This is a genomic window from Thalassobacillus cyri (assembly GCF_900107755.1).
Classification (GTDB): domain Bacteria; phylum Bacillota; class Bacilli; order Bacillales; family Halobacillaceae; genus Thalassobacillus; species Thalassobacillus cyri.
Genome location: NZ_FNQR01000007.1, coordinates 1 through 205578, shown reverse-complemented (window position 1 = coordinate 205578; position 205578 = coordinate 1). Strand labels below are relative to the sequence as shown.

198 protein-coding genes, 1 pseudogene and 2 riboswitches are annotated in these 205578 nt (G+C 43.9%); of the genes and pseudogenes, 152 read left to right on the top strand and 47 right to left on the bottom strand.

Going from position 1 to position 205578, the window contains the following annotated elements; genetic code table 11:
- Positions 1-823 precede the first annotated feature (823 nt).
- The 4 genes from BLV00_RS10725 (at position 824) to BLV00_RS10710 (ending at position 4706) form a co-directional block, all read left to right on the top strand.
- Positions 824-1021, top strand: a complete 198-nt coding sequence (locus BLV00_RS10725; protein ID WP_093044972.1) for a DUF2188 domain-containing protein — start codon at positions 824-826, stop codon at positions 1019-1021.
- 190 nt (positions 1022-1211) lie between these two features.
- Complete coding sequence (locus tag BLV00_RS10720; RefSeq protein WP_093044971.1) at positions 1212-2432, top strand: NAD(P)/FAD-dependent oxidoreductase; 1221 nt, start codon at positions 1212-1214, stop codon at positions 2430-2432.
- A gap of 199 nt (positions 2433-2631) precedes the next feature.
- The gene (locus tag BLV00_RS10715; protein ID WP_245728943.1) at positions 2632-4131 is read left to right on the top strand and encodes an alkaline phosphatase; all 1500 of its coding nucleotides are present in this window, start codon (positions 2632-2634) and stop codon (positions 4129-4131) included.
- 122 nt (positions 4132-4253) lie between these two features.
- Entirely contained in the window at positions 4254-4706 is a 453-nt protein-coding gene (locus BLV00_RS10710; protein ID WP_093044970.1) for a hypothetical protein, read from the top strand.
- A gap of 31 nt (positions 4707-4737) precedes the next feature.
- Here the strand turns inward: BLV00_RS10710 and BLV00_RS10705 are convergent, their stop codons facing one another.
- From BLV00_RS10705 to BLV00_RS10695, 3 genes are all read right to left on the bottom strand, one after another.
- Positions 4738-5115, bottom strand: a complete 378-nt coding sequence (locus BLV00_RS10705) for a PH domain-containing protein (RefSeq protein WP_093044969.1) — start codon at positions 5113-5115, stop codon at positions 4738-4740.
- A 71-nt stretch (positions 5116-5186) separates the two neighbouring features.
- Positions 5187-6086 carry an EamA family transporter RarD gene (gene rarD / locus BLV00_RS10700; RefSeq protein ID WP_093044968.1) on the bottom strand — a complete coding sequence of 300 codons (900 nt, stop codon included), beginning with the start codon at positions 6084-6086 and terminating at the stop codon, positions 5187-5189.
- Positions 6087-6334: 248 nt separating this feature from the next.
- Complete coding sequence (locus BLV00_RS10695; RefSeq protein WP_093044967.1) at positions 6335-7912, bottom strand: FAD-dependent oxidoreductase; 1578 nt, start codon at positions 7910-7912, stop codon at positions 6335-6337.
- 172 nt (positions 7913-8084) lie between these two features.
- Here BLV00_RS10695 and megL point away from each other — a divergent pair, with 172 nt between their 5' ends.
- Entirely contained in the window at positions 8085-9293 is a 1209-nt protein-coding gene (megL, locus tag BLV00_RS10690; protein ID WP_093044966.1) for a methionine gamma-lyase, read from the top strand.
- An 87-nt stretch (positions 9294-9380) separates the two neighbouring features.
- Here the strand turns inward: megL and opp4C are convergent, their stop codons facing one another.
- Genes opp4C through BLV00_RS10665 form a run of 5 tightly spaced genes read right to left on the bottom strand, consistent with a single transcriptional unit; the run spans position 9381 to position 15126 of the window.
- Complete coding sequence (opp4C, locus tag BLV00_RS10685) at positions 9381-10289, bottom strand: oligopeptide ABC transporter permease (RefSeq protein ID WP_093044965.1); 909 nt, start codon at positions 10287-10289, stop codon at positions 9381-9383.
- Positions 10290-10300: 11 nt separating this feature from the next.
- Positions 10301-11266 (bottom strand): oligopeptide ABC transporter permease, encoded by a 966-nt coding sequence (gene opp4B, locus BLV00_RS10680; RefSeq protein WP_093044964.1) that lies wholly within the window; start codon positions 11264-11266, stop codon positions 10301-10303.
- A gap of 38 nt (positions 11267-11304) precedes the next feature.
- Complete coding sequence (gene opp4A / locus BLV00_RS10675; RefSeq protein WP_093044963.1) at positions 11305-13038, bottom strand: oligopeptide ABC transporter substrate-binding protein; 1734 nt, start codon at positions 13036-13038, stop codon at positions 11305-11307.
- Positions 13039-13075: 37 nt separating this feature from the next.
- On the bottom strand, positions 13076-14101 hold the full coding sequence (locus tag BLV00_RS10670) for an ABC transporter ATP-binding protein (protein WP_093044962.1): 1026 nt from the start codon (positions 14099-14101) through the stop codon (positions 13076-13078).
- The gene (locus BLV00_RS10665) at positions 14098-15126 is read right to left on the bottom strand and encodes an ABC transporter ATP-binding protein (protein ID WP_093044961.1); all 1029 of its coding nucleotides are present in this window, start codon (positions 15124-15126) and stop codon (positions 14098-14100) included. Before BLV00_RS10665 ends, BLV00_RS10670 begins: the two co-directional genes overlap by 4 nt.
- 271 nt (positions 15127-15397) lie before the next feature.
- On the opposite strand from BLV00_RS10665, the gene BLV00_RS10660 reads away from it, so the two are divergent.
- The 4 genes from BLV00_RS10660 to cls (BLV00_RS10645) all read left to right on the top strand — a co-directional run bounded on the left by BLV00_RS10660 (position 15398) and on the right by cls (BLV00_RS10645) (position 18965).
- Complete coding sequence (locus tag BLV00_RS10660) at positions 15398-15892, top strand: PTS sugar transporter subunit IIA (protein WP_093044960.1); 495 nt, start codon at positions 15398-15400, stop codon at positions 15890-15892.
- A gap of 23 nt (positions 15893-15915) precedes the next feature.
- A complete protein-coding gene (locus BLV00_RS10655; RefSeq protein ID WP_176791457.1) occupies positions 15916-16740 on the top strand; it encodes a PRD domain-containing protein in 825 nt (274 codons plus the stop codon).
- A 92-nt stretch (positions 16741-16832) separates the two neighbouring features.
- Positions 16833-17375 carry a transcription repressor NadR gene (locus tag BLV00_RS10650; RefSeq protein ID WP_176791455.1) on the top strand — a complete coding sequence of 181 codons (543 nt, stop codon included), beginning with the start codon at positions 16833-16835 and terminating at the stop codon, positions 17373-17375.
- A 138-nt stretch (positions 17376-17513) separates the two neighbouring features.
- Entirely contained in the window at positions 17514-18965 is a 1452-nt protein-coding gene (gene cls / locus BLV00_RS10645; protein WP_245728942.1) for a cardiolipin synthase, read from the top strand.
- Positions 18966-19752: 787 nt separating this feature from the next.
- Here the strand turns inward: cls (BLV00_RS10645) and BLV00_RS10640 are convergent.
- The gene (locus tag BLV00_RS10640) at positions 19753-20898 is read right to left on the bottom strand and encodes a S1C family serine protease (RefSeq protein ID WP_093044958.1); all 1146 of its coding nucleotides are present in this window, start codon (positions 20896-20898) and stop codon (positions 19753-19755) included.
- Between the two features lie 179 nt (positions 20899-21077).
- On the opposite strand from BLV00_RS10640, the gene BLV00_RS10635 reads away from it, so the two are divergent.
- From BLV00_RS10635 to BLV00_RS10610, 6 genes are all read left to right on the top strand, one after another.
- Positions 21078-21773: a response regulator transcription factor gene (locus tag BLV00_RS10635; RefSeq protein ID WP_093044957.1), complete on the top strand. Its 696-nt coding sequence runs from the start codon at positions 21078-21080 to the stop codon at positions 21771-21773.
- Positions 21770-23122 (top strand): sensor histidine kinase, encoded by a 1353-nt coding sequence (locus BLV00_RS10630; RefSeq protein WP_093044956.1) that lies wholly within the window; start codon positions 21770-21772, stop codon positions 23120-23122. Before BLV00_RS10635 ends, BLV00_RS10630 begins: the two co-directional genes overlap by 4 nt.
- A gap of 13 nt (positions 23123-23135) precedes the next feature.
- Positions 23136-23651: an acyl-CoA thioesterase gene (locus tag BLV00_RS10625; RefSeq protein WP_093044955.1), complete on the top strand. Its 516-nt coding sequence runs from the start codon at positions 23136-23138 to the stop codon at positions 23649-23651.
- Positions 23652-24579: 928 nt separating this feature from the next.
- On the top strand, positions 24580-26478 hold the full coding sequence (locus BLV00_RS10620) for an ABC-F family ATP-binding cassette domain-containing protein (RefSeq protein ID WP_093044954.1): 1899 nt from the start codon (positions 24580-24582) through the stop codon (positions 26476-26478).
- Positions 26479-26582: 104 nt separating this feature from the next.
- Complete coding sequence (locus BLV00_RS10615; RefSeq protein WP_093044953.1) at positions 26583-27824, top strand: aminopeptidase; 1242 nt, start codon at positions 26583-26585, stop codon at positions 27822-27824.
- A gap of 156 nt (positions 27825-27980) precedes the next feature.
- Positions 27981-28439, top strand: a complete 459-nt coding sequence (locus BLV00_RS10610; RefSeq protein ID WP_093044952.1) for a hypothetical protein — start codon at positions 27981-27983, stop codon at positions 28437-28439.
- A gap of 39 nt (positions 28440-28478) precedes the next feature.
- Here the strand turns inward: BLV00_RS10610 and BLV00_RS10605 are convergent, their stop codons facing one another.
- A complete protein-coding gene (locus tag BLV00_RS10605) occupies positions 28479-29351 on the bottom strand; it encodes an alpha/beta fold hydrolase (protein ID WP_093044951.1) in 873 nt (290 codons plus the stop codon).
- 153 nt (positions 29352-29504) lie between these two features.
- Between BLV00_RS10605 and BLV00_RS10600 the strand changes: the two genes are divergently transcribed.
- Both BLV00_RS10600 and BLV00_RS10595 read left to right on the top strand, forming a co-directional pair.
- Complete coding sequence (locus tag BLV00_RS10600; protein ID WP_176791453.1) at positions 29505-29678, top strand: hypothetical protein; 174 nt, start codon at positions 29505-29507, stop codon at positions 29676-29678.
- 121 nt (positions 29679-29799) lie between these two features.
- On the top strand, positions 29800-31317 hold the full coding sequence (locus tag BLV00_RS10595) for a BCCT family transporter (protein ID WP_093044949.1): 1518 nt from the start codon (positions 29800-29802) through the stop codon (positions 31315-31317).
- Positions 31318-31359: 42 nt separating this feature from the next.
- On the opposite strand, the gene kynB is transcribed toward BLV00_RS10595, so the two are convergent.
- The 3 genes from kynB to BLV00_RS10580 all read right to left on the bottom strand — a co-directional run bounded on the left by kynB (position 31360) and on the right by BLV00_RS10580 (position 34827).
- On the bottom strand, positions 31360-31980 hold the full coding sequence (kynB, locus tag BLV00_RS10590; RefSeq protein ID WP_093044948.1) for an arylformamidase: 621 nt from the start codon (positions 31978-31980) through the stop codon (positions 31360-31362).
- A gap of 12 nt (positions 31981-31992) precedes the next feature.
- Positions 31993-33273, bottom strand: coding sequence for a kynureninase (gene kynU / locus BLV00_RS10585; RefSeq protein ID WP_093044947.1), 1281 nt, complete (start codon positions 33271-33273; stop codon positions 31993-31995).
- 105 nt (positions 33274-33378) lie between these two features.
- Complete coding sequence (locus BLV00_RS10580) at positions 33379-34827, bottom strand: MDR family MFS transporter (RefSeq protein WP_093044946.1); 1449 nt, start codon at positions 34825-34827, stop codon at positions 33379-33381.
- A gap of 298 nt (positions 34828-35125) precedes the next feature.
- On the opposite strand from BLV00_RS10580, the gene BLV00_RS10575 reads away from it, so the two are divergent.
- The 9 genes from BLV00_RS10575 (at position 35126) to rbsB (ending at position 42555) form a co-directional block, all read left to right on the top strand.
- Positions 35126-35563 (top strand): GNAT family N-acetyltransferase, encoded by a 438-nt coding sequence (locus BLV00_RS10575; protein WP_093044945.1) that lies wholly within the window; start codon positions 35126-35128, stop codon positions 35561-35563.
- Positions 35564-35574: 11 nt separating this feature from the next.
- Positions 35575-36201 carry a fumarylacetoacetate hydrolase family protein gene (locus tag BLV00_RS10570; RefSeq protein WP_093044944.1) on the top strand — a complete coding sequence of 209 codons (627 nt, stop codon included), beginning with the start codon at positions 35575-35577 and terminating at the stop codon, positions 36199-36201.
- 12 nt (positions 36202-36213) lie between these two features.
- Positions 36214-36711 (top strand): GNAT family N-acetyltransferase, encoded by a 498-nt coding sequence (locus BLV00_RS10565; protein ID WP_093044984.1) that lies wholly within the window; start codon positions 36214-36216, stop codon positions 36709-36711.
- 134 nt (positions 36712-36845) lie between these two features.
- On the top strand, positions 36846-37835 hold the full coding sequence (locus tag BLV00_RS10560; RefSeq protein WP_093044983.1) for a LacI family DNA-binding transcriptional regulator: 990 nt from the start codon (positions 36846-36848) through the stop codon (positions 37833-37835).
- 2 nt (positions 37836-37837) lie between these two features.
- A complete protein-coding gene (gene rbsK, locus BLV00_RS10555) occupies positions 37838-38737 on the top strand; it encodes a ribokinase (protein WP_093044943.1) in 900 nt (299 codons plus the stop codon).
- The gene (rbsD, locus tag BLV00_RS10550; RefSeq protein ID WP_093044942.1) at positions 38734-39129 is read left to right on the top strand and encodes a D-ribose pyranase; all 396 of its coding nucleotides are present in this window, start codon (positions 38734-38736) and stop codon (positions 39127-39129) included. The genes rbsK and rbsD overlap by 4 nt, the downstream gene beginning before the upstream one ends.
- A 15-nt stretch (positions 39130-39144) precedes the next feature.
- Complete coding sequence (locus BLV00_RS10545) at positions 39145-40641, top strand: sugar ABC transporter ATP-binding protein (RefSeq protein WP_281243014.1); 1497 nt, start codon at positions 39145-39147, stop codon at positions 40639-40641.
- Between the two features lie 3 nt (positions 40642-40644).
- Positions 40645-41586 (top strand): ribose ABC transporter permease, encoded by a 942-nt coding sequence (rbsC, locus tag BLV00_RS10540; RefSeq protein WP_093044940.1) that lies wholly within the window; start codon positions 40645-40647, stop codon positions 41584-41586.
- A gap of 24 nt (positions 41587-41610) precedes the next feature.
- A complete protein-coding gene (gene rbsB / locus BLV00_RS10535; protein ID WP_093044939.1) occupies positions 41611-42555 on the top strand; it encodes a ribose ABC transporter substrate-binding protein RbsB in 945 nt (314 codons plus the stop codon).
- A gap of 177 nt (positions 42556-42732) precedes the next feature.
- Here the strand turns inward: rbsB and recQ are convergent, their stop codons facing one another.
- Positions 42733-44874 (bottom strand): DNA helicase RecQ, encoded by a 2142-nt coding sequence (recQ, locus tag BLV00_RS10530; RefSeq protein ID WP_093044938.1) that lies wholly within the window; start codon positions 44872-44874, stop codon positions 42733-42735.
- Positions 44875-44974: 100 nt separating this feature from the next.
- Between recQ and BLV00_RS10525 the strand changes: the two genes are divergently transcribed.
- The 4 genes from BLV00_RS10525 to BLV00_RS22345 all read left to right on the top strand — a co-directional run bounded on the left by BLV00_RS10525 (position 44975) and on the right by BLV00_RS22345 (position 49358).
- Entirely contained in the window at positions 44975-45910 is a 936-nt protein-coding gene (locus BLV00_RS10525; RefSeq protein WP_093044937.1) for an NADP-dependent oxidoreductase, read from the top strand.
- Between the two features lie 102 nt (positions 45911-46012).
- Positions 46013-47473, top strand: a complete 1461-nt coding sequence (locus BLV00_RS10520; protein ID WP_093044936.1) for a circularly permuted type 2 ATP-grasp protein — start codon at positions 46013-46015, stop codon at positions 47471-47473.
- Positions 47466-48428, top strand: a complete 963-nt coding sequence (locus BLV00_RS22350) for an alpha-E domain-containing protein (RefSeq protein WP_245728941.1) — start codon at positions 47466-47468, stop codon at positions 48426-48428. The genes BLV00_RS10520 and BLV00_RS22350 overlap by 8 nt, the downstream gene beginning before the upstream one ends.
- Positions 48429-48452: 24 nt before the next feature.
- A complete protein-coding gene (locus BLV00_RS22345; RefSeq protein ID WP_245728940.1) occupies positions 48453-49358 on the top strand; it encodes a transglutaminase family protein in 906 nt (301 codons plus the stop codon).
- A gap of 204 nt (positions 49359-49562) precedes the next feature.
- On the opposite strand, the gene brnQ is transcribed toward BLV00_RS22345, so the two are convergent.
- On the bottom strand, positions 49563-50876 hold the full coding sequence (brnQ, locus tag BLV00_RS10510) for a branched-chain amino acid transport system II carrier protein (protein ID WP_093044982.1): 1314 nt from the start codon (positions 50874-50876) through the stop codon (positions 49563-49565).
- A 406-nt stretch (positions 50877-51282) separates the two neighbouring features.
- Here brnQ and BLV00_RS10505 point away from each other — a divergent pair, with 406 nt between their 5' ends.
- Entirely contained in the window at positions 51283-53136 is a 1854-nt protein-coding gene (locus BLV00_RS10505) for a cation:proton antiporter (RefSeq protein WP_093044935.1), read from the top strand.
- 42 nt (positions 53137-53178) lie between these two features.
- Here the strand turns inward: BLV00_RS10505 and BLV00_RS10500 are convergent, their stop codons facing one another.
- On the bottom strand, positions 53179-53364 hold the full coding sequence (locus BLV00_RS10500) for an SE1832 family protein (RefSeq protein WP_425441672.1): 186 nt from the start codon (positions 53362-53364) through the stop codon (positions 53179-53181).
- Between the two features lie 873 nt (positions 53365-54237).
- Here BLV00_RS10500 and BLV00_RS10495 point away from each other — a divergent pair.
- From BLV00_RS10495 to BLV00_RS10480, 4 genes are all read left to right on the top strand, one after another.
- Positions 54238-55080: a GNAT family N-acetyltransferase gene (locus BLV00_RS10495; protein ID WP_176791451.1), complete on the top strand. Its 843-nt coding sequence runs from the start codon at positions 54238-54240 to the stop codon at positions 55078-55080.
- Between the two features lie 277 nt (positions 55081-55357).
- Positions 55358-55921 (top strand): TRAP transporter small permease, encoded by a 564-nt coding sequence (locus tag BLV00_RS10490; protein WP_093044932.1) that lies wholly within the window; start codon positions 55358-55360, stop codon positions 55919-55921.
- A 49-nt stretch (positions 55922-55970) separates the two neighbouring features.
- The gene (locus BLV00_RS10485; protein ID WP_093044931.1) at positions 55971-57236 is read left to right on the top strand and encodes a TRAP transporter large permease; all 1266 of its coding nucleotides are present in this window, start codon (positions 55971-55973) and stop codon (positions 57234-57236) included.
- 93 nt (positions 57237-57329) lie between these two features.
- Positions 57330-58346 carry a DctP family TRAP transporter solute-binding subunit gene (locus tag BLV00_RS10480; protein ID WP_093044930.1) on the top strand — a complete coding sequence of 339 codons (1017 nt, stop codon included), beginning with the start codon at positions 57330-57332 and terminating at the stop codon, positions 58344-58346.
- Positions 58347-59046: 700 nt separating this feature from the next.
- Here BLV00_RS10480 and BLV00_RS10475 read toward each other — a convergent pair.
- The gene (locus BLV00_RS10475) at positions 59047-60234 is read right to left on the bottom strand and encodes an MFS transporter (RefSeq protein WP_093044929.1); all 1188 of its coding nucleotides are present in this window, start codon (positions 60232-60234) and stop codon (positions 59047-59049) included.
- A gap of 86 nt (positions 60235-60320) precedes the next feature.
- On the bottom strand, positions 60321-61418 hold the full coding sequence (locus BLV00_RS10470; RefSeq protein WP_342722495.1) for an AI-2E family transporter: 1098 nt from the start codon (positions 61416-61418) through the stop codon (positions 60321-60323).
- Between the two features lie 405 nt (positions 61419-61823).
- Between BLV00_RS10470 and BLV00_RS10465 the strand changes: the two genes are divergently transcribed.
- Together BLV00_RS10465 and BLV00_RS10460 are read left to right on the top strand one after the other, a co-directional pair.
- The gene (locus tag BLV00_RS10465) at positions 61824-62594 is read left to right on the top strand and encodes a TerC family protein (protein ID WP_093044927.1); all 771 of its coding nucleotides are present in this window, start codon (positions 61824-61826) and stop codon (positions 62592-62594) included.
- 65 nt (positions 62595-62659) lie between these two features.
- Positions 62660-62854 carry an SE1561 family protein gene (locus BLV00_RS10460; RefSeq protein ID WP_093044926.1) on the top strand — a complete coding sequence of 65 codons (195 nt, stop codon included), beginning with the start codon at positions 62660-62662 and terminating at the stop codon, positions 62852-62854.
- A gap of 2 nt (positions 62855-62856) precedes the next feature.
- Here BLV00_RS10460 and BLV00_RS10455 read toward each other — a convergent pair whose 3' ends face one another.
- Together BLV00_RS10455 and BLV00_RS10450 are read right to left on the bottom strand one after the other, a co-directional pair.
- A complete protein-coding gene (locus BLV00_RS10455; protein ID WP_093044925.1) occupies positions 62857-63879 on the bottom strand; it encodes a cytochrome d ubiquinol oxidase subunit II in 1023 nt (340 codons plus the stop codon).
- 3 nt (positions 63880-63882) lie between these two features.
- Positions 63883-65205 (bottom strand): cytochrome ubiquinol oxidase subunit I, encoded by a 1323-nt coding sequence (locus tag BLV00_RS10450; protein ID WP_093044924.1) that lies wholly within the window; start codon positions 65203-65205, stop codon positions 63883-63885.
- Positions 65206-65457: 252 nt separating this feature from the next.
- Between BLV00_RS10450 and BLV00_RS10445 the strand changes: the two genes are divergently transcribed.
- The 3 genes from BLV00_RS10445 to BLV00_RS10435 all read left to right on the top strand — a co-directional run bounded on the left by BLV00_RS10445 (position 65458) and on the right by BLV00_RS10435 (position 66884).
- Entirely contained in the window at positions 65458-65817 is a 360-nt protein-coding gene (locus BLV00_RS10445) for a DUF488 domain-containing protein (protein ID WP_093044923.1), read from the top strand.
- A gap of 95 nt (positions 65818-65912) precedes the next feature.
- Positions 65913-66362, top strand: coding sequence for an OsmC family protein (locus BLV00_RS10440; protein ID WP_093044922.1), 450 nt, complete (start codon positions 65913-65915; stop codon positions 66360-66362).
- Positions 66363-66479: 117 nt separating this feature from the next.
- A complete protein-coding gene (locus BLV00_RS10435; protein ID WP_093044921.1) occupies positions 66480-66884 on the top strand; it encodes a VOC family protein in 405 nt (134 codons plus the stop codon).
- Positions 66885-66967: 83 nt separating this feature from the next.
- On the opposite strand, the gene BLV00_RS10430 is transcribed toward BLV00_RS10435, so the two are convergent.
- A complete protein-coding gene (locus BLV00_RS10430; protein WP_093044920.1) occupies positions 66968-67279 on the bottom strand; it encodes a hypothetical protein in 312 nt (103 codons plus the stop codon).
- 160 nt (positions 67280-67439) lie between these two features.
- Positions 67440-67618, top strand: a riboswitch (FMN riboswitch).
- Between the two features lie 250 nt (positions 67619-67868).
- Here BLV00_RS10430 and ribD point away from each other — a divergent pair.
- The 8 genes from ribD to BLV00_RS10390 all read left to right on the top strand — a co-directional run bounded on the left by ribD (position 67869) and on the right by BLV00_RS10390 (position 77208).
- Positions 67869-68966: a bifunctional diaminohydroxyphosphoribosylaminopyrimidine deaminase/5-amino-6-(5-phosphoribosylamino)uracil reductase RibD gene (ribD, locus tag BLV00_RS10425; RefSeq protein WP_093044919.1), complete on the top strand. Its 1098-nt coding sequence runs from the start codon at positions 67869-67871 to the stop codon at positions 68964-68966.
- A 1-nt stretch (position 68967) separates the two neighbouring features.
- A complete protein-coding gene (gene ribE, locus BLV00_RS10420) occupies positions 68968-69627 on the top strand; it encodes a riboflavin synthase (RefSeq protein ID WP_093044918.1) in 660 nt (219 codons plus the stop codon).
- A gap of 14 nt (positions 69628-69641) precedes the next feature.
- Positions 69642-70835: a bifunctional 3,4-dihydroxy-2-butanone-4-phosphate synthase/GTP cyclohydrolase II gene (locus tag BLV00_RS10415; RefSeq protein ID WP_093044917.1), complete on the top strand. Its 1194-nt coding sequence runs from the start codon at positions 69642-69644 to the stop codon at positions 70833-70835.
- A gap of 21 nt (positions 70836-70856) precedes the next feature.
- Positions 70857-71324, top strand: coding sequence for a 6,7-dimethyl-8-ribityllumazine synthase (ribH, locus tag BLV00_RS10410; RefSeq protein ID WP_093044916.1), 468 nt, complete (start codon positions 70857-70859; stop codon positions 71322-71324).
- Positions 71325-71516: 192 nt separating this feature from the next.
- Positions 71517-72911 (top strand): L-cystine transporter, encoded by a 1395-nt coding sequence (locus BLV00_RS10405; protein ID WP_093044915.1) that lies wholly within the window; start codon positions 71517-71519, stop codon positions 72909-72911.
- A 215-nt stretch (positions 72912-73126) separates the two neighbouring features.
- Positions 73127-74368, top strand: coding sequence for an aminopeptidase (locus BLV00_RS10400; protein ID WP_093044914.1), 1242 nt, complete (start codon positions 73127-73129; stop codon positions 74366-74368).
- Positions 74369-75176: 808 nt separating this feature from the next.
- Positions 75177-76166, top strand: a complete 990-nt coding sequence (locus BLV00_RS10395; RefSeq protein WP_093044913.1) for an acyltransferase family protein — start codon at positions 75177-75179, stop codon at positions 76164-76166.
- 376 nt (positions 76167-76542) lie between these two features.
- Complete coding sequence (locus tag BLV00_RS10390; RefSeq protein WP_093044912.1) at positions 76543-77208, top strand: type 1 glutamine amidotransferase domain-containing protein; 666 nt, start codon at positions 76543-76545, stop codon at positions 77206-77208.
- Between the two features lie 67 nt (positions 77209-77275).
- Here BLV00_RS10390 and BLV00_RS10385 read toward each other — a convergent pair whose 3' ends face one another.
- The gene (locus BLV00_RS10385; protein ID WP_093044911.1) at positions 77276-78634 is read right to left on the bottom strand and encodes a YjiH family protein; all 1359 of its coding nucleotides are present in this window, start codon (positions 78632-78634) and stop codon (positions 77276-77278) included.
- A gap of 141 nt (positions 78635-78775) precedes the next feature.
- Between BLV00_RS10385 and BLV00_RS10380 the strand changes: the two genes are divergently transcribed.
- Positions 78776-79747, top strand: a complete 972-nt coding sequence (locus BLV00_RS10380; protein ID WP_093044981.1) for a YbgA family protein — start codon at positions 78776-78778, stop codon at positions 79745-79747.
- Between the two features lie 6 nt (positions 79748-79753).
- On the opposite strand, the gene BLV00_RS10375 is transcribed toward BLV00_RS10380, so the two are convergent.
- Both BLV00_RS10375 and BLV00_RS10370 read right to left on the bottom strand, forming a co-directional pair.
- Positions 79754-80623 (bottom strand): fructosamine kinase family protein, encoded by an 870-nt coding sequence (locus tag BLV00_RS10375; protein WP_093044910.1) that lies wholly within the window; start codon positions 80621-80623, stop codon positions 79754-79756.
- 39 nt (positions 80624-80662) lie between these two features.
- The gene (locus tag BLV00_RS10370; RefSeq protein WP_245728939.1) at positions 80663-81415 is read right to left on the bottom strand and encodes an AraC family transcriptional regulator; all 753 of its coding nucleotides are present in this window, start codon (positions 81413-81415) and stop codon (positions 80663-80665) included.
- Between the two features lie 208 nt (positions 81416-81623).
- Between BLV00_RS10370 and BLV00_RS10365 the strand changes: the two genes are divergently transcribed.
- A complete protein-coding gene (locus BLV00_RS10365) occupies positions 81624-83918 on the top strand; it encodes a glycoside hydrolase family 65 protein (protein WP_093044908.1) in 2295 nt (764 codons plus the stop codon).
- A gap of 235 nt (positions 83919-84153) precedes the next feature.
- On the opposite strand, the gene BLV00_RS10360 is transcribed toward BLV00_RS10365, so the two are convergent.
- Together BLV00_RS10360 and BLV00_RS10355 are read right to left on the bottom strand one after the other, a co-directional pair.
- Positions 84154-85122, bottom strand: a complete 969-nt coding sequence (locus BLV00_RS10360; RefSeq protein ID WP_245728938.1) for a GNAT family N-acetyltransferase — start codon at positions 85120-85122, stop codon at positions 84154-84156.
- A gap of 39 nt (positions 85123-85161) precedes the next feature.
- Positions 85162-87327: a M6 family metallopeptidase gene (locus BLV00_RS10355; RefSeq protein WP_093044906.1), complete on the bottom strand. Its 2166-nt coding sequence runs from the start codon at positions 87325-87327 to the stop codon at positions 85162-85164.
- A 512-nt stretch (positions 87328-87839) separates the two neighbouring features.
- Here BLV00_RS10355 and BLV00_RS10350 point away from each other — a divergent pair.
- Both BLV00_RS10350 and BLV00_RS10345 read left to right on the top strand, forming a co-directional pair.
- A complete protein-coding gene (locus tag BLV00_RS10350; protein ID WP_245728937.1) occupies positions 87840-89432 on the top strand; it encodes an ABC1 kinase family protein in 1593 nt (530 codons plus the stop codon).
- Positions 89432-89740, top strand: coding sequence for a phasin family protein (locus BLV00_RS10345; protein WP_093044905.1), 309 nt, complete (start codon positions 89432-89434; stop codon positions 89738-89740). The genes BLV00_RS10350 and BLV00_RS10345 overlap by 1 nt, the downstream gene beginning before the upstream one ends.
- 46 nt (positions 89741-89786) lie before the next feature.
- Here the strand turns inward: BLV00_RS10345 and BLV00_RS10340 are convergent, their stop codons facing one another.
- Entirely contained in the window at positions 89787-90641 is an 855-nt protein-coding gene (locus BLV00_RS10340; RefSeq protein WP_093044904.1) for an STAS domain-containing protein, read from the bottom strand.
- Positions 90642-90868: 227 nt separating this feature from the next.
- Here BLV00_RS10340 and coxB point away from each other — a divergent pair, with 227 nt between their 5' ends.
- Genes coxB through BLV00_RS10325 form a run of 3 tightly spaced genes read left to right on the top strand, consistent with a single transcriptional unit; the run spans position 90869 to position 94069 of the window.
- Positions 90869-91552 carry a cytochrome c oxidase subunit II gene (gene coxB / locus BLV00_RS10335; RefSeq protein WP_093044903.1) on the top strand — a complete coding sequence of 228 codons (684 nt, stop codon included), beginning with the start codon at positions 90869-90871 and terminating at the stop codon, positions 91550-91552.
- A gap of 23 nt (positions 91553-91575) precedes the next feature.
- Positions 91576-93504: a cytochrome c oxidase subunit I gene (ctaD, locus tag BLV00_RS10330; RefSeq protein ID WP_093044902.1), complete on the top strand. Its 1929-nt coding sequence runs from the start codon at positions 91576-91578 to the stop codon at positions 93502-93504.
- Complete coding sequence (locus tag BLV00_RS10325; RefSeq protein WP_093044901.1) at positions 93494-94069, top strand: cytochrome c oxidase subunit 3; 576 nt, start codon at positions 93494-93496, stop codon at positions 94067-94069. The genes ctaD and BLV00_RS10325 overlap by 11 nt, the downstream gene beginning before the upstream one ends.
- Positions 94070-94214: 145 nt before the next feature.
- On the opposite strand, the gene BLV00_RS10320 is transcribed toward BLV00_RS10325, so the two are convergent.
- A complete protein-coding gene (locus tag BLV00_RS10320; protein WP_093044900.1) occupies positions 94215-94943 on the bottom strand; it encodes a YwaF family protein in 729 nt (242 codons plus the stop codon).
- A gap of 395 nt (positions 94944-95338) precedes the next feature.
- On the opposite strand from BLV00_RS10320, the gene BLV00_RS10310 reads away from it, so the two are divergent.
- From BLV00_RS10310 to BLV00_RS10295, 4 genes are all read left to right on the top strand, one after another.
- On the top strand, positions 95339-96682 hold the full coding sequence (locus BLV00_RS10310) for a sodium-dependent transporter (RefSeq protein WP_093044898.1): 1344 nt from the start codon (positions 95339-95341) through the stop codon (positions 96680-96682).
- 4 nt (positions 96683-96686) lie between these two features.
- Positions 96687-97151 carry a GNAT family N-acetyltransferase gene (locus tag BLV00_RS10305; protein ID WP_176791450.1) on the top strand — a complete coding sequence of 155 codons (465 nt, stop codon included), beginning with the start codon at positions 96687-96689 and terminating at the stop codon, positions 97149-97151.
- A 213-nt stretch (positions 97152-97364) separates the two neighbouring features.
- Entirely contained in the window at positions 97365-97685 is a 321-nt protein-coding gene (locus tag BLV00_RS10300; RefSeq protein WP_093044896.1) for a YwdI family protein, read from the top strand.
- Between the two features lie 12 nt (positions 97686-97697).
- The gene (locus BLV00_RS10295; RefSeq protein WP_093044895.1) at positions 97698-98066 is read left to right on the top strand and encodes a DUF423 domain-containing protein; all 369 of its coding nucleotides are present in this window, start codon (positions 97698-97700) and stop codon (positions 98064-98066) included.
- On the opposite strand, the gene BLV00_RS10290 is transcribed toward BLV00_RS10295, so the two are convergent.
- The 4 genes from BLV00_RS10290 to hemQ form a co-directional block, all read right to left on the bottom strand.
- Complete coding sequence (locus BLV00_RS10290) at positions 98067-98321, bottom strand: hypothetical protein (protein ID WP_143030712.1); 255 nt, start codon at positions 98319-98321, stop codon at positions 98067-98069. It abuts the gene before it with no gap.
- 99 nt (positions 98322-98420) lie between these two features.
- A complete protein-coding gene (gene gerQ, locus BLV00_RS10285) occupies positions 98421-99005 on the bottom strand; it encodes a spore coat protein GerQ (RefSeq protein WP_342722479.1) in 585 nt (194 codons plus the stop codon).
- A gap of 21 nt (positions 99006-99026) precedes the next feature.
- Positions 99027-99449, bottom strand: coding sequence for a cell wall hydrolase (locus tag BLV00_RS10280; RefSeq protein WP_093044893.1), 423 nt, complete (start codon positions 99447-99449; stop codon positions 99027-99029).
- A 128-nt stretch (positions 99450-99577) separates the two neighbouring features.
- On the bottom strand, positions 99578-100321 hold the full coding sequence (gene hemQ / locus BLV00_RS10275; RefSeq protein WP_093044892.1) for a hydrogen peroxide-dependent heme synthase: 744 nt from the start codon (positions 100319-100321) through the stop codon (positions 99578-99580).
- A gap of 218 nt (positions 100322-100539) precedes the next feature.
- Between hemQ and pta the strand changes: the two genes are divergently transcribed.
- Positions 100540-101511: a phosphate acetyltransferase gene (pta, locus tag BLV00_RS10270; RefSeq protein WP_093044891.1), complete on the top strand. Its 972-nt coding sequence runs from the start codon at positions 100540-100542 to the stop codon at positions 101509-101511.
- Between the two features lie 218 nt (positions 101512-101729).
- Here pta and BLV00_RS10265 read toward each other — a convergent pair whose 3' ends face one another.
- Both BLV00_RS10265 and BLV00_RS10260 read right to left on the bottom strand, forming a co-directional pair.
- Positions 101730-101966, bottom strand: coding sequence for a hypothetical protein (locus BLV00_RS10265; protein WP_093044890.1), 237 nt, complete (start codon positions 101964-101966; stop codon positions 101730-101732).
- 130 nt (positions 101967-102096) lie between these two features.
- A complete protein-coding gene (locus BLV00_RS10260) occupies positions 102097-102936 on the bottom strand; it encodes a lipoate--protein ligase family protein (RefSeq protein WP_093044889.1) in 840 nt (279 codons plus the stop codon).
- 120 nt (positions 102937-103056) lie between these two features.
- Between BLV00_RS10260 and BLV00_RS10255 the strand changes: the two genes are divergently transcribed.
- The 3 genes from BLV00_RS10255 to BLV00_RS10245 all read left to right on the top strand — a co-directional run bounded on the left by BLV00_RS10255 (position 103057) and on the right by BLV00_RS10245 (position 105226).
- Positions 103057-103296: a YuzB family protein gene (locus tag BLV00_RS10255; RefSeq protein ID WP_093044888.1), complete on the top strand. Its 240-nt coding sequence runs from the start codon at positions 103057-103059 to the stop codon at positions 103294-103296.
- Between the two features lie 117 nt (positions 103297-103413).
- Positions 103414-104709 (top strand): HD domain-containing protein, encoded by a 1296-nt coding sequence (locus tag BLV00_RS10250; protein WP_093044887.1) that lies wholly within the window; start codon positions 103414-103416, stop codon positions 104707-104709.
- A 13-nt stretch (positions 104710-104722) separates the two neighbouring features.
- Complete coding sequence (locus BLV00_RS10245) at positions 104723-105226, top strand: YwgA family protein (RefSeq protein WP_093044886.1); 504 nt, start codon at positions 104723-104725, stop codon at positions 105224-105226.
- 136 nt (positions 105227-105362) lie between these two features.
- On the opposite strand, the gene BLV00_RS10240 is transcribed toward BLV00_RS10245, so the two are convergent.
- The 5 genes from BLV00_RS10240 to BLV00_RS10220 all read right to left on the bottom strand — a co-directional run bounded on the left by BLV00_RS10240 (position 105363) and on the right by BLV00_RS10220 (position 107229).
- On the bottom strand, positions 105363-105749 hold the full coding sequence (locus BLV00_RS10240) for a con-10 family general stress protein (RefSeq protein ID WP_093044885.1): 387 nt from the start codon (positions 105747-105749) through the stop codon (positions 105363-105365).
- Between the two features lie 53 nt (positions 105750-105802).
- Entirely contained in the window at positions 105803-106258 is a 456-nt protein-coding gene (locus BLV00_RS10235) for a KGG domain-containing protein (protein WP_093044884.1), read from the bottom strand.
- A 54-nt stretch (positions 106259-106312) separates the two neighbouring features.
- Positions 106313-106648 carry a KGG domain-containing protein gene (locus BLV00_RS10230; protein ID WP_093044883.1) on the bottom strand — a complete coding sequence of 112 codons (336 nt, stop codon included), beginning with the start codon at positions 106646-106648 and terminating at the stop codon, positions 106313-106315.
- Between the two features lie 65 nt (positions 106649-106713).
- On the bottom strand, positions 106714-106926 hold the full coding sequence (locus BLV00_RS10225; RefSeq protein WP_093044882.1) for a stress-induced protein, KGG, repeat-containing protein: 213 nt from the start codon (positions 106924-106926) through the stop codon (positions 106714-106716).
- Positions 106927-107028: 102 nt separating this feature from the next.
- Positions 107029-107229, bottom strand: a complete 201-nt coding sequence (locus BLV00_RS10220; RefSeq protein ID WP_093044881.1) for a hypothetical protein — start codon at positions 107227-107229, stop codon at positions 107029-107031.
- A gap of 233 nt (positions 107230-107462) precedes the next feature.
- On the opposite strand from BLV00_RS10220, the gene BLV00_RS10215 reads away from it, so the two are divergent.
- Positions 107463-108308 (top strand): dimethylarginine dimethylaminohydrolase family protein, encoded by an 846-nt coding sequence (locus BLV00_RS10215; protein ID WP_093044978.1) that lies wholly within the window; start codon positions 107463-107465, stop codon positions 108306-108308.
- A gap of 42 nt (positions 108309-108350) precedes the next feature.
- Here BLV00_RS10215 and BLV00_RS10210 read toward each other — a convergent pair whose 3' ends face one another.
- Entirely contained in the window at positions 108351-108533 is a 183-nt protein-coding gene (locus tag BLV00_RS10210; protein ID WP_093044880.1) for a 2-hydroxymuconate tautomerase, read from the bottom strand.
- Between the two features lie 762 nt (positions 108534-109295).
- Here BLV00_RS10210 and BLV00_RS10205 point away from each other — a divergent pair.
- Entirely contained in the window at positions 109296-109832 is a 537-nt protein-coding gene (locus BLV00_RS10205; RefSeq protein WP_093044879.1) for a YwhD family protein, read from the top strand.
- A gap of 154 nt (positions 109833-109986) precedes the next feature.
- Here BLV00_RS10205 and BLV00_RS10200 read toward each other — a convergent pair whose 3' ends face one another.
- Positions 109987-112035 carry a transglycosylase domain-containing protein gene (locus BLV00_RS10200; protein ID WP_093044878.1) on the bottom strand — a complete coding sequence of 683 codons (2049 nt, stop codon included), beginning with the start codon at positions 112033-112035 and terminating at the stop codon, positions 109987-109989.
- Positions 112036-112232: 197 nt separating this feature from the next.
- Here BLV00_RS10200 and speE point away from each other — a divergent pair, with 197 nt between their 5' ends.
- From speE to BLV00_RS10175, 5 genes are all read left to right on the top strand, one after another.
- Positions 112233-113060 (top strand): polyamine aminopropyltransferase, encoded by an 828-nt coding sequence (gene speE, locus BLV00_RS10195; RefSeq protein WP_093044877.1) that lies wholly within the window; start codon positions 112233-112235, stop codon positions 113058-113060.
- Positions 113061-113071: 11 nt separating this feature from the next.
- Positions 113072-113944: an agmatinase gene (gene speB, locus BLV00_RS10190; RefSeq protein ID WP_093044876.1), complete on the top strand. Its 873-nt coding sequence runs from the start codon at positions 113072-113074 to the stop codon at positions 113942-113944.
- 825 nt (positions 113945-114769) lie between these two features.
- Positions 114770-115213: a YwiB family protein gene (locus BLV00_RS10185; RefSeq protein ID WP_093044875.1), complete on the top strand. Its 444-nt coding sequence runs from the start codon at positions 114770-114772 to the stop codon at positions 115211-115213.
- A complete protein-coding gene (gene argS / locus BLV00_RS10180; protein ID WP_093044874.1) occupies positions 115210-116880 on the top strand; it encodes an arginine--tRNA ligase in 1671 nt (556 codons plus the stop codon). The genes BLV00_RS10185 and argS overlap by 4 nt, the downstream gene beginning before the upstream one ends.
- Positions 116881-117113: 233 nt before the next feature.
- Entirely contained in the window at positions 117114-117293 is a 180-nt protein-coding gene (locus tag BLV00_RS10175) for a XapX domain-containing protein (RefSeq protein WP_093044873.1), read from the top strand.
- 2 nt (positions 117294-117295) lie between these two features.
- Here the strand turns inward: BLV00_RS10175 and cls (BLV00_RS10170) are convergent, their stop codons facing one another.
- Positions 117296-118486, bottom strand: coding sequence for a cardiolipin synthase (gene cls, locus BLV00_RS10170; protein WP_093044872.1), 1191 nt, complete (start codon positions 118484-118486; stop codon positions 117296-117298).
- A gap of 205 nt (positions 118487-118691) precedes the next feature.
- Here cls (BLV00_RS10170) and BLV00_RS10165 point away from each other — a divergent pair, with 205 nt between their 5' ends.
- The 8 genes from BLV00_RS10165 to icmF all read left to right on the top strand — a co-directional run bounded on the left by BLV00_RS10165 (position 118692) and on the right by icmF (position 130306).
- Positions 118692-120824, top strand: a complete 2133-nt coding sequence (locus BLV00_RS10165) for a heterodisulfide reductase-related iron-sulfur binding cluster (RefSeq protein ID WP_093044871.1) — start codon at positions 118692-118694, stop codon at positions 120822-120824.
- A 195-nt stretch (positions 120825-121019) separates the two neighbouring features.
- On the top strand, positions 121020-122207 hold the full coding sequence (locus BLV00_RS10160) for an acetyl-CoA C-acetyltransferase (protein ID WP_093044870.1): 1188 nt from the start codon (positions 121020-121022) through the stop codon (positions 122205-122207).
- Positions 122208-122257: 50 nt separating this feature from the next.
- On the top strand, positions 122258-123112 hold the full coding sequence (locus tag BLV00_RS10155) for a 3-hydroxybutyryl-CoA dehydrogenase (protein ID WP_093044869.1): 855 nt from the start codon (positions 122258-122260) through the stop codon (positions 123110-123112).
- Between the two features lie 21 nt (positions 123113-123133).
- On the top strand, positions 123134-124279 hold the full coding sequence (locus BLV00_RS10150) for an acyl-CoA dehydrogenase (RefSeq protein WP_093044868.1): 1146 nt from the start codon (positions 123134-123136) through the stop codon (positions 124277-124279).
- A gap of 21 nt (positions 124280-124300) precedes the next feature.
- Positions 124301-125443: an acyl-CoA dehydrogenase gene (locus BLV00_RS10145; RefSeq protein WP_093044867.1), complete on the top strand. Its 1143-nt coding sequence runs from the start codon at positions 124301-124303 to the stop codon at positions 125441-125443.
- A 16-nt stretch (positions 125444-125459) separates the two neighbouring features.
- Complete coding sequence (gene meaB / locus BLV00_RS10140; protein WP_093044866.1) at positions 125460-126410, top strand: methylmalonyl Co-A mutase-associated GTPase MeaB; 951 nt, start codon at positions 125460-125462, stop codon at positions 126408-126410.
- A complete protein-coding gene (locus BLV00_RS10135) occupies positions 126403-127041 on the top strand; it encodes a TetR/AcrR family transcriptional regulator (protein WP_093044865.1) in 639 nt (212 codons plus the stop codon). The genes meaB and BLV00_RS10135 overlap by 8 nt, the downstream gene beginning before the upstream one ends.
- A 19-nt stretch (positions 127042-127060) precedes the next feature.
- Positions 127061-130306 (top strand): fused isobutyryl-CoA mutase/GTPase IcmF, encoded by a 3246-nt coding sequence (icmF, locus tag BLV00_RS10130; protein WP_093044864.1) that lies wholly within the window; start codon positions 127061-127063, stop codon positions 130304-130306.
- 156 nt (positions 130307-130462) lie between these two features.
- On the opposite strand, the gene BLV00_RS10125 is transcribed toward icmF, so the two are convergent.
- Positions 130463-130774, bottom strand: coding sequence for a hypothetical protein (locus BLV00_RS10125; RefSeq protein ID WP_093044863.1), 312 nt, complete (start codon positions 130772-130774; stop codon positions 130463-130465).
- Positions 130775-131011: 237 nt separating this feature from the next.
- Between BLV00_RS10125 and rpoE the strand changes: the two genes are divergently transcribed.
- A complete protein-coding gene (gene rpoE / locus BLV00_RS10120) occupies positions 131012-131539 on the top strand; it encodes a DNA-directed RNA polymerase subunit delta (protein ID WP_093044862.1) in 528 nt (175 codons plus the stop codon).
- A 390-nt stretch (positions 131540-131929) separates the two neighbouring features.
- Complete coding sequence (locus BLV00_RS10115; RefSeq protein WP_093044861.1) at positions 131930-133531, top strand: CTP synthase; 1602 nt, start codon at positions 131930-131932, stop codon at positions 133529-133531.
- Positions 133532-133617: 86 nt separating this feature from the next.
- Here BLV00_RS10115 and BLV00_RS10110 read toward each other — a convergent pair whose 3' ends face one another.
- Positions 133618-134133 carry a DUF2529 family protein gene (locus tag BLV00_RS10110; protein ID WP_176791448.1) on the bottom strand — a complete coding sequence of 172 codons (516 nt, stop codon included), beginning with the start codon at positions 134131-134133 and terminating at the stop codon, positions 133618-133620.
- A gap of 171 nt (positions 134134-134304) precedes the next feature.
- Here BLV00_RS10110 and BLV00_RS10105 point away from each other — a divergent pair, with 171 nt between their 5' ends.
- The 57 genes and pseudogenes from BLV00_RS10105 to BLV00_RS09825 all read left to right on the top strand — a co-directional run bounded on the left by BLV00_RS10105 (position 134305) and on the right by BLV00_RS09825 (position 188102).
- A complete protein-coding gene (locus tag BLV00_RS10105; protein ID WP_093044859.1) occupies positions 134305-134664 on the top strand; it encodes a response regulator in 360 nt (119 codons plus the stop codon).
- Positions 134665-134848: 184 nt separating this feature from the next.
- Positions 134849-135712: a class II fructose-1,6-bisphosphate aldolase gene (fba, locus tag BLV00_RS10100; RefSeq protein ID WP_093044858.1), complete on the top strand. Its 864-nt coding sequence runs from the start codon at positions 134849-134851 to the stop codon at positions 135710-135712.
- A 93-nt stretch (positions 135713-135805) separates the two neighbouring features.
- Positions 135806-136447 (top strand): fructose-6-phosphate aldolase, encoded by a 642-nt coding sequence (gene fsa / locus BLV00_RS10095; RefSeq protein ID WP_093044857.1) that lies wholly within the window; start codon positions 135806-135808, stop codon positions 136445-136447.
- A gap of 174 nt (positions 136448-136621) precedes the next feature.
- Positions 136622-137908 (top strand): UDP-N-acetylglucosamine 1-carboxyvinyltransferase, encoded by a 1287-nt coding sequence (locus BLV00_RS10090; protein WP_093044856.1) that lies wholly within the window; start codon positions 136622-136624, stop codon positions 137906-137908.
- Positions 137909-137965: 57 nt separating this feature from the next.
- Complete coding sequence (gene glpX, locus BLV00_RS10085; RefSeq protein ID WP_093044855.1) at positions 137966-138934, top strand: class II fructose-bisphosphatase; 969 nt, start codon at positions 137966-137968, stop codon at positions 138932-138934.
- Positions 138935-139296: 362 nt separating this feature from the next.
- Positions 139297-140598 (top strand): transcription termination factor Rho, encoded by a 1302-nt coding sequence (rho, locus tag BLV00_RS10080; protein ID WP_093044854.1) that lies wholly within the window; start codon positions 139297-139299, stop codon positions 140596-140598.
- 137 nt (positions 140599-140735) lie between these two features.
- Entirely contained in the window at positions 140736-140981 is a 246-nt protein-coding gene (locus BLV00_RS10075; RefSeq protein ID WP_028784124.1) for a type B 50S ribosomal protein L31, read from the top strand.
- Positions 140982-141251: 270 nt separating this feature from the next.
- A complete protein-coding gene (locus BLV00_RS10070; protein ID WP_093044853.1) occupies positions 141252-141866 on the top strand; it encodes a thymidine kinase in 615 nt (204 codons plus the stop codon).
- A gap of 171 nt (positions 141867-142037) precedes the next feature.
- Complete coding sequence (locus tag BLV00_RS10065) at positions 142038-142433, top strand: YhcN/YlaJ family sporulation lipoprotein (protein ID WP_093044852.1); 396 nt, start codon at positions 142038-142040, stop codon at positions 142431-142433.
- A 125-nt stretch (positions 142434-142558) separates the two neighbouring features.
- On the top strand, positions 142559-143629 hold the full coding sequence (gene prfA / locus BLV00_RS10060; RefSeq protein ID WP_093044851.1) for a peptide chain release factor 1: 1071 nt from the start codon (positions 142559-142561) through the stop codon (positions 143627-143629).
- Between the two features lies 1 nt (position 143630).
- The gene (prmC, locus tag BLV00_RS10055) at positions 143631-144521 is read left to right on the top strand and encodes a peptide chain release factor N(5)-glutamine methyltransferase (RefSeq protein ID WP_093044977.1); all 891 of its coding nucleotides are present in this window, start codon (positions 143631-143633) and stop codon (positions 144519-144521) included.
- 659 nt (positions 144522-145180) lie between these two features.
- Entirely contained in the window at positions 145181-145798 is a 618-nt protein-coding gene (gene spoIIR, locus BLV00_RS10050) for a stage II sporulation protein R (RefSeq protein WP_093044850.1), read from the top strand.
- Positions 145799-145855: 57 nt separating this feature from the next.
- A complete protein-coding gene (locus BLV00_RS10045) occupies positions 145856-146266 on the top strand; it encodes a hypothetical protein (RefSeq protein ID WP_093044849.1) in 411 nt (136 codons plus the stop codon).
- A gap of 213 nt (positions 146267-146479) precedes the next feature.
- Positions 146480-147517 carry an L-threonylcarbamoyladenylate synthase gene (locus BLV00_RS10040; protein WP_093044976.1) on the top strand — a complete coding sequence of 346 codons (1038 nt, stop codon included), beginning with the start codon at positions 146480-146482 and terminating at the stop codon, positions 147515-147517.
- A gap of 62 nt (positions 147518-147579) precedes the next feature.
- Complete coding sequence (locus BLV00_RS10035; RefSeq protein WP_093044848.1) at positions 147580-148128, top strand: manganese efflux pump MntP; 549 nt, start codon at positions 147580-147582, stop codon at positions 148126-148128.
- 65 nt (positions 148129-148193) lie between these two features.
- Positions 148194-148514: pseudogene (locus tag BLV00_RS22760) on the top strand (low molecular weight protein arginine phosphatase); the annotation flags it as partial.
- Positions 148515-148896: 382 nt separating this feature from the next.
- Positions 148897-149337: a ribose 5-phosphate isomerase B gene (rpiB, locus tag BLV00_RS10025; protein ID WP_093044846.1), complete on the top strand. Its 441-nt coding sequence runs from the start codon at positions 148897-148899 to the stop codon at positions 149335-149337.
- A gap of 88 nt (positions 149338-149425) precedes the next feature.
- A complete protein-coding gene (locus tag BLV00_RS10020; RefSeq protein ID WP_093044845.1) occupies positions 149426-149995 on the top strand; it encodes a TIGR01440 family protein in 570 nt (189 codons plus the stop codon).
- Between the two features lie 35 nt (positions 149996-150030).
- A complete protein-coding gene (locus BLV00_RS10015; RefSeq protein ID WP_093044844.1) occupies positions 150031-151266 on the top strand; it encodes a serine hydroxymethyltransferase in 1236 nt (411 codons plus the stop codon).
- Between the two features lie 182 nt (positions 151267-151448).
- Positions 151449-152081, top strand: coding sequence for a uracil phosphoribosyltransferase (upp, locus tag BLV00_RS10010; protein ID WP_093044843.1), 633 nt, complete (start codon positions 151449-151451; stop codon positions 152079-152081).
- A gap of 25 nt (positions 152082-152106) precedes the next feature.
- Positions 152107-153252 carry a non-hydrolyzing UDP-N-acetylglucosamine 2-epimerase gene (gene wecB / locus BLV00_RS10005; protein ID WP_093044842.1) on the top strand — a complete coding sequence of 382 codons (1146 nt, stop codon included), beginning with the start codon at positions 152107-152109 and terminating at the stop codon, positions 153250-153252.
- Between the two features lie 861 nt (positions 153253-154113).
- Positions 154114-156297, top strand: coding sequence for a S8 family serine peptidase (locus BLV00_RS10000; protein ID WP_245728935.1), 2184 nt, complete (start codon positions 154114-154116; stop codon positions 156295-156297).
- Positions 156298-156532: 235 nt separating this feature from the next.
- Complete coding sequence (locus tag BLV00_RS09995) at positions 156533-156769, top strand: AtpZ/AtpI family protein (protein ID WP_245728934.1); 237 nt, start codon at positions 156533-156535, stop codon at positions 156767-156769.
- 1 nt (position 156770) lies between these two features.
- A complete protein-coding gene (locus tag BLV00_RS09990) occupies positions 156771-157139 on the top strand; it encodes an ATP synthase subunit I (RefSeq protein ID WP_093044840.1) in 369 nt (122 codons plus the stop codon).
- Positions 157140-157161: 22 nt separating this feature from the next.
- Positions 157162-157884: a F0F1 ATP synthase subunit A gene (atpB, locus tag BLV00_RS09985; protein WP_093044839.1), complete on the top strand. Its 723-nt coding sequence runs from the start codon at positions 157162-157164 to the stop codon at positions 157882-157884.
- A 51-nt stretch (positions 157885-157935) separates the two neighbouring features.
- On the top strand, positions 157936-158148 hold the full coding sequence (gene atpE, locus BLV00_RS09980; RefSeq protein ID WP_093044838.1) for a F0F1 ATP synthase subunit C: 213 nt from the start codon (positions 157936-157938) through the stop codon (positions 158146-158148).
- 190 nt (positions 158149-158338) lie between these two features.
- Entirely contained in the window at positions 158339-158863 is a 525-nt protein-coding gene (gene atpF / locus BLV00_RS09975) for a F0F1 ATP synthase subunit B (RefSeq protein WP_093044837.1), read from the top strand.
- A complete protein-coding gene (locus tag BLV00_RS09970) occupies positions 158860-159408 on the top strand; it encodes a F0F1 ATP synthase subunit delta (protein ID WP_093044836.1) in 549 nt (182 codons plus the stop codon). Before atpF ends, BLV00_RS09970 begins: the two co-directional genes overlap by 4 nt.
- 15 nt (positions 159409-159423) lie before the next feature.
- Complete coding sequence (atpA, locus tag BLV00_RS09965) at positions 159424-160932, top strand: F0F1 ATP synthase subunit alpha (protein ID WP_093044835.1); 1509 nt, start codon at positions 159424-159426, stop codon at positions 160930-160932.
- A gap of 39 nt (positions 160933-160971) precedes the next feature.
- Positions 160972-161835 carry a F0F1 ATP synthase subunit gamma gene (locus tag BLV00_RS09960; protein WP_093044834.1) on the top strand — a complete coding sequence of 288 codons (864 nt, stop codon included), beginning with the start codon at positions 160972-160974 and terminating at the stop codon, positions 161833-161835.
- Positions 161836-161877: 42 nt separating this feature from the next.
- Positions 161878-163290, top strand: a complete 1413-nt coding sequence (gene atpD / locus BLV00_RS09955) for a F0F1 ATP synthase subunit beta (RefSeq protein ID WP_093044833.1) — start codon at positions 161878-161880, stop codon at positions 163288-163290.
- Positions 163291-163387: 97 nt separating this feature from the next.
- Positions 163388-163792 (top strand): F0F1 ATP synthase subunit epsilon, encoded by a 405-nt coding sequence (locus BLV00_RS09950; protein ID WP_143030711.1) that lies wholly within the window; start codon positions 163388-163390, stop codon positions 163790-163792.
- Between the two features lie 652 nt (positions 163793-164444).
- Positions 164445-164819 (top strand): NADH-quinone oxidoreductase subunit A, encoded by a 375-nt coding sequence (locus BLV00_RS09945; protein ID WP_093044832.1) that lies wholly within the window; start codon positions 164445-164447, stop codon positions 164817-164819.
- Positions 164810-165328: a NuoB/complex I 20 kDa subunit family protein gene (locus tag BLV00_RS09940; RefSeq protein ID WP_028784097.1), complete on the top strand. Its 519-nt coding sequence runs from the start codon at positions 164810-164812 to the stop codon at positions 165326-165328. Before BLV00_RS09945 ends, BLV00_RS09940 begins: the two co-directional genes overlap by 10 nt.
- Complete coding sequence (locus tag BLV00_RS09935; RefSeq protein WP_093044831.1) at positions 165325-166572, top strand: NADH-quinone oxidoreductase subunit C; 1248 nt, start codon at positions 165325-165327, stop codon at positions 166570-166572. Before BLV00_RS09940 ends, BLV00_RS09935 begins: the two co-directional genes overlap by 4 nt.
- A gap of 3 nt (positions 166573-166575) precedes the next feature.
- Positions 166576-167676 carry an NADH-quinone oxidoreductase subunit D gene (locus tag BLV00_RS09930; protein ID WP_093044830.1) on the top strand — a complete coding sequence of 367 codons (1101 nt, stop codon included), beginning with the start codon at positions 166576-166578 and terminating at the stop codon, positions 167674-167676.
- Positions 167676-168695, top strand: coding sequence for an NADH-quinone oxidoreductase subunit NuoH (nuoH, locus tag BLV00_RS09925; RefSeq protein ID WP_093044829.1), 1020 nt, complete (start codon positions 167676-167678; stop codon positions 168693-168695). The genes BLV00_RS09930 and nuoH overlap by 1 nt, the downstream gene beginning before the upstream one ends.
- A gap of 37 nt (positions 168696-168732) precedes the next feature.
- Positions 168733-169152 carry an NADH-quinone oxidoreductase subunit NuoI gene (nuoI, locus tag BLV00_RS09920; protein ID WP_028784093.1) on the top strand — a complete coding sequence of 140 codons (420 nt, stop codon included), beginning with the start codon at positions 168733-168735 and terminating at the stop codon, positions 169150-169152.
- Positions 169149-169664, top strand: coding sequence for an NADH-quinone oxidoreductase subunit J (locus BLV00_RS09915; protein WP_093044828.1), 516 nt, complete (start codon positions 169149-169151; stop codon positions 169662-169664). Before nuoI ends, BLV00_RS09915 begins: the two co-directional genes overlap by 4 nt.
- The gene (gene nuoK / locus BLV00_RS09910; protein WP_062442396.1) at positions 169661-169975 is read left to right on the top strand and encodes an NADH-quinone oxidoreductase subunit NuoK; all 315 of its coding nucleotides are present in this window, start codon (positions 169661-169663) and stop codon (positions 169973-169975) included. Before BLV00_RS09915 ends, nuoK begins: the two co-directional genes overlap by 4 nt.
- A 52-nt stretch (positions 169976-170027) precedes the next feature.
- A complete protein-coding gene (gene nuoL / locus BLV00_RS09905; protein WP_093044827.1) occupies positions 170028-171893 on the top strand; it encodes an NADH-quinone oxidoreductase subunit L in 1866 nt (621 codons plus the stop codon).
- The gene (locus BLV00_RS09900; protein WP_093044826.1) at positions 171893-173365 is read left to right on the top strand and encodes a complex I subunit 4 family protein; all 1473 of its coding nucleotides are present in this window, start codon (positions 171893-171895) and stop codon (positions 173363-173365) included. The genes nuoL and BLV00_RS09900 overlap by 1 nt, the downstream gene beginning before the upstream one ends.
- Before the next feature lie 4 nt (positions 173366-173369).
- A complete protein-coding gene (gene nuoN / locus BLV00_RS09895; RefSeq protein ID WP_093044825.1) occupies positions 173370-174875 on the top strand; it encodes an NADH-quinone oxidoreductase subunit NuoN in 1506 nt (501 codons plus the stop codon).
- 195 nt (positions 174876-175070) lie between these two features.
- Positions 175071-175316 carry a DUF1146 family protein gene (locus tag BLV00_RS09890; RefSeq protein ID WP_245728933.1) on the top strand — a complete coding sequence of 82 codons (246 nt, stop codon included), beginning with the start codon at positions 175071-175073 and terminating at the stop codon, positions 175314-175316.
- A gap of 91 nt (positions 175317-175407) precedes the next feature.
- Positions 175408-176127, top strand: a complete 720-nt coding sequence (locus BLV00_RS09885) for a YwmB family TATA-box binding protein (RefSeq protein WP_093044824.1) — start codon at positions 175408-175410, stop codon at positions 176125-176127.
- Positions 176128-176161: 34 nt separating this feature from the next.
- Positions 176162-177472 (top strand): UDP-N-acetylglucosamine 1-carboxyvinyltransferase, encoded by a 1311-nt coding sequence (gene murA / locus BLV00_RS09880; RefSeq protein WP_093044823.1) that lies wholly within the window; start codon positions 176162-176164, stop codon positions 177470-177472.
- A gap of 147 nt (positions 177473-177619) precedes the next feature.
- Entirely contained in the window at positions 177620-178651 is a 1032-nt protein-coding gene (gene spoIID, locus BLV00_RS09875) for a stage II sporulation protein D (RefSeq protein WP_093044822.1), read from the top strand.
- A 239-nt stretch (positions 178652-178890) separates the two neighbouring features.
- Positions 178891-179796 (top strand): stage II sporulation protein SpoIIQ, encoded by a 906-nt coding sequence (gene spoIIQ, locus BLV00_RS09870; protein ID WP_093044821.1) that lies wholly within the window; start codon positions 178891-178893, stop codon positions 179794-179796.
- Between the two features lie 338 nt (positions 179797-180134).
- Positions 180135-180422, top strand: coding sequence for a sporulation transcriptional regulator SpoIIID (spoIIID, locus tag BLV00_RS09865; RefSeq protein ID WP_093044820.1), 288 nt, complete (start codon positions 180135-180137; stop codon positions 180420-180422).
- 166 nt (positions 180423-180588) lie between these two features.
- Positions 180589-181593 (top strand): rod shape-determining protein, encoded by a 1005-nt coding sequence (gene mreB, locus BLV00_RS09860; RefSeq protein ID WP_093044819.1) that lies wholly within the window; start codon positions 180589-180591, stop codon positions 181591-181593.
- Positions 181594-181620: 27 nt separating this feature from the next.
- On the top strand, positions 181621-182439 hold the full coding sequence (locus BLV00_RS09855) for a flagellar hook-basal body protein (protein WP_093044818.1): 819 nt from the start codon (positions 181621-181623) through the stop codon (positions 182437-182439).
- A 14-nt stretch (positions 182440-182453) separates the two neighbouring features.
- Positions 182454-183272 (top strand): flagellar hook-basal body protein, encoded by an 819-nt coding sequence (locus tag BLV00_RS09850; protein WP_093044817.1) that lies wholly within the window; start codon positions 182454-182456, stop codon positions 183270-183272.
- Positions 183273-183292: 20 nt separating this feature from the next.
- Complete coding sequence (locus BLV00_RS09845) at positions 183293-183616, top strand: DNA-directed RNA polymerase subunit beta (RefSeq protein ID WP_093044816.1); 324 nt, start codon at positions 183293-183295, stop codon at positions 183614-183616.
- Between the two features lie 166 nt (positions 183617-183782).
- Complete coding sequence (locus tag BLV00_RS09840) at positions 183783-185111, top strand: FAD-dependent oxidoreductase (protein WP_093044815.1); 1329 nt, start codon at positions 183783-183785, stop codon at positions 185109-185111.
- A gap of 6 nt (positions 185112-185117) precedes the next feature.
- Complete coding sequence (locus BLV00_RS09835) at positions 185118-186191, top strand: class I SAM-dependent methyltransferase (RefSeq protein WP_093044814.1); 1074 nt, start codon at positions 185118-185120, stop codon at positions 186189-186191.
- 685 nt (positions 186192-186876) lie between these two features.
- On the top strand, positions 186877-187299 hold the full coding sequence (gene fabZ, locus BLV00_RS09830; RefSeq protein ID WP_093044813.1) for a 3-hydroxyacyl-ACP dehydratase FabZ: 423 nt from the start codon (positions 186877-186879) through the stop codon (positions 187297-187299).
- A 515-nt stretch (positions 187300-187814) separates the two neighbouring features.
- The gene (locus BLV00_RS09825) at positions 187815-188102 is read left to right on the top strand and encodes a hypothetical protein (RefSeq protein ID WP_093044812.1); all 288 of its coding nucleotides are present in this window, start codon (positions 187815-187817) and stop codon (positions 188100-188102) included.
- A 50-nt stretch (positions 188103-188152) separates the two neighbouring features.
- On the opposite strand, the gene BLV00_RS09820 is transcribed toward BLV00_RS09825, so the two are convergent.
- Positions 188153-188341 carry a YjfB family protein gene (locus tag BLV00_RS09820; RefSeq protein ID WP_093044811.1) on the bottom strand — a complete coding sequence of 63 codons (189 nt, stop codon included), beginning with the start codon at positions 188339-188341 and terminating at the stop codon, positions 188153-188155.
- A 228-nt stretch (positions 188342-188569) separates the two neighbouring features.
- Between BLV00_RS09820 and BLV00_RS09815 the strand changes: the two genes are divergently transcribed.
- The 5 genes from BLV00_RS09815 (at position 188570) to BLV00_RS09795 (ending at position 195403) form a co-directional block, all read left to right on the top strand.
- Entirely contained in the window at positions 188570-189037 is a 468-nt protein-coding gene (locus BLV00_RS09815) for a competence protein ComK (protein WP_093044810.1), read from the top strand.
- Between the two features lie 192 nt (positions 189038-189229).
- Positions 189230-189850, top strand: a complete 621-nt coding sequence (locus BLV00_RS09810; RefSeq protein ID WP_093044809.1) for a hypothetical protein — start codon at positions 189230-189232, stop codon at positions 189848-189850.
- 238 nt (positions 189851-190088) lie between these two features.
- On the top strand, positions 190089-190967 hold the full coding sequence (locus BLV00_RS09805; RefSeq protein WP_093044808.1) for a TetR/AcrR family transcriptional regulator: 879 nt from the start codon (positions 190089-190091) through the stop codon (positions 190965-190967).
- 22 nt (positions 190968-190989) lie between these two features.
- Positions 190990-192336 (top strand): efflux RND transporter periplasmic adaptor subunit, encoded by a 1347-nt coding sequence (locus BLV00_RS09800; protein WP_093044807.1) that lies wholly within the window; start codon positions 190990-190992, stop codon positions 192334-192336.
- A 1-nt stretch (position 192337) separates the two neighbouring features.
- Complete coding sequence (locus tag BLV00_RS09795; protein WP_093044806.1) at positions 192338-195403, top strand: efflux RND transporter permease subunit; 3066 nt, start codon at positions 192338-192340, stop codon at positions 195401-195403.
- A 141-nt stretch (positions 195404-195544) separates the two neighbouring features.
- Here BLV00_RS09795 and BLV00_RS09790 read toward each other — a convergent pair whose 3' ends face one another.
- Together BLV00_RS09790 and BLV00_RS09785 are read right to left on the bottom strand one after the other, a co-directional pair.
- Positions 195545-195898 (bottom strand): PilZ domain-containing protein, encoded by a 354-nt coding sequence (locus BLV00_RS09790; protein WP_176791446.1) that lies wholly within the window; start codon positions 195896-195898, stop codon positions 195545-195547.
- 37 nt (positions 195899-195935) lie between these two features.
- Positions 195936-196673: a CBS domain-containing protein gene (locus tag BLV00_RS09785; RefSeq protein ID WP_093044804.1), complete on the bottom strand. Its 738-nt coding sequence runs from the start codon at positions 196671-196673 to the stop codon at positions 195936-195938.
- Positions 196674-196814: 141 nt separating this feature from the next.
- Between BLV00_RS09785 and BLV00_RS09780 the strand changes: the two genes are divergently transcribed.
- From BLV00_RS09780 to BLV00_RS09735, 10 genes are all read left to right on the top strand, one after another.
- Entirely contained in the window at positions 196815-197423 is a 609-nt protein-coding gene (locus tag BLV00_RS09780) for a pyroglutamyl-peptidase I (protein WP_093044803.1), read from the top strand.
- Positions 197424-197574: 151 nt separating this feature from the next.
- Positions 197575-198420, top strand: coding sequence for a MurR/RpiR family transcriptional regulator (locus BLV00_RS09775; RefSeq protein WP_093044802.1), 846 nt, complete (start codon positions 197575-197577; stop codon positions 198418-198420).
- The gene (locus BLV00_RS09770; RefSeq protein ID WP_093044801.1) at positions 198417-199433 is read left to right on the top strand and encodes a serine hydrolase domain-containing protein; all 1017 of its coding nucleotides are present in this window, start codon (positions 198417-198419) and stop codon (positions 199431-199433) included. Before BLV00_RS09775 ends, BLV00_RS09770 begins: the two co-directional genes overlap by 4 nt.
- Positions 199434-199459: 26 nt before the next feature.
- Positions 199460-200749 (top strand): ABC transporter substrate-binding protein, encoded by a 1290-nt coding sequence (locus tag BLV00_RS09765; RefSeq protein WP_093044800.1) that lies wholly within the window; start codon positions 199460-199462, stop codon positions 200747-200749.
- A gap of 105 nt (positions 200750-200854) precedes the next feature.
- Positions 200855-201742, top strand: a complete 888-nt coding sequence (locus BLV00_RS09760) for a carbohydrate ABC transporter permease (protein ID WP_425441673.1) — start codon at positions 200855-200857, stop codon at positions 201740-201742.
- A gap of 12 nt (positions 201743-201754) precedes the next feature.
- Complete coding sequence (locus tag BLV00_RS09755; RefSeq protein WP_093044798.1) at positions 201755-202579, top strand: carbohydrate ABC transporter permease; 825 nt, start codon at positions 201755-201757, stop codon at positions 202577-202579.
- A complete protein-coding gene (locus BLV00_RS09750) occupies positions 202566-203558 on the top strand; it encodes an N-acetylglucosamine kinase (protein WP_176791443.1) in 993 nt (330 codons plus the stop codon). The genes BLV00_RS09755 and BLV00_RS09750 overlap by 14 nt, the downstream gene beginning before the upstream one ends.
- Positions 203559-204467 carry an N-acetylmuramic acid 6-phosphate etherase gene (gene murQ / locus BLV00_RS09745; RefSeq protein WP_093044796.1) on the top strand — a complete coding sequence of 303 codons (909 nt, stop codon included), beginning with the start codon at positions 203559-203561 and terminating at the stop codon, positions 204465-204467. It begins immediately after the preceding gene.
- Between the two features lie 308 nt (positions 204468-204775).
- Positions 204776-204880: riboswitch (cyclic di-GMP riboswitch) on the top strand.
- Positions 204881-204909: 29 nt separating this feature from the next.
- Positions 204910-205050 (top strand): anti-repressor SinI family protein, encoded by a 141-nt coding sequence (locus BLV00_RS09740; RefSeq protein WP_093044795.1) that lies wholly within the window; start codon positions 204910-204912, stop codon positions 205048-205050.
- A 91-nt stretch (positions 205051-205141) separates the two neighbouring features.
- Positions 205142-205462 (top strand): helix-turn-helix domain-containing protein, encoded by a 321-nt coding sequence (locus BLV00_RS09735; RefSeq protein ID WP_093044794.1) that lies wholly within the window; start codon positions 205142-205144, stop codon positions 205460-205462.
- Positions 205463-205578 lie beyond the last annotated feature (116 nt).

Here is a 205578-nt window from a genome sequence, read left to right as displayed (position 1 = left end):
TTTAATAATGTGTAGTTTTTCTTCGGGGGTATACTGGCTCATAAGAGCACCTCCTATTGTCAGATGAGTGTCCAACAATAGGGGTGCACTGCACTTCGCCTTTGCGGGATCTCACCGCTCATGTTCCTCCCATAGGTCTTTGAATAAGCTTCTTGAAAAAACACCGCACGAAGAAAATGCGTAGCATTTTCGAGGAGTCTCGCAATTTCCCGGACCTCCTTGCGTTTATAAGAGAAACGGAAACATCGGTAAGCAGAATCATTCAAACATAGTAACAGCTACAAAAAGGGCTTGTTTGCTGATTCATTGGGCCTTGTCATTCAGTGAATGTAGAAGATATTTTCTTACAACGTAGGGTTACATCAAAAAATGGATAGGGTGGCGGGGAAACGGTGAGACTCCCGTGGGAGAAGGAGCGAGGCAAGACCCCACAGAGCTTTAGCTAGAGGAGGCTTGCCAGTTCCCCCATAGGAAAGAAATGAATGCGTAATCGCCTTGGGAGACACGACACGCATAAGCAGAACAGCAAAAGGGAAGGGCTCTTTCTTCCCGTTGATGGACTGCTTATGTCGCGAGTGTCTAGGCGATAAAGCTGGAAAGCGAATCGTTTTTCACCCTCCCTTCAGCTTGACTCGGCATCGGACCCAGAGTATCTCGAAATCAAGTCTTCGGCTTTTCAGCCATATAATTGAATTGAGATTGTTATGGAAAATCGACAACAACGTTTAACAGAGCCTATATTTTCAGATAAAGCTGGTGATGTTTTACAGAAGAACAAAGCGGGAACATAGGTAGCAAGAACGAAGGAAGAGGAGTGTATAACATGAAACAATATAGTGTAGAACCTAACAAAGATGTAACAGGCTGGTTTGTAAAAATTGAGGATACAGCTCCGACAGATTTATACGATGAAAAATCGGTAGCCATTGAAAAAGCAGAACAAATGGCGCAAGAAAATAAGCCAAGTAAATTATCCATTCAGGATGAATATAAGGAAGTAATCGAAGAGAGAACGTATTAATACGACAAGCCTCCGCATCTGTAAATTGCGGAGGTTGTTTAGTACTTCAAGAAAGTATAACTTTGTTAAAAATAAAATTATAAGAAATACTAAGTCATAAATAATTGGCGACAAGCAAGTTTTTCTAATAGCGAAAGTCTTCAAATTCACCTATCCTTAAATAAGATTAATGGTGAAAAGGCGGGATAGGATGAACCAAGCTGACTATGATGTCATCATTGTAGGAGCAAGAGCATCGGGAGCGAGTCTTGCGATATTATTAGGCAGACAGGGGAAAAAGGTGTTATTGATCGATAAAGCATCATTTCCCAGTGATACACTATCTACCCACCACTTGTCACATCTTGACTATTTAAGACAATTGGGTGTATTGGAAGATGTGGAAAAGGGTGGACTGAGAAAAATAACAAGAATGCGGACCTACATAAAGGACAGTTTGGTCGAAGGCCCACGGACAGCATATACGCTGGCTCCTAAACGGGATTTTCTCGATTATATCCTGATTAAACAGGCGCTGGATAATCCGACAGTAGCGTTGAGGGAACAGACTCGGGTTACCGGGCTCGTTTGGAACTCAGTCCGGGTTTTTGGCGTGGAAGTTGTCGGTGAAAGTGGGAGAAGAGAAAACATTCATGCTCCTATTGTAGTAGGGGCAGATGGGATGCGGTCAAAAATAGCCGAATGGGTGGGTGCTGAAAAGTATAACGAACTTCCAGCCCTTAGACCGGTATTTTACGGATATTATCAAGGGATAGAACCGCTGGAGGAGCCTGCTACAGAAATTTTTCTCCAGGACGGTAGAATCGGGTTTTTGTTTCCGATGGAACACGGGAGAGATTGTCTTGGTTTAGAGATACACCCGGATGAATTCAAAGCATTTGCCGGTAAGCCGCAGAAAATGTTTGAATATCACTACCAGCAATTTTATCGAATGGATAATAGAATGAAGCATGCTAAATTGGAGGGACGTCTAACCGGAAGTGCAGGGGTCGAAAACTTTTTCCGGACTCCTTTTGGTAAAGGATGGGCACTAATAGGAGATGCAGGTCATAGTAAGGATCCGAGCACAGGTCTTGGCATCAACGACGCCTTCCTGCAGTCATTCTTATTAGCGGATGCGATCGAACAATATAGTGGCGGAGCTGATTGGGACAAAGTGATGAGTGAGTTCCATCAAAATCGGGATCAACAGTTAATGCCTTCTTACGAATTGACCCTGGATTACATACAATCGCTCCGGCCCTGGTCATCAAAGGAAACAGCTTATATGAATACCATGGCTGCAAACCCGATTGTCTGGAACAAAATCACCCCACATCTTCCTGAATTACTGGAACATCACTCAAAAGATACGCCGATTTTATGGCAAGCGATTAAGCAGGAAGCGGAAAGCATGATGACTGATGAATAATTTATACTAAAAAGTCCTTTCAAGTGAAGGGACTTTTTTGTGTTATTCGTAGATTGAAAAGTTGGCATTCTAGTAAATAGGTAGTGTTTTTAGAGTTATGTTTCAGTTTCAAGGGGCCATTGTTGACGATTCTATTACCTATTATTTACACTGAATTTACATTCAAAATTTTACAAAAAATCCAAGTGGAGGGGATATTATGTCGATCAAGAAGAAATTATCAGCTGTTATAATAACAGGTATCATCATTTCTGGAAGCGCTCTCGGGTTTGCTTCTGACACACTTCCTTTTTCGATTACAGCAGATAGTGAAGAAAAAGAACAAGTAGAGGTAAATAAGAATTCTCCTAAGAATGTCATTGTCATGGTTGGAGACGGCATGGGTTTAGGGCAGATGGAAATTGCCAGGTTGCTGGAAGGTGGGAAAAACGAAGAGCTTTACATGGAATCTTTAGAAAATGTAGGCTTGCTGCGTACATATTCGGCTGACAACTTTGTTACTGATTCGGCCGCAGCCGGTACAGCAATTGCTACTGGAAATAAAACTTATAACGGGGGCATCGGTGTAGATGCTGCTGGAGAAGAGGTTGATAGTATATTAGATTTATATCAAGATGCTGGCAAAAAAGTAGGCCTCATTTCAACGAATACAGTAACAGATGCTACACCAGCGGCTTTTGGTGGCAGCGCTGCGGACAGATGGTCAGGCCAGGAGGAGATTGCGCGGCAAATGCTTGCAAACGAGTATGATGTATTACTGGGCGGTGGTAAGAATTACTTTAGTGCTGCCCGCCAGGAAGGAAACGGACTGATCGATGACTTCCAATCAAAAGGTTATGAATATGTCACCGATGAAAGCAGCCTTGAAGCAGCAGGAACACCAGATAAATTACTAGGTTTGTTCAACGAATCTTACATGAGCTATAAGACTGACCGTGATGAGCTGAACAGTGAGGAGCCAACCTTAGAAACCATGACGAACAAAGCTTTGGATGTACTATCGCAGGATGAAGATGGCTTCTTCCTGATGGTGGAAGGTGCTCGTATTGACCATGCTGCCCATGCTGCTGACGCGACTGGGGTATGGCAGGAGACAATGGAATTCGATCGTACCGTTGAACAAGTGGTGAAGTGGTCAGAAGAACGTGAGGACACATTGGTTGTTGTTTTGGCTGACCACGAGACAATGGGGATGTCAGCGACTGAACCAATGGATATGGAGGCATTGAAAAATATCGAAGTTTCTCCGGAATACATGGCACAGCAGCTCGAGAAAGATGAATCGTCAGGGACATTCACAGTTGAAAGTGTAAAACAGGTATTCAGCGAACATGCTGCTATCGACTTAACAGATCAAGAGGTTGATGAGTTCCTTTCAAATGTGAAAGACAATGATGGGGAAGTTTATGCAGCTTACCGTGTCGGTTGGGAAATAGGCTCCGTGATTGCTGATCATTATAAAGTCGGTGCAGTAGATACCGATATTCGTGCTGAAAGCGATACAGGCGGCCATACAGGTAATATGGTGCCGGTGTTTGCTACGGGTGCAGGAAGCAAAGACTTTGAAGGGGTATTGGACAATACAGAGATTATCAACTTGATTGCCAATTCCGTAAAGCCCGAGAAAGAAACAGGTGAAGGTCACGAAAATAGTAATGGTAAAGGGCATGAAAAAGGAAAAGGGAATGGACATGAATAATCTATGAAAATAGTAGAAGGATCGCCCAAATTCAAGAAGGGTGATCCTTCTTTATAGTCGGAAAATAATGTTAATATAAAGATAGAAAAGCTGCAAATTAGGGAAAGGGAGGTCGACTGAATATGTGGACCAAAGATTCAGCGTATGAAAAAATGCAGGAAATTTATACGGATAAAGTCATGCAGGAAGAAAAAAGAAGGGTTTTCCAGCAAGTTTATAGTCATCTGCTTGCCCATCTGGACGATTTACAGGCAAGGAATGGATTGAAAGAAGATGTAGTAAAACAATTGAAGTTATTCAAAGAATATACCTTCATGCCAGGTGACAACCTTTTCCAATCAATGCGCTATGTATTCTTGATAGCAAGAGGAGAGCGGATGGAGGACAGGCAGCTCACCCAGCAGCATGTGCAAAGAATTCACAGGTCATTATTCAAGCCGGCAGGCCTGAAAACTCCGCAGATTCCTGATTCTTTTTGGCAGACTCCACTCGGGGTTGCTTGTCTGGTGGCGGAAAAAGGAATAGAAGCCGCTTATCCTGTACTGGATGAAATTATAGAAGTAGAGCAGACATAGAAAAAGCACAGGATATGCTCCTGTGCTTTCTTTATTGGGTTACATATTCTGCGATTGCTTGCTGGATATCATAGATGCTTTTATCTTTGCGGAACTGTTTCGATATCGGTTCCGAGGTACTTGAAATCCAAATCTTCAATTCGGCATCAAGGTCAAATGTGCCGGCTGTTTCCACACTGAAATGCGTGATGGATTTATAGGGAATCGAATGGAACTCAATTTTCTTACCTGTCATTCCCTGCTTATCTACTAGAATCATACGTTTATCCGTGAAAATCATCATGTCCCTTAAAACTTTATATGCTTTCTCAATTCGTTCATTAGCGGTGACTACTTTCTCGAGTTGTTTTTCGACGTCCTTCATATCAACTTCAGAAGCATTGCCCATTAATTCATCTAACAGCCCCATCATTCATTGCCCCTTTCATTAAATAGAAGTTCTTGACTCCATCCTACCATATCAAATACCAGAGGGCATTGCTAAGCGGCTTGATCATACTTACGCAGTCGCTTGACCCTGGAATAAGTGTAAATCAAGAGACCAGACCATATCAATAAAAATGAAACAAGATGAACTTTAGTGAATGGTTCATTATATAAAAATACTCCGATAAGCAGCATGATCGTAGGAGCTATATATTGTAAGAAACCTACCATGGATAGAGGAATCCGTTTCGCTCCGCCGGCAAAAAGCAATAGTGGGATGGCAGTAGCGACACCTGCTCCGAATAGTAACAACGACGTCAGCGATATCCACTGGATTTCTCCCCAGTTTCCCTGAGGCAGGCTAACCAGATAGATAGCTGCGATAGGAGTCATAATCAAGGTTTCAATGGCCAAACCGAATATGGCATTCAAATCGACCGTTTTTTTCAATAGACCGTATACTCCGAAGCTGAACGCCAATAATAGGGCAAGCCATGGGACTGAACCGAAATTGATGGTCATATAGGCAACCCCCGCCACAGCAAGCATGAACGCTAACCATTGTGGTCGCGTGAAGGTCTCCTTGAAGAAAATCATGCCAAGCAAAATACTGACCAAAGGGTTGATATAATATCCCAGGCTGGCTTCTACGACGTGGTCTGTGTTGACCGCCCATATGTATGTCAGCCAATTGATACTGATGGCAATCGAGGCAAACGTAATACCCAGAGAGCTTTTTCTATTCTTTAAAGTTCTCCGTACCTCCGCTTTGAAAGCTGACCATTTGCGTAAAATCAGGACTACACCTGTCATAAAAACAAACGACCAGACGATCCGGTGGCCGAGGATAGCCAGCGGTGGGACTTCCTGGACAAGCTTCCAATAAATAGGCAGGAATCCCCATAAGACATACGCCCCGCCTGTATAGATAATGCCGAGTTTATTTTCTTCCATTTAGATCAACCCCCTTAGCAGCTCATTATCTTACCACTATAAGGGAATTTAGTATAGTAAAGCAATGGTATTTTTGTGTGAGGGTTACCGGGAGAGTGAGATACTCATATACTTGATATAATCTTATAAATCTCTTGAAGTGGCTCCCTAATTGTTGAAATTGTCATTTGCACTCTTTGTCTCCTATACGCCGACAAAACGATAGCCAGAATCCTGTTTCATTTTAAGGATTCTGGCTATCTGCTTCATTACACAGGCTCTGGCATATCATTTTCCGGCTGATCGGTTTCCTGGGTATCCTTGTCTATGGATAAGCGCTTCAAAGGCTGTTTAGCCGGACCTTCCATCACGTCCCCTTCAATGGAGAAGCGGGACCCGTGACATGGACAGTCCCAGCTGTGTTCGCCGCTGTTCCATTCGACTTCACAGCCCATGTGCGTACAGGTGGTATCGACAAGATAAACCTGGCCGTCTTCATCTTTATAGGCCCCGGCACGCTCGCCATTGTATTGAATGACACCGCCTTCCCCTTTTTTCAGTGCTTCGTGACTAAAACCGACTCGCTCTGATTTTCCTTCAAGAAGGTGACTGGCGACATTCAGGTTATTCGAGAAGAATTTCTTCAAGCTTGGGTCTGCCTGGAAGCGGGACGGGCTGAATAGTTCAGTGTAAGGGTTTTTCTTACCGGTAATCTGGTCCCGTAATAGCAAAGCCGCTGCTGTTCCTGAAGTCATCCCCCATTTTTTATAGCCGGTCGCCACATAAATATGGTCTTTATTCTTCGTTATTTGTCCAATGTAAGGAACTTTATCCAGGGTAAACAAATCCTGGGCGGACCATTGGAAGAGCTTCTTCTTGATCCCGAATGTTTCCGAAGCGAACTCTTCAAGTGCCCGGTAATGGAAATCAGTATCCACACCTTCCCCTGTACGGTGACTTTCTCCGCCGATCAGTAAGATTTCTTTCCCCTCGTAAGAGGATTTTCTGACCGAGCGGACAGGCTGGTCAACAGATAGATACATTCCACCGGCATACTCCTGCTCTGGCTCGATCGCAACTACGTAGGAACGGTCTGCATGCATGCGTGCAAAATAGAATCCTGTGCCATCATAAAAAGGGAAGTGGGAGCAGGAAACGATGTTGTCACATGACACTCGATGGCCATCTTTAGTCACTACACATAACTCCGGATCGCGTTCAACATCGACCGCTACAGTATTTTCATAAACCTTCCCGCCGTTTTTAATAAATTCATCTAATAAAAAGGATAGATATTTCAGCGGATGGAAATGAGACTGGTCTTTCATATACAATGCTTGTTGCACATCGACGTCGATAGAGACCTCATTCTTATATTCACAAGGGATTCCCAGTTCCTGGTAGGCTTGATACTCTTTGTCCAGCTTTCTTGTATAGTTGTCGGTAGTAGAGTAGATACAGGCATCCTCGGTTTGCAGGTTGCAGTCGATTTGGTTCTGCTTTACAGTACCTCTGATAAAACGGAGCGCTTCATCATTAGCTTTGTAATAAGCCAGGGCTCCCTCTTTACCAAAATGCTGCATCAATTCATAATAAATCAAATCATGCTGGGCGGTGATTTTGGCTGTTGTATGTCCGGTTGTACCATTCAATAACTCACTGCCCTCAAGCAGAGCTACATCACGACCTTCTTTGGCCAGCAGGTAAGCTGTAGTAATACCTGTAATTCCGCCCCCCACAATGACAACTTCAGCAGTAGCATCTTTTTCAAGGGGATCGAATTTCTTGAGTTTGGTATCTTCACGCCATAGGGGTTCAGGTTGTTCCCATTTTCTCGATTCTTTCATAAGAAATCCTCCTATTGATTTCATTTCTACTTAGGTTTACCAACTGTTTATTTTTCATGTGAAAAGGGATGGGAAGAAATCAAATAAGTTTATTGTAAACGCTTTCAAAAAGGGAGATTTTCACATATGATAAAAGAAGAGGGAGATTTTTCAAAAAGGGGAGAAGAAAAAAATGAACAAATCAAAACGATTTGAAACATCTGTAATCCATGCTGGATACGATTCAAAACAACACTTAGGAAGTCTTTCCACGCCGATTTTCCAAACGTCTACCTTCACTTTTGATTCTGCGGAACAAGGAGAAAGAAGGTTTGCAGGGGAGGAAGAAGGCTATATATATTCTCGTTTAGGAAATCCGACTGTTCGTGCGCTCGAAGAAAAAATCGCTGAACTGGAAGGCGGGGAAATGGGACTTGCGTTCAGCTCAGGGATGGCTGCTGTATCAGCTGTGCTGGTAGCATTGACAAAAGCAGATGACCATATCCTTTGCTCACAAGGGTTATACGGTTGTACATTTGGACTATTGAGTATGATGAAAGAGAAATATAATATTACAAGTGATTTCAGTTTAATGGAAACAGAAGAGGAGTTACGGAATAGAATTCAACCGAACACTGCCTGCATTTATATTGAAACACCGATCAATCCAACGATGCGCCTGCTGGATTTAGAGATGATTTCCCGTATAGCAAAAGAATACAATATACCAGTTGTCGTCGATAATACGTTTTCCACTCCGTATTTACAGCGGCCTCTCGAGCTTGGCTGCGATATCGTTATTCATAGTGCTACTAAATATATTGGCGGGCACGGCGATGTCATCGCTGGCCTTGTTGTGGCAAAAGAAGAATTTTTAAGCGAAGTAGCCATGACGACTCAAAAGGATATCGGCGGAGTGATGTCACCCTTTGATGCCTGGCTCCTGCTTAGAGGGTTGAAAACACTGCCAGTAAGGATGGATCGCCATTCCTTTAATGCAGAAAGGATTTTCAAAGAGATGGAGAAGCATTCTGGGATTAAACGGGTATATTATCCAGGTGATACGAACCATCCTGACTATTCCATCAAGGAAAAGCAAATGAAGCAGGGAGGAGGGCTTATCTCTTTTGAAATCGAAGGAAGTAAAGAGAATGCCCAAGAGTTACTGAACCTGTTATCTTTCATACAGATTGCTGTCAGTCTTGGGGACGCAGAAAGTTTGATCCAGCATCCGGCTACCATGACACATGCGGTCGTGCCAGAAGAGGAAAGGCTTAAAATGGGGATTACTGATCAAATGATACGTCTTTCTGTCGGATTGGAAGCATGGGAAGACATTTGGTCCGACCTGGAGCAGGCATTAAGTAAGTTACCAGCCGTAAAAGAAAAAATTAATAATTAAAAAACAACATCCGTCCTTGGAAAGTGAGTGATATTTCTCTACACCGGCCATAAAAAAGCAGGAACCAATCGGTTCCTGCTTTTTCTATTAACGAAGTGATTTTGGATTCAAGGCATCTTTGATACCTTCTCCGATAAAGTTAATGGATAAAATGGTAATGACCAAAGTCAAAGCTGGTGGAATCCAAATCCAAGGCATATTTTGCAGCACATCGGGTTCTCGTGATGCAGCCAGCATATTGCCCCAGCTTGGTGTCTCCGCAGGTACACCGAACCCAAGGTAGCTCAAACCTGATTCGACTACAATCATCGCTGCAAAGGTAAGGGTTGCCTGTACTATGATGGTAGACAATACGTTTGGAAGCAGGTGCTTCATGATTACCTTAGCAGGTCTGGAACCGATTGAGATGGCTGCGAGAATATATTCATTCTCTTTCTCAGATAGTATTTTACTTCGTACAAGACGTGCTACCCCGCCCCATCCGAGAACACTGATTACTGCGATAAGCACCGGAACACCGCCGAGCTTTCCGAAAAATACAGCGTTCAGGACGATGACGAATACGAGCAGGGGAAAGTTCAAAATGAAATCGGTGAATCGCATGAGTAAGGCATCGACAATGCCGCCAAAGAATCCTGCCAATGCACCGATCAAAGTTCCGAATGTAATGATCAGCAAGGTACAGGAGATGCCGACAAGCAAAGATACTCGCCCACCGTACAGCAGCCTGGTGAACACATCACGTCCGCTTTTATCTGTTCCGAACCAATGCTCGGACGATGGTGTCAGAGACATGGAACCTATATTTACTCTTGTGATATCGGCAGTAGTGATGTAGGGTGCCAGAAAAGAAAGGATAGAGACGGTCATCAAAAAGAATAGACTTACCATAGCCAGTTTATTCCGGAGAAATTTTCTTCTTGCGACTGCCCATGGTGACAATGACTTTTGGACTTTGATTTTAGTAATGGATGTATCATTGATTACTTCTGCCATGTTCAGCCCTCCTAGTCTACACGAATTCTTGGGTCGACAATTCCATATAACAGGTCAGCGATCATGTTCCCAAATAAAACGAGGAACGAGAACATCATGGTCAATGTCATCATTACGGGGTAATCACGGTTGTTGATAGAATCCAGAAAAAGCTGGCCGATACCCGGATAGGTGAATATCGCTTCTGTAATGATTGCACCACTGATCAAAGTGACGATGTCAAAACCTAAGAAGGTTATTAATGGAATTATCGAGTTCCTTAGAATATGTTTGTTGTAAATTTTAGTTTCTGGAGTACCCTTTGCACGGGCAGTCCGTACGTAATCCTTCCGGCTGCTCTCAATGATGTCATTCCGTAAGAACTGGGTATAACTGGCTGTACCAAGGGCCCCTAATACGATTGCCGGTAAAAATACATGGTGGAGCCTGCTTAGATAGTACTCAAAGGACCCATTTTGCAGAGTTATATCGACAGACCCACTGAAAGGGAACCAGCCCAATTTAAAGGAAAAGAAATAAATGGCAAAGACACCCGCAATGTAAGAGGGGACGGCCAAGCCGAGGTAATTGACTCCTCCGATTAAATTATCAGCTGTCGTGTAAGGTTTCCGGCCAGCATACATGCCCATAACGAATGCGAGGATATATGTAATGACTAGTGAGGTGATACCTAGAAAAAGCGTGTTCGGCATACGTTCACCGATAAGTTCAGCCACCGGCATTTTATAGCGTGTTGATTCACCGAAGTCTCCCTGCATAAAATTAGAAATCCATCTGCCATACTGTACATGAACCGGATCGTTAAGTCCTGCTTTTTCTCTCATTTCTTCTATATATTGAGGGTCAGTATTATTAGGATCAATTTCCCCACCGAAAGGATCCCCTGGCATAGATAATGCCAGGGAAAACACTACAATGGATATCAGGAGAAGCATCGGAATCATGCCTAAGATTCTACGCAAAGTATACTTTAACATGAGTATGCTCCTTATCTTTTTTCAGATTGACCAGAGGCTTATTCTGTCACAAACCACTCGTGTGCACTGTTGAAACCAGAAACGTCTAATGTCAAACCGCCAACGCGTTTGTTCATACCATAAATTTCTTGCAGCTCGGTAATGAATAGCATAGGAAGCTCTTCATTGACAATTTGCTGCCATTTGACATAAAGTTCTTTACGCTTTGCTTCGTCCGTTCCCACAATTTCCACGTCAAGCGCATCTTCCAAAAGCTGATCGCTTTCTTCATTTACCCAGCGAGGGTAGTTCCAAAGCTGGTCAGATTTCCAAAGACCGGATGGATCTGGGTCGGCACCATATCCCCAGCCGCCAAAGAAGGCTTCCATATTTTCGTTATCTTTTTCAACCATGTCGTAATACTGGTTGACTTCGATCATCTCAAGTGTGGATTTCAAGCCCACCTCTTCCCAATATTGGGTAAGGGCTTTGGCACGGGACTCAAATGTCGGGTTGCCAGTTGCATAGTGGGAGAAGTTGACAACAAACTCATCTCCATTAGGGTCTTCACGGAAACCATCATCATTTGTATCCACATAGCCAGCTTCATCCAGAATTTCTTTCGCTTTTTCAGGGTCATACGGATAGGTATTCAAATCATCGTTGTCAGCTGCAATCCAGTGAGCGGTAGGTACAGGGCGGTTAACAACATCGCCATAACCCCCGAAGAAAGCTTCAATCCATTCTTCACGGTTGATGGAGTGCATCATTGCTTGTCGAAGCTTTTTATCCGCATACTTTTCTTTTTGCTCGACGACTTCTTTCTTTTCATTATCAAATTTACCAAGCTTGAATCCTACATAGTAATAAGAAAGGCCAGGAGCGGTTACTAAATCAACGTTTTCCATAGCTTCCACGTCTTTACCGATCGTTGGATGGACACTTACAACGTCGATATCTCCGTTTTGCAGAGCGCCAGTAACGGCTGTACTGTCGACCACTTTAATAATGATTTTATCCAGCTTCGGCTTGCCTTGCCAGTAATCTTCATTGGCTACAAGCTCGACAGATTCACCAGATACCACTTTGTTGACTTTGAACGGACCAGTACCGATTGGTGTACGTCGTACAGGGTCAGAACCTTCCATGTCAGCGACTTCGATGCCTTCGAATGCTTTACGGTTCATCGGGTAAGTCCAAAGGTTCAACAGGTTATTAACGCGTGCTTTATCAAATGTGATTTTAATTTCATAGTCATTGATTACTTCAAGGCCAGAAATGGAATCAGCTTCTCCATTACGGAAAGCTTCTGCACCTTCAACCGTTTGGACATTTGTATAGCGAGGACCTTCGTAATCTGGATGAGCAAGGGTTTCCAAAGAGAATACCCAATCATGGACAGTCAGTTCATCACCATTGTGCCACTTAACGCCTTCTTGGAATTTGAAGGTGAAGACTTTATTATCTTCTGTTTCCCAGCTCGCAATATTAGGCTGTGGCTTCAACTCTTCATCAAAAGTGATCAGGTTGTCATCAAACAGACCAAGAACTTCCGCGTCCGTTTGGATGCCATACCAGTTCCAGTGGAACAGGCCTTCAGGCGCTGCATCAAGAGCGTAGACGATTGTTCCGCCTTCTTGAGCTGCTTTTTCGCCGCCTTCATTGCCTTCTGTTTCTTTTTTGTCATCTTCTGCTGCTCCAGCTTCATCCTCGCCATTGCTACAAGCAGCCATAAACAAAGACATGATCAGCAGCATGGCTGCCAGCCAATAAAAAGATTTCTTCTTTTGCATGTGGTTACCCCCTGTAATAGTTAATGAATGAATCAGATCAATCAACCAGAATGCACGCGACCTGGCGTCCTGGTTTCACCTCCTTCAATTCTGGCTTGATGGTGGAACATTTATCCACAGCCACCGGGCACCTTGTATGGAAAGGACACCCAGATGGAGGATTTTCAGGACTTGGTACGTCTCCTTCGAGCACGATTCGTTCCTTTTTCTTTTTAGGATTTGGTTCAGGAACAGCAGAGATCAATGCTTGCGTGTATGGGTGAAGCGGTTCTTCATAAATGGATTTCTTGTCTGCGATTTCTACGATATGACCGAGGTACATGATGCCGATTTTGTCACTCATATGTTTGACGACACTGAGGTCATGGGCAATAAAGAGGTAGGTCAAGTTGAAGTCGTCTTGAAGTTCATTCAGCAAATTCAACACTTGTGATTGTACGGATACATCAAGTGCGGACACTGGCTCGTCCGCTATGATCAGTTTCGGCTTAAGGGCAAGTGCCCGGGCGATGCCGATCCGCTGACGCTGACCACCGGAAAATTCATGTGCATACTTATAGTAAGCATCATCAGGTAATCCGACCCGGTTCAGTAATTCCATAACTTCCTGTTTGATTTCTTTCGCCTTTTTTCTGGGATAATAGTTTTTGATTGGCTCTGATACGATATCGCCGACCATCTGCATTGGGTTTAGAGATGCATAGGGATCCTGGAAGACCATTTGGAAATCTTTTCTGCGTTCTCTTAGCCGGCCACCACGGATTTTCGTAATATCTTCACCATTAAACACAATACTGCCACCGGTAGGTTTCAACAGCTTTAAAATGGTACGGCCAGCGGTAGATTTACCGCAGCCGGACTCTCCCACAAGTCCGAGTGTTTCCCCTTTTTTTAATGTGAAACTAACTCCATCAACAGCCTTGACATGTCCGACTGTTCGTCGGAAAAAGCCGCCTTTCACGGGATAATAGGTTTTTAAGTCTTTAACTTCTAATAATGTTTCATGGTTGGTAGGGAGGGGAGGTGACTGCTCCTTATGCTGAATATCTACAACGTTACTCATTTGGCTTTCATCCCTTCCTGCTCCCAGCTTGTCTCATAAAGGAGGCACTTCACGCCATGACCGGGGCTGCTTTCTCTTAATTGGGGGGTGATGCTTCGGCACTCATCCATCGCTTTTGGACAGCGATCTACGAACTTGCATCCCTGTCTCGGCATATTTTTCAGGGAAGGGACGATACCTTCGATTGAAGCCAGCACTTCTTCCTCCTGATCCATACGTGGAATAGATTGCATCAGAAGTTGCGTATAAGGATGCTTCGGGCTTTCAAATAAGGTGACCACATCCGTCTGCTCTACTACTTCTCCTGCATACATGACGATAACTTCATGACAGCTTTCGGCTACGACACCGAGGTCGTGTGTGATTAGGATGATTGACATATCATTTGTTGTTTGAAGTTCCTGTAGTAATTCGAGGATTTGCGCCTGGACGGTAACATCCAAAGCAGTGGTAGGCTCGTCAGCTATCAGCAATTTTGGTTCGCAGGCAATCGCCATTGCGATCATGACACGCTGACGCATTCCCCCGGATAGTTGGTGAGGGTATTCATCCACAACCTTTTCAGGGCGGGAAATTCCAACTTTATCAAGTAGATGGATAACCTTTTTACGAGCATCCTTTTTCGATATATTAAAATGATTATGTAAGGATTCTGATAACTGAAAACCGATGGTGAATACTGGGTTCAGAGAAGTCATTGGCTCCTGGAAGATCATTGCGATGTCTTTACCGCGTACTTTATTCATTTCTTTGTCATTTAATTTTTCCAGGTTTATTCCATTGAATTTTATATCTCCATTGCGAATCTTTCCGATTCCTTTAGGCAAAAGTTTCATGATGGATAAGGACATCACGCTTTTTCCACAGCCAGACTCGCCTACCACACCAATTACCTGCTTGGGTTTCACCTGGAAACTGACATTATCTACGGCATTATGCCATTCTCCGTCAATTTCAAAGGCGGTCTCCAGGTTGTTTACTTCCAGCAAAGGCGGTTGGGACTGAAGATCTGTAAAGTTATTCATAATACACCCCTGTTTAAATTTTCAGTAAATTATTACTATTTGTGTAACATCATATCCAAATAAATATGGAACGTCAATCCTTTTTTACAATTACTTTACAAAAATTGAAAAATATTAATAATAATATATTTTGATTTTGATTGAGGGGAATGATTGTTACTTTTATAGGGTAATAAAAGATATATATTTAAGAAGTTTATGAGCGGATTTTACACTCAGTCCATGGTTTTTTTATTGATTTTCATATTGATAATTAGAAAGGATGAAATTGATGTTTAAAAACCTTTTTAAAAAAGGCAGTAGTGAAGTGAAAGTTATTGCCCCTGTCGATGGAAAGGTCGTCGACCTAAGTGAAGTTCCTGATCCGGTATTCGCCGAAAGGATGATGGGCGAAGGTGTGGCGATTGAGCCGACCGATGGAACAGTGGTAAGTCCTGTGGATGGAGAAATCGTCCAAATTTTTCATACCAATCATGCTGTTGGAATAAAGACGAAAACCGGGGTCGAAGTCCTGGTTCATATCGGCTTAGAAACCGTCAGTATGGAAGGGGAAGGCTTTGAAGGGTACGTGAAGGCAGGAGATAAAGTGAAAACCGGGGACAAGTTAATAACGTTTGACATGGACCTTGTGAAGGAAAGAGCAAAGAGTACGATAACTCCTGTAATCATTACTAATTACAATGAAGTCGCTGACCAGATGGACCGCCACACCATAGAGGAAGCTGTTCGTGGGGACACACTAATTATGACCATACAAATCAAGTAGGCTATCGTGAGAGGGAGATGACTGTGAGGATTGAACGAGTGCTTAATGAGGATATCGTCATTACTTCATTTAAAGATCAAAAAAAATTTGTAATAGGAGCAGGGATCGCTGCAAATAAAAGAAATGGAGACCCGATCTATGATAATGAAATTGACAAGGTAATTGATATGAATGATGATACCGAACAGTATGAGGAGTTTCTTCATATGGTACCGCAAAAGATCATTCGCCTGACAGAAGATATCATTACGCATGCAGAAGATTTTTTACAGACAAAGTTGAGTGATTCTGTTCATTTAGAACTAGCGGATCACCTATCCTTTTTATTAAGCGATCCACCTAAACATGTAACGATTCAAAATGGCTTAATAGAAGAAATAAGTATATTATATGCCAAAGAATTTCAAGTTGGGTTATGGGCAATACGCACGATTAAAGAGAGGCTTGATCGTGAACTGCCGGAAGGAGAGGCCGGGCATATCGCCATTTTCATTCATAGTGGAAGATGGATGCATGAGGGCACCGGTGAATCCGTAAAACAAGTAGTTATCATTCGTGATCTTATTTGGAGGATAGAGAAATATTATAAGAAGGTTTTATCCAAAGATAATGTTGCCTATCAGCATTTAGTGACCCATTTGAATCGTGCGATACAAAGGACGACAGAGCAATCAGAATTTAACATGGTGGACAAGAACATGTTAGTGATGATCCAGGAAAAATACGAAAAAGCTTACCAGTGTGCCGTAGATATGACTACGTATCTGTCAGAGAAATGTGACATCCATTTCCCATCCTCGGAAATCGGTTATTTAACCTTGCATATCCACCGGGCAGCCAAAGCTTAGACTTATGAATAAGCGTTGTTGCTATTCCTGTACCAATGCATGTTTATGATAAAATAAGTATAAGATAACCGGACAGGAAAGGAAGAGAGAGCATGGTGAAAGATCAAAAAAAACCGAAAGCTTCCGAGCGGCGTGAGGATATTCTGGTACTGCTTAAAAACAGTGAAAAACCGATTACGGGAAGCGAACTCGCTGCGGAGATGGAAGTGTCACGACAAGTGATTGTTGGAGATGTTTCATTATTGAAAGCTAAGAATGAACCAATTGTAGCGACAAGCCAGGGATATATCTACATGATGGACCGTATAGATACACCTCCAGTTGAACGCACAATCGCTGTAAAGCATACGCCTGACCAAACGGAAAAAGAATTGACTATTCTGGTTGATCATGGGGTGTTCATTAAAGATGTAACGGTGGAACACCCGGTCTATGGTGACTTGACCGCTTCCGTTTTGGTTTGGAATCGCAGGGACGTACAGAAATTCTTAGATAATATCAGAGAGACGAAAGCATCGTTCCTGTCAGAGTTGACCGATGGCATTCATATGCATACGGTAGCAGCTGAAAGCGAAGAAGCTTTGGATGAAGCGGTAGAAGCATTGAAAAAAGAAGGCATCTTATTAAAATCATGAGGCAAATGCAACCACAACGAATAAGATAAGGAAGAGATATGAAAGCATGGCGTATCTCTTCCTTCGATTTTTTTGAATGAAGATATATATGCTATATTTTAGTCAGCGCTATTTTTTAGTCGAGGAAGGGTGAGGTAGATGCTGGACTTTGCAATGGCCCCTTATCTATTCAGTGTAACGATTGTCATCAACGTTTTACTGGCATTTGCCATCATCTTCTTAGAACGGCGGGATGCCAGCGCCACCTGGGCCTGGTTGATGGTGTTATTATTCATTCCTGTCGGGGGGTTTTTACTATATTTAATTTTTGGAAGAAGGCTGAGTAAAAAAGAGATATTCACATGGGATAAAAAGAACAGGCTTGGGCTGTTAGCCGCAGTTCAGGATCAGCTTCGCTCGATTGAACAAGATACATTGAAATTGGATCATACGGAACTTGAAACTTTCGAAGACTTATTTTACTTACACTTAAAAAATAACGACGCTCTATTAACGAAAGATAACCAGGTTGAAATATTTACTGACGGGCAAGAAAAATTTCATGCTTTGATTGAGGATATTGAAAATGCGAAGGAACATGTCCACCTGCTTTATTACATCATACGGGATGACCAGCTTGGGCAGCGATTATCTGAAGTTCTCATCAAAAAAGTCAAACAAGGTGTTAAAGTTCGTGTGTTATTTGATGACATGGGCTCAAGGACATTAAGCAGAAAATTCGTCAGAAGACTAGAAAAGGCCGGCGTTGAAGTAGAGGCTTTCTTCCCTGCATTGATACCTAAGTTGAATATGAAAATCAACTACAGAAACCACCGAAAACTTGCAATCATTGATGGCAAAATCGGATATATCGGCGGGTTTAATATCGGAGACGAATACCTTGGCTTCAACAAAAGGTTCGGTTATTGGCGGGATACCCACTTAAGAGTAGAAGGCGGCGCCGTGCATAACATGCAGACCCGTTTCATTCTTGATTGGAATCATGCCTCCAGGCAGGATATCAGTTATGAAGACCGGTATTACCAGGCTGAGCCTAAGGGAGATGTCGCTATGCAGATCGTTTCCAGCGGTCCAGATTCGGAATGGGAACAAATAAAGCATGGCTATATTAAAATGATTCTCTCAGCAAAAGATTCCGTCTATATCCAGACACCATACTTTATTCCGGATGACAGTCTCTTAGATGCTGTGCGAATTGCATCCCTGTCTGGTGTGGATGTCAGGGTGATGATTCCGCGGATGCCTGATCATCCCTTTGTATATTGGGCGACCTATTCGAATGTCGGAGATTTATTAGAGGCCGGGGCAAAGATTTATATTTATCAGAAAGGCTTTTTACACGCTAAAACGATTGTGGTAGATGGAAAGATTGCCTCTGTCGGAACTGCTAACATTGATGTTCGGAGTTTCAGGTTAAATTTCGAAGTGAATGCGTTCCTTTATCACCCGGATTTAGCGAAAGAACTGGAGGATAGTTTCCTGGATGATGTCATCGATTCAACCCAGCTGACAATTCAACTTTATAAACACCGATCGAAGTGGATACGTTTCAAGGAATCCATCGCCAGATTATTATCACCAATCCTTTAATTTTTAGCTCTGTTAACTCTCAGTTTCGAGATAGTGAGGTCTGTTACCATGAGAAGATTGGGATGGGCTGGGAAACAACTCCCTTTCCAGCTTCATCGCCTAGACACTCGCGACATAAGCAGTCCATCAACGGGAAGAAAGAGCCCTTCCCTTTTGCTGTTCTGCTTATGCGTGTCGTGTCTCCCAAGGCGATTACGCATTCATTTCTTTCCTGCGGAGGACCTGGGCAAGCTTCCCCGGGCTAAAGCCCTTCCCATCCAGCCAGTTTTGTATTAAAAGGACCCTTCAAAAAGAGAATTGTGCACAACAAAAAATTCATCCTGAAGCATTTATAGAGGATATAAAGGGGCAGAAATCTTCTTCCAAATATCATGGGCTGTATTCCCCGCAAGTGTGATTTCGAGAACTTCCTATGGCAAAGGGCGTAGGGGAACTGCGAGACTCCTCGAAAATGCTACGCATTTCCTTCGTGCGTGGGTTAAGTCAAGTTGAAAATGCAAAGTCCTGTGGGAAATGCGTGTTAGATGAGACCCCACAGAGCGTCAGCTCGAGGAGGCTCATCACTCGCCCACGGAAAGCGAGTTGTTCCCCAACGCCCTTACCCTCTTACAATACCTCGCAATCGAGTCTTCCATTATACGGCCCTATAATAGAAGATTTTGCATTAGAAAAAATGTTAAATGTACGGGAATTCATGTTTTCATGCCACTAAAAAAGCCTGCACCTTTCTGGCAATCAAGGTGCAGGCTCTTTTATATATTTAGGGGGGAGGTTGTTTCACGCTGTTTTACTGTGCTGATAATTCTAAATTGGATTTAATTTTTTCACCATTTCGATAGACTGTCAATTCTACTTCCTGGCCTTTTTCAGCTTCTTTATAAAGGTATTGACGCAAGTCTACCAGGGATTCAATTTTATTTCCCTCGATTTCCGTGATGATGTCGTTCTGTTCAAGTCCGGCTTTTGCTGCAGGTGACCCGGTCTTGACACCACCGACAATGACACCGTGCTGAACATCTGGAGGGAGATTCAATTGGTCGGTGAGGATATTAGCAGGTATCTGCCGCACATCCTGCAAGGAAACTCCCATATAAGGACGTTTCACTTCACCGTTAGTTTCTAAATCCTTAATGACCGGCTTCGCCACATCCATAGGAATGGAAAAGCCTAATCCTTCCACTTCATTTTTAGCGATTTTCATCGTGTTAATGCCGATTACCTCGCCTTGAAGATTAATGAGTGCGCCACCGCTATTACCAGGGTTGATGGCAGCATCTGTCTGAATAACTTCTGTCTGCCAATCTTGTTGACCATCTTTGTTAATATCGACCGGAATGTTACGGTTCAATCCACTGATGATACCCTTTGTGGCTGACCCGGCGAATTCCATTCCAAGCGGGTTGCCGATGGCAATGGCTGTTTGCCCTACTTCTACGTCTTCCGCTTTGCCTAATTCGGCAACCTGCTTGACGTGTTGATCATTTATTTTTAAAACGGCAAGGTCAGTTAACGGGTCGCTTCCTTCAAGTTCAGCTTCAATCTTTGTACCGTCATTCAAAATCACTTCCAGTTGACTCGCACCCTCAACTACGTGATGATTGGTGACGATATAGGCTTTCCCATCTTCTTTTTTGTAGATGACCCCTGAACCTGTACCGGATTTTTGTGACATCGGGCTGCTTTGTTTTATATTAGAGATTCCGACAACAGCTCCTCCAGCTTTTTCAACAGCCTGGGTAACGGGTTCTTTTTCTTTCCCGATATTCAACTCATTGGCTTGGGCTGTCGGCTGTTCTGTATTGATGTTAATGGAAATGCCTTTCCATTGAAATATAGTGGTAACGAGAAAAAGAGCTGCTATCGCCCCGAAAACTCCATAAGCAAAATAGGCGCGTTTTTTTCTACGCCTTTGCTGTTGTTGCTCTGTAGTCATATAAACAGGACCCCTTTAAAATGATATTTCCTAACCTGGACAATTATCAGTTTACGTTTCAGGTTTGGCACGAGATTGGAGAAAATGTGGAATAAATGTGTAAAATGAGAAAGAAGAGGAACTACACCCTATCAATTATGGGAATATAGAATCAGACAGGTGGGGAAGGAGGATTTAATGTGAAACAAACAATTGGAATTGTTGAAGATGACCCGAATATCCGTGATATCGTCAAAGCTTATTTGGAGAAAGGTGGCTACCATGTGAACGAGATGGAATCTGCAGAAGCAGCCTGGGAATTATTCCAACAGGCTCCACCTGATCTATGGGTACTCGATATCATGCTGCCAGGGATGGATGGGTATGAATTTTGTAAACAGGTGCGGCAAAGCTCACAAGTCCCCATCATCATCATTTCTGCTAAAGATGAGGAGATCGACCGGATATTAGGGCTGGAACTCGGAGGGGACGATTATTTGACCAAGCCCTTCAGTCCACGGGAATTGGTGGCCAGAGTAAAAAGGCAGCTGACACGTTGGGAAGCGATGAATAAAGCTGCTTTTCCAGCGGATAAGGAAATCCTTCAAGTGGAAGGATTGATACTTTATATGGAGGAACGGCGTGCTTTTTGGAATGAGGAAGAGGTGGAAGTGACTGCTAAAGAGTTCGATATGCTGAAGTTGCTTGCACAAAATCCCAACCGTGCTTTTTCTCGCGAGGAATTATTAGTAAAAGTATGGGGTGAAGATTACTTCGGCAGCGATCGTGCTGTAGACGATCTGGTAAAACGATTAAGAAAAAAGCTGGTCGATATTCCTTTAGAAACGGTTTGGGGCTACGGATACCGGCTTAGGGAAGATGGCGTGGAATCATGAAGCTGCTCCATCAGCTTAATGTTGCATTCACAACATTAATTATCATCGTCATGTCGATTACTGCTTTTATCCTTTATTCGCTGATTCTTAATATGCTGATTGAAGATGAAAAGCGGCAGCTGGAAGGTAGAGGGGAATTGTTGATAGAGTTACTAAATGAAGAAGATAGCCCTCTAAAAGTGAATCAATTATCCCAGCTTTTAAGGGATAGTGAATTCCGTGTGTTGATGTTCGACCGCAGCAAGCGGGAGATCCTGTTTTCTACTTTACCACCAGAAACTGCTGCTGCCTGGGCAAGTCAATATGACGATACTTTACATGAGGAAGATCTATGGGAAAGCCAGGGACAAGACTTTGTCGTCTACGATTTCGCCTTCACCCCTCAGGCAGATGGTGTCATCTTAGTATTAGCTACGCCGCTGAGAGACTTGCAGGCTGTCCAAACGATGTTTGCGTGGCGGATGATCTTCGTATTGTTCATTGGCTTGCTGCTGGCGGTAGCCATCAGTCATTTTATGAACCGGAGACTAGTGACTCCGTTGATCCGGTTGAAAACAGAACTTAAGAAGATTGAGCACCGCAAATTCCAGGAACTAAAACCGGTGAAAGCGAGTGGAGAAATTGAAGAGGTCGAACATAGTGTCCGAACCATGGCTGCTGAGTTAGAGAATTATATCCGCACCCAGAAACAGTTCTTCCAAAACGCTTCCCACGAATTGAAAACACCGTTGATGTCGATTCAGGGTTATGCTGAAGGAATCCGTGATGGAGTGTTCGAAGGGGAGGCGGCAGATAAAGGATTGTCTGTCATGATCAAGGAAACGGAAAGGTTGAAGAAGATTGTTAATGAAATGATTTTATTGGCTAAACTGGATAGTGATGAAAATGTCTATCATCCGGAAAATATGGATATTGATGAGTTGATTGAACAAGCCAAAGAAGGGCTGTACCCGCTCGCCAGAGAAAAGGGAATAGAGCTTGATTATGAACAGACAGTATCGTACAACCTATATGTAGATCCCGAGAAAGTAATGCAAGCCCTGATTAATATTATTGCTAATGGTATCCGTCATGCCGAATCCAATGTGCAAATAAACACCAGGGAAACAGCAGATCATATCATAATTGCAATTAAGGATGATGGCATTGGTATTTCTGAAGAAATTCTCCCTCAGTTATTTGAACGATTTATCAAAGGGAAAGAAGGAGAGACCGGACTTGGTCTAGCTATTTCTAGAGCGATCATTGAACGGAGTGGAGGAAAGATTGTCGCACAAAATAATAAGGATGCCAAAGGGACGACTTTTAAAATTCTGCTTCCAAAGCCGACTATACCACATGAGCACTAAAGGAGAGAATGTAATGGAAACGAAAGCATGTATTGATTCATTGACAGTAAAGAACTCACACGTCCTTCCACCGGACACGAATAGCCACGGGACATTATTCGGAGGAAAATTAATGGCTTATATCGATGATGTGGCAGCGATATCCGCTACGCGTCATTGCCGAAAGCCAGTGGTGACAGCCTCCATTGACTCTGTCGACTTTTTAGAACCCGTCTTTGAAGGGGATACCATCTGTCTCGTCAGCTATGTAACATGGACCCATAATACATCGATGGAAGTATTCGTAAAGGCGATAACTGAAAATTTATTGAGCGGTGAGCGAAAGGTATGTACTACTGCCTTTGTCTCAATGGTAGCTGTTGATGAAAATAACCGGCCTACACCAGTTTCTCCTGTACGCCCGGAATCAGATGAAGAAAAATGGCTGCACGCAGGTGCCCCGGATCGTCATGCACAAAGAAAGAAACGAAGCAAAGAATCGAAAGAACTAGCCAAAAAATTTGGGACAGCCTTCCCTTGGAAAGAATAAAAAAACGAGCTGACATTCTTTTATAAAGGCTGGGTTAAAGAATTAAAGGTGGGTAAAGAGATAACCAGATGCACAGCGGCCGCGTCTGGTTTTTCTTATTTTGGTTCTCTTAAACTTCCGTGTAAATTTACAGTTAAGCCCCCTTTTATTGAAGACTCAGTATCGAGATAGTGGAATCCGTTACCATGAGAGGAGTGGGAAGGTCTGGGAAACAACTCGCTTTCCAGCTTCATCGCCTAGACACTCGCGACATAAGCAGTCCATCAACGGGAAGAAAGAGCCCTTCCCTTTTGCTGTTCTGCTTATGCGTGTCGTGTCTCCCAAGGCGATTACGCATTCATTTCTTTCCTGCGGGGGATCTGGCAAGCTTACTCGGACTAAAGCCCTACCGGATCCCGCCTATTCCCTGCCCATCCAGCCAGTTTTGTAATAAACGTCCCCTTTAAAAAGAGAAAGAGTGTATAGCTGAAACTGAAACCTTCACCTTGAGGCATTTACAAAGAAGGTAGTGGGCACATAGTCTTCTTTCTATCATCATGGGGCAGTTTACCACAAGTGTGATTTCGAGAATTTCCTATGGGAAGGTACGGTGGGGAACGGCGAGACTCCTGCGGGATGAAAATGACAGGTGAGACCCCGGAAGACGAAGTCTGAGGAGGCTCAGCGCATGCCCGCGGAAAGGGAGTCGTTCCCCACGGACCCTTATTCAGACAAACATCTCGAAATCAAGTCTTCGACTTTTCGGCCCTTTAGTTGAATATGCCTCTTATGGAAAATCAACCCCAGCTTTTAACAGAGCCATTATTTTTACGAAAATATCTCCATTTCAGAGTCAGCAGTAGAATAGCATTCTGCCAATTCTTCTTGATAAGAAACTCTAGGGTTTCAATGTTATAATAGAGCAAGCTTAACAATAAGGGTGATAGACATGAGTCTTTTGCAAGTGGAAAATTTGACGAAAACCTATGGGGAGAAGACCCTGTTTGAAAATATATCGTTTACCATAGACCAGCAACAGCGGATCGGTTTGATAGGAGTCAATGGAACAGGTAAATCGACTTTGCTGAAGGTGCTCGCTGGTCTGGATTCAAAAGAGTCAGGGGAGTTAAAGCATGCCAAGGATTTTCGAATTGAATATCTGCATCAGGAACCAAAGCTCAATTCAGAATTGACTGTATTGGAGCAGATATATTTTGGGGATTCTGAAATTATGAAAACGATGCGGGCCTATGAACAATCTTTGCAATCCCTGGAAAAGGAACCGGAAAATACAAGCTTTCAAGAACAGCTGCTAAAGAACCAGCAGCAAATGGATGAAAATGATGCATGGGAAGCAAATACGGCAGCTAAGACGATCCTCACAAAACTAGGGGTTGAAACCTTTGATAAAAAGGCGGGTGAGTTGTCAGGCGGCCAAAAAAAGCGAGTCGCCATTGCCAGGGCGCTGATTCAACCAGCAGATTTGTTGATTTTGGACGAACCTACCAACCATCTGGATAACGAAACCATTGAGTGGCTGGAGGAGTTCCTTTCCCAGTACAAAGGGGCTTTGATTGTCGTTACTCACGACCGGTACTTTTTGAACAGAGTAACTAACCTAATCTATGAGCTTGATCGGGGCAGCCTCTATGTATATGAAGGTAATTATGAAACTTACTTGGAAAAAAAGGCTGAGAGGGATGAGCAGGAACGGGTTTCAGAGGAAAAAAGACAGAACACGCTCCGCCGGGAATTAGCATGGTTAAGGCGTGGTGCGAAAGCGCGGACGACTAAGCAGAAGGCCCGTAAACAGCGAGTCGAATCATTACAAAATCAATCAGGTCCGCGTGCGGAACAGAATATGGATATTGCAATTGGTTCGAACCGGTTAGGCAAGAAAGTGATTGAGCTGGAAGAGATAACAAAAAAGGTTGCGGGAGAAACGTTGATTGCTGACTTCAGTTATTTAGTGGTTCCTGAAGAACGCTTGGGAATTATAGGGCCTAATGGAAGTGGTAAGACTACACTATTGAATATTATGGCACAGCGGATTGAACCTGATAAAGGAATCATTGATATCGGAGAGACAGTGAAAATCGGCTATTATACACAGGATCATCAAGAAATCGATGACAGTCTGAAAGTGGTCGAATACATCAAACAAGTAGCAGAAGTAATCACTACTGCTGATGGACAGGAGATCACTGCTGAGCAAATGCTGGAGCGATTCTTGTTCCCTAGGTCTCAGCAATGGACCTACATCAGGAAACTCTCTGGTGGAGAACGCCGTCGTCTTTATTTATTGCGTGTGCTCATGCAAGAACCTAACGTTCTCTTTTTAGATGAGCCTACCAATGATCTGGATACGAAAACGCTGAGTATCCTGGAAGAATATCTTGATCATTTCCCAGGTGCTGTAATTGCGGTTTCCCACGATCGGTATTTCCTCGACAGAATAGCAGACCGATTAATCGCCTTCGAAGGCAAAGGGGTAATCAGAAAATTCCATGGAAATTATAGTGAATATATGGATGAAAAGAAACAAGCGGAACGTGTTCAGGCTGCCGAAAAGAAGCAGCATTCGGCTAAGGCTGTGGAAAAAATGGCACGGCGTAAGCGGAAGCTTTCTTATCATGAACAAAAAGAATGGGAAGGTATTGAAGATAAAATAGCAGGCCTTGAAGAAAAAATAGAAGAAATACAAATATCCATTGCTGAGGCAGGAAGTGATCTCGGCAAGGTCCAGGATCTATATAAGGAACAGGAAAGTCTAGAGGGTGAACTGGAGCAGGCGATGGACAGGTGGGAGGAATTATCCTTATTGGTAGAAGCATTAGAAAATAAATAAATGTAAAAAATTCCGCGGTGTTATGCTGCGGATTTTTTTGTTTGTTCAGACAATATATGGAATAATAAGAATGAAAAAATCATAAAAGAGAGAGGGAGTTAAAGATGCCAGAACAGCAAATGTTAGAAAAGTATGCAGAGTTGGCGTTAAAAACAGGTGTCAACTTGCAAAAAGGCCAAATGTTGATGATCAATTCAACGATTGAAGGAGCAGAATTCACACGAATTGTAGTTCGTAAAGCTTATGAAATGGGGGCCAAAACGGTACATATCAACTGGGCTGATGATGCCATTACGAGGAAAAAGTACGAGTATGAGTCAAAAGAAACTCTATCTGAAGTTCCTCAATGGAAAGTCGATATGTATGATTACTTCGCGGAAGGGGGAGCGGCTATTTTATCCATCCGCTCAACCGATCCGGATTTATTGCAAGGAATAGATGGGGAAAAAATTGCCGCAGTTAATAAAGCAGGAGCACAGGCAATGAAAAACTTCCGCAGCTTTACAATGAATGACCGCATCCAGTGGTCAATCGTTTCTATTCCAATCACTACCTGGGCGCAAAAGATATTTCCTGAAGCTGGTGAAGAGGAAGCAGTCACCAAGTTATGGGAACAGATTTTTAAAATTGTCCGTGTCGACAAAGAAAATCCTGTTGCTGCCTGGGAAGAGCACAACAGTATCCTGGCGCAAGCCCGTGATTTCTTAAACCGTAAAAAATATAAAAAACTCATTTATAAAGCCCCAGGAACGGACTTGGAAGTTGAACTTCCCGAAGGTCATATCTGGAAGGGAGGAGCGTCCAGGACGGAAAAAGAGGGGATTTCTTTCAATGCCAACATGCCGACCGAAGAAGTGTTCACTGTTCCTCATAAATATGGGGTCAATGGCCAGGTTTCCAGCACAAAGCCTTTGAATTATGGAGGGAACTTGATTGATGACTTTACCTTAACGTTTAAAGACGGAAAAGTTGTTGATTATAAAGCGGAACAAGGCGAAGCGACACTGAAGCATCTATTGGACACAGATGAAGGATCCACTCGTCTTGGTGAAATGGCACTCGTACCGAATGAATCGCCAATTTCCCAATCCGGATTAATTTTCTACAATACGCTCTATGATGAAAATGCTTCCTGCCATTTGGCTTTAGGTAAAGCATATCCAAACAGTTTAGAAGGCGGATCAAATATGAATGAAGAAGAGCTTGATAAGCATGGGGTCAATGATAGCTTGTCCCATGTTGACTTCATGATGGGCTCTGGGGAATTGGATATTGACGGTGTGTTAGAAGATGGTACCACCGAGGCGGTCATGCGTAAAGGAAGCTGGGCCATAAAATTTGATTAGGTTGATAGACAAATGTCGGATAGCATCCGGCATTTTCTTTTTGAGCAGGCTTTATAATACGGCTTTGTAGATTATGACGTAGAAAATAGGAGGTTATTTAAGAAAAATCACGAATAGTCTTATAAATGGATTAAGAACTGAAGGGTGGAAGGTGCTATGAAAAAGGCTTCCGTCAGTGTAATAATAATACTTCTATTTTTAATTTCCTGCTCGAGTGAGGCGGAGCAGAAAGAAGTATGGAGCAAGGACGAAACGTTCGAAGTTGAAGACCGGACTTATTATGGCAAAAAAGGTAAATTCGCTATTGTAAAAGAGAATGGTAAAAGTGATGAGGCTGCTTTTCCTGCTGGCCCTCAAGGAAGGTTGTACAGTGTTTTTTTCTGGGGTGATCCTGAAGAGCTTATTGGAAAGGAATATACATTGATCGCTACCCATGAAGAAGCAGATGAATCAATCGAACTTTATAAAAAGCCCATCAGTGGAAACTCTTTTGAGGGTATTTCTGCAGATGCAGCGAGTGGGGCAAAGTTTGGTTTAGATAAGCCCGGGCTGTGGTTAATGGAAGTATCTGTGGAAGGCGAAGATTTTGCTAGCTTCATTATTGAAGCAGAATAAAAATCCCCCGCTCGTACGGGGGATTGCAGCATAGGAGTATCACCAAAGAAATTCCGCTATAGATTGGTCAACGTCGGAATGTTCATGCAACCCGGAGTGTGTGGCTGAGGCATCCTGAATCACTTCCTGGTGGTAATTGTTTTTTGACACCATTTGCTTGATTCCAAGCGCGCTGGATACGCTTACTAGTCCGTCTCCTCCGTCATAGCCTTTTTGTTTCACTACCTTGTCGGTATTTTCGTTCGTATATTTTCCATCAATCCTTCCGGCGATGGCAAGGACTTCAATATGGTCTGGAAAGCTCTTTTTACTTCCTATCAACGCAGTCAGTGCTTTCGCATCTATACGTAAATCCGCCAACGCCTCACCGGTATTCATCTCAAAATATTCTTGTTTATCGATTCCCAAAAAAGGGCTGCCCATGACCACCAGCTTTTCCACAGTGGGGTAGGTACCGTCATCCTGGACTAAAAAATTAGCAGAGGCTAAACCTCCCATCGAATGGCCGACCATGTTGATTTGCTGAATCCCGTAATCGGTTTGGAGTTTTCGCATCAACTCTTGCAGCCATAACGTTTGCTGATGGAGAGTTGCGCGGTTCTTTTCGAAAATCACCTGAATGAAAGGGTATCTACTCCCGGAAAAGTTCCCCCTGATAGAAAGCTTACCCTCCGTAGATACGTAAATGACCATTTCTTTCTGACCCAATTGTTTGTCCTCAAAACGGTCCAGCATGGTGTTAAAGGAACCTGGACCTCCTTTAAACCCGTGCACAAATAAAGTAGGGGTGATGTTTGAATTATCCTGAGAGCTGGAAGGTGTTGAACTTATAAAAAATATGACAGACCCGATGATGAGGGCAGCTGTCAAAATCAGCCTCAGCTTATTTTGTCTTGTATAATGTCTCCACATAGAAGTTCCTCCTGCTGTGAAACTGAATCTATTTTAATATAATTTGCCGTACTTTTAAATATATGGTGTCCAAGAAACCATGGGCGTTGGAAAGTTTTGATTTCCTTGATTCGGGTAAAGCAAAAATATATCGAATGACAAGGAGTTGTGTTTATGACTGGCCCAGAATCTCATTTGACAGGCTTTCAAGCCAACCCGAATGAATTTGGAAAATGCAGTAATTGCGGCAAGTTGCTGACCAGCAAACAAGAGGAAAAGGTGAAGCTATGTAAAGAGTGTCAAAAACGACTGGCTCCCGGTGAAGACCATGGTACGGGTGGTGAATAAGAATAATATACTGTGAGAAGCCTCATCCTATTATGGATGAGGTTTTTTGATTTGCAACAGGAGCAGATAACTGGTATAGTTCGAAATTGTGTTTTTTAATTCGTATAAAAAGGAGTTAAATATGGATAACAAAAATTATGGGCATATTGACTGGCCTGTTTTAATTATAAGTGGTGGTGCGCTACTTATTTTTATTTTATTAGCTTTTATAGATTTAACAATGGTCTCTGAACTGGTAAGCCAAGGTCTTGTCCTTTCCTCTAACTATTTTGGGGCCTTTTGGCAACTGTTGATGCTTGCGACCTTCTTTGTGGGTCTCTGGCTGGCTTTTTCTAAAAAAGGAAAAATCAAAATGGGTGGATTGGATAAACCTGAAATTGGTTTGTGGAAGTGGCTGTCGATTATCATGGCAACTCTACTTGCTGGTGGCGGTGTGTTTTGGGCAGCTGCAGAACCGATGTATCATTTTCTTACAGTACCGCCGTTTCACAGTGGGATCGAAGCAGGCACCACAGAAGCCATTAATGCAGCATTAGCGCAAAGCTTTATGCACTGGGGCTTTCTTGCCTGGGCGATTTTAGGTACAATCAGTGCCGTTGTAATGATGTATGGGCATTATCATAAAGGGATGCCGCTTAAGCCTCGGACGCTTCTCTATCCTATTTTCGGGGAAAAGCTCAGGGACAGTTGGTTCGGTAAGGTTATTGATGCCTTTTCGGTCATTGCGGTTGCAGCAGGTACAATTGGCCCAATCGGCTTTCTTGGAGCGCAGGCGAGCTATGGTCTCAACACGATATTCGGCATTCCGGATACTTTCGGAACTCAGCTTTCGATTATAATTGCTGTCGTAACCATATCTACTATATCGGCAGTTACTGGTTTATACCGGGGGATTCAATGGTTAAGCAGTTTTAATGTCCGCATGGCGGTTGTTTTGATGTTGTTTGTACTTTTATTTGGTCCTGGTGGCTTTATCATTGATTACTTCATATCTTCTTTTGGTTTTTACGTGCAAGAATTCATTCCGATGAGTACCTTCCGTGCCGATGAAGAGTGGTTATCGTTATGGACAGTGTTCTTCTGGGGTTGGTTCATCGGTTATGGTCCGATGATGGCGATTTTAGTAAGCCGGATTTCCCGCGGCCGGACAATAAGGGAGATTATTCTTGCGATTTCTATTATGGCTCCGGTGATTTCGGCCTTTTGGTTCACGGTGCTGGGCGGTTCCGGCATTTTCTTTGAAATGGAAACAGCAGGGTCTGTATCGGAAGCATTGAATGAAGCAGGGAAACGGGCTGCCATGTTCGCAATTACGGAGCAGTTCCCGTTAAGCGAAATTATTTCTCCGCTTTTCTTGCTGCTGACTATTTTATTCGTAATTACCACCAATGATTCGATGTCCTATACGATTGCTATGGCAGTTACAGGAGAGGGGAATCCGCAGAAGTGGCTTCGGATTTTCTGGTCTGTAGTCATGGGAACGTTAGCAGCTATCTTATTATTTATTGGGGAAGGTGGAGTCGGTGCACTACAATCTTTCATTGTCGTAACCGCTGTACCTGTTTCCCTGTTATTACTTCCAGTAGTCTGGTTAGCACCAAAGGTAGCAAAGGAAATGGCTCGCGATCAAAAATTATAACTTAGAAACCCCAGCATTTCCTTGATGCTGGGGTTGTTTCCATTATCTTTGCTTCAATACTGCACGGACAGGGCTGCCATCAGCTTCTGCCAGGTTTAAAGGGAAGGCGTTGAGCTCATATCGGTCAGGCTCCACATGATCAAGCACCAATCCTTCTAAAATCAGAACATCATTTTCATATAAGCTGTGGTGGGCTTTCAATTCTTTGCTTGTTTCTGGATCGACGGAAGGAGTGTCAACCCCGACCAAATCGATGCCATTTCTGTTTAAAAACGGTCCGAGATCATCGCCGAGGACGGTATAATCTTCCGGGAAGGCCGTTCGATCCTTCCAACTGTTGGACTTGAGTAACAGTTTAGATACTCCGGAAAAATTGATACCTGTTAAATCCTTCGCACCTACCATTGTTTTCCCTTCGATACCGACTACAACGGTTTGACCATGAAATCTTTCCAGCGGTAGTTCGGCTATTTTCAGCCCTTTATTATCATAATGAAACGGGGCGTCAACATGAGTCCCAGTATGGTTGCTCATTTTAATGCTTCCTACATTGACTGATCCTGTTTCTTCCATAGACCACGTCAAATGGTAAGCGTATTGCTCATCTCCCGGCCATGGTGGAGTTTGTTGGTCCAACAACATGGAAATATCAATGATCTTCATGTTCTAACCTCCTTAGGCAATAATCCCTCGTTCGTTTTCAAACTTCTTGTAGGATTGTTTCTCCATGATTTCTTTTAAGTGCATGACCACCTCGAATATATCTTCATAAGACACATACAGTGCGATTGGCGCAAGCCGTATGACATTCGGTGAGCGGAAGTCAGGAATGATGTGTTTTTCTTTTAAAGCTTTGCAGATCCTTGCTGCTTCGTCATGTTCAAGGCTGACATGGCCGCCGCGCCGCTTATTTTCGCGGGGGTTGGCAATCGTAAACCCAAAGCCATCCAGTTCTTGTTCAATCAACTTCATCATGAACTCTGTCTGCTGCAGTGATTTTTTGCGAATGTTTTCAATTCCTGCTTCTTCAAAAATTTTCAGGGAACCGATTAAAGGCGCGGAACTTAATATGTGCGGTGTACCGATTTGAAAGGCACCTGCTGTTTCTGCCGGTATCAGAGTGTGATCCATGTCGAATTGTTTATCCTTTCGGGAACTGAACCAGCCAGCAAGACCGGGTGCTTGTCCCAAGTGTTTTTCGTGAACAAAAAGTCCGCCGACGCCACCTGGGCCACTGTTCAAATATTTATATGTGCACCATACAGCGAAATCAACTTCCCACTCATGAAGTTCATGGGGAAGAGCGCCAATGGAATGGGCTAAGTCAAAACCGACGATAATTCCTTTTTCATGAGCGGCTTCCGTCAGTTTCTTTATATCAAGGAGCTGTCCGCTACGGTATAGAACAGAAGGAAGGAGCAGCAGAGCTACATCGTTATTCATCAGCTCGATGATGGTATCCTCATCAAGCGTCCGGCCATCATCGCTTGGCACTTGAATCAGGTGTTCTTCAGGATCCAGCCCGTGTAGACGGAGCTGGCTTTTTAAAGCATAGATATCGGAAGGAAAGTTCAGGGTATCAGCCAAAATCTTCGTCTTTTTTCCTTCCGGTTTGAAAAAGGTGGCCAGCAGTTGATGTAAATTGGTGGTAATTGATCCTGTGTTGATTACTTCTTCTTTTTTTGCCCCGATCAAAGGGGCTGTCATTTCACCGAGTTTTTCGGACATGTAATACCATGGCTGTTCCCCGTCTGTCCAGCCTTCGATCGCATGATGTTTCCAATCCTCCAGAGAGGTGAGAAGCGTTTCTTCTGCCCGTTTCGATAACAGTCCAAGCGAGTTTCCATCCATATATAATGTTTCATCCCCTATGTAAAATTCCTGTTTAAAGTGCGCAAGCTTATCTTGATTGTCCAGTTCGATTGCCTCTTGACGAGCTATGTTTGAATTGTCCATCAAATCGCCTCCTGTATTTATTATAGCTTTTATTTGGAGACGATCCAATGGAGGGAGAATTTCAACCAAAATAAAAAGGGAGATACATCATGTATTCCCCCTTGATCAGCTATCTAGTTTTTCTTGTTTTCTTTGCTCGTGTTCTGTCGTCTCTAGTTCTTCATCAGTTGGTGGAGCTGTCTTTTTCACGAAAATCGATAATAGAATACCAATGAAAGACAATACAGTAATCACCAGGAATGCCACATTGACCCCGTGAATATCCGGATTAGCTACATCAGGCTCCTGGGCTGCACTTTGGGCGGTGGATGTCATTACTGTGACAAGAATTGCTGTACCGATCGACGCTGCAATTTGACGCATCGTGTTGCTCATTGCCGCACCATGGGGAATCAATTTATTTGGCAGTTCATTTAAGCCTGCTGTTGTAATAGGCATCATTACCATGGAAAGACCGAACATTCGAATCGCATACATGACGGTCAAGTAAACGATGGTTGTAGCGGGATCCAGGAAGGAAAGTGCCAGAGAGGCCGCGGTAATCAATGTCAGGCCTACAATTCCCAGTAATCGTGCTCCTATCCTGTCAAAGATCCTGCCAGTGATGGGGGACATGAACCCGGAAATAAGCGCTCCCGGCAAAAGTACAAGCCCAGATTCAAATGCGGTGAACTCGCGCATATTTTGCATATACAACGGAATCAAAGTTTCCGAACCGATAAGCCCCATGAAGGTGATCATGGCAATGATAGTTGTAATGGTAAACGTCCGTAATTTGAATACGCGGAATTCCAGCATTGGATGGTGCATTCGTAATTGCCTGGTAATGAACAACGTAAGCGTCAGTACGCCTAACCCTAGAGCTGCTATCGTTAGCGAGCTGTCCCAACCATTATTGCCGGCACTGGTAAACCCATAAAGAAGACTGCCAAAACCGATGGAAGACATGATGATGGAAGGGATATCGACCTTCGGATTTTTCAGCTCGGTAACATTTTTTAGAATGAAGTAGGCCACCCCAATGATAATAAATGCAAGCGGCAAGGTTATTAGAAATAACGCCCGCCATGAATAGTGTTCTGTAATCCAGCCTGATAACGCAGGTCCGATTGCTGGTGCAAAGGATATGACCAGGCCAATATATCCCATCGCCGCTCCACGGCGGTTTACTGGAAAAATCAATAAAAATACGGTTTGCATCAAGGGCAGCATCACTCCTGCTCCAGCTGACTGGATAACTCTTCCTGCCAGCAGCATCTGAAAATTAGGCGCAAGCCCTCCAACTATTGTTCCAAAAGCAAAAACACTCATAGCGGTAATGAACAGTTGTCTGGTGGTAAATCTCTCTATCAAAAAGGCGCTGATAGGAATCATGATTCCGTTGACGAGCATAAAGACTGTAGTGAGCCACTGTGCTGAGTTGGCCGACACGTTCATTTCATGCATGATTGGAGGAATAGCCGTAATCATAAGTGTTTGGTTAAGAATTGTAATGAACGAACCTGCAAGCAATAGTCCAGCCATTAAAACTTTATTATAATTCTGATTCGGCATGTGTTCTCCTCCTTTTTCTATCTATCTCAATTAAATAGTTTCATAGACCAATTATAAAATTATACTTATTTTGGCAGTAGGTGACAAATGAAACGCGTCTTAGGTCCGTGATAGTCATGAACCGCTGACACCTGCGCGTTTGTGATGGGCGAACGCACTATCCTTGTACAAACTTGCCCATAAATAACTGTCTGGCGTACCACGTCGACAAAAGGCAGTCCATTCTTTTTTACCCACAGTCAGGAAGTAATATGTTAATCTATTGATATTGAAAATATTCAGAAAAAGGAGCCTTGCTATGGATGCACCATTGCTCAAAGAGCTTCAATCGAAAGAAGAGATCTTAGAAGCTTATCCCGTTATGAAACAGCTAAGAACTCACCTTGATCTCTCTACATATTCTCAGTTAGTAGCGGAGGCCAAAGAAAAAGACGGTTACAGGATGTTTGCTTTATATAATGGGGAAAAGATTGTAGCAGTAGTAGGTTTCGAACCGATGACCACGCTTTATTATGGAAGGATTATTTGGATATGTGATCTAGTTACAGATGAAAATAGCCGTTCCAATGGTTATGGGAAAGTGTTGTTAGAGTTTGTTCATGACTGGGCAAAACAAAAGGGCTACGAAAGTGTGGCGTTGTCTTCTGGGTTGCAGCGGACAGACGCCCATCGTTTCTACGAAGAAAAAGGGGACTATGACAAAGTAAGCTATGTTTTTAAAAAAAGGATGAAGTAAGGGGGATACCAATGAACGAAATAAAGAACATTTATTGTGTCGGGCGTAATTATGTGAACCATGCTAAAGAATTGAATAATGACGTGCCAACGAAACCACTTTTATTCTCTAAGCCGAACCGGTCACTGGCAAAAGCGGATGGAAAAGAAATCATGCTTCAGGAGGATAAAGGAGCGGTTCATTACGAAGCAGAATTAGTAGTACGCCTGGGTAAGCCTTACGAAAAAGGAATAAAGGTAAACGAAATTGTTGATAGTATGGCACTTGGGCTTGATCTTACCTTGCGTGATGTCCAGAGTGAACTGAAGAAAAAAGGGCATCCATGGTTGATGGCAAAAGGCTTTCCAAATGCAGCGGTTATCAGTGACTTCATTCCTTTTCCGGGAGAAGAGAAATGTAAAGAAAAAAACTTTGCTCTCATAAAAAACGGAGAACAAGTACAGCTGGGAAACATTAAGCAAATGATTTTTGACCTGCAAACATTGGTCGATTACTGTGGGACACATTTAGGTACAGGCGAAGGAGATATTATTTTCACTGGTACACCTGAGGGGGTAGGCCCAATTGTCGATGGCGATCACATGGAGTTGGTGTGGGATGGAGACCCTCTTGGTGAATGTAAATTCAGACAGGGTTAGTGAATGGCAATCATGAAAATAAGACATATTGATATAGCTGATACGGAGAATTTACGTGCGCTGATGCAGCAAGTGGAAGCCGAGTCGAATTTTATGCTTTATGAATCTGGTGAAAGAGATATAAGTATAGAACGCCAAAAAACGATGATTGAAAGTATTCAGGATCAGGAGAATGCTGCCATCTTTTTGGCGGACTTGGACGGGGATCTCGTAGGATACTTGATCGCTGTAGGCGGGAAAGCTAAACGCACGAAGCATTCTGTCTATTTAGTGATCGGTATACTTGCTGATTTCCGTAGCAAGAAGATCGGTACAAAACTTTTTCAAGCGTTGGAAGTATGGGCACAAGAAAAAGACATCCACCGCCTGGAACTGACTGTAGTGACTGGGAATGAAGCAGGTCTTGGGTTATATAAAAAAGCTGGATTTGAAGTGGAGGGTACCAAACGAGACTCCTTATTGATAGATGGAGAGTATGTGGATGAGTATTATATGGCGAAGTTATTGTAAGAATATAATCAGTTCTTCTATGTCCTTGACAGGAGAGCTGATTTATTTTATATTACATGTAACCGGTTACATCACAGGCGGTTTAATTTTAGTCATATCATGTAACCGGTTACATGATTTTGCGAGGTGCAGAAATGGCAACTATTAGAGATGTGGCAAAACAAGCAGGTGTATCGGTAGCTACCGTTTCAAGAGTCATCAACAAACTGGAGCGTGTCAATCCCGATACGAAACAAAAGGTGCTTGATGCAATTGAAAAACTTAACTATAAACCGAATGACGTTGCTAGAAGCTTATATCAGAGAAAGTCGAAAATGATTGCTTTGATTGTACCTGACATCACGAACCCTTATTTCCCGGAGTTGGCACGGGCTGTAGAAGATGTCGCCAACCGATCGGATTACACATTTGTTTTATGCAATTCCGATGACAGTGAGCAAAAAGAAAGGCAATATATGCAGGTATTACGACAAAAGCAGGTAGATGGCTTTATTGTCGTCACCAGCACACTAGCTTATGAACATATAAAAGATTTGAATGTCCCGGTAGTTGCACTTGACCGTATCATTGATCGGAAAGTACCTGCAGTGACCGTGAATAATAATGATGGGGCAAAAACAGCCGTCCAGCACCTATTAGACATTGGTTGTAAAAGAATCGCTCACATTTCAGGGCCGGATGATGTAGATAATGCTATGCAAAGAAAGCAAGGTTATTTAGATGTTGTATCACATTATGAGTGGTTTGAACCGGGGATGGTTCAAAATGGGGATTATCATATGGACCAATCCGAACAAGCAATGATGAAACTATTAAAAGCTTATCCTGATATTGATGGTGTCTTTGCTGGAAATGACTTAATGGCGGTTGGTGCATTGAAGGCTTTAAAAAAATCAGGAAAAAAAGTACCTGATGAAATCTCTGTTGTAGGGTTTGATGGTATCTCACTTGGAGAATTGACTACCCCTTCGATTACCACTGTTAAACAGCCGATATATAAAATTGGTGAACAGGCAGCACGAATGTTGATAGATAAAATAAATGACCCGACAACGGAACAGGAAAATGTAGAATATGACGTTACTTTTATGGAGCGTGAATCCACTAAAAGAAAAGAGGGATGATGATGAAGAAGCCAAAAATCACTGTAATTGGGAGTATCAATATGGATTTGACGACTACCACCGAACGGATACCTGCTCAGGGAGAAACGTTGCATGGGCTGTCTTTTGCCACCTATCCAGGAGGGAAAGGATTCAATCAAGCAGTAGCAGCTGCCCGTGCTGGGGCAGAAGTATCAATGGTAGGGGCAATTGGTGATGACAGTTTCGGACAAGAACTTTCACAAATGTTAATGGAAGAAAAGATTAACCCTGTGGGAGTACGTTCAATAAAAGGCCTTGCCACAGGAACAGCCACCATTTTACTGACTGAAGGTGATAATCGGATTATCGTCGTACCAGGTGCAAATGGAAAGGTATCAGCTGAACAGGTGGAAGCACAAAAAGAAACCATAGCAGAAAGCGACATGGTGCTTTTGCAATTAGAAATTCCTTTAAAAGCAGTGGAAAAAGCTGCGGAAATAGCTTATGAAGCTGGGGTGCCAATTATCCTTAACCCGGCACCGGCACAACCATTAAGTAATCAGTTATTAGAAAAGATAACTTACCTGACACCGAATGAGACAGAAATCTCAGAGATTGTCAGTGATGAAAATATACATCGGCTGCAGGATAAGTTGATTATTACTAAAGGGGAACAGGGCGTCGTATTCTACCAGGACGGCCACCCCGTAAATATTCCAGCCTACCCGGTCGAGGCATTAGATACAACTGGAGCCGGGGATACCTTTTGCGGATTATTGAGTGCCCGCCTGGCTCAAGGGGACTCCTTAAGAAATGCTTGTAACTATGCTAATGCTGGTGCAGCATTATCGGTCATGAAGCCAGGTGCCCAAGGAGGCATGCCTGCCGATAGCGATGTGATTCAATTTATGAGGGATAGAGGAGGGGGAAGTGAAACATGAAAAAACATGGTGTATTGAATAGTGAAATTGCTCAAGTTTTAGCGAACTTAGGTCATACGGATCAAGTGGTAATTGCTGATTGCGGATTGCCCATTCCCTCTCATATAAAAAAGATAGATGTAGCATTGACCTTGGGTCATCCTTCTTTTCAGGAAGTACTTGAAGCGGTTACAGAAGATATGGAAGTGGAAAAAATGACACTCGCTTCTGAAATCAAAGAATATAATTCTCAACTCAACAAAAATATAGAAGAGCAATATAGTTCGATTGAAAAGGGATACATATCTCACGAACAGTTAAAACAGGAAACAAATCATGTAAAAGCAGTGATCAGGACAGGGGAGAACACACCTTATGCCAATGTCATCCTTCATGCTGGAGTGATCTTTTAAGAAAAGGGGGGAGGAATTTTGGAACAATCCATCATTAGAATAGAGGGTATCAAAAAGTCTTTTGGACCTGTGGAAGTATTGAAAGGAGTGGATTTCGATCTTCGAACTGGAGAGGTTCATGCACTGATGGGTGAGAATGGTGCAGGGAAATCGACACTGATCAAAGTTTTAACAGGGATTCATCCCAGGAATAGTGGAGAAATCTATATTCGTGGCGAGAGCAAAACTTATACTAATCCCAAACAGGCAGAAAAAGACGGGATAGCGGTCATTCACCAGGAACTTAACATCATCCCAACATTGACAGTCGCTCAGAATATGTTTCTGGGAAAAGAGCTTAAGTATGGCCGTACAGGTATATTACGTTCAAAAGAAATGAAGCAAAAGACGATTGAGTATCTGGATAAGCTGGGTGTTTATATTGACCCTGATCAGGAAGCAGGAGAGTTGTCTGTCGGAAAGCAGCAAATGATTGAAATTGCCAGGGCGATTGCCACCGATGCAGAGGTGTTGATCATGGACGAACCGACAGCAGCTTTGACAGATAAAGAAATCGAAGCTTTGTTTAAAGTGATTGACAGTCTGAAAAAGCAGGGAGTAGGTATCGTATATATTTCTCATCGAATGGAAGAAATCTTCAAGATATGCGACCGCATTACCGTTTTGCGGGATGGAGAATATGTAGAGACGAGAGATGCTTCTACTACTGATTTAAATGAAATCGTCAAAATGATGGTAGGACGTGACCTTGGAGAACAGTTTCCGCATCGCGTAAGAAGTGAAGGAGAAGTACTTTTACAGGTGAAAGATATCTCTGCGCCTGGATATTTTGAGAATATAAGCTTCGATGTTGCCCGTGGTGAAATTCTTGGCGTAGCTGGGCTAATGGGTGCGGGTCGTACAGAAATCATGGAAAGCCTATTTGGAGCCCGGAAATTTAAAGGTGGAGAAGTACGATTGGACGGAAACCCACTTAAAATCAAACACCCTGCAGATGCAATCAACAAAGGTATCGGCTTGATTACAGAAGATCGTAAAGGAAAAGGTCTTGTTCTAAACCAGACGATCAGGGAAAACATGGCGTTGACCAATTTGCCCCATGTCTCACAGAATAAAATCATCCAAAAAAAGAGAGAACAAGAATTGGTAGATCGATTGATGAAACGTCTCAATGTCAAAGCGACCGGACCTGAACAAACAGTCGGCTCATTAAGTGGCGGGAACCAGCAAAAAGTGGTCATTGGCAAATGGCTGGGGATACAACCGAAATTATTGATTTTGGATGAACCTACAAGAGGCGTGGATATCGGATCTAAAAAAGAAATCTATCATATTATGAACGAGCTGACGAGCTTTGGAGTTGCAATCATCATGATTTCCTCTGAACTCCCTGAGGTCCTTGGGATGAGTGATCGGATCCTGGTCATCCACGAAGGGAAAGTAGGAGCACTTCTTAACCGCGATGAAGCGGACCAAGAAAAAATCATGCACGCAGCAACAGGAGGGGAATGAACCATGAAACATAAATCATTGGGCGAATGGATGCAAACCTTAGGGTCTATGATCGGTTTGTTATTGATCATCATCATTTTAAGTGTGATGAGTGACAATTTCTTAAGCCTTGGAAATATTTTAAACGTACTACGGCAAGTTTCTATAAATGCTCTGATTGCATTCGGAATGACATTTGTAATATTAACAGGTGGAATTGATTTATCTGTCGGCTCCGTTTTGGCGTTAGCTGGGGCACTGACAGCAGGTATGCTTGCCAGCGGTATGGATCCGGTACTGGCCGTATTGATCGGTTTGATTGCTGGTGCTTTGATGGGAGCATTTAATGGTTTGATCATCACAAAGGGTAAAGTAGCCCCGTTTATCGCTACGTTGGCTACGATGACAATTTTTCGTGGACTGACGTTAGTCTATACGGATGGCCGCCCGGTAACTGGTCTTTCCGACAGTTTTTTCTTTGAAATGATAGGAAAGGGTTATTTATTTGGTATTCCTTTTCCGGTTATCTTGATGGGAGCTGCTTTCATTATATTGGTTTTTATTCTCCGAAAAACTACTTTCGGACGGAAAGTATATGCCATTGGCGGCAATGAAAGCGCTTCTATTCTTTCAGGAATCAAATCGGATCGTGTTAAGATCTGGGTTTATTCTCTAACAGGAATGTTATCTGCATTGGCAGGAATAATTTTGACAAGCCGTTTGAATTCTGCACAGCCTAACGCTGGATTCACTTATGAGCTTGATGCTATTGCGGCCGTAGTATTAGGTGGGACAAGCCTTTCGGGAGGAAGAGGCTGGCTGGTTGGAACATTGGTTGGTGCTTTAATTATTGGTGTGTTGAACAATGGTTTGAATTTACTTAATGTATCTTCTTTCTATCAACAAGTGGTTAAGGGTGGAGTAATCTTGCTTGCTGTATTACTCGACCGTAAAAAATCAGCTTAATATTTTTAAAGGAGGAATTTAGAAATGAGAAATTGGATAAAACACGTAGCTCTTGGTGTACTAGCTTTAATGTTGCTGGTGGGTTGTTCTACGGAGCCACCTGGGTCTGATAGTAGTGAAGAAAGCGGTGGCTCTTCCGGTGAAGGAGAAAAGACTATTGGCTTCTCCGTTTCCACATTAAATAATCCGTTTTTTGTCACACTGAATGAAGGGATGGAAAAAGCAGCTGAGTCTGAAGGTGTGAAAGTACAGACAAAAGATGCCCAGGACGATCCTTCCAAACAGGTCAGTGATATTGAAGATATGATCCAGCAAAAAGTAGATGTGCTATTGGTCAATCCGACTGATTCTGCCGCTATTGTGAGTGCGATAGAGTCTGCTAATGATGCTGGCATCCCTGTCATCACGGTTGACCGCCAGGCAGACGGAGGAGAAATTGCCGCGCATATTGCTTCTGATAACGTAAAAGGTGGAGAAATGGCTGCCAAACATATCCTAGAGAAAATTGAAAGTGAAGGAAAAGTAGTAGAGCTGCAAGGTATTCCTGGCTCGTCTGCTGCTCGCGAACGTGGAGAAGGATTCCATAACATTGTAGACGAAGAAGGTGGAATGGAAGTAGTGGCCTCACAACCGGCTGACTTTGATCGCTCTAAAGGGTTGACGGTTATGGAAAATATCATTCAAGGAAACCCTGAAATTGATGCTGTTTTCGCTCATAATGATCAGATGGCACTAGGGGCGATTGAAGCATTAGAAGCTGCTGGTATGAATGAAGATGTTGTTGTCGTAGGCTTTGATGCAATTGATGATGCCAAGGCAGCAATTGAAGAAGGCCGTATGGAAGCGACTGTGGCACAACAGCCAGATAAAATTGGTGAAAAAGGAATTGAAACTGCCCTTAGCGTGTTGAATGGGGAAGATGTAGAAGAGTTTATTCCTGTTGAGCTGCAACTGGTTACGGGGAAATAAAGGATCTTTCCAAATGAACTTTATGCTGCCACGAACCCTTGGGTTCGTGGCAGTTATAGTTTACTAAAGGTGAGAACGTAAAAATGAGGAAACTTAACAGTTTACGAGAATGGCCAGCTGTTATAAGGTAATAGTCTCCACAACAAAACGAGCCCCAGTGATAACCGGGGCCCTATTTCACATCAGACCATTTTTCACAAGCACCCCTTTTATGGTGGTGTAAGTATAAGTATTATCCAGCGCTTCTCTCAACGCCTTCAAGCCTTCATCCTCATCCAAACTTTCGCGGGCGCGCAGTACCTCTGCTTCAGTTGCCTCATCAAACCATTGCTCCCAATCAAATTCCTGGCCTTCACCTGCTGCTTTGAACAGGTGGTTTTCAATGGTGATTTCGCTCATACCACGGTCATGGGCAATCGCTGCCAAATCTTTGCCGTCTTCTTTCCACAATCGATAAGAAATCATATAGCTTGGTACTTTATCCTGCTCGGATTTCTTTTGGAAAATCGGAGTCGGCCCTTTGACTGCTTTACTGGCAGGAAGCTTTTCTTTCCATGGTTCGATGGCAGCCAGAAAGGTTTCTCCGTATTGTTCGTACTTTCGCTCACCGACACCTTTGATCGCCAACATGTCTGACTTGGAGGCCGGAAAATAACGAGCAAAATCCTTAAGCGTAGCGTCTGAAAAGATGACGTATGGCGGAAGGTCATGTTCGTCAGCAATTTCTTTACGCAAATCACGCAAGGAAGCAAACAACTCTTGATGGAAGTCCACGGCGGTATTTTGGGTTGTTTTTTCAATTTTCATCCAAACCTGTTTTTCACCTTTTAATACATCGACCGCTTTCGGTGTCAGCTGCAAAGTCGGGAACTTTCCCTGTCCGGGATTCAACAGTTCTTCTGCAGTCAAAAAATGAATGAAGCTGGTCAGTTCTTTTTCCTTATATTGAGACATCAAACCATAGGTGCTCAGACGCTCGAAGCCGAATTCTTTCACTTTCTGATCAGAGGACCCACGCAATACTTTGGCAGTCAGGCCAGCTCCGAAGCGTTCACCCATACGTTTGACGCAGGATAAAACCATCTGGGCTTCCTTCGTCATATCCTCCCGCTCTCCATCATACAAGCAGTTGGAGCAGCGGCCGCACGGTTCACTTCCTGTCGGGTCATGGAAGTAATCGAGGATATATTGCTGCAGGCAATGGTGGGTATGGCAGTAGTTCACCATCGATTGCAATTTTTCGTATTCCTTGGCTTTTTTTTCATCGGGAAGTGCCGACTGGTCGATCATGTATTTCTGGAGATTGACATCCTGTCCGGAAAATAACAGGATACATTCACTTGGTTCGCCGTCCCGTCCGGCACGCCCTGCTTCCTGGTAATACGATTCGATATTCATCGGCATCGAATAGTGGATGACATAACGCACGTTCGATTTGTCGATTCCCATGCCGAACGCATTTGTTGCGACCATAACCAGCGTTTCATCTTGAATGAAGCTGTTCTGTGCTTCTTTTCGCTCATCTTCCGTAAGGCCCGCGTGATATTTGCCTGCCTGGAATCCTTTCTTTAGTAAAAATTGGTGAATGAAATCGACATCTTTCCGGGTGGCCGCATAAATGATTCCGGACTCACTCTTCCGCCTGGTGGCATAATCCAGCAAGAAGTCTCGTTTATCCTGACCTTTGATCAGCCGGAATGAGAGGTTATCGCGGGCGAATCCAGTGTTAATGACAGACGGTTCCGGTATATGAAGCAACTCCTGGATATCATGAATGACTTCCTTGGTCGCTGTGGCTGTCAATGCCATCATTGTCGGAAGGTTGTTAAGCTTTTTCAATAACAGAACGATGGAACGGTAGCTTGGTCGGAAATCGTGTCCCCATTGCGAGATACAATGGGCTTCATCGAAAGCAATCAGTGCTAATGGAATGGATTGAATCGCATAAAAGAAATTCGAGGAGTCGAACCGCTCTGGTGCAACATAAACAAATTGATAGCGGCCGCGTTTCATATCACGCACGCGTTCCTGCTGTTCTTCCATGCTCAGGGAGCTATTGATATAAGTGGCTGCCACCCCCATGGAGGTAAGAGCATCCACCTGGTCTTTCATTAAAGAAATCAATGGTGAAATGATAATGGCTGTGCCCGGTTGGACAAGCCCTGGTATTTGATAGCAAACGGATTTCCCACCGCCTGTCGGCATCACAGCTAATGTATTGTTACCTTGGAGTATTTGAGAAATCGCATCTTCCTGGCCTGGCCGGAAGGAAGGGTATCCGAAGTATTCTTGTAATTTTTCTCTTGCTTGTTCTAGCATCATCTATCATCCTTTGTAAATGCTTTATTAATGGTACCATGTTTAATACAATCTGACAGGGGGAAATTACTAAAGAATCAAAAGATTGGAGGTATCATTTATGAAAGCAATTGTAATAGACAATTATGGAGATAAAGAACAACTGCAAATGAGAGAGATAGATAAACCTGAAATTACGGACGATCAAGTGCTGGTCGAACTTCATGCAACTTCGATCAACCCGATCGATTGGAAACTTAGAGAGGGTTATTTAAAAGAAATGCTCGATTTTAATTTTCCAATCGTTCTCGGTTGGGATTTGGCTGGCGTCGTTACGGAAACAGGAAAGAGCGTAACGAAATTTAAAAAAGGCGATAATGTATTCGCGCGTCCAGACTTGACTCGTCTTGGAACATATGCCGAATATGCTGCTGTCGATGAACGGCTGCTTGCTCCTATGCCAGAAAATATCACTTACGATGAAGCTGCATCTGTCCCATTGGCAGGGCTTACGGCATGGCAGTGCCTAGTCGACTTTTCTGATATCAAAGATGGAGATAAGGTATTAGTTCATGCCGGTTCCGGTGGTGTTGGAAGCTATGCGATTCAATTAGCAAAGCATTTCGGTGCCTATGTCGCTACGACTGCAAGCGGCAAAAATGAAGACTGGGTGACCGAGCTTGGAGTCGACCGGTTCATCAATTATCAGGAAGAAGATTTCAATGAAGTACTCGAAGATTTTGACATTGTAGTTGATACGATCGGCGGCGATGTGCAGGAGAAAAGCTATGATATATTGAAAAAGGGCGGAAAGCTTGTATCCATCGTGCAGCCGCCTGAGGAAGAAAAAGCGAAAGAACGAGGCATCAAAGCAGGCTTCCATTGGTTGGAACCAGATGGAGTACAGCTAACCAAAATTGCTGAATTGATTAAAACCGGCAAAGTAAGAGCTGTAGTCGGCCATCGTTTTGATTTTACCGAAGAAGGGTTGAAAGAGGCTCACGAACTGAGTGAAACTCATCATGCTCAAGGAAAGATTGCTATTTCTATCAAATAATAGTATAACAGAAGCACCAGGTAGTTTGGGCAATTTTCTGACTACTTGGTGCTTTTTTAGGGTATAAACCATTATACCTTTTAAAATAGGGGGGAGAACTTAATGCTGAATCAATACAAAATTGACAGTTTTTTTGATGAAATGATGATTCAAAAAGACCAGCCTAAGCCTCATTACGAACACTTCTATCAAATGCTCCATCGTTTTTCTGTTGAAGTCCTCCATGAAAAAAACGAAACTGCTCAACTCAGCTTTTTAAGAAAAGGCATCACCTTTACTGTATATAGTGATTCGGTAGGAACCGAACGGACCATGCCATTTGATTTTGTGCCGATCATCATTCCTTCACAAAATTGGCACCGCATAGAAAGAGGAATGAAACAACGCGTAAAAGCTCTCAACCTTTTTCTCGAAGATATATATCATGACCAGGAAATCATCAATGATGGCATCATCCCCCGCGAACTGGTGGAGCAAAATCCATATTACTATCATGAACAAGCCTCAGGTTTGAACATCCCTTATCAAAACCACATTTTTTTAGCAGGAATTGATTTGATTCGTGATGAACACGGGGAATACCGGGTGCTGGAAGATAATTTAAGAAATCCCTCAGGCATGTCATACGTCTTCCAAAATCGGTATGTCATGCGTCAAGTCTATCCAGAATTATTTTTTGAGCATACGATTGAAACACTGGAACACCAGTTATCCGAACTTCATCAAGCACTAATGACTCATGTACCTGCCAATTCATTATCACCCGAACAGCCATGTGCAGTACTCCTGACACCGGGCAGCTACAACTCTGCTTACTATGATCATGTGTTCCTTGCCCAACAAATGGGGATTGAACTGGTCGAAGGACGTGATTTGCTGGTTCGAAATGATATCGTTTATATGAAAACGATTCGTGGATTGAAGCGGGTAGATATCATTTACCGACGGATTGATGATGATTTCTTAGACCCAGATGCCTTTGATCCGAAATCAGTGTTGGGCGTACGTGGGTTGCTGCGCGCGTATCAAAAAGGAAATGTCACGATTGTGAATGGCATCGGAAACGGTGTAGCTGATGACAAAGCGATGTATGCGTATGTTCCAGATATGATCCGCTATTACTTAGATGAAGAACCGATCATTCCGAACGTGGAAACATATTTTTTAAGAGATGAAAAAGAGCGGGCTTATGTCCTTGATCATTTGAATGAACTTGTGGTGAAAAATGTCGGTGCCTCCGGAGGTTACGACATGCTGATTGGTCCCCATGCAGAGGAGGAGGAAATAGCCGTGTTCCGGGAAAAGATTTTAGAGAAACCTGGTCAATATATCGCTCAGCCGACAATCAAATTATCGCGTGCACCTGCTTTCCAGGGAGGACGTTTTTATCCATGCCATGTCGATCTCAGGGTGTTTGTGATGAGCGGTGCGGATAGTCACGTACTTCCTGGCGGGTTATCACGGGTTGCCCTGAAAGAAGGGTCACTGGTTGTAAATTCGTCGCAAGGTGGCGGCGGAAAAGACACGTGGGTGCTGCAAGAGAGGGGGAATGGCCATGCTTAGCCGAGTTGCTGACTCTTTATATTGGATGGCACGAAACCTGGAACGAGCGGAAAACAATGCCCGGGCTCTGCATGTCCAGCTGATCAATATGCTGGAGGCGAATGATTCGGAGGTACTTGATCGCGATTGGGAAGAAGTGTTGGAAATCACCGCCTCCTTAGCAGACTATCAATCTCAATATCCGAAGTTAAAGACTGAAGAAATTATCCATTACGTGGCGTTTGATTCTGGTAATGTCAATTCACTGGTCAATTGTATGACTTATGCACGAGAGAATGCCCGAGCAACCAGGGATATCATTCCGGAAGGGGTCTGGGAAGGACTGAACCGTTTTTACCTGGACCTGCCAGCGGTTCGCCGCAGTGAATTCACTATCCATGAAATTCAAAATTTCCTGAATACAATTACCATGACGTCGATGACCTCCCAAGGAGTGATCGAATCCACAATGACGCGTGGTGTTTCCTATTCATTCATTAAAATAGGAAAATGGCTGGAACGAGCCGAAAAGACAGCAAGAATTTTAAATGTTATTTGTGAGAAAGCCAGAAAGGAAAAGCAAGGTTCTATCAACCATCATTATTACTGGCTGGCTGCCTTGAGACTGGTAAATGGTTATGATGCCTATATTAAAGAATATCCACCTAAAATGAATGCGATGCATGTGCTGCATTTCATTATTGAAGAAGAAAGGTTCCCTCGTTCCATCCGCTATTGTGTCGATCATGTGATGGAAACTATTCAAAAACTTGAAAAAGGGGAGATCCATCATTACTCAGAGCGGTTGTTCCATCTGTTGGAAACGATTCAACAGGAAGTGACTTCCTTCCACTTAGAAGAGATGTCGATGGAGGAGCTGATGGGATTCCTGGATCACTTCCAAAACCGCTGTATCCAAGTCAGCCGGGTTTTCTCTGAAACCTACTACTTGATTGAACCCGTCGAAATAAAATGAGGAAGGCGGGTACTATAAGGATAGGTGCATCATACGTTAGTACGAAACGAATTTTTCCGTGGTTGGGGGACTGTCATCATGAAATATGAAATTGAACATACGAATATTTTTCGCTATGAAAACTTTGTCGATCAAAGTATGAACCATATTCGCTTAAAGCCGAGGACTGATGAATGCCAGCGGGTATTATCCTACCGCACAGAAATTACACCTTCCTCTATGACGAAGGAGCATATCGATTTATGGGGAAATCATGTCGAGACTTTTTATATTCCTGAAAAGCATGAACATTTGAAGGTAGTAACCAAGTCTGTAGTAAGCATCCAAAAAAGTCCGTTCTTACGGATGATACATTTCACAGACGAAATGAGGCAGATTTTCTATTCTCAACTTTTCCATAAACATTATTTAGCTTATTTGAATGAAACGCCTTACACTTTTTTATATAAAAATCAAATCGATGAAATCACCGGGGCGGTCGGTGACCCGACGGATCCAGTAAAGTTCTCATTGGATTTGATGGCTTATCTTCACCAATCAATCGTTTATGATGGTACAGCAACCCATGTGAATACAAAAGCATATGAAAGCTGGCCAAATAAAAAAGGAGTATGCCAGGACTATGCGCATATCATGCTGGCGGTCCTCCGATCCAAGGGAATACCTGCCCGTTATGTCAGTGGCTACTTGTATGTAGGGGGGGATTCAGCACTCGTCGGAGATGCTGCCACCCACGCCTGGGTAGAGGTCATGGTACCTGGCATCGGCTGGGTAGGGCTCGATCCTACGAACAACGTAGAAGCACTGGAACAGCATATCCGCGTTGGAACTGGACGTGATTATGCTGATGTCAGTCCGCTGCAAGGTGTTTACCGGGGCGGTCAACAAACGCTTGATGTCAAGGTAGGAGTTACGTTAATAGAGCAATAATGAAAGCCAGGCCAGTCAAATGATTTGAAAGGGAAAATGTATAGGAACAGGCGTTCTTGACAGCTGCCTGCTCCAGGGTAAGTTCGAGGAAGAAGAATCCTTTTCGCCAGCATATGCCCACCAAAAACATGTAAAGGGGTTTGCTGCAAGCTTAAGGCAGGTCAGTTTAATTGACCTGCCTTTTGTAACGGAATGTAGTATTAGTTAGTTTGTCACTTTTCTATCGTTAGACGTTACAAGCAATTGCAACAGTCCGCCTGCTAAAGCTCCGACCAGGGCAGGGACAACCCAGCCAAGGCCAAGTGCAAAGAAAGGTAATTGCTGCATCAATGGTTCCACACTGGATAAGTCCATTCCGAATGCTGCCAAACCATCATATAAGCTAGTGATTGCAGTAAGCAAAATAGCACCTTGATAAACGAAGGTAGAGCCGTTAAACAACCGGTTGGCAAAAGAAAGCGCAATCAGTACGATGGCAATCGGGTAGATAAAGACCAATACTGGTACAGAAAAGGCAATGATCTGCTCCAACCCTAAATTGGCAACAGCAAAACTGCCAATCGTCACCATGAAAATAACGAACTTATAAGAAAGCTTTGGAAAGGTTTTGCTGAAAAATTGACCGCAGGCAACAGTCAGGCCGACAGATGTTGTGAAACAAGCCAGTGCTACAATTACACCAAGCAGGAGCGTTCCAGTCTGACCATACATTAGTTGCGCTGCTCCAGATAAAATTTCCCCGCCATTGGTATAGGAACCTTCCGTAGCCATTTTAGCTCCAATCCAGCCAATAGACGCATAGACTGTTGTCAGTCCTATAGCTGTCACGATCCCTACTTTAAGCGTAAAAGCAGTCAGTTGTCTACGATCTGTTACACCTCGGTCTTTAAGAGCGGTAATAACAAGGATGCCGAATGCTAATGCGGCAATGGCGTCCATTGTCAAATACCCTTCCAAAAAGCCGGTGAAAAACGGAGACGCCTGATATTTTTCTGCCGGTTGTTGGACAGTTCCATCCAATAAAAAGAAGCTGCCGACCACTAATGCTACTATGGCAGCCAATAACAACGGTGTCAGCCATTGACCGACACGATCCACTAATTTAGAAGGGTTTAAGCTCACCAAGAATACAAGGGCGAAAAAGATGAGCGTAAAGATTAATAATACTCCCGTGTTTCCTCCAGGAACAAGCGGTTGCACTCCCATTTCATAAGCAACGTTGGCTGCTCTAGGAATACCAAAAAACGGACCGATAGCCAGATAGACTACTGAGGTGAAAACAAGTCCGAATGCTGGATGGACTCTGCTTCCTAATTCAATCGTTCCATTTTTAACCAGCGAAATGGCGGTAACCGTAAGGACCGGGATACCTACACCTGTCAATACAAACCCGAAGATGGCAGGCCAATAAGCTGTACCGGATTCTATTCCCAAAGTAGGAGGGTAGATAAGATTCCCAGCCCCGAAAAATAATGCAAATAACATAAAACCGATAAAAAGAATATCACTTGATTTCATTTTCATTAAACTTCCTCCTTCTGCACTCAGGGGTCGAAGGCGTAAAAAAACCGTCCCTGCACGAGGGACGACCCTATACGTAATGTAACCCTTGTCGTTTATTTTCATGTATGTCAAAGAAAGGCAGGCGATGCTATTTTCGAACGGTTGGAGCATCTCTGATTTTTTTGAATATTTACAAGACGAGCTAATATTATCAAGCTGGAATAGCGATGTCAATATATTTTTTTGTCTTAGGAGACAATTTTAACCTTAGGATTAACGTATCTATCAATTGGGTAAAGGTAAGAATCTTAATCGTAATAGTTTACATGAAAAAACTAGACCTATAGAATGTTGCTAAGTTTATAGGAAATGAGTCATCTAGAAGGATGCCGTCCAATCGGGATGGCGAAGGGGATATGTCATGATTGATTCTATTTTATTGCAATTTATGCTCATCGGGCTTTTAGGGATCGGTTCCCAGTGGGCTGCCTGGCGTTTTCGGCTTCCTGCAATCGTCTTGATGTCGATTGCGGGTTTGTTAGCAGGACCAATTTTCGGTTTGATTCATCCAGAACAGGATTTCGGTGCAGTCTATCGTCCAATCATTGCGATGGCTGTAGCCATCATTCTTTTTGAAGGGAGCCTGAATCTAGACTTTAAAGAAGTAAAGGGTCTTGGTCGTCCGGTGGTTCGGATTGTGACGTTAGGAGCTTTTATCAGCTGGATTCTTGGTGCGTTTGCCGCCCATTATGTGGCTGGACTATCCTGGGCAGTGGCTTTTGTCATTGCAGGGTTATTCATCGTGACAGGACCGACCGTCATCCTTCCTTTATTAAGGCAGGCTAAATTAAAAGCACGTCCTGCTAAGATTTTGAAATGGGAAGGTATTATTGTGGATCCGATCGGTGCTTTGTTGGCCGTGTTTGCATTTGAGTTCATCCGATTCATTCTTAGTGATGAGGTAGGCATAATCAGTCTGCTGTCCTTTTTCCTTGCTTCCTTGTTCGCTATTTTACTAGGCTGGGCATGCGGGAGAGGCGTCGGGTGGATGTTTGAAATGGGATATGTGCCGGAATATTTGAAATCACCTGTCGTTTTCACTGTAGTTATCGCTTGTTTCACGATTGCAGATGAAGTAACCCATGAAACTGGTTTACTGGCTGTAACGGCGATGGGGATGACGCTTGCAAACCTGCACATCCCGTCTATTTCTGATATGAGGCATTTCAAAGAAAACATTTCATTGCTATTGATATCAACGATTTTTATCATGTTGACAGCGTCCTTGACTCTTGACACGTTGTTTCAGATATTAAACATTCAAATCATGGGATTTGTATTACTGATGCTTTTTGTCGTAAGACCATTGTCGATTTGGATTTCAACGATTGGAACAGATCTTACAAAACCAGAAAAACTGCTCGTCGGGTGGATTGCCCCCCGTGGGATTGTCGCTTTGACAGTCTCCAGTTACTTTGCAAGTGTGCTGTTGGATGAAGGGTATGAAGATGCCAATCTGCTTATTTCTATTACGTTTGCGTTGGTCTTTTCTACGGTTGTCGCCCACGGCTTTTCCATACAATGGCTGGCTAAAAAAATGAATCTATCAATGGAAGGTCCACCTGGAGTATTGATAAATGGCAGCAGTACGTTTACAGTCACACTCGCAAAAACATTGAAAGAATTGAAAGTTCCAGTGATGATCATCGACTCATCCTGGGAGCGATTGATGTCAGCAAGGCGTGCCGGTGTCCCGACTTACCATGGAGAAATACTTTCGGAACAGACGGAATATACAATGGATATGACACCATTTGAATATTTGATTGCTGCATCTGAATTGGATTCGTATAATGCGCTCATTTGCACGACGTTTGTGCCGACTTTCGGAAGGAATAATCTATATCAATTGAGTCTGCGTAACCAGAGTGGAGATAATTTGGAAGGACTGGTCCACTCAATTGGTGGACGTATCTTGTTCGAAGAAGGTGCTTCCTGGGAGAAATTGAATCAGTTAGCCGGAGAAGGTTATAAATTCAGGAAGACGAATATCACTTCTAAGTACACCTTTAAGGATTATATGAACAATAAAAATGAAGGAGCCATTTTGTTATTGATTAAAAGGCCATCAGGGAAGATTGATTTCTTTACAGAAGAATTTGCAACAAAGGCAGAACAGGGAGACGTCGTTGTCAGTCTCATGCCCCCGGATAAAGAACGAGACAAAATACAAACACGTCTGGAAGAACAGCGGAATGAAACCGAGCAGTCATAAACAAAGTGCCGGCGCCATAACTCTTTGGCAGCCGGCACTTTGTTATTTATTTTCTGCCAGTTGTGTATTCAGTGCTTTCAACTGAGTTTCGATTTGCTGTAACTGCTTTTCTGCATTAGAAACATTTCCACCAGTAGCTTCAATCTTATCTAAATCTCCCTGAATACGGATATAGTCAGATTTTAATTCAGCAATTTGATCCTGGATTTCTTTATTTGTCACTGTCATCACCTCTAATTCTATTGTAGAGGGATTGTCAAGTATGGTATAGTTATTGAAATTTTATCTGAAAACTCTGTTAAACGTTGTTTTTTTTTTACAAAAAGTCTTATTCAACAATAAGACCGTAAAGTAGAAGACTTGGGATATTGTGTGGGAGAAGGGGGCGTTGGGGAACGACTCGCTTTCCGTGGGCGAGTGATGAGCCTCCTCGAGCTGACGCTCTGTGGGGTCTTATCTAACACGCATATCCCACAGGACTTTGCATTTACAACTTGACTTAACCCACGCACGAAGGAAATGCGTAGCATTTTCGAGGAGTCTCGCAGTTCCCTTACGCCTTTTGCCATAGGAAGTTCTCGAAATCATACTTCTGTAAACCACCCTATGATAATTTTGAAAGAAGACGTTGGACCCTTTACACTCTTTATAAATGTCTCAAGATGAAGATTTCAGCTACACACATGAAGGGTCCGTTTATTCAAAACTGGCTGGATGGGAAGGGGAACGGCGAGACTCCCTCCGGAAATGTTGATACACCAAGGGTTATAAATCGTTTTTAACACTTTAAAATTTTTTTATTTTACATTCATCAATCAAGTTATTCCTTTTATTCAAATTTAAGGTAAATCGCCTTGGGAGACACGACACGCATAAGCAGAACAGCAAAAGGGAAGGGCTCTTTCTTCCCGTTGATGGACTGCTTATGTCGCGAGTGTCTAGGCGATGAAGCTGGAAAGCGAGTCGTTTCCCTGACCATCCTATTCCTCTCATGGTAATGGTCCCAACTATCTCAAAACTGAGTCTTCATGTAAAAGGGAGCTTTAACTGTAAAATAGATACTGAGATTTAGCAGAGCCTATTATAAAAGGGGGAGAGATGATGGAGGTAAAGACATATCAAGATCCACAAGTATATTACGAAAAGGTCGAATCTTTGTTAATGGAAGAAGAAGCGTTAAATAATTTGCCTTTAGGGATCGCGGAGCGCTTGAGAAGTCAACCGGCAAAAGCAGATTTAATAACGTTGGAGAACGGTGAGGAGGTCGTTTACACCCTTATACATACAATGAGGAATCAATGGGTGCTGCCAGCTTGCGATGCGGATGATTCCGTTTTTCAAACAGCTGCTGATTTTCTTTTCTATAACGATTACCCTGTCGGTGGAGTGGTTGGTGAAAAGAAAGGGGCAACAAAATTGATCCATGCTTATACAAAAAGAAGCAAAAGAAATAACAGGGTACATATGAACCAATATGTATACCGCCTAGATGCATTGCAGCCAATCAATTTAGGGAAGGGGAAATTGAAAGTTGCAGGCATAGCAGAAAAAGGCTTGATTGCCAGCTGGCTGTACAATTTTGGAGTTGAAACCGGGGAACTGTCTATTAAAGATGATGCAGACGTTTTGGCGGAGCGTATGGTAACTGCAGGTACCATGCATCTGTGGGTAGTCGATAATGAGCCGGTTTCGATGGTGAACCAATCTAGAAATACAAGGAACGGAGCGACTGTCAACGCTGTCTACACACCCGACAGGCATAAAGAGAAGGGATATGCTACCAGTGCTGTCTGGTCACTTACTAAAAAGTTATTAGATCATGGCTTTCAATTTTGCAGTCTTTATACGGATGCCGATAACCCTGCTTCTAATTCCATTTATAAAAAAATAGGCTATTTTCCTATAGGGGAGTCTGTCGTATATCGCTTTCATACTGAATTATAATACACCACTAATCACCAAAAGGTAGAAACAAGTTACTTTTTCAGGTGGTAAATTAGTGAATTTTCTGATAATATATTAAAATAAGGATGATTACCCAGTATTTCAGACAATATATAACTATGTGCTTACTATATGACCTATATCCTTTTTTTTGTGCCTTGAAAGCGTATTATATAAAATAGGAAAGTTTGAGTAAGCGGAATCTATTAGGTATGATAGAGAATACATGAGCTTTTTTTCTGATAATTCCTGCACTATTTTAGGAGGAATACTTACATTGAAACTACTTAGGATGCTAGACAATTTCATATTGAAATTAGAAGAATTCATTTTAAGCTATGCTGTAATTGTTATTGCAGTAATGGTCGTTGGTAAGGCTCTTCTAAGAGCACTATTCACTTACTCCCCGCCTTTTGCTGACGAAGTAAGTCAGTTTTCAGTCATAATCGCAACTTTTATGGGGATCAGTTACGCTGCGCGAAAAGGCAGACATATCAGTATGTCAGCGTTTTATGATCTGGCACCATTCAAAGTACGTAAGATACTTATGATTCTTATCCCCGCGGTAACAGCTTTTTTCCTGTTTGTACTTGCTTATTATTCATATTTATATGTCGTTGATTTAAAGGATTCAGGACGAGTGACTTCAGCGATGCAGGTTCCATCTTACTATATGTATATTGCACTCCCTGTCGGGTTTACGCTGGGGGGCATTCAATTTTTACGAAATATGCTTATCAATATCACAAACAGGGATGAAGTGTACTTAGGGACAGATGCGAAAGATTATAATGACAAAGAGTTGAATGAACGGGATGTAGAAGAGGAACTTCACCTATAATTTACACTAATATCAGAGCACACAAATTTGATCAAGAAAGGAAAACAATATGGTAGCTACTCTATTAACAATCATGGTTGTACTATTGTTATTGAATTTCCCAATGATGATCCCGCTTATGGCGGCACCACTGGTTGTACTTTTCTTATATTTTCCTAATTTAGACGTAATGATTTTGATGAAGCAGTTTGCTACGGGAATCGAGCCTTATGTACTACTGGCTGTTCCGTTGTTTATCTTTGCTGCAGATATTATGACCACTGGTAAAACATCGAATAGATTGCTCGATTTCATCAGTTCTTTCATCGGTCATCTGCGTGGTGGATATGCGATTACTACAGCAGCTGCCTGTACATTATTCGGGGCCATTTCCGGGTCAACCCAAGCGACGGTCGTAGCAATTGGTACACCGATGCGAGAACGGTTATTGAAGGTCGGGTATAAAGATCCTACAGCGATTGCGTTGATCATCAACTCCAGTGATATCGCATTGCTCGTGCCACCAAGTATCGGGATGATCATGTATGGTCTTGTTTCGGGGACATCTGTCGGAGACTTGTTCATTGCCGGTATCGTTCCAGGTGTTATCGTTTTCCTTTTATTTGCAATTTATAGTATCGTTTATGCTAAAGTTGCCGACATTCCCTTGACATCAAAATCAAGCTGGGGAGAAAGATTCAGGACTTTACGAAGAGCATTGCTCCCTTTAGGGTTCCCGATCATCATTATCGGTGGGATCTATGCAGGTATCTTCAGTCCTACGGAAGCAGCTGGTGTTTCTGTTCTTTACGCTTTCATTCTTGAAGTATTGATTTATCGTTCTATTCATATTAAAGAATTGCCTAAAATCGCACGCTCTACCGGGCTGGTCACTTCTGCTGTATTCGTATTGGTAGCAGGCGGACAAGCATTCACCTGGGTCATCTCGTTTGCGAGAATACCGCAGATGATCACAGAGGCCGTGCTTGGACCTGAGCCAAGTGCAATATTCGTTTTACTTATGGTTACATTGTTCTTCTTCATCGGATGTATGTTTGTCGATCCCATCGTTGTCATATTAGTTTTGACTCCGATTTTCTATCCAGCTGCGATGAGTGCAGGTGTAGATCCTGTCCATTTAGGTGTGGTTATTACATTCCAGGCAGCATTGGGGTCTGCAACACCACCATTCGGTGTCGACATATTTACTGCTAGTGCGGTATTCAATAAACCGTATCTGGAAGTTATCAAAGGAACCCCGCCATACATCATCATGCTGGTATTTGTATCGTTCTTGTTGATTTTCTTTGAGGAGCTCTCACTTATTTTATTGTAAAAAGTGGGGGATAATATAAAAAATTTGTAGGGGGTAATTACTATTTTTAACAAAAAGGGTTTAATTAGTTTCATACTATTGTTGTCCATTGGTATGGTTTTAGCTGCTTGTGGTGGTAACGGCGGAGATGGCGGCGATTCAGGCTCCGGCGGTGAAACACAAAATTGGAAATTTGTCACGGAAGAAGTAAAAGGACAAGTACAATATGAGTACGCTGAAGAATTTGCCAAGCGCATGAAAGAAAAATCCGATGGTCAAGTGAATATCGAAGTTTATGAGTACGGCGGCCTAGGTACAGAAAGTGACCAGGTAGAGCAGCTGCAAAGTGGTGCTGTTCAGATGGCAATCATGTCTCCTGGTTTTACAGGTAACATGGTAAAAGAAGGACAAATCTTCGCCCTTCACTTCTTATTCCCGGACAGTGTTAAAAAGACACAAGAAATTTTGAATACGAGTGAAGCGTTGAACACGGATTTAGTAGATAAATACAAAGAACATTCCATTACTCCACTATCTTTCTGGACGGAAGGTGCTATGCAGTGGACTTCCAGTAAGAAGATTGAAACACCAGAAGATTTCCAGAACTTCAAAATGCGTACCCAGACATCTCCTTTGATTCTTGAGTCTTACAAGGCCTATGGAGCGCAGCCGACACCAATGTCCTGGTCTGAATTATATACAGCTCTTGACCGCGGTACAGTGGAAGGACAAGAAAATCCAATCTTCTTTATTGGAGATGCTTCTTTCCATGAAGTACAGGATTATATGACACTTTCTAACCACAACAACTATGTAGCGATGACCACTGTCAATACAGATTGGTTCGATGGTCTATCTGAAGACCTGCAAAAGATGGTTACAGAAACTACGGAAGAAATGCAAGAGTGGGTTTTTGAAGAGCAAAAGAAACAAAACGAAGAATATCTGGAAGTTATCAAAAATGATGAGGAAAACCCAACTGAAATTGTAGAGTTGTCTGAAGAACAGCGCCAAGCATTCAAAGAAAAAGCAAAGCCTGTACGTGACTTCTATCGTAATGAAGTTTCTACTGTAGATGGTAAGATTCTAGACAAGCTTCAAAAAGAAATCGAAGAAGCAAATGCTGAGTAATTTTGATGCGTAAGGTGCGCTGTCCCAAAAGCCACCTTAAAATGAAAAAACCACGAAGAATTCATTTTCTTCGTGGTTTTTTGTATGATGCCATTTCCACTAAGGAAAGCTCTCAGAAACTTACATTATAGATGAGTTTTCTTCAATTAAAGCTCCCGATTGCTGAACAGTGGTTTCGAACTGTTACTTGGAGAAATGGGGTCTTGAAAATAGCTCGCTTTCCGCGGGGAAGACGGCAAGCCTCCTCGAGCTAAAGCTCTGTGGGGTCTTGCCGGTCTATCCTTTCCCGCAGGAGTCTTGCCATTTCCAGATCCCCATTACTAATATTGAGAAACGAAACCATCTTTCAAAGTAAACGGGGATTGTTATTTCTACCATTCTGAAAAGTAGTACGCATGCTCGGTTCCGAAAAAACTCATGTAATAAGGGGTGTAGGGAAACGGTGAAACTCCTTGAAAATGCTACGCATTTCCTTCGTGCGTGGGTTAAGTCAAGCTGAAAATGCAAAGTCCTGTGGGAAATGCGGGATAGGTGCGGCCCCGCAAGGCGAAGCCTGAGGAGACTCAGCACACGCCCACGGAAAGCGAATCGTTTCCCGGAGCCCTTCCCCTCATACAATATCTTGGAACTGAGAGTTCCATAATGCTCTTGTTAATGGAACAGAAACTACTTACATTTTTACTATGGATATTTTTCTTTGTCAGCTGACAGGCTCCCAGGGTTCTGTCTGTTTCCTTGCATCCAGCCAGGTCAGGATAAAGACGAGCAGGAAAAGGAAACTGGATATCTTGAATAATGATGCTGTTTCAACAAATTGATAGATTACACCTAATACAACAGCACTTAATCCTATACCGAGATCAATCGAAGAATAGAACATCCCATTGGCAATCCCGCTTCTGGCTGTAGTCGTTTTAGAAATAACCCAGGCCTGGAATGCAGGCATCATCGAACCGTAACCGAGACCGAATAAGGCGCCTGATATGATCAAGTGCATATTTGTTTCAGCAAATGCCAGCACCCACATCGCAATAAAAGCGAGCAATGTACATACCTTTATCAGATTCCATGGACCTTTCTTGTCAAAATAACGCCCGGTGACGGGTCTTGAAATTGTTGCAAATAATGCATTGAATAAGTAAAACAGATAAGTCCCGCTCAACCCTCGTTCGGTGCCGAAAATAACGATATAGGTAACGATTGAACCATAACCGAAGGTCGTAAAAAAAGTAACTAATGCCGGGTACCAGCTCCTTTTTTCAATTAAGGAACCTGCAAATGAAAATTTAGGAGGGGCTTCCTGATTCTCCTTGACATTGTCCGGTGTGTGGAAGCTGGTAAAAGAAAATAATAGGATGGCGACAATGCCCAGTGCTGCTGAAATCCAAATCAAAAGATTGAATGTGTAATGCTGGTAAAGGAATATTCCAAGACTCGGGGCTATGATCATACCGATTGTGATGGAAAGTCCGAAGTAACCCATTCCTTCCCCGACACGTTTCCTTGGTACGATATCTACCGCTGCGGTTCCATTCGTAGTCGTCGACCAGCCCCAGGCAAGTCCATGGGCAAACCGCAGCATCAGTAGAACGATCACAATTTGCGTAATCGGATAAAGGAGTGTCATGCCCAGTAAAGAAACGGATCCTGCTAATACAAGCAGTTTTCTTTCTCTGGTCATTAAAATATGGCCGATGAATGGCCGGATCAAAATTGCTGCTATGGAAAACATGGTGGTGACAAGACCAATTTCCATTTTGCTTCCGCCAATAGACTCAATATAAGGAGGGAGGTTAGGCAGCAGCATTTGGAAACTCATGAAGGTGAATAAGTTCCCTAACAATAGAAAAATGAATGGCCTGGTCCAAAGTTTAGGTGTTTCTTGCATAAAGATGTTCTCCTTTTTACGTATTGATTGTTATCGTAAGCAATCACATAAAAATTCAACCTCCTATCGTAGGATAGGAGGGTTGATCAATCGATATCTGTGATTTTCTTTTCTCGGCTTGCCATCCATTCCTGATAAAGGTGGTGGATGATCGTTTTCACCACGGAATAGACCGGGATGGCGAACAGGATTCCAAGGAACCCGGCAATGCTTCCTGCGGCGAGTATCAATGTGATGATGGTAAGCGGGTGGATGCTTAATGCTTTACCCATCACATTTGGAGAAATCAAATTGCCCTCAATCTGCTGGGCGATCAACATGATCACAGCTATCCATACTGCCATGATCGGGTCCTGAAAAAGAGCGACAAGCATCGCAGGGATGACAGCCAGGAAAGGACCAATAAATGGAATGACGTTGGTTAACATGGCAAATAAAGCGAGTGTCAAAGCATAATCAAGGCGTATAATCAGATAACCGATAAGGAGTAATACGCCGACAAAAAAACTGACGAGCAGCTGCCCCTGGATGAACGCCTGCAGGGTGTGATCCACAGATTGGGCCAACCGTGCAAAACTGTCGCCGACACGCTTATTTAAATATTGACGGATGAATGGTACCAGTTTTTCTCCATCTTTCAACAGGAAAAACAGGAAAAAAGGAACCAGTACTAAAGCAAATACGAAACTGACTAAATAAGAGAGGAAATTGATTAGTGCAGTAGTTACACTCTCGGAATATTTCTCTACATTATTCATGATATTTTCCGGTTTGATCGCTTCTGAAATTTGTGCTGGAAGCACCGATTGGTTGTTTTGCCAGTAGACAATGAATTGTTGAACACTTTCCATCATCTTAGGGAGATTATCAATCAGACGGGAAAATTGCTGCTGGGCGATCGGTGCTATGAATTGAGTGATGATATACCCGATCAATATTAATACCAAGTAAACAGCCAATATAGCAAGCAGTCGTGGTACTTTATACTTCTCTAAAAAGTACATGAGCGGCCGCGTCACATAATAAAGAATCCCGGCACCGATGAAAGGCACCGCGACTGCACCAATGGTAGACCATAATGGATCGAAGATGAAGTCGATTTTTGCTAATAAGAAAATAAGTAAGGAAACGAGGATAGCAGCGACCAATACTCGGAACCAGGCTTTATCCAACAAACTAAACACACACCTTTTTTATGTAAAATAATAACTATCATTATGTATCCATTATATCCTTCATGTAAACAATAAAGATAGTGGTAGGTCGGTTATAAAAAAATTAATAAATAGGATTATTTTAGCTGAATATGGGTATAGGATGAATATAGCAGCTATGACAAAAAGATAGACGATGAACGTTAGATAAAGCAATTGACTTTCTAACGCTTCATGGTATGATATTCAGTACATTAGTATTTCCTTAAAGGGGAGTAGCTTTAAACAATAAAGTCGTCATTTCGGGAGTGATCCCCGGCTTTATTGACAACATTCGTTGTTAGCGAGACCTTTACCACTCTTGGTAAAGGTCTGTTTTTATGATCTTTGCCATGAGGTGGGGATCATTTTTTATTTAGAGGAGCTGGACTTATTATGGAAACGCAATTATTGATTGAATATGGTTGGGTACTGATTGTACTCATCGGTCTTGAAGGGATACTGGCAGCGGATAACGCTCTGGTACTTGCCATTATGGTCAAACACCTGCCGGAAGAGAAACGAAAAAAAGCATTATTCTATGGGCTGGCCGGAGCATTTGTATTGCGTTTCGGTTCGTTGTTCATCATCTCTTTCCTGGTAGACGTATGGCAGGTCCAGGCTCTTGGTGCTGCATACTTACTGTTCATTTCCATCAAGCATTTATATGACAAGTGGAAAGGCAAAGATGATGAAAAAGAAGTTGACAAAGATGCAGGGCCAGAACGTGGAAAAGGTTTTTGGGCGACTGTGCTGAAGGTCGAGATTGCTGATTTAGCATTCGCAGTCGACTCGATACTGGCGGCAGTAGCATTGGCTGTTTCACTCCCGGGCACAGCTCTACCTGATGTGGGAAGCCTGGACGGTGCTCAGTTTGCGGTAGTATTGACGGGTGGTATGATCGGTATTATCATCATGCGGTTTGCTGCCAATGTATTTGTTAAGCTGCTACAGACCCGTCCTGGATTGGAAATTGCAGCTTTTGTCATCGTCGGTTGGGTAGGTGTCAAGCTGGTCGTCTCCGTACTTGCACATCCAAATATCCAAATCTTAGATGAACACTTTGCTCATTCGACTTTGTGGAAAGTTATTTTCTACAGCGTGCTGGTACTGATTGCAGCTGCTGGGTGGTTTTTATCGAGCAAAAAAGAACTTCCGGAAGAATAAGACAAACAGCCGTGCCTGGCAGGCGCGGCTGTTTTGGTATATTTTATTACAGAGGAGGTGTAACAGTGGGAAAAGCATCAAAAGAACCGATCGAACAATTCAGATATATAAAGAAGCGCATTCATATGTTGAACCAAGTTGTTGAGTCGATGGAAGAAGAAGAAGTTGACATAAATGATCTTCAGCACCTCACAGAAATGATCACCCAACTGCAAATAAAATTAGCACGATTTAAAAAAGATTGGGAAAGCTATAAGTGACATTATTGCTGCAGATACCTTTTATCCTTAAGAAAAAGCTTCCAAAATAGTACGAAGGCTGGTACTAAAATCGTCAACCCAATAAAACTGGCTAGTAATAATGCATAAAACATGGAGGGGTTGGTGAATGCTTCGTTAATACTAAGGTGAGGATAAACCATATATGGCAGATGGGAGGCACCGTATGCATAAATGGCAAACCCATATTGCAGGACTACAAATATAACCGCGTAACGAAAAAGTCCACGTTTTCCGTTGGAGTTTTTTAAAAACAAAGCAGCATATCCAAATAAAAATAACAACAGGGACATACTGAACCCATAAATTTGTTTTTCTGCATTTGCTAAAAACCATGAGGCCTCATGGTTTAATGTGAATAAGGTAAGCACTGCAACAATAATAGTGACCGGACCAGCCATTATTGCGTGTTTGCGATAAAGTTGAGCGGCTTTTTGATCATTTGAAACTGAGGCATAATCCGCTAAGAATAACGATGATAAAAATAACTGGGTACATAAACCAAACAGAATATGAGCATACGTGGTAAAACTGGTCAACAGTTTTCCGTATAGCAGCTCAGGTTCTCCGTTATTCATGGTGACGAAGCCTCCGAGCGTTACGGGCAAAATACTTACCAATAATGCAGGGATAAGAACACCGGTTATGCCTGAAATGACTTGCAGCAACCTTCCATATCTTTTAACTGAATGTGAAAAAACCATGAAAGTTGTCCGTATAGTTAACAGAACTAAGCCCAACCCAATGGGAAGGATAAATAAAATCCCAAGCATCGCAGCAGCAAAAGGAAAGAAGCTATATAAAGCTACTACAAACAAGACAAGAAATACATTTGTCACTTCCCATGTGGGAGATAAAAAACGGTTGGCAATTAAGGAAGCGCCGGTGTTATTTTTTCTTCCGTAAATCATTCCCCAGAACCCTGCCCCAAAATCAAGGGAACCAAGCATGGAATAAATGTATAAAAAGCTCCAGAGTATTGTGATAGCTATAATAGATGCTTCCATGTTTCATCCCTCCTTTAAATCTTTTATGACCGGATTCCGCTTAAAATAGGTATACAAAACAAAACTGGTGATGAATAACAACGCAATATATAATCCTATGAACAAAAAGAACAGAAGTCCTACATAATTAGATCTGGTAGCAGCTTCTGTGGTTTTCATCACATTAGTAATTGTCCAGGGCTGTCGTCCAATACAACTGAAAAGCCAACCAGCTTCAATAGCTATTATGGCCAAGGGACCTCCAGCTGTTAAGCCAGCCAGCATCCAAGGTTTGAAACTTTTCTTTAACACGAACTTCCACGCGATAAGGAACAAGGAATAAAGGAGAAGTAAAGTTCCAATTCCAACCATTACATTAAACAGGGTATGGACGAATAATGGCGGCCATTCATCTTTCGGAAATTCGTTCAACCCCATAACCTCCGTGTCAAAACGGTTTCCAGCTAAGAAGCTTAAAGCCCAGGGGATTTCAATGGCGAATAGCACCGACTCGCTTTCTTCATCTGTAAACCCTCCTATAGCTAAAGGGGCGTGGGTTCGTGTTTCAAATAATCCTTCAGCAGCCGCGAGTTTTCTAGGCATATATTCGTGCAGCATTTGAGCAGTTTCATGGCCATTAACAGCAGTGGCCATAGACATAACGGCACCTAGAACAAGAGCCATAGTCAAACCTTTCATATGATACGCCCGTTCCTCGTTAGTTTTATTACGTTTCAGCAGTTTGAAGGCTGCAACAGATGCCATTACAAATGCTGCAGTCATGTATGCAGATACAGTGACATGAATGGCCGTGGTAAAGAAGCTGGGATTGAAAAATGCATCTAACGGATCAACATCGACCACTTCTCCGTTGACGATTCGGAATCCATCCGGTGTATTCATCCAAGCATGGGCATCAGTAATTAAAATAGCAGAACCTACTGCACCTATTGCGACAAGGACTATACTTAGAAGACGCATAGGCGAGGATAGTCTGTCTGCCGCATAAAGATAAATAGACATGAATACTGCTTCTATTAAAAAAGCGAATATTTCAATTAAAAAGGGCAGAGCGATGACCTGCCCTACCATCTCCATGAATCCTGGCCATAGTAAGGATAAAAGGACACCGACAATAGTTCCGGAGGCAATAGACACAGCAATCAGGATTGCAAATCCTTTAGTGATTCTTCTTGCCATAATAGCGTAATGCCTATCTTTCGTTATTAAATTCATGACTTCCCCTAAAATGATGATCAAAGGAAGGCCTACTCCAAGTGTGGCATATATGATATGAAAGACCAGAGAGCTGCCGAATAAAGCTCGTGCATACATGACTGGATCCAATATTTTCACTTCCCCATAGGTAGAATCTGTTAATTATTAATCCCGAAGGAAGAACTTTTATACATATAAAGAACAGCTTATACGATAGCCATCCCCTTTATTGTTTTTACGCTGTAAAAGCTTTGTTACGAATGTATATTCGATAATAATCTACACGAGTGGTGAAATTAAACAGAGCGAATTTGAAAAGGGGTTTACTTTTTTGCAAAGCAGGTAATAAGAAAAGGTAAGGATAAGAAAGGGGTAAGAAATATGTCTATCGTTTTACAAAGGATTTATGATGAGTCTGATCCTTTAGGAGGCAATCGCGTTCTTGTTGATGGAGTATGGCCCCGTGGAATTTCGAAAGAACAAGCGCAGGTAGATGAATGGATGAAAGAAATTTCACCGAGCAAAGAACTCAGACAATGGTTCGATCATGATCCCGAGAAGTATGAAGAATTTAAAGAGTATTACAAAGAACAAATTGATAACAGTAAAGAACGTAAACATCAATTGCAGCAACTGAAAAAGATGGCAGAGAATGAACGACTTGTTTTGCTGTATGGTGCAAAGAATGAAGAGCATAACCACGCTATTGTTTTAAAAGAATTACTTGAGAAAGAACAGTAATACAATCATGCCACCGCAAGGCATGGTTGTTTTTTTTGTAATTCCAGCATGTTCTTCTATAAAATAGACATAACAAATGAGAGAGGGGAATGAAGATGGCAGAACATCATTTCCATTTAAAAGCCGATTGGCCAGGCGGAAGGAATAACGTCGGCTACATTGACGCTGGAAAGTTGAAAACAGAAATATCTATCCCTAAAGAAATGAATGGACCTGATATCGGTACAAATCCTGATGAGATGCTGCTTGGAGCAGCGTCCACCTGTTATATAATTACCCTGGCAGCTATGATTGAACGCGCCGGCCTTCCATTGAAAGAGATGGGATTAACATCGGAAGGTATTGTGGATGTAACCGACGGTATTTTTACTTATCAAAAGATCATTCACCGGCCTAAGGTTGTTTTGAAAAAAGACGCTTCAAAAGATGACTTAGTCCGACTGGATAGGCTGGTTAAAAAAGCTGAAACAAGTTGTATGATATCGAAAGCGATAAAAGGGAATGTAGAGCTATCATTAGAAGCGGATACGTCAATTACAGGATAATGGGGGGTTTTATAAATGAAAAAGCAGTTCAAATGTGGAGTGTATTAAACTTCAGCGTGAACTGCTTTTTTATGATATTCTGGGATAAAGTGATGAAATAAGGAAGAGGTGTTGTGAGTGGAGTTCACCGACTTTTCTGCAGTGCAAGTAAGGGTCGCTAGGCCTACGGATAAACTAGCTGAAGTTATAGAATTTTATGAAGAAGGAATCGGGTTGAAAAGACTCACAGAATTTTCTGGTCATAGAGGGTACAAGGGTGTGATTTTAGGAATGCCCAATCCTCAATACCACCTTGAATTCACTAGTCATGATGAAGGAAGTTCATGCCCGGCACCTACAAGAGATAATTTATTGGTTTTTTACATACCTGATAAAAATCAACTGAATAACGTAGTGGTGAGATTGAAGCAATTCGGCTATGGTGAGGTTGAACCTGAAAACGGATATTGGAAAGAAAAAGGTACAACCATAGCAGATCCTGATGGATGGCGAGTCGTATTGATGAACACTGAAGGAATATGAAATAATGAATAATCGTTAACTAGAAATAAATGATGGGGGAGTTGTCTTACTGGGACAACCCCCCTTTTTTATACCATGCCGGTTTAACTATCCCCTTTATTTGAAGCGTGGTCGTATGGGGCTTCACTTTCCATCTCTTTATCATCGTGGGTCGGGTGAGCTTGTGGATATTGACGTGGTAGACCTTCATGAAGATTACGGTTTTCGTATGTGAAAGCACTATATGGCTGCTGTCCTTTTTTCCATGGTGTGCTTTTATTTTCAGCAAGATCGTACTTTTTAATTGGTGATCCGTATGGTCCTTCAGTAAAGTCTTCATGTGTCAAAAAATTTCGTTGCGTTTCTACATTAGCAAAATCTGAATAACCTTTATCTTTTTGTTCTTTTCGTTTCATTACTTTCACTCCTAACTCTCTTTTTTATAGTGTAACCTGAGAGTGGGGAAATATGGTGGGAATAACTGTAAGCGAACCTATTTATAAATTAAAATTCAGATCGATTGCTAAATTACGTTATTTCCTTTATATTAAATTATAAGAACCAATCGAATATGCGTAATTCCTTCGGGGTCGAGTGAAATTCTCAACCGGCGGTAATGAGCTTCAAACTCTCAGCCCGCGACGGGGAATACCTTCAAAGGCAACTTTGAAAAAGGATGCGTGGCATCTGGTGTTCCCCCTGATTTGGTGAAATTCCAAAGCCGACAGTGACAGTCTGGATGGGAGAAGGAAAGAGGTAAATGGTCATAAATTCTGGAAGTATGGCTTCTTAAACATACTCAAAAATAAAAGACATTTACGGTGACCCTGGAGAAGTATGCCTTCTTCAGGGTCTTTTTGTTGTACTTTAAGAAAGTTTAACTTTTTTAAAGGATTAAAGAATAAGAAACACTTAGGTTTTCGCCATCTTGGCGATAAGCCAAGTTTTTCTAATGATAACTATGATGGATGAATGTCCTACAGGAATGATGGAGGTGAGGAATATATGGATCGAGATGAACAATATATCAAGTTGGCCATTGATATGGCAAAAACCACAGTAGGCCAGACCTCGCCAAATCCATCTGTAGGAGCGGTGGTCGTGAAGGATAATGAAGTGGTCGGACTTGGGGTCCATGTGAAAGCGGGTGAAGCCCACGCAGAAATAAACGCCTTGAAGATGGCTGGTGATAAGGCCAAAAATGCAACGATTTATGTAACCCTGGAACCTTGCAGTCATTATGGAAAAACACCGCCATGCGCACAGGCAATCATTGATGCTGGAATGAAACGAGTGGTTATCGCTTCCGATGATCCAAATCCGAAGGTAGCCGGAAGAGGTATCAAAATGCTGGAAAACGCCGGAATTGAAGTGGCAACTGGTGTTCTGAGAGAGCAAGCTGACAGCTTGAATGCCAATTTTTTTCATTTTATTGAAACGGGTGAACCTTACGTTTATTTGAAAACCGCCATGACTCTTGATGGGAAAATTGCTACTTCATCTGGGGAAAGCCAATGGATAACGGGTGAAAATGCACGAAACGATGGTCATCAGTATCGTCGTCGTTGTGATGCGATATTAGTTGGCGTCCAGACCGTAATCAACGATGATCCTAAATTGACTACACGCATGGAAGGTAATGGCAAAAACCCAGTACGCATCATACTTGACAATCATCTTAGGACACCGCTTTCTTCTCAACTGATACAAAACGATGAGGCTCCTACCTGGATTATTACGAGCAGCAGAGTGTCTCCGCATCAATTGAAAGCATACCGGTCCAAAGACCATGTCGAGGTCATCTCATTGAAATCTCCAGCAATCAAGATCCCGGAAGTGCTGCGCTATTTGGGTGAGAAGAATATCACTTCTTTACTTGTAGAAGGTGGAGGAACGATTGCCGACGCTTTTGTACGCGCTGGAAAAGTCAGTGAACTGGTCGCCTATATCGCACCGAAGCTGTTAGGCGGTAAAGATGCTCTTACTCCTGTAGAAGGAAAAGGGTTTGAGCAGCTGAAGCAAGCACTTCATTTACGTATTCATTCGACGGAAATGGTTGGTGAAGATATAAAAGTGACAGCCATTCCAAAGGGGAGAACTTAACATGTTTACAGGTATTGTAGAGGAAATTGGAGAAATCCAAGCCATCACATCTAAAACCGAAGCGATGGAAATAACCATTACAGCTCATACTATTCTTGAGGATGCAAAGCTTGGAGACAGTATTTCTATTAACGGTGTATGTTTAACAATTACTGAAATTAAAAATAAGGCTATTTCTTTTGATGTCATGCCAGAGACCTACCACGCCACGAATTTAAATGAGCTGAAAAAAGGCAGCAAAGTGAACCTGGAGCGGGCGATGGCAGCAGATGGAAGGTTCGGGGGCCACCTTGTTTCTGGGCATATTGATGGAAAAGGAACGATTGTAAGCAAAAATAGCCGCGCGAATGCGGTTTATTATGAGATATCTTTATCCGGTGATTTACTGGGTTATTTTGTTTATAAAGGATCGGTCGCGGTCGATGGAACGAGTTTGACCGTTTTTGGAGTCAGCGAAGATACCATCACGATATCGTTGATTCCACACACAATGGATCATACAGTCCTTGGCGCGAAAGGTGTTGGGGATAACGTAAATATTGAATGTGACATGATCAGTAAATATGTTGCTCATTTTCTATCTGGGCAACACAGCCAAAAGAGCCAATCTTCAAACTTGACGAAAGCATTCCTGGATGACCACGGGTTTGGAGGAAATTGAGAGAGGTGACCGAAATGTTTGACTCTATTGAGCAAGCTTTAGAAGATTTGAAGCAAGGAAAGGTCGTTATCGTCTGTGATGATGAAGACAGGGAAAATGAAGGGGATTTGATTGGACTGGCGGAATATGCGACACCAGAAATGATCAATTTTATGATTACTTATGGAAAAGGATTAGTCTGTGCTCCAGTCAGCCAGCCGATTGCTGAGAAGCTGGATTTATTCCCGATGGTAGAAAAAAATACGGATTCGCTGGCAACAGCTTTCACAGTCAGTATAGATCATAAAAATACAACGACTGGAATATCAGCAGCTGAGCGGGCAGAAACCATCAAACAACTGCTTAATCCTGAATCGAAACCAGAGGATTTTAATAAACCTGGCCATATTTTCCCTTTGTTAGCGAAAGAAGGAGGAGTTATGCGTCGTGCTGGTCATACGGAAGCTGCTGTAGATTTAGCTAAGCTGTCTGGCTCAGATCCTGCTGGGGTTATTTGTGAAATCATCAAAGAAGACGGAACGATGGCAAGAGTGCCTGATCTGAGAAAAATGGCAGATGAATTTGACCTGACCATGATCACGATCGAAGATCTGATCAAATACCGTAACCGTTATGAGAATCATGTCAAACGGGAAGTGGAAATCAACCTTCCAACAGAATATGGTGATTTCAAAGCTTATGGCTATACCAATGATGTTGATTTCCGAGAACATGTCGCTTTAGTTAAAGGGGAAATCCAACCGGATGAACCTACATTGGTACGGGTCCACTCCGAATGCCTGACCGGTGATGTATTCGGTTCTTACCGTTGTGACTGTGGGCCACAGCTTGAGGCTGCCCTCCGTCAAATCGAAGAAAATGGCAGCGGAGTTCTGTTGTATATGCGCCAGGAAGGACGCGGTATCGGTTTATTGAATAAAATGCACGCTTACAAACTGCAGGAGCAAGGGCTGGATACAGTAGAAGCTAACCAAAAGCTGGGCTTTGCCCCTGACTTAAGGGATTATGGCATTGGAGCCCAGATTTTGAAGGACCTGGGTATCACCAAACTGCGCTTATTAACAAATAATCCGAGAAAAATTTCCGGTTTGGGCGGGCATGGATTAGAAGTCGTAGAACGACTGCCGATTCAAATGCCTAGCCGAGTTGAAAATGAGAAATATCTGCAAACAAAAAAATCCAAGCTAGGTCATTTATTTCATTTTTAGGGATTGAAGGAGGAAAACTACATGGTTAAACACTACGAAGGAAATCTAGTCGGATCGGACTTGAAAATTGGAATGGTCGTTGGAAGATTTAATGATTTCATTACCAGCAAGCTATACGAAGGGGCGCTCGACGGGTTGAAGCGTCATGGAATAGATATAGACCAGGTGGAAGCAGCCTGGGTTCCTGGGGCGTTTGAGATTCCAATGATCGCTTCCAAAATGGCTGAATCTGGTAAATATGATGCGGTTATAACACTTGGAGCTGTCATCAGAGGTTCTACCCCTCATTTTGATTATGTATGCAGCGAAGCTGCTAAAGGAGTATCACAGGCTTCCAGTAAGAGTGGCATTCCTGTGATTTTCGGCGTCATTACTACGGATACGATTGAACAGGCGATTGAACGAGCTGGTACGAAAGCTGGCAACAAAGGTTGGGAAGCGGCATCGGCAGCGATTGAAATGGCTAACTTGAATAAAATACTTGGATAATAACGGAAAAGCTCACGCCAATTGTGCGTGAGTTTTTTTTACTAGGACAACATTAAATTTTCATATAATTAAAAATAAGCAACAATCCATTGACAGCTGCATAAAATAGCGGTATCTTATTTAAAACCAATTAAACTGATAAGGATTATTAGTTTAAGAGGAGCTTTACCATTTCATACATGGAGAAAGGTGATGGTCCATTTGTTAGTTGGCTTGAATATTGCTATTTTATTGGTACTTATCGGTGCGTTGGTAAAGATGCAGCAAAAGCATTTTTCATTCAGCAAGCGTGTATTCGCAGGGTTAGGATTTGGGATTCTGTTAGGAGTGTTTTTACAAATTGCATACGGGGCAGAATCAGGCATAGTAGCTCAAACGACAGATTGGTACAGTATTGTAGGACGTGGATATGTTCGATTGTTAATGATGATTGTCATCCCGCTCGTCATGGTATCGATCATCCAGTCGATCATCAATTTAGAAAAAACATCCGAATTAGGGAAGATGTCAGGGTGGATCATAGGTATTCTGGTAGCCACCGCCATGGTAGCGGCAGTCGTAGGGGTTGGCAGTTCTCTTGCCTTTGATTTGAATGCAGAACAGATTGAAGCGGGGCAGGCTGAACAAGAGCGAGGAAGCTTTTTGGAAGAACGATTAGGTGAAGTAGAAGGGATGAGTACCCCACAGAAGATTCTACAATTCATTCCTTCCAATCCGTTCCAGGATATGACCGGTGACAGAGCAACCTCTACCATAGCTGTTGTTATTTTTTCAGCGATTGTCGGGATTGCTGTTCTTGGGGTAAGGAGGAAGAATCCAGAGCAAGCGGCGATCTTTATTAAAGGTGTCCATGCGGTTTATGCAGTAGTAATGCGCATTGTTACCCTGGTGCTTCGTTTGACGCCATATGGCATCATGGGTCTGATGGCAAGTACAGTTGCCCAGACGAATGTGGCTGGAATATTGGAACTGGGGAAATTTGTGCTCGCTTCCTATGTAGCCCTGCTGGTGATGTTCGTCCTTCATCTAGTACTGCTGGCGTTTGGAGGGTTGAACCCACTGACTTACGTGAAAAAAGTATTACCGGTATTAGGGTTCGCCTTTACTTCCCGCTCCAGCGCAGGAACAATTCCATTGAATATTTCTGCTCAAAAAAACAGTCTGGGAGTAGATGAGGGGACGGCGAACATGTCCGCTTCGTTCGGAGCTACTATCGGTCAAAATGGTTGTGCCGGGATTTATCCCGCTATGCTTGCTGTTATGATCGCGCCTACGGTGGGAATCGATCCACTCAGCCCCGGTTTTCTGGTCCAACTGATTTTGATAATCGGGATCAGCTCCTTTGGTGTAGCTGGAGTTGGGGGAGGAGCTACTTTCGCAGCTTTGATTGTATTGTCTTCCATGAATTTGCCCGTTTATTTAGCGGGATTGCTCATTTCCGTGGAACCATTGATCGATATGGGAAGAACAGCGTTGAACGTCAACGGTGCCATGACCTCGGGAACTTTAACATCACGTATTTTAGGGAAACTGGATGTTACTAAATTCAATGATAGAGATGCTATTGAAAAAGATATTGCCGTCTAGATCTATATAAATATAGCCAAAACCCCTGTTGGTCAAATGATTGATCAATGGGGGTTTCTATGTTTTAAAATGGAGATATATAAAGGATGGATTGTCGGTTGCTGATTGTTATTGTCAGGTAACGTTGATATGGAGTTATCTCGCTGGGAAAGATGACGTAATTATGAAATAATTGAGAATAGCAAAACAATCGGCAATAGATGGAGGGAAACAATATGAAAAACACCCAAAAGAACCTGGAAAAATATGCGGATTTAGCTCTTACAAAAGGAGTCAACTTACAAAAGGGACAAGGCTTGATTTTAAATGCCCCATTAGAAGCTTCCGAGATCGTACGGATTATCGCTGCGAAAGCTTATGGCAAAGGAGCAAAAAACGTCCATGTGGAATGGAATGACGAAATGCTTTCGTACATGAAATTGAAAAACGCCCCAATGGATGTACTGACCAACTTTCCAAAGTGGAAAGCGGATGGATTAGAGGAGATGGTCAAAGATGGTTATTCTTTATTAACCATTTACGGTCCTGATCCTGATTTGATGAAAGATGTGGATTCCGAACGGATCGCGGCTACTAATAAAGCAAGCGCTCAGGCATTGACCACCTACCGCGACTATGTCATGAATGATAAGGTTTCCTGGAACATCATTGCATTCCCTCAAGTGGCATGGGCAAAGAAAGTATTCCCGAACCGCCCGGAAAAAATGGCGGTTGATAAATTATGGGACCAGATTTTCAAGATTACCCGTGTCGACCAGGATGATCCGGTAGAAGCCTGGAACGAGCATAATAAAACATTACGTCAGGCACGAGAATTTCTAAATGAAAAGCAATATCGTAAGCTTCACTATAAAGCACCTGGTACGGATTTGACGATTGATCTTCCGGAGGGACACATCTGGCATGGCGGTTCTACTAAAACAAATGATGGCATCGAATTCAATCCCAATATTCCTACGGAAGAAGTGTTCACGATGCCGCATAAATATGGGGTCAACGGCAAGGTGACCAGTACCAAACCATTGAATCATGGCGGTAGCTTAGTAGAAAATTTCACACTTGTATTTAAAGATGGAAAAGTAGTGGATTATAAAGCAGAAGCAGGGGAGGATACATTGAAGCACCTGCTTGAAACGGATGGAGGAGCTAAGCGGTTGGGCGAGGTCGCCCTGGTACCCCATGAGTCGCCAATTTCGCAGTCCGGCCATATTTTCTTCAATACCTTATATGACGAAAATGCTTCCTGTCATTTAGCTTTGGGTAAAGCCTATCCGACGAATATAGAAGGTGGATCGGATATGTCTAAAGAAGAAATGAATGAAAAGGGAGTCAATGACAGCCTGGTACATGTTGACTTCATGATGGGATCAGAAGATTTACAAATTCAAGGTGAGTTAGCTGATGGCACTACCGAACCAGTCTTTATTGACGGTTCCTGGGCAATCGATTTTAAATAATTGGCTCTGATGAACGTTGGTGTTTATTTTTCATAATAGCCTTATTCAATTATAGGGCCGAAAAGTCGAAGACTTGATTTCAAGATAATTTGGGTCCTGGTGAGCGTTTTGAGGTCCGGGAAATCACTCGCTTTCCATGGGCATGTGGTGAGCTTCCTCAGGCTTCGCCTTGCGGGATCTCACCGATCATGTTCATCCCATAGGACTTTGAATAAGCTTCTTGAATTAACACCGCACGAAGAAAATGCGTACCATTTTCGAGGAGTCTCGCAATTTCCCGGACCTCCTTGCGTTTATAAGAGTAACGGAAATATCGATAGGCAGAATCATTCACTCATAGTAACAGCTACAAAGAGGGCTTGTTTCCTGAATCATTGAGCCTTGTCATGCAGGGAATGTGGAAGATATCTTCTTACAACGTAGGGATCGTTCATCAAAAAACAGATAGCGAACCGTTTCCCAGCCTCCCTTCTCCTGACTCGGTGACCATAACGGAAACAGTTTCTCTCGAACCTGAGTCTTCAGCAAAAGGGAGTTTTAGCTGTAAAATCAAGACAGAGAGTTAACAGAGCTGAATAATTAAATGAAGGTTTCTTAAAGCAGCTGATTAGTTCAGCTGCTTTTTTCATGGTCTGTTACAGGCTGATTACGAAGTTTATCACCCCACTTAAAATTCCATAACATCTGTTTGAAAATGCCTTATAATATGCCATTTCCGTATAAAATGAAACATGACCACCTGTTTAAAACACGCAAAAAAGGTGAATAGAGTGAAGGATGATTTTAAACTAAAAAAGGACTGAGGCATATGAAACGCGATGCATTGTTTGATAATGCGAAAGTAATCTTGATATTCCTTGTAGTGTTCGGCCATATGATTCAACCGTTTACAGATGGATCGAAGCCAATGTATACGTTGTATATGTGGATTTACACATTCCATATGCCAGCTTTTATCTTACTGGCTGGATTTTTCGCAAAAGGTGCAGGGAACAAGGGGTATATTGCTAAATTAGCTAAAAAGTTACTTTTTCCTTATTTGATGTTCCAAACGATTTACACCGGATATTTCTTTTTTATCGGAAAAGAAGGCTGGGCGAGCGGGCTGTTCTATCCCCATTGGTCATTATGGTTCTTAGTCAGTATGTTCTGCTGGCATTTGCTGCTGCAATTATTCAGTAGAATTCCACCCATTACTGGGATGGCAATTACAATCGCGATAGGAATATTGGTTGGCTATTTTGATACGATTGGGCATGCCTATAGTTTATCGAGGACGTTTGTGTTTTTCCCATTCTTCCTGGCAGGCTACTGGCTGACGAAAGAAAACATCGCAAAATGGCGTACCATACCTGTAAAGATTGCTTCAATAGCTGTGATGGGCATAGTCGCAGGGCTGCTATTCTTCCTGCCTGAAATCAACTCAGGCTGGCTGTTAGGGTCCAAGTCATACGAAGTGTTGGAGCTCGCAGATGCAGGTGGCTTAATACGCTTGAGTATCTATGTCCTTGCGGGTCTGATGATTGTCAATGTCATCGCCTGGATGCCTCGAAGAGAGATGAGAATTACCAATTTGGGACAGAGGACATTGTATGTGTATTTACTCCATGGTTTCTTCATTCAATTCTTCAGGCAAATCGATGCGTTCAAGGTGGATAACATCATGGATGTCGTAGGTTTAGCTGTATTATCGATGCTGATCGTATTATTGCTATCAAGCAAACCTGCATTGACAGTGGCAAAACCCTTCATTGAAGGAAAGCTTCCTTTATTAAGAAAAAGGCAGCAAACCTCCTAAATAGCTGGAACAAAAAGTCGTATCTTCCAGGCTTCCCTGGATGATACGGCTTTATTATTGTCTAGGAATTTATAAAAATTAATGGTTGTGGATAACACTTTGCGGCGGGCTACTTCCAGCTCCAGCGCCTACCCCCTCGAGGTCTTAAGTCAATCCTCTCTGTGACAAAAAACGTCACGGCGAAGCTTGGCTTAAGCTTGTCGGGGGTGAGCAAGGCGCTTGCGCTTTTGTTCTTTTCTTTGGAGATTGCACATTGATACGTTTTCCCTGTATCGGGATTTGAAGTTAACTAAACTGTTACTTTGTTTGAAATAACAGGAAATGTGAAATAGTAAGTAGAGAGAGTTTCAACATTAAAGGAGGAGATGGCGACGCCATGGCTAAGAAAATATTGATGATCGTAACGAGCACACAAAAAATTGATGATGAACATGAAACTGGATTATGGCTTTCTGAGTTTGTTGAACCCTATATGGAATTCACACAAGCTGGGTATGATGTGACAACTGCAAGCCCTAAGGGAGGAAAGATTCATATTGATCCGAATAGCTATTCTAACGAGCTCCCGGATGAATGGGATGATAGTGTAATGGATCCCCTGAACAGTACAGTGAAGTTGGATGACATTACACCTGAGAACTATGATGGAGTATTCCTGCCTGGGGGACATGGGACCATGTTCGATTTCCCCGATAATAAAACGTTGCAGCATGTACTGCAGCACTTTGCCGATAACGGTAAGCTGATCGGTGCGGTATGCCATGGGCCAGCTGGGTTTGCCGGCGTCAAAGGCAGCAATGGAGATTCTATTGTAAAAGGAAAGAAAATCACAGGTTTTACTGATGCGGAAGAACGCGATACAGGACTTGATGGGTTAATGCCATTTATGTTGGAAAGCAAGCTCCGCGAAGAAGGTGCAGAATTCATTACTAAAGATAACTGGGAAGACCATATACAAATAGATGGAAACTTCATCACTGGACAAAATCCGCAATCCAGCCTAAGCGCCGGTCGGGCCTTTGTCGATGAAATGAACAAGTAGTCTATAAAATAACAATACCCCGGAGCCCTCCAATATCTATCTGGAGGTCCGGGGTATATTTTTCTTATTAAAATATAAAGTGAGCTACAAGGACGATGATCGGCAATGTAATCAGGGTACGAAGGAGGAAGATGATGAATAGATCCTTCATGTTGACAGGTATTTTAGAACCGAGCAATAAGCCGCCGACCTCAGACATATAGATCAACTGAGTGACCGACAGAGTAGCGATAATGAATCGGGTCATTTCACTTTCAATGGACGCACCAATGATGGCAGGTAAGAACATGTCTGCAAATCCGACAAGAATTGTTTCCGAAGCTTCCGCTGCATATGGTACCTGCATCAATTCCAATAGTGGGATGAACGGATAACCCAGCCATGTGAAAAATGGTGTGAATTCAGCGATCACAAGGGCGATCGTACCTAGCGCCATGACGATTGGTGCTACACCCATCCACATATCAAGGATGTTCTGTGCACCTTGTTTAAAGAACTTTTTTACACTAGTTTCTTTGCTGCCGCGTTCAACTGCCTGCTGATATGCGTAACTGAACACATTATGTTCTTCTGGAATTTTTTCTTCGACGTCTTCCGCTTCTTCGGTTACATAGGTCCGTGCTTTACGTGAAAGTGGCGGAATCCGTGGCATTATAAGTGCCGCAACAAAGCCGGAAAACCCTACGGTCAAGTAAAAAGGTACGAACATATGCGCCAGACCGACTTCACTGATGACTACCAGACTGAAGGTGATGGATACCACAGAGAAGGTAGTACCGATAACGGCAGCCTCCCGCTTGGAATAGTATCCTTCTTCATACTGTTTACTTGTCAATAAAACACCGATGGTTCCGTCTCCCAGCCAGGAGGCAATGGAATCGATGGAAGAACGTCCTGGCAGCGTAAATAGTGGACGCATAATTTTTGTCAATAACACACCTACCAGTTCTAACAGTCCATAGTTAAGTAATAACGGTAAAAATAGACCGGCGAATAAGAAGACTGCAAACAAAACATGTAGTAATGAATCCAGCAGCAGTCCCCCGGTGTTCTCAGAAATGATTGCTTCTGGCCCGATTTGATAATAGACCATGATTGCGAAAATCATACCCAGGACCCGCGTAATCAGCCATACCGGCGATACATAGAATAAAGATTGGAAAAACGGGAATTGGTCGAGTAAGGCGGGTCCCGTCAATCGGATGACAACCGATCCAAGTGCAGTAATGGAAATGATGATCATCATGATAAACGATAATTGATCAGCAAGCGCTGTCTCTACCCATCCCGATAAAATCGCAATCGGAATAGTGATAATTTCCTGACCGTCTTCAGTTGTATCGGCAAAAGGTACCATAAATAGAATGATACCGATTAAGGATGGAATAATAAATTTCAAATGATCGGCTACACGAAAATTCTTCATGGGGTACACTCCTATAATGTGATATAAGGACATTCATAAAAATACAGCAAAATTAATTTTAATACAAAAAGGTTGAATTGCCAATAGTAATTTTTTGAAAAGATTCATAAACCGAAACGTACTTTAGGAGGAAATGTGATGATTCGTAACTTTCCGACTCCGAGAGTAGTGGTCAGCAAGTGCCTGGAATTCGGCCCTGTCCGTTATAATGGAGAAGCCATTCCCGATAAGGTAGTACAGCGTCTTGATGACTTCGTGGAGTTCCTGCCTGTATGTCCGGAAGTGGAAATCGGTCTTGGCATTCCACGGGATGTCATCCGGCTTGTAGAAGCGAAAGATGGCTGTCAGCTTATCCAGCCGAAGACCAATAAAAATTTGACGAATTCGATGGTGAGTTTTTCTATAGCATATCTGAACAAGTTACCAGAAATCGATGGTTTTCTATTAAAAGGAAGGTCGCCAACGTGTGGAATTTCCGATGTTAAAGTATATGGTCAAGGTGGGAACCCTCAAGTTGTTGGGAAAACCGACGGCATCTTCGCCCAGGAAGTGTTGAAGAGCTTTCCCGGACTGGCAATCGAAGAAGAAGGCCGTTTGAAAAATTTCACGTTGCGTGAGCACTTCCTGATAAAGCTGTTTACCCTGGCTGCTTTCCGAGAACAAAAAAGAACAGAGAAATTAAAAGGACTCGTTGAATTCCATTCTCAAAACAAATATTTATTTATGGCATACCACCCTCAAATAGTGAAAGAAATGGGGCGGTTAACAGCTAATCACGATTCTTTGCCTGTTATGACCGTATATGCCCGCTATGAGGAAAAATTAAGTGAACTTATGGAAAAGCCAGCTTCCCGTCCATCACATATCAATGTGTGCGAGCATATTTTCGGCTATTTTAAACACGATATTACCGGCGATGAAAAAAGATATTTCCTTGATGAACTACGGCGGTATCACGAAGAAAAGGTTCCACTCAGTACGGTGTTGGCAATCTTGAAAGCATGGACGATCCGTTTCGATAAGAAATACTTAAAAAGGCAGACGTATTTTGAACCCTACCCGATGGAACTGGTGGAAATATCTGATTCAGGCAAGGGAAGAGCCTATTCGTGACAAGAATCAGCCTATATAGGAAGCGAGAATACGGTCAACAGCCCTGCCGTAGCTTTCTCCGAACAGATTCAAATGGACTAACAGGTAAAATAACTGGTAGATTTCTTTTGTATCGCGATAGTTGGATGGAAGGGAGTGCATGTCGTTATAAGCTTCATAAAACTGTTTTGGGAATCCGCCGAACAGTTCGGTGAAGGCCAGCTCAAACGAACGATCTCCATAAACGACAGAAGGGTCGATCAAACATGGCTCCCCGTCAGGGCCTGCCATCCAGTTTCCTCCCCAAAGGTCACCGTGAAGCAGAGAGGCACCTGGACGTTTTGGAATCCATTTTTCCAGTTGGGAGATCAATTGCTCCATTTTATTTCTGCGCTCATGATTCATCACCCCCTGCCTGTTTGCTAATTCAAACTGGGGGAGTAGTCTTTTTGTCTGGTAATAAACTATCCAGTCTTCAAACAACCCATTAGGCTGTGCAAGCGTACCTACAAACGTGTCATCCTCAAGACCATATCGATCGTTTTCAAACTGATGCATTTTTGCTAATTTACGTCCCAACCGTTCAGCCGTATCGCTTTGAGGAGAGCTGCTGATCCACTCCATTATGATTGCCCCGGACGCTCCATTTTCCGGCCGGTCAAAATAGTAGACGTACGGGACTCGTATGGTGTTGGTATTTCGAATCAGTTCCAAGCCTTTGGCTTCCACCTCAAAGAAGTGTGTAGGTATATCTTCATTTGTTTTGATAAAATAGCTATTCTCCCTGGTACTGACGTAAAAAGCTTCATTAATATCTCCACCTGCCACCTGGTGTAACGACTCTATAGCAGAGTGATCTCCAAGGTTTTGTAAGGAGCTTTGGATCGTTTTGTTCATATTACATCCCTCCAACACACTTATACCCCGTCTTTTATGCTAACATTCCTTCAATGTCGGAGTGGCCATTGCCTCCCGGTATTGTTTGGGAGTTTGATTGACATACTTTTTAAATACAGAGGTATAGTAACTTTGGTTGCAAAACTGAAATAACCGAGCTATATCAGCAATAGAAGTAGATGTGTTCAGCAAAAAATATTTCGATTCCTCCACTCTCTTTTCATTAATAAACTGGACAACGGACAGCCCAACCTCTTTTTTGAATAGATGCGACAAGTAGCTGGGACTGACGTAACACGCCTGCGCAATTTCTTCTAATGTCAATTCAGATAGGATATGTTCGTGCAGATAGATGATCGCTTTATTGATGACCGGGCTATAAGGGAGGTTGTCTGCCTTTTTTACGGTCTGAATAAAATCGTCCAGCATCGAATACTCAAGCTGATGAATAGATTGAATGGAAGTGAGATCTTCAATCTTCTGCAAGTAGGTATCATTTAGCTGAAAGGCTGTTTCAGGATCGACTCCGCCTTTGATGGCTGCACGGGTAAACAAGGTGCACGAACTGATTACTGAATTTTTAAGTGATCGCAGTTTGCGTCTGGCACATGATTGGCGGGTAATTTGATTGATATTTTTAAGTAATAGGCTTGCCCGTTCCATATCTTTCCTGGTGATAGATTCCAGCAATTGATGCTCTAACAGATAAGACGGGTGAGGGTGATGGCTTTTTTTATTATGTATTCGCATGCTCATAAACTGGTCGATCATCGTTTGCTTGATTGTCAACATCATGATGCCCCCTAAGCATTTAAAAGTATGTAAAGTGAACGATTCGATTCAATCCTTATTGTAAGCGATTTCACTTAAAAATTAAAGCGGTTCTATATTTTAAGGGGAAGGCGTTTGCCCATCAAGTTTAACGGGAAAAAACAAGGTTGGAGCATGTTTGATCGGCCTAGTTAGACTACCACTATGAAAGCAGGGAGGAGTATTAAGGATGAGTTGGAAAATTGAGCGGCATTCCATTAAAGAAATGGATTTGAATAATGAAGAAAGCTTATTCTCTCTTGGTAATGGCTATATTGGGGTGCGTGGGAATTTTGAAGAATCCTATGGAAGGGCAGTGCCAACAGTACGTGGTACCTATTTGAATGCTTTTCATGACGTGATTGATATCCCCTACGGAGAGAAATTGTTCGCGTTTCCTGATACGCAGCAGAAAATGTTGAATGTCATTGATGGACAGACCATCCATATATATTTAGGAAAAGAAAAAGAGCATTTTTCTATACAGGAAGGAGAGGTTGTCGAATACGGAAGAATCCTTCATCTGGACAAAGGGAAAACGTTGAGGTCAATCAAGTGGAGGTCTCCATTGGGTAAAGAGGTAGAGGTTCAATTTGAACGTGTGGTCTCCTTTGTACACCGTGAGTTGTTCTTTATTAAAGTTTCGGTTATTCCTTTGAATTTCAGTGAGACCATTACGATTGTATCCACCCTGGATGGAGAAGTAGAAAACTTCGTAGATCCAGGGGACCCAAGAGTCGGAGCGGGACATGCCAAATTGCTTCATGTGAACGAATCGGAAGTTCTTGGAGAAAGTGCTTTTCTTAAGAGCAAAGCAGAGAGATCGAAACTGGAAATGGCCTGCCTGAGTTATCATAAAGGACTTGATGATAAGCTGGTGGATGTAAGTAAGGAAGCAGATGAGCAGCGAATTGTATTTACGTATGAATATCAAGCCGATCAGGCTAAGCCGGTTGTATTCAGTAAGTGGAACATTTACGTGGATGATTTACGCCACAATGGGGATTTACGGCAGAAGGCTGTTCGGATTAAAGGGCAGTTAGACAGCATCCATGAGAATCAGCTGTTGGAGGCACAAGAAAAATACCTCAAACAATATTGGGAGCGGAGTGATGTAGAAGTAGATGGTGATGAGGCTTTACAGGAAGGAATACGGTTCAACCTTTATCATTTGCTGCAATCTGCTGGAAGAGATAAGTTCAGCAATATCACGGCTAAAGGTTTAAGTGGTGAAGGCTATGAAGGGCATTATTTCTGGGATACAGAAATTTATATGATTCCTGTATTCTTGATGACAGCTCCTGATTTGGCCAAACAACTGCTGGTCTATCGCCATTCGATTTTGGACAATGCCCGTAACCGAGCGTTAGAAATGGGGCATAACCAGGGAGCTCTTTTCCCATGGAGAACCATAAACGGGGAAGAATGCTCCTCCTATTTTCCTGCTGGGACTGCTCAGTATCATATTAGTGCCGACATTGCCTATAGCTATATTCAGTACTATCATGCTACCGGAGATGAGGACTTCCTAATGGACTATGGGGCGGAGGTACTGATGGAAACAGCCCGGTTATGGATCGATATGGGCCATTTCCGCAAGGATGGCACCTTTGGCATCGACAACGTCACCGGTCCTGATGAGTATACCTGCATTGTTAATAATAATTACTATACAAATGCTATGGCTAAGCATAATCTGGAATGGGCTTATCGTGTCTACGAAAAAATGAAAACCTGGGAGGATAATGATGTTGAAAAGCTATGGGAGCGGCTGGACCTTTCAGGAAAGGAAGTGGAAAGCTTCAAGCGAGCTGCCGAGGGTATGTACCTGCCGTACAATGAAAGTTTGCAAATCAATGCGCAGGATGACAGTTTTCTAAACAAAGCGGTGTGGGATTTTGAAAACACACCAAAAGAACACTACCCTTTATTATTGCATTTTCACCCTTTGACTTTGTACCGTTATCAAGTGTGTAAACAGGCAGACACGGTACTGGCACATTTTCTTTTGGAAGACTATAGCGATGAGGAGACGATCCATCATTCCTATGACTACTATGAGCGGATTACGACGCATGATTCCTCACTGTCTTCCTGTGTATTCAGTATGATGGCGTCCAAGCTGGGAGATATGGATAAAGCCTATCATTATTTTGAAGAAACGGCCCGGCTGGATTTGGATAACACACATGGAAATACAAAAGACGGGCTTCATATGGCTAACATGGGAGGAACCTGGATGGCGATCGTATTCGGGTTTGCCGGCCTCCGCATTAAACCGGAGGGCCTGCATTTAATGCCGAAGCTCCCAGAGGAATGGAACAGCTATGCATTCCACCTTCATTACTACGGTCGGCCGATCAAAGTGAAAGTCTCCCGTGACGGTATTGCACTGGATTTAGTTGAAGGAGATAGTGTGAAACTGTTTGTAAATGGAGAAGAAGTGGAAGTAATACCGGGGGAAACAACAAAATTAGCCTTTTAAGTAAGAGCAAGCTTCTTGATTAAGCTTGCTCTTTTACATATTGCCGGGAGAACCGATTTCAGATAGTCACACATTTATTTACTAGACGACCATGTTTATTAACAGCAGTTGCACGTTTAACACTCGGACTTGCACGATTTGACTGGAATGTCGCACATTTACAAGAGCATAAAAAAGCCGCCTCAAAACTTGAGATCAAGTTTTGAGGCGGCAATTTTTGCATGCACTTTCGCATCTAATGGAAAGGGTTTTTCAGTACAGGCTCCTGGAACAGTTTTTCATAGGCATAGATTGTCTGTGCTTCTTTAAAACCAAGTTCCCGATATAGACTCTCTGCCCCTTCATTGTTTGTACGTACCGAGATGGTTACTTCCTCCAATCCCAGGACGAGAAATGCGTACTGTAGAGCGTGGTCGATCAGGACCGTGCCGATTCCCTGACTGCGCTCGTCCTGGTCGACGTTGACGAAGCAGATTTCCCCTTCTTCATTCGGTATGATCGTTTCTAAGTAAAGATACCCTTTGAGCTGTCCATCTGTTTGATAGCCCCATAGCTTATTAGCTTCCTTACGGGATAGTGTCATCATTTCCTGTGTTGTGTAATAAGCACCTTTGGGGTGAAGGCGGTTGATTTCTGTTTCATCATCATCCATCACTTCTACAACATTGCGCGCATCATGCTGACCGGATTGGTAGTCATAACGGTGGATAGCCATCGTTTTCTCAATATTATATAGGTGGAAACGATGCCGTTCACAAAAGTCTATCAAATGGGAGTTGGCTCTAAAACTAGCTACCTTTACAGCATTGAAGTGCTGCTCCATAGTAAGGGAGGCTTTGTTCCATAATCCTTCCATCACTTCCGTTTCCTGTTCAACAGCAAACGGACCGAGCAGCCGGCACAGTTTTTGCTCGAAAAATGGCAGGATACCGAGGAATCCGATGATCTGATTATTCTCCCAGGCTACATACGCCAGAGGGTCAGTGAATTGAGTCAACGTCCATATTTGTTCGTAGATTTCATTCTGATCAGAAGCCAGCCATGCGACAAAGTGCTTGTCCTGCTCGTTCATATGGTAAAGCCATTCTGCAACATTTTGTAAATCTTTTACTTCTAATTCTTTTATATGCAAAGGTGATCGCCTGCCTTTTTCGTTAAGCATGACATAGTCAGTCAACTTAGCGCAAGCGGGGATAGTCAACAAAAAACCAACCAGGATAAGTCCTGGTTGGTTTCATAATAGTTAGTTTGAGCCTTCTTTTGTTTCATTCTTTTTGAACTTAATTTCATATTCAAATGAAACTGGGTTAAGGCTTTCTTGTGGAGCTGCATAATAAGTTGTCATATAAGTTTTGCCTTCTTTGAACAATTGTTTGAATTGAAGAGCTTCTTCTTCAGTTACGTTAAAAGGATCAACATGAAGGACACGATGCTCTCCATTGCTCTTTTCGTTAACAAAGCTTACACCGTATTCCACATAGTTTTCTAGTAGTTCGTCCATAGATTGGAAGCTTTCAAGGGAAGAACCATCATAGCTCAAACCGATTTCAGGAACTTCAATGTTATCAACGAACCAGCCAGCATCGTTGTATCCCCAGTCTGTCAGGTAGCGGAAAGAGATGTGTACTTTCTCGCCAGCATAATCGGATAGATCAAACGTTTCTTGCTGCCAGTCTTCATAGTGACCAGTAAAGCCTGGAAGGTTGTTTTTGATTTTCGGGTAACCCTGTTCTACGATATCAGAAGTAGTATTTTCATTTCCAAGAGAAGTCCAGGTCTGCCCATTATCGGTAGAAACTTGTACGACTCCAAAGTCCCAATGCTCTTCGATATCGATATAGTTATCAAATTGAAGCGTTGCTTCATTTACATTAGTCAAGTCAGCTTCAAAGATGATGCTGTTGTCAGCTTCGTCACCTTGGTTACCCCAGTAAACCTGATTATCTGATCCAAGCGGGTCAGCAACAGTTTCCCATGGGGTAGGAATAAAATCGACACCGTTAAAATTGAAGTCATCGATTTTAGCATTATCTTCAAAGTCGAATATTTTATAGTCGGTACCCCAAGCAGGCACTCCGTCTTTTTCATACGTCTCAGCTTTTTCAAAGTTTACTGTCATGCCGCGAGTTTCTCCATCACCTATTGGAAGCTCACGTAAATCGATGTTTTCAAAACCATATTTACCGCCTTTGAACACATTGTCGTCAATAGTAAGAGCGGTAGAGAAGTTTTGGTAGACTTCTGTGAAGGATGTGTTATAACCGAACTTTTTCAAAACATTATTGAAGCTTTCAATGCTATTGTCTTCACTCTTAGCAAGTGCGCGGATGAATTCTTGTCCAAACTGCTCATAGCTATAAAGAGTGAAAAGCTGGACCAAGCCATAGTCAGCGATTGTTTCTGGGCCTGTGCTCGCCGTACGATGCTCGTCCCAATTGATCAAAGAGTTCTCTGGGTGATCCAATAAGAAGTTGATGGACCCGGCATCCATACCGTAACCGCCTAAATACTCAGAGAAGGTGGACATACCTTCATTCAACCAGGAAGTTTCATCAGAGTCATTATCGTCATGGATCAAGTGCTGCAATTCATGGATAGTAGTTCCATAGAAAGTGCTTTCCAAGCGTTCTTCCCAGTTATTTGTATCAATAGTGATAATGTTACGATCCATATACATTTCTAAGGTGCTCCAGTAGAAGCCGGCAACGAAGAATGGATAAGTTGGATCATTGAAGTTATCATCCTTAATATTATCTACAAGCATAACAATTTTGTCGCCTTCACCATCATAATAACCCTCAGGGACATATCCTAGTTCTTCTAATAGTGAATTGCTACCGTCATGGCTGTCTGGAGTACCAAAAAATTCAGTATCTGTAGGATAGATATTGTTATCGAACTCAGCTGTAAGCTTGTCCACTTGCTCCTGAGTAACTACGTGAGCAGGACGTGGGTCACCATCTGGGAAAGACAAATCATTTGCTACCCAGATTTCCACATTTTCCCCAACACTACGGAGGGTAAAAGGTTTGAATGATAAATTACGGGTCAGGAACTGTTTTGTACCACCATCGTATGTGAAGTTCGAATCTGTTTGTTCTCCATCAGAAGAGGCTTCTTCGTTGCCTTTACCTTTTTTCTGACCCTTGGTAGATGTAGTAGATTCATCTAAATTAAATGAAGTGCTTTCTGCATTTTCCTTGATTTTCTGCTTGGCTTGCTTTTGGAAAGCTTCATCATTCGCTTTCCTCTCCAACATACCGTCAATGTCGATACGGTCTGTATAACGCTCCGTGTTGAAGTTGCTGTACTTGCTTTCCGCACTGACGTTTCCTGTGCCTGCAGCTGGTGCAAACAGGGACAACGTCAACGCGCTGGCAGACAGCAACGCTGTGAATTTCTTATTCATTGTGATTCCTCCCCCTAAAATTCATGGAATATTTTCCATATGCTTATAATTATCTCCAAAATTCGGAAAATTGTGAATGGTAAAAAAGGAGGGAATTCATCCTATAAATGCTACTTAAGTCATGTTTAAGTGAGGCGTATATCCTAAAAACGTTTTGTTTGGAGAAAAATTTTGGAAGGTAACGCCGATTTTTGTCATGCGCTTTTCGGTTAGTAAAGGTGATAGTCGATAATTGGCTAAATAGGTGTAATCTATCCAGGAAAATCGTTGAAATAATTATCGAATTTGGTGATTTTTACCCGGAAAACGGTGACAAAGGTCAGGTGTCTTCGGTTCAGAGGGTGGTATGTACCGTTTTGCGAGATTCACTTGCTTAATTCTAAGATTGAGAGAGAAAAAATAGGGTACTAATAATAGAGAAACAAAGCAGGGGGTGAGCTGGGGTGCGGGATCGAATGAAATACATAGCTTTATACAGGATAACTATAATTGTTTGGATGTCTGCCAAATTCATGTTGCAGTTATTATGGTTCCAGAAAACCCATAGGATCTGGGATGAAGAGACGAAACGTAAATGGGATGATTTGATGACCAAGCAAGCGCGTGAGTATCGTGTCAAATCAATCCGTTTAGGAGGGCTATTGATCAAGTTCGGGCAATTTTTAAGTTCGCGCGCTGATTTACTGCCTGATACCTTCATTCGGGAACTGGAGGGTTTGGTCGATCGGGTAGAGCCGGTTCCTTTTTCATATTCTAAAAAAATTCTGGAGGAAGAATGGAATGGAGAGCTGGAAGGATTCCTGCAGGATATAGATCAAAAGGCGGTAGCTTCAGCTTCCATCGGTGAGGTTTACAAAGCGACTTTGAATGATGGCACCCCCGTCGCTATTAAGGTGCAGCGTTATCGTGTCAAAGATATTTTTCATATGGACTTCAAGGCTCTCCGCATCGTCTTCTGGATGCTGCGCCGTTTTACGGAATATGGAAAGAAAGCGGATTTACAGGCGCTCTACAAAGAAATTGTAACGGTTATGAGTAATGAACTGGACTTTAAAAAAGAACTGCAAAACGGAAATCATTTTAAAAAAAGATTCAAGGATATGGAGAATGTCTATATTCCAGAATATTATAATGATTTTTCGACGCAGCGTGTACTGGTAATGGAATGGATTGAAGGGGCGAGGGTCACTGATTTATCTTTCATCAAAAAGCATGGCATCAGCCGCGAAAAAATCGCAAGAATACTATTCGATTTATGTGTCGAGCAATTTTTATATACCGGCATGTTCCATTCGGATCCTCATTCAGGGAATTTGATGCTGAAAGCGGACGGAACGGTTGTAGTGATTGACTTTGGTATGGTTGGGGAAATTAAAAAGCAGGATGCCAGTTACATCCGGATGATGATCCAAGGGTTCATTTTAGATGATTATGACCAGGTAATCGATGCTTTATTTAAAATGAACTTCCTGCTTGAAAATGCTGATACAGAACGCGTGAAAAAATTGTTGAGGGAAACAGTCGATATGTATTTGGACGGGGACTTCACCAAACTGGATGCGACGATTATGAACGACATTATGGAGGATATCCAGCGGTTCGTAAAAAATCAGCCGATCCAGCTGCCTGCCGATTATGCATTTTTAGGAAGAGCTACTTCCATCATCATTGGAGTTCTGACAGCTGTGTATCCTCAAATCGACTTGATGGCCTGGGGAAAACCTGTAATTCGGGAATGGATGAGCGGTGATGATTCCAAGTATGGTTTCTATAAAGATATCGCTGCTGAAACAGCCCGGCCGCTGTTGTCGGTGCCGAGAGCATTAGTCAGCTATTTGGAAAGTGGCGATCGAGATCGGGAGTGGGCTGCTGAAAAGCAACAAAATCATATGTTCCACCAATTTTATTTATTCTACGCCGCTTTGTCCTTCTTGACTGCTGTCGCTGGCGGTGGATTCGGTATTTTCTGGTATCGATCAGCCGACGTTCTTCTTATGTGGGTCGGCTTTGTGCTTGCCACGTTTGGTGTTTTGGGATTGTTAGTTTTCGGAAGGAAGCACGTCAAAATGATGAATACTATTAATATGAACAGGAGGGGTCAATGATGAGTGACATGTTAAAAAAAGGATTTTATCTGGGGTTAGGAGCAGCTCTAAGCGGGAAAGAAAAAGCAGAAAAGCTGCTGGATGACTTAGTCCAGCGGGGAGATGTCAGTCCTTCTCAGGCACGTGAAATGTTCGATGAATTTATGGCTAAGGGAATGCAGAAAGATGCGGAATGGAGTGAGCAGGGCAAAGAGAAAATGCAACAGCGTGCTAAAGAGATGGGCTTTGTAACGAAAGACGAACTTGAAATATTAGAAGCAAGGGTACAACGTTTAGAAAAACTCCATCAGGACAAAAGTGAATACTAATAAAAAAAGCCAGCTTCTCCAGTATGGGAAGCTGGCTTCGTTCTTTTTAAGAAATGTTTTTCTTGTCTAACAGCTCGATAGCTTGTTTTAAAGAGGAGCAAGTCGTAATACGGTTTTTACTCGTTTGAAATAACCCAAGTTTGGTCGCCTGCATGCTGAGATCCGGTCTCATACCAGTAAGGAGTGGGGTTATTCCTAAAAGAGTCAGCGAATCAAGCAGACGGTGCAAGTGGCTCATGAATGAATTGTTCACATCATACACACCGGATAAATCGATGATCAACCAGTCGATATTCCAGTTGCTTACTTCCTTCAATGTCTCATCCATCAGTACATCTGCCCGTTTCTGATCGATCTCTCCAATAATCGGCAGGATGGCGACTGAATCTTTGATGGGGACGATTGGGGTGGAAAGCTTCAAATATTTTTCTTCATAATCTTTTAGAATTCGCTCTTCTTCCTGTGCGAAACTGAGACTGAAACCATGCACGATATGGTTGAAGATATCATCCGTACGTGTCACCACTTCGATGATATGGGTGAAATTATAATCGGTGTCACGTGCTGCTTCTTCGATAAATGTCCAAAGCACTTCTTTGTACATTCCGATTCTTTCCAAAGCTTCACTTAGCGAACCGCCTCGGCGGACACTTGTTTTTCCAATTTCCTTTCCCCATTGAGCAGCTATTTCATTGGATTTTTCTACGTATAGCATTGTTTTAGCGATTGTTTCAAATAGTTCATAGACGATTCTTTTATTATCTTTTAAGTCTTCTTCTGTTAACTTTTCCAGTTCTTCCGGGTACCTATGTTCATACAAAGTGAATATTCTTTCTGTCAATTCTTCGATGTTTTCGGATATTTTCTTTTGGAAGAATACCACGTGTTCTTTTTGCACCATAAAACAATTCAGTCCCTTTTAGCATTAAATTACTATCATTATATATTGTCACCGTAAGTAAGTAAATTTAAATAATCATGACAAGCTATCTGCTGTAAATATGTTATTGGAATTACATCCGTAATTCCCCATATTGATGGCAAAGATAAAAGGTTTAATGAATTTATTGTTAGGTTAAAGGGGTAATAACATATTTAAAAAAATTATCGGTAAAGGTTGCGTGAAGCATGAAAATACTTGTATTGTTATCATTTTTGTTCATCCTATCAGGATGCAACCTGCGTGTGCTTGATCCGAAAACCCAGACAGCTTCTGATCAGGCATTTTTAATTTACTTAAGTTTTGGGATTATGATGTTCGTCGTGTTAGTAGTAGCACTGCTTTTTATAGCTTTTACAGTGAAATACAGGGAAACAGAAAAAAATCGTCATGATGTTCCAAAGCATGAAGAAGGGAATCGGACACTGGAAATCATCTGGACCGTACTCCCTATCATCCTGCTGATTGGACTGGCGGTTCCTACGGTGATGATTACGTATGATGTCTCCTATATTGGTGCCAGTTCAGATGATAATGCTGTCCATGTCAATGTCACCGGAGAACAATTCAGATGGACCTTCGAGTATGAAAACGGGAAAGAAACGCATAAAAAATTAGTTTTGCCGGAAGACCGGGAAGTTATTTTCCATTTAACATCCAAAGATGTGATTCACTCATTTTGGGTGCCGAAACTAGCTGGGAAAATTGATGTCTTGCCTGGCGAAGAAAACAGACTGAAGGTTACTCCGGAGGAAACGGGCACCTATCAGGGGAAATGCGCGGAATACTGTGGGACGCTTCATGCTGATATGAGGTTCGAAGCGGAAGTGATGGAACAAGAAGAATTTCAAGCATGGCTGAATGAAGAATAACGGTAGGGGAAAAGGGTGAAAACATGGAATTTTACTTATTTGGAGAGTTGATTGTATTACCGACGGATGTCGTAGCCGCATGGGTTTCAGTGATTCTAGGAACCCCGATCGTATTATATTGGCTGACCAAGAAACGGCATTGGCCGGTGATATGGGACTACGCTACAAGTACGAATCACCGTAAAATCGGGACATTATACATTATATTTGCTATTCTATTCTTTTTTCGTGCAGGAATAGACGCGTTATTTATAAGGCTCCAGCTGGTTACACCTGAGAACCAGTTTTGGGTATTCCAAGGGGATAAATATAATGAAATATTTACAACTCATGGCACGATGATGATTTTCTTTGTTGCTATGCCATTGTTGATTGGTTTGATGAATGTGGCGGTTCCCTTGCAAATCGGTGCGAATGATCTGGCATTTCCATTTTTAAATGCCATTGGTTTTTACTTATTCTTGACCGGAGGGATGATATTTTTCGCGGCGTTCTTCTTCAATGCAGCCCCGAATGCAGGGTGGACAGCCTATGCGCCTTTATCTACTTATGAATTCACAGGTGGTCCGAATAATAATTATTATATCTTCGGTCTGCAGATCTCCGGTCTTGGTACAATTTTCGCTGCCATCAATATGATTGTCACGATTTTACGCCTGAGGGCTCCAGGTCTGAAATTGACACGGATGCCATTATTTCCATGGGCAAGTCTGATTACATCATTTCTTATTCTTGTCGCGTTTCCTGTATTGGCAATTGCCTTGTTACTGCTGCAATTCGACCGTCTATATGGGGCGACTTTCTTTGTAGGCGAGCTCGGGCATCCTGTATACTGGCAGCACCTTTTTTGGATCTTCGGGCATCCTGAGGTTTATATCCTCGCGCTACCGGCTTTTGGTATTTTTTCCGATATTATATCTGCTTTTTCAAGAAAAAATGTATTTGGATACACCTCGATGGTTATCGCATTAGCGTTGATTGGAATGCTAGGGTTCATGGTATGGGCCCACCACATGTTTACTGTTGGTTTAGGGCCATTCGCCAATACATTTTTTGCGATTACAACGATGATGATCGCTGTGCCGACAGGGGTGAAAGTGTTCAACTGGCTATTTACTATGAGGAGAGGGGTAATCCGCATCAAGACGCCGATGTTATTTGCGCTTGGATTCATTCCGACCTTCGTAATGGGAGGGGTAACTGGTGTCATGCTTGCCTCAGCGGCTGCAGATATGCAGTATCATGATACTTATTTCGTTGTGGCCCACTTTCACTACGTCATTATCGGTTCTACTGTTTTAGGGGCATTTGCCGGACTGTATTACTGGTATCCGAAAATGACAGGCAAAATGCTGGATGAAAAGTTGGGGAAATGGCATTTTTGGCTTTTCTTGATCGGATTCCACCTGACCTTCTTCCCGCAGCACCTGGCTGGTTTGAATGGAATGCCGCGCCGGGTCTATGACTACACTTGGGAAGATGGAGTGTTTGTTTATAACTTCATCAGTACCATTGGTGCCTTCATGATGGGAGCAAGTATGTTGTTTGTCATATGGAATGTATATAAGACGCATCGTCCGAAAAAGGAAAATGTCGGTGCGGACCCGTGGGATGGAAGAACATTGGAATGGTACGTTCCATCTCCGGCACCTGAGCATCCATTTGAAAAAATGCCGATTATTGATCGACGTGATGCTTTATGGTGGGCGAAGCAGGAGGGGAAGCCCCTCCCCGTTGCGGAACATCATCGTGCATCACCGGTTTCCATCCGTACCGTACAGCCGTTTGTTCTATCAGTAGCCCTGACCATAATGAGTTTTGGATTCATATACGGATGGCTCTGGATGCAGATTATCGGAGGAGCTGCATCGTTAGGGTTCTTCGTGTTGCGGGCTTTCAACGATGAGCGCACAGCCGTATACAGGAAGGAGGAGCAGGACAATGAGCAGTAAAACAATGTCCAGGGATTTGTTTGGCGATAAGCGGATGGGCTTTTTCATCTACTTATTTGTAGAAGCGGTCATGTTCGCAACGTTGTTTGCTACGTATATCATTTATACTCCTGCTGAACAGGGACCCCACCCAAGCGAACTATTTGAAATGAAAACTGTTGTCTTGTCTTCAATCTTCCTTCTTTCCAGCAGCGGAACGTTGATGATTGCAGAGAAGGGATTGGAAAGACGTAATGCCAATTTGATTCTGACGGGGTTACTGATCACCTTTATTTTTGGTGCCACATTCATGTACTTTGAAACCCATGAATTTTATAAGTTCGTTTCAGAGGGGCATACCGTGGCTACCAACAACTTCCTATCTTCCTATTTTGTCCTGGTCGGTCTCCATGCTTCCCACGTATTATTTGGCTTAGGCTGGATGATTGTCCTGTTGATTCAACGGGAACTGCTTCCGTATACCTTGTTTGAGGAAAAGCACAGGATATTCAACTACTACTGGCACTTTGTTGATATTATTTGGGTGCTGATACTGATTATCGTATACGCTCCATATTTGTTTTAACAACAACAAGCCCAAAGCTGAACAAAGGCTTCGGGCTTTTCTTTGTAATTTAAGAAAGTTTAACTTTGTTAAAGGGTTAAAGTATAAGAAACACTTAGGCTTTCGCCATAAGGACTTGGCGATAAGCCAAGTTTTCTAATAGTGATTATTTTTTATCTTTGTTTTGCCGGGTGAAAAGTTGATAGATAAAATAAAGCAGCCAAAAAGAAGCAAAAGCGAGAAGTCCTAGATTGATATAATACCAAAAACCATCACCTAATAAATCAAGCGGAGTTCCCTTTCCTGGCGTCCGGGATAAATATAAATAATTAGAACCGATAGCTTGATTAACGAAGCCCATCAGGATGGCGTAAATCACCAGCAGCCCATATGCCTTCATGGTAGTTTTCCAGGTGATGGTCACTGGGTGTACCAGCGTCAGCAGTACTCCAGACCAGGATATCCCCATATGATGAAGGAAGAATTTCCAGTAACGGTAATGTTGGTAGTCATGGGGAAGGTCTGGGGTCACTAAAGCCATCAAAGCAGGAATGACGGCAATGAAATAGGTGATTTTTATCAACGTATGATTCTGTTTCCAAAGCGCAGTTGCAGCAACTAAGGATGCAATGCCGCACAGGTGTAATGGTAGATAATCATTGCTGCTCCACACGCCGTTAACTATGGCCCAGGTCTGGTAAGAGACTTCGGAAATGATCAGGAGACCGAATAAAAACCAGCGTATCAATTGATAGCCGGTCTGATCTTTTTGAATTTTTTTATTTCCAAGAAGTATCAATGCCAATCCTGTCAAATAGATGATCAACATGGTGATATGGCTGCCGCCGAACATGTCGAAAGGTTGATTGATACCACTGCCGAACCATTGTTTCATACACCATCATCCTATTTTCCTTTATTTATTCTGTGCTATTATTCTATCATAGCTATATCGGAGGGAGATATGATGAGGAAAATCAATTGTTTCCGGTGTAAGTTCTTCTTTACGACCTGGAATCCTCAGTTTCCAAGAGGGTGTCGGGCTTATGGATTCAAAACAAGAGAAATCCCATCTATACTGGTCAAAAAAACGACTGGCACGGATTGCTTACAGTATAGGTCCAAAGCGCCTGCTTCTAAATATGAAAATCAGAACAAAGGGTTTAGCGCTAAAGGGTGACTATTCTACTGTAAATAAAATGAAATTTCAGAATATAGGTCGTCGTATCCATGAATATGTGATATGCTATGGCATATTTACAAACAATAGAGTGAGGGAGTTGAAGACTATTGGCTAGGGAAAAATGGGCCTCCAAGCTCGGCTTTATGCTGGCGGCGATGGGGTCTGCTGTTGGGCTCGGTAACATTTGGCGTTTCTCATATGTTGCGGGTGAAAGTGGCGGAGGCGCCTTTTTGATTTTATATTTATTTTTCGTACTTGTCATCGGTGTACCTTTGTTATTAACAGAGGTAAGCATCGGAAGAAAAGCGCAAAGTGATGTGATTGGATCATTTGCGAAGTTATCTCCTGGTACTCCATGGTTCCTTTCCGGTTTCTTTGGAGTATTGGCATCATTCTTGATTTTAAGCTTTTACAGCGTAGTAGCTGGGTGGTCGATGTATTATTTATGGAAATACATTACCGGTGATTTCTTCAGCCAACCTGAAGGCGGTTATGAGGCCGCATTTGGCGGTTTTATATCCCATGCCTGGCAGCCTCTTTTCTGGCATGCTTTTTTCATGGTGCTGACGATTTCCATCGTTTATATCGGTGTTAAAAGAGGAATCGAAGCGGCCAATAAAATTTTCATGCCAACACTGGCTATCATTTTGATTGGATTGGCAATATACAGTGTCTCACTTGAAGGAGCGGTGGAAGGGGTGAAATTCCTCTTCCAACCGGATTGGTCAGCGTTAAGTAATCCATCGGTATATTTAGCTGCTATGGGGCAGGCCTTCTTTTCCTTAAGTTTGGGAATGGGTGCCATGCTTACGTATGGAAGCTACTTGTCGAAGGAGAGCAAGCTGCCTGGTGCCACTCTTGGTATCGGTCTGATGGACACCTTTTTTGCGGTCATTTCCGGCATTGTCATTTTTCCGGCGGCTTTCGCTTTTGGTATCAGCCCTGGATCCGGTCCGCCATTGGTATTCATTACATTGCCTGGCATATTTGAGCAGATGCCAGTTGGCGGGATAGTTGGTCTGGTTTTCTTCTTTGCATTGACACTGGCGTCTTTATCTTCATCTGTTTCTATTTTGGAAGTGCCGGTTGCTTACTTTATGAGGGCTTTCCATTGGAGTCGGAAAATGGCGAGTATCCTGACGGGAGCTATTATGTTCGTACTTGGATTGATCGTATCCTTAGGTTTTGGCATATGGTCCGGCTTCACGCCAATCGGAGACAGAAATATCCAAGGGTCGATGGATTTCATTGCCTCCAATATTTTGCTTCCACTCGGAGGTCTAGCCATGGCGTTGTTTGTCGGATGGTATTTTAAGAAGTCCACAGCATTGGACGCTACGGATTTGACCGGTAATCCGATCGGTAACATCTGGTACAGCATCATCAAGTATATCGCCCCGGTATTGATTATCTTAATTTTCTTGAATGCCGTGGGAATTCTGGGAATGTAATTTTATGTCTATCATTTTTGAATTAGCACATACGAGGGGAGATGTTGCAAAAGAAATCGAAGCATTGCAGCAGCTTTCCTATCATCAAGAAGCGAGGTACGTTCATAGCCGCAAGCTTCCGCCTTTGACGGAAACTTATCAGGATATCCGTATGGCTGACGAAACATTTTTAGGTATATATAAAGAAAGAAGGCTAGTCGGCCTGATCGCCTATCAACTTGAAGCAGGTGATTTCTGGATTACCCGTATGGCCGTACATCCAAGATGGATGCGCCAGGGCTTTGGCAAGGAACTGCTGGATAGAGTGCTGTTTTTGAATCCAACCAGCCGATGCTATGTAACGACTGGAGCAAAAAATGAACCGGCGATGCGATTTTATCAGAAATATGGTTTCAAACAGCAGCAGGAGCTGGTGACAGAGGAAGGAATAAGGCTCGCACTTCTCTATTATGAAAGCTCTGATCATTAACGTGAAGAGCGGTGGCAGTCCTCTTGTGAAGGCGGGGTCTCCTATAATCCCAGTGTAATGGAACCCGCAAGCTACGCTCTGCTTTTTCAGTGTCATCCTAAACAAGACCGTTCCTAATAGGGAGCGGTCTTGTTTTCTTTTCTAGTCTAGGATTGTATGGACGTGTTAAACTACATAGTATGAGATTTTCGTAATCAAAAAGGAGTCATAATAATGGCGATTTCAAATCAAGCAGTATTGAAGAAAATGATGAATGAAATACAAGAAGCGATGCAAAAAAATGGTGAGACCTCGTCGGTTCGTGAGCATGTTCGAGCCATCCGTCTTTTGTGTGACTTGATGTTAGATGAGCGTCCTGAGGAGTCAACCGGGAGTTCTGCATTTCCTGATCCTACGGAGGTCAACGAACCGACAACAGCAGAAATAAGAAAAATGATGGGAGATATCCCGTCATCCAGGCAGCAGACAAACCAACAGAAAAAGCAGACGATCGACCACGAAGAAGCAAATGGTGATTCTATATTTGATTTTTAAGGAGAGAGAAATATGAAATTATTTTTATTATTGGCTGTCATCAACGGTTTTATTGCAGTAGCACTTGGGGCTTTCGGTGCTCATGGACTGGAAGGCCGTATTTCAGAAAAAGCGTTGAAAACCTGGGAAAAAGCAGTAACCTATCAAATGTTCCATACCGGTGCTTTGCTTGCTGTCGGATTATTGATGATGAAAGCTCAATCAAGTCTATTGACAGGGGCAGGGTGGATGTTTTTCATTGGGATCCTGCTATTTTCCGGCAGCTTGTATATCTATGCCCCGTCTGGCATCAAAGCGCTGGCTTTGATCACTCCGTTCGGTGGTCTGACGTTTTTGATTGGCTGGGTGCTGTTAGGTATAACAGTAACAAAAATCATCTAATTAAAAAAAAAGAAAAGTAGAAAAAATGGCAATCAATAGGGCTCGAATGACCTGGGAAATGAAATGGAATGTATTCCGCTTTTGCAGTTCTACCATCCCTTCGAACATAAAGCTTAAAGCAAGCATGTAAAACATGGCTAATACCGTCCAGGAAAAGGCTTGCTGGGCGAGTGCGACAATAGCGAGAACAAGTGCCAGAATCATACTCAACACTTGAAGACGCTGCAGTTTTTCATATGGGTGTTTCACTAGCATGTCACCACCTTGGATAAAGTAAAGCCACGCGCGAATAAGCGGCGTGGCTTTTTCTCTGTTTAAGAATTGTTTAATAACAAAACGATAATGACTAAAAAGTTACCTTGGCGTGTAGTTCGCTAATTGGCCTCCTGAGTTGCCGAATGGATAGCTGTATTCGATTTCTTCATCAAATGTAATGTAATCAAGATAAATCATTAATAATAAGTACCGTTTTCCTGATTGAGGATCACTCAAAATAATGTGGTCTCTTCCTGCTGCTTCGATAATCCCTTTGAAAATCTTTGCATTCCAGTTTTCGTTATTTTCAAAAGTCATATAAACGGTCGCTTCTTTTCCTCGATTCAAACGTAAAATGTTTTCAATATAAGATTCTTCTACAGGGAGCATACCTCCCTGTCCCTGGGTACCTCCCTGGGTGCCTCCTGGCATCCCGCCTTGCATCATTCCGGGCATTCCTGGCGTCCCACCTTGCGTCATTCCAGGCATTCCCATTGATTGCTGATAGGTTCCCATCATTCCCATCCCCTGGGGAGGGGCAGTTTGACGGGCGGATGGATAATAACCTGATGGAGCCTGTGCTGCATAAGCGGGATAATAATATTGATAGGGGTTGGCTGGATAATAAGGCTGGTTCTGTTGAGATTTGGCAGAAGCCTGGTTTTCCTTATTATTTTGTGACAATACAATCACTCCTTTTTGGCGTTAATAAACTCGTGGGCACTCGCTTTGTAATGGAGAATAGAAGCAGTGCGATTTGAACCGCCCCGAATTCCATTGACCGAACCATTGGGCAGGGCAGCTTCCTTCAGGCATGAAGAACCAGAGGGAATTGGTTGCAGGATGGAATCGCTCTCCTTTAATCGTCCTTCTGGCCAGACGAATGTCTTTATCTCGGGCACGCTGGTAGAAGTAGCCTTTTTGTGTAGCTTCGAATCCCCCGGGACTCTGATAAACCATGTCTTCAATCGAATTGATTGCTTTAAAGTCTATGCAATCACCGCGTACACGATTCACTCCCGTATTACCCACCAACAGCATTCCCAATTGTCCGTCACCTTCTCCTTCAGCGCGCATCAGTCGTGCTAATAACTTCACACCTTTTTCTGTGGAAGGGATTACCGCCATCCTTTCACCCCACTTCAATTCCACAAGATGAGCTTCTCTGTAAATGTATATGTACGGGGTCCCACATTATGAAAAATAAAAAGCGCTGCCCCCTGTATGGGTAGCAGCGCTGTTCAAGTATCGTTTATTTAGATGGATAGAAATTTAGGAAGTGATTCTTTTTCGAGTAAGTGACCGACATAGAATGAGCCGAATTCGCCAAAGCGGGCGCTTACTTCATCAAAACGCATTTCATATACTAATTTTTTGAACTGAAGGACATCATGGGCAAACAAAGTGACTCCCCATTCCCAGTCATCAAAGCCTACGGACCCCGTAATGATTTGGCGTACTTTTCCGGCATACTTACGTCCGATCATGCCATGGGAATACATCATTTTACCTCGATCTTCTTTTTCGAGCATATACCAGTTGTCATTCCCCTGACGGCGCTTGTCCATTGGATAGAAGCAAGCATATTTCCATTTAGGCAAGATAGGCTTCAAACGTGCTTGAATTTCAGGGTCAGTTTCAGGGTCTTTACCTTGCGCCATATAATTGGAGAGTTCTACTACAGAAACATAAGAGTAAGTCGGGATAGTGAACTCTGCCAATTTGGTTTTGTTGAATTCATTTTCAATTTCGTTCAGTTCTTCCATGGTCGGACGTAGAATCATCATCATGAAATCCGCTTTTTGACCGACAATGGAATAGATAGCATGGCTGCCTGTTTTATTACTTTCTGTCTTTTCCCACTTATTGATCAGTTGATGGAATTCGTGGATGGCGCTTTCACGCTCATCACTTGATATCATCTTCCAGGCGGTCCAGTCCATGGACCGGAAATCATGTAGACAATACCATCCATCTAAGGTTATCGCTGGTTCTGGCATAGATCATACGCTCCTTTATTAAAAACATTGTAAGTATCCTGCTCCTTCCTTAATATAACATAATCAAAACAGGGCTTCATGTCGGACGTAAATAAGGGGTATGAATTCACTATATTGACACATTTTATAGAGGTAATCGTTTTCTCTTACATATTGCTTTCATTCATACACAAATTGTCTTATCATATATAACAGGACAAGATATTGGAGGGAAAGATATGAGTGATCTTTTTGAGACATTAACAGATAAAGTTCAGGGGAAAGGTAAGCGAATCGTATTCCCTGAAGCATTAGACGAAAGAATCCTGACAGCTGCCAGTCGTTTGGGAACGAAAGGTTTAGTCATCCCTGTATTAGTCGGAAATGAAAATGAAGTGAAACAGAAAGCGGGCGAGTTTGGTCTTGATATTTCTTCCGCAGAAATTCTCGATCCAGCAAACTATGAAGGAATGGATGAGATGGTACAAAGCTTTGTTGAACGTCGAAAAGGAAAAGCGACAGAAGCGGATGCTAGAGAAATATTGAAAGATGGCAATTATTTCGGAACAATGCTCGTGTATATGGGTAAAGCGGAAGGCCTTGTCAGCGGTGCTGTACATTCGACAGCGGATACTGTGCGTCCGGCTCTGCAAATTATCAAAACGAAGCCGGGTATCAAGAAGACTTCTGGAGTATTCATCATGGTTCGCGAGGAAGAGAAGTATGTGTTTGCGGATTGTGCTATTAACATGTCGCCAGACAGTGAAGACTTAGCAGAGATCGCTTTGGCAAGCTCGGAAACCGCCAAGCTTTTCGATGTAGAGCCTAAAGTTGCGATGTTGAGTTTTTCTACCAAAGGTTCCGCAAAATCTCCAGAAACAGAAAAAGTCTCTGAAGCAGTTAAAATCGCTAAAGAAAAGAACCCTGATCTGCTTATCGACGGTGAATTCCAATTCGATGCAGCTTTCGTGCCGTCTGTAGCAGAGAAAAAAGCACCTGAATCCCTATTGAAAGGGGAAGCCAACACGTTCATTTTCCCAAGCCTTGAAGCTGGGAACATTGGTTATAAAATCGCACAGCGCCTCGGTGGCTTTGATGCTGTTGGGCCAGTACTCCAAGGTTTGAACCAGCCGGTCAACGATTTATCTCGCGGCTGTAATGCAGATGATGTCTATAAACTAGCGCTAATTACAGCGGCTCAATCCCTATAAGGAACAAAAGCGCAAGCGCCTTGCTCACCCCCGATAAGCTTAAGCCAAGCCTCGGCGTGACGTTATTTGTCACAGAGAGGATTGACTTAAGACCTCGAGGGGGTAGGCGCTGGAGCTGGATGTAGCCCAATGCAAAAAGTTATCCACGATCATTAAATTTTATAATTTCCTAGACAACAAGAAAATCCGGGCCCCTTGATCAGGGGAACCCGGATTTTTTATAAGATGTAAATTACTACTAAAGCGATAGTAATGACAAAAGTTATGATATAGATGATAGATAAAGCCCGAAGGTTAGGAGCCTTTTCATATTCCCGTGACCTGGCAAGCTCATCTTCTGGTGTGTCACTTTCTCTTTCCGCTATCGTTTTATTGATATCTTTTCCTACATAAATCGTGGCAATCAAGGCGATGATACTTAAAATAATAGCTATAACGATAAAAACGGTGAACATGTCGCCACACACCTCCTATATGTATTACTTCTATTTTAACATGAACCGGAGAAAACAGCCGTATACATCTTGAAAATAAGTTTTCCTGCTATATAAGGCTTTTTCGCTAAAAAAAGTGCTGGCCTCCGTTTTACAAGGATTCCAGCGCTTTTTTATTCCTGTCGATCATCTGCTCGAAACGTTTATGAAACCATTCGATCTCCTGGCCGTCCAGCTGTTGCATAGATAGGTTGCCGGTCCATTCATGCAAAGTCGTCAAAACCATATCACGTACCTGAGCTACTGAGAACTCCACGCCCAGCAATTCATTCAAAGAAGCCATGACATTTGGATCGATGTCCGGGTAGTCGAATCGGGTAGCTTCTGTTCGTTTGCCAATCTTATAAAAATCGCGCATGATACGCCCTCGTTCTACACCGCTTCCTGTAATATCTAAATAGACCTGGACAGCGGAACCATTTTTCACCCTTCGTTGAGAAACACCAGCAAACTTTTTGCCATCGATACTTAAATCATAGGTACCCGGGCAATAAGACTGAGTAATCTCATAAGCCTCGATCCGGTCCGTATAATCTCTGAACAGGTAGCGGACGAATTGCACCATTGCATCATATCCTTCATGGATATTGACTGTTTTTGAATCCGGGAAAATCAATGATACATTCAACACACCATCATCAAGAACGACGCCGAGTCCCCCTGAATTCCTTACGATCACCTGGTAACCCTGTGATTTCAAGTATTCTACACCTTCTGTGATATAGGGGAGTCTTGCATCGGGGATACCGAGTACAACGATATTATGATGCACCCATAACCGTGCAGTAGTGGGAGAAAAACCTTGGCCCACAGACATAGACAGAGCATCATCCATCGCAAAAGATTGCAGTGCTGAGAATTCCGGTCCCAGCGTGCTTTGATCGATGAACCGATATTGTGCTGTTTTCAGCAAGGGATGTAGGTCAGACATAGCGAAAATACTCCTTCCGTTCACATTCAACCTCCCATAGTATAACAGAACAAGCCGCTTGCATGTATCTATGAAACTAGGTAAAATATTGTATTGGTTCGATGTGAAGGAGGATGAGCGATGACTAATGAATTCCGCATCTGTGATGATTGCCAGGCAGTCAACTTAAAGACGCTGCTCCCACGATTAGAAAAATTAGATGCAGAGGCTAAAGTTGAAATTGGATGCCAGTCGTATTGCGGTCCCGGCAGGAAGAAGTCATTCGCATTCGTGAACAATCGCCCTGTCTCTGCACCGGAAGAAGATGAACTGATCGAAAAAATTGAAAAAAAATTAAGCAAAGGGCGAAAGCGAGTCTAGAAGTAGCCCGGTCAATATATTTTAAAGAATGGAATGGACACCTTGCTTGTCAAGGTGTTTTTTTAAATGAGATTAACAGCTATAATAGAAAAAAATGCCGATTGGAAGGATTAACCGATGGCTTATAAAGATGAAAAATTAAATGAAGAAAAGGTTTTTAAAGACCCCGTACACAGGTATGTACATATTAGGGACCGAGTGATATGGGATTTAGTCGGAGCACCGGAATTCCAACGACTGCGCCGGGTTAAACAACTGGGCACTTCTTATTTGACCTTCCATGGGGCAGAACATAGCCGGTTCAACCATTCGCTTGGCGTATATGAAATTGTCCGCCGTATCCTTCATAATTTCGAAGACCGGCCGAATTGGGATTCAAATGAACGATTGCTATGTCTATGTGCTGCTTTATTGCACGACCTTGGCCATGGCCCGTTTTCCCATTCCTTTGAAAAGGTCTTCAAGCTCAATCATGAAGATTTCACCCAGGAGATTTTGTTGGGGGATACTACGATCAATACGATTCTTTCCAAAGTAGAAAATGGCTTTCCTGAAAAAGTCGCTGATGTCATCAATAAAACATACCATAATAAATTAGTTGTCAGCTTGATTTCCAGTCAAATCGATGCCGACCGAATGGATTATCTGCAGCGGGATGCTTATTTCACAGGAGTAAGCTATGGACATTTTGATATGGAACGTATTTTGCGTGTCATGCGTCCGATGGAAGATCAGGTCGTCATTAAGGAAAGCGGGATGCATGCTGTCGAGGATTATATCATGAGCCGTTATCAGATGTACTGGCAGGTTTATTTTCATCCGGTCACCCGTAGTGCGGAAGTGATTCTTTCTAAGATTCTCCACCGTGCCAAGGAGCTCCACGAAACCGGTTATGAGTTTGCTTTGAAGCCGACACACTTTTTATCATTTTTCACAGAAAGACCTACCTTGAAAGAATACTTAGCGCTGGATGAAGCAGTGGCGATGTATTACTTCCAAATATGGATGAATGAAGAAGACCCGATTTTAAGTGATCTTTGCGAACGTTTCGTCAATCGTCGTCTGTTCAAGTACATTGAATTTAACCCGAATCTGCAGATGAATGAGTGGATGGAATTATACCGTTTATTCAATAAAGCTGGATTGAATCCAGATTATTACCTTGTTGTTGACTCCAGTTCTGACTTGCCGTATGACTTTTACCGGCCTGGAGAGGAAGAGGAGCGTCTACCGATCCACTTATTGATGCCGAATCAGGAACTGAAAGAACTCTCACGTCAATCTGATATTGTTGAATCGATTTCAGGAAAAAAAAGGACCGATCATAAGCTATATTTTCCGCTTGACCGTCTCAAAGAAATGTCCAACCGGAGTAAGACTAAGAAGCGGATCCTAGAAATTTTGTACGGATAGGGGGATGAGCCGTATGTTAGAAAACCATGCAAAACTTATGCGTTTTTTTGCCAGCTCAGAGGAAATCGTAGGGAGAAAGAAGCTGCAAAAAATCATTTATATCTTAAAAAAATGTGAGGTACCTTTTGAAGAACGCTACCAGTTTCATTTTTACGGACCATATTCTGAGGAACTGACGTTAAGAATCGAGGAGTTGTGCAACCTCGGGTTTATCAATGAAACAAAAGAAGAAAAAAAGAACTATTACCAGTATCGCTACCAACTGACAGATGCTGGAAATAAATTTCTGGAGCATTACCAGGTAGAGTTGCCAGCGATGAGGGAGCGGATTTCAAAAATGAAAGAAAAAAGCTCCCGTTTTCTGGAACTCGTTTCAACCATGTTATACTTTGAACATTTACCTAGGGAAGAAGTAGAAGAGAAAGTACGGACGGTAAAAAGTAAACAGAATTATACGATGGATGAGATAAACGAAGCTTGGAGCTTTATCGAAGAAATGCGCCGTACCCTCCACTAAAAATAGGGGGTACGGTTTTTTAGTTTGAAATAAAGGTAACGTTTGTTATAATAGACAAACATAGGAATCTTCCTATGCAAAAGAGGACTGCCCTCGCTACAGGACAGCCCTCTTGTATGATCAGGTGAGAAGTTATTTACCTGTTGGAGTTGGAATTTCTACCGCCTTTTTTACCGATGTCTTCGTAGAATTCCTCTCCATGCTTCTCACTTGTTTTTTCGCCACCTTTTTGTCCGATTTCCTGATAGAACTCTTTATCTTTTTTCTGGCTGGTGGTTTCGCCGCCTTTTTGACCAATTTCTTCAAAATGCTCCTGGTCATATTTATCGCTTACGGTTTCGCCACCTTTTTTACCAATCTCTTCGAAGTGCTGCTTGTCATACTTGTCGCTTGTTTTTTCTCCGCCTTTTTGGCCGATTTCTTCAAAGTGTTTCTGATTATATTTCTCGCTTACTTTTTCGCCGCCTTTTTTACCTGCTTCTTCAACGCTCATGTTACGATTGTTGTTATTGTTCTTAGCCATGCTTAAAACCTCCTTAGATGTTTTTTGTACATGAATTATAGTGAGTACTTTATTTAGCGGTTGGATCTGCCTCCGCGAGAGCGGTTACCGCCTTTTTGTCCGATATCTTCATAGAATTCCTCACCATGTTTCTCGCTTGTTGTTTCGCCACCTTTTTTACCGATCTCCTGATAGAACTCTTTATCTTTTTTCTGACTGGTGGTCTCGCCGCCTTTTTGACCGATATCTTCGAAGTGCTTCTGATCATATTTGTCACTCGTAGTTTCTCCGCCTTTTTGACCAATTTCTTCAAAATGCTCCTGGTCATATTTATCGCTTACGGTTTCGCCACCTTTTTTACCAATCTCTTCAAAGTGCTGCTTGTCATACTTGTCACTTGTTTTTTCTCCGCCTTTTTGTCCGATTTCTTCAAAGTGCTTCTGATTATATTTCTCGCTTACTTTTTCGCCGCCTTTTTTACCTGCTTCTTCGACGCTCATGTTACGATTGTTGTTATTGTTCTTAGCCATGCTTAAAACCTCCTTAGGTGTTTTTTTGGACATGAATAATAGTGAGTATTTGAATTAGCGGTTGGATCTGCCTCCGCGAGAGCGGTTACCGCCTTTTTGTCCGATATCTTCATAGAATTCCTCACCATGTTTCTCGCTTGTTGTTTCGCCACCTTTTTTACCGATTTCCTGATAGAACTCTTTATCTTTTTTCTGACTGGTGGTTTCGCCACCTTTTTGCCCGATATCTTCGAAGTGTTTCTGATTGTATTTCTCGCTTGTTTTTTCTCCGCCTTTTTGTCCGATTTCTTCAAAATGTTCCTGGTTATATTTCTCGCTTACTTTTTCTCCACCTTTTTTGCCTGCTTCCTCTACACTCATGTTACGGTTGTTGTTATTGCTCTTAGCCATGCTTAAAACCTCCTTAAATGATTATGTGTAGCTAATTTCTTAAATTTAATGAAGTTTAATTCAAATTAAGAATTGTTGTTAGAGTTGGAATTTCTTCCGCCTTTTTTGCCAATCTCTTCGAAGTGCTGCTTACTGTACTTATCGCTTACTTTTTCTCCGCCCTTTTTACCGATTTCCTCAAAGTGTTCCTGGCTGTACTTATTACTTACTTTCTCGCCGCCTTTTTGTCCAGCTTCCTCATAACTCATTTTACGGTTGTTATTTTTATTGTTAGCCATTGTTGAAACCTCCTTTTGAGTAGTTGTTGTTTAAGTTACCACGATATCGATTGTATAAAACTCATTTGCTTTAAATTGCCAACTTTGTAATTTGAATGTAATTTAAGTGTTTGATGGATCATCGTTTCTTCTTACGTCTTTATAGTTGTCTTGTTTATATTTATGGCTGACCGGATCTTCTTCATTTTCATCCGCTATATCCGAAAGTCTATGCGGATCATATTTTTTTTCGGTTTTTCGGTCTTTCCTCGGACCCGCTTCATCATAACCCATCTTTTTATTGTCTTTTTCATCCTTAGCCAAATAGGTAACCTCCTTTTCCTTTAGAATTTTGTTCTTTGCTGTTACACAATTTTAATTGCCAACCTTTCACAATTTTAAACTGTCTATGTGAATAATGGTTCGGACGATATAGGACAATATAAATAGGAATGATACTGAACAGGTTTGCTTCTTATAATAAAGGGAATTATTAGTAATGAATAAATCATACAGAGGTGGTAGCTTTGTCCGTAGTATTGAAAGAAGAGGAAAAAATGAATGAAGGTATCGGGTGTGAATCGGAATTTGATCCGTTAAAAAAGGTGGTTGTATGCTCACCTGCCTATATGCGGATTGAGGAAGCCATCAATGAAACACAAAAGAAATACATCGATGAAAATATAGATATCAATCAGGCATGTAAGCAACATCATGGTTTTGTAAAATTAATGCGGAAACATAATATAGAAGTAATTGAATTGGAACCCGAAGAATCCTTTCATGAACAAGTGTTTACCAGGGATATTGGAATCTGTATCGGAGAAAAAGTGATTGTTTCCAATATGGGAAATGAAGTACGTGAAGGAGAAGAAAAATTGTTGCAAGAGATATTGGAGCAGGAAAATGCCAGCTGGGAAAAGGTCTGCAAAGGCACGATTGAAGGCGGAGATGTCATCGTTGATGGAGACCAGGTGTGGGTCGGCCTGAGCGACCGTACGAATAACGATGGGGTTGCAAATCTTCAGGCATTGCTTCCTGGTCATAATGTGACTGCGGTGCCAATCAAAGAAGAGTATTTGCATCTTGATTGTGTATTCAACATTCTCTCTCCAGAGTACGCTTTGGTTTTTCCTGGGGCGCTCAGAAAAGAAGAATATGATATGCTGAGCCGCCAGTACAAGCTGATTGAAGTAGATGAACATGAACAGTTCACCATGGGAGTCAATGTTCTATCCATTGCTCCAGGCAAAATCATCAGCCTCCCCCACAATAAAAAAGTGAATGAGAAGATGCGGGAGAAAGGATTCGAAGTCATAGAAGTTGAGTTCTCCGAAGTTATCAAGTCTGGAGGCTCATTCCGCTGCTGTACGATGCCATTGCGGCGATCCACTTCACAATAACAAAAAAAGCCCGGGCGCGATTTGCCCGGGCTTATCTGTGTTTTAATCACTAATTCGTTTACCGCCGACAGCGTAATGAGATTTGGCCATTTCTTCGATAACGATAGTTACTGCTTCTTTCCTGGCACCAGTAGTTCTAGTGACTGCATCTGTCACTTCTTCAACTAATGCTTTTTTCTGTTCATCCGTCCGACCTTCCAGCATTTGTACAGTTACGATAGGCATTGATACCTGACTCCCTTCTTTTCTTTTTGGCTCTGTTTTATCTACGTGTTGATTTTACAGTTAAGCTCCCTTTTCATGAAAACTCAATTTCAACACTTTAGGTTGCGGTTATGGTGGCTGGGAAAAAGGAATCGCTTTCCGTGGGCATGTGGTGAGCTTCCTCAGGCTTCTCCTTGCGGGCTCTCACCGATCATGTTCATCCCACAGGACTTTGAATAAACATCTAGAATACACACCGCACGAAGGAAATGCGTAGCATTTCCGAGGAGTCTCACCGTTTTTCCAGCCACCATATGGTTGTAAGAATCTCGAAACTTCTGTTATGAATGGCATACTTTTGAAGCAATAAGAACGGATCAATCTGGCATTGTAATAGTATTCTCCTAACAATTTAGGGTAAGTAAATTTAAGAGCGATTTCGATAATCTTATGTGGTAAGGGCGTGGGGGAAGGTTGAGACTCCTGCGGGAAAGGATAGACTGGCAAGACCCCACAGAGCTTTAGCTCGAGGAGGCTTGTCGGCTTCCCCGCGGAAAGCGAATCCTTCCCCAACGCCCCTAAGCTCCCCCAAACAATATCGAAATAAAGTCTTCGACTTTATGGTCCTTTAGTGGAAAAAGCCATCAATCGACAGACTGCATAACTATTTCTTTATGATTTGTCGAAATACCTGCTTTTTTCTTCAAGTTTTACAAACTGAACAGAACGAAGCAGTATGTTAAAATGAAAAAATAAACGATCGGAAAGAGGAGGCTCCTTACCATGAAAGAATTTGACCAGTTCAAGAAAAACAATGATCAAGACAAAAAGAAAAATCAATTTACAATATTAAAAGATGACTCTACCGATGGACACGGCGGTTATGGTGTCGGTGCGATCACCTTAGAAAATATGTCTCCGGTCATCGTCGACCCTAACGAAGAAGAAGCTTATGTCGATATGGGTGCCATGCATGCCCGCAGTGCCGTCGAAAAGCGGATCAAGTTTCTTACCGACAAGTCAGAGGTACCAAATGGTTTGTTGTATTGGATCACTTGGGTAACCATTGAACGTACAGAGAAAGGCCCCCTATATTATGGTGTAGCCAGCAGTGAAATCCTGGTAGACCGTGAAATTCGCCGTGGATATAAATTGCTTCCTGAACACGTTAACCACATGGACAAATCATTGAAAGGAAAATTTGTCGTTGAGCATATGGACGACAAATCAAAAGCGGTGCTTACTAAATTCTTGCGCGAGCATAGTGAGGAAATGTGGGAGAATTCCTCGGATGAATTAAAGCAAGCCCTGAAGGTATAAACAGCTGACAAATGTGTCGAAATTGTGAATGATGTGTGAAAATCTTGAGGTTTTTTTGTGAAATTTGTAAAATGTTTATCACATGGGTTATACATGTTTACTAGGACAAAGAAGAAGGTCGGGGATATCCCTCGACCTTTTTCTTTTGGGAAACTTAAAATAGCCAGTCCAGCATTTCCTTCCATCCGCCTTTATTTTTCTCTTCTTCTAAATGATGCTGATCCTTTTCATACGTATGTTCGGTACAAAAACCCTTTGGTTCTTTTCCTTGTTCAAAATACATCAACCTTTGTTTATCACAATAGGGAGTCGCCCGGAGGCCTGTTGTGGGGTCGACATAAACGCCTATTACACCCTCCGGTGCCTTCATGGTAGTGAAGTTCTTATCTTCATGAGCTTTTTCCATTACATCGGCCCATATGCTTTTGGCGTATTGAAATTCGCTCACTCTCGTTATTTTTTTTTGTTGATCGTAGCCAGTCCAAACACCGGCTACAAGCTTAGGACTGAATCCCATCATCCAGCTGTCTGTATTGGTTGTTCCTGATTTTCCGGCGTAAGGACGACTGAGTTGATCAGCAATGCTCGAACCTGTCACGCGCATATATCCATTAAGTGATGAATCAAACATACCTGTCATCATATGAGCGGTGATGAAGGCACGTACAGGATCAATAGCTTTTTTTGCTGCTGGCGGCTCGTATTCATAAAGGGTATTCCCGTGACTGTCTGTGATTTTAGTGATGGCATGAGGAGTGTTACCCTCTTCAGGACGAGCAAGTTTACTGTAAGCTTTAGCCATATCGTATAACGAAAGGGAGGCTGTACCTAAAGCTAAGGAAGGTACTGCTGGAATATCTCCTGAAATCCCGAATTGCTTCAATGTATTTTTTAAACGTTCCGGCCCCAGGTAGACATTCGTTTTTACTGCATAAATATTATCGGACAGCGCCAGGGCTTGTGCCATTGTGATGGGCTCGTTGGCATAATAGCCGTCGAAATTACTTGGGGCGTAAGTTTCCCCATCTCCAAGTTCAAATTTAGTCGGTTTACTTACCAATTGTGTCGTCGGTGTAAAGCCGCTGGCCAGAGCTTCATAATATAAAAACGGTTTGATAGTGGAGCCGACCATCCGTTTTGCCTGGGTTACCCGGTTGAATGGACTTGCTTCATAATCTCGGCCGCCTACCAGCCCTTTGATTGCTCCGGATCCGGGTTCTAATACAATGCCCGCTGCTTGAATTTGTGAATTTTTATTGATATGACGTTCCATCGATTTTTCTAATACTTCCTGGGTAGGAATATCAAGCGTCGTATAAATATGATAGCCTCCGACAGTTAACTGTTCCCGGTCGATATCAAGCCGATTCATGGCTTCTATTGCAACAACATCCTGGAAATAAGGAGCGATATCTGGTGCTTCGACTTCTGATGGTTCCTGATAATCCAGCACTTCACGTGAGGCGAGCTCACTTTCATCAGCATCGATATGACCTGCTGCTTCCATGCTGGCCAAAATGCGTGCTTGGCGATTATTGGCGTTCTCTTCATTATTATAAGGAGAATAATAGCTTGGTCCTTTAGGAACGCCAGCAAGCATCGCAGCTTCAGCAAGCGTCAATTCATCAGCATGTTTATCAAAAAAGTATCGGCTGGCCGCTTCAATGCCATAAGCGCCATGGCCATAATAAATAGTGTTCAAATACCCGGCCAAAATTTCATCTTTCTCATAGAACATTTCCAGCCTGAGTGCATAGACTGCTTCTTTCGCTTTACGAATCCACGTTTTTTCATGGGATAAGTAAAGGTTACGGGCATACTGTTGGGTAATCGTGCTTGCGCCTTCCACTTTGGAAAGGTTGCGGATATTTTTCAACACAGCTGCACCGATTCGCTTGATATCAAATCCGGAATGGTCATAAAAATGACGATCCTCGGAGGTGAGCGTTGCCTGGACGACATAAGGGGATATGTTTTCCAAGTCGACCCAATACCGTCGTTTGGTACCGAAATCTTCTTCAATTACTTTACCATCCTGGCTGTAATAGATGGTATTTTGCTCTGTAGTCAACGACGGCGGGCCGCTGATCAACGCATAGAGAAGCACCACAATCATGGCTGCCAACCCGACAGCGATTGCGCCTGTACTGAGCAAAAGAAGTGAACGTATCCATTTGTTGCGTTGCTGGAACCATTTTTTCATGTTAAGCGCTCCCCGTTATCCGACTTTTTCGAATGTTTTTTAACATTATGGGATAATGGGGTAAAAATTAAACATGGGTTTGATTTTGGCCCCAGAATGAGAAAGTATTGCTTTTTTTCTGGAATTCTCTATAATTTGATTGTTTACAGGAATAAATAGAAGGATACCTGTTTTATAAACGAAGGGAGTTAGGATAGATGAGTACATGGTTTACAGAAAAGCAGACCGAGAATTTCGGTATAACAGCGAAGATTAAACGTTCGCTTCATACAGAGAAAACAGATTTTCAACAGTTGGACATGCTGGAAACAGAAGAGTGGGGGAACATGCTTGTTCTGGATGATATGGTGATGACGACGCAAAAAGATGAATTCGTCTACCATGAAATGGTGGCACATGTGCCACTGTTTACACATCCTAATCCAAAAAATGTACTGGTAGTCGGCGGAGGGGATGGCGGTGTCATTCGTGAAGTATTGAAGCACCCTGAAGTAGAAAAAGCGACCCTGGTAGAAATTGACGGTAAGGTGATCGAGTATTCGAAGGAGTATTTGCCTGAAATCGCAGGTAAGCTGGAAGACTCTCGCGTCGAAGTGAAAGTAGCAGACGGATTTATGCATATTGCCGAGAGTGAAGATGACTATGATGTCATCATGGTGGATTCCACCGAGCCCGTAGGTCCAGCGGTCAATTTGTTCAGCAAAGGCTTTTATGAAGGAATAGCGAAGGCGTTGAAAAGCGATGGGATTTTTGTTGCCCAGACGGACAACCCTTGGTTTAAAGCGGATTTAATTCGGCAGGTATACAGCGATGTGAAAGAAACCTTTCCGATCACCCGTGTCTACACTGCTAATATTCCTACTTACCCAAGTGGCCTTTGGACTTTCACCATCGGAAGCAAGCAATATGATCCCCTGGAAGTGTCCGAAGAGCGATTCCATGCCATAGAAGCGAAATATTATACAAAAGAGTTGCATAAAGCAGCATTTGCACTGCCAAAATTCGTTAGAGATTTGACAGAGTAAGGAGGGGTAGCATGCGCTTTGACGAAGCTTATTCTGGAAAAGTTTTTATTATGAGCAGGGAGGACGGGGACGCTGCTGATGCAGTCATTTACGGGATGCCGATGGATTGGACCGTCAGCTTCCGCCCTGGTTCACGCTTTGGACCGAACCGGATCCGGGAAGCATCGATCGGCCTGGAGGAATATAGTCCGTATCTGGATAAACATCTAGAGGAAGTCAATTACTTCGACGCCGGAGACATTCCATTACCGTTCGGGAACCCGCAGCGGAGCATCGATATGATTGAAGAGTATATTGGGAAGCTGTTAGAGAAAGGAAAGTTTCCGTTAGGTCTGGGCGGTGAGCACCTGGTCACCTGGCCAGTACTGAAGGCGATGTACCAGAAGTATTCAGATCTTGCAGTCATCCATATTGATGCCCATGCTGATTTACGTGAAGAATATGAAGGAGAGCCATTATCCCATTCCACACCGATCAGAAAAACTTGTGAGATGATCGGACCGGAAAACGTATATTCATTTGGTATCCGCTCCGGCATGCGTGAAGAATTCCAGTATGCCAGAGAAAGTGGAATGTACATGGCAAAATATGATGTGGCTGAACCGTTGAAGGAAATGCTGCCACGTCTGAAGGGACGTCCAGTCTACGTCACCATCGATATCGATGTACTGGATCCTGCATTTGCCCCAGGTACCGGAACCGCAGAAGCAGGCGGTATTTCGTCAAAAGAATTAGTAAAAGCGATCCATATGATTGCAGATGCTGATATTCGGGTGGTAGGCGGTGACCTTGTAGAAGTAGCACCCGCGTATGACCCAACTGAACAAACAGCTATCGCAGCCAGCAAATTTGTCCGTGAAATGTTGCTTGGCTGGGTGAAATAATGAAGAAACTGCTGCACCATGGCGTGCGGCAGTTTTTTACTTAGGCTCCATTACATACCATTGTTACTTTTACAGATAAGCTCCCTTTTATTGAACACTCAGTGTCGAGACTTTAGGTTGCGGTTATGGTGGCTTGGAAGACGGATCGCTTTCCGTGGGCATGTGGTGAGCTTCCTCAGGCTTCACCTTGGGGGATCTAACCGAACATATACATCCCACAGGACTTTGAATTTCCTCCTTGAATAAACACCGCACGAAGAAAATGCATAGCATTTTCGAGGAGTCTCACCGTTTTCCCAGCCACCATACAAGGATTATAATCTCGAAACTCAGTCAAAATGATGTGTTATTGAAGCAGAAAATACAATTAATGCGGCATAAGGGCAGGGATTTTCACGAAATTAAATAGTACATACAAGGCGATTTCGATATGCTTATTAGGGAAGGGGCGTGGGGGAAGGGGGAGACTCCTGCGGAAAAGGATAGACCAAGACCCCGCAGAGCTTTAGCACGAGGAGGCTTGCCGACTTCCCCGCGGAAAGAAATGAATGCGTAATCACCTTGGGGAAAACGACACGCATAAGCAGAACAGCAAAAGGGAAGGGCTCTTTCTTCCCGTTGTTGGACTGCTTATGTCGCGAGTGTCCAGGTGATTGAGCTAGAAAGCGAATCCTTCCCCAACCCCCCTAAGCTCTCCAAACAATATCTCGAAATCAAGTCTTCGACTTTACGGCCCTATAAATCACTGATATTCCTGGAGGACTTGCGCTTTTCTTGCTTAGTTTTTATAATGGATAGGTTAAGAGGAACGTAAGGAGAGATAGTATGAGTGCTGCACAGACACCGGTATCGATTCGCCTCGTGACGGAGATCAGGGACAGCGGTCGGAAAGAAGAAGTTGTAATGGAAGAACAGGGAGGATTTTTTGAACGGGGAAATACCCAAGTTCTCAAGTTTACCGAGCACCCCGATGAAGGCGATCCGATCGATACGATGATTACCATTCAGCCAGGGAAAGTCAGCATCAAACGCTCTGGAGCCGTCAAGATGCACCAGATTTTCCGCAAAAAGCAAGCGACAGAAAACAATTACCATCATACGTATGGTGTTTTTCATATGAACACGTTTACGGATCAGATTGAACACCAATCCTTATCTCAAGGAAGTAAAGGACGGTTGTTCATCAGCTACCAGCTGACCTTGAATCAGGAAATCACCCAGCGTCATCGATTAACCTTGACTTATCGTAAGGAGGAAACAGCACAATGAACATTGTGGAGCAAACGGAAACGAAATTGAAACAGGAAATCCAGCAGGCTGTGTTAAAAGCGGGATTGGCAACCGATGAAGAAATGCCGGAAGTCGTACTGGAACAACCGAAGGATAAAGCGCACGGAGATTATGCCACAAACATGGCGATGCAGTTGGCGAGGATTGCCAAAAAAGCACCACGTATGATTGCAGAGGATATTGTCGCTAATTTTGATAATACGAAAGCATCCATTGATAAAATTGAAATTGCCGGGCCAGGATTCATCAATTTTTATATGGATAACCAGTATTTGACCGACCTGGTGGCTACGATTCTGAAAGCGGGGGAAACGTATGGCGAAAGCGACACGGGAAAGGGTGAAAAAATCCAGGTAGAGTTCGTTTCAGCGAACCCGACCGGAACCCTTCACCTTGGTCATGCCCGTGGCGCTGCGGTCGGTGATTCCCTTTCCAACATTCTTGCCAAAGCTGGATATGAAGTTTCCCGTGAGTATTATATCAACGATGCCGGAAATCAGATCAACAACCTGGCAAATTCCGTAGAAGCCCGCTATATGCAGGCGCTCGGTAAAGATTGGGAAATGCCGGAAGATGGTTATCACGGCAAGGACATTATCGAACTGGGTAAAAAGTTAGTGGAAGACCACGGTACAGAGTGGGCGGATAAACCGGCACAGGAGCGCCTCGCTTATTTCCGTGAGTATGGATTGAAATTTGAACTCGATAAAATCAAAGTCGATTTGGAAGATTTCCGCGTACCGTTCGACGAGTGGTTCTCAGAAACCTCCTTGTACCAGGATGGGAAAATCGATAAGGCGCTGAAAGTACTTGAAGACAAAGGGTTCACCTATGAGCAGGACGGTGCTACCTGGTTTAAGACGACCGAGTTCGGTGATGATAAAGATCGTGTCTTAATTAAACAGGACGGAAGCTACACATACCTGACGCCGGATATCGCTTATCATAAAAACAAAATGGATCGCGGCTTCAACACGTTGATTAATATCTGGGGTGCTGATCACCATGGTTATATCCCTCGTATGCAAGCAGCTATCCAGGCGCTTGGCTATGAAAAAGATACGTTGGAAGTGGAGATCATTCAGATGGTCAACTTATTCCAGGATGGCGAGAAAGTGAAAATGAGTAAGCGGACAGGAAAAGCAGTTACGCTGCGCGAATTGATGGAGGAAGTAGGCATCGACGCAATGCGGTATTTCTTCTCGATGCGTTCTGCCGATTCACACCTGGACTTTGATATGGACCTTGCTCGTTCTGAGTCTAATGAAAACCCGGTCTATTATGTGCAATATGCGCATGCCAGGATCTGTTCGATGCTTCGCCAGGCTGAAGAAAAGGGTGTCGAATTCGATATGAATTTTGATGCGACCCTGCTTGATTCGGAAAAAGAAGAAGACCTGCTTAAGCGTCTGGGAGAATTCCCGCAAGTCGTTGGTGATGCAGCAGATAAACGCACGCCTCACCGTGTGACACAATATGCGTTTGACCTGGCATCCAACCTTCACAGCTTTTATAATGCTGAAAAAGTGCTGGATCAGGAACAACCGGAACGCACAAAAGCGCGTGTCGGATTGATGAAAGCCGTCCGCACCACACTGGCCAATGCATTAGACCTGATCGGAGTATCCGCGCCAGAGCGAATGTAGGTTTATGCGGGAGTATTATTCATAATAAGTGTTGGCAGATATTTAGGATAAAGGGTTTCATGGATGTTATTACAAATAGGGGGAAGGAAAGCGGTCGTTTCCCTGGCCTTTTCTCCAAGCATGAAAAAGAACCCGTAAAAAAGATTTTCTCTCGCTTTGAGAGAAAATCTTTTTTTAATTTCTATCATAGGCGTTATACTAAACATGATGGCTGTACCGAAAGGAGATTCGTTATGAAAGAAGTCATTTTAGCGTTATTGACCGGCTTTATCGTGGGTTTTTTATTTGCCTGGTTCAAGCTCCCAATTCCTGCACCACCAGCATTTGCCGGGGTGGCTGGAATTATTGGCATCTATCTGGGATTCAAAGTGTTTGCTTGGGTTGGACCGGTGCTTTCCAACTTTATCAGATGATATTATAAAATCGGGCGGATCAGCCGCGCGATTTTTATATTGATTTTTGTACCTATGGAGCGTGAGGCAAGCCAATTGTCATCGAAGGGGATACCTTCTGCGAAATCCTGTAAAAAACGCTTCCTCATATCATGGATGAATTCCTTGTCATAAAAGAAAATATTAATCTCTTTATTAAGGAAAAGACTCCTTAAATCAAGGTTGGAGGTACCGAGGTCGCAGAATTCCTTATCGATGATAAAAACTTTTGCATGATAAAAACCAGCATCGTACAAGCGGACTTCTCCACCGGCGCGGTACAATTCCTCATAAAAAGGGATACCTCCCTCTTTTACAAACGGGTGGTCCGATTTTAGTGGGCAGAGCAGTTTGATAGTGACGCCTCTCTGAATTGCCTGCAGTAAGGCATCCATCATTTTTCTTGAGGGAATGAAATAAGGGCTTCCAAGCAGAATCTCTTGTTTCGCCGTTGAAAATTTTTTTACTAAAACCTCCTCTAATTCTCCGTATTCAGTCGGCAAAACCTTCAATACATGCGCTCCTCTTTCATGAGCTTTCGCCGGAAATAGTTTCTCCTTTGTATTCAAAAACCAATCATCTAAAAAGACTGCATGCAGCTGTGTCACGACTTCACCCGTCATGCGCAGGTGATAGTCGCGCCAATCTCCCATTTCTGCATCTTTCCCTACATACTCATCCGCGACGTTATAACCTCCGACATACCCGATTTTTCCATCAATTACGACAATCTTCCTGTGATTTCGCCGATTCAATTTGTAAATAAAAAAAGGAAATTGAGGTTTTGCGGCGAATTGGAATTGTATACCTGAATTTTCAAGTTGCTCTCGCAGTGACTTGTTAATCCGGAATCCTCCAAGACGATCAACCATCAAGCGAACTACCACACCTTCCTGAGCTTTTTGCTGCAGGAGCTTATAAAAACGCTGACTCGTTTCATCCTGTTTTACAATAAAAAATAGGATATCAATATGTGTTTCTGCATTTTTAATATCGGTGAACAATGCCTCAAAAAGACGATTCCCGCTTTGAAACAAGCGGTAACTTCCTGAAGTTTCTGTGAAGGTCAATTTTCTCAGGTTCTTTTTATGGTTCTGTCTGCCTGATACGAAGTCTAATAAAATTAACAAAATAATGATAATAAGGACGGCTATGATCCATAGTAAAATAGTCATTTTTTTTCCTCCTCTGTAGACACCAGCGTCCTTAGCTTCCCCTAAAGCATCCAAAATTTGTACATAAAAGCAAATAAAATATGTTGACTGAATGTTCATTCATATTTTATAGTAAAGCTATAAGATTCTGAATTTTCACGGCTCGTTTCCAAAATTCGAGAGACAGCAGAGTGAGAGAGATTCATACTAACGAGGGGGTAGACGGATGAGCACGCTGTTATTATTGAATTGGATTTTATTTTTAGGCGTTACTATTTACGGTTTTTATTTATTCGTGCGCGTCGTCATGACGAGGATCGCTTATATCAAGCTCGGAAAAAAATTCGAGTTCGATGGAGAGATTAAAGAAAGATTAAAGAATATCTGGATTTATGTTTTTGGCCAAAAGAAATTATTAAAAGATAAAAAGTCCGGGATCATCCATGTGATGATGTTCTATGGCTTCATCCTGGTACAATTTGGAGCTATCGATTTTATTTGGAAGGGACTGGCACCAGATAGTCATCTGCCGCTCGGACCTTTTTATCCAGGGTTTACGTTCTTCCAGGAGTTTGTCACTTTAATGATCCTGGTCGCTGTCGTCTGGGCATTCCATCGACGTTACGTTGAAAAACTTGTCCGCTTGAAGCGTGGCTTTAAAGCAGGGCTTGTGCTTTTATTTATCGGAGCATTAATGCTAAGTGTATTGATCGGTAATGGAATGGGCTTAATATGGCACGGTCATGAAGGCGCGTGGACAGAACCTGTTGCGACACTGATTGCAAACGCTTTCGGGTGGATGAGCCCGACTGCTGCAGCTGCTGTGTTTTTCGTCATGTGGTGGATTCATCTGTTAGTACTATTAAGCTTCCTTGTCTATGTACCGCAGTCCAAGCACGCCCATTTGCTGGCGGCCCCGGTCAATGTGTTCCTGACCCGTCATACCGCACCCGGGAAGCTCTCTAAAATCGACTTTGATGTCGATGATGAGACTGCTGAAGAGGACGTCTCATTTGGTGTCGGTAAAATTGAAGACTTCAACCAGCTGCAAATGATTGACTTTTATGCCTGTGTCGAGTGTGGACGTTGTACGAATGTCTGCCCGGCTACAGGAACAGGAAAAATGCTGTCACCGATGGATCTGATCATCAAGCTCCGCGATCAATTGACAGAGAAAGGTGCTGCTGTAACCGGTAAGTCACCATGGGTGCCGGCTTACGCGTTCTCGAATACCGAAGGGAACCAGCTGGCTAAAATGGCACAGACACAGGGCAGCGACGAAGCAGCTGCTTCTGTAGAAGCAGCACAGAATCATAACTTGATCGGCGATGTCATCACTGAGGAAGAGCTATGGGCTTGTACGACTTGTCGTAACTGTGAAGACCAGTGCCCTGTTATGAACGAACACGTTGATAAAATCATAGACCTTCGTCGTTACCTAGTGTTGACGGAAGGAAAAATGGACCCGGATGCACAGCGTGCGATGACGAACATCGAACGACAGGGCAATCCTTGGGGCTTGTCGAAGAAAGAGCGGGAAGACTGGCGTGATCAAGAGCCGGATGTCCGTATTCCGACTGTTAAAGAAATGAAAAAAGAAGGCGAAGAGTTTGAATATCTATTCTGGGTCAGCTCCATGGGGGCATATGACAACCGAAGCCAGAAGATCGCTCTTGCTTTTGCTAAACTGATGAATGAAGCTGGTATTAAATTTGCTACGCTCGGCAACAAAGAACGTAACTCCGGTGATACCGCTCGCCGGATGGGTAACGAGTTCTTATACCAGGAGCTTGTCGAGAAGAACATCAAAGAATTTGAAAAGAATGACGTCAAGAAGATCATTACGATTGACCCGCATGCCTATAATACGTTCAAAAATGAATACCCGGATTTCGGTTTTGAGGCAGAGGTCTATCACCACACCGAGCTGCTGGCTGAATGGCTGAAAGATGGCAGATTGAAACCGGTTAATGAGGTCAATGAGACGATCACCTACCATGATAGCTGTTACTTGGGCCGTTACAACGAAGTATACCAGCCGCCGCGTGAAGTGCTGGAAATGATTCCAGGCGTAAAATTAGTTGAAATGAAGCGTAACCGTGAAAATGGTATGTGCTGTGGAGCTGGCGGGGGAATGATGTGGATGGAAGAAAAAGCAGGCAACCGCGTCAACGTTGCACGGACCGAACAGGCATTGGAAACAAGCCCGACGATGATTTCCAGCGGCTGTCCATACTGCCTGACGATGCTTTCAGACGGTACTAAGGCGAAAGAAGTCGAGGAATCCGTAGGAACAATGGATATTGCAGAAATTCTGGCCAAGTCGATTTTTGAAGATAAACAGGAAAAATCAGCATAATATTTTGAATTTTTGTGGAAAGTGTACAGAAAGTTTTGTACACTTTCCTTATGAGGATAAGTTGAGCGAGCGTTCAATCATGCTGATTCAAGGTTGTTGCAAAGAGAGGCTGCACCGGAAGTGAACGCCGGTGTCCAACCCTCTTTTTATTCCATATTATTTGTAAGCGTTATCAAAAAAGGGAGGACTTTTAACATGAGAAAAACAGTGATCGTATCGGGAGCAAGGACGCCATTTGCCAAATTCGGAGGAGCGCTTAGTACATTGACTGCATCCCAGCTGGGCGGAAAAGTAATCAAAGCCGCATTGGAACGTGCCAATTACAAAGCAGAGGACGTCAACGAGGTGATTATGGGGACTGTACTTCAAGGGGGACAGGGTCAGATTCCATCCCGCCAGGCAGCTCGTGAAGCTGGAATTCCATGGGAAGTGAAAACAGAAACGATCAATAAAGTATGTGCTTCCGGTATGCGTAGTGTCACGATGGCCGACCAGTTCATCCGTCTTGGAGACGAAGATGTCATCGTTGCAGGTGGTATGGAAAGCATGAGTAATGCGCCATACTTTATGCCGAAAGCACGCTGGGGCTTACGCATGGGCGATGCTGCGGTCAAAGATTTAATGGTTCATGACGGTCTTACTTGTTCATTTGACGGTGTTCACATGGGCAACTATGGAAATAATGTCGCTGAAGAATATGAATTAAGCCGTGAGGCACAGGATGATTGGGCGTATCGCAGTCATCAGCGGGCAATCAAAGCGATGGAGGACGGCAAGCTGGCAGAAGAAATAATTCCTGTTGATGTACCGCAACGAAAAGGTGACCCAGTCGTCGTGGAAAATGATGAAGCGCCACGGAAAGATACCTCGAAAGAATCACTTGCTAAGCTGCGCCCCGTATTCGGTTCAAACGGAACGATTACAGCAGGAAACGCTCCAGGAGTAAATGACGGTGCCTGCGCAATGTTATTGATGTCCGATGAAAAAGCGAAAGAAATGGGAGCAGAGACGCTGGCAACCATTCTTGCACACGATGAAGTCGCTGTCGAAGCGAAAGACTTTCCGAAAACACCGGGCCTTGTCATCAATTCACTGTTGAAAAAGGCAGGGAAATCATTGGACGAAATCGACCTGTTCGAAGTGAACGAGGCATTTGCTGCTGTATCATTGGCAAGCGGTAAAATTGCCGGTCTGGATGAAGAAAAAGTCAACGTTAACGGCGGTGCCGTAGCTATGGGCCATCCGATCGGTGCAAGCGGTGCACGCATTATCCTTACGCTTGCTTATGAATTGAAGCGCCGTGGCGGTGGGTTAGGAATCGCGGCCATCTGCAGTGGCGGTGGCCAGGGAGATGCAGTCCTGATCGAAGTGCCGAAACAATAAACATCTAGGTAACGTTGTTTCCTAAACGTAAATAAGAAAGGGGTTTTTCTATGTCCATTAAACAAGTCATGGTGATCGGGGCCGGACAGATGGGCGCCGGAATTGCACAAGTATGTGCTCAGTACGGTTTTGCTGTCAAATTGAATGATATCGCTGAGGAAGCGTTGGATAAAGGAAAAGCAGGAATTGAGAAACGTCTGGCACGTTCCGTAGAGAAAGGGCGTCTTGCTGAAGAAGAGAAGCAAAAAGCGCTGGATAACTTGTCCTTTACGACGGATATCACGGAAGCATCAAGCTGTGATCTGGTAATCGAAGCGATAGTTGAAAATATGGATGTCAAAACAAATTTATTCAAAAAACTGGATGAAGTTGCTCCGGAGCATGCGATTCTGGCATCCAATACATCCTCCCTTCCTATCACAGAGATCGCGGCGGTCACAAACCGGCCATCGCAGGTAATCGGTATGCATTTCATGAATCCGGTACCAGTGATGAAGCTGGTAGAAATTATTCGCGGCTTGCAAACGAGCGATGAAACCTATCAATCTATCAAAGACATGACCGAAAAAATTTGCAAGACACCAGTCGAAGTCAATGACTTCCCAGGGTTCGTATCGAATCGTGTGCTGATGCCGATGATCAATGAAGCGATCTATACGGTCTATGAAGGAGTTGCTACACCGGAAGATGTCGACACAGTCATGAAGCTCGGCATGAACCATCCGATGGGACCTCTGACACTGGCTGACTTTATCGGGCTCGATACATGCCTGTATATCATGGAAGTGCTGCACGAAGGCTTCGGTGACAGTAAATATCGCCCATGTCCATTGTTGCGCAAATACGTCAAGGCTGGCTGGCTCGGTAAAAAATCAGGGCGCGGCTTCTATACGTATGAAAATTGATTGTCAGGGGAGAGGACAACGATGAATCTACATTTTACAGATGAACAGGAAATGATGCGAAAAATGGTGCGCGATTTCGCTCAGAAAGAAGTAGCCCCAGCGATAGAGAAAATGGAGACAGAAGGCCGTTTTCCGCGGGAGATCGTCACCAAAATGGGAGAATTGGGATTGATGGGGATTCCAATTCCAGAAAAATACGGCGGTTCTGAGATGGATTATACCTCCTATATCATTGCCATCCACGAATTATCCAAAGTAAGTGCGACAGTAGGTGTCATCCTATCCGTGCACACATCGGTCGGCACACTGCCGATTTTGAATTTCGGAACCGAGGAACAGAAGCAGAAATATATTCCGAAACTTGCCTCCGGTGAGTATCTCGGAGCCTTTGCCCTGACAGAACCAAGTGCCGGGTCGGATGCAGGAAGTTTGAAAACCCGGGCCGTCAAACAGGGAGACAAATATATCCTGAACGGTTCGAAAGTGTTCATTACGAATGGGGGAGAAGCGGACACCTATATCGTTTTCGCCCGTACCAACATGGATGAAAATGGCTACCAGGGGGTCAGCACGTTCATCGTCGAAAAAGATACGCCAGGCCTTATAATCGGTAAGAAAGAAAAGAAAATGGGGCTTCATGGATCCAGCACGGTCCAATTGACGTTCGACAACTGTGAAGTTTCCTCAGCGCAGATGCTCGGGAACGAAGGAGAAGGGTTCAAGATCGCGATGTCCAATCTCAATTCCGGAAGAATCGGAATTGCAGCCCAGTCGTTGGGGATTGCCGAAGCGGCGATGGAGCATGCGGTTGCTTACGCGAAAGAAAGGGAGCAATTCGGTAAACCGATTGCCCAGCAGCAAGGGCTTGCTTTTAAGCTTGCCGATATGGCAACAGAAGTAGAGGCAGCTAAACTATTGACCTATCATGCTGCTTCTTTGAAGGAAGCGGGTGCCCCTTGTAACAAAGAAGTTTCGATGGCGAAAATGTATGCTTCGAAAACAGCGGTGAAAAACGCGATTGAAGCTGTTCAGGTGTACGGTGGCTATGGCTACACGGAAGATTATCCAGTTGAGCGATTTTTCCGTGATGCCAAGGTTTGTGAAATCTATGAAGGCACGAATGAAATTCAGCATATCGTAATCAGCAAACATTTATTGAAGGACTAATATTTCAGGGAGGATACCGACATGAACTTTCAATTGACCGAAGAACAAGAAATGCTACGTAAAATGGTGCGTGATTTTGCAAAGAATGAAGTGGAACCGACAGCAGCTGAACGGGATGAAGAGGAACGTTTTGACCGGGAGATCTTTGATAAGATGGCGGAACTCGGATTGACCGGTATCCCATGGCCGGAGGAGTACAACGGTATCGGATCAGACTTTGTCAGCTATGTCATTGCAGTAGAGGAACTATCACGTGTCTGTGCTTCCACGGGTGTGACATTATCCGCACACATATCCCTTGCCAGCTGGCCGATTTATAAATTCGGGAATGAAGAGCAGAAGAAGACCTTCCTTGCTCAGCTTGCTTCTGGAGAAAAGCTTGGAGCATACGCCCTGTCCGAGCCCGGGGCAGGTAGTGACGTAGCTTCCATGCGTACCCAGGCGAAGCTTGACGGAGATCAGTATGTACTGAATGGCAGCAAAGTCTGGATCACCAATGGTGGCGTCGCGGACATTTATATTGTATTTGCAAAAACGGACCCGGATGCAGGCAGCCGTGGCATCAGTGCTTTCATTGTAGAAAAAGGCACACCAGGATTCACATTCGGTAAAAAAGAAAAGAAATTAGGCATCCGCTCTTCTCCTACAACCGAATTGATTTTCGAAGATTGCAAGGTTCCTAAAGAAAACCTGCTGGGAGAAGAGGGCAAAGGTTTCAAGATTGCGATGATGACATTGGATGGCGGTCGTAACGGGATTGCCGCGCAAGCAGTCGGGATTGCCCAGGGCGCTCTTGATGCGTCCGTAGCCTATGCGAAAGAGCGGGAACAATTCGGCAAGCCGATTGCGCAGAACCAGGGAGTTTCTTTCAAACTTGCTGACATGGCAACAGATGTGGAAGCTGCCCGTCTGTTGACGTACCAGGCAGCATACCTCGAATCAGAAGGCAAGCCTTATGCGAAAGCGTCTGCTATGGCTAAATTGTATGCAGGTGATGCTGCGATGCGGCATACCGTTGAAGCTGTCCAAGTTTACGGCGGATACGGCTATACGAAGGACTATCCAGTCGAGCGTTACATGCGTGATGCAAAAATTACCCAAATCTATGAAGGTACCAACGAAATCCAGCGTCTTGTCATCGGACGTATGCTGACGAAAGAATAGGAGAAAGGAAGCTATTATGCACCCATTAGCTGAACGGATCCAACAACAGGATATGCGGGCTCTTGCGAGAGCCATCACACTTGTAGAGAACGACGCGCCGGAAAAGCTGGATATGCTGAGTGATATTTTCTCATTCAAAAAAAACGCCCATTATATCGGGATTACCGGTTCCCCTGGTGCTGGGAAGAGTTCACTCGTCAATCGTCTGCTTTCGCATCTGCGAGCACAGGACCTGACGGTAGCGGTCATCGCAGTCGACCCGACTAGTCCGTTCAGCGGCGGTGCCCTGCTAGGGGACCGTGTCCGCATGAACCAGCATTTTACGGATCCAGGCATTTTTATCCGCAGTATGGCGACACGTGGAAGCCTTGGCGGCCTTGCACGGGCGACGAAGGATACAATCCGGGTTTGCGATGCTTACGGATTTGACGTAATTCTTGTGGAAACTGTCGGTGTCGGACAGTCCGAGCTCGATATCATGAAAGTTGCTGATACGACAGGGCTGGTTCTTACTCCGAATAGTGGAGACGTGTTACAGATATTCAAAGCAGGGATCATGGAAATCGCTGACCTCTTCATTATCAATAAAGCGGACTTACCAGGCGTGCAGCGCCTGAAAACGACGCTTGAAGAATATATGATGATTGCCAATCCAAAAGGGTGGGTGCCCCCGATTGTCCAGACAATTTCCACCCGGAATGAAGGAATCGACCAGTTATGGCAGGAAATCAGCCGTCATCATGACTACTTATATGAAACGGCAAAAGGGGAAGAGCAGCGGCAGCATCAGCTGAAACTGGAAGTCTATGATTTGATCCGGGAAGAAATCTGGCGGGATGTCGAGCAGACGATAGAGAATGATCATCAAAAACAGCAGGCTTTCCAGGATGCAGATTCCGACCCTTACCAGTTGGCTAAAGAATGGTTCCAGGAATGGAAAGTGAAAGGAGGGAATAGCCATGGCTGATCAACAGGTGCCCTCATCGATCAAAGATCAGGGTCTCGTCGAAAAGAGACGCAACCAGATGATCAAGGGAGCCGTTTCTCTTTTTATCGAAAAAGGGTTCCATAAAACGACAACCAGGGAAATCGCGAAGGCCTCGGGCTTCAGCATCGGCACCCTCTATGAATATATCCGTACCAAGGAGGATGTGCTGTTTCTTGTCTGTGATTCCATTTATGAGCGGGTGAAGGACAGGATGGAGCAGGTCATTGATACCGAAAAGAAGACGATCGATAGCTTGATTCATGCGGTCACTTCCTATTTTCAACTGATGGATGATATGCAGGATGAAGTTGTCGTGATGTATCAAGAGGTTAAATCCCTTTCCCGGGATGCGCAGGAATATGTGCTGCAAAAGGAAAAAGATATGCTGGAGATGCTGACCCAGGTGATCCGAAACAGCATTTCCACGCCAATGGCAGAACAGGATATTTCTTTGATTGCCAACAATATATTCATCCAGGGACAAATGTGGGGCTTCCGGCGCTGGATGCTGCAAAAAGAATTTACGCTCGAAAGCTATACAAAGCGTCAAGTCCACTTTTTATTAGAAGGTCTCAATGTAAATAGTATACAGAATCAACAAACTTCATAACTGAAGGAGGATGGGAACGATGGAACAACCTACGGTTTACCAGCCGAAGTACCCGGTCCGGTTCGTGACAGCTTCGAGCTTATTCGATGGACATGATGCTTCTATTAATATTATGCGCCGGATTTTACAATCGACCGGTGCCGAGGTCATTCACCTTGGTCACAATCGCTCTGTCGAAGATGTTGTCAATACGGCCATCCAGGAGGATGCCCAGGGTATTGCGGTTTCTTCTTACCAGGGCGGTCATGTCGAATATTTTAAATATATGATTGATTTGTTGAACGAAAAAGGAGCAGGCCATATCCGCGTGTATGGCGGAGGTGGGGGCGTCATCCTGCCGCGTGAAATCAAAGAGCTCCACGAGTATGGTGTTGCACGGGTATTTTCACCGGAGGACGGGCGTGAGCATGGTCTGCAGGGTATGATCAACCAGATGATGGAAGAGTGCGACTTCTTGCCGCCACTCGTTCCGGAAGAAACCATTAAGGAACTGGAAAAGGGAGATCATCAGGCGATCGCTCGTTTCATTACTTATGTAGAGAACACGCCGGAAGAGGATCGTGAAGCTGCTGCTCAATTTGAAGCAGCTGTGAAACAAAGTGAGACGAAGAATATCCCGGTATTGGGAATTACAGGTACCGGAGGAGCAGGAAAAAGTTCCTTGACCGATGAATTGATCCGGCGCTTTTTAAATGAAATTCCTGACAAGAAAGTGGCCATTCTTTCGATTGACCCGACAAAGAAAAAAACCGGAGGAGCATTATTAGGAGACAGAATCCGTATGAACGCGATTTTTAATCCCCGTGTCTATATGCGCTCGCTCGCAACAAGAGACTCTAAATCGGAGTTATCGAAAGCGATTGAGGAAGCGATCCAGGTCGTCAAAGCGGCTGGAGTGGATTTTATCATCGTGGAAACAAGCGGCATCGGTCAGGGCAACGCAGCTGTAACGGAAGTTTCCGACTTATCTATGTATGTCATGACAGCGGAATTTGGAGCACCGTCCCAACTTGAAAAAATTGATATGATCGATTTTGCTGACTTCATTGTCATCAATAAATTTGAACAAAAAGGATCCGAGGATGCATACCAGCAAGTGTGTAAGCAATATGAACGCAGCCATATGCTGTTTCATCAAGATCCGAGTACTTTCCCTGTCTTTGGGACCATCGCCAGCCAGTTCAATGACCCGGGAACGAATACCCTGTTCGCAGCCATCATTGATAAGTTGAACCAAGGCTATGATTGGGGAGAGGCAACTTCTTTTGAAAGAACAGCAAATGTGGAAAAACAGAATGTCATCATCCCGAACGAACGGAAACAATACTTGCGTGATATCGCTATGCTGGTGCGCAACTACCATGACAATGCAGAACAGCAGGCAGAAAAAGCTCGCAAACTGTACCAATTGAAAGGGACAGCAGAAGCATTGGAAGATGAAGAAGCGAAGGAAAAAATCGAAGCATTGATCAAGCAATATGAGCAGGACGTCGATCCGAAAGCGAAAGAAAAATTGGATGATTGGGATGCGCTTCATGAACGATACAGCGGCGATACCTACACTTTTAAAGTACGGGATAAGGAAATCACCATGGATCTGACGACAGAAAGTCTGGCCGGGTTAAAAATACCGAAAGTTGCCTTGCCATCTTACAACGACTGGGGTGACCGTCTCGTCTGGCTTCTCAAGGAAAATGTACCAGGCGCATTTCCGTTTACAGCAGGCGTATTCCCGTTCAAGCGAAAAGGGGAAGACCCGAAACGCCAGTTTGCCGGAGAAGGTACACCAGAACGGACCAACCGCCGTTTTCACTATCTGTCGAAAGACGATGATGCCAAGCGGTTAAGTACTGCTTTTGACTCTGTTACTTTATATGGAGAAGACCCGGATGAACGCCCGGACATTTACGGGAAAGTCGGGGAAAGCGGTGTCAGTATTTGTACGTTAGAAGATATGAAAAAGCTGTATGACGGCTTTGATCTGACAGATCCCCTGACATCTGTTTCCATGACGATCAATGGACCTGCGCCAATCATTTTGGCGATGTTCATGAACACAGCGATCGATCAGCAGCTCGAGAAATTTGAGAAAGAACAGGGACGTAAGCCAGACGCAGAAGAAATGGAGCAAATCAAAGCAGAAACCCTGCATGTCGTGCGTGGAACGGTTCAGGCAGACATTTTGAAAGAAGACCAGGGCCAAAACACATGTATTTTCTCAACGGAATTCGCCTTGCGCATGATGGGGGATATCCAGCAGTACTTCATTGACCATGAAGTACGCAACTACTATTCTGTCTCGATTTCCGGCTATCATATTGCCGAAGCGGGAGCGAACCCGATTACCCAGCTTGCGTTCACGTTGGCGAACGGATTTACGTATGTCGAGTATTACTTGAGCCGTGGCATGGATATCAACAAATTTGCACCGAACCTGTCATTTTTCTTCTCGAATGGTTTAGATCCCGAATACACGGTGATGGGACGCGTTGCCCGAAGAATCTGGGCAATCATTATGAAAGAGAAGTACGGTGCGAATGAGCGGAGCCAGAAGCTGAAGTATCATATTCAGACTTCCGGACGTTCCTTGCACGCACAGGAAATCAACTTCAACGATATCCGTACTACGTTGCAGGCGTTGATTGCTATCCAGGACAACTGTAACTCGCTCCACACCAATTCTTATGATGAGGCGATCACCACGCCTACGGAGGAATCCGTACGCCGTGCGATGGCGATTCAGATGATCATCAGTAAGGAGTTCGGTCTGACGAAAAATGAAAACTCCCTCCAGGGAGCCTATATCATCGAGCAGTTGACCGATATGGTGGAGCAAGCAGTCCTGCAGGAATTCGAACGCATTAACGACCGCGGCGGTGTACTAGGCGCGATGGAACGCCAATACCAGCGTGGCAAGATACAGGAAGAATCGCTTTATTATGAAAGCAAAAAGCATAGCGGCGACCTGCCAATTGTCGGCGTCAACACCTACTTGAACCCGACACCGCCTTCAGAAGATGAGATCAATTCGATGGAAATTGCACGTGCTACGAAGGAAGAAAAAGAACATCAAATTCAGACGCTGCGTGAATTCCAAAAAACGAATGAGGATAAAACAGAAGAAGCATTACAGCGCTTAAAAGAGGTAGCAGCAAGCGACGGCAACATCTTCGCAGAATTGATGGAAACAGTGAAGTCAGCAAGTCTCGGACAAATCACCAACGCCCTCTATGAAGTAGGCGGACAATATCGCCGGAATATGTAACCCTAAAAGGAAAGGACTCTCAGTTCACACTGGGAGTCCTTTTATTTTCACTTAAAAAAATTGAACACTAAGGCTTTCGGCATAAGATGCTTGGTCATAAGCCGAAATTTCATAAACAAAAACACTCCCATACGGAGTGAGAGTGTTTTAGCGGAGTTAGTGTCCACCGCCAACGGCGTCATGGTCGCCGGTTTGATTGATTTTCTTGATGGATGGAGTAGTCTGTCCGTACCATTCATAAGTAAGGTCATAATTCTTTTCTTTGTCCAAAAGCATCCAAATATTTTCATCTTTCACTTTATATTTATCTCCGTCGACATAAATATAGTAAGCGTCACCCTTGTGGTCCTTCTTCTCGATCTGGACACCAGTCAGTTCCTCTGTGTTGATCATCCCGTAATTAGTGTATAAATAATACCCGCCGACGAAGACGGCAAAGATGATGAGGAGCCATTTTGCAATCCGCATGAAAATCTCTCCTTTGTTTAATGTAACTGAACTTCGGATAGACTTATTTTACGATAAAAATGCAGCAAGACCAAACCAAATGGCATGGATTTCAGCCTGTTTGGATAGAAAATCTCCCAATCATTGATTTTTATATAGGCTAACCATATAATATTAGGTATGGTTAAATATGAGAATTGTAGGACTTGATAAAAGTAGACATATATACCTTAATTATCATTAAAGGAGTGCTGGACCTTGAGCTTGAAAGAGTATAGTAAAGATCAAATTGAAGAAATGTCCATGATTGATCTTGCGGCGGTTATGCTGGAAGAAAAAAGAGAGGCAGTCGACTTCAATGACTTGTTCCACGAGATTGCTGATATGAAGGGCTATACGGAGAAACAAAAGGAAAATTATATCGCCCAGTTCTATACGGATATGAACATTGACGGCGGATTCATGACGATTGGCACGAATAAATGGGGACTGAAGCGCTGGTACCCGGTAGAACAGATGGAAGAAGAAATTTCCAACCTGCCGAAGAAACGTAAAAAGAAAAAGCCAAAGCGTAAAGTGAAAGAAAAAACTGCAGATGAAGCATTGTTCGAAGAAGATCTTGAGGAAGACCTTGGTTTGGATGATGAAGATTTGAATCTTGATGAGAGCGATGATGGTTTCGAAGGTGATTATGACAACGATGACCTTGATGAAGAAGAGGAAGAGGTCATTGAAGACGATATCAGCTTCATTGGCGATGATGACGAGGAAGATGACGACCTCTGATTGCCGCTTGACTTTCGAACCATAAATAAGTACAATCTTATTTGGGCTCTTAAAATTTCGTGAAACGAACCTAGAAGCGCTCCCCATAACCGGGGAGCGCTTTTTATTTTTACTTTATGAAAATTTAACTTTGTTAAAAGGATTAAAGTATAAGATTTGGTTGCGAAGAATTGGTTAGCTTCAGCGCCCAGACATCCGCGACATAAGCAACCCGTCTTGCGGAAGGAAAGAACGCCTTCCTCCAGCCGTTTTGCTTATGCGTGTCGTGTCTTTCAGGGCGCTTGCGCTTTTCTTATTTGCTCCACTACATTTACTTGTTAATTTTTATGACTGCTGAAGCAACCAGTAGGTCATGATATAAGAAAGATTACAGAAGAAAGAGGGATGACCGTGACAAAATACATTTTTGTAACAGGTGGGGTAGTGTCTTCCTTAGGTAAAGGAATCACAGCCGCTTCACTTGGCCGTTTATTGAAAAACCGTGGGTTGAAAGTGACTATCCAAAAATTCGATCCATACTTGAACGTAGACCCTGGTACGATGAGTCCATATCAGCATGGAGAAGTGTTCGTGACAGACGATGGTGCTGAGACTGACTTGGACCTTGGCCACTATGAGCGTTTTATCGATATAAACTTGAATAAATTCAGCAACGTAACGACAGGGAAAGTATACTCCCACGTCATTAAAAAAGAACGTCGCGGTGATTATCTGGGTGGAACCGTCCAGGTCATTCCACATATTACGAACGAAATCAAAGATCGTGTTTTCCGTGCCGGTCATGAGACAAACGCAGATGTCGTCATTACTGAAATCGGCGGCACCGTAGGGGATATCGAATCCCTTCCATTCCTGGAAGCGATTCGTCAAATCAAGAGTGATATTGGACGCGATCACGTCATGTATATTCACTGTACGCTTGTTCCTTATATCAAGGCAGCGGGTGAAATGAAAACGAAGCCGACACAGCACAGTGTCAAAGAACTCCGCTCGCTTGGTATTCAGCCGGATGTGATCGTGCTGCGTACGGAGATGGAAATTTCCGAAGAGATGAAAGAAAAGATTGCTCTTTTCGGGGACATTAATAAAAAAGCGGTAATTGAGTGCCCTGATGCGGATACTCTTTACAAAATTCCATTGATCCTCCAGGAACAAAAGCTTGATCAATTAACTTGTGATCATTTCAGCTTGGATTGTAAGCCTGCCGATATGGCTGAGTGGAATCAATTAGTGGATAAAGTTACCCATTTATCTGATAAACTGACAATCGGCCTTGTCGGAAAATACGTCGAATTGCCTGATGCCTATATTTCTGTCGTAGAAGCATTGAAACATGCAGGCTATCCATACGATGCAGATGTTGATATCCAATGGATCAACTCTGAAGAAGTGGATCCGTCCAATGTTGAAGATAAACTTGCCGGAGTTGACGGTATTCTTGTCCCGGGTGGCTTCGGAGATCGAGGAATCGAAGGTAAAATCGAGGCGATTCGTTTTGCCCGTGAGAATAAGGTGCCATTCCTGGGAATCTGCCTAGGCATGCAGCTGGCTACTGTCGAGTTCGCGCGTAACGTACTTGGTTTAGAGGGTGCGCACTCCGCTGAAATCGATCCAGCAACACCTCATCCAATTATCGACCTTCTTCCGGAACAAAAAGAAATTTCTGATCTTGGTGGAACGTTACGACTTGGCATCTATCCATGTAAGCTGCAAGAAGGCTCCAAAGCTAAAGAAGCTTACGGAGAAGAGGTCATTTACGAACGTCACCGTCACAGGTTCGAGTTCAATAATCATTACCGGGAAGAAATGGAAGAAAAAGGTTTCTCTTTCAGCGGCACCAGTCCTGATGGCCGCCTGATTGAAATTATCGAAGTCGAAGATCATCCCTGGTTTGTAGCAAGCCAGTTCCATCCAGAGTTCAAGTCCCGTCCGACTCGTCCGCAGGAATTGTTCTACGGATTTATCGGAGCTGCTTCTACCTATAAAAAATAATAAAAAAAGCGCGAAACCTCATCGAAGGTTTCGCGCTTTTTTAGCATGGATGGTTCCATTTCCATATGTCGCAGTAAGTGGGGGAGTCATTCGTATTCGGATAGGATTTCTTTTACAGTAATGTAGATAGCATAATAACTGTAAAGTGCGGTCATGGCACTCGGAAAACAGATTCGTTCCATGTCAAAAGGTAACAGAGAGTCGGTCACTTTCGTATCGACCGGAAAATCAGCCTGTTTGTATAGGGGGTCTTCATTGGTTTTTACGGAGGACAAGCTGATCACCTGTGATCCCTGCGCTTGGGCTTTTTGCATAATAGCCGTCGCTTCTTCGTGATCCGCGAACCTTGCTGCGAGAATCACCCGGTCGATGGAAGTCAGCTCGGTACCGGATTGATAACGCTGGCATTTTGGTAACGTTTCTTTTCCTTCTACCATTTCCGCTTCGATAGCCTGCATTTCTTCAAAGCCTCTCACAAAAATGTTTCCATCTCCTACAATCGCTTGAGCCAGCGCCCTGGCTGCCTCCTCGATAGCGAGCGTTTCTTTTTCCTCGATTTGCTGGAACTTACCTGTCAATTGGGTAGTCAGCATCTTCATCATGATTATCCCACCTCTATTTACCATTCAATTTTCATAGCTTAGCACAAATGGCTGATGTTGAGAATAAATTAAAGCTGCCATAAGCAGGAAAAAAGTCAATTTATATCGAATGAAAAAAGAAGGAGGTATTATATGAGCGTAATCTAACTGCAGAAAGGTAGGCGAGCGATCATGGCCAAAGAAGTGTTGATTGTAGACGACCAGCCAGGTATCAGGCTTTTACTGGAAGAAGTGGTCAAAGGAGAAGGATATGCTGTGGCTTGTGCCGAAACAGGGCGTGAGGCACTGGATTATATTGAAGCAAATGACCCGAGCCTGTTGGTGGTCGACTATAACCTTCCGGTCATGAATGGCGGTGAACTGCTGCACCATTTGAATGAGACAGGATACGACAAACCAGCCATTCTGATGACGGGTTTATCTGTGGAAAGCCTCGGTGAAGAAAAGAACTTCCACTTTGTGAAAAAAGTGGTTTCTAAACCGTTTAATATCATGGATATCCGGGAATTAATCACCAAAATTATGCAATGAAAAGTGTACAAAAATTGACTATTTGAGAAATTTTTTGATGTAAGCGCTCTATCCTTCTTGGATTGTTGCACCTTCGTCTTGGTATTGGTATTCTTATAATTGTGATTACACATACATAGCATGTCTGTGAGTCGATTTGCAAATGTGCTAGTAAATAATATACCCATTCGAAGGAGGAGCTTTCATGCCTTTAGTATCAATGAAGGAAATGCTCGAAACTGCTAAGGAACAACGCTACGGTGTTGGGCAGTTCAACCTGAATAACCTGGAATACGCACAAGCGATTCTTCAAGCAGCAGAAGAAGAAAAATCACCAGTCATCCTCGGTGTATCCGAAGGTGCAGCTAGATATATGGGTGGTTTCAATGTAGTGGTGTCCATGGTAAAAGCATTGATGGATGCTTATGGAACTACGGTTCCTGTTGCCATTCACCTTGACCATGGTTCCAGCTTTGAAAGCTGTGCAAAAGCGATTCATGCAGGATTCACTTCTGTCATGATCGACGCTTCCCACGATCCGCTGGATGAAAATATCGCAGTGACTAAAAAAGTCGTAGAACTTGCGCATCTTCATGGTGTTTCTGTTGAAGCAGAACTTGGCCGTGTCGGTGGCCAAGAAGATGACTTGATCGTTGATGACGCAGAAGCAGCTTATGCTATTCCATCTGAATGCAAGCAGCTGGTTGACGAAACTGACGTTGATGTATTCGCACCAGCATTAGGTTCTGTCCATGGCCCTTATAAAGGGGAGCCGAACCTTGGTTTCGATCGCATGGAAGAAATTATGGGTCTTGTCGATAAACCGCTTGTCCTTCACGGTGGTACAGGCATTCCGACACACGACATTAAAAAAGCGATCTCTTTTGGTACAGCGAAAATCAACGTAAATACCGAAAACCAAATCGCTCAAGGCAAGAAAGTCCGTGAAGTTTTGGCGGAAAAGCCGGATCTATATGATCCACGTAAATATTTGGGACCAGGACGCGACGCCATCAAAGAAACAGTGATTGGCAAAATGCGTGAGTTCGGTTCTTCCAACAAAGCATAAATAAACAGATGAACAAAGGAAGCCGTTTTTTCAGAACGGTTTCCTTTTCAACATATTATGAAAACGCAATCATCGATGGGGAGGATTATTTACATGAAATTTTTTATTGATACAGCAAATATCGAGGATATCAAAGAAGCCAATGCTTTAGGTATACTGGCCGGGGTGACGACAAATCCAAGCCTGGTAGCTAAAGAAGGCGTTTCTTTTCATGAACGTTTGCAAGAAATCACAGCAGAAGTAGACGGCTCTGTCAGTGCAGAAGTAGTATCCGAGGATGCAGAAGGAATGATCCGTGAAGGGAAGGAACTTGCGGCGATTGCACCGAATATTACAGTAAAGGTGCCGATGACGATGGAAGGTCTGAAGGCGGTCAAAGCATTAACCGATCTTAATATCAAAGTCAATGTGACACTAATTTTCTCTGCCAATCAGGCTTTACTTGCGGCAAGAGCAGGAGCAGCTTATGTCTCTCCATTCTTAGGTCGTCTGGACGATATCGGTCATAACGGCTTGGAATTAATTGCTCAGATTGCGGACATTTTCGACCGCCATGCTATCGAAACAGAAATCATCGCTGCATCCGTCCGCCATCCCGTTCATGTCACAGAAGCTGCTATGAATGGGGCTCATATCGCAACGGTTCCTTTTAAAGTATTGAATCAATTGGTGAAACATCCGTTGACGGATCAGGGTATTGAGAAATTTCTTGCTGATTGGAATCAACAAAAATAGCATGAAATTGGTAAAATTGTACAAACTAACAGCGCAGGAACAGGTTGACTGAGAACTGGATTTCTTGGAATAGACACTGCCGGGAATGTCAATCAATCGGACAATCACTTGCAATACTCTGCTTCAATGAGAAATTTGCGGGTAGATTGCAGGATTAAAAGCGAGGAGTTAGCCATGCAAAAATTACTTGTAGAAGGCGGTAAAAGATTAGAAGGTTCAGTACGGATCGGCGGCGCAAAGAATAGTGCGGTTGCCTTGCTCCCAGCAGCTATATTGGCTGAATCGCCAGTCACGATCGAAGGTCTGCCTAAGATTTCTGATTTGCAGATCCTAAGCGACTTGCTGGAGGAAATAGGCGGCACGGTGAAGAAAGAGGGGCAGACAATTGAAATCGACCCATCGGAAATGATTTCCATGCCTCTTCCAAATGGTAAAGTGAAGAAGCTGCGAGCCTCCTATTATTTCATGGGCGCAATGCTCGGCCGTTTCAAAAAAGCAGTTATTGGACTTCCGGGAGGCTGCCATCTCGGTCCACGTCCGATCGATCAGCATATCAAAGGTTTTGAAGCGTTAGGAGCACAGGTGACGAACGAACAGGGAGCCATTTACCTGCGTGCCGAAGAGCTGCGCGGCGCACGCATCTACCTGGATGTGGTCAGTGTCGGCGCGACCATCAATATTATGCTGGCGGCAGTTCGGGCTAAAGGAAAAACGGTTATTGAGAATGCTGCCAAGGAACCTGAAATCATTGATGTTGCTACCCTGCTTACCAGTATGGGAGCGAAAATCAAAGGTGCAGGTACGGATGTCATCCGGATTGAAGGGGTGGATCAACTTAGCGGCTGTAACCACACGATTATTCCGGATCGTATCGAAGCAGGAACCTATACGATTCTGGCAGCAGCCCTTGGGGACGGAATCCTGATTGATAACGTTATTCCCCAGCACTTGGAGTCTCTGCTCGCCAAACTGCGTGAAATGGGAGTCACGGTAGACGAAGGCGATGAGCAATTGTTCATTAAAACGAGTGATAAGTTGAAGAGTGTCGATATCAAAACACTTGTTTATCCAGGATTCCCAACGGATTTACAGCAGCCATTCACGTCACTTTTGACAAAAGCTTACGGGACAGGCGTTGTCACAGATACAATCTATCAGGCGCGTTTCAAACATATCGATGAACTGCGCCGAATGAATGCCCATATTAAGGTGGAGGGTGGAGCAGCGATTGTGGCTGGTCCATCTCCATTGCAAGGGGCGAAAGTCAAAGCGACCGACCTCCGTGCCGGAGCAGCTCTGGTTATTGCTGGTCTGATGTCAAAGGGGATTACAGAAGTCACTGGAATCGAGCATATCGAGCGAGGATATGAGGACCTCGTAGAGAAGCTCACGAATCTTGGGGCGACTATCTGGCATGAAAAAATGACCGAAGAGGAAGTAGAACAGTTTCAGAATTCATAAGATCTTAGTTTCCATGGAGATGGGGAAAAATTCAGATATGAATGGAGAGGAATAACCATGGAAAGAAGTTTGACAATGGAATTGGTACGTGTGACCGAAGCGGCTGCACTTAAATCTGCACGATGGATGGGAAGAGGGAAAAAAGAGGAAGCGGATGATGCAGCGACATCTGCCATGCGCGACGTCTTTGATACCATCCCGATGAAAGGTACCGTCGTTATCGGTGAAGGGGAAATGGATGAAGCGCCGATGCTTTACATTGGAGAGAAGCTCGGCAATGGCTACGGCCCTCGTGTCGACGTTGCAGTCGATCCGTTAGAAGGGACGAACATTGTGGCACAGGGGACATGGAATGCATTAGCTGTCATTGCGATTGCTGATCATGGTGCCCTGCTTCATGCCCCTGACATGTACATGGATAAAATCGCTGTCGGGCCTGAAGCGGTAGGCAAAGTGGATATCAATGCCTCGATTGCCGATAACCTGAAGGCGGTAGCGGAAGCGAAGAACAAAGATGTAGAAGATGTGGTAGCCATCGTGTTGAACCGAAAGCGCCATGAAGGGCTCATTGAAGAAATTCGTGCTGCTGGCGCAAGAATCAAGCTGATTCCTGATGGGGATGTGGCTGCAGCCATCAATACAGCGTTCGATCATACTGGTGTTGATATTCTGTTCGGTTCAGGCGGCGCCCCGGAGGGGGTACTTGCTGCTGCAGCGTTGAAATGTCTTGGTGGCGAGATCCAGGGCAAGCTGCTTCCAGCCAATGATGAAGAGCTGGAACGCTGCAAAAGCATGGGAATCGAAGATATCAACAAAGTCCTTTATATGGACGATTTTTGTTCCGGGGATGACGCGATCTTTGCTGCTACCGGCGTAACGGACGGTGAACTGTTGCAAGGGGTACAATTCAAAGGAACGAAAGCAACAACACAGACGATTGTCATGCGTGCGAAATCAGGCACTGTCCGTTTCATCGATGGGGATCACAGCTTGAAAAAGAAACCGAATCTAGTAATCAAACCTTAATAGGCAAGGGAGCCGTCGTAACGGCTTCCTTTTCCCTTATTTAAGCTGAAAAATAAGCATTTTAAAGATAGATCTGACTTTTTTTTAGATTTATATTGAATAGTTTCATGGAAAAGAGTTAAAATGGTTAAAGTTTAAACAACCCTTAAATAGTGAAAAACCTCTGTAAGCTTCTCAAAATTAGCTTCGAGAATTTCTTCTATCACTTCAAAAAGTGTTCTTTCGAAAAAGAACAGCATACTTTGCCAATTTTTTTGCTGTCCCCTCCTGTTTATACATTTATTTTTTAGATAGATAGCGTTGCAGGGCTTAAAGACGGCAGACAGAACCAAGTAACAAAAATATAATAGTGTGGTGATTTTGTGGCTGAATTGACAATATCTCATTTAGAAACGTTAACCCTGAAAGATTTATACTCATTAGCACGGCAATTCAAAGTATCTTATTATGCAAAACTGACAAAACGGGAACTGATTTTCGCCATTCTGAAAGCGCAGGCGGAAAAAGGCGGATATTTATTCATGGATGGAATCCTGGAAATCATCCCGTCTGAAGGGTTCGGTTTCTTACGACCGATCAATTATTCACCTAGCGCGGAGGATATCTACATTTCTGCATCCCAAATTCGTCGTTTTGATTTAAGGAATGGGGATAAGGTCTCTGGGAAAGTACGTCCTCCCAAAGAAAACGAACGTTATTACGGGCTGCTTCATGTTGATGCGGTCAACGGTGAAGATCCTGAAACCGCGAAAGAGCGTGTTCACTTCCCGGCCTTGACTCCGCTCTACCCGGACCGGATGATGAAGCTGGAAACGAAAAGTAAAAATATTTCCACCAGGGTCATGGATCTGATGGCGCCGGTAGGATTCGGACAGCGTGGTTTGATTGTCGCGCCGCCGAAAGCCGGTAAAACGATGCTACTTAAAGAGATTGCGCACAGCGTTTCTCTGAACCATCCTGAGGCGAAATTAATCATCCTGCTTGTAGATGAACGACCGGAAGAAGTGACGGATATCGAACGTTCGGTTGCTCCAGATGTGGACGTTGTCAGTTCGACGTTTGATGAAGTACCTGAAAACCATATCAAAGTTTCCGAGCTCGTCCTGGAACGAGCCATGCGTCTTGTGGAGCAGAAGCGTGACGTCATCGTACTGATGGACAGTATCACACGGCTTGCCCGTGCTTACAACCTGGTCATTCCGCCAAGCGGACGTACCCTTTCCGGTGGGATCGACCCGGCAGCATTCCACCGTCCGAAACGGTTCTTTGGTGCTGCTCGTAACATCGAAGAAGGCGGAAGCTTTACGATTTTGGCTACCGCTCTTGTCGATACCGGCTCACGGATGGACGATGTCATTTATGAAGAATTCAAAGGAACAGGAAACATGGAACTTCACCTGGACCGCAGCCTGGCACAGCGTCGTATTTTCCCAGCTATCGACGTGCTTCGCTCCGGTACACGGAAAGAAGAACTGCTGCTTCCTAAAACACATCTGGAAAAAATGTGGGCGATTCGTAAAGCATTGTCTGACACTCCTGATTTCGCTGAACGTTTCATGCGCAGATTGAAAGCTTCGAAGAATAACGAAGAGTTTTTCGATATCATGGATAAGGAAATGAAAGGCAAGTCGACCGGTAGAAGAGCTCAGCCCCAGGGAAAATAAAACAAGTTCTTGCAATGCAAAAATGCCCCTGTTATAATCATTCTATGTGAGTTTCGAGACAGGGCAGGTTCTGCCTGATACGGCTCTTACAATAACTCTGTTTCCAAAGGACTCAGGGCAAAAAGGAGTGGAAGAACATGAAAAACGGCATTCATCCAGAATACCGCAAAGTCGTATTTCTAGACACAAGTTCTGATTACAAGTTTCTAAGTGGTTCCACACAGGGATCTGATGAAACTATCGAATGGGAAGATGGCAACACGTACCCATTGATCCGCGTGGAGATCAGCTCAGCTTCTCACCCGTTCTACACAGGTAAGCAAAAAGCTGATAAAGAAGGCGGCCGTGTCGATCGCTTTAAGAAAAAATACAACATTAAGTAATATTCGTCATACCATTTTGGATATGCGAATTTATGCGAAAAACAGGCAAATTGTCTAACTTTGCCTGTTTTTTTGCACTTTAAGATAGTTTAACTGTGTTAAAGGAATAAAGTATAAGAAAAACGAAGGCTATGGCCAAAAGGGCCTGGCGATAAGCAGAGTCTTTCTTATACAAAAAGGGGACTGTCGCTGTCCTACCGGCAGTCCCCTTCTTCTGTTTTTTACCATGTCTGTTATAGATGGAGATTCGGGAAGGGAGCGACTAACAACGTGTATGTGATGAAGCAAAGCGGTTGGGTAGAAGTGATTTGTGGGAGTATGTTCAGTGGGAAGTCCGAAGAATTGATACGTCGTGTACGCCGTGCTACATATGGTAATCTGTCCGTCCGGGTGTTTAAGCCGCTTATTGATAATCGATATTCGGAGGATGCGATTGTATCCCATAATGGAACTTCCGTGCTCGCCCGTCCTGTGGAGCACTCAAAGGATATTTTAGCAGCCGTCGACGATACGATCGATATTGTTGGAATAGATGAAGTTCAGTTTTTTGATGAGGAAGTTGTAGATGTCGTGGAGGAGCTTGCCGATAAAGGGATCCGCGTCATCGTCGCCGGTCTGGATACTGACTTTCGCGGGGTGCCGTTTGGCTGCATGCCGGACTTAATGGCACTGAGTGAAATGGTGACAAAGCTGAACGCTATCTGTCCGGTTTGTGGATCACCAGCGAGTCGTACCCAGCGGCTGATCGACGGAAAACCAGCCTCATACGATGATCCGATCATTCTTGTCGGGGCTTCAGAATCCTACGAGCCGCGTTGCCGTCATCATCATGACGTGCCTAATAAGCCCAGGCAATCGCAGCTGAAAACCCAGATTTCAACTTAAATAAAGGAGCACCGAAAAACGTTTGCCAGTTTTTTTTCGGTGCTCCTTTACTTGTATCATTGATAGCTGCAAATATATCTTCTTTTTCACAGATGAAAATGTATGTACCTGACATTCATATTTTTTCCTATCCGGGACATCCTAAGAAAAAAGCGCAAGGAGTGGAAAAATATGAAATACCAGGCGACAGCTATAATGATATTTGCAGCGATTCTCCTCGCAGCATGCGGCGGTGCAGGGGAACAGGATCAAGGAGCAGGTGAAGGTTTGATGAACACCCAGAATCCTGAAGAAAAAGGCAATCAGATCGATAACCCGCGTATGATCAATAATGTCGGCGACAGCTGGGGTTTAAAGCAGGATCGTGAAAAAATCAAATCGGCTGCTGAAAGCGTTCCGGGAGTCGAAGTGGAGCGTGTCATTTTAGAAGGGCCGCTCGTACGTGTGACGGCCAATGTCGATAATGAGCGTTTATCGGATGGCGACAGGCAGGACTGGGAACAGCAGATTGAGCAGGCGATTTACCGTGCGGTTCCCCGCTATGACATCAAAGTAAGGGTTCGATGACGGGGTTCGGTGATCAGGGTGGCTGGAGGACAGCTGCCTTTCTTTTTTTACTTTTACCCGTCATCTTGTAACTCCCAAGTCTCTATAATATAATTAGACTGTTATAGAGAAAGAGGTGGATCTACATGTTAGAACGATTGCAATCCCTTGAAGATCGATATGAAAAATTGAATGAACTCCTCAGTGATCCTGAGGTCATCAGTGATCCGAATAAATTACGAGAATATTCGAAAGAGCAGTCTGATCTGGAAGAAACCGTTCAGGCATACCGGGAATACAAAGATGTCAGCACACAATTGGACGACGCTAAAGTGATGCTGAAGGATAACCTGGATGATGAGATGCAAGACATGGTCAAAGAAGAGATCGATGAACTGAGCACTCAGAAAGAAGACCTGGAAGAACGGTTGAAGTTCCTGATGCTGCCGAAGGATCCGAATGATGATAAAAACGTCATCATGGAAGTTCGCGGGGCGGCTGGCGGTGATGAAGCTGCTTTATTTGCTGGTGACTTGTTCCGGATGTATACCCGCTATGCGGAAACGCAAGGGTGGAAAATAGAGGTCATTGAATCGCATCAAAATGATGTCGGTGGCTATAAAGAAGTGATCTTCATGGTCAATGGCCAGGGAGCATTCTCAAAGTTGAAGTATGAAAACGGCGCTCACCGTGTCCAGCGTGTACCGGAAACGGAATCAGGCGGCCGGATCCACACATCCACGGCAACCGTAGCAGTACTTCCAGAAGCAGAAGAGGTAGAAGTAGACATCCATGATAAAGATATTCGTGTCGATACATTCGCATCAAGCGGTCCTGGCGGGCAAAGTGTTAACACGACCATGTCTGCTGTGCGACTTACACATGAGCCGACAGGGGTGGTTGTATCTTGTCAGGATGAAAAGTCCCAGATCAAGAACAAAGAAAAAGCGATGAAGGTGCTTCGTGCCCGCATCTATGATAAATTCCAACAGGAAGCGCAAGCGGAGTATGATGAGAATCGTAAGTCTGCTGTTGGTTCCGGAGACCGCTCTGAACGGATCCGCACCTACAATTTTCCGCAAAGTCGTGTCACCGACCACCGCATCGGTTTGACTATCCAGAAGCTCGATCAGATACTGGAAGGTAAGCTTGAAGAAATCCTTGACGCATTGATCGTCGAAGAGCAAACGAAAAAATTGGAGCAGATTGGTGAATAACATGGAACAATCATTTACGACTATTCAGGAAGCCCGTCAGTGGGCTTCTCTTTTTTTAAAAGAACATCAGCGGGAACCTGGTGTTGCCGACTGGCTGCTTGAACACCATCTAAATATGAGCTACACACAGTTGATGGCTTATGGCCGTGATCCTTTTCCTCATGAAAAAAAGGATAGCTTCGTGGCGGATATTTATAAACATACGGAGACTGGCATTCCCGTGCAGCACTTGATTGGGGAAGCGGAATTTTATGGCCGTCGGTTCGATGTAAATGCCGATGTCCTTGTACCAAGACCAGAAACAGAAGAACTGGTGGAGGGGGTTTTACGGTTCATCGAGAAGAATGGACTGACTTCCGAGTACCTGAAGGTTGTCGATCTCGGCACAGGAAGTGGGGCGATCGCGTGCACCTTGTCATTGGAATTGGAACACATGGATGTATATGCGACGGACATTTCCTCACAGGCATTGGGAACAGCAACCCATAACGCGCATCAACTTGGTGCCAAAGTGAATTTTTATCAAGGAGACTTTCTTGCACCAGTCGCTGGAGAAGCAATCGATATCATCGTATCTAATCCGCCGTATATATCACATGCCGAGCTGAAAGAACTCTCCGATACCGTCGTCCAGTTCGACCCGCACCTGGCATTATTTGCTGATGCCGAAGGACTGGCAGCGTACCATACGATTGTCAGCCAGATAAAAAGTTATCATCTCACTCCAATGTTGATAGCTTGTGAGATTGGTCATCTACAAGGAGAATCAGTCAAGGAAATCATTGAAACGGGGCTGCCCGGCTATCACGCGGAGGTGCGTTCGGATATCAATGGCAAACCAAGGATGGTATTTGCCTATTCAAAAACCTCTGTTAAATCTCCCGATTACTGAACCTTGGTTTCGTCACATTTGATGGTGGCGGAATGGGATCTTGGAAATAGCTCGCTTTCCGCGGGGAGGACGGCAAGCCTCTTCGAGCTAAAGCTCTGTGGGGTCTTGCCAGTCTATCCTTTCCCGCAGGAGTCTCGCCATTTCCAAATCCCCATTACCTTGTATGGAGTAACGAAACCATCTTATTGCTTATAATGGGAGCTATTCTGAAAAGATCCGCTACCATGGTTATTTGTACGTTATTTTTACCATCGTGTACATGGTTGGCGTAAAAAACTCGATTTCAAGAAACTTTTATGGCAAGGTACGGTGGGGAACGGCGAGACTCCTCGAAAATGCTACGCATTTCCTTCGTGTGTGGGTTCAGTCAGGATGAAGATTAAAAGTCCTGCGGGATGAAAATGACAGGTGAGCCCCCGGAGAACGAAGTCTGAGGACGTTCAACGCATGCCCGCGGGAAGGGAGTCGTTCCCCGCCGGACCGTTATTCAGATAAACATCTCGAAGTAAAGTCTTCGATTTTTTGGTCCTATCGTTGAATATGTTATGTATGAAGAATCTATAAAAACGTTTAACAGAAAAATAATAGATTAAGAGTTTAAAATCAAAATGTCCTGCCCATACTTGAGAACATAAGATTTACAGAAAAGGGGTAGGACAATGAAAAAAGCACTGATAACTTTATTGATTATTTCTATTATTATAGTAGCTTCACCAATTACGACGACAGGAGCAGCATCAACCGGACCTGATTACCAAGTCATTCCTGATGAAGCGATCCGTTTACGGATTCTCGCTAACAGCAATGGGGAAGACGATCAGGAGTTGAAACGGGAAGTGCGTGACAAGGTGAATGCCGAAATCACAACCTGGGTAGAAAAATTGACCTCGATCGAGACGGCTCGTCAATTAATTGAACGAAGAATTGGCGAAGTAGAAAATATCGTCGCCGAAACGTTGGAAAACGCGAACGTCAATCAAGCGTATCATGTAGAGTATGACCAGCAGGTGGATTTTCCTACGAAATTATATGGGAACTATATATATCCAGCAGGGACCTATGAAGCGATTTTGATTACGCTTGGTGCAGGAAAAGGCGACAACTGGTGGTGCGTGTTGTTCCCGCCATTATGTTTCCTGGACTTCGCGAATGGTACTACGACAGCCTCTGCTGCTGAAGCTGACCAGGATACGACTGCACAACCGGCTTCCCAGGAAGTTGAAGTAGATTTTTTCCTGGTGAAAGTCTGGAATTCACTAAAAAATCTATTTTCTTAGCATATCAAGCACACTTCTTTTCATAGATTAGTGATAGAAAAGGAGTGTGTTTTTGTTATGGAAATTATTAAATTAGAAGAAAAACATTGGAAACTATTAAAAAATAAGTATAACTATCCAGCGAATGTCGCCTGGAATCAGGAGGATATGTTGACAAACGGTTATTTAATCCAGGAAGGGCAAATGCTGCTGGGCAGCTACCTGTTGCATCCCGTAGCGGAAAGTGTGGTGCAATTGAAACAAATGACATTATTCAGCCAGGCCACCCCGGAATTATTATTGGTTATTTTTCAAACGATTTTAGAGGATATCCATCAATCTAATATTTCCTCCGTGGTAGTCAATAGCCATTCCGAACAGCTGGACGCATTACTGCAGCATTTTGAATTTAAACACGCTGAACCAGAGAAGTTACCCCCAAGCAAGGAGTTATCCACAGAGAAAGCCTGGGTTTACCAAGTAAATTAACTAAAGTTATTCACTTCTGTGGGTAAGTGCTGTGGATAACGATGGGTTGTTGTGTAAAAGTGAATGTGAAACGTAAAATATCGGGATTTTGTAACCAGTGACCTGTGTATAAATTGTTAATAACTTGTGTTTAACTCCGATACTTGCTTCCGAAACGCTCCCGTCGCATAATAAAAATAGAAGATATGTGAAGGAGCATTAGTGGTTATGACTATGAAAACGAACGTATGGAAGATCAATCCGATGCGCGTTGACGCACACATGGATGAAATAAATCAGGCGGCATACCTCCTGCAGCAGCAGGAGGTTGTCGCGTTTCCGACAGAAACGGTATATGGTCTGGGGGCAGATGCAACAAGCGAGCAAGCAGTCCATCGTATTTTCGAAGCGAAAGGACGTCCTTCGGATAATCCGCTGATTGTCCACGTAGCCGAGTCTTCTCAGGTGGAAAATCTAGTTACCGATATCCCGGAATCGGCAAAGAAAATGATGGCTTCATTCATGCCTGGACCGTTGACCATTGTCCTGGAAAGCAACGGGACTTGTGCCAAAAATGTAACGGCTGGATTATCGACAGTTGCCGTCCGAATTCCTGATCATCCGGTAGCTCTTGCGTTATTGAAAGCGAGTGAGGTCCCACTCGCTGCTCCGAGCGCCAATCGTTCCGGTAGACCGAGCCCGACGACAGCTGACCATGTCTATCAGGATTTGAATGGCCGGATTGCGGGTTTGATTGATGGCGGCCCTACCGGCGTGGGATTGGAGTCAACGGTGGTGGATTGTACAAGTGACATGCCGGTCATTTTACGTCCAGGCGGAATAACAAGACAGCAGATTGAGGATGCCATCGGAGCTGTCATGGTAGACCCTGCACTTGCTTCAACGGAAGAGAAGCCGAAGTCGCCAGGCATGAAATATACCCATTATGCGCCAGAAGCACCATTATGGCTTGTGGATGGAAGTGATGAATTTTTTATCGACCAACTCCGTAATTTAGAGCGGGATGGGAAGCGGATCGGAATTATCGCCAGCAATGAACTTGCTGACCAATTACCACAAAGACGTGTGATTGCCTGTGGGTCGCGCAATAACCTGAAAGAAGTCGCTGTCCATTTGTATAGCGCGCTCCGTGAATTTAAAAAAGCAGATGTCGACATCATCCTTGGAGAAGCTTTTTCTGAGGAAGGGTATGGAGAAGCTATCATGAACCGTCTGCAGAAGGCCGCTGTCAAGAAGCTCAATCAATTTTAATGGAATCATATCGATGCACCTCCCCGCATATAGTGAGATAGCATGTCCGGGGAGGTTTTTCTATGGAGTCCGTTTGGCTTGGGGAAGTCGTTTCCTTATCAATTCTCGCGTTTGCGCTCGGTTTGGATGCATTTTCGGTGTCATTAGGTATGGGAATGCAGCGGATGCGGTTGAAACGAATATTTTTCTTAGGACTATTGGTAGGCATTTTCCATGTGATTATGCCTTTTATCGGAATAATAATCGGCCAGTTAGTATCTGCGCCACTAAATCATATGACCATGTTAATTGGTGGCATGCTATTGATTGGAATCGGTGCCCATATGTTCTTTTCCTCCTTCAGGGATGATAAAGAGCCCCAGTCTCCGATCGGCATCGGAGTGATTTTGTTTGCCTTCAGTGTCAGCGTCGACAGTTTTTCTGCTGGTTTGAGCCTTGGGTTGTCAGGAGCGGGTGTTCTGATGGCCGTCTTGCTATTCGGGGTCATGAGTATGGTTTTGACGTGGACAGGTTTTATGCTCGGTCGAAAAGCGAAAGGACTGCTCGGGGTGTATAGCGAACTATTAGGCGGAAGTATCCTATGTGCTATCGGACTCAACATGCTGTTCTGATGTGTCTCACCTCCTCCTATGGTAAAATGGGAAAATAGAAACGGCGTAGTAAGGAGGAGTTCCGGATGAACATACTTTTCGTCTGTACCGGCAACACATGCAGAAGTCCAATGGCGGAAGCATTGCTGAAAAAGAACAACAGCAACGCAAACGTAAAATCAGCGGGTGTTTTCGCGGGAAAAGGCGCTCCCATTTCAAGTGGTGCCCGCCAGGTATTGGAAGAAGAAGGGATTGAAGTCAATCATCAATCTCAACCTGTCACGCCAGAACTGCTGGACTGGGCAGATCTTGTTTTGACAATGAGTGAACAACATAAACAGTCACTGGCTATGCAATATGATCAGTGGCAGGGTAAATATTTTACCTTAAAAGAATATGTGGCCGGTGACCAGGCTGCGGCCGATTGGGAAAAGCTGAAGCAAGCATACACGGAAATCGAAGAGAAACGGGTTCAGTTCATCAATGACAATCGCAATAAGTACGAGGCTGACGCGTTGCAGCAAAAATTATATGAAGCATTGAAAGAGGATTTGGAAGAAATTCATAAGCTGGAAAATGAACTGCCAAGTTTCGATATCACCGATCCTTTCGGCGGAGATGTGACTATTTATAGGGACACGATGAAAGAAATAGAAAAAAACATTACGTTCCTATTAAAAAAGATAGATGATGAGAACCGGGACGGCAAATGAAAGTAAAATTTCACCGCTTCCATTTAAGTGGCTGACACGTTACAATCATGTTAGTAGAAGAAGGAGTGGTGTCAGCATGAAAATTATCCTTGCCTCCGACCATGGAGGAACAAATTTACGCAAAGAAGCAGCAGCTGTGTTAGATGAGCTGGAAATTCCTTATGAAGATATCGGCTGTGACTGTGAGGGTTCGGTAGATTATCCAGATTACGCTTTGCCAGCGGCTGAACGTGTCGCAAGCGGAGAATTCGATAAAGGTATCCTTATTTGCGGTACAGGTATTGGTATGTCCATTTCCGCAAACAAAGTAAAAGGCGTACGTGCGGCGCTTGTTCATGACTTGTTCAGCGCAAAAGCGACCCGTGAACATAACAATTCTAATATACTATGCATGGGAGAGCGTGTCATCGGTCCTGGGCTTGCGGCGGAAATTGTCCGTACCTGGGTATCTACGGATTATGAAGGCGGTCGCCATGAAAATCGGGTAGGAAAGATTGCCGAATACGAAAATAAATAATAGAATAGAAAATAGAGTGTTGGAGAAGCCTTATGGATACGCTTCTCCTTTTTTACAAGTAAAATCCTCATGGAGGTGTCCAGGCATCATGAGTAAGGAATCCATCCGGAAAGATTTCCAGAATCTGGTAAGTGAGTTGTCTGCAAGCGGTCATTTGAAAGCTGGTGAACAATTTGTTATTGGATGCTCTACCAGTGAAATTGCTGGCGAGCGGATCGGCACTTCCGGAAGTGAAGAAATTGCTGCTGTGTTGTTTGAAGAATTGCAGGATTTAAAGGAAAATGAAGGGATAGAACTTGTTTTCCAATGCTGTGAACATTTGAATCGTGCACTTGTAATGGAAAGGAAGACCATGGAAAAACGCGGCTATGAGCAAGTATCGGCGATTCCAGTGCCGAAGGCTGGAGGAGCGATGGCTGCTTATGCCTTCAACCATATGGAGGATCCAGTCGTAGTTGATGAAATAAAAGCCGAAGCGGGGATCGATATCGGTGATACAATGATCGGCATGCATTTGAAACGGGTGGCAGTGCCGCTCCGCTTCAATCAAAAATCAATCGGAGAAGCCCACCTGACAGCCGCGCGCACAAGGCCACGTCTGATTGGCGGCGAACGGGCTATTTATAAGAAACCTCAAGTGGAAGCAGATTGTGATTAAATCAATTTTGATGGAAATAGAGAGGGGAACTGAACATGCAACAAGTCAAACAAAGGGATCTGGAAGTATTCGAGGCAATGGAAGCAGAAAGAAAGCGACAGCAGGAAAAAATTGAACTGATCGCATCGGAGAACTTCGTTTCTGAAGCAGTCATGGAAGCGATGGGCTCTGTGCTGACGAATAAATATGCGGAAGGCTACCCTGGACGCCGTTATTATGGCGGCTGTGAACACGTCGATGTTGTCGAGAACCTGGCCCGCGACCGCGCGAAGAAAATCTTCGGTGCCGACCATGCCAACGTACAGCCACACTCCGGTGCCCAGGCCAATATGGCGGTTTATTTTACCATTCTTGAACCTGGCGACACTGTGCTTGGTATGAACTTGAACCACGGTGGGCACTTGACCCATGGAAGTGGTGTGAATTTCAGCGGTAAACTCTACAATTTTGAAGATTATGGTGTCGATAAAGAAACAGAACAAATCGACTACGATGCTGTGCTGGGACGTGCCAAAGAATTGAAACCGAAATTGATAGTAGCTGGAGCCAGCGCTTATTCCCGCACGATTGACTTCGCTAAATTCCGTGAAATTGCGGATGAAGTAGATGCCTATTTGCTTGTAGATATGGCGCACATTGCCGGATTGGTTGCGACAGGTCATCATCCAAACCCTGTACCTCATGCCCATTTTGTTACCACCACGACGCATAAAACATTGCGCGGTCCGCGTGGCGGCATGATTCTTTGCAAGGAGGAATTCGCAAAGAAGATCGATAAAACCGTATTCCCTGGCATGCAGGGTGGTCCATTGATGCATGTGATTGCAGCTAAAGCTGTTTCGTTTTATGAAATATTGCAGGAAGATTTTAACGCTTATTCCGAGCAAGTCGTCAAAAATGCCAAGCGTCTCGCCGAATCCCTTCAGAAGCATGGCGTCCGCATCGTTTCCGGTGGTACGGACAACCACTTGCTGCTAATGGATGTCCGCCCACTCAATCTGACAGGAAAAGTGGCTGAAAAAGCACTGGATGATATTGGGGTAACTACCAATAAAAATACCATTCCATTTGATCCTGAAAGCCCATTTGTAACCAGTGGGGTACGAATCGGTACTGCTGCTGTCACGTCCCGTGGCTTCGGGGAAAAAGAAATGGACGAAATCGCAGAAATCATTGCTTTCACTTTGAAAAATCACGAAGATGAAGCCAAGTTGAAAGAAGCGGCAGACCGTGTGCTTCGTTTGACAAGCCAATTCCCGCTTTATCAATAATAAAGAAGTCCCGCTCCATTTATGGCAGCGGGACTTTTGTGTGTCAAAGGGGGAGGGGACGTCCGTTTATGCTTTCGGATTTGCCTTGCAGTTACAGCTATAATTATGTACAATTTGAAGGATGCAAAATTTAATATTCCTGTCATTAGTTCATTAAAAATTATAAAAGGAGTGGATCGGCAATGGGAAAAGTGTACGTATTGGATCACCCGTTAATCCAGCATAAGTTGACATACATACGGAAAGAGAGCACAGGCACGAAGGATTTCCGTGAGCTTGTAGATGAAGTGGCTGCTTTGATGGCCTTTGAAATTACGCGTGACCTTCCGCTCGAAGAAGTGGAAATAGATACGCCTGTTATTTCCGGGGCGAAAGCAAAAGCGTTGAGTGGGAAGAAAATCGGTCTTGTTCCTATCCTGCGCGCAGGTCTTGGAATGGTAGATGGGATGCTGCAATTGATCCCGGCTGCCAAGGTAGGACATGTTGGTTTGTACCGTGACCCAGAAACATTAAAGCCTGTTGAATACTATGTGAAGCTCCCTAGCGATATCGAAGAACGTGAATTGATCGTACTTGACCCGATGCTTGCGACCGGGGGATCAGCGAATGCGGCCATCGATTCCTTGAAAAATCGTGATGCCCGCCAAATCCGCTTGATGTGTATCGTTGCAGCGCCAGAAGGTGTGGAGGCCGTGCAGGAAGCACATCCTGATGTTGATATTTACTTAGCGGCATTAGATGAAAAGTTGAACGAGAAAGGCTATATCGTTCCTGGTCTTGGAGATGCAGGCGACCGCTTGTTCGGAACGAAATAACCATGAAGAAATAGAGGTGTCAGCTATGACCAATCCGATTAAAGTTATGACAATTTTTGGAACCCGGCCGGAAGCTATCAAGATGGCTCCGCTGGTTCTTGAATTAAAAAAACGCACAGACCAATTTGAACCGATTGTTACGGTTACGGCACAGCATCGGGAAATGCTTGACCAGGTGCTGGAGATTTTCGACATCACTCCAGATTATGATCTGGATATCATGAAACAACGCCAGACATTGACGCAGATAACATCGCGGGCTATGGAAGGTCTGGATGAAGTAATGAAAGAGACCAAGCCTGATATGGTATTGGTCCATGGAGATACTACCACGACATTTGCTGCTTCATTGGCTGCTTATTATAACCAGATTCCTGTCGGCCACGTCGAGGCAGGGCTAAGGACGTGGAATAAGTATTCGCCATTCCCGGAAGAAATGAACCGTCAGCTGACTGGTGTCATAGCTGATCTTAATTTTGCCCCAACCAATAAATCACGGGACAACCTGCTGGCTGAAAATAAGCCGGGAGAGCAAATCTTTGTAACAGGAAATACGGCAATTGATGCTTTGAAAACGACCGTAGACGATAACTATTCCAATGAAGTGATTGACAATCTTGGCGATCGCCGCCTTGTGTTGATGACAGCTCACCGTCGTGAGAATCTTGGCAATAACATGGAGCAGATGTTCCGTGCTATCAAGCGATTAGTCGAAACCCATGACGATGTCCAGGTGGTCTATCCTGTTCATTTGAACCCTGTAGTCCAAGAAACCGCTGAACGCATCTTAGGGAATGATGACAGAATTCAATTGATCGACCCACTTGGTGTGATTGATTTTCACAATTTCGCCTCACGCGCTCACTTGATCTTGACCGATTCAGGCGGTGTTCAAGAAGAAGCTCCTTCCCTTGGTGTCCCGGTATTAGTACTTCGCGATACAACAGAACGGCCGGAAGGAATTGAAGCTGGGACGCTGAAATTGGCAGGAACAGAAGAAGAGCACATCTTTGAACTTGCCAATGAATTGCTGTCTGACGACCAGGCGCATGAAGCGATGGCTAAAGCTTCCAATCCATATGGAGATGGACAGGCTTCCAGCCGTATTGCTGAAGCGATCCGCTATTTCTTCAAACAACGGGAAGATAAACCGGATCCATTTACATTATAAAATACAGCTAGAGCCCTGCAGGCCTCATTTATGAGGAGAGCAGGGCTCTTTTTGTAGAAAGGCTCTGTTAAACGTTGTTGTTGATTTTCCAAAGAGCTTTATTCAACAATAGGGTCGAAAAGTCGAAGACTTGATTTCGAGATGTTTGGTAATGTCTAGGGGCGTTGGGGAAGGATTCGCTTTCCGCGGGGAAGCCGGCAAGCCTCCTCGAGCTAAAGCTCTGTGGGGTCTTGCCAGTCTATCCTTTCCCGCAGGAGTCTCAACCTTCCCCCACGCCCCTTACCACATAAGATTATCGAAATCGCTCTTAAATTTACTTACCCTAAATTGTTAGGAGAATACTATTACAATGCCAGATTGATCCGTTCTTATTGCTTCAAAAGTATGCCATTCATAACAGAAGTTTCGAGATTCTTACAACCATATGGTGGCTGGAAAAACGGTGAGACTCCTCGGAAATGCTACGCATTTCCTTCGTGCGGTGTGTATTCTAGATGTTTATTCAAAGTCCTGTGGGATGAACCTGATCGGTGAGATCCCGCAAGGCGAAGCCTGAGGAAGCTCACCACATGCCCACGGAAAGCGATCCGTTTTCCCAGCCACCATCATTGCAACTAAAGTCTCGAAACTGAGTCTTCAGCAAAAGGGAGCATTAACTGTAATATCAGTAATGTGTTTTGACAGAGCCTATAGAAATGGCCAATAAAACAGAAAATTGGCAAATATATTATGGAAAAAATACCGTAAGATTGGCTAATATCTCAAATCTTTTCGCAACCGCTCCTCTCCACCATAAAAACTCCTCAGTATAGCTCTCTCGTTTCTTCAAATAATAGAAGCAACGAAAGGGGAGCGACTAATTTGCGATATTTCTTCCTATTAATACTGCTTTGCTTTTCTCTGACCATGCTGGCTGCATTCGATCAACAGGAGGATGAAGAAGAAGTAACCCGAATCATTGAAGTGGATGGTGATCCTCATCTTATAAAAAGGGAAATCGAGCGTGATCTTCCTCGCCTGGAAGTAATGACTGTCTATGACACTGTTTTTAACGGCATAGCTATTAAAGGGAAGCTGGAACACCTTACGAAACTAAGCAAAATAGAAGCGATAGTCAATCAACACCCGGTGCAAACTTACCGGACAACCTCAAATGATAACATGAATCAATCTGTCCCTTTTCTCCTTCAGGGTAAACACGAACAACGAAATATTCCTTTTACCGGAAAAGGGGTGAAAGTAGGCGTCATCGATACAGGGATCGACTATACTCATCCGGATCTCTCCGGTAATTATAAGGGCGGCTTTGATGTCTTTGATTTTGATGACGACCCGATGGAAACATTAGAAGAAAACCCGACCATACATGGCACGCATGTCGCCGGTGTTATAGCTGCTAATGGGAAAATGAAAGGAATTGCTCCGGATGCCGAGATTTACGGGTACCGGGCGCTTGGACCTGGTGGATTCGGAACTTCCGTACATGTCATAGCTGCCATTGAAGAAGCAGTAAAAGATGATATGGACATCATTAATCTTTCGCTGGGAAACGATGTCAATGGACCGGATTGGCCGACAAGTGTTGCGGTAGATAAAGCGGCAGCTCTTGGAACGATTGTAGTGGTAGCGGCAGGCAATACGGGGCCGGATGACTGGACCGTGGGTTCACCGGCTACCGCCGCGAAGGCTATTACTGTCGGAGCTTCTACACCGCCTGTCAAAATACCTGTATTGACCGATAGATTTGCTGGAAAAGCGATTCCGCTTATCCCGATGATGGGTTCGAATAAGTGGAAACTGGATAAACGGTATCAGCTCATGTATGGGGGAGTGGGGGACAAGCCTTTAAAAAACGCAAGAGGGAAGATCGTCATCATGAAGCGTGGGAAGATCCCGTTTACGGAAAAAGCTGAATTAGCCGAAAAGAGCGGCGCCATTGCCCTGATTGTTTATAATAATGAAGTCGGAGAGTTTCAGGGAACGATCGATGATGGTTCTATCGGTATTCCGGTAGTAGCGGTTTCTAAAGAAGATGGCGAATGGTTGAAGCAAAAGAGCAAATCAGGTAACTCGGAGTGGCTGGAAACGGAATATATCGATATCGTCGATTCGTTGGCTCCATTCAGCTCCCGAGGACCGGTAACCGCCAATTGGACAATCAAGCCAGACATACTCGCTCCCGGAGTGGCAATCAACAGTACGGTACCTGGGGGATACCAGGAACTTCAAGGGACCAGTATGGCTTCTCCTCATATTGCAGGAGTAGCAGCCCTGATTAAAGAAGCGCATCCCGACTGGACACCGAAGGATATTAAAACAGCGATGCTTTCGACAGCAACCCCATTGAAAGACAAAGACGGCCATCTCTATGCACCGACGGAGCAGGGAATGGGGAAAGTGAATGTCGAGGCAGCAGTCCAGCCGGCACTCCAGTTCAATCCGTCTCAGTTAAATTTTGGAAGATTCAATAATAGTTTTCCAAAAAAGAAAATTATGGTAAAAATAAAGAACAATGAAAAAAGTTCACAAAAAGTTCATTTTTCCCTTCCAAAGAAAAAACAAGGCTTAAGATGGGAACTCCCAAAAGCGTTTACGTTGGCACCGAATCAATCGAAACGGGTCGAAATCGGTCTCCACGTGACGCCTGCCTTTTTGGAGAAAGGGTTGCATCAAGGCTGGATCCGCATGGGTACGCCTGATCAAACGTTTGATCTACCCTATCTATTCATGATGGAAACAAGCGATTATCCCCGTGCGATGGGCTTTGAAATTGCAACTTCTACTTTTGATTCCACAACTTATGAATACCAATTCTATCTGCCTGAAGACGCAGAGAAGGTCAAGGTAGACCTTTATAATCCTGATACACTGGTATATGAAAGAAAGCTGTTTGAACTTACCAATCAGCAGAAAGGGGTAGTGGAAGGGAAGTTGGCAAGAAGAGATCTTGGCGAGAAAGGGCGTTATATTGCGGTCATTACCATTCAGAATGAGAGCAGACATTATAGTTATGGCGTACCAATTGATATAAATGAATTTCCATAAAAAAGGGGCTTTACAAGCTCTTTTTTTTATGGTGTCTCTTTTCAAAATTGAAAAATCTTATATAATGTTAGGAGGGTATTTTAGAGGCAGGTAAAACCTGTAGAAAATTGTCAATTCTTATGTATTTTTGCTCACAAACTCATTGACAACCAAATACCCCTATTGTATGCTTACTTAGTGTGGAATGATAAGGTTTTCATAACCTTGTTCTACAGTGTTTTTCCATCCCGGAAATATGATGGGAGCGGTGGGTTTGAAAGTACCGAAAAATCCATTACGAGCAATGGCGCTGACGAGTGCTATCGTTTCACAGCTGGCAGGAGGTCCACTTGCAGGGGCTTTTCTTGGCAAGTGGCTTGATGAACAGTTTGCTGTGCAGCCACTCTTCTTGATCATGGGTATATTTTTGGGAGTGGGAGCAGGTACATACGGAACGATTCATTTAGTACGAGAATATACGGGAGACGAATAGCATGGAAGCTTATCAGCAAATGATCACCCGTCAACGGAAATGGATGTTCTATCTTCTGGCTTTATTTATACTGGGATGGGGATTGACCCCGTATACCAGTATATTCCTCGGACTTCTTCTTGGAAGTTCACTCAGTTTTTACAATCTCTGGTTAATGCAGCGGAAAGTGGACAAGTTCGGTGAAGCTACCGCCCAACAGAAATCAGTGAGAGGTATTGGCACTTTTTCGCGATTGATGGCTGGGGGACTAGCTGTGTTGATCGCCCTTCAGTTTGAAGAATACTTCCATTTGATCGCAGTTGTATTGGGTTTAATGACAGCCTATATTGTCATTATGATAGAATTTTTATTTTTTAGAACCAGAGACTAGCATTAGAAGAGAGGTGAACAGGTTGGATCACGGAGCACCGATTTGGAATGATGCTTTTGGGATTTCGTGGTTGGATTTTAACTTATCCAACGTGTTGATGATGTTTATTGCATCGCTGATTGTTTTCATCATCGGCTTAGCAGCAACACGCAACATGCAGCGGAAGCCTACGGGTTATCAGAATTTCATTGAGTGGTTGATTGATTTTGTCAAAGGTATTATTGGCTCGAATATGGATTGGCGTACCGGGAAACGGTTTTTACCGCTTGGACTGACGCTATTCACCTACATATTTGTAGCGAACATGCTCGGGGTCATATTGATGGTAGTTGTCGGAAATGATTTATGGTGGAAGTCACCGACATCAGATGCCGGCATCACATTGACGCTTGCGACGATGGTCGTCGTATTGAGCCACTATTATGGGATTAAACTTAATGGGGTGAAAGAGTACGGGAAGCAATTCGTCCGTCCGTTACCATTTTTACTACCATTTAAGATTATTGAAGAGTTTGCCAACACATTGACTCTCGGTTTGCGACTATACGGAAACATTTTTGCAGGTGAGGTACTGTTGACGATGTTAGCTGCAACTGCAGCTTCCGGCTTCGGAGGATTCTTCGGAGCGGCCATCCCTATGCTGGCATGGCAAGGGTTCAGTACATTCATCGGTTTCATCCAGGCATTTATTTTCACCATGTTGACAATGGTCTATCTATCTCACAAGGTTAGCACCGACCATTAATATAAGTTTCAAAAAAATAATTTTTTCACAAATAAGAGGAGGATTTTCATTATGGGTCTTTTAGCAGCTGCAATCGCAGTAGGTTTGGCGGCACTTGGTGCTGGTATTGGTAACGGTTTGATCGTAAGTCGTACAGTGGAAGGAATTGCGCGTCAGCCAGAATTGCGCGGTGCACTTCAAACTACAATGTTCATCGGGGTAGCGTTGGTTGAGGCGATTCCGATCATCGCTGTTGTTATCGCATTTATCGTAATGGGTGGTTAATATAGTAGATTCAGTGATGGCGAAGGGCATCTAAGCAGGTCTTCGCCATTGCTTTGTACCTTGTAACATAGTTGATAAACGATTTTGTACATGTTCAAAATAAGAAGATTCGACTGACGGCAGTTTGCCGAAGCCGTTTTTTTCTCATGTAGAGCCTATTACGGTAACGTTGTGGAAAGGAGTGGACACTGTGCAAGCATATACTGGGTGGTTGATGGTCGGCGCTGAAGGCGGCCTCATGATAGGAGATATGTTGGCTCAATTGTTCTTCTTCCTTGTTCTTTTAGCACTCCTCGCGAAATTCGCATGGGGACCGCTCATGAACATCATGAAAGAACGTGAAGAACATATTGCCAATGAAATAGATACAGCTGAAAAAAGTCGTGAAGAAGCAGCGCGTATGCAGCGTGAAGCTTCCGAAGAGTTGAAAAAGACAAGACAAGAAGCACAAGCGATTATTGATGATGCTAAGAAAACAGCAGGACAGCAAGAACGTGCGATTATGGAATCGGCACGTGAAGAGGCAGAGCGCATGAAGCTTGCTGCTCGTCAAGAGATCGAGCAGGAAAAAGAAAAAGCGGTCCAGGCCTTGAAAGACCAAGTTGCTTCCTTGTCTGTACTGGTTGCCAGCAAGGTAATCGAGAAGGAATTGTCTGAGCAGGACCAGCAGCAATTGATCAATGACTACATCAAAGAAGTAGGAGAAGAGCGATGAGTGAATCTGTGGTATCAAGACGCTATGCCAATGCTCTTTTTCAACTCGGTAAAGAAAAGAACCAGCTTGATCAGATAGAAGAAGAACTTCGCGCAATCCGCGAAGTTTGGGCTACGAATAAAGAAATGATGACTTTCCTTAAGCATCCACGCGTTTCACTCGATAAGAAAAAGCAAATCATCGCGACAGGCTTTGCAGGTTATTCCTCTACAGTCCTCAACACGTTGATGCTGCTTTTAGATCGGCATCGTGAAGATATTATCCCTTTCATGATCGATCATTTTATCGTAAAAGTGAATGATGCGAAAGGAATAGCGGAAGCGAAAGTATATTCTGTGCGAGAATTGTCCGAAGATGAAAAGCTCCAGATTTCACAGGTTTTTGCCAAAAAGATTGGAAAGAACACCCTGAAAGTAACGAACATCATCGATCGTTCTATCCTCGGCGGTATTAAAATCCGTATAGGAAACCGTATCTATGATGGTTCTATCAGTGGGAAGCTTGAGCGCATCGAACGGAAATTGGTATCTGGAAACAATAGATGATAGGGGTGAAATGGCATGAGCATCAAAGCTGAAGAAATCAGTTCACTGATTAAGCAGCAAATTGAAAGTTATGAATCTGATATTGAAGTCAACGATGTAGGTACGGTCATCGAGGTCGGTGATGGTATTGCACGTGCTCACGGACTTGATAACGTCATGTCCGGTGAACTTGTTGAGTTCTCTAACGGTGTTATGGGTCTAGCCCAGAACCTGGAAGAAAACAACGTCGGTCTTGTCATTTTGGGACCATTCACTGATATTAAAGAGGGCGATGAAGTCCGTCGTACAGGCCGCATTATGCAAGTGCCTGTAGGAGAAGAATTATTAGGTCGTGTTGTGAACCCACTTGGTCAGGCGGTAGATGGCATGGGTCCGATCGAGACTTCTAAAACACGCCCGATCGAATCACCTGCACCAGGAGTAATGGATCGTAAATCCGTTGACGAACCACTTCAGACTGGTATCAAAGCCATCGACGCACTTGTACCAATTGGACGTGGGCAGCGTGAATTGATCATCGGTGACCGTCAGACTGGTAAAACGACTGTGGCAATCGATACGATCTTGAACCAGGCTGATCAGGATATGATCTGTATCTATGTAGCCATCGGTCAAAAAGAATCCACAGTCCGTGGAACAGTTGAAACGCTACGCCGTCATGGGGCATTGGATTATACAATCGTCGTAACCGCAAGTGCATCCCAGCCGGCTCCACTTCTATACCTGGCGCCTTATGCCGGGGTATCTATGGGTGAAGAATTCATGCATAACGGCAAGCATGTATTGGTTGTTTATGATGACCTGTCTAAACAGGCTGCTGCCTATCGTGAACTTTCCCTATTGCTACGCCGCCCGCCAGGCCGTGAAGCATTCCCGGGGGACGTCTTCTACCTTCACTCTCGTCTGCTGGAACGTGCAGCGAAGCTCAGTGATGCAAAAGGCGGAGGCTCACTGACAGCCCTTCCGTTCGTAGAAACACAAGCAGGTGATATCTCTGCATATATCCCGACAAACGTTATTTCCATCACAGATGGACAGATCTTCTTGCAGTCTGATTTGTTCTTCTCAGGTGTGCGCCCAGCGATCAACGCAGGTCTATCCGTATCACGTGTCGGTGGTTCTGCCCAAATCAAAGCGATGAAAAAGGTAGCAGGTACACTTCGTTTGGACCTTGCATCTTATCGTGAATTGGAAGCATTCGCCCAGTTCGGCTCTGACCTGGATAAAGCTACCCAGGCTAAACTGAATCGTGGTGCACGTACGGTTGAAGTACTGAAGCAGGGGCTTCATAAACCGCTTGCGGTTGAGAAGCAGGTCATGATCATCTTCGGTTTGACCAAGGGATACTTAGATGATATTCCTGTTGACGATGTGACACGTTTTGAAGAAGAGTTCCATAACTGGATGGATAACAACCGCAAAGAACTTCTTAAGCAAATCCGTGAGACCGGTAAGCTTGCAGATGAAGACGATATGAAAGAAGCGGTCGAAGCGTTCAAGAAGACGTTCGTCGTTTCGGAATGATTGGAACGCAACCTTTGTTAGAAAGGGTGGTGAAGTAGCGTGGCATCCCTTAGAGATATTAAAGGCCGGATAGATTCCACGAAAAAGACGAAACAAATTACGAAGGCGATGGAAATGGTATCTGCAGCGAAATTGAATCGTGCAGAAGAAAATGCCAGAGCGTTCGTACCATATAGTGAGAAAATCCAGGAAGTCGTGGCAAGTATCGCTACAGGTGGCGGTGACGCTGACCATCCGATGCTTAAGTCACGGGAGGTCAAACGGACTGGATATCTTGTAATCACTTCCGACAGAGGACTGGCCGGTGCTTACAACAGCAGTATTCTCCGTAACGTTTATCAGACAATACAAAAACGCCACAATTCGGCAGATGAGTATACGGTAATCACTGTCGGGAAAATCGGCCGTGACTTTTTCCGGAAACGGAATATGCCGGTAGATAAAGAAATTGTAGCGATTGCTGACCAGCCGGATTTTGCTGATATCAAAGATATCGCAGCAGAAACTGTCCAACTGTTTACGGATGAAGTGATTGATGAGCTTTATCTTTATTACAACCACTATGTCAGTGCAATTTCTCAAGAAGTGACGGAGAAGAAATTGCTGCCGCTGACTGAATTGAACCAAGGGGTAAAAGCAACGACGAGCTCCTATGAATACGAGCCGGACCAGGAAGTAATTCTGGAGAACTTGCTGCCTCAATATGCTGAGAGTTTGATTTATGGTGCCTTGCTCGACGGTAAAGCAAGTGAACATGCTGCCCGTATGACCGCTATGAAGAGTGCTACAGATAATGCCGATGATCTTATTGGTGATCTTTCACTCAAATACAACCGGGCCCGTCAAGCAGCCATCACCCAGGAAATCACCGAAATTGTCGGTGGAGCAGCTGCTCTTGAATAGCATGCTTTCCTGGACTCGAATAGTTAGTTAGGAGGGAAATCGATGAGTAAAGGACGCGTAATGCAAGTCATGGGACCGGTTGTCGATGTTTCTTTCGAAGACGGACAACTCCCTGAAATAAATAACGCTTTGCACGTGTATTCACCCGCGCAAAACGAAAATGAAGTAAACGTCGACCTTACATTGGAAGTTGCCCTTCACCTGGGGGACAACGCAGTCCGTACCGTTGCCATGGCATCAACAGAAGGTGTCCAGCGTGGGATGGAAGTAAATGATAAAGGCGGCCCGATTTCTGTGCCAGTCGGTGAAGTAACACTTGGTCGTGTTTTCAACGTACTAGGAGATAACATCGATCTTGATGAACCATTAGCATCTGACGTACGTCGTGATCCGATTCACCGCCAGGCTCCGCAATTTGAAAACCTGGCTACAGAAACAGAAATTCTTGAAACAGGAATCAAAGTCGTCGACTTGCTAGCACCTTATGTTAAAGGTGGTAAGATCGGTTTGTTTGGTGGTGCCGGTGTTGGTAAAACGGTACTGATTCAGGAATTGATCAACAACATCGCCCAGGAGCACGGCGGTATTTCCGTATTCGCCGGTGTTGGTGAGCGTACTCGTGAAGGAAATGACTTGTACTTCGAAATGAAGGACTCCGGAGTTATTTCCCGTACCGCTATGGTATTCGGTCAGATGAACGAACCGCCTGGAGCGCGTATGCGTGTGGCATTAACGGGTCTTACAATGGCCGAATATTTCCGTGATGAGCAAGGACAGGACGTATTGTTCTTCATCGATAACATTTTCCGTTTCACTCAGGGTGGTCTGGAAGTATCTGCCTTGCTTGGCCGTATGCCATCTGCTGTTGGTTACCAGCCGACACTGGCAACGGAGATGGGGCAGTTGCAAGAGCGTATCACATCTACAGATAAAGGTTCCGTAACATCCATCCAGGCGATCTACGTCCCAGCCGATGACTATACAGACCCGGCGCCAGCGACTACATTCGCCCACTTGGATGCCACTACTAACCTGGAGCGTAAGCTTTCCGAGCAAGGTATCTACCCAGCGGTGGATCCACTAGCGTCCACTTCCCGTGCCCTTGACCCTGAAATCGTTGGGCAGGAACACTATGATGTGGCTCGTGAAGTACAGCGTACACTACAGCGTTATAAAGAACTTCAGGATATTATCGCGATTCTTGGTATGGATGAACTATCTGATGAAGATAAGCAGGTCGTTGGCCGCGCTCGTCGTATCCAGTTCTTCTTATCCCAGAATTTCCACGTTGCCGAACAGTTCACTGGCCAAAAAGGTTCTTATGTACCTGTTCAGGAGACAGTCAAAGGCTTCAGAGAAATCCTGGATGGCAAGTACGATGACCTTCCAGAGGATGCTTTCCGCCTGGTCGGACGTATCGAAGATGTCGTTGAAAAAGCGAAGCAGATGCAATAAGAATTTTCTTGCCTGATAGAGAATGGCGGGCGACAGGGAATTGTACCTCTAGCCTGCCTATCCATTTAGGGTGAGTCCAGCCCAAGGAGGGGTAATCATGAAGACACTAACGGTGAGTGTTGTCACTCCTGATGGCCCGGTTTTGGAAGATGCATTTGAAATGGTGAGCTGTAAGGCGGAAAGTGGGGAACTTGGGGTACTTCCAGGTCATATTCCGATGGTCGCTCCTTTGACGATCAGTGCTGTCCGTCTGAAAAAAGAAGGAAGCTCCGAGCGTATCGCTGTCAACGGTGGCTTTTTAGAGGTTCGTCCTGAAAAAGTGACGATTCTGGCGCAATCAGCAGAAAAACCTTCTGAGATTGATGTGGAGCGTGCCCGCAAGGCGAAGGAGCGTGCCGAACGCCGTCTGCAAACGAAGCAGGAAGATGTTGATTTCAAACGGGCTGAAATGGCACTAAGACGTGCTATCAACCGTTTAGATGTATTTGAAAATAACTTTTAATAGTTGACTGCTTTCCTAAAGGAAAGCAGTTTTTTATATTTTTTATAAATATGGCGGGAGTAAGTGTAAGAGTTTGCAGGAGAGATGTGTGAAAGCGATGAATGATAGGCGAGTTGAGCTCCTGGGATAAATGTGTAACCTGGCGTTAAAAAAGTACGCTTTCTCATCACGCACTTTTTAAAGCACTATAATTTTTTTGCTCATCCATACGTTTGTTCTGAAAAGATTTTCTACTTTTACTGCTATATTTTTTGTGACAATCCGACAACTTTCAGGAATAATTGATAGGAAGAATAAATTTCAGCCTCTCTATCTGTATCAAATACAGATGGGGAGTTTTTAAATTTTAGAGGAAGAATCCCGCTTTGCGTGTTTTATAACAAAAGAATGATTCATGATTTCATAGGACAACTCATAAAACTTAAACAAACATTATAAAGTAAAAAAGATTTGCTGGCAACCACGTTTGTCATGGCAGGATCACAGTATTTGTTTTACATTATAGATGGAAAGAAAACAAATACGTAAAGATAGTAAATACTGGATATTATCTGCTGCCTCATATCGACACTATATACAGGATTTGCTATAATGATAGCGATTACAATATTGCTAATCTTCAAAATTTTGTACGTTCGAAGGGGGAGGGGAAATGACGGATTTATTTACATATCAAAACAGTTATTTAGTAGTTGTAATCTTTCTTGCACTCGGCATCTTGCTGCCAATTGTGGCATTATCACTTGGAAGGCTGCTCCGTCCTAATAAGCCTACGGAACAGAAACGCACCACCTATGAAAGTGGGATCGAACCATTCCAGGATGCACGTGTCCAGTTCAATGCCCGTTATTATATCTTTGCTTTAATGTTTGTCATTTTCGATGTGGAGACCATTTTCTTGTATCCCTGGGCAGTCGCCTATGAAGAGCTTGGTATTTTCGCGTTGATTGAGATGCTTATATTTGTCGCCATGCTTTTGATCGGTTTGATCTATGCTTGGAAAAAGAAGGTGCTACGATGGATTTAAACTTAGAAAATGTATCCCCGCAAGAAAAGGCAGAAATGGAGCGCAATGTTTTTTTGACGACTTTAGAACAAGTGAAGGCTTGGGCGAGAAGTAACTCACTCTGGCCAATGACCTTCGGGCTAGCTTGCTGTGCGATTGAAATGATGGGTGTCGGATCCTCCCATTACGATCTCGACAGATTCGGTTCTTTTTTCAGAACCTCTCCCCGTCACTCTGATGTCATGATCGTTTCCGGAACGGTGACCAAAAAAATGGCACCGGTATTACGACGCTTGTATGACCAAATGCCAGAACCTAAATATGTAATTGCCATGGGATCCTGCGCTACAGCTGGAGGCCCATATATCAAATCCTATGCAGTTGTGAAAGGAGTCGACCAAATCGTCCCAGTCGATGTCTATATCCCGGGATGCCCTCCGAATCCAGCTGCGCTTATTTATGGAATCAACAAACTGCAAGAGAAAATCCGCTATGAAGCCAAGACCGGAAAGCGGGTGACAAGTCAATGAGTGACGAAAAAGACTTAGAAAAAAAGAAAGCGGCCGCCGCAGCAAAAGCCAAGGCAGAAGCTCTTAGAAAGAAGAAAGAGAAGGAAGCAGAGGACAAAGCTGTCTTAGAAAATAAAGCAAAAGAGTCCCAGGAAGAAAAGATATTGTCACAACAGGATCCTAACAAGAAGGAATCTGGAGAAGATACCGATCTTGCCAAGAAAAAAGCAGCGGCAGCCGCCAAAGCAAAAGCGGCAGCACTAGCTAAACAAAAGCGCAAGCAGGAGGAAGCATCGGATTCAGAAGACCAGGCTTCTGCAGATGATGAATTAGCCAAGAAAAAAGCAGCAGCTGCAGCAAAAGCGAAAGCGGCAGCACTAGCCAAACAAAAGCGCAAGCAGGAGGAAGCATCGGATTCAGAAGACCAGGCTTCTGCAGATGATGAATTAGCCAAGAAAAAAGCAGCGGCAGCCGCCAAAGCAAAAGCCGCTGCACTTGCCAGACAAAAACGAAAGCAAGCAGAATCGGATTCTGACGATAGCGCTGATGAGGACAAAGCGAAAGCTGCAGCCAAAGCCAAGGCTGCTGCAGCTGCTAAAGCAAAAGCAGCCGCCGCAGCCAAGAAAAAGCGCGAGGAATCAGCTGACGATGCTAAAGAACCAGCTGGCGAAGATGAAAAAGCGAAAGCCGTGGCAGCAGCTAAAGCGAAAGCAGCAGCTGCTGCAAAGGCAAAGAAAAAAGCTGGTGGCAAGAAAAAAGAGCAACCGAAGGAAGAAGAGAAGCCTTCCCCTAACCAACCGGTACTAGATAAGTACGTAAAAGTAATCAAAGAGCACGTTGGTGAAGATGTATTCGAGGATGCCTACATCAATCGGCTTTCCAAACACGTACCGACATTGGTAGCAAAAAGGGACACTTACTATAAAATAGCCCAGTTTTTAAAATTCAATGACCAGCTCGGGTTTGATTACCTATCTGAATTGCATGGCACAGACTTTGAAACACACATGGAGGTCTATGTGCATCTTTTCTCTTTCCGGAATAAGCAATCGGTGGCTCTCAAGGTGAAAATCGATCGCGATCAACCGGAAATCGAGTCGGTGGCTGACCTTTGGAAAGGTGCTAATTGGCCGGAGTGCGAGGCATACGATTTATTTGGAATCAAGTTTCTCAACCATCCTGACTTGAAACGTATCCTGCTTGGGGAGGATTGGGTAGGTCACCCGATGAGAAAAGATTACGAGCCCCATGATGTGGAGGTGTAGGCAATGATCAGAACAGAAGAAATGATGCTTAATGTCGGACCGCAGCATCCCAGTACGCACGGTGTATTCCGTCTGGTAATCAAGGTGGACGGAGAGACCATCAAAGAAGCGACCCCGGTTATCGGTTATCTCCACCGAGGGACGGAGAAGCTGGCGGAAGACTTGCAATATACACAAATTATCCCGTATACCGATCGGATGGATTACCTTTCTGCGATGACCAACAATTATGTCATTTGTCACGCGGTGGAAACAATGATGGGTCTGGAGCTTCCGGATCATGCAGAATATTTGCGGGTACTGGCCATGGAACTAGGCCGAGTAGCCAGCCACCTGGTCTGGTTCGGTACATATTTATTGGATATAGGGGCGGTAAGCCCTTTCCTTTATGCCTTCCGCGAACGGGAAGTCATCATCAACCTTTTGAATGAACTTTCAGGCGGAAGACTTACTTTCAATTATATGCGGGTGGGAGGAGTCAAATGGGACGCCCCGGACGGATGGATCGAAAAGGTCCGTGATTTTGTTCCTTATATGCGTGAGCAACTGGAGGGGTATCATGACCTGGTCACAGGTAACGAAATATTCCTGAACCGGGTAAATGGGGTCGGCCGTTATACGAAAGAAGAAGCACTGCAATATTCATTAAGCGGTGCTAATCTCCGGTGTACCGGGATTGAATGGGATCTGCGGAAGCATGAACCGTATTCTATTTATGACCGGTTCGACTTTAATGTCATCACTGCAGAAGAAGGAGATGCCTGGTCCCGCTATCAATGCCGGATGGGTGAAATCGAAGAATCGTTGAAAATCATCGAACAGGCGGTTGAGCAGATTCCTAATGATGGGCAGTTTATGGCTAAGGTGCCCCGGATCGTAAAAGCTCCTAAAGGAGAAGCATTTGTCAGAATCGAATCTCCCCGTGGAGAAATTGGCTGTTATATTGCAAGTGAAGGAAAAAAAGAACCGTATCGCTTGAAGTTCCGGCGTCCATCTTTTTATAACCTGCAGATATTGCCTAAGCTTCTCGAGGGAGAGAATATGGCTAACTTGATCACGATACTTGGTGGCGTAGATATCGTCTTAGGGGAGGTGGATGGCTGATGAGCTGGATTGATTCCGTACTGCAATCCCAGCCAGGCTGGGGAAACATGGCCATCTTCCTTTCGCTTGGCGTTGCCATGCTGGGAATTGGGCTCGGCTTCGTTACCTTTGCGATTTTAGCAGAACGGAAAGTGATGGGGTTCATGCAGCTTCGCCATGGACCGAACCGTGTCGGAGGCCGCTTCGGTTTGCTGCAAAGTGTGGCTGATGTATTGAAGCTTCTGCTAAAAGAGGATACGATGCCGAAACTTGCTGATAAGCCTTTATTCGTTCTGGCGCCGATGATCGCGTACGCACCTGCTTTTTTAGTGCTGGCAGTCATTCCATTTACACCGGCTTTCAAGTTTTCAGATATTGGTGTCGGATTGCTTTATTATATTGCAATTTCAGGGATTTCTACGATCGGTATCGTAACGGCAGGCTGGGCTTCCAATAATAAATACGCGTTGATGGGAGGCATGCGTGCTGCTGCTCAGATGATTTCTTACGAGATTCCTTTAGTTATGTCTGTGGTAGGGATCATCCTGTTCACAGGCAGCCTTAACCTTTATGATATTGTCCTTTATCAAGAGAATATAGCGTTCATTTTCCTGCAGCCTGTCGCATTCGTCATATTCTTGATTGCAGGGACAGCTGAACTGAACCGGACCCCATTCGACCTTCCGGAAGCGGAGTCGGAGCTGGTAGCCGGTTACCATGTTGAATACTCAGGTTTCCGTTTCGCATTCTTCATGCTGGCGGAATATGTATACCTTTTTGCTCTCTCAGCGTTAATTACCGTTTTATTCCTCGGGGGCTGGAATGCACCGATCCCAGGGATAGGGCTGAATGACATCGGTCTTGGAGCCGTTTGGTTTACGATGAAATTCATCGTAGTTGTCTTCTTCTTCATGTGGCTGCGAGTGACCTTTCCGCGTCTTCGCGCAGACCAGTTGATGGAATTTGGCTGGAAAGTGCTGCTTCCGATTGCTTTGGCAAATATTTTTGTCACGGCAATTATCAAAGAGTTGTTTTTCTGAATTGTTATGGCATACCAATTGAAAGGGGGCTGAACACATGCTCGGTTTAGCGAAAGGTCTGAAATATACCCTTAAGAATATGACAAAGGAAAAAGTGACCTACCAGTATCCGGAGGAGCCGATTCCGATGCCGGATCGATTCCGTGGTATACAAAAGTTTTACCCGGAAAAATGTATTGTGTGTAATCAATGCGCCAACATTTGTCCGACAGATTGTATCCAGTTGACAGGGAAAAAGCATCCGGACCCTGATAAGAAAGGGAAAGTCATCGACACCTATGACATCAACTTTGAGATTTGCATTCTATGCGATCTCTGTACCGAGGTTTGTCCGACCGAAGCTATCGTCATGACAAACAATTTCGAGCTGGCAGAATACTCCCGGGATGATCTTTTTAAGAATCTTGAGTGGCTGGATGAAAATGACCAGAATATCAGAGAGGAGAATAAAGCATGAGTGGAGAATTATTCGCCTTTCTAGTGCTGGCACTGCTCGCGATTTTAGGCGGCATCCTGATGTTGAATCTGACGAAAGTCATTCATATGCTGTTATCACTTGTGCTTACCTTTCTTGCGATTGCAGGATTATATGTGATGTTGTCTGCAGAATTCGTGGCTATTGCACAAGTGTTGATTTACTCAGGTGCAGTAACGATCATCATGATTTTTGGCATCATGCTCACCCGGCACAATGATGAACAAAAGACACGGGGCAATCTGACAAGGAATATCATTGTTGGAGCCGGAATAGTGTTATTTTTCTTTACCATGTACTTTTCGATCAATCAAGTGTCATTTGGTGACCAGGCGACCAGTCTGCATGTGGAAAACACGAAGCAGATTGGTGTGGAACTGTACAGCAAATATGTCATCCCTTTTGAACTGATGTCGGTGGTCCTGCTTGTTGCTTTAGTCGGCGCGATCATCCTGGCCAAACGGGATGACGAGGAGGAGGCGGAGCATAAATGAGTGCCATACCCGTCAATGCCTATCTTCTTTTAGCGTTGGTGTTATTTTGTATCGGTTTATTCGGTGCTTTGACAAAAAAGAATACGGTTATTGTGCTGATTTCGATTGAGCTGATGCTGAACGCTGTCAATATCAATTTGGTAGCATTCAGTAAATATGGAATCAATCCAGGAATCACCGGCCAGATCTTTTCCTTGTTCACGATTACGGTGGCCGCTGCTGAAGCTGCAGTAGGGCTTGCGATTCTTATCGCTCTCTACCGCAATCGCTCTACGGTGCAAATTGATGAAATGAATACAATGAAGCACTGATTATCCGTGTCGGTTCACATGGAAACCTGGAACAGAAGGGAGTTGTGTCAGGATGTTAGAAAATGCATGGTTGATCCCTTTGTTTCCATTGCTGTCGTTCATTCTCCTTATTTTTTTCGGAAAACAATGGAGAGAAAAATGCAGCTATGTAGGCATAGGTTTCACAGGGATTTCATTCGTACTATCTGTCATCGTGTTGTTCACACAAATGGCAAATGGAAGCGGCGGAGCGGAGGCTGCCTGGTTGACGATTGGTTCCATTGAATTTCGTTTTGGAGTTATCGTCAATCCGTTGAACGCATTGATGCTCGTTATTGTGTCTCTGGTCAGTTTTCTAGTACATATTTATTCTAAAGGCTATATGCATGATGATACTCGCATGGCGACTTTTTATAGCTACCTCGGGTTATTCACCTTCGCAATGCTGGCTCTGGTAATTTCTCCGAATCTGCTGCAGCTGTATATTTTTTGGGAATTGGTCGGGGTCGGCTCATTTCTATTGATTGGCTTCTATTTTTATAAAGAAGAAGCGAAAGCGGCAGCTAAAAGAGCTTTCATTATGACGAGAATCGGAGATATCGGCCTGCTTATCGGTATGATTCTATTATTTTGGCAAGTTGGCAGTCTTGAATTCAATGAAATATTCACAGCAGTCCGTGATGGAAGCGTAGCAGAAGGTCTGCTTACGTTGATTGCTATCCTTATTTTTATCGGGGCGGTCGGGAAGTCGGGGCAATTTCCGTTGCATACATGGCTGCCGGATGCGATGGAAGGTCCGACGCCTGTTTCTGCTTTGATACACGCGGCAACGATGGTAGCGGCAGGTGTATATTTAGTCGCCACCTTGTTTCCAGTGTTTGAGGCCAGTCCTGCAGCAATGACCGTCGTAGCTGTAACTGGTGGGTTCACTGCGATTTTTGCAGCTACGATTGGTCTTGTCCAAAAGGATATTAAGCGAGTGTTAGCTTATTCTACGGTTTCCCAGCTTGGCTATATGATGATGGCGCTTGGAGCCGCAGGGTATGTAGCAGGCGTTTTCCACTTGATGACCCATGCTTTTTTCAAAGCCTTATTGTTCCTGGCGGCAGGGAGCGTCATTCATGCTGTCCATACGCAAAATATCGAAAAAATGGGCGGGCTCTGGAAGAAGATGCATATCACAGGACCGGTGTTTCTTATTGGGGCGTTAGCTATCAGCGGTGTTCCATTGTTCTCGGGATTCTTCAGTAAAGACGAAATTTTGCTGGCGACCTGGTATGACGGCCGATATGGGTTATTCATCCTTGGTTTGATTGCTGCTTTCTTTACAGCTATTTATATGTTCCGTTTGTTTTTCATGGTATTTGCAGGTGAGAGTAGAACCACAGGAACGAAGGTTCATGAATCACCTCGCTCCATGACCTACCCGATGATTACGCTGGCCATTTTAGCTATTTTCTCCGGTTATATCAACACCCCTTGGTTTGGAACCTTCTTAGGGGATTGGCTTGTCGGGGACAGCGAATTTCTGCCTTTTGAACATCATGAGGGACCGATATGGGTAATGCTGGCAGCAAGTTTGGTTGCTTTTGCCGGAATCGGCCTGGCTTATCTAATCTATTATAAAAAAGCATTACAGCGGGATTTTCTTACCAGCCATATGCCCAACACGTATACATTGGTGTTTAACAAATACTTCATTGATGAGTTTTACCAGTATACAATCGAGTATGGTGTCCGGGCTGTCAGTTATCTCGGAAGTTTCATAGAAAAATATATCGTGGAAGTGATCGTAGCTGCAGTTACCGGGGTGGTTAAAAGTGTGGGAAGTCTCGGGTCAAGGCTGCAATCGGGACAGGTACAAACTTATGGGGCCGTGGCCTTTGTAGGTTTGGCCATCCTTGTCTTCCTCGTCGTTTGGACAGGGGGGTATCTATAATGGACTGGCTGACGATATTGGTTTTCTCCCCTTTAATCGGGATTTTGATTTTAAGTATACAGCAGGCGGAACAAAAGGTGACCATCAGCCTGACTGGGATTCTGGCTACGGTTTTACCATTGCTATTATCCCTGGTAGTCTACGCTCAGTTTCATGGTGGAGGAGATTTAGCTATTTCTCACCAATGGATCAGTTTTGGTAATGGAATATTTCAAATAGATTACGAATTAGGTGTCGATGGGTTCTCCTTGCTGCTATTATTACTGACCACGATTGTTTCGACACTGTCTGCCAGTGTTGCTGCTGCTCAAATCAAGCAAGGACTGAAGGCCTATTTCCTTTGGTTCCTTATCCTGGAAATAGGGATGCTTGGTGTGTTTACAGCGGAAAATTTGATACTTTTCTTCATTTTCTTTGAAATTACATTAGTTCCAATGTTCTTCCTGATTGGCAGGTGGGGATTTGTAGAACGAGAGAAAGCGGCTTACAGTTTCCTTATTTATAATGGGTTAGGGTCTGCGGTTCTTTTAATCCTGTTTGCTGCTATTTTTGCAAAAACAGGAACAACCAACATCGAAGAATTAAAAACGATTATGGGGAGCGGGAATGCGGTCAGTGAAGAATTCCGGTTTGGAAGTTTGCTTGCACTATTGATTGCTTTCGGTGTGAAGCTGCCGATCGTTCCTTTACACACCTGGATGGTAAGGGTCCACGTCCATGCCCCTATTGCTGTCGTAATGATTCATGCAGGCATCCTGTTGAAAATCGGTGCTTACGGTTTGATTAACTTTGGCATCGGGATTTTCGGTGATCAGTTCGTAAAAGTAGCCCCATTCATTGCGGTGCTGGGACTGATCAACTTATTGTATGGAGCATTTCTTGCTTTCGTGCAAAACGAGTTGAAGAGTGTGTTTGCTTATTCGAGTGTTTCCCATATGGGAATTGTGCTGCTGGGGGTAGCAGCGATGAACGAAGCGGGAATCCAGGGGGCGATTTTCCAAACGTTATCACATGGTTTGATAGCCGCTTTATTGTTCCTGTTAGTTGGCGTCATCTACGAACGGACGCATACGACGAAACTGCGAAGCCTTGGCGGACTCGCCAAAGGAATGCCGTTAGCTGCAGGATTCTTACTTGCAGCTGGGTTGGCTTCCTTAGGACTTCCGGGCATGAGTGGTTTTGTATCGGAGTTTATGGCTTTCCTTGGACTATTTGAGTCGATGCCATGGCTTGCTGCCATCGGTACGATCGGAATCATTATGACTGCAGTTTATATCCTGCGTGCAGTTCTTGGAGTTACCTACGGAAAAACAGTGAAATCTTTTGCCGGGATGTACGACCTCACAAGAAGGGAAATGATTCCAGCAGCAGCTTTGCTGGCACTGATCGTTTTGATCGGTGTCTATCCAAACTTCATAACCCATACACTGCAATATGCATTAGAATCAATCATGCTTGGGATAGGAGGGTAAGCGTATGGATATAGATACATTATTAAGCTATGAATGGAGCATGATGGCACCAGAATTCACCATATTGCTCGTTGCTACTGCCCTATCCTTAATTGACTTATTTGCCAGTAAAAACGTAGACCGGAAACATTTCGGCTGGTTTGGTATCGGAGGCATAGCTGTCGCTTTGATTTTCTTGATCAGTCAAATAGGTCATGAGCCTGCAATGATTTTAGCGAATACTTACAGGCTGGATGCATTTTCCTTGAGTTTTAAAATTCTCCTTTTACTAGGTTCTCTTCTTGTATTGTTAATGGGAGTATCCTTCGAGGCGAAAGGCGAATTGACCTATCGAGGAGAATTCTATTACCTGCTTCTCACAGCGCTGCTAGGTGCGATGATGATGGCAAGCAGTGCGGACTTGATCACCTTGTTTGTCGGCTTGGAGTTGTTGACGATTTCTTCTTATATCCTGGCTGGAACCAGGAAAAAGTCAAAGTATTCTAATGAAGCTGCGATGAAATACGTGATTAACGGAGGGATATCGACAGCATTTACCTTGTTTGGTATGAGTTACATCTATGGATTGACAGGCAGCACGAATCTTGCCGACATTTCCCGGGAAATATCGAATATTACCCCGGCTAATGGTCAGGTATTATTGAGCATTGCTTTCATCCTGACCTTCGTTGGGTTGGCGTTTAAAATATCGTCGGTACCTTTTCAAATGTGGGCACCGGATGTTTATCAGGGAGCACCCACACCTGTAACCGCCTTCCTTAGTGTCGTTTCTAAAACAGCGGGGTTCATCATCATCATTCGGGTATTGATAAGTATTTTTCCGTTCACCCAAGGGTTTGAGGAGAATACTTCCTTGTTACATTCTTTGATGATATTCCTTAGTATTCTTGCAGGTATAACCATGATCGTGGGGAACACAATCGCCTTGAAACAGCGGAATATAAAACGATTGTTTGCCTATTCAAGTATTGCACATGCCGGTTACCTGCTGGTGCCGTTTGTGGCATTCTCTGAATTAATGTTCGAAAGTATGTGGTTCTACTTAGTGGCCTACTTACTGATGAACATTGGCGCATTTGCCATCATCCAGGTCATGACTGAACATAACGATTCAGAAGATGTTTCCATTTTCGCCGGCCTTTATTATCGCCGGCCATGGGTCGCGATCATGATGACTGTCTTCTTGTTATCCTTAGCGGGTATACCGGGAACGGCGGGGTTCATCGGAAAGCTCAACATTTTCATCGGGGCCCTGTTTTCTGATCCGTCCAGGTATATATTGGCGGCGGTAATGATTGGAACTACCGTAATATCCTACTTTTACTATTTTGGCATCATGGCGCAGATGTTCATGCGGCCGGCAGGAAGTGCAACTCAGGTGCGACTTCCTATAGGAGTCACCATCACCATGGTCTTTTGTGCAGTAGGTACGATTACGTTGGGATTGTTTCCAGGGGTGATTTTGGAGTTCTTCCAAACCCAATTCAACTTTGCAGAAATGTTCTATTAAAGCCTCTGTAACCCTCTGGGTGTTTTGTTCACAGCATACCCAGGGGGATTTTTTTATGCAGTCAGGTTTACAAGTAGGAGAATAAAGGTAGTAGTAGATTAGGATATCCGTTGGTTTGACAATTTCATTTCTCCATGTCATCTTTGGAAAGGATTATAATGAATTTGGGAAATGAAATTGAAGAGGTGTAAAAACATGGTAGATACTTTTATGCAACAGGCGGGTCAACAAGCCCTTACCGGGATGATTTCTCACTTGATTTTCATCATAATTACCTGGAGGGTCCTCCAGGCGATAAAATTAGAAGGTTGGATACGCAAAGACCACGTGTTTGAAGTAAGAGTATTGATGATATTGGTGACGATTACGATAGGTACCACCGTCAGCAATTTCTTCCTCGACTTCCTGCAATGGTCCCAGCAATTGATCCATCTATTTTAATTGTCGTGAAATGTAGAGAAATAGTCAGTATGTAACACCCTCTCCTTGGAAACAATGAAAATAGTAATCTATCAAGGGGAGGATTGTTACGATGAGAAGTTTGTTGATCATCCTGGTTGCCATATTGATGCTAAGTACTGATTTAGAAACTTTCGCAGGGGTCAAAAACAAAGAAGAGCTGCCGCTGGGTATGATTGCTGCTCAATTACAATCCCAGGGTATCGAGGCGGATGGGTGGGAAGTGATAGCTAAGGAATCATTTTCACGTCAGCATCTCGACATGATCAAAGGCTTAGTGGAAGAAGAGGTGCCACAAGCTCAATGGCAGCGCGCTTCTGATCGTAACAGTGAAAAGTACTCGATCGTCTACCCTCAGAAAGCCACCGGCATCACCGAAACGTTTATTGTGATTGTCCCAAAGAAACACCGCAATTATATCGAAGTTATTTATAAAATTACTGGGACAAGCTGGGGGGAAGCGAGTGAACGTTTCTTGAAAAATAATTTTTTTGTTGAAAAGGATCGTATATTCTCGGAAAATGTCGCTATTTTCTCTTGTATTGAAGCAGAAATTAATGGTATTATTGATGATGTTTTAGTGTATAAAAATTTAGTACAAGCCTTAGACATAAAAACAATCGAAATGATAGATGAAACAGACTTTAAAAGTATTTCCGGATATACACCAGAGTGGGAGCAGACGATCCCACTGCCAGCGGGTGCCATGAATGTCCAGTTTGCCGTCCGTAAAGGTTTGGGCGCTAAGACAAACATTACAATAGGCACGCCGATTATCACGTCTGAATATTAATAATAATGAATATGGACTCGGAGGAGAATGAACCGTGGAAAAAATCATCGTCCGTGGTGGGAGGCAGCTGAATGGCACCGTTAAAGTTGAAGGGGCCAAGAATGCCGTACTGCCTGTCATCGCAGCAAGTATAATTGCAAGTGAAGGAAAAAGTGTCCTTCATGAAGTTCCAGCATTAGCTGATGTAGTTACCATAAATGAAGTTTTACGTAATATCAATGCTGAAGTAAGCTTTGAAAACAATACAGTAACCGTAGATGCTTCTGGCGAAATTAAAACAGAAGCCCCATTTGAATTTGTACGCAAAATGCGCGCATCTGTGCTTGTACTGGGACCACTTTTAGCCCGCTATGGTCATGCCAAGGTCGCTATGCCAGGTGGCTGTGCTATCGGATCCCGCCCAATCGACCAGCATTTGAAAGGCTTTGAAGCCATGGGTGCCAAAGTGAATGTTGGCAATGGCTTCGTCGAAGTGAATGCAGACGGCCGCTTGAAGGGTGCCAAGATTTACATGGATGTACCAAGTGTCGGTGCTACGGAGAACATCATGATGGCTGCAGCGCTTGCTGATGGAAAAACAATTTTGGAAAACTGTGCAAAAGAACCAGAAATCGTCGATCTGGCTAACTTCCTGAATAAGATGGGAGCTAAAATCGTCGGTGCTGGTACAGAAACGATCCGTATCACCGGAGTGGATAAGCTTAATGGTGCTGAACACAACATCATTCCAGACCGGATTGAAGCAGGTACCTTCATGGTAGCAGCCGCTATCACAAAAGGAAACGTACTTGTTCAAGGAGCGGAAGCGGAACATCTGCGTTCCCTTGTCTCTAAAATGCAGGAAATGGGAGTCATCATCGAAGAAGAAGACGATGGCTTGCGTGTCATTGGTCCGAATCATTTGAAGGCAGTAGATATCAAAACTCAGCCTCACCCTGGCTTCCCGACAGATATGCAATCACAGATCATGGCATTGATGCTTTCTGCTAAAGGAACCAGTGTAATCACAGAAACTGTCTTTGAAAACAGATTCATGCATGTAGAAGAGTTCCGCCGTATGAATGCTAAGATGAAGATTGAAGGACGCAGCGTCATTATCGAAGGTCCTTCTGATTTGCAAGGAGCTGAGGTAGCAGCTACAGACCTGCGGGCAGGTGCAGCATTGATTCTCGCTGGACTTGTAGCAGATGGCTACACACGGGTCACCGAACTGAAGCACTTGGATCGCGGTTATGTCGATTTCGCTGAGAAGCTTGCACAGCTTGGCGCGGATATTGAACGTATCAACGATACCCCGGCTAGTGAAGAAGAACCAGTGGATGATTCTGTGAAGGCTACTTCATAAGAACGATAAATACAAAAAGCTTATTCTGCCTCATTAGGCAGGGTAAGCTTTTTTTGTTCACTTCTGCTAAAAAGGTTCTATCATATCCTATTTCTGTATAAGTATTTACTAGAGACATCTATTAACGTTCTAGCAGGAGGGCATGGGATGAAAAATTGGAAACGGCCAGGTTTACTTACTTTTTTATTTTTAGTATTGATGATTCTTATCATTCCCGCAGTAATTGTCATACCGTTCATTGATTCAGGCAATGAGCAGCGAATCACAGAGCAGCATCCGAAGGAAACAACACCAATGATAGAAGTTCCGGATGATCTATCTCCTTTCAGCATCGATGTCCTGAGAACAAATACCAACCAAGTCGAAGAAGTCCCTCTTGAGAAGTACGTCGCACGGGTAGTAGCCTCGGAAATGCCGGCCAATTTTGAAAAAGAGGCGTTGAAGGCACAAGCATTAGCAGCAAGGACGTACATCGTGCAGCATTATTCCAACGGAGAAAATATCTCGGAACAGGCAGATGTCACTGATACGGTCGATCATCAAGTGTATAAGAATGATTCAGAGTTAAGGAAGCAGTGGAAAGGCGAATATACTGCAAACATGAGCAAAATCAACCAGGCAGTGAAAGATACTGCCGGTGAAATCATCACGTACGAAGAAAAACCAATTTTTGCAGCTTTCTTTTCCACTAGCAATGGCTACACAGAAAACTCAGAAGATTACTGGAAAAATGCTTTTCCTTATTTGAAAAGTGTCGAAAGCCCGTGGGATAAACAGTCACCGAAATTTCTGGATCAAAAGGTACTGTCGGTACAAGAAGTGGAAGCGAAGCTCGGTGTCACTTTCCCAGCCGATGTCACCGCCTCCCGAATCAATTTGACCGAAGGGAATCGAGTGAGCAGCATCGAAGTAGGCGGCAAAAAGTTTTCTGGAAGAGAAATCCGTGAAAAACTTGGCCTCAGGTCCAGTGACTTTTCCATTGATCAAAAAGACGGTCATTTGATTTTTACAACGAAAGGATATGGGCATGGTGTTGGAATGAGTCAGTACGGTGCGAACGGGATGGCTAAACAAGGGAGCGATTATAAAGAAATCGTCCAGCATTACTACCAGGGAGCGAAAGTAACTGAAATGGAGCAGTTGAATTCCCTGCAAGCCATGATCAACCCGAATGAATAATAATGAGCAGGATACGTATCAGGCTGGCGATGAAATTTCGTCAGCCTTTTCACTTAAAAAGTGAAGGGCTCATTATAAAAAATATCCGAAGAGAGATTGGGAAGCGAGCTTTATTCATCCCCAACGGGGCTAAAAGTATGGTATTTAACAGAATTTTCTTCCAGTTTATCAAAATTTTTTCGTTTGGATGTATAAGTCTCTCATTTTTTGCTCAGAATGGTTGCTGAGGTGATGAACAAATGAGAGACGAAGAAAAAAAGAGCGTCACAAAACTTAAGTTCCGACGCTTGTTAGGCAAGAAGTGGGTGTATCCAGCAATCTATCTTTCGATTGCAGCTCTAGTGTTAGCTGGGGTGCTTTGGTATCAACAACGTGGGGAAGAAGTTGATTTTGCCGATGATCCGAATGTAAACGATGAAGTGATTACAGAAGATCCATTCGGTGACGAAGATGCTGTACCGGTCATGGAATCAGGTGAAGAGATGGCAATGCCAGTCGCTGACGAAGAAAGTTCTACAATTGTAACAAAGTTCTATGACTACGATGCTTCAGATGAAGACCAGGAAAACGCACTTGTATTGTATAACAATAAGTATTATCAAAGTACAGGTGTCGATATCACAAAAAATGATGAAAAATTCGACGTCACAGCAGCTCTAAGTGGTACAGTAACAGAGGTAAAAGAAGATCCGCTTTATGGCAATGTCGTTCAACTGGATCATGGTCAAGAAGTGACAACTGTCTATGCAAGTCTTGATGAAGTCCAAATTGAAGCTGGTACTGAAATCAAGCAAGGCGATGTCATTGGTACAGCAGGCAGAAACATCTTCGGACAGGCAAGTGGAGTTCATGTACACTTTGAAGTCCGTAAAGGTGGGGAAGCACTTAACCCAGAGTCATTCTTCGGCAAACCTTTAAGTGAATTGGAAAAGCAAAAAGAAGCCGAAGAGCCTGAACAAGCTGAAGACAATGAAACATCTGGTGAAGAAGAACAAAATCAAGATATAAGTGAAGAGGAAATTGGAGAACTTGAGCCTGGAGCGGAAGAAGAAGCCCCAGGAGAAGGTGACGAAGAAACAGGCGTTGAAGAAGAGCCTGAGATGGATGAAGATGCTGAATCCTCCATTTCCATGACACAAACCTAAGAAAAGTCGCGCTTCCAGCGCGGCTTTTTTATTTTGCGCACCGTTTGGAATATTATGCATGTTTTTCCTTCGATTATTCCTCCTTTCTTCCCCCGGTTTCCCAGAGAAGGACTTCAATCCTTTATTTTCAGGACTTGTCGCCTTGTTTTTCATACATATTCCTGACTGCTGACTAATAAGATGTAATTAACCGAGCATTCGGTAGCATCCGAGGTGAACGTTACGATCCTAGAAACGAAAAGCTTTCGGTCAATTGCTTTTTCATAAAAAACATACCCCAAGTGAATCATCTTGTCTCAATACACACCTTGGATAGTCAACCATAGGAGGCGAGTGATGTGCATGACTACATCAAAGAGAGGACCATCAAGATAGGGGAATACATTGTGGAAACAAAAAAAACAGTGCGAGTGATCGCAAAGGAGTTCGGCGTGTCAAAAAGTACCGTCCATAAGGATTTGACAGAACGGCTCCCTGAGTTGAATCCGGAAATGGCTGTACAAGTAAAAAAGATCCTCGATTACCATAAGGAAATCCGCCATCTCCGCGGTGGAGAAGCCACGAAGCGGAAGTATCAGATGAAAATACAGCCAGAGTCCAGTCAGCCTGTGCAGCCCTCTCAATAATTTAAAAAAGATTCTCCCTTGTATAATTTCCTCGAATTTTGGAAAGTTTTTTCATTAGAGGTGCGACGATGGTCGCGTTTTTGTGATAGAATATAACATTAGATGCATGAAGTTTTCGGACGGATGCGAGAAAAGTCTTGTTTTGAACAGGGAGGATCTACTAAACATGCTAGCTAGAGATATCGGAATTGATCTTGGTACTGCCAATGTGCTAATCCATGTACGTGGAAAAGGGATCGTCTTGGATGAGCCTTCTGTGGTCGCAATGGATCGGACCACTGGAAAAGTCTTAGAAGTAGGAGAAGATGCCCGGCGGATGGTCGGTCGTACCCCGGGTAATATTGAGGCGATTCGTCCCCTTAAAGATGGCGTGATTGCGGATTTTGATGTGACAGAAGCGATGCTGAAGCATTTTATAGACAAAATCAATGTGCGTGGCTTTTTATCAAAGCCTCGCATGTTGATATGCTGTCCCACGAATATCACCAAGGTGGAACAAAAAGCAATTAGAGAAGCAGCGGAGAAATCCGGAGCGAAAAAAGTATACCTGGAAGAAGAGCCTAAAGTCGCTGCCATCGGGGCAGGTATGGAAATTTTCCAGCCGAGTGGCAATATGGTCGTCGATATCGGCGGGGGAACAACAGATGTTGCTGTCCTTTCCATGGGTGATATCGTAACGGCTTCTTCTATCAAAATGGCCGGGGATAAATTCGACCAGGAAATCCTCAGTTATATTAAAAAAGAGTACAAGCTGTTAATCGGTGAACGGACTGCTGAAGAGATCAAAATCAGTGTAGCCACCGTATTTCCTGATGGTCGCGATGAAGAAATCGACATACGTGGCCGGGATATGGTATCCGGGCTTCCGAGAACAATCACTGTCCGTTCATCTGAAATCGAAAAAGCGCTCCGTGAATCGGTGCAGGTCATCGTCCAGGCGGCCAAATCGGTTTTGGAGCGCACGCCGCCTGAATTGTCAGCAGACATTATCGACCGCGGTATTATCATCACGGGGGGCGGTGCGTTGATTCATGGCATCGACAAGCTGCTGGCAGAAGAATTGAAGGTACCGGTATTAGTAGCGGAAGAGCCGATGAACTGTGTCGCGAAAGGTACAGGCATCATGTTAGAAAACATTGATAAAATCGCAAAAAATAAAATCAGAAGATAATCAAGTTCAAATAAAGGAGCGATTCCCTTGCTGAGAGGATTCTATACTGCTGCTTCCGGGATAATTGCCCAGCAGCGACGTCAAGAAGCATTGTCGAATAATATGGCGAATGCCAACACACCTGGCTATAAATCCGACCAGGGTGTCATGCGTGCTTTTCCTGAGCTGTTGATGCAGCGGGTCGAAGCGAAAAGCATTCCACCAGGCAGGGGATTGCATGTTCCTGTAAATCAAAAGATCGGATCGTTGAACACGGGTGCGTACCTGCAGGAAACCATTCCTGATTTTGCTCAGGGTGATATCCGTGAGACAGGAGTCGGGACGGATATGGCACTTATCAATGGCAATCTCCCGGATGAGATGGGGTCATTATATTTTACCGTGCAAAGTGACGATGGGGAGGCACGTTATACACGTAATGGTAATTTTACTGTGGATGGACAAGGGTATCTGGTGACCCAGGAGGGTGCTTATGTACTTGATGAGTCAGGTGATCCGATTGCAGTGGACGGTATGGAATTCCAAGTCTCCACAGACGGAACCGTGTCACTTGCAGGGGGAGATATTCCTTTAGGAATCTCCTATATTGCCAATTCACAAAGCCTGGTCAAAGAAGGGAACACCACTTTCCGTTTGGACGAAGGGGAAGCCCTGGATGCCAGGCAGGTGGCTGGTGTTGATTTTTCCGTTCAGCAAAACCACCTCGAGCGTTCCAATGTAGATGCAGGTAAAACAATGACGGAAATGATGAATACATATCGTAATTTCGAAATGAATCAACGTGTCTTGAAAGCTTATGACCAAAGTATGGACAAGGCTGTCAATGAAATCGGCAGGTTGAGGTAAAGGGGGACGTAAGCATGTCTAGATCGATGATCCAGGCTGCGGTCACGATGGGTCAGCTGCAGCAGAAGCTGGACCTGATCGGTAATAATCTATCGAACAGTAATACCCCAGGCTATAAAGCTCGTAATGCTGAATTTTCTTCCCTGCTCTACCAGCAGATTAATAATCTTGATGAAAATGATCCAGCCCCCCCACGTGCCACCCCTGAAGGTATTCGCAGCGGTTCCGGTGCGAAGCTAGGAACGGTGACGATGGATTTATCGAAAGGTTCGTTACAAGTGACAGATCGAAGTCTTGATGCGGCCTTAATTACGGATAATCACTTGTTCCAAATAGAAGTACCGACAGAGCAGGGGACGGAGGTCCGCTATACGAGGGCGGGAAATTTTTATTTGAACCCTGTAGCAGATGGTCAATTGATGCTGACCGATACAAACGGTGCGCCAGTCCTTGGTGAAAAGGGTCCAATTCTACTGGAAGAAGGTTTTAATGGATTGACAATCGGGGAAAATGGTACGATTACAGTAAAGAGAGATGAGGGGCAAGCTGACGAAGGCCGCCTGGCAATCGTAGAGGCGATTCGCCCGCGTATGCTCGAGGCGGAGGGCAGCAATACTTTCCGAGTTCCTGTGGGGCAGGAGAAAGAAGAAATCATTCAGACAGTGGATGAGGAAAACGTACAGATAAACAGCGGGGCCCTCGAATCTTCTAATGTCGATATGTCAAAACAGATGACGGATATGCTGATGGTACAACGGGCCTATCAATTCAACGGCCAATCTATTTCTTTGAGTGACCAGATGAGTGGATTGGTCAATCAACTGAGATCTTAACTGTAAGGAGTTACACAACTATGCCAACAAACCCTACCGGTCAGAAACAGCCGACGACCAGAAAACAATCTAAAAATACATTAGAGGATCCTAAAGCTATCAAAAAAGAAACGAAGGACAAGCACGGGTCTAATAAGAAAGTACGTTCGAACAAAGAAAAACCACCGCGCCGCAGGATTTTTCCGATTTGGCTGCGCCTGATTGTCATCACTATTTTGTGTGCTGTCGCATTGATTGTCGGGTTGATGGTAGGTTATGGTGTGCTGGGTGACGGCCAACCTTTGGATGTATTGAAGTTAGAGACATGGGAACATATATGGAATATCGCAACAAAAACCGAATGACACGATACGAAACCCGTACAGCTTAAAGCTGAAGCGGGTTTTTTCATTTTAAAACACCCCGGGATCCAGAATTTGGAGGTCCCGGGGTGTTATTGCATATCCAAGCGTTTTCGCAGAGATGTTTTGTGGAACTAGAATAGAACCAGCTATAAAAGGGGGTTAGATTTTGCAAACCGACGTATTTGTTGCAGGTGGTGGAGTCGGAGGGCTCGCGCTCGCCGTCAAACTGGCAAGCCGCGGTGTCCAGGTCACGGTTGCCGAACAGTTGAAGAATGAATCTCCTTTATACAAAGGCGAACTCCTCCAGCCGAAAACGATCGCCATATTAGATCACTTAGCCGTGCTGCCGGAAGTATTAGAGCACGGCCATAAAATTGAAACCCTGGCGTTCCAGGAAGTGAATGTGAATGCCGGTGACCCCCCTGAGGAAATCGAAAGCACGGACCTGACCTATAACCGCATTGCGAGTACTTATAATTATGCGATTATGATTCCTCATGAAAAAATCAAAGCGATTTTAAAAAATAAGGGCAGCCATTATGGAGGTTACTTCGAATACCTGCCCGGTGCCCGTTTTCTTGGTTTTGAAAATGGAGAAGCACAAGTCAAATACAAAAAACAAGCGCATGCTGTAACGGCAGATGTCTATATCGGTGCTGAAGGGCGCAGCTCGCCAACACGTCAGGCGATGCAGGTGTCCATAAATCGTAAAGATTATAATCACCATTTTTTAACGGTCACCATCCCACGTCCGGAATCGTTCCAGGAAGGGAAAATTGTGACAAGCCGAACAGCTTTTCTTGGCATGTTTCCACTGCCGGACAACCAGATAAGGACGGTCTATATGATTCCGGCAGGCGAATACAAAGCGATCAAAGAAAACGGTCTCGAGCAAGTACATGAAGCGTACGGCCAACTGGAACCGAGGTTGAAGGAAGATGTCCGCTCGATCAAGGATTGGAAGCAAATTCAGTTGATGGTGCCGTATACCTACCATGTCGATAAGTATGTAAAGGGCAACCTGGCCCTCCTTGGCGATGCCGCTCATACCGTCCACCCGATGGCCGGTGAAGGGATGAATCTTGCCATCCAGGATGCCGATGTGCTGGGAGAACTGCTCACCTGGTGCAAAGAGCATAAGAAGCCTTACTATGCCTACCTTCCTTACTATGAACAGGTGCGGAGACCGAGGGTTGAATTTTTATTGAGGTTGAGCCATTTATCAGCGCTCGTTTATTCGTATCCTTACCGCTGGTGGCGCAAAATCAGAATGCGGGCGGTGGACCGTATGTATGAAGATGACCGGCTTCATGTCAAACAAATACTGAATACTTCCGGCCTGGGTATGTGGGATTTTTCCCTTGTAGACCGGGCTATACAGGGCAGTGTACTGCCGGTCCGGAAAAAGAAGGTTTCGGACATTCGGCAGAAACGATATATCTTTGATGAAAACGATGATTATCCATGGAAACAAAACGATAACCGGAAGGGGTAGAATGCGATGAATGAATGGACGATTGCCATGCAGGCACGGAAATGGATGAAGAAAAATGAATCATTTTTATATAGCTGGCATGCTTATGTAGGGTCAGAACTGGGGTTGTTCGATGCATTTAAAGAACCAGTGACAGTGGATGAAGTAGCTTCACGAACAGGTTTCCCGGAAGATCTGCTTGAATCCTGGGTACAGGTCGGAGTGGAACTGAAGCACCTGAAGAAAAAAGATGATAAATTCCGAACCTCAAAAAAACGATGCAGTGCGTTGATGTCAGATTATGGTTCTCCTGGGGTGGCGGCGTTATTAAAAGAAATGATGGAATTGCATTTACCGACTTTGCTAGCCTATCCGAATATTATGCGTTCAAAGGAACGAGCGTCATTCGATCATGAAGAATATGGCGGAATTGTCGCCGAGACATCCGCACTGCTTGAGCATTTTGCCATTCGTAAAATCAAACGGAAAGTACGTGAACAAAAAATTGAAACGATCGTCGATCTTGGGTGCGGTCATGGCGGCTACTTAAGAAAACTTGCCGATCACTTTCCGGATATTCAGATGATCGGTGTTGATATCAATGAAAAAGTGATTGAAAGCGCACGCCTGCAATCGAAGGATTACCCCAATCTTACGTTTGAAGTCGGGGATTTTGAAGAGTGGGAGCCGAAACAGGGAAAGGTCGATATGATTCTGCTCCACAACGTTTTCCATTATATCCATCCGGATGAACGCAGCAGGCTGCTTGAAAAAATCAATCAAAACATAGGTGAAGGAGGTGTGGTTTCTGTGATCACACCGCTCAGCGGTACCGAACATGGCAAGGCATTTTCTTCCGCATTCAACAGTTTCTTTGTTGCTCATTCGAATTTATACGCTTTGCCGAAACAATCCGACCTTGATTTCATCTTCTCCAAAGGCGACTTTGACATATTCGATCTCGACCCAATCATCAAAGAAGGCTCCTGGTTTACGTTCTGGCTGACACCGAAAGCAGAAGAAAAAGGAAAGACAGACGCAGAACATGCTGAGATCCAGGAGCAGCAAGAAGTGTCTGCCAAATCAGCATGCTCCAATTGATATAATCCCGGCAGCATAGGCAGCTGCCGATTTTTTTGTGAGCAGAAAATAAAAGCTGTCGCTGCTTTATCATAAAATCTCTATAAAATATATGGTCGTAAAGTCGAAGACTTGATTTCGAGATGTTTATCTGAATAAAGGTCCTGTGGGGAACGACTACCTTTCCGCGGGCATGCGCTGAGCCTCCTCAGACTTTGTCTTCCGGGGTCTCACCTGTCATTTTCACCCCGCAGGACTTTGAATTATCATCCTTGAGAAACACCGCACGAAGGAAATGCGTAGCATTTTCGAGGAGTCTCGCCGTTCCCCTCCGAACCTTGCTGGAGAAAGTTCCCGAAATCACACTTGTGGGGAAAACAACCCATAATATTAGAAGAAGACTTCGGCCCCTTTATATCTTTTATAAATGCTTCAGAATGAAGTTTTTAGTTGAACACTCTTCTTCTTATTGAGGGTCCGTCTTTACAAAACTGGCTGGATGGGAAGGGAAACGACGAGACTCCTGCGGGAGAAGGGGCTAGGCGATGAAGCTGGAAAGCGAGTCGTTTCCGAGCCCATCCCTTTCCTCTAATGGCAACGGATCCAGCTATCTCGAAACTGAGTCTTCATTACATGGTTTTTGTCGAAACAGACAAACATGTATATAATAGGCATAGTAGTTGATATCGAAAGGAGATTGTTACATATGATGAACATAAACGAAATCAAAGAAATCATCCCGCACCGCTATCCCTTCTTATTGATCGACCAGATTGAAGAAGTAGTGGAAGGAGAGCGCGCGGTCGGCTATAAGAATGTCACGGTCAATGAGCCATTTTTCCAGGGACATTTTCCGGAATATCCTGTCATGCCTGGAGTTTTGATTGTGGAAGCTCTCGCACAAGTTGGAGCAGTCGCAATGCTGAAAAAGGAAGATAACCAGGGTAAGCTTGCTTTCTTCACAGGAATTGATAAATGCCGGTTCAAGCGCCAGGTTCAGCCTGGTGACCGCCTGAAGCTTGAGGTGGAAATCGTACGTGCCAAAGGACCAATGGGCAAAGGAAAAGCAAAAGCGACCGTTGATGGTGAATTAGCTTGTGAAGCTGAAATCATGTTCGCTTTGAAATAAAAAGAAAACGTTCCCCCATTTGGGAAGCCAATGAAAAACTGATCTAGGATAGTAGGATCTAAAACAACGGTCTATGGAGACTTTTGTGCCGGCTTTCATTTTTCAATGGGTATTTCGTTTTTTGCCCTTTAACCCTTCATAAGCTTCACGATTGGTTTCACATTGGCTATAAAGATTGTCATCGGTACCCGGAAGATACGTGGTCCTCTGTTGATTCTACGATGAGCGTTCGGTGGTGGCGCCTGCGGGAATAGCGCGAGCCGAAGATCCACTTGGTCAAGTGATTTTCTTGACCAAGTTAGCTAGGGCCGTGCCTGCGCCAAGCATCCACCAATAAGCGATTCGTGAGAAACAACCACAAACTCTAACAGCTCTTTTAGATTAGCAATGACTTTTTCAGTAGCCTCGCCAGTTGGCGGGGCGTTTTTTTGTCCAAAAAATTACTTATATTTTGGTTTATTTTTGCCGGATTGGGAAAGATAGGCTTGAAATATCTTGTATAGGAGGAATAAATAATGGTTAATAAATGGTGGATGAAATTTGGTGCAGCTACGTTGGCGATTTTCTTATTAGGCGCATGTGCTACGGAAGAGGATGATGCTGGTGACAACGAAACGGAACAAAATGAAGAAGGTGACATGGGAGAAGAAGAAGGTGCTCCTGAGGAAAATGGCGAGAACGGAGAAGCTGCTGATGATGAAGAGATGAATGAAGCCGAAGACATGGACACGGATGATGAGCAGGCTGAAGAAGATATGACGAATGAAGATACCATGGAAGATGGAGACAATAACAACGAATAAGAAAAAAAGTCAGAGGCTGGGTTTATGCAGCTTCTGACTTTTTTTGATGCTCACCCTTTCAAGTCGATCCGGCCTCCGAGCTTCGGGTGCTGGGCTTCGGGCATGTTAGTCTTAAGCATCTCAATCATCTGAGATCCTTGTTCCTTTGCCTGATCCATCGACTTATCCATGACGGCCAGGCTGGCATTTTGCTTGACGTAATGCTGGCTCATAAGGACAGACACTGTAGCAACGTCCATAACTTCACTCCCTTCTCTCAATCTTCTCTTCTAATATCGACCATAATCCTAAGAAATCAATGGATTCAACTTGAGCAGTAAACATAAAAAATGGTTACCGAGTGGTGTCCATTATAGGGGCAATATGGTTATTGTTCACAATTCTGACACGGTCCACTGAGCTTTTCGAGCTTTGGTATAGTAATATAGTCTTAGGTAATAGAAAAGAGAGAAAAAGGGGATAGAGATGTGGAATGTGTTGAAGTAGCCTCAGATTACTTGATAAACCGTAACACCATGATGTTAAAACCAAATGTAGGAGAAAATAAAGTATCCACCTTCATAAGGGAAGAAAGTCACGTTATTTGTACCAAAAAGAACGTCCAAAAAATACTCGATAACAGTTGTCTTTTGTACGGGGCATCCTTTAATGGACGAAGGGATTTTGCAAGAGCTTTTTTACATACAGATAAAAAACTGCCGGTTGAAGTGAGTGCACCATCACGTATCGTGATGTTTCCACTACGTTCCACTTCTTCAGGAGAAAAAATCTGGATCGCCTACCATCATGCCAAAGACCAGCGGATCAGTTCCCCTGGGACGATGGAAATTCTCTTCACGGACAATACTTCCTACCAGATTGACATATCGCAATCTTCATTTTCACGTCAGTATAATCTCGCAGCCCGTCTGGTAAATCGGAAACACTATACATAAGAAATTAAAAATCTATTTTTGGCGTCTGTACTTTTCCGAAACGGCCCTTTCGTTTTTCCCGCCGGGTTTTTATGGTAAGATAAAAACAACAAATCATACACGTGGAAACGCTTTACTGCAGTTGACTTATGGGAAAAATTGATAGTTTTCCCAATGATGGCAGAGGGAAAATGATTAGGAGAGGTGATTCGGATGAAATATAGAACGGCAGCTGACATCAAAGACCTCCTGCTTGATGATCAGGAAACCATAATCAATAACATCGACCCAGAAAAAATCGACGTCTATCACTTTCTGCACGACCGGTTCAAGAAGACAGATGTCACCAAGGATCTTGTTTTTCAATTCAACTTCCGTTATTTCTATAAGTTGGACAATCCGAGCCTGACACAAGAATTTCAGGATCGCTTCTTTGAAATTATGGAGAATCAAAGGCATGAAAAACGACCGAATATCGTCCGTGTCGTGACCGACCTTTACGAAGTGAAAAACCATAAAGGCAATCCTACGATGCAATTTCCGCTTGCCACTGCTATGCTACATACACTTAACGGATATTTCCCTACCTACGATAGTGATGTAGCAAAGGCGTTCGATTTTTCATCGACCTATCATTTAAATACGTTCTATAAAAAAATGAAAAGGTACATCAACCAATACCGCCATACATTTGATACGTATAGCGCGCTATTGGACGAAGAGAGTTTGCAAGTGATGTTTGATCACTTTGATAAACGGTTTCCTAAGAGCGGCCTCTCCAAGGTGAAAAAATTGGATATGCTCGTCTCTGAATTGGGAAGGCGGCTTTCCTGATAGCAGAAATGACTGGATGACTTAATAGTCATCCAGTTTTTTTGTGCTTTAATAAGGTTTAACCTTATTAAAGGATTAAAGTATAAGAAAATACTAACACTTGTCGCCATAAGTACTTTCTGACAAGCCAAGGTTTTATTGAAAAAATGATTTAGCAATTGAAAACTTCTCCATATTTTAGTACGATTAATCTTGTTGTGACTGACTGGTCAGAAAGTGATGAAAGTAGGGAATACATATGAATGAACGGAAGCGGCAGATGATTGAATCAGGAATGAAGTTGTTTGCACAAAAAGGCTACCATTCCACCTCTATACAAGAAATCGCTTCTCAGAGCGGGGTTTCTAAAGGAGCTTTTTATCTGCATTTTGATTCAAAAGAAGATCTTACTCTGTCTATCTATAAATTTTACTATCAGCAAATGATGGAAAAAGTAGAAGAAGTGCGTCAGATGGACCTTGATCCTAAGGTGAAAATGACACGCCAAATTGAAATGCTCGTCACAAGTTTAATGGAAAATAAAGAATTTATTTTGATGCATTTAAGAGATAATATATCGCTCAGTCCTCAAGTAGATGACTTTTTACTCGAAATGAAAAAGGAGAGTTTTCGCTGGACAAGTGAAAATTTAAAGGAACTGTTCGGGCCGGCGATTGAGCCCTATATCGTCGACAGCTCGATATTGATGGAAGGCATATTAGATGGTTATTCCAAATGGCTGGTCATCGATGACCTCGAGGTCGAACCGAAAAGGCTCGCTTCCTTCATCCAGGAACGTATTGTTGATGTTGTCGAGGGCATGCTGGAAAAAGAGTCAGAACCGTTAATTACATTCGATAATGTCAAACAGCATTTTCCCACGTTTGAAGAGCAGGATCCCCATAGCAGGGTGAAAGAAAAGTTGACTGCGATACGGGGGAAAATCGATTCGTTAAAAATGTCTAAACAAAAGCGGGAAGACCTGCATGGTGTCATCGACGTGCTGCTCAACGAGATTAAGAAAGATCAGCCGCAGCACATTTTATTCCAGGGCATGCTTTCTCATTTTACCGGCATGGCTGCTTTTCAAAAAGAATGTCAACAAATCGCCCAGGACTTGAACATCGAATTGATTTAAGAAAGTGAGAGGAGTCTTTTTTATGAAAAAATTAATAGGTCCGTTGGTCCTGGCGGTAATGTTGCTGGGATTGATCAGCGGCTGTTCAAATAATGATAGTGAGGAAGCAGAAGAAGTGGAACGTATTACACCGGTAGAGACCGATGTGGTAGAAAAAGGAGATTTGAGTATCGAACGTAAAATTGTCGGGCGGACTACGCCGGCAAATACCTCACAGATTATCCCGCGTTCACCGGGTGAGCTGGTTGCGTTGAATGTAGAAAAAGGGGATCGTGTGAAAAAGGGCGATGCGATCGGGCAAGTGGATGCCCAAAATTCCCAAAGTCAGGTAGAGCTGCAGAAAAATGCAGTAGAGCAAGCGGGCAAGCAGCTTGAAAATGCCCGAATCTCTAGACGACAGGCAGCACTGGGAGTGGAAAACGCTAAAAAGCAGTTAGATGCTGCGAAGCAAGCCCAGCAGGCACAAGCCCAACAGTCAAAAGGCCAGGAACAGGCAGCCTATCAGCAATATGAACAAGCAAAAGAGCTTGCCGAACAGACAAAAAAATTAGCAGATGAAGGTACAATTCCGGAAGTTTTGTACCAACAGGCGAAAAGCCGTGCCGATCAAGCCTATGCCCAGTACGAGCAAGCGAAAAATCAGCAAGTGCCTTCTTCTGCTGAAATTGAGCAGGCTGAAGCGCAGGTCGATCAAGCAAAGTCACAGCTCAACCAGGCCGAAGTCGGTGTCGAACAGGCAGAACTTCAAGTCGAGCAGGCGCAGGTGCAATTGAATCAAGCCCAGGAGCAGGCTTCCAATAATACCATTTACGCGGGTGCATCAGGTGAAATCACTTCCCTGGAAGCGCAGGTTGGCGATATGGTGTCCAATCAGCAGCCAATCGGTGCGATTGTCGCATTGAACCCGATGACTGTCGAAGCTACGGTGACTTCAGACCAGCTCAATTTGTTTGAAGAAGGCCAGGAAATAGATGTAGATATTAACGGAGTGGAAGAACCGGTTACCTCTACGGTGGACTATGTTGCCTCCGTACCGAATGATACAGGCTTATACCCTGTAGAAGCGACAATTGACAATGAATCAGAAGAGGTCAAGCCGGGAACGATGGCGACCTTCCTGCTTCCCGAAACCGTCGTAGCTGATACTTTCTTAGTACCAACAGAAGCTGTAGTGGAAGAAAGCGGGGAAGCGTATATTTATAAAATCGTCGATGAAAAATCAGAAAAAATAGCAGTCACCATCGTGGAAGCACAGTCCGAGACGACTGCGATTGAAGGTGAAATTACAGCAGGAGCTGAAATCGTCACCACCGGGCAGTTGACCCTGACAGACGGAGCGAAAGTCAGCATCATAAAGGAGGATGCTTGATTTGAAACTCGTTAACGTATCAGTTAAACGCCCGGTCGGCGTCATTATGATTGTGCTGGCCATTTTAGCACTAGGGTTCATGTCGTTACGAAATCTTGCCATCGACTTATATCCTGAAATCGATCTGCCGATTGCGGTCGTTTCTACCAATTATCCAGGAGCAGCTCCGCAGGAAACGGAGAAATTGGTCAGTGAACCGATTGAATCTTCCGTTAGTGCGATTGAGGGCATGGAAACCGTACAATCACAATCGCAAACCGGGGCATCCATCGTATTCATGCAGTTCAACACCGGGGTCAACCTGGATAACGCACTATTGGACGTCCGTGAAAAAGTCGATCAAGTGAAGGGGATGCTGCCTGAAGGAGCGGGCGAGCCGAACGTACTTCGTTTTGATCCCCAGCAAATTCCTGTCATGTGGGTCGGCCTTACCGGTGACAGCCCGGAAGAATTGCAGCAAATCGCAGAAAACCGGGTTGTCCCTTTTCTCGAACGTCAGGAAGGCGTAGCCTCTGTCAGTATTGAAGGAGGAAAAGACCGGGAAGTCCGTGTGCTGATTGATCGCGGTCAGATGAATGAATATGGGCTCAATACTCAGACCATCATTCAGACGTTGAACGCCGCTAACCAATCAGCTTCCGCTGGTGCGGTTGAAAAAGGGGACAAAGACCTGCAAATACGAATCGATGGAGAATTCGAATCGGTGCAGGAAATCAAAGATACCTTGCTGCAAACAGAAGGCGGGGCGCAAATCCGTCTCGGCCAGATTGCAGACGTCGAAGATACATATGAAGACGCTTCGACGATTTCCAAGGTCAACGGCCAGGCGTCCGTAGTATTGTCAGTTTTAAAAAAATCAGATGGGAATACCGTGGAAACGGCAAATAATGTCACAGCCGCCATGGGAGATATTAAAGAACGTCTTCCGGAAAACGTCAACATGAAAGTTGTGCTGGACACCTCTGAATTTATCACGCAGTCGATCGATTCGGTAATGATGAATATCATCATCGGTGGGGTGTTCTCCGTTCTGGTATTACTTTTATTCTTAAAAAGTATCCGTGCTACACTGGTTATCGGGATTTCGATACCGATTGCCATCATTTCAACGTTTACATTGATGTACTTCACCGGGGAAACGTTGAACGTCCTCACCATGGGGGGACTGGCGCTCGGAATCGGGATGATGGTCGATAGTTCCATCGTCATCCTGGAAAACATCGTCAGTTACCGGCAGCAAGGATATTCCATGGTGGAAGCGGCAAAAGAAGGCGCGTCGGAACTCGCACCAGCCGTTATTGCATCCGCAACGACAACTATCGTCGTATTTTTGCCGATCATTTTCGTTGAAGGAATCGCATCAGAACTGTTCACACCGCTTGCCCTGACGATTTCCTTTGCACTGATTGCGGCCTTGATCGTGTCGGTGACCTTGATTCCGATGCTGTCTTCGAAGCTGTTGACGAAACCATTACAGACATCCGGTCGGCGGTACTGGTTCGATCGCTTTTTAGCCAAAGTGAATGAGGGTTATCAGTCCATGCTTCGACGGGTGTTGAAGTGGAGGAAAACTACGATTCTCGTGACCCTTTTAGCGATTACGGGCAGCGGATTCCTCGTTCCAATGATCGGAACCGAATTCATTCCCCCTTCGGACCAGGGACAAATCGAGATCAGTGTGACAACTCCTGCCGGGACATCGCTCTCGACAACCGAAGAAGTTACCGGGAAAGTGAATGAAAAGTTAAAACCGTATGAAGAAGTCATCGAAACGAATTACGTCACCATCGGAGGCGGCGGGTTCGAAAGTTTTTCATCGTCCGCTAATGAAGCCACCTATACGATGCAGCTTGTCGGACCGGGTGACCGTGAGCGGAGTACCAGTGAAATCATGCAGGCGATTGATGAAGATGTGTCAGGGATACCAGGGGCGGAAATTGCTGTAAGTGAAATCGGAGCAGGCTTCGGTAGCGGAGCCCCTGTTCAAATCCAGTTGAATGGGCCGGACTACGATGTCTTAAGTGAACTGGCTGATCAGGTCGTCTATATGATAGAAGATGTAGATGGTGTCCATAACCCAGAGTCCTCGACCAATGAGGGTCGACCTGAAATGCAAGTCCAGGTCGACCGTGATAAAGCCGCTCAGTACGGTTTGAGCTACCAGCAGGTGCTCAGCCAGGTCGAACTCGGCTTCAACGGTCAGGTAGCGACTCGTTACCGGGACGGCAGCGACGAAATCAATGTCCGGATGATTTTGCCTGAAGAAGAACGCCAGACGATTGCAGATCTGGAAGGCATGACCCTGCAGACACCGACCGGCTCTCTAATTCCGCTGGCCAGTGTGGCAGAACTGAAGCAAGTACAGGGACCGGTTACCTTGCTGCGTGAAAACCAGCAGCGCCAGGTCAATGTAGAAAGTGAAATCGTGGGACGCGACCTCGGAAGTGTGAGCGAAGATATCAGGAAGGAACTGGAGCGCTTGAAATTTCCGGATGAATACAGTTATGAAATTGGCGGCCAGGCGCAGGATATGCAGGAAGCTTTTGGAGACTTGGCACTCGCGCTCGTATTCTCGATTTTCCTTGTTTATGCTGTCATGGCCGTCCAATTTGAGAACTTCCTGTTCCCGTTCATCATCATGTTCTCGCTTCCGACCATTATCATCGGCGTCATGCTTGGACTTTTCACCACTGGCTTGCCATTGAGTCTGCCGGCATTCGTCGGCATCATCATGCTCGCCGGGATTGTCGTCAACAATGCAATCGTACTCGTCGACTATATCAACATATTGCGCAGGAAGGGCATTGACCGCTACGAAGCAATTTTAGAAGCAGGACCAAGCCGCATGCGCCCGATTCTGATGACGACCCTGACGACTGTTCTCGGGATGATTCCCCTCGCCATTGGCCTCGGTCAGGGTGCAGAAGCCCAGCAGCCGCTTGCTGTCACCATCATTTTCGGATTGACGATATCCAGCTTGTTCACGCTGTTATTGATCCCGGTCGTCTATACCTACTTTGATGATCTTTCCAATAAAGTTACTGGCTGGTTCCGGAAAGAGAAGTAAGGCTGTAGGCCAAAAGCATTGATGGGTGGATTTGAACCAGCCATATAATAAGCAAAGTCATTGAAATATAGAAAACCCGTTTGATTGGTCAGTCAATCAAACGGGTTTTTATGTTTAGTAAGTAATGTTAGGTGTGTGGGTTCATCCTGCTGAATCATTCTTTTTTTTCGCGTACACCTTCAACTGATCGACCAGTTGCTTTCGTACCGATTCTGTTGTAGACAGTTGAACACCTGCCTGAACCTTTTTACCAAGGGGCTTGAGCCAAACGATTTCACCATCGACATCAAACTGTTGATTGACGAGCATGAATTGGATGAATATCTTATCCCCTTTTTGGTATGGATGCGCAGGAAGATTGACTTTCATTCCGTGCAGGCTGATATCTAAAATATGGAGTTCCCCTTTTGTCTGTTCACTAGTGTTAGCAATGAACTTTGCGGCCAAATTTGGCTCGAATGAATAACGGAAGGCTTCATTTCTTCGGTAGTACATAATTTCTCCTTTCCGCTCTGTATTTTTTATAGAAATGTCAACTCTCGCCCCCATAGCGGTCAATTTTGATCAGGTCCCAGGTCGTGACGATTCCAAGGGGTTTACTATGCTGATCCCCACCCGTTGTGATGATGACTGCTTTCAACTTCAGATTCTGTTCGAAGCTGCGTTCGAATGAAGATTCCAAATCGAAGATGGAATTTTTCTCGCTTAAAAAACGGACGTTATGGTTTTTTTCCAACTTCAAAATGTCGGAAGCCCGGACATCACCCAGCTGGATACAGTCATTGTGCACATTGCGTGACAGCCAGCGCACGACCCCATCATTCGTCAGCAGCCCCAAAAACTGCTGATCCTCTCCGTAAATAGGGAATTGGGACACTTTGAAACGATTGAATGCCTCGACAATTTTTGTCAGATGAGAGTTCGATTTGAAAAAAAGCACGGGGCGTGTCGCAACATCGATCGCTTTCGGCGGTTGATCAAGCGTTTGTTTAATTTTTTCAATCTCTTCGACCACTTCCCGGTGTGGGTAGGCAATATAGTAATCATCGCGGATTTTTTCATGGACAAGCGCATTACGCAGCTTCGCATATTGTTTCAAATTGTCAAAATGATGCCGGATGACACTATGCTTCACCTTCGAGCGTTGAAGCAGTTCCATGAAATTGTCGTTTTTTGGGTAACCGTTGATCACTTTCAATTGCTGGTGAATTTGGTTGAATGCGATCTCGAATCGCTCGGCAAGCTCCAGTTCTTCTCTAGACCCGTTCATCGTTGGCACCTACTTTGTATGTAAAAATGATGTTTCCTCTTATTATAACGGATTCCTGGTTAAAAAAACATCAGCCAGGCGGGTCGGCTTAGTGGGAACGCCAAATTAATGGTATCCTTACGGAAAGGGAGTGAGCTAATCATGAAAAAATTGCTGTTAACCGGTTTCGAGCCATTTTTAGATTTCCCGGTCAATCCGACGATGGAAATTGTCAATGAGTTAGACGGCAGCAAAATCAATGACTACGAAATTATTGGAAAAGTGCTGCCGGTCGATTTCCATGAATCCGGGGAGAAAATGCTCGCTTACATAGAGGAAGTAAATCCAGATATCGTCATCGCACTCGGGCTTGCGGCTGGCCGGACGAAAATCACGCCAGAGCGAATTGCCATCAACTGTAATGACGGCCCGGTTGATAATCGGGGTCATAAGCCTGACGGAGAACCTATCATAAGCGAAGCGCCAGATGGATTGTTTTCTACACTGCCAATTAAAAAGATCATTGCGCGGCTGCAGGAGAATGGCTACCCGGCAGAAATCTCCAACACAGCGGGAGCGTATTTATGTAATAACGTCATGTATCATGCGCTTTATTATTTTGATAATACAGACGAGAGCAGACATGCAGGCTTCATCCATATGCCAGCTTCCCATGAACTTGCCATCATGCATGGAAAAGTGCCAAGCTGGCCCCAACATGACCTTACCGCAGCGATTCACCTGGCACTGGATACCGTAACCTCCAATTAGGACACACGGCCTATTGCCGTGTATTTTTTTGCATATAAATGACCATATAATAATAAAATGTAATAAAGTTTCATAAATTATATTGTATTAAGTAATATTATTTTGTAAAATATACAGTAAGTTGAAAATATTTGATATTGGAGCAAAGCATATGAGCAATCAATTGATTTTTATCCAGGAAGCACTGGACAGCTGCAAGCCTTCTGAAAAGAAAGTAGCAGATTACATTTTGCAGCACCCCGATGAAGTCGTGAATTTATCGATTCAAAAGCTCGCAGAAAAAACCGAAGTGAGTGAAGCGACAATCATCCGTCTTTCTAAAAAGCTTAAATGTAAGGGGTTTCAAGATCTCAAGTTAACCATAGCAAGAGAAATGGCTGTGTTTGAAACATCTACAGAAAAATACCAGGACATCCCCGATGACGATTCCATCGAGTCGCTCATCAACAATGTTTCCTATAACAATATCCAATCATTGGAAAACACGCTGAACATCCTCGCTCCGGAAGACGTGGAAGCCGCCATCCAATTGATGACCAAAGCACGCAAGATTGCGGTTTATGGCATTGGCGCTTCTGGTTTTATCGCGCAGGATTTCAAGCAAAAATTGACCAGGATTGATAATTGGTGCGAAGTCGGTCTGGATATTGATGCTCAGCTGACTATTTCAGCCAACCTGACAAAAAAGGACGTGGCATTCGGAGTCTCCTACAGTGGCCAGACTCGTGATATCTATGAATCCTTGAAGGTCGCTAAAGACAATGGCGCAACGATCATTACACTTACAAAAATGGGAGAAAATCCTGTATCAACACTGGCTGACATTGCTTTATATACCACCTCACTAGAAAAAAATATCCGAAGTGGTGCCACCAGCTCACGAATCGCCCAATTGAATGTCATCGATATTTTGTTTCTTGGAATTACGCGTTCCAATCAAGCGGCTAACATCGAGGCTCTTGATAAAACAAGAAAGGTGGTGAAAATGATTAAGTGATCACATCCTACATGCAGTATCTCATGGAAAACCGGGAGATCCCAGGAGCTGTCGTTCTCGTTCATGCCAAAGGGGAGCGGAAATATTTTAAGGCGTTCGGGGGTTACCAGGCCAGGGACGGGAACAGCAAGAAGATGACAACGTCTACCTGGTTTGATGCAGCGTCATTGACGAAAGTGATGGCGACTCTGCCGGCAGCTCTTTATCTGATTAATCAGGAGAAACTGAACCTTCATGCACCAGTTCAACACTACATCCCAGAATTCACCTTCAAGCCCATCACCATTTATCATTTATTGACCCACACAGCAGGACTATCCGCCGACTTATCTCATAAAAGCCGATGGCATAAACGTAATGTCTTTCATGAAGTGCTCGCTTCAAAACTAGTCACCCAGCCTGGTGACACAGTGAAATACACAGACCTTGGCATGATATTGCTAGGAAAAGTGATTGAAAGAATCACGGCTAAACCCTTAAATCACCTGGTAGAAACAGAGCTTTACCCACCCTGGAACATGCCTGATACTACATATCTACTAACTGAAAAAAAGAAGGCAGAAACGGCCTCGACCGAATGGGACAACGGGCAGTTCCTCCAGGGAGAGGTCCATGATGAAAAAGCATTCCAGATGGGCGGGGTAAGCGGAAACGCGGGGTTGTTCACCACCGCTGAAGACGTGGAAGCCTATGGGTTGAAATGGCTCTACCCTGGTACACAGGCTGTGATCGCCCCCTCTTTACTTAAAGGAGCAAGCCAGGAACATAAGCAAGGCCGCGGACTCGGCTGGGAGGTTTGGAACAGCAAAGGACCGCCGCCTTCTTGCGGAGAGCATTGGCCGGAAGGATCGTTCGGCCATACCGGATTCACCGGCACCAGCCTCTGGATCAACCCAAAAGATGAAATAATCACCGTTTTTCTGACCAATGTCGTGCATTATGGAAGAAGTCATAACCTGAAGACGATTCGTAAAGAATTACACAGTCATGTGCATCAATGTTTTGCAAAATAAAATTCATTTTTACAGGAGGTAAGAGAATGGGGAAAATCACAAAAGGTTGGATGATTGGATTTTTAGCGTTCATTTTGATTTTAACCGGCTGTTCGTCAGATGCAGGATCAGAAGAAGGCGGCGACAGCAGCAAAGATGAGAACGGTGATACCGTCACATTGGAAGTCGGGAGCTGGCGGACAGAAGATACCGCAAAGTACGAAAAGCTGTTCGAAGCTTTCAACGAAAAGCATCCTGACATCAAGTTAGAGTTCAAACCATCGAAGAATACCGAATACAATACCATTTTGAACACGGAGTTGAAAAGTGGAGAAGGACCGGATATCCTTCAGCTACGTCCTTATGCAGCGGGTGCCGAGCTTGCTGACGCCGGCTACCTTGAGCCAATTGATGATCTTAATGGATTGGATACGTTCCCTGATTCATCTTTAATGGCAGCCCAGGGCTCAGATGGTACGCAATATGGTGTCCCTTTGAATATGAGTACGACACAAATGTTCTATAATAAGAAAATTTTTGATGAACTGGGATTAGAAGAACCACAAACCTATGAAGAATTCATCGAAATCAATGAAACTTTGAAAAAGGAAGGCTACACGCCGCTTGCGATGGGTACCAAAGAGGGCTGGCTGATGTCTTTGATGCACGGAATCGTCGGACCGTCTCAATATGGAGCTAACGAATTCGTCGAAAAAGTTGAAAACGGAGAAACCAATTTTGTCAGTGATGAATTTAAAGCTTCCATCGAAGCGATGGATGAACTGAAAGCTTACTTCCCGGACAACTATGAAGGTCTTGGAATGGAAGATATCCGTACTTTATTCTTCACAGAAAAAGCAGCGATGTTCCCGTTGGGAAGCTGGGAAATTGAAGTACTGAAGGAAATGAATCCTGATCTGCAGCTTGACTTCTTCATGATGCCATCTGCTTTCGGGAAAGAACCGACCATCACGACATGGGTGGATGGATCTTACGCAATTAACGCCAATTCTGAACATAAAGAAGAAGCCAAGAAGTTTCTCGAGTGGATGACGACAGAAGAATTTGGCCAGTTGTTTACAGAAGAATTCAGCATGGTCAGTGCTGTGCCTGGTGTCCAATCCGATAACCAGCTCGTCAGCGGCCTAGCCAAGGCGGCAGAGCAAAACTCGACGCCATACTTGATTCTTGTTCATTTCGCAAAAGGGAATCCATCGACAAAAGCGACATTGGAAACAGAACTGCAGGGCATGTATTTAGGAGAACAGACCCCTGAAGGTGTAGCCGAAGCCGTACAAAAAAGCGCAGAAAGCTACTACGAGCCTTTTCAAAAATAATTATTCAAGGCGGTGAATACGTTGAATACTGCTGAATCTCAAGTCAAAGCTGTCAACAAGCCAGCTGCAAAAACGAAAACCAAAAGGAAATGGAAAAGATGGGCCATCCATCTTTTCCCTATTCCCGCCTTAGCTATTTATGGACTATTCATTGTTTATCCAATTCTTGCTGCATTTACATACAGTTTATTTGATTGGAACGGACTCGTCCGTGGTGCATTCATCGGATTGGAAAACTTCCAGGCCCTATTTACACTGGAGCCATATAAAGAATTATTCTGGAATGCTTTCCAGCACAACATCCTTTATTTCGTCGGTCAATTGATCGCACAGAACGGGCTGGCATTCATACTCGCATTCATCATTTATAAAAAGATCAAAGGGGCGGAATTCTTCAAAATCGCCTTCTTCATGCCTCGTCTGTTATCGATCATCGTCGTCGGTTTTCTCTGGAAGCTGATCTTGAACCCGAACTTCGGGGCACTCAATGTCATTTTAGGAAAATTCGGTCTGGAGTCGCTGCAAAAAGCGTGGCTTGGCGATCCGGATACAGCATTGATAGCTATCATTCTCGTAAACTCGTGGTTCGGTTTAGGGTTTGCTGTCTTGATTTTCCTGGCGGGTATGCAATCGATCCCCCACGAACTGATTGAGGCGGCTACGTTGGATGGCGCCAAAGGATGGAAGATGATGAGTAAAATCATCATTCCATTGATGATGCCTGCGATCACTATCATCACCGTGCTGACTTTCATCCAGTCGTTCGAGGCATTCGAGCTCGTTTATGCCATGCAGGGTTCACAAGGGGAGCCGTACCATTCAACCGACACACTGGCAATCTATTTCTATCGTCTTGCGTTCGGGGGATCATCCGGTGGCGGATCATCTGCAATCGGCTTAGGCTCAGCACTTGCTGTTGTATTGTTCTTATTTATCTCGGTATTTACGGCAATCTTGCTTTATTTCATGAGGAAAAAAGAAGTAGAAATGTAGGAGGGGATGAACATGAAACAAAATATCTGGACCAGACCTTTGTATTACGTCATTGCTTTTGTAGTCGCATCGATCAGTTTGTATCCCTTATTCCTGATGATCATGTCCTCCTTCAAGCCAAGCAACGAAATTTTCATGAACCCGTTGTCCCTTCCGAAAAGTTTCAGTTTGGAGCCTTACCGGAACCTGCTTGAGCAAGTACCGTTCATGACTTACTTCTATAATAGTGTCGTCGTAAGTGTAACGGCAGTACTGTTGATATTGATTTGTGGGTCCTTGGCAGCTTTCTATATCGCCCGGTACACGTTCTGGTGGAATAACGCATTGTTTTTCTTCTTCCTGATGGGGATGATGATTCCGATAAAGCTTGGAATCGTGCCATTGTTCATATTGATGAAAGATCTTGGTCTGACCAACTCGCTATGGTCATTGATCTTCATTTACACAGCGACTGGAATTCCGCTATCCATTCTCATTTTGACCGGTTTTTTTAGGACGATGCCGATTGAGCTTGAAGAAGCGGCCCGGATCGATGGAGCGACCGATCTCCGGATATTATGGAATGTCCTGTTGCCGTTGATGCGTCCGGCACTTGGAACGGTCATGATCATCAACTTCATCCAGGCGTGGAACGATTTCTTTTTCCCGCTCATCTTCATCTCGAATGAAATGAAAAAGACGATCCCAGTCGGGATGCTGTCGTTGTTCGGTGAGTATTCCGCCGATTGGGGAGCTTTATTTGCAGGACTGACATTGTCTTCGCTGCCAATGATGATTCTTTTCTTCATTGCTTCAAAGCAGTTCATGGAAGGATTGACTGCCGGTGCCATCAAATAACAGATACTTTATCGGAATTGATGGTGGGGGCACGAAAACGGAGCTGGTCATCGGTGATGAGACCGGAAAAGTGATATTGTCGAAAATAGGAGCATCCACGAATTTGAAGTCACGAAAGGAAACCCAGGTGAGAAATACTGTCCACCAGTTGCTTAAGGACGCTATCCCTACCATTCCGGAGCATATTTTTGTAGCGGCAGCTGGCGGTGATCGCAGGGAAGATAAACACCGCTGGAAGTCATGGATCCGTGAAATTGTCGGAACTGACAGCGTTATTACCGTAGAAAACGATGCCATTGCCGCACTGGCTGGCACGACTTTTTCTAAACAAGGGACCGTCCTGATTGCCGGAACCGGTTCGATCATCTATTCGTTTCAACACGGAGCTGAGCCGATACGCACCGGTGGATGGGGCTACCTCTTGGGTGATGAAGGAAGCGGGTATGATATCGGCAAGCGAGGACTGCAGGCAGTCATGCAAGCGTATGATGGCAGGCAGGGAGAAACAGCATTGACGGATCGTATATTAAAGCGATATGGCTTGAAAAATCCCGAAGAGTTGATCACGTTCATTTATGAACATGAATACCCGAGACAGGTGATCGCCTCAACAGCAAATGATGTAATAGCGGCCGTATCGGAGGGCGATACAGTTGCCGGAAGCATTGTTGAAACTGCGATACAAGAACTGTTACAGTTGATTGCGGCACATAGGAAAAAAGCACAAGCTGCATCACCAATCGTTCTGGCGGGCGGAGTTTTTCAATCCCGATATTTTACGGAATTATTTCGAAACAAAAGCGATACACGTTTCAATCAGAAGTATGAATTTTTACAAGCGGAAATGCCGCCGGCTGTTGGTGCGTACTGCTGTGCATTACTTGAAGCAGGTATATCGGTGCCCGATACGGCGATAACCACCATGAAAGAGTCATATAAGCAAGTCCAATCAAAAACAAAGAAATTGGGGGCTGAATGAATGGGTGACACAAAAGAAAGAACGTTAACCGAATCAAGACACAGCAAGTCCCACCAACTGGATGAATTATCGACCATGGAAATCATCAGGCTGATGAACGAGGAAGACCACACAGTCCCTGCTGCGATTGAAAAAAGTCTCCCGCAGATCGAAGCAGCGATTGATGTCATTGTCGCCGCATTGAATCAAGGCGGACGGTTACTATACATAGGAGCTGGAACAAGCGGCAGGCTGGGTGTACTTGACGCTTCCGAATGTCCGCCGACTTTCGGGGTCCCGGAAACCTTAGTCCAGGGTATCATCGCTGGTGGCGATCATGCGTTGAGGCACGCGATCGAAAATGCGGAAGATGATTGGGACGAAGGTGATAGAGCGATCCAGGAAGCGGCAGGCCCAAAAGATGTCGTGGTAGGTATCGCTTCAAGCGGACGCACGCCATATGTATTGGGCGCCGTCGACGCGGCCAAGCGCCTTGGAGCTAAAACAGTCGGACTGACCTGCAATGACGATACACCATTGGCAGCAGCAGTCGACTATCCGATCGAAGCATTAGTCGGACCGGAGGTATTGACCGGATCGACCAGACTGAAAGCAGGATCCGCACAGAAAATGGTCCTGAATATGCTCTCGACCGCCTCCATGGTCAAAACCGGAAAAGTCTATAAAAATTTGATGGTAAATGTCCAGGCGACCAACGAAAAACTGAAACATCGCTCGGTAACGATCATCCAGGAGCTGACCGGTGCCTCTGAATCAGAAGCACGGCAAGCAAGCGCCCAGGCTGAGGGAGATGCACGAATCGCTATCCTGATGCTAATGTTCCAAATCGAAGCGGATAAAGCAAGGACCGTTCTAAAAGGAGAAAACGAACACTTTTCTGCAGCAGTTAAACGGTTGAAAAACCAATAATGGGTTCAGTTGTGGCAATAAAAAACGTTATTCCTCTTATCAATTCACTGACTAATTAGAATAAAAAAGTCACCACACAAAAACGTCCAGGGTTTCCTCCCTGGACGTTTATTTATCCTGATAACGTTTTTTCTACCAGTGTCAGAACAAGCCTAAATTAGGCATAATTACTTATAAACAACACCTTAAACCCTGTTAAATTTCCAATTTTTATCATTCGACAAAACTAGAACTGATTGCCTGACAAGAATCTACAAACAGTAACAAGCATTCTATAGTATATTCTACTTAATAAATGAGACAGATTCTTCAGAAAACGGCAAACTCATTGAAAAATGAGGGCGCAAAGTCGACAGGCCTAAGGGATACGTATTTTTAACGGAAAATGCTACTATGGCGGCTGGGCTACCTGGAAGACTATTAATTGGAGGATCCTAAAACAATGACAATTTCAAAACAGCAGAAAACAGAAGGGTTGGACACAGAGTGGGTGGAATTGATGAAAGAGGCAAGAGAGTTGGGAATGAGCAAGGATGATATAAGGGCATTCTTCTCCCTGATAAAAAGAGAAAAACAGAAGTAGTTGAACAGGTGAAGTTTCCTGGCGTGTCTAAGATAGAACACTCTCCTTTCTTTTTTATGGTATAATTTTCACCGAAAGAGGGTGAGTGGGCATGATTGGCGAAAGGATCCAGGCGATACGTAAACAACGTGGACTATCATTGACAGAATTGGCCGAACGGGCAGGCGTTGCGAAATCATACTTAAGCTCAATTGAACGGAACTTGCAATCGAACCCTTCTATTCAATTCCTTGAGAAAATTTCTTCTGAGCTTGATGTTTCGATTCATTACATATTTCATGGCGACCAGGAAGATCAGGCTTTAGATGAGGGGTGGGTGGAGCTCGTTAAAAAAGCGATGGAGTCGGGCGTTACGAAAGAGCAATTCAAAGATTACCTGGAGTTCAATAAATGGAAACAACTGAAACAATAATATAAAACCCTTGCTGATCTATAGTGTGCACCCCTTAAAATAGACGTTGAAAAAACCCCCGGTTACAACGTACGATTTTTAAGGGGTGCATTTTTATGGCTTTAAAAGGACAAAAG

Bases quoted from the DNA above. Each gene is read 5' to 3' on its own strand.
- nuoL (WP_093044827.1), top strand. From the start codon at position 170,028: ATGTTAGAAAATGCATGGTTGATCCCTTTGTTTCCATTGCTGTCGTTC.
- BLV00_RS10720 (WP_093044971.1), top strand. From the start codon at position 1,212: ATGAACCAAGCTGACTATGATGTCATCATTGTAGGAGCAAGAGCATCG.
- BLV00_RS09915 (WP_093044828.1), top strand. From the start codon at position 169,149: ATGAGTGGAGAATTATTCGCCTTTCTAGTGCTGGCACTGCTCGCGATT.
- BLV00_RS10415 (WP_093044917.1), top strand. From the start codon at position 69,642: ATGTTTGACTCTATTGAGCAAGCTTTAGAAGATTTGAAGCAAGGAAAG.
- rpiB (WP_093044846.1), top strand. From the start codon at position 148,897: ATGAAAATTATCCTTGCCTCCGACCATGGAGGAACAAATTTACGCAAA.
- BLV00_RS10445 (WP_093044923.1), top strand. From the start codon at position 65,458: ATGTCTATCGTTTTACAAAGGATTTATGATGAGTCTGATCCTTTAGGA.
- BLV00_RS09890 (WP_245728933.1), top strand. From the start codon at position 175,071: ATGGTAGATACTTTTATGCAACAGGCGGGTCAACAAGCCCTTACCGGG.
- BLV00_RS10455 (WP_093044925.1), bottom strand. From the start codon at position 63,879: ATGGAAGCATCTATTATAGCTATCACAATACTCTGGAGCTTTTTATAC.
- BLV00_RS10160 (WP_093044870.1), top strand. From the start codon at position 121,020: ATGAGAAAAACAGTGATCGTATCGGGAGCAAGGACGCCATTTGCCAAA.
- BLV00_RS10300 (WP_093044896.1), top strand. From the start codon at position 97,365: ATGGCGATTTCAAATCAAGCAGTATTGAAGAAAATGATGAATGAAATA.
- BLV00_RS10430 (WP_093044920.1), bottom strand. From the start codon at position 67,279: ATGAAACGAAAAGAACAAAAAGATAAAGGTTATTCAGATTTTGCTAAT.
- BLV00_RS09930 (WP_093044830.1), top strand. From the start codon at position 166,576: ATGATCAGAACAGAAGAAATGATGCTTAATGTCGGACCGCAGCATCCC.
- recQ (WP_093044938.1), bottom strand. From the start codon at position 44,874: ATGCTAGAACAAGCAAGAGAAAAATTACAAGAATACTTCGGATACCCT.
- BLV00_RS10575 (WP_093044945.1), top strand. From the start codon at position 35,126: ATGGATGCACCATTGCTCAAAGAGCTTCAATCGAAAGAAGAGATCTTA.
- BLV00_RS10505 (WP_093044935.1), top strand. From the start codon at position 51,283: ATGATTGATTCTATTTTATTGCAATTTATGCTCATCGGGCTTTTAGGG.
- BLV00_RS10365 (WP_093044908.1), top strand. From the start codon at position 81,624: ATGAGTTGGAAAATTGAGCGGCATTCCATTAAAGAAATGGATTTGAAT.
- BLV00_RS09885 (WP_093044824.1), top strand. From the start codon at position 175,408: ATGAGAAGTTTGTTGATCATCCTGGTTGCCATATTGATGCTAAGTACT.
- BLV00_RS10035 (WP_093044848.1), top strand. From the start codon at position 147,580: ATGGAGTCCGTTTGGCTTGGGGAAGTCGTTTCCTTATCAATTCTCGCG.
- BLV00_RS10725 (WP_093044972.1), top strand. From the start codon at position 824: ATGAAACAATATAGTGTAGAACCTAACAAAGATGTAACAGGCTGGTTT.
- BLV00_RS10370 (WP_245728939.1), bottom strand. From the start codon at position 81,415: ATGTTGACAATCAAGCAAACGATGATCGACCAGTTTATGAGCATGCGA.
- fabZ (WP_093044813.1), top strand. From the start codon at position 186,877: ATGATGAACATAAACGAAATCAAAGAAATCATCCCGCACCGCTATCCC.
- BLV00_RS10225 (WP_093044882.1), bottom strand. From the start codon at position 106,926: ATGGCTAACAATAAAAATAACAACCGTAAAATGAGTTATGAGGAAGCT.
- BLV00_RS09805 (WP_093044808.1), top strand. From the start codon at position 190,089: ATGAATGAACGGAAGCGGCAGATGATTGAATCAGGAATGAAGTTGTTT.
- kynB (WP_093044948.1), bottom strand. From the start codon at position 31,980: ATGAAGATCATTGATATTTCCATGTTGTTGGACCAACAAACTCCACCA.
- BLV00_RS10580 (WP_093044946.1), bottom strand. From the start codon at position 34,827: ATGCCGAATCAGAATTATAATAAAGTTTTAATGGCTGGACTATTGCTT.
- BLV00_RS10165 (WP_093044871.1), top strand. From the start codon at position 118,692: ATGAGCACGCTGTTATTATTGAATTGGATTTTATTTTTAGGCGTTACT.
- BLV00_RS10295 (WP_093044895.1), top strand. From the start codon at position 97,698: ATGAAATTATTTTTATTATTGGCTGTCATCAACGGTTTTATTGCAGTA.
- BLV00_RS10155 (WP_093044869.1), top strand. From the start codon at position 122,258: ATGTCCATTAAACAAGTCATGGTGATCGGGGCCGGACAGATGGGCGCC.
- BLV00_RS10390 (WP_093044912.1), top strand. From the start codon at position 76,543: ATGGCTAAGAAAATATTGATGATCGTAACGAGCACACAAAAAATTGAT.
- BLV00_RS10260 (WP_093044889.1), bottom strand. From the start codon at position 102,936: ATGTCTGACCTACATCCCTTGCTGAAAACAGCACAATATCGGTTCATC.
- BLV00_RS09735 (WP_093044794.1), top strand. From the start codon at position 205,142: ATGATTGGCGAAAGGATCCAGGCGATACGTAAACAACGTGGACTATCA.
- BLV00_RS09990 (WP_093044840.1), top strand. From the start codon at position 156,771: ATGGAAGCTTATCAGCAAATGATCACCCGTCAACGGAAATGGATGTTC.
- BLV00_RS10600 (WP_176791453.1), top strand. From the start codon at position 29,505: ATGACTGGCCCAGAATCTCATTTGACAGGCTTTCAAGCCAACCCGAAT.
- BLV00_RS10135 (WP_093044865.1), top strand. From the start codon at position 126,403: ATGGCTGATCAACAGGTGCCCTCATCGATCAAAGATCAGGGTCTCGTC.
- BLV00_RS10150 (WP_093044868.1), top strand. From the start codon at position 123,134: ATGAATCTACATTTTACAGATGAACAGGAAATGATGCGAAAAATGGTG.
- meaB (WP_093044866.1), top strand. From the start codon at position 125,460: ATGCACCCATTAGCTGAACGGATCCAACAACAGGATATGCGGGCTCTT.
- BLV00_RS09835 (WP_093044814.1), top strand. From the start codon at position 185,118: ATGAATGAATGGACGATTGCCATGCAGGCACGGAAATGGATGAAGAAA.
- atpD (WP_093044833.1), top strand. From the start codon at position 161,878: ATGAGTAAAGGACGCGTAATGCAAGTCATGGGACCGGTTGTCGATGTT.
- BLV00_RS09780 (WP_093044803.1), top strand. From the start codon at position 196,815: ATGAAAAAATTGCTGTTAACCGGTTTCGAGCCATTTTTAGATTTCCCG.
- BLV00_RS10695 (WP_093044967.1), bottom strand. From the start codon at position 7,912: ATGAAAGAATCGAGAAAATGGGAACAACCTGAACCCCTATGGCGTGAA.
- BLV00_RS10495 (WP_176791451.1), top strand. From the start codon at position 54,238: ATGGAGGTAAAGACATATCAAGATCCACAAGTATATTACGAAAAGGTC.
- murQ (WP_093044796.1), top strand. From the start codon at position 203,559: ATGGGTGACACAAAAGAAAGAACGTTAACCGAATCAAGACACAGCAAG.
- BLV00_RS10465 (WP_093044927.1), top strand. From the start codon at position 61,824: ATGGAAACGCAATTATTGATTGAATATGGTTGGGTACTGATTGTACTC.
- atpE (WP_093044838.1), top strand. From the start codon at position 157,936: ATGGGTCTTTTAGCAGCTGCAATCGCAGTAGGTTTGGCGGCACTTGGT.
- BLV00_RS10385 (WP_093044911.1), bottom strand. From the start codon at position 78,634: ATGAAGAATTTTCGTGTAGCCGATCATTTGAAATTTATTATTCCATCC.
- BLV00_RS10305 (WP_176791450.1), top strand. From the start codon at position 96,687: ATGTCTATCATTTTTGAATTAGCACATACGAGGGGAGATGTTGCAAAA.
- BLV00_RS09970 (WP_093044836.1), top strand. From the start codon at position 158,860: ATGAGTGAATCTGTGGTATCAAGACGCTATGCCAATGCTCTTTTTCAA.
- opp4A (WP_093044963.1), bottom strand. From the start codon at position 13,038: ATGCAAAAGAAGAAATCTTTTTATTGGCTGGCAGCCATGCTGCTGATC.
- BLV00_RS10290 (WP_143030712.1), bottom strand. From the start codon at position 98,321: ATGCTAGTGAAACACCCATATGAAAAACTGCAGCGTCTTCAAGTGTTG.
- rbsK (WP_093044943.1), top strand. From the start codon at position 37,838: ATGAAGAAGCCAAAAATCACTGTAATTGGGAGTATCAATATGGATTTG.
- BLV00_RS10660 (WP_093044960.1), top strand. From the start codon at position 15,398: ATGTTTAAAAACCTTTTTAAAAAAGGCAGTAGTGAAGTGAAAGTTATT.
- BLV00_RS09810 (WP_093044809.1), top strand. From the start codon at position 189,230: ATGAAATATAGAACGGCAGCTGACATCAAAGACCTCCTGCTTGATGAT.
- BLV00_RS10125 (WP_093044863.1), bottom strand. From the start codon at position 130,774: ATGCGGATTGCAAAATGGCTCCTCATCATCTTTGCCGTCTTCGTCGGC.
- BLV00_RS10355 (WP_093044906.1), bottom strand. From the start codon at position 87,327: ATGAATAAGAAATTCACAGCGTTGCTGTCTGCCAGCGCGTTGACGTTG.
- BLV00_RS10350 (WP_245728937.1), top strand. From the start codon at position 87,840: ATGTTGCAGTTATTATGGTTCCAGAAAACCCATAGGATCTGGGATGAA.
- BLV00_RS10185 (WP_093044875.1), top strand. From the start codon at position 114,770: ATGAGTGCTGCACAGACACCGGTATCGATTCGCCTCGTGACGGAGATC.
- rarD (WP_093044968.1), bottom strand. From the start codon at position 6,086: ATGGAAGAAAATAAACTCGGCATTATCTATACAGGCGGGGCGTATGTC.
- nuoK (WP_062442396.1), top strand. From the start codon at position 169,661: ATGAGTGCCATACCCGTCAATGCCTATCTTCTTTTAGCGTTGGTGTTA.
- BLV00_RS10210 (WP_093044880.1), bottom strand. From the start codon at position 108,533: ATGCCTATCGTAACTGTACAAATGCTGGAAGGTCGGACGGATGAACAG.
- ribD (WP_093044919.1), top strand. From the start codon at position 67,869: ATGGATCGAGATGAACAATATATCAAGTTGGCCATTGATATGGCAAAA.
- cls (WP_245728942.1), top strand. From the start codon at position 17,514: ATGCTGGACTTTGCAATGGCCCCTTATCTATTCAGTGTAACGATTGTC.
- BLV00_RS09800 (WP_093044807.1), top strand. From the start codon at position 190,990: ATGAAAAAATTAATAGGTCCGTTGGTCCTGGCGGTAATGTTGCTGGGA.
- pta (WP_093044891.1), top strand. From the start codon at position 100,540: ATGAGTGATCTTTTTGAGACATTAACAGATAAAGTTCAGGGGAAAGGT.
- icmF (WP_093044864.1), top strand. From the start codon at position 127,061: ATGGAACAACCTACGGTTTACCAGCCGAAGTACCCGGTCCGGTTCGTG.
- BLV00_RS10240 (WP_093044885.1), bottom strand. From the start codon at position 105,749: ATGGCTAAGAACAATAACAACAATCGTAACATGAGCGTTGAAGAAGCA.
- BLV00_RS10320 (WP_093044900.1), bottom strand. From the start codon at position 94,943: ATGAAACAATGGTTCGGCAGTGGTATCAATCAACCTTTCGACATGTTC.
- wecB (WP_093044842.1), top strand. From the start codon at position 152,107: ATGACCAATCCGATTAAAGTTATGACAATTTTTGGAACCCGGCCGGAA.
- BLV00_RS09945 (WP_093044832.1), top strand. From the start codon at position 164,445: ATGACGGATTTATTTACATATCAAAACAGTTATTTAGTAGTTGTAATC.
- BLV00_RS10325 (WP_093044901.1), top strand. From the start codon at position 93,494: ATGAGCAGTAAAACAATGTCCAGGGATTTGTTTGGCGATAAGCGGATG.
- BLV00_RS09845 (WP_093044816.1), top strand. From the start codon at position 183,293: ATGCCAACAAACCCTACCGGTCAGAAACAGCCGACGACCAGAAAACAA.
- BLV00_RS09740 (WP_093044795.1), top strand. From the start codon at position 204,910: ATGACAATTTCAAAACAGCAGAAAACAGAAGGGTTGGACACAGAGTGG.
- BLV00_RS10400 (WP_093044914.1), top strand. From the start codon at position 73,127: ATGAAAAACACCCAAAAGAACCTGGAAAAATATGCGGATTTAGCTCTT.
- BLV00_RS10020 (WP_093044845.1), top strand. From the start codon at position 149,426: ATGAGTAAGGAATCCATCCGGAAAGATTTCCAGAATCTGGTAAGTGAG.
- mreB (WP_093044819.1), top strand. From the start codon at position 180,589: ATGCTAGCTAGAGATATCGGAATTGATCTTGGTACTGCCAATGTGCTA.
- coxB (WP_093044903.1), top strand. From the start codon at position 90,869: ATGAAAATACTTGTATTGTTATCATTTTTGTTCATCCTATCAGGATGC.
- nuoN (WP_093044825.1), top strand. From the start codon at position 173,370: ATGGATATAGATACATTATTAAGCTATGAATGGAGCATGATGGCACCA.
- kynU (WP_093044947.1), bottom strand. From the start codon at position 33,273: ATGGACAATTCAAACATAGCTCGTCAAGAGGCAATCGAACTGGACAAT.
- opp4B (WP_093044964.1), bottom strand. From the start codon at position 11,266: ATGTTAAAGTATACTTTGCGTAGAATCTTAGGCATGATTCCGATGCTT.
- speB (WP_093044876.1), top strand. From the start codon at position 113,072: ATGCGCTTTGACGAAGCTTATTCTGGAAAAGTTTTTATTATGAGCAGG.
- spoIIQ (WP_093044821.1), top strand. From the start codon at position 178,891: ATGAGAGACGAAGAAAAAAAGAGCGTCACAAAACTTAAGTTCCGACGC.
- BLV00_RS09820 (WP_093044811.1), bottom strand. From the start codon at position 188,341: ATGGACGTTGCTACAGTGTCTGTCCTTATGAGCCAGCATTACGTCAAG.
- BLV00_RS22350 (WP_245728941.1), top strand. From the start codon at position 47,466: ATGCTTAGCCGAGTTGCTGACTCTTTATATTGGATGGCACGAAACCTG.
- BLV00_RS10015 (WP_093044844.1), top strand. From the start codon at position 150,031: ATGCAACAAGTCAAACAAAGGGATCTGGAAGTATTCGAGGCAATGGAA.
- megL (WP_093044966.1), top strand. From the start codon at position 8,085: ATGAACAAATCAAAACGATTTGAAACATCTGTAATCCATGCTGGATAC.
- BLV00_RS10665 (WP_093044961.1), bottom strand. From the start codon at position 15,126: ATGAATAACTTTACAGATCTTCAGTCCCAACCGCCTTTGCTGGAAGTA.
- BLV00_RS10480 (WP_093044930.1), top strand. From the start codon at position 57,330: ATGGTTTTAGCTGCTTGTGGTGGTAACGGCGGAGATGGCGGCGATTCA.
- BLV00_RS10715 (WP_245728943.1), top strand. From the start codon at position 2,632: ATGTCGATCAAGAAGAAATTATCAGCTGTTATAATAACAGGTATCATC.
- prfA (WP_093044851.1), top strand. From the start codon at position 142,559: ATGTTAGAACGATTGCAATCCCTTGAAGATCGATATGAAAAATTGAAT.
- BLV00_RS10265 (WP_093044890.1), bottom strand. From the start codon at position 101,966: ATGTTCACCGTTTTTATCGTTATAGCTATTATTTTAAGTATCATCGCC.
- cls (WP_093044872.1), bottom strand. From the start codon at position 118,486: ATGACTATTTTACTATGGATCATAGCCGTCCTTATTATCATTATTTTG.
- BLV00_RS10205 (WP_093044879.1), top strand. From the start codon at position 109,296: ATGAAAGAATTTGACCAGTTCAAGAAAAACAATGATCAAGACAAAAAG.
- BLV00_RS10440 (WP_093044922.1), top strand. From the start codon at position 65,913: ATGGCAGAACATCATTTCCATTTAAAAGCCGATTGGCCAGGCGGAAGG.
- BLV00_RS10475 (WP_093044929.1), bottom strand. From the start codon at position 60,234: ATGCAAGAAACACCTAAACTTTGGACCAGGCCATTCATTTTTCTATTG.
- BLV00_RS09935 (WP_093044831.1), top strand. From the start codon at position 165,325: ATGAGTGACGAAAAAGACTTAGAAAAAAAGAAAGCGGCCGCCGCAGCA.
- BLV00_RS10235 (WP_093044884.1), bottom strand. From the start codon at position 106,258: ATGGCTAAGAACAATAACAACAATCGTAACATGAGCGTCGAAGAAGCA.
- BLV00_RS10670 (WP_093044962.1), bottom strand. From the start codon at position 14,101: ATGAGTAACGTTGTAGATATTCAGCATAAGGAGCAGTCACCTCCCCTC.
- BLV00_RS10615 (WP_093044953.1), top strand. From the start codon at position 26,583: ATGCCAGAACAGCAAATGTTAGAAAAGTATGCAGAGTTGGCGTTAAAA.
- BLV00_RS10090 (WP_093044856.1), top strand. From the start codon at position 136,622: ATGCAAAAATTACTTGTAGAAGGCGGTAAAAGATTAGAAGGTTCAGTA.
- ribH (WP_093044916.1), top strand. From the start codon at position 70,857: ATGGTTAAACACTACGAAGGAAATCTAGTCGGATCGGACTTGAAAATT.
- BLV00_RS10040 (WP_093044976.1), top strand. From the start codon at position 146,480: ATGAAAACGAACGTATGGAAGATCAATCCGATGCGCGTTGACGCACAC.
- BLV00_RS10230 (WP_093044883.1), bottom strand. From the start codon at position 106,648: ATGGCTAAGAGCAATAACAACAACCGTAACATGAGTGTAGAGGAAGCA.
- speE (WP_093044877.1), top strand. From the start codon at position 112,233: ATGAGTACATGGTTTACAGAAAAGCAGACCGAGAATTTCGGTATAACA.
- fsa (WP_093044857.1), top strand. From the start codon at position 135,806: ATGAAATTTTTTATTGATACAGCAAATATCGAGGATATCAAAGAAGCC.
- BLV00_RS10175 (WP_093044873.1), top strand. From the start codon at position 117,114: ATGAAAGAAGTCATTTTAGCGTTATTGACCGGCTTTATCGTGGGTTTT.
- BLV00_RS10565 (WP_093044984.1), top strand. From the start codon at position 36,214: ATGAAAATAAGACATATTGATATAGCTGATACGGAGAATTTACGTGCG.
- rbsC (WP_093044940.1), top strand. From the start codon at position 40,645: ATGAAACATAAATCATTGGGCGAATGGATGCAAACCTTAGGGTCTATG.
- BLV00_RS10605 (WP_093044951.1), bottom strand. From the start codon at position 29,351: ATGTGGAGACATTATACAAGACAAAATAAGCTGAGGCTGATTTTGACA.
- BLV00_RS10640 (WP_093044958.1), bottom strand. From the start codon at position 20,898: ATGACTACAGAGCAACAACAGCAAAGGCGTAGAAAAAAACGCGCCTAT.
- BLV00_RS09940 (WP_028784097.1), top strand. From the start codon at position 164,810: ATGGATTTAAACTTAGAAAATGTATCCCCGCAAGAAAAGGCAGAAATG.
- BLV00_RS10200 (WP_093044878.1), bottom strand. From the start codon at position 112,035: ATGAAAAAATGGTTCCAGCAACGCAACAAATGGATACGTTCACTTCTT.
- BLV00_RS10705 (WP_093044969.1), bottom strand. From the start codon at position 5,115: ATGGGGCTGTTAGATGAATTAATGGGCAATGCTTCTGAAGTTGATATG.
- BLV00_RS09995 (WP_245728934.1), top strand. From the start codon at position 156,533: ATGATGGGAGCGGTGGGTTTGAAAGTACCGAAAAATCCATTACGAGCA.
- BLV00_RS10255 (WP_093044888.1), top strand. From the start codon at position 103,057: ATGACTAATGAATTCCGCATCTGTGATGATTGCCAGGCAGTCAACTTA.
- glpX (WP_093044855.1), top strand. From the start codon at position 137,966: ATGGAAAGAAGTTTGACAATGGAATTGGTACGTGTGACCGAAGCGGCT.
- BLV00_RS10625 (WP_093044955.1), top strand. From the start codon at position 23,136: ATGGAAACGAAAGCATGTATTGATTCATTGACAGTAAAGAACTCACAC.
- opp4C (WP_093044965.1), bottom strand. From the start codon at position 10,289: ATGGCAGAAGTAATCAATGATACATCCATTACTAAAATCAAAGTCCAA.
- BLV00_RS10630 (WP_093044956.1), top strand. From the start codon at position 21,770: ATGAAGCTGCTCCATCAGCTTAATGTTGCATTCACAACATTAATTATC.
- brnQ (WP_093044982.1), bottom strand. From the start codon at position 50,876: ATGAAATCAAGTGATATTCTTTTTATCGGTTTTATGTTATTTGCATTA.
- prmC (WP_093044977.1), top strand. From the start codon at position 143,631: ATGGAACAATCATTTACGACTATTCAGGAAGCCCGTCAGTGGGCTTCT.
- nuoI (WP_028784093.1), top strand. From the start codon at position 168,733: ATGCTCGGTTTAGCGAAAGGTCTGAAATATACCCTTAAGAATATGACA.
- BLV00_RS10405 (WP_093044915.1), top strand. From the start codon at position 71,517: ATGGTCCATTTGTTAGTTGGCTTGAATATTGCTATTTTATTGGTACTT.
- BLV00_RS10340 (WP_093044904.1), bottom strand. From the start codon at position 90,641: ATGGTGCAAAAAGAACACGTGGTATTCTTCCAAAAGAAAATATCCGAA.
- BLV00_RS10570 (WP_093044944.1), top strand. From the start codon at position 35,575: ATGAACGAAATAAAGAACATTTATTGTGTCGGGCGTAATTATGTGAAC.
- BLV00_RS10525 (WP_093044937.1), top strand. From the start codon at position 44,975: ATGAAAGCAATTGTAATAGACAATTATGGAGATAAAGAACAACTGCAA.
- BLV00_RS10075 (WP_028784124.1), top strand. From the start codon at position 140,736: ATGAAAAACGGCATTCATCCAGAATACCGCAAAGTCGTATTTCTAGAC.
- BLV00_RS10045 (WP_093044849.1), top strand. From the start codon at position 145,856: ATGGAAATTATTAAATTAGAAGAAAAACATTGGAAACTATTAAAAAAT.
- upp (WP_093044843.1), top strand. From the start codon at position 151,449: ATGGGAAAAGTGTACGTATTGGATCACCCGTTAATCCAGCATAAGTTG.
- BLV00_RS10245 (WP_093044886.1), top strand. From the start codon at position 104,723: ATGTTAGAAAACCATGCAAAACTTATGCGTTTTTTTGCCAGCTCAGAG.
- BLV00_RS10520 (WP_093044936.1), top strand. From the start codon at position 46,013: ATGCTGAATCAATACAAAATTGACAGTTTTTTTGATGAAATGATGATT.
- BLV00_RS09765 (WP_093044800.1), top strand. From the start codon at position 199,460: ATGGGGAAAATCACAAAAGGTTGGATGATTGGATTTTTAGCGTTCATT.
- BLV00_RS10065 (WP_093044852.1), top strand. From the start codon at position 142,038: ATGAAATACCAGGCGACAGCTATAATGATATTTGCAGCGATTCTCCTC.
- ribE (WP_093044918.1), top strand. From the start codon at position 68,968: ATGTTTACAGGTATTGTAGAGGAAATTGGAGAAATCCAAGCCATCACA.
- fba (WP_093044858.1), top strand. From the start codon at position 134,849: ATGCCTTTAGTATCAATGAAGGAAATGCTCGAAACTGCTAAGGAACAA.
- BLV00_RS10620 (WP_093044954.1), top strand. From the start codon at position 24,580: ATGAGTCTTTTGCAAGTGGAAAATTTGACGAAAACCTATGGGGAGAAG.
- BLV00_RS09755 (WP_093044798.1), top strand. From the start codon at position 201,755: ATGAAACAAAATATCTGGACCAGACCTTTGTATTACGTCATTGCTTTT.
- hemQ (WP_093044892.1), bottom strand. From the start codon at position 100,321: ATGCCAGAACCAGCGATAACCTTAGATGGATGGTATTGTCTACATGAT.
- BLV00_RS10485 (WP_093044931.1), top strand. From the start codon at position 55,971: ATGGTAGCTACTCTATTAACAATCATGGTTGTACTATTGTTATTGAAT.
- BLV00_RS10280 (WP_093044893.1), bottom strand. From the start codon at position 99,449: ATGGCGGTAATCCCTTCCACAGAAAAAGGTGTGAAGTTATTAGCACGA.
- spoIIR (WP_093044850.1), top strand. From the start codon at position 145,181: ATGAAAAAAGCACTGATAACTTTATTGATTATTTCTATTATTATAGTA.
- BLV00_RS10560 (WP_093044983.1), top strand. From the start codon at position 36,846: ATGGCAACTATTAGAGATGTGGCAAAACAAGCAGGTGTATCGGTAGCT.
- BLV00_RS09950 (WP_143030711.1), top strand. From the start codon at position 163,388: ATGAAGACACTAACGGTGAGTGTTGTCACTCCTGATGGCCCGGTTTTG.
- rbsD (WP_093044942.1), top strand. From the start codon at position 38,734: ATGAAAAAACATGGTGTATTGAATAGTGAAATTGCTCAAGTTTTAGCG.
- BLV00_RS10650 (WP_176791455.1), top strand. From the start codon at position 16,833: ATGGTGAAAGATCAAAAAAAACCGAAAGCTTCCGAGCGGCGTGAGGAT.
- BLV00_RS10105 (WP_093044859.1), top strand. From the start codon at position 134,305: ATGGCCAAAGAAGTGTTGATTGTAGACGACCAGCCAGGTATCAGGCTT.
- atpA (WP_093044835.1), top strand. From the start codon at position 159,424: ATGAGCATCAAAGCTGAAGAAATCAGTTCACTGATTAAGCAGCAAATT.
- BLV00_RS10595 (WP_093044949.1), top strand. From the start codon at position 29,800: ATGGATAACAAAAATTATGGGCATATTGACTGGCCTGTTTTAATTATA.
- BLV00_RS10395 (WP_093044913.1), top strand. From the start codon at position 75,177: ATGAAACGCGATGCATTGTTTGATAATGCGAAAGTAATCTTGATATTC.
- BLV00_RS09775 (WP_093044802.1), top strand. From the start codon at position 197,575: ATGAGCAATCAATTGATTTTTATCCAGGAAGCACTGGACAGCTGCAAG.
- BLV00_RS10500 (WP_425441672.1), bottom strand. From the start codon at position 53,364: ATGACAGTGACAAATAAAGAAATCCAGGATCAAATTGCTGAATTAAAA.
- rbsB (WP_093044939.1), top strand. From the start codon at position 41,611: ATGAGAAATTGGATAAAACACGTAGCTCTTGGTGTACTAGCTTTAATG.
- BLV00_RS10145 (WP_093044867.1), top strand. From the start codon at position 124,301: ATGAACTTTCAATTGACCGAAGAACAAGAAATGCTACGTAAAATGGTG.
- BLV00_RS10215 (WP_093044978.1), top strand. From the start codon at position 107,463: ATGAATGAAGGTATCGGGTGTGAATCGGAATTTGATCCGTTAAAAAAG.
- BLV00_RS10110 (WP_176791448.1), bottom strand. From the start codon at position 134,133: ATGATGAAGATGCTGACTACCCAATTGACAGGTAAGTTCCAGCAAATC.
- BLV00_RS09825 (WP_093044812.1), top strand. From the start codon at position 187,815: ATGGTTAATAAATGGTGGATGAAATTTGGTGCAGCTACGTTGGCGATT.
- BLV00_RS09850 (WP_093044817.1), top strand. From the start codon at position 182,454: ATGTCTAGATCGATGATCCAGGCTGCGGTCACGATGGGTCAGCTGCAG.
- BLV00_RS10345 (WP_093044905.1), top strand. From the start codon at position 89,432: ATGAGTGACATGTTAAAAAAAGGATTTTATCTGGGGTTAGGAGCAGCT.
- BLV00_RS09900 (WP_093044826.1), top strand. From the start codon at position 171,893: ATGGACTGGCTGACGATATTGGTTTTCTCCCCTTTAATCGGGATTTTG.
- BLV00_RS09785 (WP_093044804.1), bottom strand. From the start codon at position 196,673: ATGAACGGGTCTAGAGAAGAACTGGAGCTTGCCGAGCGATTCGAGATC.
- spoIID (WP_093044822.1), top strand. From the start codon at position 177,620: ATGAAAAATTGGAAACGGCCAGGTTTACTTACTTTTTTATTTTTAGTA.
- BLV00_RS09790 (WP_176791446.1), bottom strand. From the start codon at position 195,898: ATGTACTACCGAAGAAATGAAGCCTTCCGTTATTCATTCGAGCCAAAT.
- BLV00_RS10250 (WP_093044887.1), top strand. From the start codon at position 103,414: ATGGCTTATAAAGATGAAAAATTAAATGAAGAAAAGGTTTTTAAAGAC.
- BLV00_RS10610 (WP_093044952.1), top strand. From the start codon at position 27,981: ATGAAAAAGGCTTCCGTCAGTGTAATAATAATACTTCTATTTTTAATT.
- argS (WP_093044874.1), top strand. From the start codon at position 115,210: ATGAACATTGTGGAGCAAACGGAAACGAAATTGAAACAGGAAATCCAG.
- ctaD (WP_093044902.1), top strand. From the start codon at position 91,576: ATGGAATTTTACTTATTTGGAGAGTTGATTGTATTACCGACGGATGTC.
- BLV00_RS10710 (WP_093044970.1), top strand. From the start codon at position 4,254: ATGTGGACCAAAGATTCAGCGTATGAAAAAATGCAGGAAATTTATACG.
- nuoH (WP_093044829.1), top strand. From the start codon at position 167,676: ATGAGCTGGATTGATTCCGTACTGCAATCCCAGCCAGGCTGGGGAAAC.
- BLV00_RS10375 (WP_093044910.1), bottom strand. From the start codon at position 80,623: ATGAACAAAACGATCCAAAGCTCCTTACAAAACCTTGGAGATCACTCT.